Here is a 172820-nt window from a genome sequence, read left to right as displayed (position 1 = left end):
CTCGGCATGAAGCCGATCAATGGCCTGCGCGAAGATCCGCTGATAATCCAATTGCTCTTCCCCGGTGATCGGGCGCCCTATAACGGCTTTTGCGCTAAAAAAGCTAGAGCTTCTCGACGCGGGTGATCCCGTAGCGTGCGAGGCCCTCGCGATAATGGTGGATCCCGGTCGCCCCTGTGAACAAGGCCAGATCCTCCGGCCGCTCCTCCGGCCAGAGCGTGTCTCGAAGCAGCCAGGCGGTTCGCCTTGCAATACCTTCCTTGCCGTCGACGAACTGAATGGCGCGTCGGGAAGCGGCTTCGAGCTCGTCCTGGACCAGGGGGAAATGGGTGCAGGCCAGGACGATGGTGTCGATATCCTGGCCTCCAGGCTTCACGAAGAGCTCGCCCAATATCTGCCGGTAACGCTCGGATTCGCCCACTTCTCCGCGCAGCTTGGCTTCCGCCAGTTCGACCAGTTCCGCGGATCCATGGCGAATGACGGTACAGTCGGCCGCGAATTGTTCGGTGAGCCGGTCGACATAAGGCTGTCGCACGGTTGCCTCGGTCCCAAGCACGCCGATCGAGCGTGTTCGGGACAAGGCGGCTGCGGGCTTGATCGCGGGTACGGTCCCCACGATCGGCACGTCTAGCGCGGCCCGCACGGCATCGAGCGCGATCGTCGAGGCCGTGTTGCAGGCGATCACGATCAATTCGGGGTCGAACCGTTCCCCTAGCCGCCCCAGCAGGGCAGGCACTCTCGCCTCGATCTCCGACGTCGCCTTGGTGCCATAGGGATAGCCTGCGCTGTCGGCGACATAGACGATCGGCGCGGCCGGAAGCAGGGCCCGGATCGGGCGGAGGACCGAAAGACCGCCGACACCCGAGTCGAAAATGAGGATCGGCCGCGGCTTTGACATTCCTTCATGTCTTAGCGCCGGCGACGCCGCCCGCAAGCAGACGCGTCTTTCCAAACCTAAATTGTTGCGGAGCCATTATGTTTTGATAGGGTCGTCAGGTTGGGGGAACGAAGTGGATCTTGAACTCATCGCCGCGCCGTTGCTCGCCTTTCTCGCCGGCTATGCGCTGGGCGCGATCCCGTTCGGGGTTCTGCTGACGCGCCTCACCGGTGCGGGCGATCTCAGGACGATCGGATCGGGCAATATCGGCGCCACCAACGTTCTTCGCACCGGTCGCAAGGGGCTGGCGGCGGCCACCCTGCTGCTCGACATCGTCAAGGGCACGGCGGCGCTGGCTGTCGCTTCCTTGCTATTCCCGGAACACATTTCCTTTGCCGCGTTCGGCGCCTTCATCGGGCATCTCTATCCCGTCTGGTTGAAATTCGCCGGCGGAAAAGGGGTCGCGACCTATTTCGGCCTGATCCTCGGTTATTGCATTCTCGGCGCCCTCCACTGGTGGGTGGCGGCCATCTATGCGGGGCTATGGGTGGGCACGCTGGCCCTGACGCGCTATTCCTCGGTGGCGGGAATGACGGCGGCCTTGCTGTCGCCGGCGGCGGCGGCGGTGTCCGGCCGGTTCGATCTCGCTCTTCTTTTTCTGGGTTTCGGCCTGATCCTGTTCTGGAAGCATCGCGCCAATCTGGAGCGCCTGCTGGCCGGCACCGAGCCGCAGGTCGGCGGCCGCAAGGATGGCTGACTTCGTTAGCGAGGATCAGATTGCTCGCCTACGCTTGATCCGCTCGGAGCGGATCGGCCGGTGACCTATTTCCAGCTGCTCTCCCGTTTCGGTTCGGCTGCGGACGCTCTGGCCGCCATTCCGGATCTCGCCTCGCGCGGCGGGGGCTCGCCGCCCAGGCTAGCCTCTCGCGCCTTCGTGGAGCGCGAGGCGGAGGCAGTGGCGAAAGCCGGCGCTCGCTATCTGTTCGCAGGCCAGGGGCTTTACCCGCTTGTGCTCGCTGAGACCGAGGCCGCTCCTCCGGTTCTGATCGCAAAAGGCGAGCTGCGGCTGCTCGACAAGCCCGCCATTGCGATGGTCGGCGCGCGCAACGCCTCCGCCGCCGCCGTTCGTTTCGCGCGTCAGCTGGCGCAGGGCCTCGGGGCCGCCGGCTTGGTCCTGGTCTCCGGACTGGCGCGGGGCATCGACACGGCCGTGCATGACGGATCGCTGGAAACGGGCACGGTCGCCGTCGTCGCCGGCGGCATCGACATCTTCTATCCGCCCGAAAACGAGCAGAGGCAGCGCCTGATCGCCGAGCGCGGCCTGGTCATTGCCGAACAGCCGCCCGGCGTCGAGCCGCGTGCCCGCCACTTTCCGTACCGCAACCGCATCATCGCCGGTATGTCCCTCGGCACGGTCGTGGTCGAAGCCGCACCGCGATCGGGATCGCTCATTACCGCGCGGAACGCGGCCGAATATGGTCGCGAGGTCATGGCCGTTCCCGGATCGCCGCTCGATCCGCGCGCGCAAGGCTGCAACCTCCTGATCCGCGAGGGCGCCACCCTGGTCCAGAATGTCGCCGACGTGCTCGAGACGATCCGCCCCTTTCAGCTGCGGCCGCTTGCCCAGCCGCGAAATTCCTATGTCCACCCCCCGGCGTCGCCGGACATGGACGAGGGCGAGCGCGCCATCGTCCTGGATCTGCTGAGTCCCACGCCCGTCGCCATCGATGAGATCATCCGCCAGTCCGCCTTATTGCCGGCGACGGTGCAGATCTTGCTTCTGGAGCTCGAATTGGCCGGCCGGATCGAACGCCATGCCGGTGGTCGGGTCAGCATCTGCGCATGACCGGGATTTTCGCGGATCGCCTTCACTTCTTTGCTTGACGGGCGTGCGTCTGGATCACCACCCTACACGTGTGCGCGTAAAAGGGGCCCATTTGTGAAGCTTGTCGTCGTCGAATCGCCTGCCAAGGCAAAAACCATCGAGAAATACCTGGGCAGCGAGTATCGCGTGCTCGCATCCTATGGCCATGTCCGGGATCTGCCCCCCAAGGACGGCTCGGTCGATCCCGATGCCGGCTTCGCCATGCAGTGGGAAGCCTATGCCGACAAAGCACGCCAGCTCAAGGCCATCACCGACGAGGCCAAGAAGGCGGACGCACTGATCCTTGCCACCGACCCGGACCGGGAAGGCGAGGCGATCAGCTGGCATGTGCAGGAGGTGCTCCAGAAGCGCCGCGCGCTGCCGGCCCATGTCGAGCGCGTGACCTTCAACGCGATCACCAAGTCCGCGGTCACCGAGGCGATGAAACGGCCACGCGCGCTCGACGAGGATCTGATCGACGCCTATCGGGCGCGCCGCGCGCTCGACTATCTGGTCGGCTTCACATTGTCGCCGGTGCTGTGGCGCAAGCTGCCCGGTGCCAAGTCGGCGGGCCGGGTCCAGTCGGTCGCGCTTCGCCTGATCGTCGATCGCGAGCGCGAGATCGAGCTTTTCCGGCCCCAGGAATATTGGAGCGTGGATGCCTTGATGGAGGCGGACGGCCAGGAATTCCTCGCCCGCCTGGTACGCTTCCGCGGCGCGAAAGTGGACCGGCTGACGATAAGCGAGGCCGGAACGGCCGAGGCCGCGAAGCAGGCGGTCGAGGCGGGACGGTTCACTGTCGCCACGGTCGAGACCAAGCCGGTGTCCCGCAACCCGCCGCCGCCGTTCACGACATCGACCCTGCAGCAGGAGGCCGCCCGCAAGCTCGGCTTTGCCGCCAGCCACACGATGCGGATCGCTCAGGCGCTCTACGAAGATGGCGCGATCACCTATATGCGGACGGACGGCGTTCAGATGGCGGAGGAGGCGATTTCCGCCGCGCGGCGCGCGGTCGTCGATCGCTACGATGCCGGCTATGTGCCGGACCAGCCGCGCCATTATGCGACCAAGGCCAAGAATGCACAGGAGGCGCATGAGGCGATCCGTCCGACCGATTTCGGTCGCGACCGGGCGGGCTCGGGCGATCATGGCCGGCTCTATGATTTGATCTGGAAGCGTGCGCTGGCCAGTCAGATGGCCTCCGCCCGCCTGCAACGGACGGTAGTCGAGCTGACCGACGGCAGCGGCCAGACCGGCTTGCGCGCCAACGGCCAGGTCGTCTTGTTCCCGGGCTTCCTCGCCCTTTACGAAGAAGGCCGCGACGAGCCGGAAGATGAGGAATCGCGCCGCCTGCCGCGCCTTTCCGAGGGTGATGCGCCGGCGAAGAAGAAGGTGATTGCGGAACAGCATTTCACGCAGCCGCCGCCCCGTTATTCCGAAGCCAGCCTCGTGAAGAAGATGGAGGAACTCGGCATAGGTCGTCCCTCCACTTACGCCTCCGTGCTGCAGACGCTGAAGGATCGCGACTATGTGACGGTCGAAAGGAACCGCTTCTTCCCGGCCGAGAGCGGGCGCCTGGTCACGGCGTTCCTCGAACGCTTCTTCGATCGCTATGTGTCCTACGATTTCACCGCCGGGCTGGAGGACAGCCTCGATGAGATCAGCGGGGGGCGCGCCCAATGGCAGAAGGTGCTCGAAGCCTTCTGGAAGGATTTCAAGCCGAAGACCGCCGAGATCATGGAACAGCAGCCTTCGGCCGTCACTGCGGCGCTCGACGAATTTCTCGCGCCCTACCTCTTTCCGGACAAGGCGGATGGCGGCGACGCCCGCCTGTGCCCGGCCTGCGGCGAAGGGCGGCTGGCGCTTCGCGGCGGGCGGTTCGGCGCCTTCGTCGCCTGCTCCAACTATCCGGAGTGCAAGTTCACCCGCCGCTTCGCCCAGGGCGGCGACGAGGCCGGCCAGGATACCGGTCCCGAAATCCTCGGCCAGCATCCCGAAAGCGGGGAGGAGATTACGAGGAAAAGCGGCCGCTTCGGCCCCTATGTCGAAATGGGCCAGGGCAAGGAGGCCAAGCGATCGTCCATCCCGAAGGATGCGGGCGAACTCGACCTGGAACTGGCGATCAAATTGCTATCGCTGCCGCGGACGATCGGAACCCATCCGGAAAGCGGCAAGCCGATCACCGCGTCGATCGGGCGCTATGGTCCCTATCTCGCCCATGACGGCAAATATGCGCGGCTCGGTTCCACGGCCGAAGTTTTCGAAACCGGCATGAACACGGCCGTGGCCAAGCTTGCCGATGCCGCGAACAGCAAGGGGCAGCGAGGCGGAGCGCGTGAGCCGTTGAAAGTGCTCGGGGTGCATCCACGGACCGAGGCCGAGATCCGACTGATGGAAGGCCGCTTCGGTCCCTATGTCACCGACGGCACGACCAACGCGACTCTGCCGAAAACAATCGTCCCCGACACGCTCACTCTGGAGGAAGCCGCCCAGCTGATCGACGAGCGGGCCGCGAAGGGGCCGGCGGCTAAGAAAGGCAAGGGCCGGAAGGCGCCCGCGAAGAAGACCGCGGCAAAGAAAGCGCCGGCGAAAGCGAAGAAAAGCTGAAGCGGTCGGTGCTGCGCTGGTGGACGATCAAGCGGGCGACTGGGATCGGCGTAACCGCCGCTGTCGCCGCCCTGATCTTCTGGCCGCTCCACGAAAGCTGGACCTATCTCGTCTGGCCCCAGCTTTTGCTGGCCGGCCTTGCGGGGTTGAGCGGCGTCTCGATCATCTTCATCACCCTGGGCGATTTGCGGCTGAACCGGCACAGGAGCAGCAGGCTTCGTCCGCTAAGAATCTTCGATCTGGCCGTCGCGACCCTGCTGATCGCACTGGCCTATGTGCAGATGGATAGCCTGTGGGGACAATTGCCTGCTCACGTGCCGGCCGGCGATGATTGAACGCATGCGCGGCAGCCCGGATCCTTGACGATCCTGAGGCTCCTCATGGCGGGGACCAAGCCGTCGAAGATATGAACCTTTCCGGCAGCCTCGCCGCCGAAGCCGTTGATCTGACGGATTGACTCGAGCGCCGCCCAGCTGCCGGCCATTCCGGACACGGCGCCGAGCACGCCCAGTTCCGCGCAGCTGTCGCAATCCTCGGCATCGAAGGCGTCGCCGACGAAGCAGCGATAGCAGGGCTTGTCCGCCTCCCAGCCTCGCCATGTGCCGATCTGGATCTGGAACTGGCCAATCGCGGCCGAGACGAGCGGAATGCGGGCGCGGGTGCAGGTGTCGGACACGGTCAGCCTTGTGGCGAAATTGTCGCTCCCGTCGAGAACCAGGTCCGCATCGGCGAGCAGCCCGCCGGCATTGCCCGCGTGGAGCCGCTCCCGCCGCGCTTCGAAATGCACGTCCGGGTTGAGCCGTCGCACCGCCTCGGCGGCCAGCTCGGCCTTCGCACGACCGACATCATCGGTTCCGAACAATATCTGACGCTGGAGATTGTCGAGGGTGACGATGTCGTCGTCGATCACGGTCAGCCGCCCAATCCCGGCCGCGGCGAGATATTGCAGAGCCGGGCAGCCGATGCCGCCGGCGCCGATCAGGACGATATGGGCGGCCAGCAGCCGCATCTGTCCTCCCCCGCCTATTTCCTTGAGGACGATATGGCGGGCGTAACGGTCGAGCTGGCTGTCGGTGAGGATCACTGGCCTGTGGAGCCGAAGCCCCCGGCACCGCGGACGGTTTCGTCGAGGCTTTCCGCCTCACGCAAGCGCACCCGCTGCACCGGCGCGGGGACCAGCTGGGCGATCCGTTCGCCGCGCACCACATCGAAGGGTTCGCTGCCCAGATTGGCAAGGATCACCTTCACTTCGCCACGATAGTCGCTGTCGATCGTGCCCGGCGTGTTGAGGCAGGTGATGCCATGCTTGAAAGCGAGGCCTGACCGTGGCCGGACCTGGACTTCATAGCCCTCGGGGATGGCGATGGCGAAGCCGGTGGCAACGGCGTGTCGTGCGCCCGGCGCCAGTGTCAGGCTCTCCGCGGCGACCACATCCATGCCGGCGGCGCCGTGGCTTGCATAAAGGGGAAGCGGCAGGCCTTCGCCATGATCGAGGCGGCGGAGGCGTATCTCAATTTCAGGCAAGGGCATCGGCGATCCTGTCGGCGAGTCGGTGAGCAATTTCCCGTTTCGACGCCCGTTCCCAGCTTTCGGCGCCGTCCGCGGTGATGAGATGAACCTTATTGTCGTCGCCGCCCATCGGATCTTCCGAGACATCGTTGGCGACGATCCAGTCGCAGCGCTTGCGGGCGAGTTTCGCCTGGCCTTCCGCGATGGCATTACCGGTTTCGGCGGCGAAGCCGATAAGGAGCCGGGGCCGTTGCGGACTGGCGGCGAGCCCGGCGAGGATATCGGGATTGGCCGACCAGGCGAGCGCGGGCGGTCCGTCCGCCTTCTTGAGCTTCGCTGGTGCGACGTCGACCCGCCAATCGGCGACCGCGGCCGCCATGATGGCGGCTTCGGCCGGCAAGGCGGCCTCCACGGCGGCTTGCATCTCGGCGGCCGTCTCGACGTCGATTCGGGCGATGCCGGGCGGAGTCGCCAGCGTGACGGGCCCGGCCACCAGGGTCACCCGCGCGCCCATGTCCGCCAGCGCTTCGGCTATGGCGAAGCCCTGCTTGCCCGACGAGCGATTGGCGAGCATCCGCACCGGATCGATTGGTTCATGGGTTGGCCCGGCCGTGACGATGATATGCCGCTCGGCCAGCTTCTGCTGCGCCGCGAGGGCGCTTGAAATCCCGGCCAGCAACGCCAGTGGTTCGGGCAGGCGGCCCGGGCCGAACTCGCCGCAGGCCATCTCGCCTTCGTCCGGCTCGACGATCGTGACGCCGTGCCTCCTGAGCCGCGCGACGTTGCGGCGGGTGGCCTCATGCTCCCACATGCGGACGTTCATGGCCGGCGCCGCAAGCACCTTCTTGTCGGTGGCAAGCAGCAATGTCGTCGCGAGATCGTCGGCGATTCCCGCAGCCATCTTGGCGAGCAGGTCCGCAGTGGCGGGACAGACGACGACCAGATCGGCCTCCCGGCTGAGCTGGATATGACCCATTTCCGTCTCGTCCTTGAGGTCCCAGAGGCTGGAATAGACCGGATTCTCCGACAAAGCGGCCAGGGTCATCGGCGTAACGAAATGCTTGCCGCCGTCAGTAAGGACGCAGCGCACGGCGGCGCCCTGCTTGCGAAGCAGGCGGATCAGCTCGCAGGCCTTGTAGGCCGCGATGCCGCCGCCGATGATCAGGAGGATGCGCTTGCCCCGCATGGCTTCAATGTAGGAACAGCACGGCCGCGGCGCCAGCGGCGGCCGAGAACAGGGCGATGAGGATGGCGCGGCCATAATAGAGCGGCTGGACGACGACTACATTCGGCAGCGGCGGGCCGGGCGGCGCCGCGCCTGGCGGCGGATAATAATGATCGATGCGGCGTATCAGTTCGGGGAGCTTGCGCAGCGTCCGGATGTTGCGGACCAGTTCGTCCGCCAGAGCGGTTTCCGGGCCGAGCTCGCTGCGCAGCCATTCACGCAGGAAGGGCTCCGAGGTCTCCCACATATTGATATCGGGATCGAGCGCGGTTGCGACGCCTTCCTCCATGACCATGGTCTTTTGGAGCAGGAGGAGATGCGGCTGGGTCGGCATGTCGAAGTCGCGCGTGATCGTGAAGAGGCCGTCGAGCATCTGCCCGATCGAAATCTCCTTCACCGGCAAGCCGCGGATGGGCTCTCCGACCGCACGGAGCGCCGTCGCGAATTCGGCGACGTCATGGTGCCCGGGCACATATTGCGCTTCGAAATGAATTTCGGCCACGCGGCGGTAATTGCCGGTGATCAGGCCGTAGAGTATTTCGGCGAGCCAAAGCCTGGCTTGCCGGTCGATCCTGCCCATGATGCCGAAGTCGATCGCGGCGAGGCGGCCATCGGCAAGCGCGAAAAGATTGCCCTGGTGGAGATCGGCGTGGAAGAAGCCGTCGACCACCGCCTGGCGCAGGAAGGCCCGGACCAGAGTGGCGGCAAGCTCCGGGAGGTCGTGGCCGGCGGCCACCAATGCGTCGCGGTCGGTCAGCTTGATTCCGTCGATCCACTCCAGCGTCATCACCCGACGCGCCGTCCGGCTCCAATCGATCTCGGGCACGAAGAAGCCGCCTTCCGCGATCAGATTTTCCCTCAGCTCCGAGGCCGAAGCGGCCTCGCGGCGAAGGTCCAGCTCGCGCGCCGTCCATTGCCGGAAGTGCGCGATGACGAGGCGCGGTCTGAGCCGTGCCGCTTCGCCGCCCATATTCTCGATCTGGGCGGCCGCCCACTCATAGGTGTCGATCGCCCGTGCGAAATCTTCCTCGATATTGGGCCGCAGCACCTTGATCGCCACCTGCCTGCCCTCTGTGGTGATGGCGCGATGGACCTGGGCGATGGAAGCCGCACCGACCGGTTCGGGATCGATGTGGGAGAAGATCCGTTCGATCGGCCGTTCCAGCCCTTGTTCGATCGCCTGCTTGATCTCCTCGAAGGGGGCGGGCGGCAGGCTGTCCTGCAGCAGGCTGAGATCGCGCGCCGCATCCTCGCCGACCAGATCTGGCCGGGTCGCCAGGGCCTGGCCCAGCTTGATCGCCGCCGGCCCGATCTGCTGGAAGGCCCGGGCATAGGTCGGGACTTTTGGGATCCGCGCGCCGAAGCGGGCGATCCGTGCCAGGCGCCGGACCGGGGCGGGGGTGTTGGGGTCGCGCTCAATCCCTCGGAGGGCGCCGTGGCGCGCCAGCACGCGGCCCCATTTCACGAGCCGCCAGAGGTGGACGATGGGTCTCGTCACTTCGGCAGTCCATCGCTAGCTGGTCTTGGCTGCAACTCAGATCTTCCAACCGCTGTGGATCGCGACCAGGCCGCCGAGAATCGGATCGACCCGGCTTTGTGCGAAGCCGGCTTTGTCGATCATCGCCCTGAACTGATCCATGCCGGGAAAGCGGCGGATCGATTCCACCAGATAGCGATAACTTTCCTCGTCCTGCGCCACCGCCTTGCCGATCTTCGGCACGACGTGCAGCGAATATTGATCGTAAAGCCGCGCGAATCCGGGCCAGGTGGTGGTCGAGAATTCAAGGCAGTAGAAACGCCCGCCGATCCGCAGCACGCGATGCGCCTCGTCCAGGGCTTGCTGGACATGGGTCACGTTGCGGATGCCGAAGGCGATCGTATAGGCATCGAAGCTCTGGTCGGCGAAGCTCAGCGCCTCGGCATTTTCCTGGGCCCAGACCAGGCCGTCGATGCCGCGCCGCTTCGCCTTGTCCATGCCGACCTCCAGCATCTCGCGGCTGATGTCGGCGACCGTGATCTGCGCACCCGATTCAGCCAGCCGGAAGGCGATGTCGCCGGTGCCGCCGGCCATGTCGAGTATGGCCTCGCCGCGCCTCGGCTTCACCCGCCGGACGAACTGATTCTTCCATTCGCGATGCATGAAACCGGACATGAGGTCGTTCATCAGGTCGTAGCGCGCGGCGACCCGGGAGAAGACCGAACCCACGCGGCGCGTCTTCTCGTCGGGCGGCACATCCTCATAGCCGAAAGAAACCTTGTCCATGCGGCTGCCTCTAGACGATTTTTGGAAAAGGGTGAAAGGAGCATTCATGCCCGAACTGCCCGAGGTCGAGACAACTTTGCGCGGCCTTGTCCCCGTCCTCGAAGGACATAGGCTGGTTCGCGTCGAGACGCGCCGGCCGGACCTCAGGCGGCCATTCCCCCCCGACCTGCGGCAGCGACTTACCGGCGCGACCGTCACCGGCCTTCGCCGGCGCGCCAAATATGGCTGGATCGACACCGACCGGGGCGACACTTTGGTCTTCCATCTCGGCATGTCCGGGCGCTGGCGGATCGATCCGGCCGAACTGGGGCCGCACGATCATTTCCTCCTGCAAACGGAAACGGGCCGGACCCTGACGCTCAACGACCCTCGGCGGTTTGGCTCGATCGATCTGGTGCCCACTTGCGGGCTGGAAGATCTGGAGCCGTTCTTGAAAATGGGTCCCGAACCGCTCGGATCCCATTTTTCCCCCGACTATCTTAACCAGGCGCTTGCCGGCCGCCTTGCACCCATCAAGGCGCTTTTGCTCGATCAGCGGATCGTCGCCGGACTCGGCAACATCTATGTTTGCGAGGCTCTTCACCTGGCCGGGATCGCGCCCGACCGGGCCGGGGGCAAGATCACGCGTCCGCGCCTGGCGCGACTCGTGGAGGCGATCCGGGAGGTCCTGCTGGCAGCGATCGAAGCCGGCGGCTCGAGTCTGCGCGATTATGCCCGTCCCGACGGACAGCTTGGCTATTTTTCGAAGCAATGGCGGGTTTACGGCCGGGAAGGAGAGGCCTGTTCGTGCGGAGGCACGATCCAGAGACGGGCAGAGGGCGGCCGATCGACCTTCTTCTGCCGGCGCTGCCAGCGTTGAGCCTGAACATTCGAACAGAGCCGGGGCGGGGCGGAAGCGGTTGACCGGACCGCGCATCTTGCGTAGAGGGCGCGCCTGACCGGTGCGGTGGGATTCCGCGCCGCTTTTCTTTTCAAGATCAAGAGGCACTTCAAGATGGCGAATACGCCGCAGGCAAAGAAACGCATCCGTCGCAATGATCGCCGTGCGACCATCAATGGCGCCCGGGTCAGCCGCATCCGCACGTTCATCAAGCAGCTGGAAACCGCTCTCGCCGCCGGCGACAAGGATCAGGCCGCCGCCGCGATGAAGAAGGTACAGCCGGAGCTTGCCCGGGGCGTCGCCAAGGGCGTGTTCCACAAGAATACCGCAGCGCGAAAAATCTCGCGGCTGACGAAGCGCGTTGCCGCTCTCGGCTAAGCCATTCTAATGTCTTGACCTCCGCCCGCCGGTTGCAAAACCGGCGGGTTTTTTCGTGTCCGAAGCCGATTTGAATAACCCTAGGATTTCCCGCGATTCGCGCGCCATGGGATCGGAAAAATGGCGGAAAACTGCGGATTTTTCCCGCTCCCTCGGGAATCCGTTGTCAACGACTTTATTTCACATAAATGTAATTTTCTGGCCTTGATCAGCGGCCGTTCGCGTATCTAAAAGCATTCCTCCGGGGGATGAGTTTCACCGGACACACACAGCATCGAGCGTTTCTCGATTCGGAGGCACCCGGGAGGTGTTTTCGTCGATGGGAGTGCTTTGCTCAGAAAATATGGCCGAACGAACGGCCTGGATGAAGGGGGGCCGGCGTGATCGTCAAGTCGGGAAGAGGGGCAGGGGCTGCAATCTTGGAAGCGAATGCTGCCGATCCGATCCAGTCGGCGTGGGAGATGATTCGCTCCGGTCTCAGACGCGATTGCGGTACTCGCACCTTCGACGGCTGGCTTCGCCCCATCGCGCTCGGCGATTTCGATCCCGATACCGCCACTTTGCGTCTCGAACTGCCGTCCCAGTTCATGGCCGATTGGGTGCAGACCCATTTCTCCGAACGGCTCGGGCTGGCGTGGCGAACGACCCTTCCCATGGTTCGGCACATCCTTATCGGCGTCGGGGCGAACGCGCCGCGGACCGCGGCGGTCGTGGAAATCCCTGCACCCGCCGAGGCGGACGAGCCGTCCGCGGCGAAGCAGAACGGCAATCTCTATTCCGGCGCGCTCGAGCCGCGTTACCGGTTCGAGAATTTCGTCGTGGGCAAGGCCAATGAGGTCGCCTTCAATGCTGCCCGCACCTTGGCATCGGCCCAGAATGTCGCCTTCAACCCACTTTTCCTCCACGGCGGTACGGGCCGCGGCAAGACGCATCTACTTCATGCCATTGGCCACGAATTCCATCGCCTGAATCCACGCGGCAAGATCGTCTACATGTCGGCCGAAAAGTTCATGGTCGAGTTCGTTGCGGCGTTGCGCGCCAACGAAACGATTCAGTTCAAGCAGCAATTGCGCTCGGCCGATCTGCTGATGATCGACGACGTCCAGTTCATCGCCGGCAAGGAATCGACTCAGGAAGAATTCTTCCACACGATGAACGAGATCATCTCGGCCGGGCGGCGGCTCGTGATCAGCTCCGACCGTGCGCCGCAGGACCTCGACGGAATCGAGCCGCGTATCCTGTCGCGCCTGTCGTGGGGGCTGGTTGCGGATATCAACCAGGCCGATCTCGAGCTTCGACTCAACATCATCATCAAGAAGCTGGAGGCGTTTCCGGACGTCGCCGTGCCCAATGACGTGAGGATGTTCCTTGCCAAGAGGATCAGTTCCAACGTCCGCGAACTGGAAGGAGCGCTAAACCGTATCGCCGCTTATGCGATGATGCAGAGCAGGGTGATCGACCTGGATTTCGTGACCGAGGTCCTTGCCAATATCCTCCGCGCCAATCAGCGTCGTATTTCCATCGACGAAATCCAGGGTCGCGTGTCCGACCATTATCGCATCCGGAAGGCCGAAATGACGTCGGCACGCCGCGCGCGCGAAGTGGCGCGTCCGCGCCAGGTGGCGATGTATCTTTCCAAGCAGCTGACGCCGCGCTCGCTGCCGGAAATCGGCCGTCGCTTCGGCGGGCGCGATCATACCACGGTCATTCATGCCGTCCGTCAGATCGAGAAATTGCGCGCCCAGGATGCGGAGCTCGATGCCGATATCCGGCTACTGACGCGGCAGCTCGAAAGCTGAGATCCGAGCGGTCTGACGATCAATCGGCCGCTACGCTGCCCGGCTGGCGGGGAAAATGATAGCGCATGGTGTCGAAATCGAACGTCCATGAACCGAGGTGTCGCAGATATTGGTGGGAGATGAGCGCATCCAGCAGGATGCCGTTCCGCCAGTGGAATCCCTCTTCGACGAAGACGTTGCCGAGCGCATCGGTCGGCCCCCGGATCAGATCGCCGATACCGTGGGACCGGATGGGGACGGTGTAGAATTTCTGCCCCGGCACGGGGGTTCTGGTGAGCCCCAGCATGGTGACAGTCTCGTCCACGAGCACCAGCGGAACGCTCGCTGCCAGGCCCGAATCCAGCAGGATATTCAGATTCTTGCGATCGTTCAGGCGGCCCTTGGCGAACATCAGGTGGGTGCCCGCCATGACGAATGGCACTGAGATCGGATCGGCGTCGTCCTGGGATATGAGGAATTGCCGGCGCCCGGTTTCGCTTCGCTCGCGAAAGACCAGTTCCTTCCTGTCATAATCCACCGTGCTCAGAAACTGTTTCAGGATCTGAGTGGTGATGACGCCGTCGCTTTCGACGCCCATCGCCTTCCATTTGGCGACAATGACCGGCACATTTCCGAGGGTGACCCCACCAAGCCTGACCGAGTCGGCGACGCCCAGCGGTTCGTCGACGGTCTTGCCCTGGGTATAAGCGTAGCGCGACTTGCGATGGGATATGGTCCTGATGCCGACCCGAGCCGCCACGCCCTCATCGATGTAGAGACGGTCACCTCCCGTATCCAGGATGAATTCGACCGGATGGCCGTTGATCTCGAGTCGCATGACCGGGAGCGCGCCGGCCGGCGCGAAGTCGTTGACGATGGGAAGCCTGGCCACCTTGTCGGAGCCTTCCCAGCTGATCTGATAGGGCTGACCGTCGAAACGCTGCATGAAGGTCAGGAGGTCCGACAGATCTTCGTCATCTTCGCCCGCACCTTCTGACTTCGGCAGCGTCAGCGTCTTCGCTTTGGCATATTGGTTGGTCTGATAATGAACGAGGATGAGGCCTTCGATCGCGTCGCGATGGTCCGCCGATCCTGGCCGGCTGACGTCGGCCATGCGCTGGAACAGCCGCTCCGCTCCGACATAGTCGCCGAGAAAATAATCGATCGTCCCGCCGAGCTTGAGATCCCGTGGATCGGATGACTGCGATGTTGCAAGCGGGGCCATTATCTCCCTTGCGCGCTGCACGTCGCCCAGCTTGAACAACATGTCCGCATAAGCGCGCCTCGCGGCCGCGTCCGCAGGTGCGGCCTGAAAGGCAGAAGCACGTGCCGGCAAATCCTGTTCCAGGCTCTGCCGGTCGAAACCCGGCGCCGCCGGCTCCGCTCCCACGGCGGCGACGCCGGGTCCGGCGGGTGCGAGCGCCACGCCTAGGCTCCAGGCCGTGATGAGGATGAGGCTGTGAACGGAATCATATGCTGATTTCACCCTCACCCCCGGCCACATGCGTCAGTTGCGATCGCGTGGCGGCGGCGGCACGGTGATTCGCACCGTCTCGCCCGAACGGCCCGGGAATTCAGTGAACATCGCCTCGACCAGGTTGGGGACCAGATCCTCCAATTCGTCGGTGCGGGATCGCGCCTTGGCGGTGCCTTCGAACACCGACTGTCCGTCGGCCGTCCGGCGGATGTCGAGATCGAGGTAGGAGGTGAAGACGGTGTAGCTTCGGACATCGTCATAGCCAAAGCCGTAAGGTGAGTACCAGAAGAGGTCGTTCCAGCCATAATAGAATGGCGAATGACGGCCGTAGCGCGAATAGAAGGGACGATAGGCCCCGAAGCGCCCCCAGCCGCCGAAATAACCGAACGACCGGCTATAGCCGCCAGGATAGGAGACGACTTCCGTGCGACCATTATCGACACCATAATCCAGCGAGACGACGAGCGTCGCCGTCTGCGCCGACGGGGCTTCGCTATAGCCAAGTTCGGTCAGATGCCGCCGAACGAGATCGGCATAATGGGAAAATTCGAGACCGCCGCGATCTTCCAACGTGGCCGGCTGGATCACGAAGCTTTGTCCCTGCGGCGGCGGCATCGCCTCGAACCGGGAGACCTGGGCGGGAAAACCGGTTGCGCAGGCGCTGAGCGCGAGCAGGGCCGCTGGCGCGGCGACGGTGAGCAATTTCTTGGCAAAGGACATGATACGCGGCCTCTCTCGATCGACGACCATCCTACAGGGTCGGCGCTTCGTTGCAAAACCGCGCTGAATGGTTGCTGAAGGAGCTTCGGTTCAACGCCCGAGGCCAACGGCCTCATATGCCCCTTCGAGCATCGGTCCCGCCTCCGCTGCCGCACGCTCCGCCCCTTGCGCGAGGATGCTGTCCAGATGAGCCGGCTCCTCTCTAAGCTGTTCGATTCGCTGCCGTATCGGACGCAGGGCTTCAACCATCAGCTCGGCCAGCACCGGCTTGAAGGTGCCGAAACCCTGCCCGGCAAATTCCTCCAGGACCTGGTCTGACGCACGTCCGGAGAGAGCGGCATGGAGCCTCACCAGATTGAGGGCTTCAGGCCGGTTGGTGAGCGCATCCACATTGTCGGGCAGCGGCTCCGCGTCGGTCTTGGCTTTTCGTATCTTCTGCACGATCAGGTCGTCGTCGTCGGTCAGATTGATGCGGCTCATGTCCGACGGATCGGATTTCGACATTCTCGCATTGCCGTTGCGCAACGACATGATCTGCCCCGTCTCCTCGGCGACCAGCGCTTCGGGAAGCGTGAAGAGCTGCACCCCGAAATCGGCGTTGAACTTGGCCGCGACGTCCCTGCCCAGTTCGACATGCTGCTTCTGGTCCCGGCCGACGGGCACGTGCGTCGCGCGATAGAGAAGAATGTCGGCGGCCTGAAGCATCGGATAGGCGTAGAGGCCGACGCTGGCGCCTTCGCGGTTCTTGCCCGAAATCTCTTTGAATTGGCTCATTCGGTTGAGCCAGCCCATCCGCGCGGTGCAGCTCAGAATCCAGGCGAGCTCCGGGTGGGCGGGGACCCGGCTGTGGTTGAAAAGGATCGAGCGCGCCGGATCGATCCCCGCGGCGAGCAGCGCCGCGGTCATTTCGCGTACGCTGGCGACCAGCCTGGCCGGGTCGGCATCGACCGTGATGGCGTGGAGATCGGCCAGGATGAAGACGCATTCCCCTTCATCCTGCAGCGTCACCCACTGTCTGACTGCGCCCAGATAATTGCCCAGATGGAGGGTCCCGGTCGGCTGAAGTCCAGAAACGAATCGCATCAGCCGACTTTCTTTCGCTTGAGCAGAATGAGGAGGTCGTCCTTATTCATGGCTCCGATGGTCCAGGCGACCGCGAAATAGACGATCCCGCCCGCCGAAACCAAGGCGGTGACGCCGATCAGACGCTGGCTGACGGAGCCGGCGAAGAAGCCATCGAGCTGTTCCCGAATCAGATAGAGCACGACCGCCATCACCGCGGCGGCGACGAGCTGGCGTATGATCCGGCCCCACAGCCACCATTCGATCTTGAAATGGCCGCGCCTCCGGAGAATGAAATAAAGAGCGAGAGCGTTCAGCCATGCGGACGTCGCCGTGGTGAAGGCGAGGGCAGCGATGCCCATTAACGGGATCAGGAGGAAATTGAAGACGATTCCGATGAAGAGCATCGCGAAGGCGATGACGACCGGGGTCTTCATATCCTTGCGGGAATAGAATCCAGGGGTGAGAACCTTGATCAGCACATAAGCCGGAAGACCGGCGACGATGATCGAAAGCACCAAGGCCGTCGTCGACGCGTCCTCCGCCGAAAAACGTCCGCCCTGGAATAGCGCGGCAACGATCGGCCCCGCTGTCACGGCCAGGGCGACGGCGGCGGGTAAAGTCAGCAGCATCGACAATTCGGTCGCCTGGGACTGGATTCGCGCCGCCTCGCCGTTTTCGCCGCGATCGACCGCGCGGCTGATGGTCGGCAGAATTGCCGTACCCAGTGCCGATCCGATGATCGCAAGCGGGAGCTGATTCAACCGGTCGGCGAAGCCGAGATAGACGAGCGAGCCTTCGGGAAGTCTGGTCGCGAACCAGGCATAGAAGAACTGGCTGATATAATAGATGCCGCCGCCCAGGGTGGCAGGCAGGATCAGGATCATCAGCTCCTTGACGCGTGGTGTCATTCGAGGCGGACGCAGCCGCATCTTCAAGCCGGCGCGACGGACGCTGCCCCAGCACAATGCGAGCTGCATGATGCCGCCGGCAATGACGCCGATAGCCATCGCCTGCGCCGTCTTCGGCCCACCGTCCGGCACGATCAGAAGGGCGCCGATCAGGGCGATGTTCAGCAATGCCGGCGCGAAGGCGGCCGCAGTGAAGCGCGTCAGCGAGTTCAGCACGCCGGAGAAGAGCGAAACCAGGCTGATGAAGATCAGATAGGGAAAGGTGATCGTCGTGAGCTTTACCGCGAGTTCGAACTTGGCGGGCTCATCGCTCCATCCGGAGGCGAGCAATCCCACAAAGGCAGGCATGAAGATCATGAAGATGAAGGTGACGACGGCGAGGATCGGCAGGAAGACTGCCAGCACCTCCTCCGCGAATCTCTTGGCTTCGTCCATGCCGCCTTCCCCGTTCAACCGTTGGCTGAACAAGGGGACGAAGCCCGATGAAAAGGCGCCTTCGCCGAACAAACGGCGGAACAGATTGGGAATTAGAAAAGCCAGATAGAAGGCGTCGGCCGCCATGCCGGCGCCCATCACCCGGGCAAAGATCATCTCGCGAGCGAAGCCGAGGATGCGGCTGACCATGGTCAGCCCGCCGATCGTGCCGGTCGTCTTCCAGAGATTCATGCCCCCCTCCGGGCCTTAGGCTTGGCCCGTAATCTCGCCGGCCGTCGTACCGCCGGCCTCCGCTTGCTGCTGCGCGGCACGCTGCATGTAGAGCGCACCGAAATCGATTGGATCGAGGAGCAGGGGCGGGAACCCGCCATCCTGCACCGCATGGGCGACCGTCTGGCGCGCGAACGGGAACAGGATGCGTGGCGCTTCGGCGAGCAGGAAAGGCTGGACCTGCTCTTCCGGCACGTTCCGCATCGCGATCAGGCCCGCATAAAGCAGCTCCAGTTGGAAGGCGATCTTGTCGTCGGAGCGCGCGGTGATGTTGATCTTCAGCACGACCTCGTTGATTTCGTCGCTGAGCTTCTGGGCGCCGATATTGAATTCCACGTCCATGGCCGGCTGGCCCTGCCATTGGTAGACGGCCGGCGCATTCGGATTCTCGAAGGACAGATCCTTCACATATTGGGATACGATGCCGACCTGGGGGGCGGTGTCGTCGCCATTGCTGTAAACTTGATCCGCGCCTGCTTCTTCGGCCATGTCCGCACCTTTGATCTCGGGGTGAAAATAGTCGGCCGCGACGGCGCGGCCATGCGTCGGGGCGGGTAGCAGGCGCGATGAGGTCGCGCAACATGCCGCCCTGGCTTCCGACTCATTTGAATACTGAGGTGCACGCGCCTATGTTAGGCGTCCTGATCTGTTTCGGAGAAAAAGGGTGACGGTCGAAATCGTGTTGCTGGCGATGGTGGCGCTGTTCGTGGGGCTAAGGCTCTACGCGGTGCTCGGCCGCCGTACGGGCCACGAGCAGCAGCCGGTGGTCCGCGCCGCCGAGACGGTGCCGCTGGCCGAAGCTTCGGCCACGCCGGCCGAAGCTTCCGTCGAGCGGGCGGAAGCCGCAGGCCTCCTTTATGAAGAAGGGGCTGCCCGCGGCATTCGCGCCATCGTCGCCGCGGATCCGGGCTTTGACGTGGGCCGCTTCCTTGACGGTGCGCAGGCCGCCTATCGCATGATCCTGGAGGCTTTCTGGAAGGGCGACGAGCAGGAACTGATGCACCTGGTTGGCGATGACGTGCGCTCGTCCTTTGTAGAATCGATCAAAGCCCGCGAGGCCGCCGGCCAGAAGCTCGACAACCGGCTCGTGCGGATCGATCGCGCCCTCATTCATGACGCGGAACTCGATGGACGGATTGCGAGCATATCGGTGCGGTTCGAGGCCGACATCGTCGCCCTGACCCGCAACGAGGCCGGGGAAGTGATCGCCGGTTCGGTGAGCGATGCCGTCCCGACCAACGATCTGTGGACCTTCCGTCGCACGCTTGGCAGCGACGATCCGAACTGGATGCTGGTCGAAACCGACGAAGCGGCCTGAATTTCAGGCACTTTCCCCCAGCTGGCCGGAGGATTATGGGTCGGCTGTGGCAAGGGGCAAATCATCTGGGATCGGGGACCGGCCTGGTGCACGGTCGCGCGGCAATCGCTGCCTTCATCCGCAGCGGCGTGTGTCCGGGCCGCATTATATCAGGATTCCAGCTTTCTTCGCCGTCATGGTCGCGCTGGCGAGCTGCGCGCCGCGGCTTGTACCCCCGGCCGCCGCCCCTCCGGCCGAGCAGCCCCCGCCTGACAACGCGCTGGCGGCTGGCGTCAGGCCGGGCCCGCCTTTGAGCCGGATCGATATCCAGGATGCGGAGCGGGCTTATCATGCCTTCCGCATCACTTGTCCTGCCCTGACGAAGCGTGAGGATGTTAGCGGCCTCACGGAGGTCGAAGACTGGCGGCCTCTTTGCGATCAGGCTTTGCTCGAACAACAGCCCCCCGATCTCGCGACGTGGTTCCAGGACAATTTCGCGCTTGTGGAGGTGGGCGACGGCGCTGCGTTCGCGACGGGATATTACGAGCCCCAGATCGCGGGCTCGCGCACCCGGCAGCCAGGCTATGAAGTTCCGGTGTACCGCAAGCCCGCCGATCTGGTGGAAGTGGACGCCGCCGCGGCGGCTGCCGCCGGCACCCTGCGGCGAGGTCGCCTGGTCGGCGACCGCATAGTTCCCTACTTCGAACGGTCGGAGATCGAAGAGGGCGCCTTGGCGGGGCGTGGCCTGGAAATTGCCTGGGCGGCCGACCCGATCGATCTGTTCTTCCTTCAGATCCAGGGGTCCGGACGGCTGGCGCTGCCCGACGGTTCGATCATGCGGATCGGCTATTCCGGACAGAATGGACGCGACTATGTCGGCATCGGCAAACTGATGAAGGATCGCGGCCTCCTCGGGCCGGGCCAGACCAGCATGCAGGGGATCGTCGCATGGCTCCGTGCCCATCCGGAGGAGGGGCGGGCGATCATGCGGGAGAATAAAAGTTATGTCTTCTTCCAGGAACTGACCGGCGCCGGCCCGCTCGGGGCGCTCGGCCTGCCCGTGACCCCCAGGGCCAGTGTCGCTGCCGATCCCAGATTCGTGCCCCTCGGCGCGCCCGTTTTGCTGGAGCTCGATCGGCCGGGGACGAGCGGGCTGTGGATCGCGCAGGATACGGGGGGAGCGATCAAGGGTGCCAATCGCTTCGACACCTTTTGGGGTGCAGGCGAGCAGGCTGCCCTCACCGCTGGTGGGATGATGGGCAGGGGCAAGGCCTGGATCCTGCTGCCCCGGGATGCGGCGCGGCGTGTGACGGCAAGAATCGCCGATGCGTCGCCTCAGTCCTGAAGAGGGTGCTTTATGGGCAAGGGTCGTCGCCAGCGTCCGGCCGCTTCACCCGCATAAGCCGCGGCCGGAGGGACCCGCCGTCGCGCCGTCTCCGGTCGGCAAGACCGCGCGGCCTTTGTTGCCGCCGCCTCGGCCCGCGAGAATAGCGGCGGGAGCGCAGATCGGGACCACGCTCGATGCCAGTTGGGACCGCCGCCTCGCACGAGGACTTGTCGAACCCGATTTCACGGTCGATCTCCACGGTCACAATCTCCACGCGGCCTATCGTCAGCTCGACGACAGCCTGGCTCGTGCCATTGCCGGGGGAGCGAGACTGATTCTCTTGATCACCGGCAAGCCGCCCCGCGGGGAGCCGCCCGCCACAAGGGGCAAGATTCGCGCGGCCGTGGGCGATTGGCTGGCCGCTTCTCCCCATGCGAGCAATATCGCGGCGGTGCGGGGCGCCCATCGACGGCATGGCGGCACGGGCGCGCTCTATATCGTCCTGCGTCGCCGGCGCTGACGGGAAGGCTCAAGCGAGCGCGCGCCGTATCACGCCCGCATAGATTCTGCGCAGGCCGTGAATGTCGGCGACGGCGGCGGCTTCGTCTATCTTGTGCATGGTGCCGTTGGGCAGGCCGAAATCCACTACCGGGCATAAGGCGATCAGGAAGCGCCCGTCCGAAGTGCCTCCGGCGGTGGAGAGTTGGGGGCTGATACCCGTCTCTTCCTCGATCGCCTTGGTGACGATGTCATAGAGGGGACCGGCCGGCGTCAGGAAAGCTTCTCCGGATATCTTCGCTTCGACGGTCGCGCCGGCCGCGGCCTGTTCGACCGTCCGCCGGACAAGCACGACCAGGTCGCTGCCGCGATGCTCGTTGTTGAAGCGGATATTGAGCCGGGCGCTGGCGCTCCCGGGGATCACGTTGCCGGCGGGATTACCGACATCGGCTGTGGTCACTTCCAGGTTGGACGGCTGGAACTGCTGGTTGCCGGTGTCGAGCCGGATCGCATCGAGCGCAACGAGCACGCGGCCGAGCTTGGTCACCGGATTGTCGGCGCGATGCGGATAGGCGACATGCCCCTGAATACCGGGGATCGTGATCCACATATTGACCGACCCGCGCCGCCCGATCTTGACGACGTCGCCCAGCCGGTTCTCCGATGTCGGCTCGCCGATCAATATCATGTCGGGCCGGATTCCGCGCGCCTCCATCCAGCGCATCAGCGCCGGCGTGCCATAAGTCGCCGGTCCTTCCTCATCACCCGTGATGATGAAACTCAGCGTGCCGTGATGGTCGCTCACGTCCGCGCAGGCGGCGACGAAGGCGGCGATGCTGCCTTTCATGTCGACCGCGCCGCGCCCGTAGAGAAGGCCGTCCTTGATAGTGGGTTCGAACGGGTCATTGTCCCAGCCGCCGCCGGAGGGAACGACATCGAGATGCCCGGCAAAGCCGAAATGCGGCGCGCCCGAACCGCGCGAGGCGAACAGATTTTCGACCGGGCCGTCCGGCGCCTCGCCGACTATGAACCGGTGGACTTCGAACCCGAGCGCGGCCAGGGCTTCTTCCAATATGTCGAACACCGCGCCCCTCGCGGGAGTCACGCTCGGACAGGCGATGAGGCGGGAAGCGAGCGCGACAGGATCGATTGCGATGGTCATGGTCAGTCGAGTAGCAAGTGGTCCGCCTCTTGCCCAGTGACGAGAAAGATATGCCCAAGGTCGATTTCGCTGCCGTTCCGCGCTCCAACCGCACCGGCTATCCCGAACCCTTCGCCTCGGACGTGGCCGGCCGGCTGGTAAGCAGGCTGGGGGACATATTCGGGCTCCAGGATTTTGGCGCCAGCCACGTCATCCTCGAACCTGGGGCGATGTCTTCCCAGCGCCACTGGCACGAGGATGAGGACGAACTGGTCGTCATGCTCTCGGGCGAGGCGGTGCTGATCGAGGACGAAGGAAGGTCGATCCTGCACCCGGGCGATTGCGCGGTCTTCCCCAAGGGCGTGGCCAATGGTCATCATCTGGTCAACGAATCCGGCGAAAAGTGCATATTCGTTGCCATCGGACGGACGGCGGCGGGGCCATGCCACTATCCCGACGTGGATCTCCATTATGACGGAGCAAGCCGCACTTTCGTCCGCAAGGACGGGCGGCCCTATTCGGCGGCAGCCTCGTAGCGCTCGATCACCCACGGTTCTTCCTGGGCCGCTTCCAGCCATTCGCGCGTCCATGCGTGGCTCAGCATCGCTTCCATATAGGCCGCCGCGAAGCGGGGGACGGGGATCGAATAGGTGACGAAGCGGGTGACGACCGGCGCGAACATGATGTCGACCGCGCTGTAATCGCCGAACAGATAAGGGCCGCCGCTGCCGTGGCGCGCACGCGCCTGCGCCCACAATTCCAGGATCCTCATGATCTCGGTGCGGACGTCTTCGGAAAGCTCGCGCGGCGGGAATTGCTTGCGCACGTTCATGCTCAGGTCGCGCCGGAGATTGGGATAGGAGGAGTGCATTTCCGCCGCCATCGAGCGGGCCATTCCCCGCGCCACCTCGTCCTTGGGCCAATAGCGGGCGCGATCGGTCTTGTCGGCAAGCCATTCGATGATCGCCAGGCTGTCCCAGATCACCGCTTTGTCGTCCCACAGGATGGGCACCTTGCCGCCGGATGGCGCGAACTCGTCGCCTTCGCGCCTCTTGTCCCAATCCTCGCCGAACATCGGAACGGTGATCTCTTCGAAGGCGAGACCGGATTGCTTGACGGCCAGCCAGCCGCGCATCGACCAGGAGGAATAGGCCTTGTTGCCGATGATGAGCTTGAGCATGTCTCTCCTTAGCGGCTGATCAGATGTTTGGACCATGATTCACGCTCCGGATTGATTCAATCCGAAACGATCATGGTCTAGCCGATCGCTTCGATCACTGCCTTGCGTAACTGATCGATACCCAGACCGGTTTCGCTGGACGTGGTGATTATGTCGGGATGGGCGGCGGGGTGCTTGCGCGCTTCCTCGGCGGTCAGGGCCTCGACCTCGCGCAAATCGCTCGCCTTGATCTTGTCCGCCTTGGTGAGCACGACCCGGTAGCTGACTGCGGCATCGTCCAGCATTTTCATGATTTCGCGATCGATTTCCTTGATGCCGTGACGGCTGTCGACCAGCAGCAATGTCCGCTTGAGAACCTGACGGCCGCGCAGATAATCGTTGACCAGATAGCGCCATTTGCGCGCCACGTCCTTCGGCGCCTTGGCGAAGCCATAGCCCGGCATGTCGACCAGCCTGACCTTGAGCGGCGTACCGACGTCGAAGAAATTGAGTTCCTGGGTCCGCCCCGGCGTGTTGGAGGTACGGGCGAGATCGCGTCGGTTGGTGAGCTTGTTGAGGAGCGACGATTTGCCGACGTTGGACCGGCCGGCAAAGGCCACTTCCTCTACCTCGGGGTCCGGAAGGAACTCAAGCGAGGGCGCGGATTTGAGGAAGGCGATCGGCCCGGAAAAAAGCTTCCGGGCGGCCTCGTCCAGGTCCGCCTTCTCCGGGTCCTCGGTCACTTCGTCTCCGCTTTGGCTACCGGCTGGTCGAGCGCCCCGGGGTGCCGGCTGTAGAGCCATTTTTGTTGCGCGATGGTCAGGATGTTGTTGGTGATCCAGTAGATGATGAGTCCCACGGCGAACGGGGCCATGATGAACATGAAGACCCATGGCATCAAGGCGAACACCTGTTTCTGCACCGGATCCATCGGCGGCGGATTCAACTTGAATTGCAGCCACATGGTGATGCCGAGGATGATCGGCAGCACGCCGAGAGCCAGGAAAGTCGGCGGCGTGAAGGGCAGGTAGCCGAACAGATTGACCGGCGTCAGCGGATCGTGCGCGCTCAGATCCTTGATCCACAGGAAGAACGGCTTGTGGCGCATCTCCACGGCCAGCATCAGCACCTTGTAGAGCGCATAGAAGATCGGGATCTGGATCAGGATCGGCAGGCAGCCCGCCATCGGGTTAACCTTTTCCTCCTGATAGAGTTTGAGCATCTCCTGCTGCAGCTTGGGCTTGTCGTCCTTGTAGCGATCCTGCAGCGCCTTCATCTTGGGCTGGAGGACGCGCATGCCCGCCATCGACCGGAACTGTTTCTGCGCGATCGGGAACATCAGGATCCGGACGATGAGGGTCAGGCCGATGATGGCGAGGCCGAAATTGCCGATCACGTCATAGAGCCAGTTGAGCAGCGAGAAGATCGGTTTCATGAACCATTCGAACCAGCCCCAGTCGATCGCCTTGTCGAGGCGGGGCACGCCGGCGTCCGTATATTTTTCCAGGAGCTGGACTTCCTTGGCGCCGGCGAAGAATCGGGATTGATAGCTGACGGCTTTGCCGGCCGGGACGATGGCCGGCGCCGCGGCGAAGTCGGTCTGGAAGCTTCCGGAGGGGCCGCGCCGGAACGAGGCGTCGACATTGCTGCCCTGGTCCGCGACCAGTGCGGTCAGCCAATATTTGTCGGTAAAGCCCAGCCATCCGCCGCGCGACGTGAAATTCTGGTCTCCTTCGTCTATGATATCGTCATAGCCGAAATCGTAATTGGCGGCGCCGTTGAAGACACCCACGGGTCCGACATGCATGGTCCAGCTGTCCGGGTCCTGCGACGCGGATGCCCGGCTGACCAGGGCATAGGGGCGGGCGGCGATGGCGCCGTTGCCGGTGTTGATCACCTTCTGGTCGGCCGTGAACATATAGCCGTCGTCGACCGAGAACCTGATCTCGAAGCGTTGGCCCTGGCCATTGTCCCAGCTCAGGGTGACCGGGGTCGTCGGCGTGAGCCGGTTTCCGCTCGCCTGCCAGACCGTGTCGGCAGCGGGCGCCGCCACACCCTGGGCGGTCCAGCCGAAGCCGGCGAAATAGGCGTTGGACGTACCGCTCGGCGAAAGCAAACGGATCGGCGGCGAATCCTTGGCCAGGCTCTCGCGGTAAGTGGTGAGCACGAGATCGTCGATTCGGGCGCCCGTAAGGTTGATCGAACCTTCGAGGCGCGGCGTCTGGATGGCGACGCGCGGCGTCTCCGCGAGAACGGCTTCGCGGCTCCGGATCGCGACCGGCGCGTCGGCGGAAGGATCTGCCCCGGGCTGGGGAAGGGCGACCTGCTTGCCCTCGACGACCTTGGTGCTCGGCGCGGTCGCGGTCGGGAAATAATGTTCGGTCACGAAGCCCCAACCGAACAATATGATCGCCGAAAGGACGATCGCCAGGATCATGTTGCGGTGGTCGTTCACCTATTCCCCCTCATGGTACCGGATCATAACCAGAGCCGCCCCACGGGTGGCATCGAAGCAGTCGCCTGGCGGCAAGCCAGCTGCCGCGCAGCGCCCCATAGCGCCCCAGCGCGGTGATTGCATAGGCCGAGCAACTCGGCTGGAAGCGGCAGGATGGCGGCAGGATCAGCGATGGACCTCTCTGCCAGCCCTTGGCGATCAGGATGAGAAGCTTCGCGATCATTGCCTGAGCTTTGCCAGCGCCCCGATCTTCGCCAACGCTCTCTCGAATTCGGAACGGAGGAGGGCGAAATCCCTCTCCACGCCGCCGGCGCGGCCGATCAGCACATGATCGGCCCCGGCCAGGCCGTGTTCGGGCAGGATGTCGCGGGCAAGCGCGCGAAAACGTCGTTTCATGCGGTTGCGGATAACGGCACCGCCGATCTTTTTTGTGACGGTGATGCCGAGACGCATGCGGGTCTGGCCGTCGCCGCGTTCCCGCACCAGCAGGACGAAGCCCGGCATGGCCGCGCGTCGTCCGCGATTCGCCGCCAGGAAATCCGAGCGGCGGGTGAGTGTCGTCAGGCCGACAGTTTCTTGCGGCCGCGGCTGCGGCGGGCCGCCAGGACCTTGCGTCCGCCCACGGTCGCGGTCCGGGCCCGGAAGCCGTGCCGGCGCTTGCGCACGAGATTGCTCGGCTGGAAGGTGCGCTTCATCGCTCATACCTCAAGATCAGAAATTAAAAGGGCGGCCAAATGGGCGGCCGCCTCGTTGGGGGCGCGGATAGGCAAAGCGTCGGCCAAAGTCAATCGCCGCCGAGCCGCGAGGCGCCGGCTTCATCCTTACGGAGCGCTTCGCGCCGCCGCGCGCTTCGCCGCCTCAGTCCCCAATCGGCCCAGCGGCCTTTATTGGGATGTCTGCGCTTGAAGCGGACATAGTAACGCTTCGCCCATTCGCTATATTTGAGCGTGAGGGCAAGACCGGCGGCGAAGACGATGACCCCGCCGGGCCCCGGCAGGATACCGACCACCGGCGACAGGAGGATCAGCAGCAGGCCAATGCCGAACAGGCAATTGCGCACTGCCGGGATGCGGCCCAGGGCCAGCCATCTTTGCCTGCTTTTCATCCGGCCCCATGTGGGAAGGCTGTGTTACACCCGCAAGACGGAGCTTGTCATACCAGGCCCGGGTCGATTCTGTCCGGGCGTTCCAGCCAGGCGGGAACCGGCAGGTCCTTGGACCGCAGGAATTCCGGATTGAAGAGACGCGAGGCATAACGCGTGCCGTAATCGGCGAGGATGGTGACTATCACATGGCCCGGCCCGAGCTGCCTTGCCAGCCGGACGGCGCCCGCAACGTTCACGCCCGACGAAAGCCCGACGCACAGCCCTTCATGCTCGAGCAGGTCGAATGCCGTCCGCACCGCTTCCTCGTCGGATATCCGGAAGGCGGCGTCGGTGGCGAGCCCCTCCAGGTTGCGCGTGATTCGCCCTTGGCCGATGCCTTCGGTGATCGAAGTGCCGCTGCTCTCCAGGATGCCGCTCGTATAATAGGAATAGAGGGCGGCCCCTGGAGGATCGGCGATCCCGATCTGCACGTCTGCATTGCGCTGCCGGAGCGCGGCCGCCACCCCGGCCAAGGTTCCGCCGGTCCCGACCGCGCAGATGAATCCATCCACCTTGCCGTCCGTCTGCGTCCAGATCTCCGGCCCTGTCGTCCTGACATGGGCTTCGCGATTGGCGACATTGTCGAACTGATTGGCCCAGACGGCGCCGTGCGGATCGGAGACGGCGAGCCGCGCGGCGATGCGTTCCGAGACTTTTATATAATTGTTCGGATTGGCGTAGGGCACCGCCGGCACCTCGACCAGTTCGGCGCCGAGCAGGCGAAGCATCTCCTTCTTTTCCCGGCTCTGCGTTTCGGGAATGACGATGATGCTGCGAATGCCCATGGCATTGGCGACGGTCGCAATGCCGATCCCGGTATTGCCCGCCGTACCCTCGACCACGGTCCCGCCCGGCTCGATCGCCTTTCGGTCCAGGGCGTCGCGCAGGATGGACAGCGCTGCACGGTCTTTCACCGATTGGCCCGGGTTGAGGAACTCCGCCTTGCCGAGGATCGTGCACCCGGTCTGCTCGGATGCGCGCCTGAGGCGGATCAATGGCGTATTGCCTATCGCCGCCGTCACATCGTCGCAAATCGCCATTCGATTCTCCATGAGTTGAGGCGTCCTAGCATGACGAGCAGCGGAGGGGAGATTTCCTCACCTGCGAATCCGGTACTGCGATCCTATCGACTTCTCTTGTTCCGGGCTTCAAACAGGCCCGGTCGAACGAGGGGGAATCAATGGTTGCGCATGTCGCCACGGTGGCGTTTCTCGGTCTGGAGGCGCGCGCCGTCGACGTGCAGGTGCAGATTTCGAGTGGTCTTCCCAAATTCCTGGTGGTCGGCCTGCCCGACAAGGCTGTGGCCGAGAGCCGGGAGCGGGTTCATTCCGCGCTGACCGCGATCGGCTTGGCTCTTCCGCCCAAGAGGATCACCGTCAACCTTTCTCCCGCGGATCTTCCGAAGGAGGGATCCCATTATGACCTTCCGATCGCCCTCGGCCTGCTGGCTGCGATGGGGGCGGTCGATGCGGAGACGCTCGCGGGTTACGTGGTCGTTGGAGAACTCGGCCTCGACGGTCGGCTGGCGCCGTCGCCGGGCGTGCTGCTCGCGGCCATCCACGCTTCCTCGCGCAACCTCGGCCTGATCTGTCCGTCCGCACAGGGATCCGAAGCCGCCTGGGCGGGCGATATGGAGGTGCTCGCGCCTGACGACCTCATCGGCCTGCTCAACCATTTCCAGGGGCGCGCCGTGCTTTCGCCACCGCCGCCGGGAGAAGCGGAACCAGCGGGCCTTGGTCCCGATCTCGGCCAGGTGAAAGGCCAGGAAAGCGCGAAGCGGGCGCTCGAGATCGCGGCGGCGGGCGGGCACAATCTGCTCATGTGCGGCCCCCCAGGCGCCGGCAAATCCTTGCTCGCGGCCTGTATGCCCGGCATCTTGCCGGACCTCACGCCCGCCGAGGCGCTCGAAGTCTCGATGATCGCCAGCGTTGCGGGCACGCTCCTCGATGGCCGCCTGGTCCGCAGGCGTCCGTTTCGCGCACCGCATCATAGCGCCTCGATGGTGGCCCTGGTCGGCGGCGGTCTCCGCGTCCGGCCGGGCGAAGTGAGTCTCGCCCATCTCGGCATACTCTTCCTGGACGAGCTTCCCGAATTCCAGCGCCAGGCGCTGGATTCACTCCGCCAGCCGCTGGAAGCCGGAACGGTCAGCGTCGCCCGCGCCAATGCCCATGTCAGCTTTCCGGCCCGCGTGCAGTTGGTGGCGGCGATGAACCCCTGCCGCTGCGGCCATCTCGGCGATCCGGCCCTCGCTTGCTCCCGCGCGCCGCGCTGCGCCGCCGACTATCAGGCCAAGGTTTCGGGACCGTTGCTCGACCGCATCGACCTGCACGTCGACGTGCAGGCCGTCTCCGCCGCCGATCTCGTCCTGCCGCCGCCGGCCGAAGGCTCGGCCGAGGTGGCGGCGCGGGTGAAGGCGGCCCGCGATATCCAGACGGCGCGCTATGCAGCGCATCCGGTCCGCTCCAACGCCGAGGCGGACGGCGCATTGCTCGAGGAGGTCGCAACCCCGGATGAGCCGGGGCGGCAGCTTCTCGCGCAAGCGGCCGAGGCGATGCGACTATCGGCGCGCGGTTTTCATCGCGTTCTCCGCGTCGCCCGCACGATCGCCGATCTGGCGGGCAGCGACGGCGTTACCCGCGTCCATGTTGCCGAAGCGCTCAGCTATCGTCGGCAGGCGCCTCGCAATTGAGCGGGATGAACATCGTCTGACGAGCTGGTTTTCGTTGCATTGACTTTCGTCGGCCAACGCGCCGATATCTGATCATCACGGCACCGAAATATCGGGCCTGTCGCTTGCAATGGGGGTGGCGCATGATCGGCTATAAATCTTTCTTCTTCGGCTTGCTTCTGACCGGTGCTGTCGCCATCGGCGCCCAGGTGGCCACGGCGCCTGCGCCGGCGAATGAGGCGGCGGCCACCGTCCCGGCCGCGGCTGATAGCCCCGCCTCCGCGGACGCTGCGCCCGCAAATGCTCAGACGTTGGCGCGCGGCACGCCGATCCCGCCAGCCGAGCTCGAAGCCTTCGTCGATGGATATCTGCGTCGCGCCATGGCCAATGAGCATATAGCCGGTGCCACCGTCAGCATCGTCCAGAACGACCGGACGGTCCTGCTCAAGGGCTACGGCCTCGCCGGCATCGATCCCGTTCGGCCGGTCGATCCGCGCAAGACCCTTTTCCGGATCGGCTCGCTGTCGAAGACGATGACCTGGACCTTGATCATGCGAGAGGTCGAGAAGGGCCGGCTGAAGCTTATCGATCCGATCAACCAGCATTTGCCGCCGGAACTGCAGATACCCGATCAGGGCTTCAAGAATCCGATCCGTATCGTGGATCTCATGGCCCATGCCCCGGGGATGGAGGATGTTTCGGCAGGGCATTTGTTCGTCGACACGCCGGAACGCATCATACCGCCGGCCCAATATCTCGCCAAACACAGACCCGATCGCGTGCGCGAGCCCGGCCTGATCTCCTCTTATTCCAATTACGGCCTGGTCCTGGCCGGTGAGATTCTCGCGCGTTTGAACGGCGTGGATTTCGAGACGCTTGCCGACCGCGATATTTTCGGGCCGCTGAAGATGACGCACAGCACGTTCCGCGAGCCTTATGAACCTCGGCAGGGAATCCCGCAGCCGATGCCCAAGGCGCTTGCCGACGAACGGTCGAGCGGCTTCCGCTGGAAGGGCGGCCGCTTCGAACCGACCACCTATGACTATATCACCCAGGTCGCGGCCGCCGGGTCGATCTCGACCACGGCCGAGGACATGACCCGCTACATGCGCATGCATTTGCGCAACGGCACGCTCGATGGCGTCTCCATGTTCGGGCCGCAGACCGCGCAATTGTTCCGGACGCCGATCATGAACGTGCCGGAAGGCTCCAACGGCTGGGCCCATGGCATGATCGTCAACACGCTGCCGGGCGGGTTCAAGGGCTATGGCCATGGCGGCGGCACGAGCAGCTTCTTCACCTATATGGATCTGATCCCCGATCTCGATCTCGGCATCTTCATCAGCACCAACACCCAAGGCGGCTTCGGAGTCGCCGTGCCGCTGTCGGCCGCCATCGTGAACCGCTTCTATGTCGGCGAGGCGCCGATGCAGCGTCCGGGCGACAAGGCGTTGGCCGCAAGGGCGGCGGATTATGAGGGGCTCTATGTCAACACCCGCCGTGCCTATTCCGGCCTCGAAGGGTTCATGGGCCTGCTGGGAGGCGTGTCCAAAGTGTCGGTGACGCCCGAAGGTTATCTGATCACCAGCGGCGGCGGATCGCCACGCGCCTGGGTGCCCGCCGGAAAGCCGGGTCAGTTCCGGGCGGCGGTCGGTGACGATTATCTCAATTTCGGGCTGGACGACAAAGGCAAGGCGAAAATCTATTATCAGCTCGCCAGCGGCTTCGAGCGGTCGGGGCCGTTGATGAATCCGTCCCTGCTGACCAATCTCGCCATCCTTACACTCATCACCTCGTTCGGTCTGTGGGTGGCGTTCCTCGCGCGGCGGGCGACCACCTCTCCGGTCGTCGCGCAGCGCCGGTCGCATCATGCGCTGCTGGCCGCTGGCGCCTTCTGGCTGATCGCTATGGGCCTGTTCTTCCTGCTGCTGTCGCTCCTGCCCGACATGAACGACAAGGCGCCGTTCCCGCCGACCTTGCTGATGCTATCCTCCCTGTCGGCGTTGCTGGCGACGATCGCCACGATCGCCGCTCTGGTGCTGATGATCATCGGGCTGCGGCGGACGGCCGGCGACCGGGCCGGATGGACCACATGGGCGGTCGTCCGGCACGCGCTTGCCATCCTGCTCTTCCTTGCATTGGCCTTCGTGGTGGGCATGCGTGGCGGGCTGCTGCCCTGGATGTGACCGCGCGTCGCTGTCGAAGCAGGAGGGGATCGACCCTCCCGGTGGTGCCGGGCGTCATAGGGCCAAGGTATCCGTCGATCCGGCGAATTAGCGCCCGGTGAATCGCGGCGTGCGTTTCTCCATGAAGGCGGCAACGCCCTCGCGATAATCGTCGCTATAGCCGAGTTCGCGCATCGCATCGCGCTGGAGGTCCAGTTCCTCGTCCAGGCTGTGGGTCCAGCTCGCGCGGATCATCTTCTTGATGGCGGCGAGGCCGCGGGTCGGGGCGGTGGCGAAGCGGGCGGCGAGCGTGTCCACTTCCGCGTCCAGCTCGATATCCTCGACCGCCTTCCAGATCAGGCCCCATTCCGCGGCCTTCTCGGCCGGCAGCGGTTCGGCGGTGAGGGCAAGTCCAAGGGCGCGCGCCTGCCCGACCAGACGCGGAAGGACCCAGGTGCCGCCGCTGTCGGGAATGAGGCCGATGCTGGCGAAGGACTGGATGAATTTCGCGGATTTGGCGGCGACGACGATGTCGCAGGCGAGCGCGATGTTCGCGCCTGCCCCCGCCGCCACGCCATTTACGCGTGCGATCACCGGCATCGGCAGCGACGTCAGCTTGCGGATCAGCGGATTATAATAGGATTCGACCGAATGGCCGAGATCGACCTTCTCGCCGGGCGCGACGGCGCGGTCATTGAGGTCCTGGCCGGCGCAGAATCCGCGACCGGCGCCTGTGATGATCAGCACCCGCGCGTCGCCGGCCCCTTCCAGGGCGCGGGCGACCTCCTCATGCATCTCCACCGTGAAGCTGTTGAGCCGATCGGGGCGGTTGAGCGTCAGTCGGGCGATGCCGCCCGCTTGCTTGAAGTCGATTGTTCGGTAAGCCATGCGCCGGCATTAGCGAAGGACAGGGCGTGAGCGCAAACGAGTTGGCAGCACAGATCGCGGCAACGATGCTGGAACAGGAGGGCGCCGGCCCGGCCTGGGGCATCCGGATCGAAGAGGTCCGGGAAGGCTATGCCCGCATTCGCATGTCGCTTCGGCCCGACATGCTGAACGGTCACGGTATCGCCCATGGCGGCATGGTCTTCGCTTTGGCCGACACCGCTTTCGCTTATGCCTGCAACAGTCGCAACGTCAGGACTGTCGCCGCACAGGCATCGATCGTCTTCCTGGATGCCGCGCAGGAAGGTGAAATCCTGGTCGCCGAGGCCGAGGAGCAAGCCCTGGTCGGCCGCTCCGGCGTCTATCAGGTCAAGGTGACGGGGGAGGGCGGCCGCGCCATTGCCGAATTCCAGGGTTTTTCCAGGACCATCGGCGGTGCCGTCATCGAGCCATCCTAGAGACTGATCATTCTAGGGTCCGGATCCTGGTTGGAGGCGCTCGCGCTTCCACCGATGACGTGACTCAGCCTCTATTCAAATGTCTAGGCCGTCTTCATCGGCGCAAGCGCCCGCTCGACGACCATGTCGGCCACCTCGTCGGCCGACACCGGCCCCTCGGGGTCGAACCAGGTGTGGGTCCAGTTGATCATGCCGAACAACAACATGGTTTCGACCTTTGCCCGGTCCTGGTTCGCGCCCAGCGCGGGATGGACGGCGCACAGCAGGCGCTGGACGGCATCGATCACCATCCTTTGCTTTTCGACGATGGCTTTGCGCCGGTCGGCCGGGAGATGGACCAGTTCGTTCAGCAGCACCTTCTGCCGGCTTGCGGCGCCGACATAATGATCCATGAAAGTCCGGATCAGGGCAGCTAGCCGGTCCGCCGGGCCGGCGCCCAATCGCTCGACGTCCTCCACGTCCGATGCGAGCTGATCGATATGGGACGCCATCACCGCATGGAGGACATCCTCCTTCGATGGATGATAATGATAGAAGAGCGACTTGGAGGTCTCGCAGGCTGCGGCCAGCTCGGCCATCGACGCGCCGTTGAAGCCCTTGGCCGCGAAAAGCTCCGCCGCCTTTTCGACGATCGCCTCCCGGCGTTGCGCGTAATCGGCCGATTGCGGGCGCGCCATCAGCCGGTGCCGCGCGCCCGGCAGGCGGGCCCGGAGGGGAGGCGCGCCTCAGAAGGCGACACGTGTCCCCCAGCCGCCCTCGGAAGCCTTTTGATAGAGATGCCAGGCCGACGCGAGATCCTGGACGACGTGCCCGAGCGATTTGTAGATCGTCACCTCGTCATCGGCACCCCGGCCTGCCTTGGTCCCGTCCAGCACTTCGCCGATCTCCGCCAGCAAATGGCCTTCGTCGATCAGGCCGGCCTCCCGCGCGCGGATGAACTCTGCCCCCTGGGCCAGCACATGCTCCCGATGATCGGCAAAATAGCGGCTGCGCAGGACGAGCGCGTTGTCGATCTCGGCCGGGCCGGCGAAGCTGGACCCCACCACATTCACATGCGTCCCCGCGGCCACATCCTTGGCGAACAGGATCGGTTCCTGGGCGGCCGTGGTCGTGCAGATGATGTCGGCGTCACGCACCGCTTCGGCGACACTGTCGAAGGCGTGGCAATCGATGCCGACTTCGGCGCCGATTTCCTCGGCGAAGGCGCGCGCCTTGGCAATGTCCCGGCCCCAGACGCGGATCTGGCTGAGCTTGCGGACCTCCCTGATCGCGCGGACGTGCGAATGGGCCTGGTCGCCATAGCCGAGGATCGCCAGGATCTCGGCATCGGCGCGGGCCAGTTGATCGGTGGCGAGCGCGCTTGCCGCCGCGGTGCGGATCGCCGTGATCTCGCCGGCATGGACGATCGCCGTCAACGTGCCCGTTTCCGGCTCGAACAAGATCACCGGACCCTGGTGGGATTGCAGGCCGCGCGCGTGATTTTCCGGAAAGACGCTGACGATCTTGGCGCCGAACTCGCGCTGTCCGCCCATGGCGCCGGGCATCACGCCGAACATCCGGCCATTGTCCATGCGCACGATCTGGCGTGGAATCTGCAGCGTCTCGCCGCGTGACAATGCGATCATCGCCGATCGCATCAGCTCGATGCAGCTCTTATAGTCCAGCTCGCGGCGGACGTCCTCGCGTCCGATGACCAGAATCGTCACATCACCACCCCATTCTTGTTCGCATCAAGGGACGTTCATAGTGAGCAGGTCGTAGCTGGCCACCACTTCGTCCTTCTGGTTGTAGACGTAGACGGCCCAGCGGACTTCCCCCATCTCCTCGTTGCGGACGCTTTTCGATTTGACGGTCAAGGTGACGCGCATCGAATCGCCGGGGTAGAGCGGCGTCTGGAAACGCAGGTTTTCGAGGCCGGTATTGGCGAGGACGGGACCCGGCGCGGGATCGACGAACAATCCCGCGGCGAAGCTCAGGATCAGATAGCCGTGGGCGACCCTCCCGTCGAAGATCGGGTTCGCCTTGGCGGCCTCCTCGTCCATATGGGCATAGAATGTGTCGCCGGTGAAATGGGCGAAAATCTCGATATCTTCGAGGCTGACCGTCCGGCTTTCCGTGGCGAAGGTGTAGCCGACCTCCAGCTCCGAAATGCGCTTGCGGAAGGGATGGATCTCGCCCTCCGGCTTGGGCGCGCCCGGCAGCCATTGCTTGACGATGGACGACAGGACGGTCGGGCTGCCCTGCAAGGCGGTGCGCTGCATATAATGGGTGACGCCGCGCACGCCGCCCATTTCCTCGCCGCCGCCGGCGCGGCCGGGACCGCCATGGACCAGGACGGGAAGCGGGGAGCCGTGACCGGTCGATTCCCTGGCGCTGGTGCGGTCGAGGATGACCATCCGGCCATGAAAGGCGCCGGCACCCAGCACGAATTCCTCGGCCACCTTCTGGTCGAACGTGAAGAGCGACAAGGCAAGACTACCCATGCCCCGATTGGCGAGCGCGATCGCATCATCCAGGTCGCGATAGGGCATGATCGTCGAAACGGGTCCGAATGCCTCGACATCGTGGATCGCTGCCGATCCCCAGGGATCGTCGGAGCGGAGGAGGATCGGGGACATGAAGGCGCCGTTGCCGGAAACGGGCGACGTCTCCGGATCGCCGGACACGATCCGGGCCGATTTCGCGAGGGTGGCGACCGCCTCGCGCACGGATTTGAGCTGCGCCTGGCTGGCCAGCGCGCCCATGGTGACACCTTCCTGGCGCGGATCGCCGATCACCGCCTTGGCGAGCCGGGCGGAAAGCGCCTCCTGGACCGCGTCGAGATGCGCCGCCGGCGCCATGGCGCGACGGATGGCGGTGCATTTCTGTCCCGCCTTCACCGTCATCTCACGGGCGACTTCCTTGATGAACAGATCGAATTCCGGCGTGCCGGGCCCGGCGTCGGGGCCGAGGATGGAGGCGTTGAGGCTGTCGCGCTCGGCGATGAAGCGCACGGATTCGCGCGCGATCACCGGATGCGACTGCAGCTTCATTGCGGTCTGGGCGGATCCGGTGAAGGAAACGACGTCCTGCAGCGTCAGATGGTCGAGCAGGTCGCCGACACCCCCCATGATCAGCTGCAGCGCGCCGGCCGGCAGGACATTGGCCTCGATCATGATGCGCACGGCATGTTCGGCCAGATAGCCGCTCGCCGATGCCGGCTTCACGATCGCCGGAACGCCGGCAAGCAGGGTCGGCCCGAGCTTTTCCAGCATGCCCCAGACCGGGAAGTTGAAGGCGTTGATATGGACGGCGACGCCCTGCAGCGATGTCCAGACGTGCTGGCCGACGAAGCTGCCGGTTTTCGACAATGGCTCCATCTGGCCGTCGATCAGGATGCGTTGGTTGGGAAGCTCGCGCCGCCCCTTCGACGAAAAGGAGAATAAGGTGCCGGCGCCGCCTTCGATATCGATCCAGCCGTCGGTGCGGGTCGCGCCCGTCGCGTAATTCAGCTCGTACAATTCCTCCTTGCGGGCCATGATCGCATTGGCGAGATCCTTCAGCATCCAGGCGCGCTCGTGAAACGTCATCTTGCGCAGGGCCGGGCTGCCGACATTGCGGGCATGGTCGAGCATCGCCTTGAAATCGAGGCCGTCGCTGCCGGTCAGGGCGACGACGTCGCCGGTGACCGCGCTGTGGACCTCGGCGAGTCCGCCCGATGCCCCCACCCAATTGTCATGCGCATAATTAAGCAGGTTGATGGTCTTCATTGGGGGCTCCTGTCGACGGGATCGGCGCTGGCTGAATTAATAGATTGACCGGTCGTTCGATTAATGCAAGAAAAATTGTTCCTACTCATTTTGGATCACGCATGGCAACCGACGCATTCATCTTCGACGCAATCCGCACGCCGATCGGCCGCTATGGCGGCGCGCTGGCACATGTCCGCGCCGACGATCTTGCGGCGATCCCGATCAAGGCGCTGATGAATCGCAATGCCGACGTGGATTGGGGCGAGGTGGACGATGTCATCCTCGGCTGCGCGAATCAGGCGGGCGAGGACAATCGCAACCTGGCCCGGATGGCCGGGTTGCTGGCCGGTCTGCCCGACACCAGCGGCGGCGTGACGCTCAATCGCCTGTGCGGATCGGGGATGGACGCCGTGGCGATGGCGGCGCGGGTGGTGCGCGGCAGCGAGGCGGACATGATCATCGCCGGCGGTTCGGAGAGCATGAGCCGCGCTCCTTTCGTGATGGCCAAGGCGACCGGTGCCTTCGATCGCAATGCCGAAATCTACGACACGACGATCGGCTGGCGCTTCGTCAATCCGAAGATGAAGCAGGCCTATGGCGACGATACTATGCCGTCGACGGCCGAGAACGTGGCTGAAGATTATAAGGTAAGCCGCGAGGATCAGGACGCCTTTGCCGTTCGTAGCCAGGACAAGGCGAGTCGGGCGCAGGAAGCGGGACGTTTCGCAGCCGAAATCGTCTCCGTGACGATCCCGCAGCGCAAGGGCGACCCGGTCATCGTCGACAAGGACGAGCATCCGCGCCAGACCAGTGTCGAGGCGCTTGCCAAATTGCGTCCGATCGTGCGTCCGGACGGCAGCGTCACCGCCGGCAATGCGTCCGGTGTGAATGATGGCGCGGCGGCGATGATCGTCGCGACCGAGGAAGCGGGCCGGCGCAACGGCCTCACGCCCCGCGCGCGTTTTGTCGGCGGCGCGGTCGTCGGCCTGCCGCCGCGGATCATGGGAATGGGCCCGGCGCCGGCGTCGAAGAAACTGCTCTCCCGGCTGGGTCTTTCGATCGGCGACATGGACGTGATCGAGATCAACGAGGCCTTTGCCGCCCAGGCGCTGCCGGTGCTTCGCGAACTCGGCCTTCCCGACGATGCCGACCATGTGAATCCCAATGGCGGCGCCATCGCGCTCGGCCATCCGCTCGGTATGTCGGGCGCGCGGCTCGTGCTGACCGCCACCGAAGAACTCCAGCGCAGGGGTGGACGTTATGCCTTATGTGCGATGTGCATTGGCGTCGGCCAGGGCATCGCCATGGTGATCGAGAGGGTCTGACTATGTACACCACCGAATTGCAGAAGACGAAGGCCGTCGACGGCATCGAGGATCCGGAGAAGCTGGCAGCTTTCGAGGCGCGGGTCGCCGCCGACGAATTCATCGAACCCAAGGATTGGATGCCCGAAGCTTATCGGCGCACCCTGACCCGTCAGATCTCCCAGCATGCCCATTCGGAGATCGTCGGCATGTTGCCGGAAGGCAATTGGATCGGACGCGCGCCTTCGCTCCGGCGCAAGGCTATCCTGCTCGCGAAGGTTCAGGACGAAGCGGGCCATGGCCTTTATCTTTATTCCGCCGCCGAGACGCTCGGTACCTCGCGCGAGGAAATGATCGAGGCGCTCCATTCCGGCAAAGCCAAATATTCGACCATCTTCAACTATCCCACCCTGACATGGGCGGACATGGGGGCGATCGGCTGGCTGGTCGATGGCGCGGCGATCATGAACCAGGTGCCGCTGCAGCGCACCTCCTACGGGCCATATGCCCGAGCGATGGTGCGCGTCTGCAAGGAAGAAAGCTTCCATCAGCGCCAGGGCTACGAGATCATGATGGCGATGTGCGCCGGTACGCCGGAGCAGAAGCGCATGGCGCAGGACGCGCTCGACCGCTGGTGGTTTCCGTCGCTGATGATGTTTGGTCCGCCCGATGACGACAGTCCCAACACGGCCCAGTCGATGCGCTGGCGAATCAAGCGCGACACCAACGACGCGCTTCGCCAGAAGTTCGTCGACATCACCGTGCCGCAAGGCGAGGCGATCGGGCTTACCTTTCCCGATCCGGACCTCAAATGGAACGAGGAACGGGGCGCCTATGATTTCGGCATACTCGACTGGGAGGAATTCTACGCGGTCGTGCGCGGCGAAGGCCCGGTCGCCAAGGAACGTATGAAGGCCCGGCGCGACGCCTGGGAAGAGGGCGCCTGGGTGCGCGAGGCAGCCGACGCTTACGCCGCCAAGCACGCGGAAAAGAAGGCGGCCGCCTGATGAGCAAGGATTGGCCGCTCTGGGAAGTCTTCGTCCGGTCGAAGGGCGGGCTTTCGCACCGCCATGTCGGCAGCGTCCACGCGCCGGACGGGGAGATCGCGATCCGTCATGCTCGCGATACATATACGCGGCGGATGGAGGGCGTCAGCCTGTGGGTCGTGCCGTCGGCATCGATCATCGCCTCCGATCCGGCCGACGACGGTCCCATGTTCGAGCCGGCGGAGGACAAGATTTACCGGCATCCGACCTTCTACGACATTCCTGACGGGATCACCCACATCTGATGGACCAGGCTTTATTCCAATATGTGCTGCGTCTCGGCGACGACGGCCTGATCCTCGGGCAGAGATTGTCCGAATGGACGGGTCATGCCCCTTCGGTGGAAGTCGATCTCAGCCTGGCCAACATGGCGCTCGACCTCATCGGGCAGGCAACGCATTTTCTTCATTATGCTGGCCAGATCGAAGGGCAGGGGCGGGACGGCGATGCGCTTGCCTTCCGTCGCGACGTGATGGATTTCGGCAATTGCGTGCTGGTCGAGCAGCCCAATGGCGACTTCGCCCAGACGATGGCGCGGCAGTTCCTCTTTTCCACCTGGCAGAAGATGCTGCTGGAACGGCTGATCGGATCGAAGGACGAGTTGATCGCATCCGTTGCCGCCAAGTCGGTCAAGGAAGTCACCTACCATCAGGAATTGTCCGAGGAATGGGTGGTTCGCCTGGGCGACGGCACAGCGGAAAGCCACCGGCGCATGGCCGCCGGGCTGGACTGGATGTGGCGTTTCATCCCCGAATTGTTCGAAATGGACTCTGTCGGCGAGGAAATGCTGGCGCGCGGTATCGGCGCCGATCCCGCATCCTTTCGCGCCGATTATGATCGCAAGCTGCTCGCGGTGCTGGACCAGGCGACCCTGGAGGCGCCCAAGGACCAACGACCCATCCTGGGCGGGCGGCGCGGCCATCATAGCGAGCATCTCGGCCATCTCCTGTGCGCGATGCAATTCCTGCCCCGCACCTATCCGGACGCGAAATGGTAGCCGTGCCCGCCCTCGATATTGCCGATCGCTTATGGTCGGTCCTGGCCGATGTGCCCGATCCCGAAATCCCGGTGGTCTCGGTCGTGGATCTCGGCATCGTGCGCGAGGTCGATGCGGATGGTGGCCGCGTTGTCATCACGCCCACTTATACCGGCTGCCCCGCCACGCTCGTGATCGAGCGCGACATACGGAGCGCCCTCGACAAGGCCGGCTTCGAGGGCTTCAGGATCGAGACGACGCTCTCGCCGCCATGGACCACCGACTGGATCAGCGAGGAGGGCAAGCGCAAGCTTCGTGCTTATGGCATTGCTCCGCCTCGGCCGGCCGGCGAACGCCAGGTCGAGTGTCCGCAATGCGGCTCCACCGATACCGTGGAAATCAGCCGCTTCGGTTCCACGCCCTGCAAGGCGCTCTGGCGCTGCCGGTCCTGCGCCGAACCCTTCGACCTCTTCAAGTGCCACTGACATGTCCGTAGGATTCCATACGCTCACCATCGCTGAAGTGATCCCCGAGACGGCGGATGCCAAAACGATCCGCTTCGACGTGCCGGACGACCTGCGCGATGCCTTCCGCTTCAAGCCTGGCCAGCATCTCACCTTGAAATGCGACATTGCCGGCGAGGAAGTCCGCCGCAATTATTCGCTGTGCGTCGCGCCGGACGATGGCCTGCTCAAGGTCACCGTGAAAAGAATAGCGGGCGGTGCCTTTTCCAATTGGGCCAATGACAATCTGAAGACCGGCGACCGCATCGACGTCATGCCGCCGCATGGTTCCTTCACTTGCGATTTCGATCCGGGGGCTAGCCGTCAGTATGTCGGCTTTGCGGGAGGCTCCGGGATCACGCCGGTCCTGTCGCTGCTGAAGACGGCGCTGAGCGTCGAGCCGAACAGCCGCTTCACCTTGTTCTACGGAAACCGCGACAGCCAGTCGGTGATTTTCCTGGAGGAACTCGCGCGCCTCAAGAACCGCTTCATGGAGCGGCTCGAAGTCCATCATTTCCTCGCCGAGGAATCGGAGGATATCGATCTGTTCAACGGCATGCTGGACCGCGCGAAATGCGACGAGGTCCTGACCCATCTCGTGGACGCGTCGGACGTGGACGCTTTCTTCATCTGCGGTCCCGGTCCGATGATGGACGCCGCGGAGGCGGCCATTCTGGGCCATGGCGTGGACAAGGCCAAGATCCACATCGAACGCTTCACCGCGGGCCGGCCTTCCGCCGCGGTTGCCGCGCAGATGCAGGTGCTGCAGGACGAGGCTCGCGGCCAGACCATGACGGTGACCCTGGACGGCCGGAAGCGGATCATCCCGTTCGATGCCGAGGCCGGCAATATCCTCGACAGCGCCCGCAAGGCCGGCCTGCCGGCGCCTTATGCCTGCAAGGCCGGCGTCTGCGCGACCTGCCGTGCACGGGTCGTGTCGGGTGAAGTGGAAATGGCGGCCCGGTACGGCCTCAGCGACGAAGAAGTCGCGGCCGGCTATGTGCTGACCTGTCAGTCGGTACCCAAGGGTTCGGGCGTCATCGTCGATTACGACGCGTGATCCGATGTTAATCGCCGCGGAAGCGGGCGGGATCAATGCGTTCCCGAACTGCTTCTGGTCATGCTGCCGCCCGCCACGTCATAGCCCTGCAGGTTCTGCTGATAGGCGATCACCGAACGGACAGTAGCCTGCATCACCGCCATCCTTTCCGGGATCGGTGCGTAAGTGCGGCGGATCATGACAGCCACGGCATAGGATCGTCCGTCGGGGGCGGTCAGGATGCCGATATCGTTATAGCCGGCGGTGGCACCATCGAAATTCTGGCCCGTGCCGGTCTTGTGCGCGAGCTTCCAACCCGGCGCCAGACCGCCCTTCAACCGCTGCGGACCGGTGCGCGTATTGGCCATGATGTCGAGCAGACGCTGGGTCGAAGCGTTGGACAGCAATTTCCCTTTTTTCAGCATGTCCAGCGCGTCCACGATCCCCAGCGGCGTCGCGCCGTCGATCGGATTGGCGATATAGCGATCGAAGGCCGTCTTGCGCGTTTCCGTCGGAACAGAAGCGCGCGCGGCGGTGAAGGCGTTGCCGATCGAATAGGATTGCTTCCAGTTCATGCCCGCGATCTGGCTTTGCAGCAGCCGCTCGCCGGGTCCGAACCGGATGCCGGTGATGCCCTTTTCCCTCAGGAAGTCGCGAACCGCCTCCGGCCCGCCGGCGCGCCACAGCACGAAGTCGTTGCACGTATTGTCGCTGTGCTGCATCGCCCTGCGGATCAGCTCGCTCAAGGTGGTCGTGTAGCCGCCGTCGGCTTTGATCAGCCTGGCGATCGGCTGGTTGAACAAGGTCAGATCCTCGCGCTGCAGGGTCACCTGCTTTTGCAGGTCCAGCTCGCCGCGATCCGCTTTGTCCAGCGCCGTCAGCGTCACCCAGAATTTGCTGACGCTCTGCTGCGGGAAATAGGTGGCGCCGTCAAACTGGCTGGTCCAGCCGGTCTGCAGATCCTTGACCGCGATCCCGATATCGCCATTGAACGCGGCCCCCAGGCTCTGCACCTGTCCATCCAGGATGCGCTGTGCGGTTGCCATCTGGGGGGATACCGGCACCGGTTGCGACGCGAGGTTCTGTTTCGACGGCAGAAGCTGGATGGGTTCGCCCTGCGCGGCCGCCCCGGCCTGCGTCGCCATGGCCATTGCCGCGAACGGCACCAGCCTCAGGAAACGCGGAACGGCTTTCGCCGTCCGAACATATGTCTCCATCATCGAAGCCTCCCCTAAGCTCTTACCCGCCAAGGGATTCATCATAGGAGTCAGATTGTGACTGTCAGCTTAAAGATGCGTCGGCGCGACGGGCCGTTCCTGGGCTGCGATGGATTCCGTCCGGATTCCCGTTTGGAATCAATAGCCGACCCCGGTGGTCACCCTGAAAGGAAGGTCCGAAGCCGGATCCAGGCGTCATTCTTTGCGGCAAGGGCCAGGGTGAAGGCGGGGCTGCTCGATGGCAGCGGAACGAGCGCGAATGGAGCGGGGGCAAGCAGCTTCGTCCCGATCGTCGCCGCCTTTCCGCCGTTGAAGGCGACAGCCGCGAGATGCGGGAGCGAGGCGGTCAGCTCCGCCAGGGGATTTGGCTGGTGACCTCGGATATTGGTGTCGAGGCTGCCCTTGCGGGTGGCGGAACCTACCACGTCCCACAGCCCGACGCCGGCATCGCGCAGGGTCTTCAACCGCTCCCGATAATCCATCGTGTCGAGATTGCTGCCGATAACAGCCCCCATCAGCTTCCAGAACTGGTTGCGGGGATGGGCATAATAGCGGCCTTGGGCCAGGGATTCCTCGCCGGGAAGGCTGCCGAGGACAAGCAGGCGCGTGCGTTCGTCCGCCACGGGCGGGAAAGATCGTTTCAATACGGCTTCGAGTTCACCCATGCGACGCGATTCACCAGTTCGGTCATCATGGGGCAAGGGGAAAGAGGCGCTGGCCGTCCACCCGCGGAAACGCATTGTGCGATGCAGCGCCCCCTCATAAAAGCGCGCCCATGATCGGGGCGGGCGAAGACGAAGTGAAAATGGCTGCGGCGCTGATCGGCGCGGCGCGCCGGATCACGATCAAGATCGGCTCGTCGCTCATCATCGACCAGGCCGGTACCGGTGCGCGCCGCGAATGGATGGCGAGCGTGGGTGACGATGTCGCCGCCTTGCGCACGCAAGGCAAGCAGGTGCTGCTCGTCTCTTCCGGTTCGGTGGCGCTCGGCCGCAAGCATCTCGGCCTGAAGCGCTCGCAGCGCCTCGCCTACAAGCAGGCAGCCGCGGCAGCCGGTCAGGCCTTGCTGATGCAGGCATGGGAGGCGGCGCTTGCGCCTCACGGGATTCCGACCGCGCAATTGCTCCTCACCATCGAGGATACGGAGCAGAGGCGGCGCTGGCTTAATGCGCGCGCGACGCTCGATGTCCTGCTGTCCCAGGGCGCGCTTCCCGTCATCAACGAAAATGACAGCGTCGCCACCGAGGAGCTTCGCTATGGCGACAATGACCGGCTCTCGGCCCGCGCAGCGCAAATGATCCGGAGCGACCTCCTCATCCTCCTGTCTGATGTCGACGGGCTCTATACGGCTGATCCGGCCAGCGAGCCCGATGCCAGTCACATTCCCTATGTCGAGGAAGTCGACGCGCGGGTCGAGGGCGTTGCTACTGGTCCCGCCAGGGGAGGGGTCGGTTCGGGCGGAATGCGCACCAAATTGATCGCGGCGCGCATCGCTGCCAATTTCGGCTGCGCGACCCTGATCGCATCGGGTCATGCGAACGGTCCGATAAGCCGGCTCATGGAAGGCGCGAAGGCGACGATCATCGCCGCCAAGGGATCGCCCGCCAGTGCCTATAAGCAATGGATAGCGGGTGCGTTGGCGCCGGCGGGCCGAGTCTCGATCGACAAGGGGGCGCTGGCCGCTTTGGCTTCGGGAAAGAGCCTGCTACCCGCCGGCGTCACCGGCGTCGCCGGCAATTTCGATCGCGGCGTCTGCCTCAGCATCCTTGACGAATCCGGTACCGAAATCGCGCGTGGGATCACCGCTTACAATGCGGCGGAGGCGCTGGCCATCCTGGGTTGCAACAGCGACATGATCGTGGAACGGCTCGGCTATTCCGGTCCGGACGAGCTCATCCACCGGGATGATATGGTGATGCTATGACGATCGTGGAAATGATGGAGTCGATCGGTGCGAAGGCGCGCAAGGGTGCGGACGCGCTTCGTGACGCATCGGGTGAAACCCGGACCCGGGCCATCCGTGCCATGGCCGCAAAGCTCAGGGAAAGCGCGCCGGCCATTCTCGCCGCCAATGCGGAGGACGTCGCCGGAGCGACGGCACTGGTCGATCGGCTGAGGCTCGATCCGCAGCGGCTGGAGGGGGCTGCGCAATCGCTGGAACAGGTGGCTGGCCTCCCCGATCTCGTCGGCACCGATCTGGCGCGTTGGACCCGCCCCAATGGGCTCGACATTGCCAGGGTGCGGACGCCGATCGGGGTCATCGGCATGATCTACGAAAGCCGGCCCAATGTGACGGCGGATGCGGCGGCGATCTGCGTCCGGTCCGGCAACGCCGTCATTCTCCGCTCGGGTTCCGATGCGCTGAGAAGCTCGATCGCCATTCACGAGGCGATAGCGGCCGGTCTCGTCGAGGCCGGCCTTCCGGCAGACTGCGTTCAGATCGTTCCAACGGCCTCGCGCGATGCGGTCGGGCTCATGCTTCAGGGGCTGGACGGCGCTGTCGATCTGATCATTCCGCGCGGGGGCGCGGCGCTGGTCGAGCGCGTCAGCCGCGAGGCGCGCGTCCCGACGCTCGGCCATCTCGAAGGACTTTGCCACACCTATGTCCATGGGTCGGCCGATCCCGGCATGGCGGTCGCGGTCGTCGCCAACGCCAAGATGCGCAGGACATCGATCTGCGGCGCGACCGAGACGTTGCTGATCGATCGCGCCGCGGCGCCGGCGCTGCTTCCCGCCATTGCGGCGGCGCTGGATGGCTGCGAACTGCGCGGCGATGCCGAAAGCCGGGCCCTCGTGCCGATGAAGGCGGCCGCGGAGTCGGACTGGTCGACCGAATATCTGGCGCCCATCCTCTCCATTCGGGTCGTGGCCGACATCGGTGAGGCGATGGCCCATATCGAACTTTATGGCACCGGCCACACCGAAGCGATCGTCGCGGAAGACGAAGCTGCGGCCGAACTCTTTCTGAACCGCGTGGACAGCGCGATCGTCATGTGGAACGCGTCGACCCAGTTCGCCGATGGGGGCGAGTTCGGGTTCGGCGCTGAAATCGGCATCGCCACCGGCAAGCTGCACGCCAGAGGTCCGGTTGGCCCGGAACAGCTGATGACCTTCAAATATATTGTCCGCGGCACCGGACAGCAGCGGCCCTGAGGCGCAGGCAAGGGCGATCCGGGGGACTGATTGGTCATCGCGCGGCGTGGCGCGGGGGCAACGCGCCTCCCGGCAAATGCGCCTCGATTGCTTTTTTGGTTGACGAACGGCCGGGCTTGGAGGCAGTTGGCGCCCGGAAAGCACGTCCCGTCCGGTTTCCCGGGCGCGTGCTTCAGGGGTGAAGATGAATTTGAACTTTTCTTATTCCCGTTTCCCTGCCAGCCGTGCGGACGCTCCCGTCCGTGCGTCCATGACCATTATCATCGCCATTACCACCATCACCATGCGCGAGCGGGGGGGATGCGGCTGACGACGGTCTGAAGCCAAGATTTTCCAACCCGCTCACCTTCCAGGCGAGCGGGTTTTTTTATGCCCGATGAACTTCAAACTCGAAAGCGAAGCAGCAATGACACAGCAAGACAGTGCAACCGCCCAACCGGCACGGCTCTGCGTCCTGAAATTCGGAAGCTCGGTGCTCCGGGTGGAATCGGACTATCCGGCGACGGCACTGGAAATCTACCGTCACATTCGCGACGGCGAAAAGGTCGTCGCCGTAGTCTCCGCATTGGGCGGCGAGACGGATGCTCTGCTGAATCAGGGCATGCGCGTGGGTGGCGACGCACCTGCGTTGCTCGCGCGCCTGGCCCGCGTCGGCGAGCTTCACTCCGCTGCGCTGATGGCGTTGGCACTCACCCGCATCGGCGTGCGCGCCTGCACCATGGACCCCCATGAAATGGGCCTGATGGCGGAGGGCGCGCCGCTGGATTCGAACCTGACAGGACTGGATGCGGATGCGATCCTGGCCAAGCTCGACCACCATGAAGTGGTCGTTGTTCCGGGCTTCACTGCGGGGCATGACGAATATGGGGTGGTGACGCTGGGGCGTGGTGGCACCGATCTCACCGCTGTCTTCTTTGCCGCCAGGCTGGGCGCGCATCGGGTGCGGCTGATCAAGGATGTGGACGGAGTCTATACTGCGGACCCGGCCCGCAATCCCCTTGCGGAGCGCTATGCGGAATTGAGCTATGGGGAGGCCGCCAAGGCCAGCGCGGGACTCATCCAGGACAAGGCGATTGTCGCGGCCGAAGCCCAGGATGTGCTGATCGAGGTCGCTGCGATGGGATCGGCGGAGGCGACGACCGTCGCCAATGTTCCTGCGCGAAGCGCGCTTCCGTTGAAGGGTCCCAAGCTACGCGTCGCATTGCTCGGTTGCGGTGCGGTCGGTGCCGGCGTGCTGGATTATCTGAAGGGGCGGCCGGACCTGTTCGAAATCAACCCGGTTCTCGTGCGCCGGCCGCATCTTCACGAAGAACATGCCGACTTCACTGACGATCTCCATCGCGCGCTCGGCGAGGCCCCCGATCTTGTCGTCGAGCTGATCGGCGGTGCCGATGAGGCCGCCGAGATCATGCGGTCGGCGCTCCGGTCCGGTACCCATGTGGTGTCGGCGAACAAGGCGGCGATCGCAAAACATTATGACGCGCTCCACGCCTGCGCGGAAGCCAGCGGCGCTTCGCTCCGTTACTCCGCCGCCGTCGGCGGCGGCACGCCGGTGCTGGAAATGCTAGCGCGGCTCGGCGGGAGTGCCGGCATCCAGGCCATCGAAGGCGTGATGAACGGCACCGGCAATTTCCTGATCAGCCGTTTGAGCGAGGGATGGTCGTTCGACGAGGCGGTAGCGAAGGCGCAGGAGCTCGGTTTTGCCGAAGCCGATCCGGCCGCTGATGTCGACGGTCATGACGTCGCCGACAAATTGTCGCTGCTCGTGCGCGAGGCCTTCGGAGTCGCCTTGCCGACCGATCGCATTGCAAGGCAGTCGCTTAGGGAAGTCACCACGGAGCAGGCCCAGGCCGCGCTCGCACGGGGCGAGGTCCTGAAGCAGGTTGGGCGCTGTTGGCTCGATGCGGATGGCCGGGTCCATGCCGGGGTGCAGATCGAGGGCCTCTCGGTCGATCATCCGCTGGCAGGCGCACGCAACGAGGAAAATCGCTTCCTCGTCCGCGACGCGGCCGGGTTGGAGCGATGCCTGCACGGCAAGGGCGCCGGCCGTTGGCCGACCGCGAGTGCCGTCTTCGCCGATATCATGGATCTTCAGCGCGGCCTGCTACTCAAGTCCGCTCCGGCATTCGAGATGGGTGAAGCCATTCCGCTCCTGCGCACCGCCTGACCGGTCGGACGTGGAGGGCGGCATTGCCCTTGCGACGGGTTGTGCCGCGGGCAGCATTGACCTTATCAGGACCCGCCGTGGGGCAAGCGCCTGCCGCGCGCAATTTCTAGAGGTGGTTGGGTGATGGAATATGTGAGCAGCAGAGGTTCGGCGCCGTCCGTCTCCCTCAGCGAGGCGATTCGCCACGGTGCCGCGCCGGACGGAGGCTTGTATCTGCCGGCTGCCTTGCCGGACTTGGACGTAGGCGCGCTTCGGGCGGATCGTCCGCTGGCGGACTTCGCGGCAACCCTGCTCGCTCCCTTCTTTGCTGGCGATCGGTTGGAAGGCGAACTCCCGGCGATCTGCCGCGAAGCTCTGGATTTTCCGGTGCCGATGGTCCGACCTTATGCCGACAGGCCGGGCTTTCATGTCCTTGAGCTGTTCCATGGGCCGACCGGTGCCTTCAAGGATTTCGGCGCACGATTTCTGATGGCCTGTTTCGATCGGATCGGCGATCCCGACCATCCATTGACGGTATTGGCGGCGACGTCCGGGGACACTGGCGGGGCAGTGGGCTGCGCTGCCGAGGGACGGCGCGGCGTCCGCGCACTCATCCTCTATCCCAAAGGCCGGGTATCGCCTTTCCAGGAACTCCAGCTGACATGCTGGAATGATCCGGTGCGGGCGTTCGAGGTGGCCGGCGACTTCGACGATTGCCAGACGATGGTGAAGGCGGCTTTCGCCGACCCTGCTTCGGTTGCCGCGCACCGCCTGACTTCGGCCAATTCCATCAATATCGGTCGGCTCTTGCCGCAAATGACCTATTGGTCGGCCGCCGCGGTCAAGATGTTTGGCGAGACCGGCAAGAAGCCGGGTCTCATCATCCCCACGGGTAATCTGGGTCATGCATTCGCCGCACTCTATATCCGCGCCGCGGGCGTCCCAATCGGGCCGGTCGTCATCGCGACCAATGCCAATCGAACGCTGAGCGATTGGCATCGCGACGGCCATTATGCACCGCGTGCGTCGGTCGCGACCATCGCCAATGCCATGGATGTAGGCGCACCCAGCAATTTCGAGCGGCTCGTTCATCTTCCTCCCGATCAGCGTGAACTGCGTGTGGAACTGGTCGACGACGACACGATCGCGGCGCGGATCAAGGCCGATCATGCGAAAGGTTATTTGTGGTGTCCGCACTCGGCGATCGCGGCGGAGGTTTTCGCGCGGCTCGGGGCGGAGCAGACGGAACGGCCCTGGATCGCCGGCGCCACCGCGCACCCCTATAAATTCGCCGATGTGCTGGAACCGCTGGTCGGGCAGCCTATCTCCGCGCCGCCTGCGCTCGCGGCCATTCTCGATCGCAAGGGGCACAAGACGGCGATCGGTGCCGATGTTCGGGAACTGGCTCCTTACTTCGGTGCCGATCAAGGTGCCGTTGCCGCATAGGGTCTGATGACGTGAAGCAGGCTCCACTCATGACTTGGGATCCCTTTTCCCCGCTCTCCGAATGATCGAGAAACGCCGCTAAGGCGAATTTGGGTTGATCGCTGCCGCAATGCAGCATATCGAAGGTAAATGGGATCCCATGGGGATGGTAAGAGCAATGATGCTTGAACAGGTGCTGATGGACGGGGCCAAGGCCGTGGCGCGCCGCGCTGCGCGCATTGCCGTGACTATTCTTACCATCAAAGACCCCGCGGCGGGTGGTTCTGGATAAGGTCTGATCAGGACCGGAAATCAGGAACCCCCGCTCTCTCCAGGAGCGGGGGTTTTTCTTTGGTGGTGAAGGAAAGGCGAGAGCTGATGCAGCGTGGCCAGGAAGCGCAGAACGACTCGGGGAGGATCGTCCTCCTGCCCGGCGACGGAATCGGTCCGGAGGTGGCCGCCGAGGCGGTGCAGTGCCTTCGGCTCCTGTCCGACGCGTACGATCTCGGCCTCGTTTTCGAGGAGCATGATTTCGGCGGCGCTGCGATCGACGCGCATGGCGTTCCTTTACCGGAAACAACGCTCGCCGCTTGCCGCGGCGCCGACGCGATCCTGCTCGGCGCGGTCGGCGGGCCGAAATGGGATGATAGCGCGGAACGGCCTGAAGCGGGCCTGCTGAAGCTGCGGGCGGCACTGGGCCTGTTTGCCAATTTGCGCCCGGCCCGCGTCATGCACGGTCTCGAGGAGCTGTCGCCGCTCAAGTCGCATATCGCGCGGGGCGCCGACATCCTGGTGGTTCGAGAGCTCACCGGCGGTCTCTATTTTGGCGAGAAGGTGATACGCGACGACGCCGCATCCGACCTTTGTCATTATTCTCGTACCGAGATCGAGCGCATTGCCCATGTCGCTTTTTGTGCCGCGCGCGAGCGGCGGTGCCGGGTGACGTCCGTCGACAAGGCCAACGTCCTGGCGACATCCAAATTATGGCGGAAGATCGTAATCGAGGTCTCCTCGGCCTATCCCGACGTCGCGCTCGATCATCTTTACGTCGACGCGGCGGCAATGGCCTTGGTGACGCGTCCGACCCAGTTCGACGTCATCCTCACCGAAAACCTGTTCGGCGACATATTGTCCGACGAAATGTCGGTGATCGGCGGATCGATCGGGCTGCTCGGATCTTCGAGCACGGGGGACCGCGGGCCGGCATTGTTCGAGCCCATCCATGGTTCGGCACCGGATATTGCCGGGCTGGATCGAGCCAACCCCGGCGGCGCTATCGCCAGCGCAGCGATGATGCTGCAATCGCTCGGTTTCGCGGCACAGGCGGAAATGCTCGACCGCGCGCTGGAGCGGACGATCGGCGAAGGATGCCGCACCGCCGATCTGGGGGGCGGGATCGGCTGTTCCGCCTTCGGATCCCGGGTGCGCGAAATTCTCAGGAGCGATCTCGTGCGCCATGAGGCCTCGCTGCAGCTCATCCAGATGAACCGGGGGTGCTGCGGATGAACGGTCCCCGCTCCCTCTACCGGAAAATCTGGGATGATCATGTCGTCGCACGGGCGCCGGATGGCACCTGCCTCCTCTATGTCGATCGCCACCTCGTCCACGAAGTGACGTCGCCGCAAGCCTTCGAAGGCCTGCGCCTGGCCGGCCGCAAGGTGCGCCGTCCCGATCTCACCTTGGCCGTTCCGGACCATAACCTGCCGACGACGCGACGTGTCGACGATCATGGCACCAGGCTGCCGATCATCGACCCGGCAAGCGCCACCCAATTGGCGGCGCTGGAAGCCAATGTCGCTGAATTCGGCGTCCCTTACATCGCCGACACCGCCGAGGCACAGGGAATCGTCCATGTCGTAGGTCCGGAGCAGGGCTTCACCTTGCCCGGCACGACTTTGGTGTGCGGCGACAGCCATACCGCCGCCCATGGCGCGCTCGGCGCGCTGGCATTCGGGATCGGTACCAGCGAGGTTGAGCATGTCCTCGCCACCCAGACCCTCCATCTGAAGCCCTCGAAAACCCTGGAAGTTCGGGTCGAAGGGTCGCTCGGCTTCGGCGTGTCTGCGAAGGACCTGATCCTCGCCATCATCGGTCGGATCGGTGCAGCTGGTGGAACTGGCCATGTCATCGAATATCGCGGCTCGACCTTCGCCGATATGAGCATCGAAGGGCGGCTGACGGTCGCCAATATGTCGATTGAGGCCGGGGCGCGTTCCGGCCTCTTCGCTCCCGATAACAAGACCTTTGCCTATCTGAAGGGTCGCCCGATGGCCCCGAAGGGCGCCGATTGGGATCGTCAGGTCGCCTATTGGCGGACGCTTCTGACCGACGACGGCGCGCTATTCGACAAGAGCGTGCGGCTGGACGCACAGGATATCGCGCCGAACGTCACCTGGGGGACCAGCCCCGACGACGTCGTCTCCATCGTCGATCGGGTGCCGGATCCGGAGGCTATTGCCGATCCTGCAAGGCGGGAAGCGGCGCGCACCGCGCTCGATTATATGGGCCTCGCCGCGGGCATGGCGATGCAGGATGTGAGCGTCGAGCATATCTTCATCGGCAGCTGCACCAACAGTCGCATCGAAGATCTGCGGGCGGCGGCGAGCGTGGTGCGCGGCCGCAAGGTCGACGCCGGCATCAAGCAGGCCCTGGTGGTGCCGGGGTCCGGACTTGTGAAGCGGCAGGCCGAGGAGGAAGGGCTCGACCAAGTCTTTATTGAGGCCGGCTTCGAATGGCGCGAGCCGGGTTGCTCGATGTGCCTCGCCATGAACCCGGATAAGGTGCCGCCGCGTGAGCGTTGCGCTTCCACTTCGAACCGAAATTTCGCAGGGCGTCAGGGGCCGGGCGCCCGTACGCATCTCGTTTCGCCCGCCATGGCGGCCGCCGCTGCGGTCACGGGTCGGCTGACCGATGTCCGGGAGTTGGTGCAATGATTCCTGTTCGGCAGGTCGAAGGCCGCGCATTTCCGCTCGGGCGCAAGAATGTCGACACCGACATGATCATTGCCGCCGAGCATCTTAAGACGGTTTCGCGTCATGGCCTTGGGCGTTTCGCCTTTCAGGCCTTGCGCGCGGACCCTGGCAACGTCTTTGACGATCCGGCTTATGCCGGCGCGCCGATCCTCATTGCCGGTGACAATTTCGGTTGCGGGTCCAGTCGCGAGCATGCTGTCTGGGCGCTCGCCGACATGGGCATAAAGGCCGTGATCGCGCCTGGCTTTTCCGACATCTTTTCCAGCAATGCCTTCAAGAACGGGCTGGTGACGGTCGTGCTCGGCCAGGCCGAGGTCGATCGCCTGCTGGCCTGGGCGGCAAAGCATGAAATCCGGATCGATCTCGAAATCATGACGGTTTTGTGCCATGGGGAGGCCTTCGCTTTCGATCTGGACCCGTTTCGGCGGGAATGCCTGATGGAGGGGCGCGACGAAATCGCCCTCACCTTGCTCCATGTCGACGCAATCGAAGCCTATGAACGGCGGATAGGGGTTTGACGATGCAACAGCCTGCGAAACAGGGTCTTTACGATCCCCGCAACGAAAAGGACGCCTGCGGCGTCGGTTTCGTTGCGAACATTCGCGGGCAGAAATCGAACGGGATCATCCGTGATGGTCTCCAGATGCTCGCGAATCTCGACCATCGCGGGGCGGTCGGTGCCGATCCCCTGATCGGCGATGGCGCGGGCTGTCTCATTCAGATCCCGGACGCGTTGCTGCGCCATTGGGCGGAGGGCAATGCCATCAGCCTGCCGCCGCCCGGCGACTATGCGGTCGCCATGTGCTTCCTGCCGCAGGATCCGCGCAGCCGTGAAGCCGCTATCGCGCAGCTCGAGCATTTCGTGGAGATCGAAGGACAGATCCTGCTGGGCTGGCGCGACGTGCCCACCGACACGAAGGGTATGAGCCCGACCATCGTCGCGGCGATGCCGGTGATCCGCCAGGCGATCATCGCACGCGGTGCGCGCGTCAAGGATCAGGACGCTTTCGAACGCAAGATCCTGGCGATCCGCAAGCAGACTCTCAATCCGCTCGGCGATCTGGCCGTCAAGAAGGACCTGCCCGGGATCGCCAATTTCTACATCCCGAGCTTTTCGAGCCGGACGGTCGTCTACAAGGGCTTGCTGCTCGCGACCCAGGTCGGCAGCTTCTACAAGGATTTGCTCAATCCGCTGACGACGTCGGCGCTGGCGATGGTGCACCAGCGCTTTTCGACCAATACCTTCCCTTCCTGGAAGCTCGCCCACCCATTCCGCTTCATTTCCCACAATGGCGAGATCAACACCGTCCGCGGGAATGTTAACTGGATGAACGCGCGCAGGCGCACATTGCAATCGCCGCTGCTCGGCGCCGATCTCAACAAGATGTGGCCGCTCATTCCGCATGGGCAGTCGGACACGGCGAGTCTCGACAATGCCGTCGAGCTGCTGGTGGCCGGCGGCTATTCGCTGCCGCACGCGATAATGATGTTGGTTCCCGAGGCCTGGGCCGGCAACAGCCAGATGGACCCCGATCGCAGGGCCTTTTACGAATATTTCGCGGCCCTGATGGAGCCATGGGACGGACCTGCGGCGATCGCTTTTACGGACGGCCGGCAGATCGGTGCTACGCTCGATCGCAATGGCCTGCGTCCGGCCCGTTTCACCGTGACCGACGACGACCGCATCATCATGGCTTCGGAAAGCGGCGTGCTGCCGATCCCGGAGGAGAATATCGTCCGCAAATGGCGGCTGCAGCCTGGGCGCATGCTGCTGATCGATCTCGACGAGGGCCGGATCGTCGAGGACGAGGAGATCAAGGCAAAGCTCGCTGAGGCCGAACCATATGGCGAGTGGCTGCGGGACACCCAGTTCAAGCTGGAGGAGCTCCCGCCGGCGGCCGCGACAAATGATCCCGCCGATGCCGGCACCTTGCGCAAATTGCAGCAGGCTTTCGGCTATACGGAAGAAGATCTGAAGCTCTTCCTGGCGCCGATGGGCCAGCATGGCGAAGATCCGATCGGATCGATGGGCAATGATACGCCGATCGCCTTGCTGTCGAAGCGCCCCAAGCTTCTCTACGATTATTTCAAGCAGAACTTCGCCCAGGTCACCAATCCGCCGATCGACCCGATCCGGGAGGCGATGGTGATGTCGTTGGTGTCCATGATCGGCCCGAGGCCGAACCTGCTCGGGCACCATGCGGGCGCTTTCAAACGGCTGGAAGTATCGCAGCCGATCCTCGACAATGAGGATCTGGAGAAGATCCGCTCGATCCACGAGGCGATGGACGGCAGCTTCCGAACCGCCACGCTCGATGCAACCTGGCCAGGCGGCGGCACGGGCAAGGCGCTCGAGGCCGCATTGCAGCGCTTATGCTGGGAGGCGACCGAAGCGGTTCTGGCCGACATCAACGTTCTCATCCTCTCCGATCGCGGCACCTCCGCCGATCGCGTGCCGATCCCGGCGGCGCTGGCGACCGGCGCGGTCCACCATCATCTGATCCGCCAGGGCCTCAGGATGCAGACAGGGCTCGTGGTGGAGACGGGCGAAGCGCGTGAGGTCCACCATTTCTGCGTGCTTGCCGGCTATGGTGCGGAGGCGATCAATCCCTATTTGGCACTCGAGACGCTGGAGGCCTTGCGCGTGGCCGATGCGGTGGCCTTGCCGTCGGAAAAGGTCCGGGCCAATTACATCAAGGCCGTCGGCAAGGGCATGCTCAAGGTCATGTCGAAAATGGGCATCTCCACGTATCAATCCTATTGCGGCGCGCAGATCTTCGATGCGGTCGGCCTGGCCACGCCGTTCATCGACAAATATTTTTCCGGTACCGCCACCATGATCGAGGGCGCTGGTATCGAGGAAATCGCGGAGGAGGCCGCGCGCCGCCATCAGCTCGCCTATCGGAAGCCCTCGGATATATTGGATCTGGGCGGCACTTATGCCTGGCGCGTAAAGGGTGAAGATCATGCCTGGTCCCCGGACAGCATTGCCGATCTCCAGCACGCCGTGCGGGGCAATCTGCCGGAAAAATATGCCAGCTTCGCGGCGGCGATAAACGACCAGAACCGGCGCTTGATGACGATCCGGGGCTTGATGGAACTGAAAACGACGCGATCGCCGGTGCCGCTGGAGGAAGTCGAGCCAGCCGCCGCGCTGGTGAAGCGTTTTGCGACCGGCGCCATGAGCTTCGGCTCGATCAGCCGGGAGGCGCATACCACACTGGCGATTGCCATGAACCGGATCGGTGGCCGTTCCAACACGGGCGAGGGGGGCGAGGAAAGCGATCGCTTCAGGCCGCTCGACAATGGCGATTCCATGCGCTCGGCCATCAAACAGGTGGCATCGGGCCGCTTCGGCGTCACCACCGAATATCTGGTCAATGCCGACGATCTCCAGATCAAGATCGCGCAAGGGGCGAAACCCGGCGAGGGCGGCCAGCTGCCCGGCCACAAGGTCGACAGGAATATCGCTGCGGTCCGTCATTCGACGCCTGGCGTCGGTCTGATCTCGCCGCCGCCGCACCACGACATCTATTCGATCGAGGATCTGGCGCAGCTCATCCACGATCTCAAGAACGTCAACCGGCGGGCGCGCATTTCCGTTAAGCTCGTGTCGGAAGTCGGTGTCGGCACGGTAGCGGCCGGAGTTGCCAAGTCGATGGCCGATCATGTCACCATTTCCGGATTCGAAGGCGGGACGGGTGCTTCGCCTCTGACGTCGCTCAGCCATGCCGGCCTGCCGTGGGAAATCGGTCTCGCCGAAACCCAGCAGACTTTGGTTCTCAACGGCCTGCGCGGCCGTATATCGGTGCAGGCCGACGGTGGCCTCAGAACGGGACGGGACGTCGCCATTGCGGCGATCCTGGGTGCCGACGAATTCGGTTTCGCGACGGCACCGCTGGTCGCGAGCGGCTGTATCATGATGCGCAAATGCCATCTGAACACATGCCCCGTCGGGGTCGCGACGCAGGATCCGGTACTGCGCGCCCGTTTCACGGGACAGCCCGAACATGTCATCAATTACTTCTTCTTCGTCGCCGAGGAACTGCGGGCGATCATGGCGTCGCTCGGCGTCCGCAAGCTCGATGAAATGATCGGCCGACCGGAATTGCTCGACGCCCGGCCGGCGGTCGACCATTGGAAGGCGAAGGGGGTCGATCTCAGCCGTCTGCTCTATTCGCCGAAGACAGATAATGCTGCGGCCCGCTGGAACAAGGAACGCCAGCAGCACGGCCTGGAGGATGTCTTCGATCGCGATCTGATCGCCGCCGCCCAGCCCGCTCTGGAGCGTCGCGAAGCCGTCCTGATCGAACGGGAGGTCGGCAATGTGAACCGCAGCGTCGGCACGATGTTGTCGGGCGAGGTTGCCCTGCGCTACGGCCATGATGGATTGCCCGAGGATACGATCCTGGTGCGCTTGCGCGGGACCGTCGGCCAAAGCTTCGGGGCATTCCTTGCCCGCGGCGTGACGCTGGACCTGACCGGCGACGCCAATGATTATGTCGGCAAGGGATTGTCCGGTGGACGGATCATCGTCCGCCAGCCGCCGGAGGCTCACCGCGACGCCACCGCCAACATCATCGTCGGCAATACCGTTCTGTACGGCGCCATTGCCGGCGAAGCTTATTTCAACGGCGTCGCGGGGGAGCGGTTCGCGGTCCGAAATTCGGGCGCCATCGCCGTGGTCGAAGGCGTTGGCGACCATGGCTGCGAATATATGACGGGGGGGCTTGTGGTGGTGCTCGGCTCCGTCGGCCGCAATTTTGCCGCCGGCATGTCCGGAGGCATCGCCTTCGTTTATGATCCGGACAACCGGCTCGAGCTCCAATGCAATGGCGCCGGCATCGCGCTGGAGCCGGTGGAGGATGAGGATCGGCTGAAGGAGCTGGTGGAGCGGCATGCCCGCGCGACCGGTAGCCAGCGCGCGCTGGAGTTGCTCGCTGATTGGGGCAAAGCGGCCCGGCATTTCGTGCAGGTAATGCCGATCGAATATCGACGGGCTTTGCGTGATCTTGAAACCGAGGCGGCACGTTCCGCCGACATGGCGGCAGCGTAAGACATGGGCAAGACAACCGGCTTTCTGGAAATCGATCGGCGCGAGCGTTCCTATGCGCCGGCGAAGGAGCGGATCAGGAATTGGAGCGAGTTCGTCGTCGAGCCGCCGGCCGAGGAGGTGCGCGCCCAGGCGTCACGCTGCATGGATTGCGGCATTCCCTTCTGTCATAGCGGATGTCCGGTCAACAATCTGATCCCCGACTGGAATGATCTCGTATATCGCGACGATTGGCGCGCCGCACTGGACAGACTCCATGAAACCAACAACTTTCCGGAATTCACCGGCCGCGTCTGCCCGGCACCGTGCGAAGCATCCTGCACCCTGAACATCATCGATAACCCGGTGACGATCAAGTCGATCGAATGCGAGATCGTCGATCGCGGATGGCGCGAAGGCTGGATCAGGCCGCAGCTGGCCCCGCGCGGTACCGGCCGCCGGATCGCCGTCGTCGGCTCGGGCCCGGCTGGTCTTGCTTGTGCGCAGCAACTGGCAAGGGCCGGCCATGCTCCGACCGTGTTCGAAAAGAACGACAGGGTCGGCGGTCTGCTTCGTTATGGCATTCCTGATTTCAAGCTGGCCAAGGATCAGCTCGACCGCCGCATCGCGCAGATGGAAAGCGAAGGCGTCATCTTCCGAACGGGCATGTATATCGGCCGGGAATTTTCGGTTGAGCGCATCATGGATGATTATGAAGTCCTGGTCCTTGCCGGCGGCGCCGAGCTTCCACGCGACCTGGATGTGCCGGGCCGGGACCTGGACGGCATCCATTTCGCGATGGACTTCCTCTCCCAGCAGAATCGTCGCAACGCAGGCGATGGCGAAGGCAGGGCGGCGCCCGCCGGCACCATTTCCGCGACGGGCAAGCACGTCGTCGTGATCGGCGGCGGCGACACCGGGTCGGATTGCATCGGCACCTCTCATCGCCAGGGCGCGCTTTCGGTGACGCAGCTCGAAATCATGCCGCAGCCGCCCTTCGCGGAGGACAAGGCGCTGACTTGGCCGCATTGGCCGATGAAGCTTCGCACCTCTTCGTCGCAAGAGGAAGGCGCGGATCGGGAATTCTCGACCATCACCAAGGCTTTCGTCGGAGCGGAAGGGAGGGTCGCCGCCCTCCAGTGCGAGCGTGACGGCAAGCCGCTTGAGCTCAGGGCCGATCTCGTTCTCCTGGCGATGGGCTTCTTGGGACCGCAGATCGAGGGTGCGGTCGCCCAAAGCGGCGTGGAGCTCGGCCCGTTGGGCGCGGTCAAGGCCAATATGGCGGATTATCAGACCAGCGTGCCGAGAGTCTTCGCCTGCGGAGACATGCGGCGCGGTCAATCGCTCGTCGTATGGGCAATAAGGGAAGGCCGCGAGTGCGCTGCAGCAGTCGATATGTTTCTTTCTCAAAAAGCATAAACGCAGCCAGATCAATTGCTTGAAAGCGCAACTGCGAGAAATATCGGGATCCCGAATTTAGCCTATTGTGCGCCGCAACATTATGTGCACAACTCTGACATCTTACGGTAACCTGTTCGACATCCCGAGATGGGATCCCGTAGGCGGAGAGGATTGATACCACCAAGGGGGTACCAATCATGCGCGTCAAAATTCTCGTTTTGTCTTCCGCCTTCGGGTTCGGCCTTGCCGCGTCGCCCGCCGTCTCGGCGCAGGAAGTGCCAGGCGAGTTCACCGTCAGCGGCGGAGCCACGATCGTCAGCGACTATCGCTTTCGCGGCATTTCACAGACCGACAAGCGCTTTGCCGTTCAGGGAACGCTGGGCGTCAGCCACATTTCCGGCTTTTATGCGAGCGTCTGGGGCTCTTCGATCGACGACTACGTCTATAATGGCGCCGATCAGGAAATCAATTTCATCGCAGGCTACCGGCGCACGTTCGGCGGCACGACGATCGACGCAGGCATTCTCTATTATTATTATCCGGGTTCGGGCGGCATAAGCTCCGATTTCTTCGAGCCTTATGCATCGGTCGCGCACACGATCGGCCCCGTCACCGGGAAGCTGACGGCCAATTATGCTCCGAAACAATCGGCGCTCTCGGTCGGAACCGGCAAGGAAGATAATCTCTATGTCGCCGCCGATCTGTCGGCCGGAATTCCCAATACGCCGGTCGGCCTGACCGCGCATTTCGGCCACAGTTTCGGCCCGTCATATCTCACGATCGGGGATGAATATAGCGATTGGGGACTCGGGGTGACCTACACCTGGAACCGCCTGACCTTCGGCCTGAACTATGTCGATACCAACGGCACGTTCATGACGCCGAGCGGCCGCAACGCGAGCAAGGCCGGCATCGTCGGTTCGGCGTCGGTATCTTTCTGAGGGGCATTGGAACGCGAAGCAATTTCGAGGGAGGCAATATGAAACTGATCATCGCCATCATCAAACCGTTCAAGCTGGAGGAGGTGCGCGACGCCCTCACCGATCTCTCGCTTCAGGGCATGACCGTGTCGGAGGTGCGTGGTTTCGGCCGGCAAAGGGGCCAGACCGAAATCTATCGGGGTGCCGAATACACGACCAGCCTCATTCCCAAGGTCAAGATAGAGCTCGTCGTGGCGAACGATCTCGTGTCGCAAGTGGTCGAGACCATCCAGCGGGTCGCGAATACCGGGACGATCGGTGACGGGAAGCTTTTCGTAATCGACGTCGAGCAGGCCGTGCGTATCCGTACGGGCGAGACCGATGAAGCGGCGATTTAGCAAATTGGGGGATATCATGAACAAGTCTATGCGCGCCGTGTCCCGTCTGACCGGCATATTCGCGATTTTCCAGATCCTTGGATCGGCGGCACATGCTGCCGCTCCTGCCGCACTCACGGTGGACAAGGGCGATACGGCGTGGATGCTGACCGCCACGATACTCGTATTGTTGATGATCCTTCCTGGCCTCGCCCTCTTCTACGGGGGGCTGGTGCGCTCCAAGAACATGCTTTCGGTCCTGAGCCAGATATTGGGGATCACCGCTGTCGTCATCCTGGTCTGGGTCGGCTGGGGTTATTCGCTCGCCTTCGACGCTGGATCTCCCGTGGTCGGCGGCACCGGGAAGCTGTTTCTCTCGGGAATCACCGGGGATAGCATGGCGGCTACCTTTTCCGAAGGCGTCGGCATACCGGAACTTGTCTTCGTCGCCTTCCAGATGACCTTCGCAGCGATCACCGCCGCGCTGATCGTCGGATCGCTGGTCGAACGCGTGAAATTCTCGGCCATGTTATTGTTCAGCGTCATATGGGCGACGATCGTCTACGCGCCCATCGCCCATATGGTGTGGGCGAGCGACGGCCTGATCTTCGGCATGGGCGCGCTCGATTTCGCGGGCGGCACCGTAGTCCATATCAATGCAGGCATTGCCGGTCTGGTCGGCGTCTTCTTTGCCGGCAAGCGTATCGGTTTCCTCAAGGAATCCACGCCTCCCCATTCGCTGGTCATGACGCTGATCGGCACGGGGCTCCTGTGGGTGGGATGGTTCGGGTTCAATGCCGGTTCAAATCTCGAAGCCACGGGCGGGGCCGCGATTGCGATGATCAACACCTTCGTCGCTCCCGCCGCCGGTGTCCTGGCCTGGCTTGGGGCCGAGCGCGTCTTTTCGGGCAAGGCCTCCTTGCTCGGCGGAGCCTCGGGCGCGATTGCGGGTCTTGTCGCCGTCACGCCCGCGGCGGGGACGTCGGGGGTGATCGGCGCAATCCTGCTGGGCGCGGTCGCGGCGCTCGTCTGCTACTGGTTCGTGGCCACCGTGAAGAACCGGCTGAAGCTCGACGATACGTTGGACGTATTCGGGATCCACGGAATCGGCGGCATTGTCGGCTCGATCGGCACCGGGATCGTCACCGCGCCCATATTTGGCGGTTTTGGGGCGGAGGATTTCTCGATCGCCTCGCAGGTCGTGATCCAATTCCAGGCGGTGGCGATCGCCATCGCCTGGTCGGCCATCGGTTCGGCCGTCGCGTTCGCCATCGTCAAGGCGGTGCTCGGGCTTCGGGTTGCCAGCGACGCCGAGCGCGAGGGATTGGACATCACCGACCATGGCGAGCGGGCCTATAATTTCTGACGCCGATCGTAACAGCGGGCCGGATCCGTCGAACCGGCCCGCTGTCTATAAGTTCGCGTGACATCGTGTCGGATGCGACGCGCTCGAAGCGGGTTCCGGTCAGAGGGTGACCGGCTGGAGCCTATTCAGAGGTTCAGGTCGGGCTCTCGGTTTCGCCATCCTTGTCGAGACCGAGGCTCCGGCGCGCCGGCCCCGAATGACCGCGCATCAGCATTTCGGCAAGGTCGGCCTGCCTGGCCCCGATCGCATCGACGATGGCGTGATGCTGATGCTGGCCGGAATTGAGAATGGGGAAGATTTCGGCAGGGGCCATCCGGTTGAAGGCCACCACGCCGGGGGCGACGAACGGCACCGCATAGACACGCTGGATAAGTTCGAAGAGCAGCCCGTCGTCCGCCGCCGAAACGATGATGTCATGGAAGCGATGGTTCATTCGCGCATAAGCGACTTCGTCCTCTTCGACGAGATAACCCTTGGCGAAGATCTGGTCTCCTTCCGAAAGGCAGTCGCGGAGTTGGGCCATCACCTCCTTGCCGGGGCCGCGGACGCAGATTTCCCGCGCCGCATAGCCTTCCAGAACGCAGCGTATCTCGGTGGCGCGGAAACTGTCCTCGACGCTGAAGCGGCGGACCGCATATCCGCGCCGGCCGACCGGCTCCAGCAGCCCTTCCGCTGCCAGCAGGGGAATGACGTTGCGAACCGGCGTTCGCGACACGCCCAGTCGCTCGGCGATGGCGGCCTCGGCGACCCGGGTCCCGGGCGACAGGGTGCCGTCCAGGATCATCGTCCGTATCTTCTGGGCGACGGGTATGTCGGTCACCTCAGTCGGCCCTCTTCCCGTCTGCGCATGCGAAAGGCCTCTGGACAGCGAACATCGAGGCTGCATACGCCGATCCCGATCATTGCGTCCATATCCGTCCCGCGCTCGTTCGCCCTACGTAGAATGTCAAATCGAGGATTGTCCGTCTGATGGCTTCGTCCGAACCCAATATCGTTCAGAATCCCGACGTCCGCTATTTGGGAAGGCTGCTCGGCGACGTCATCCGGGTCTATGGCGGCGACGAACTTTTCCAGCGTATCGAACATATACGCTCGGCATCGGTCAGCCGGCATCGCGGCCTGGCCGGCGCGGAAGCCATCGACCCCGATCTCGACGCCCTCAGCCTGGACGACACCTTGTCCTTCGTCCGGGGATTCATGCTATTGTCGATGCTCGCCAATCTTGCCGAGGACCGGCAGGGTGTCGCGGCCGAGCCCGGCGCGACCCTGGCGGAGGCGATCGACACCCTGGGACGGGAAAATGTCTCCGTCGAACAGGTCGTAGCTCTGCTTCGGGAAGCGCTCATCGCGCCGGTGCTGACCGCGCACCCGACCGAGGTTCGGCGCAAGAGCATGATCGACCATCGCAACCGCATCGCCGAGTTGATGCGGGAGCGGGGCGAGGGGCAGACCGAGAGCAAGGAAGGCGACCTGATCGAGCCGGCCATTATCCGGCAGATCGCCTTGCTGTGGCAAACTCGCCCGCTGCGAAGGGACAGGCTCTATGTGGCGGACGAGGTCGAAACGGCGCTGACATATTTTCGGGACATTTTCCTGCCGGTCCTGCCCATCCTCTACGCCCGTTGGGAGCGGGTGCTGGGCTGCCGTCCACCCAGCTTCCTCAGGCCCGGCAGTTGGATCGGCGGCGACCGCGACGGAAATCCCTTCGTCGATGCCCAATCTCTTCGTTCCGCGCTCGCCCGCGCTGCGGAAACGATTTTGGACCACTATCTCTCGGAGGTCCATCAATTGGGCGCCGAGCTGTCCATCTCCAGCGATCTCGTCGAAGTGACGCCCGGCGTCGAGACGCTGGCAGCGCTTTCGGGAGACGATGCTCCGGCACGTGCGGACGAGCCCTATCGCCGTGCGCTCAGCGGCATCTACGCGCGCCTTGCCGCCAATTTCCGCGCGGTCAGCGGTCGTGATCCGTCGCCGGCGCCGCGGACTCGGGCAGAAGCCTATCCGGACCCCGTAACTTTCCGCGGCGACTTGGCCGAGATCGCCCGCGCGCTCAATGCTGAGGGCGATGGCAGGCTGGGAAGCAGCGGCCGGCTCGGTCGCTTGATACGGTCTGTGGAGACATTCGGATTCCATTTGGCCTCGCTCGACCTCAGGCAGAATGCCGAGGTCCACGAGCGGGTGGTGGCGGAGCTGCTCCGCACGGCCGGGGTGGAGCAGGATTATGCGCAGCTGTCGGAGGCCGATCGGATCGATTTGCTCCGGCGGGAGCTTGGCGGCACCCGGCTCCTCGGCAATCCTTTCGCCACCTATTCTGAAGAGACGCAATCGGAACTGGATATCGTCCGCGCGGCGGCGGAGGCGCACCGCCTGTACGGCGCGGAGGCGATCACCACCTATATCATCTCGAAGGCGGAAGGGGTTTCCGATCTTCTCGAGGTCAATATCCTGCTCAAGGAAGCCGGCCTCTGGCGCGCCGGCGATCCTCCGCAGGCCGCGATCATGGCCGTCCCCCTGTTCGAGACGATCGGCGATCTCGAAAAGGCGCCGGACGTCATGCGCGACTGGTTCGGCCTGCCCGAAGCAATGGCTCTCGCCAGGTCGAGGGGCCATCAGGAGGTCATGGTCGGCTATTCGGATTCCAACAAGGATGGCGGCTATCTCACCTCGGTCTGGAACCTCCACAAGGCGAGCCGGATGCTGGCGGAAGTCTTCGAGCAGGCTGGGACCGCGCTGCAGATATTCCACGGGCGCGGCGGCGCGGTCGGTCGGGGCGGAGGGTCGAGCTTCGCCGCGATCCGGGCGCAGCCCAAGGGTACGGTCCAGGGGCGGATCCGGATCACCGAGCAGGGCGAGGTGATCGCCGCCAAATATGGCACGCGGGAAAGTGCCATGGCCAATCTCGAGGCGATGACCTCGGCGAGTCTGCTGGCCAGCCTGGAGCCGCGTTCGGCCCGGCGCCGCGACCGCTTCTACGGTGCGATGGAAAGCATTTCGCAAGAGGCGTTCCGCGCCTATCGGGAGCTCGTCTACGAAAGCGAAGGCTTCTCCACCTTCTTTCGCCAGATGACGCCGATCGCGGAGATTGCGGGACTCAAGATCGGCTCGCGTCCTGCCAGTCGGACCCGATCCGAGCGGATCGAGGATCTGCGGGCCATCCCTTGGGTGTTCAGCTGGTCGCAGGCGCGCGTGATGCTTCCAGGCTGGTATGGCGTCGGGCAGGGGCTCGATGCGTTCGGCGATATCGGTCTGCTGCGGGAAATGACCGAAGCCTGGCCCTTTTTCCGCACCACGCTCCAGAATCTGGAGATGGTGCTGGCCAAGTCCGACATGGGGATCGCCGCGCGCTATGCCGAGCTTGTCGAGGATGCCGCGTTGCGCGACGCCATCTTCACGCGCATCCGGGATGGATGGCACAGGACCCATGATTGCCTGCTGGCCATGACCGGCGAATCCCGGCTGCTCGAGAACAATCCGCAGCTCGACGCCTCGATCCGGCTGAGATTGCCCTATATCGAGCCGCTCAATCTCCTCCAGGTCGAACTCCTGAAGCGGCATCGCGCAGGCGAGAAGGACCCGAGGATCCGGGAGGGCATCCAATTGTCGATCAATGCGGTCGCGACGGCGCTCCGCAACAGCGGCTGAAACCGGCCTTGTCGGTCGGGGGCGCTAAAGCGGTTCGGCGGCCGCCCAGCGGCCGCCTTCCTGCTTCACCATCGGCCGGGCGCAATGCTCGCAGATGCTGACGGTCACGCCCTGTTTGCGCGCGATCGCATGGACCGAGCGCCGATGAATTCCCAATAAACAAAGCAAGTTCATGCGCTACCTCGGCGCAAATAATAATGCCATCCGGCCCCATCGCAAAAGGATTTGAGCGCTTCGGGCAAATGAAATTCGGGCTGTGGCTTTTGCAGCGCAGTGCGGCTGCTTTCAAATGAGTCTAAGCTGGCCGATCGCCCGGATACAGTCTGTCCGGCTCCAGGTCGGGCTGGTCCTCGATCTCGGCCAGCAGGGCGAGCAGATCGGTGCCCTGCAGGTCCTTCAGAAGCTCCTCGAAGCTTTCGATCACGAAATAACCGCGCTGGAATGCGTCCGACCGATAGCGGGTCCGAAGCACCCGCATCAGGTCGAAACGGGTCCGCTGCGGCTCGTCGCTCTCCAGCGCGTAGCGGGATTCGGCAAAGCTGGAAGCGATGCCGGCGCCGAAAATCCTCACCTTGCCCGCCTCGCGTACCAGGCCGAACTCGACGATATACCAATAGAGACGGGCGAGCCGGTGCATGGCGCCATTATCGCCCGCCTGGAGCCCGAGCACGCCCAATGCATGCATGAAATCGGCGAAGGCCTGATCGGCGAGCAGAGGCACGTGCCCGAACACGTCGTGGAACACGTCCGGCTCTTCCAGATAGTCGAGCTGCGAAGCTTCGCGGATGAAATTGCCGGCCGGAAAGCGCCGCTCGCTCAGCAGCTGGAAGAAGATCCTGTCCGGCACCAGACCCGGCACCGCGACGACCGTCCATCCGTTCCGCTGGTTCAGGATGGTATTGAGCTTGGCGAATTCCGGGATTTCGGACTGGCTGAAGTTGAGCAGGTCCAGTCCTTCGAGGAAGCCGGAAACGGCGCGGTGCCGGAGCATCTCCTTCTGCCGAAGGAACAATATTTCCCAAACCCGATGCTCTTCCGCGGTAAAGGCATGCCAATTCTGCTCGATGATCCAGTCGTCGGGACTGGGACCCCGGTCGATGCAGCCATGGGCGGCCGGCGTCGTCCGGCTTTCCGGCATCGCGGCGGCGGCTCCGGCCATGTCCAATTGTTGCAGCATTCGTCACACCCCTCATCAAAGAAAAACCCCGCCCGGATGGTCCGGACGGGGTCGAAAATGGCGTCTTGTCAGATCAGCACATCAGCTCGGCCCCGTCCTCGCGTGACGATAGCGGTAATAGGAAATGGACGAACGCCGCGGGCCGGCCGGCGAAGTGCCGGGCACGATGTCACGCGAATTCGTCGTCTGGATCATGGAATGGCTGGTGACGGCAACGGGGCGAAAAGTCAATCGCGGCGGATCCCGCGCGCCTGCTCGTCCAGGAACAGCTCCACATCCGCGATATCCACATTGCGGTCTATGAAGGCCTGGCCGATGCCATGGGCGAGGATGAAGGGCAGGGTGCCGCCGGACTTCTTCTTGTCGAGCTGCATGTGGGCGATCAGGGCCTTGCCGCCGCCGCGAAGGGCTGGAGCCGCGACCGACGGGTCCATGCCGACCGCGCTGAAATGATCCCGAACACGGTCGGCGTCGGCTGCCGGGCAGAGGCCGCGGCGGACGGAGAACAGGAAGGCGAGCAGGCTCCCCGCCGCGACCGCCTCGCCGTGCAGGAGGATATCGGAAAAGCCACATTCGGCCTCCAGCGCGTGGCCGAACGTATGGCCCAGATTGAGGAGCGCGCGCCGCCCTTTCCGTTCGCGCTCGTCCTCGCCGACGATGGCCGCCTTGCTGGCGACGCTTGTCGATATGGCATGGACCTGCGCGTCCCGGTCGCCGCCGATCAGGGCGGCACCATGGCTTTCGCACCAGGCGAAGAAATCGGGATCCGAAATCAGGCCATATTTGACCACTTCGGCATAGCCGGCGCGCAAATGGCGCAGCGGGAGGGTGTCCAGCAACGACGGATCGATCAGCACTGCGGAGGGCTGATGGAAGGCGCCGACCAGATTCTTGCCTGCTGCAGTGTTGATGGCGGTCTTGCCGCCGACCGAGGAATCCACCTGCGCCAGCAGGGTCGTCGGGATCTGCACATAGGCGCATCCGCGCATCACGATCGCTGCCGCGAAGCCCACGAGATCGCCGATCACGCCGCCACCGAAGGCAATGAGATGGTCGTCGCGATCGATACCGAGCGACAGCAGCCGATCCACGAGGTCGGCCAGGACCGGCCAGGACTTGGTGCCTTCGCCGGGCGGCAGGATGACGGGCGCGACGCTGCGTCCTGCTTTCGCGATCGACGCCGAAAGGCGGGCCCCGTGGAGCGACCAGACAATTTCGTCGCTGACGACGATGAGGCGCTCGGCGGCACTGATGCCCGCCAGTTCCGCGCCCATATCGTCGATCAGCCCGTCCGCGACCAGGATCGGGTAGCTGTGATCGCCGAGCGCGACGACAAGCTCCTTCCGGGGCCCTTCGCTCATCCGCACTGCGCCTTGTGCAGAAGCTTGTGGTCGGCGAGGACGAGCGCCATCATTGCCTCGACAACCGGGGCGCCGCGTATCCCGACGCAGGGATCATGGCGGCCCTTGGTGGCGATCTCCGTATCCTGATTCTGCTGGTCGATCGTCTCGAGCGGAATGCGGATCGAAGCGGTCGGTTTGAAGGCCGTCCGGACCAGCACGGGTTGACCGCTCGATATGCCGCCGACGATTCCGCCGGAATGATTGGTGGCGAACACGGGACCATTGTCGCCGCTTCGCATCCGGTCGGCATTCTGCTCGCCGGTCAAGCGCGCGGAGGCGAAACCGCCGCCAATCTCGACCGCCTTCACCGCATTGATCGACATGATGCCGGAGGCGATGTCCGCGTCCAGTTTCGCGTAAATGGGCGCGCCCCAACCCGCGGGGACATTCTCCGCGACGCATTCGACGATCGCGCCCAGCGAGCTTCCGTCCCGCCGTGCCTGGTCGATCGAGGCTTCCCAGCGGAGCGCGGCCTGTGGGTCGGGGCACCAGAAGGGATTCTGCTCGATCGCGTCCAGGTCGAAGGCGTCGCGGTCGATCGGGTCGCCGCCAATCTCGACGACATAGGCAAGGATCTTCACCTCATCGATGATCTTCCGGGCGATGGCGCCCGCTGCCACCCGGGATGCGGTCTCCCGCGCCGAGCTGCGGCCGCCGCCGCGCCAGTCGCGCACGCCATATTTCGCGTCATAGACATAATCGGCATGGCTCGGCCGGTAGGCGCCGGCCGTCGCCGCATAATCCTTGGACCTTTGATCCTCGTTGCGAATCATCAGGCTGATCGGGGTCCCGGTCGTCCTGCCCTCGAACACGCCCGAGAGGATCTCGACATGGTCGCTTTCCCGCCTCTGGGTGGTGAAGCGGTTCGTGCCCGGCTTCCTGCGGTCCAGCCAGGGCTGGATATCCTCCTCGCTGAGCGCGACCCCCGGAGGGCAACCGTCGACGATCGCCCCGATCGCCGGACCGTGGCTCTCGCCCCAGGTGGCAAAGCGGAAGACCTTGCCGAAGCTATTGAAGCTCATCTTGACGCTCCCCCGCGGCGACGATCACGAATTCCGTCCTGTTGTCCGGCTTGTCCTGCATGTCGCGCTGCAGGATGGAAAGGCCATAAAGCGCCGCGGCCGCTTCAGACGCCAGCACGGCGATACCCTCATCCCGTCCTTCCGCAAGCGCCTTCGCCGCGGCGGCCGTATTCGGCGCCGTCAAGATCGTCCGGTCGAGCCGGGCGAGGCTGATCCCGCATTGTGCCAACGCCATCTCATGGCTGACGATGCTGTGAATCTGCTCGATCCTCGCCCCGCGCCGGCCGAGCAGATGCAGCCGGATCGGAAGCCAATGTCGGCTGATTATGGTGACCGGGCGCGCAGGCAGCAGTGATTCCACCTCCCGCACCATGCCGGCGATGGAATTGCGCAAGGGCAGCATGCCGAGCCCGGTTCGTTTGTCCAGCACCGCCTCGATCACCTGCGCGAATCCCAGTTGCGACACCGGTTCGCGATCGGGGAGGAAGGTGAGACATGCCTCATGCCCGAAGGCGCCGGGGCAGCCCTGATAGGCGACCAGCTTCGTCATCACGCGCCCGCTTCGATCCGCGCGCCAAGGGAATGCATCAGGTCCGCAAACCCCGGAAAGCTCGTCGCGATCATCTCCGCCTCGTCCACAGTCACGGGCGCGCCGCTTGCCTGGCCCATGACGAGGAAGGACATTGCCAGCCGGTGGTCGCCATGCGTCGTCACGTCGCATCCGCCGGCGGGCGCCGTACCCTGACCCTCGACGACCAGGCTGTCCTCCTCGGATCGCGCCGCGACGCCGCAGGCGGTGAGGCCGGCGACGATGGCGGCCAGGCGGTCGCTTTCCTTGACCCGCAATTCGGCAAGGCCGTGCATGATCGAGCGGCCGTGGGCAAAGGCGGCGGCGATGCCGAGGATAGGATATTCGTCGATCATCGACGGCGCGCGCTGCGCTGGAACCTCCACGCTCTTCAATCTCGACGTGCGAGCCGTGACGTCGCCGACCCATTCTCCGTCGCGTACGCGCCGGTTGGCGACAACGATATCGGCGCCCATCTCCTCCAGCGTCGCGAACAGGCCGGTGCGAAGCGGGTTCAACAGCACGTTCCGAACGGTCACTTCGGAATTGGGCGTGATCAATGCCGCGACGAGCGGGAAGGCAGCGGAGGATGGGTCGCCGGCGATTTCCACATCGCTCGCCTTCAGGTGCCGCCGCTCGCCCAGGCGGATGAAGCGCTCGCCATGCCGATCCATACTCTCGACATCGCACCCGAAGGAACGGAGCATATTTTCGCTATGGTCGCGGCTCGGCCGCGGCTCGATCACCTCGACCTCGCCTTGCGCATGGAGTCCGGCCAGCAATATGGCCGATTTGATCTGCGCCGATGCCGCTTCGTTGCGATAGCTGATGCCATTGAGCGATCCCCCCTTGACCGTCAGCGGCAATCGATCGCTGTCGCCGTCCACCAGCCTCGCGCCCATCGCCTCCAGCGGCGCCAGTACCCGGCGCATCGGGCGGCTGCTCAGGGATCGGTCGCCGGTGAAGCGCGCCTCGATCGCCATGCCCGCGACCGCCCCCATCAGCAGGCGCGCCGCCGTTCCGGAATTGCCGCAGTCGAGCGGCGCGTCGGCGCTGTGCCACGGGCCGCCTTCGACGCGCCATGATCCATCGCCGGTCCGCCGGACCTTGGCGCCGAGCGCCTCGACCGCCGTCGCCATGCGGAGAACGTCTTCGCCCTCCAGCAATCCTGTGATCTTTGTCTCGCCTTCGGCCATGGCGCCGAACAGCAGCGCCCGATGCGACATGCTCTTGTCGCCGGGCACCTGGATGATCCCGCGAAGCCCGGTGGACGCGCTGCCGACGAGCCGGCCAGAATGTGCAGCCTGGTCGTTCATCGCGCCGTCCCCTGGCTGAGGCAAAGGCGGAGATGGCCGGCGGCGGCCAGTGCCCTGATATTCTCGCCCTTGCCGCGGCGAAGCTCGAGCGAGCCCATGCCGATGATCGGGTAAAGCGGGGAGGGGGGGACATCCTGTTCGGAGACACGGCCGATGGCGAGTGCAAGGATATCGCCTGTCTCGTCGCCTATCGTATCGAAGATCCTCAGCGCCGCCTCGCTGCCCAGTTCGACCCACCAATTGCTGAGCGGATGAAGCTCGACGATCGCCACCGCTTCGCGCGTCCGCGCCGCATGCAGGCATTGCTCCACGTCCGGGACCTGGGTGATCGCCGCGGCCGAACCGAAACGGGCGCGCGTATGTTCGGTAACGGTCGTATTGCGGCCCGGCGCATGGATCAGAAGTTCGATGGGCCCCTGGGCGTGGAGCCCGAACGCCATCAATTCGCGCCACACCCGCCTGACCAGGGTCTCCGGCGCCGCTGAGGCATGATCGACCAGCCTGTCCAATATCTCGGCTTCCCGGCGGGGGCGTAGCCGGAGCGGCGCTGTCGCGTCCTTCTCCTTGACGGTCGCGGCCGAGGCCGAGAGGGCAAGCCTCCTTTCGATAAGCGCGAGCAATTCCTCGTCGAGCGCATCGATCCTCGACCGGAGCGACTCCAGTGATTTGACGGTCGCAGTGCCGGCCTGCGGCTGCGGCTCTTTCTTGATCTCAACCATAATGTCCCATCGCCGCCCGCTGCCGCCATGTGCGGCCGCGCTCCAGGCGGCATCTCAGCTCGAATTGTGGGAAAGTGTCTGTGCGGCCCCGATACGCTCCTCAGAGAACGTATCGGCCGGTAAACGAGCTGGTAAAATAGGAGCTGGCGATCGGACAGAGGCGATCGAAGATTCGTCCCTTGTTCATCACTTTGCTCCGAAAGGCGCAGGATTGCGCTCGTCCCTAAAGGCTGACGCCCCTCGGGCAGTCTGTCAAGCGGGGAAAGCTTTGCTCCGCCGAACGGCCTTGACGCCGGGCATTGGGCCGGTGCATGTCGCGTGGCAACGGAGTGGATATGCCGAACCTTGGCACGAACGAACATGTCGCGATCGACCGGCTGGCCCTGATGGCCGGCAGCGACGGCGCATGGGCTTCACCCGTCGCAGCCTATTATTTTAGCAGCTTTATCGCCGCCCATAGGGGAGCGGTGCGGACCGACGCGATTTAGTCACGCGCGGACCGCACGAGGGTTAAGGCCCCGCTCCCGAAACGGAGCGGGTTTTTTTGTGCTCGTGCGGGCCGCGCGAACGGAATTTGGGGAGGATGACCATGGGTTTTCGGAATGTCGCTCTTGTCGGGCTCGGTCTGATCGGATCGTCGATCGCGCGCGCGGTGCGGGAGGCCATGCCGGAGGTTGGGCTCTCCGGCTACGATATGGATGCGGCGGTGCGGGAGCGGGCGGCGCAACTCGGCCTGGTCGATCGGGTGGCGGACAATCCGGGCGACGCGGTTGGCGATGCTGATCTCGTCATTCTGTGCGTTCCGGTAGGCGCGATGGCCGAAGCGGGCGCGGCGCTTGCCGATCATCTGCCGCGCGGCGCGATCGTCAGCGACGTCGGATCGTCCAAGGCTGCCGTGGCGGCGAGCCTCCGCGCCGTGCTGCCCGAAGCCGTCGTCATTCCGGCCCATCCGGTGGCCGGCACCGAGAATAGCGGACCCGATGCGGGCTTCGCGACCCTGTTCCAGGGCCGCTGGTGCATCCTGACGCCGGCCGACGATGCCCGGGTGGAGGATGTGCAAAGGCTTTCCGATTTCTGGACTTCGCTCGGCGCCAAGGTCGAGCGGATGGACGCGAAGCATCACGATCTCGTCCTCGCCGTTACCAGCCACCTGCCGCACCTCATCGCCTATACGATCGTCGGGACGGCTTCGGACCTGGAGCGGGTGACCGAAAGCGAGGTCATCAAATATTCCGCCGGTGGCTTCCGCGACTTCACCCGCATCGCCGCATCCAACCCGACCATGTGGCGGGACATCTTCCTCACCAACAAGGAAGCGGTGCTCGACATGCTGCAGCGATTTACCGAGGACCTGTCCTTTCTCCAGCGGGCCATCCGCCTCGACGACGGAGACACCCTGTTCGATCTGTTCACGCGCACGCGAGCGATACGCCGCGGCATCGTCGCGCAGGGACAGGACGTCGCCGAACCCGATTTCGGCCGCCAGTCCGGCTGAGTGCCGGATCCGGCCTCCTTCTTCATCAGGACAAGATCATGACGCAACGAACCGACGACCTTCGCATTCGCGAAATCAAGGAATTGTCACCGCCATCGCATCTGCTGCGCGAATTCGCGATCAGCGGACATGCCAGCGACACGGTGTTTGCCGCGCGCGGTGCGATCCATGCCATCCTCAACGGCGACGACGATCGCCTGCTTGTGGTGGTCGGGCCTTGTTCGATCCACGATCCCGAGGCGGCGCGCGATTATGCGCGGCGGCTGATGGGCGAACGGCGGCGCCTTGGCGACCGGTTGGAGATCGTGATGCGCGTCTATTTCGAAAAGCCGCGGACCACGGTCGGCTGGAAGGGGCTCATCAACGATCCCGATCTCGACGGCAGCTTCGACATCAACAAGGGCTTGCGGACGGCGCGCGAACTGCTGCTCGACATCAACGAGATGGGCCTTCCCGCCGGCACCGAATATCTCGACATGATCACGCCGCAATATATCGCCGATCTCGTCGCCTGGGGTGCGATAGGCGCCCGCACCACCGAATCCCAGGTCCATCGCGAACTTGCCTCCGGCCTCTCCTGCCCGGTGGGGTTCAAGAACGGCACCGACGGCAACCTTCGCATCGCCCTGGACGCGATCAAGGCGGCGTCTCAGCCCCATCATTTCCTGTCGGTCACGAAGGGCGGCCATAGCGCGATCGTGGCGACCGGCGGCAATGAGGATTGTCACCTCATCCTGCGCGGCGGCTCCGAACCCAATTATGACCGGAACAATATCGACTCGGCCTGCCGCGCAGCGTCGGCTGCGTCGCTTCCCTGCCGGCTGATGGTCGATGCCAGCCATGGCAACAGCCGGAAACGGCCGGAGAATCAGATCGAGGTGGTCCGCGACATTGCCGGCCAATTCGCGGAAGGGGAGACGCGCATTTTCGGCCTGATGATCGAAAGCCATCTGGTCGCGGGCCAGCAGGCGCTGGAGTCGGGCCGGCCGCTCGTTTACGGCCAGAGCATCACCGACGGCTGCGCCGGCTGGGAGGAAAGTGTTGAAATGCTCGACATCCTGGCAGAAGCCGTCGACCAGCGGCGCGCGATACGTTCGGGAAAGGCAGCCTGAACTTCTGCCGTCGCAACCGATCGAGGGAGACGCGGATGACGAAAAACACGGTCGGAGCCCTGCAGCTTGGATCGCATGCCGACGGCAAGGCGGCCACCCTCGATGCGATCCTGGGCTATGGGGATGACATCGCGGCTTCCGGCGCGGCTCTGATCGTGATGCCGGAGGCCTTGCTCGGCGGTTATCCGAAGGGCGAGACGTTCGGCACCTATCTCGGCTATCGGCTGCCCGAAGGCCGCGAAGCCTTCGCCCGATATTTCGACAATGCCATCGACGTGCCGGGCGCGGAGACTGAGGCGCTTGCCGCTTTGTCCGAACGGACCAACTGCAGCCTGGTCGTCGGTGTGATCGAACGGTCGGGCGCCACCCTTTACTGCACCGCGCTCTTCTTCACCCCGGAAGCGGGACTGGCGGCGAAACATCGCAAGCTGATGCCCACCGGCGCGGAGCGGCTGATCTGGGGGCAGGGCGACGGATCCACTTTGTCTGCCGTCGAAACCGCGGCCGGGCGCATCGGCGCTGCGATCTGCTGGGAAAATCACATGCCGCTGCTGCGCACGGCCATGTACGCCAAGCGGCTCGACATCTGGTGCGCCCCGACCGTCGACGATCGCGACATCTGGCAGAGCACGATGCGTCATATCGCGCATGAGGGCCGCTGCTTCCTGATCGGCGCCTGCCAGGTCCGGCCCAGCCCTGCCGAACTCGGCGTGGCTTCGAACGGCTGGGCCGCCGACCGGCCGCACATCCGCGGCGGCAGCGTGATCGTGGGTCCTTTGGGTGACGTGCTCGCCGGTCCGCTGTTCGACGAACCGGGATTGCTGACGGTCGAAATCGATCGACGCGAACTCGTGAAGGCGCGCTACGATTTCGATGTCGTGGGCCATTATTCCAGGCCCGACATCTTCAGCCTCAGCGTCGACGAAGCAGCAAGATCGAGCGTTACCTTTCACAAGGACAGTGAATGACCGATCATGACGAAGAGCAATCGCATGTCATTGAACGGCTTGGAGAGCTGGGACTGACGCTGCCGGTGCCGTCCCGGCCGGCCGCCAATTACCGGCCATACCGGCTCGCCGGGACGATGTTGCATATCGCCGGCCAGTTGCCGCTCGTGCACAATGTCCCGAAATATGTGGGCGAGGTTCCCACGACGCTGACGATAGAGGATGCGATCGACGCGGCGCGACTGTGCGCGCTCAACCTCACCGCGCAGATCGGCGCCGCTCTCGATGGCGAATTCGGACGCGTGGAGGCCATATTGAAGATCAACGGGTTCATCCGCTCTCCCGCGGAGTTTACCAGCCATGCGCGGATCATGGACGGCGCTTCCGATCTGCTCGCTGCCTTGTTCGGCCTTCGTGGCGCGCATGCGCGGACCTCGGTCGGGGTGGCGTCGCTGCCGCGCGGCGCTCCGATCGAGCTCGACGCGATCGTCGCCGTGCGCGCCTAGAGTCACTTCAAAGCAGATGAAATCATCTGACGCTTCGGAAATATATAAGCGTGGACGAGCCTAGATCAGGCTCTGTTCAATTGTTCAGGCCATGCGCGGCATAATGGTCCTTCAGCACCTGGGCGACCGCGACGGTGACCGCCTTGCCCATCGGGATGTGGAGGAATTCATTGGGGCCGTGGGCATTGGAATGCGGCCCCAGCACGCCGGTGATCATGAACTGGGCGTCCGGGAATTTCTCGCCCAGCATCGCCATGAACGGAATGCTTCCGCCTTCGCCCAGGAAGGCCGTCGGCTTGCCGAAGGCCAGGTCCGAAGCGCGGTCGAGCGACTCCGCCAGCCAGGGCGCTAGTTCCGGCGCGGCCCAGCCGGTCGCGAAACTGTTGATCTCGAACGTGACCTTGGCGCCATAAGGCGGATCCTTCTCGAGGAGCGCCTTCACGAAGGCCGCCCCGCTTTTGGCGTCGAGCGTCGGCGGAAACCGCATGCTGAGTTTCAGGGACGTGAAGGGCCGGAGCACGTTGCCGGCATTTTCGATCGGCGGCACCCCGCCGACGCCGGTAACGGCCAGCTGCGGGCGCCAGGTACCGTTCAGCGTCAGTTCGGTCAGATCCTCCGTTACGGGATGCATGCCCTCGACGAAGGGCATCGAGGTCCGGACTTCGTCACCCAATATCACCACGGCCTGTCGCGCCTGCTCGATCCGGTCGGCGGGGATCTCCACATGGAGTTCGGCCGGCCGGATGGCGCCGCTTTCTTCATCTTCCAGCCGCGACAGCAATTGCCTGAGGATGCGGAAGCTTGACGGCACGATGCCGGATCCCTTGCCCGAATGGACACCTTCTTCCAGCACATGGACCGAAAGGGTCCCGGCGGTCATGCCGCGCAGGGAGGTGGTCAGCCAGAGCTGGTCGTAATTGCCGCAGCCCGAATCGAGGCATATCACCAGGCTCGGCTTGCCGAGCCGGTCGGCAAGATGATCGATATAGAAAGGCAGATCGTAGCTGCCCGATTCCTCGCAGGCCTCGATCAGGACGACGCATCGCGCATGGGAGATATTCTGTTCCCGAAGCGCGATGATCGCGGCGAGCGAGCCGAACATCGCATAGCCGTCGTCCGCGCCGCCGCGGCCGTATAATCTGTCTTCCGCAAGATGCGGGATCCACGGACCAAGGCCGTCGGTCCAGCCGGTCATCTCGGGCTGCTTGTCGAGATGGCCGTAGAGCAGCACAATTTCCTCGCCCTCGCCCGGAACGTCGATAAGGATCACCGGCGTGCGGCCTTCCAGCCGGACGACTTCCACCACCGCGCCGGGAAGGGCTTCGGCCTTCGCCTTGGCCCAGCGTTCGAACTGCGTCACGGCGGCGTCCATATAGCCATGCGCCTCCCAGTCCGGATCGAACATCGGCGACTTGTTCGGGATGCGGATATAGTCGGTGAGCTCGGGGATGATCTCGTCATCCCACATATCGCCGATACGCTGCTTCAACCGTTCAGTGTCCATGGTCCGCTTCCGCCAATCTTCGTGAATTGCAGCGGGTCCTAGGACGCCCGGCGGTTCGCTGGCAAGATCAAGCCGGTGCTTGCTGCTTGGGCACGGGCGCGGTCCTCACTCGACATCGCGACCATCACAGGCCTGGGCACCGAAAAATCCGGCCCTCTTTTCCTCGTTCACTTACTCTGAAATCATTATGGCCTTTTCTATGTGTCTTGCTTGAGCAATACAGGCGGCATGGAATCGAACATATGGGGGTTAGGATGATCAGGAATGTGAAACTCGCTTTGGCTGCAGTTGCGGCTGTGGTCATGATACAGGCGCCGGCCATTGCGGCGGACAATCAGGCGGTCGCGGCCGCGATCGATCAGGCGGTGCAGAAGGCCATCGCCGAAGGTGTGAGTCCCGGTCTGCAGGTGGCCGTCTACAAGGATGGCAGTCCATTGCTCGTGAAGGGCTACGGATCGGCCGACCTGGAGATGAGCGTGCCCGTCACCAATGACAGCGTCTTCCGCATCGGGTCGGTCACCAAGCAGTTCACGGCCGTGGCGCTGCTGCAGCTCCAGGAGGCGGGCAAGCTGTCGATCGACGACACATTGTCCAAATATTATCCCAATTATCCGCGTGGGGGCGACATCACCATCCGGCAGATGCTCAACCATACGTCCGGGCTGTACAATTACACCAGCCAGGAAGATTATATGAAGGCGGATGCGATGGTCCATCGCAGCACCGAGGAATATGTCGATTATTTCTCGAAGATGAAGAAGACCCAGGATTTCGAACCCGGCACCAGCTGGATGTACAGCAACACCGCTTATTACATCCTTGGCGCGATCGTCGAAAAGGTCGAAGGCAAGCCGCTCGGCGCGGTGTTCCAGGAGCGTTTTTTCGGTCCGCTGGGCATGACCAGGACGGCAATTGACGATGAAAACGACATCGTCGCCGGCCGCGTCGAAGGCTATGCCGCCGATGGACCCGGCAAGTTCAAGAATGCGACCTTCATCTCGATGACCGCCCCGGGCGGCGGCGGCGCGATGCGCTCCACCGCCTCCGATCTCGCCCGCTGGAATGCGGCCTTGTTCGGCGGCAAATTGCTGAAGCCCGCCTCCTTCGCCGCGATGACGGCGCCGGGCAAGCTGAAGGACGGCCAGAACAGCGGCATCGCCATCGCCAAGCTTGCGGGTATGGGCATGCCGGCGGTCGAATATGGCTTTGGCCTGATGACGCAGACGGTGGATGGCCATGCCAAGGTCGCCCATGGCGGCGGCATCAATGGCTTCAACGCCCAGCTCGCCGAATATCCGAAGGACCGCCTGACCGTGGCGGTCCTGTCCAATACGATCGGCAAGGACGTCGGCGCCGGCAAGGTGGCGGACGAGATCGAGCGGATCGCTTTGGGTCTTCCGCCAAAGCCGTAACCGGGATTGGAGTTGGTCCGGATCAAGTGTCCGGACCAACGCATCTCGTCATGGCGCCGGACCTGACCGTCAGCCGTCACACGCCCGATGCAGGAGGTCGTTTGCGGGACTGTCGCGGCTCGATATTGATAATCATTCTCAACAAACCTATGAGCCCCGAAAAAGGGCCATGATATGCGATTTCGTTCAGGAGCTTCGGACAGTGCGATCGCGCAGACGGCGATTGACGTGCCCGGCGAGCAGCGCCGCTGGCGGCTGACAGTCGGCCGTTCCTTCTGAGAGTGGCGGCTCGTCGCAGGTTTTCGGCGGCCGCGATGGCGGCACGCGTGGCGGTCATCCCCTATGGCTATGCGCTCGCGGCGCTCGCCAGCGCCCTGATGGCGCGGATCCTGCCGACCACGCGCGCCGATGCGGCGACGGCCGGCATGATCGTTTCCTTCGCCATCTATGCTGCCATTCTGCTCTGGGCCTTTGCCGCGCGCGGCGCGCTCAGGCTCTGGCTCTGGCTTGGCGGCGTCGGCCTGCTTGTCGGTCTTCTCCTTGCTTGGTCCCTGCTTGCTGGTGCTGGGCGATGAAGGACGGGTTTCGCCAGTCCATGGCCTGGCTGCACACCTGGTCCGGCCTGCTTTTCGGATGGCTGCTCTTCGTGATCTTCGTCTGCGGAACCATCTCCTATTTCCAGGAAGAGGTCACGCGCTGGATGCAGCCGGAGGTGACGACGCCGTCCGATCCGGTCGCGGCTGCCGACGGTGCAGCGCGCTGGCTCGCCGCCAATGCATCGGGCTCATCCGCCTGGTACATCACCCTGCCGGGAGATCGGGCCGCGACGACGGCTTTATTCTGGACGCCGGCGGAAGACGGGCCGGCGGGCGGGGTCACCGAAATGACGCTCGACGGGCGCGGGAATCCGGTTACCGCGCGCGATACGGCAGGCGGATATTTCCTGTATCGCTTCCATTACGACCTTCACTATCTACCGGTCATCTGGGCGCGCTATCTGGTCGGCATCGCCGCGATGTTCATGCTGATGGCGATTCTGTCGGGTATCGTCACGCACAAGAAGATCTTCGCAGACTTCTTCATGTTGCGATTGGGCAAGGGGCAGCGCAGCTGGCTCGATGCACATAATGTCACGGCCGTCCTCGCGCTGCCCTTTCATCTGATGATCACCTATACCGGACTGGTTACGCTCGAAGGGCAGCTCTCGCCCGCTCCAGTCGCTGCGCTCTATGCCAATCGGTCCGAATTCTTCGCGGAAGCCTTTCCGGTAGCCGGCGCTCCCGAAAGCCAAGGTGAGGCAGCGCCGCTGGCATCCTTCAGTGCGATGATGAAGGAGGCGCGCCTCCAATGGGGGATGGACGTCGGGCATATTTTCGTCTCCCGGCCCGGCGATGCTGTAGCGCGGGTGACTTTGACCAGCGCGCCGGGTGCGTCGATGGATGCGCGTGGCAAGATGCTGCAGTTCGACGGCGTCACCGGCCGGCTCATGGGCGAAGGCGTACCGAAGGGCGCCGTACAGCGGATCGAAGGCGTGATGATCGGCATTCATGCCGGCCGCTATGCCGACGCGGTGTTGCGATGGCTTTATTTCCTGTCGGGGGTCGGAGGCACGACCATGGTCGTGAGCGGGCTGGTCTTGTGGACCGTCAAGCGCCGCTCGAAGCTGACGGATCCGCAGCGGCCCCATTTTGGCTTTCGCGTCGTCGAACGGCTCAACATCGCGGTCGTCGCCGGGTTTCCGCTGGCGATCGCCGTCTATTTCCTCGCCAATCGCCTGCTGCCGGTCGATCTGCCGGACCGGGCCGAATGGGAGGTGGATTGCCTCTTTCTGGCTTGGCTAGGCGCGGGCATCTTCGCTGTCCTTCGCCCCGTCCGGAGGGGCTGGATCGAGCTTTGCCGTTGCAATGCCCTGCTGTTCGCTGCTGTCCCGCTGGTGAGCGCGGCAGCCACGGCCAGAAACCTGCCGGCGAGCCTGATGTCGGGCGACTGGGTGTTTGCAGGTTTCGAATTGATGATGCTGGCTTTGGCCTTCGGCTTTGCTTTTGCCGCCAACCGGCTTGCCCTCGTTGGAAGCCGCCACGCCTTGAAACGCCCGGGCAAGCGGGAGCAGGTGGTGGCATGATCGTCCATGCGCTGCTGCTCCTGCTGGCGACCGCCTCGTTTCTGGCATTGTGTATGGCGACGCCGCGCGGGGCCGTGATCGGGCACGGATTGGCAAGGAAGCAGACGGCGAACCTGCGTCCGATAGGATGGGGGCTCATCGCTCTCGCATTCGCGATCGCCTGCGCCTGGTTCGGGCCTGGGCGCGGCGTCATCCTCTTCCTCGGTTATGCGACGGTCGGCGGCGCGATCGTCGTGGCACTAGCCAACAGGCATTAGCCCAACTGTCCGCCTCGTTGCCGACCGACGCGGTCACCGTTATATTTTTCGTTGCGGGCGCGAAGCGATTGAATATAGCTCCGGCCTCGGGCCGTGCGGCAGATAGGGCGGCTAGCTGTCGGAGGGGATTCCCATGCTGGTTCGTCGTCCAACCCGCGCCCTCGCGCCGCTGGGCATCGGATTCTTCTTCCTGATCCTCAGCGCACTGGCCGCCATTTTGCTGTCGATACGCCAGGAGGCGGCGGTCGCTTGGGTGCGTCATACGCTCGAGGTCCAGACGCGCCTCAACCTCGTTCGCAGTCTGATCACCGAAGCCGAGTCCGGCCGGCGCGGATTCCTGCTGACGGGCCGCGATGTCTATCTCGAACCCTATCAGCGGGCGATATTGCGTTTGCCCCGGGAATTGGACACTCTTGAGGGCGCCGTCGCTGACAACGCCGTTGCGCGCCGGAATATGGAGCGGATGCGTCCGGCCATCCAGGCCAAGCTCAACGAGCTCGGCGCCAGCGTCGCGCTTGTTCGCCTCGGTCGCCGAGCCGACGCCGTCGGTGTTCTGCAAACGGGCGCTGGCCAGCGTCACATTGTTGAGGCGAGGGCCGCAATCAACGACATGATGCAGGAAGAGAAGAGGCTTCTCGCAATTCGCGCGACCAATGCCGGATGGATCAGCATGGCGTCGCGTCTCGCATTGTTTTTCAGTGCCCTGCTCGTCATCGTGCTTGCCTATTTCGTCGTGCGCGACGCCAGGCGACGGATAGTCGAGGTCGAAAAGACGAACGAACATCTTCGGGAGGAGGTCCAGCAGCGCCAGCTTGCCCAGTCGCAGGTGCGCCAGCTCCAGAAGATGGAAGCGGTCGGGCAGCTGACGGGCGGAATAGCGCATGATTTCAACAATATGCTCGCGATCGTGATCGGCAGTCTCGATATGGCGCGCCGGCGCCTCACCGGCGGCGAAGATGCCAAGCTGGTCAAGTGTATCGATGCCGCATCGGAAGGCGCCGAACGCGCCGCCACGCTCACCGGGCGGCTGCTCGCCTTTTCACGGCGGCAGCCGCTCCAGCCCAAGGTTCTCGACACCAACAAGCTCGTGGGCAGCATGTCCGAGCTGTTGCGGCGCACACTCGGTGAACGTGTCGCCATCGAGACCGTGCTCGCAGGCGGCCTTTGGCGCATCTGCGCGGATCCCGCGCAGCTCGAAAGCACGCTCGTCAATCTCGCCGTGAACGCGCGCGATGCGATGCCTGACGGAGGCAAACTGACGATCGAGACTGCCAACACCGAGCTCGACGAACGCTATGCGCAAGGCCATGAAGAAGTGTCGCCCGGCCAATATGTCATGCTGTCGTTGACCGATACCGGAACCGGCATGTCGCCCGAGGTGATCGAGCGCGCGTTCGAACCCTTTTACACCACCAAGGGAGTGGGCCGCGGCACCGGCCTGGGGCTCAGCCAGATTTTCGGCTTCGTCAAACAGTCGCAAGGCCATGTGAAGATCTATTCGGAAGTAGGGCAGGGGACGACCGTCAAACTCTATCTGCCGCGCCACGCCGGCGAGTTGCCCGACGAGGCCGTGAAGGCCAGCCGCGGGGATATTCCGGCCGGGCAGGTCGAGGAGATCATCCTCGTCGTCGAGGATGATGAAAGGGTCCGGCACATGTCGGTCGATGCCTTGCGCGAACTCGGCTATACCGTGATCCAGGCGGCCGACGGCAATCAGGCGCTGGAGCAGCTTGCGATCCAGCCGCGCATCGATCTTCTTTTCACCGACATCGTCATGCCGGGCATGACGGGCCGCCAGCTTGCCGACCGCGCCCAGGAAGCGCGGCCCGACCTGAAAATCCTTTATACGACGGGATATACGCGCAACGCGGTCGTCCATAACGGCATCGTCGATTATGGCGTCGCCTTCCTCGCCAAGCCATTTTCGATCGATGCCCTCGCCCGAAAGGTTCGCGATATTCTGGACGGGTGAGGATTGGTGGCCGTCGTCAGCCCTTCGTTTAAGCCTATTTCTCGCGGTCGGGTTTCGCGGCTCCAGGCGGCATATGCTCTACAAACCAGTCGATTGCCCGGGTGAGAAAGTCGAACGCGGCCGGCATGGTGCGGATGCCATGTCCTTCCTTCGGATAGGTGGCCAGCACCGACTTCACGCCATGGCCGAGCAGGGCATGGTGGAATTCGAGCGCCTGTCCGGCCGGCGTGTTCTTGTCGAGCGCACCGCAAATGTTGAGTGTCGGCGTCTTGACGTTCTTGGCGAAGTGGATCGGGCTGCGGCTGTGATATTTCCCGGTCGGATTGTCGATATCGTCCTTCAGGAAGATCGTGCAGAAAAAGGGGATGTGGCAGGTCAGATGTTCGCTGACCCAGTCCGTCACCGGTGCGACAGGGACGGCCGCGGCAAAACGCTGGTCCTGGGTGATCAGCCAGGACGACATGAATCCGCCATAGCTGCCGCCGGTGACGCCGATCCGCTCGGGATCCACGATGCCGCGTTCGACCAGATGATCGAGACCGGACAGATAATCATAAGTGTCGGCGCCGCCCATGTCCCCGAACACCCGGCCGGCCCAATCCTGTCCGCGACCCGACGAGCCGCGGGGATTGACCTCCAGCACCGCATAGCCGGCGTTCAGCAATGCCTGATGCTGGATCGACTTGCCAAGATAGCGGGGGCGGAAGAACCAGACCGGGCCGCCATGAATGTTGAGGACGAGCGGGTGAGGTCCCGGACGATCGGGCGTCAGCAGCCAGCCGCGAACCTCCATGCCGTCGGGCGCTTTCCATGACAAAGCCTCGGCCTTGCCAAGGCCGGCGACCAGGCTTTGCAGTTCGTTCGACCCGGTCCGCAGCACTTCGCGCTCCTGCCCACCGCTGACCGTCACCAGGGTTGGCGGATTGAACCAGCCTTCGCGAACGAAGATGATGTCGGACGGTGCGGTACCGAGGCCGCTTGCGTCGCCAAAGCGCATCCCCCCCGGTGTCAGCTCTTTTCCCTGCCAGAGACGGGTCGTGCTGCCGTCCACAAGATTGTGCAGCAGCACGTAAGTTTCAGGCTCGTGCGCGCCGGTGAGCAACAACTGATCTTCGTTCCGCCAAGCCGTGGAGGTGATATCGGCGTCGATTTCGACATTCGAAACCTGCTTGGTCGCCAGTTCGACGATTCTGAGATCGCCGGCAACGATCGTGCGGTCGCTGCAGATCGCCTCGACGACGGCGATGCGGCTGCCGCTCGGGCTGGCCGAGACCCAGCCGAGATGATTGGTCGGGGTGAAGAGGGTGCGGCTGCCGCCGTCGAGGCCGAAGTGGCGGACGTCGGCCTTGTACCATTCCTCTTCGCCCGGGCTGTCGGAGCAGATCGCGACGAAGCCGTCCGCCCCGCAATATTGGCCTTCCCAGACATTGACCCCTTGCGGCGACACCTGCCGTGCGGTGCCGCTCGCCAGGTCGTAAACCCACAGGCTCCGCCAGGATTCGGCGCTGGTGCCGGCATCGATCTCCGGCAGCCAGGCGGGCTTGTCCTCGTCCTTGCGGGCGATCGAGAAGCCGCCTTGCGCGCCGGCAAGATCGGCGCCGAAGCCGGCAACACCGAGCAGGAGTTGGCGGCCATCGGCGGACCAGTGATGATATTCGACCCAGCCGTCGATGCCGGTGACGGCCCGCTCCTCGCCGCTGGCGAGATCGAGCAGGAAAGGCTGGAAGATATAAGGCTGGCCGCGATCGCTCAGGAAAGCGATGCTCTTGCCGTCCGGCGACCAGAGCGGCCGACGGTCCGAATTGGGGCCGTGGGTGAGGGTCCGCTGCGACCCTTGCTCCAGATCGACGACCACGATCCGGGTCGCGCTCAGACCTTCCAGTTTTTCGCAGATGGTGGCGGTGGCGGCGGCCTGCTTTCCATCCGGCGATGCGGCGACGTCGGCAAGATCGACCGCCACGCCCTCGCCGGGCCGCAGCCAGCTTCGGTAGCGCTGTTCGATGTCGCGGAAGCGGGGCGTATCACGGACGTCGGCCATCGCTGACGGTGAAGTGGCATTCATCTCATACACTCCGGTTGTTTCTCAGCCCTCGGCCTTGGCTTTGACGCTGTTCAGATAGTCGTACAGCGCGCCGTCGGCCTGCTTCGTGAAGGTCGCGATCATGGTGGCGACATCCGACCGGGTGGCATCGGCCGGCACTTCGATCCCGATTCGGGAATGGCAATCGAGCGCGTAGCGGGTGCCGCCGCCGGCCGATTCCCGGGCGTGATACGTCGCATAGACCTGCATGCCGCCGGGTATCGCAACATAATCGGCGTACAGGCTCAGCCGTCGGGCCGCTTCGTCGCGCTCCGTGATGTGGCAGATCCGCTCGTCGAGTTTGATGCCGTCCTTCCACAGCCGCATGATATAGCCGCCATGGATTGCGGCCGGATCGTCGATCGACTCGATCGAATAGCCGCCTTCCTGGAATTTCTTCGCCTCGACATATTCCTCGAGGATCAGCTTCCAGACGGCGTCGGGCGCCGCTGCCATGTCGACGGCGACGTGATTGACCATCGTCACAATGAGCTTTTGCTCGGTCATTCCTTGGTCTCTAGCAAATGATGTTCGGCCAGAATGGCGCGAACGCGCTCGATCGGAATCGCAGGAACGAAGAATCCATTGGCGCCCTCGGTAGGTTCGGCGGCGACCATCGCATTGACGATCGCTTCCTCGGTCGCATCGATCGCGGCCTCGAAGATCGCGGTGATATTGAGATTCGGAAAATGCTGGACGGGCCGGGCATTGCCGGCCTCGCTCACCTCCTGGTTGGCGGTCGACAAGGCAAGGAAGATGTCTCCTGACAAGGCCGCGCCAAGGCCGCCGAGTCGGCCGATGCCGAGTCCGGGTCGCTTGGCGACCCGCTTGAGCTGATGCGGCAGCAACGGCGCGTCGGTGACGACGATGACGATGATCGAGCCGTCCCCGGCATCTTTGCCGGTCTGTGGCCGTTTGCCGCCGCTGACCCAGCGTGCATATTGGCTGTCATGACCTTGCGGCATGAGCGCATCGTCGGCGAAGCGCGGGCGATCGTCGGCCAGCCGCTCGCCCAGCCTGATTCCGCCCAGCCGCAGCGAGCGCCGCTCGCCATAATTGGTCTGGACGAGCACACCGACCGTATAGCCGCCCTGCTCGGCCGGCAGCACCCGCGAAGCAGTGCCGGTCCCGGCCTTATATTCGTAGCACATCATGCCGGTGCCGCCGCCGACGCTGCCTTCCGCGATCGGCCCGTCGCGGGCGCTATCCAGAGCTTCGAAGACGTGGTCCGGCTTGATGTGACCGCCATCGATGTCGTTCAACAGGCCGTCATAGGTCTCGGCGACGATCGGCAGCAGATAGAGCGCGTCATAGGCGTTGCGGCGCATCCAGGTGATGGCGGCGTCGCGAACCACGCCCACCTGATGGGTGTTGGTGATCAGCACCGGCCCTTCGCACAGCCCGCGCTCGTCCAGCCAGATCGTGCCGGTCATTTCGCCGCCATGGTTGAGCGACGCCCAGGCGCCGAAACAGGGCGCGGAGTCGGCCTTGCCGCGCGGCAGGATGGCGGTCACGCCGGTCCTGACCGGACCTTTGCCGACCTCCAGCTTGCCTGCGCCTTCCCAGATCGTCGCATAGCCGACCTCTACACCGGGAACGTCGGTAATGGCGTTGAGGGGCCCCGGCGTCCCGGAAAAGGGAATGCCATAGTCTCGCGCACGCTTGGTCATGATTCGCCTTCGATTGTGGACGCTGGTTTAGTGCCTGACCCTAAGCACGAAGACGTTCCGACGCCCAATCGTCCAGGCTCTTTTCGAGCAATTCGATCGGCAGCGCGCCCTGTTCCAGGATCGCCTCATGAAAATCCGCAAGATCGAAACTCTCGCCCAGCCGGGCGCGCGCTTTCTCCCTCAATTCGCGGAATTTGAGGAAACCCATGCGGTAGCCGAGCGCCTGGCCGGGCATGTCGGTCGCATAGCGCAAGGTCTCGCTCGCCACCTGCGTCTCGCTCTCCAGCGTGTTGGCGCTCATATAGTCGCGCGCCTTCTGGAGCGACCAGCCGTAGAAGTTGAGGCCGGTATCGACCACCAGTCGCTGGGCGACGAAGCGCTGGTGCGACAGCCAGCCATAGAGATCGTAGGGATCGTCGTAGAGGCCTGCTTCCTCACCAAGGCCCGCCGAATATTCCGCCCAGCCTTCGTTGAACGCGCCGAAGATGAAGGTTCGGCGGCGAACATCGGGGAGGGCCTCATTTTCGGCCTGGCGGGTGATATGGACATGGTGACCCGGCACCAGCTCGTGGAAGATGAGCGGAGCCGCATTCATCTGCAGCCGGTCGGGGATGCCGTTGCCGCTATAATGATAGATGCCCTGCCTCTCGGACCCCGACGGTGGCGCATAATAGCCGAAGGTCATGCCCGCCTCCATCTCCGGAGCGAGGCGCTTCACCGTCGCGCTGGCCTGCGGCGCCTTGCGCACGATCCTGGCGAAGACTGGAGCCATCCGCTCGAGATGGCGGCGATAGATCGCTTCCAGCGCTTCCGGGCTTTCCGCCTTGGCGCGAGGATCCTGCCGAAGCCGCTCGTGGAAAGCCGCTTCGTCACCATTGTGGCCGAACGCGTCGAGGCGGAGCTTCGCCATCGCCGCGGTCAGATGCTCCACCTCCGCCTTGCCGATTTCGTGGATTTCCTCGGGCGAGGCGTCGAAGCTGAGATGGTAGCGCAGCCAGTCGCGATAGGCATCGGCGCCACCCGGCTGGTGGCAGATGCCGACCTCTTCGGGCGCGACGGCCTCATAATCCTCGCCGATCGCCGCGAGCAATCCGGTGAAGGCCGGCTTCAGCTTTTCCTCGATCAGACGGTCGACATCCGCGCGCAGCGCCTCATCCTTGGTGCGTTCCGTCGAAAGGGCGAGCGATGCGGTGGCCGCGGCGCCGATGCTCTCCAGCGTGATACGTGCGCCGGGCAAGGCCGGCTTGGGCAGGCGCCAGCCGCGTTCGGCCTGCGCCTCGGTCTTTTCCCGCAGCGCATCGATGGCCCCGGCAAAATCTGCAACCAGCTGCAGATAGCGTTGCGCCTCTTCCGGCTTGGTCACGTCGATCGGCGCGAACAGCATCGATGGCATCATCGACAGCCCCGATGCCGAGTAGGGCGCAATGCCGAAGCTGGTCCACCACCTGTCCGGCTCGCTCGTATCGCTTTCCAGCATGTAGCGGAGAAATTCGGCGGTGAGACTGTCGCCTCGATCGAGATTGGACAGGTCGATCGCGTCGAGCCGCGCGAGCAAGGTGCGGGCCGTGTCGGCGGCCGCCTCGGCTCCCGCAAGCGAGCCGCTCGGGAACCGTTCGACCCGCTCCCCCGCCATCAAGGCATAATAAGGCTCACGCAAGACGAGAGCCTGCCAATAATCCGCGGCCAGTTGGTCGATCGTCGCTTTTTCGCTCATCATTGTCCCTCTTCCTTATAGCGCATGCCAAGCTGGTCCATCACGAACGCCAGCCATTCGGCGTTCCAGGCCGCTGCCTTGGCCGGGTCGGCCACGCCATGGCCCGTGTCGCGCCAGATCCGCAAGTGGATGGGCCGGTCGCCAATATTGGCTTCGTCCAGGCGGGCGGTGAACTTGCGGCCGTGGAACGGCATGCAGCCCAGATCCTTCTCGCCGAACACCTGATAGACCGCAGGATAGGCGATGCCGTCGGCGACATTGTGATAAGGCGACCAAAGCCGGGCGCTGGCCGCATCTGCGGGCACGCTCGGATTGCCATAATCCTCGTAGAAGATGGCCGAAATGCCGGCGATGGCGGGATTGTCGGGCAGTGGCTCCAGCATGTCGAAGATCGGCACGGTCGGCACGACAGCGCGCCATAGGCTCGGCTGCTGGACGATCGCAACGCCGGCGAGCAGGCCGCCATTGCTGCCCCCCATGAAGGCCATCTGGTCGTGAGTTGAAACACCCTCGGCGACGAGGGTCTTGGCCACCGCTTCGAGATCGTCGAACGTATTCTGCTTGTTGGCCAGCCGGCCGGCGTCGTGCCAGGCCTTGCCATATTCGGCGCCGCCGCGAAGCGACGCCTGGACGAAGATCCCGCCGGCCTCGATGAACGGCACGAACATGGTCGGAAAGGTCGGCAGCAGCGATATGTTGAAGCCGCCATAGCCGTGGACCAGGGCCGGTTGCGGGCGGCTGGTATCCAGGTTTTTCCGGTAGACGATGAAATAGGGGATGTTCGTTCCGTCCTTGCTGGTGGCGAAACGCTGCTCGGCGACCACATCGTTCAGCCGGTTGGCCGGCTCGCCATGCCGTTCCAGTGTCCCCGTCTCCGGATCGTGGGTGAACAGGACCGGCGACCGCGTGAAACTGCTATGGGTGAAGGACAAGGCTTCGCCAGGGCGCACGGCGCGTTCGAGCAGCATGGAGGGCGAGGATCCGGGATTTTCGAGGGGAAGCGTTTCGATCAGCTTTCCGTCGAGATCGAACGTCCGCACACGCAACGATACGTCGACCAGGTCGCCGACATAGAGGCGATTGCCGATCACGCCGGCCCAGCCGATAAAGCCTTCGCCTTCGGGGACCAGCTCGCGCCAGGTCGAGCGATCGGTCGAAGTCGCGGCCGGGATCGCAACAACCCGCCCGCGCGGCGCGCCGTCATTGACCCGAGCCACATAAGTCTCTCCGTCGATCCAGCTGCCGTCGCACTCGCCATGATAGCCTTGCGGCACGAAGGGCTTCGCCTCCAGGGAGACGAGATCGATCAATACGAGCGCGACATGTTCGTGCGGCTCGGTGACGGCCACGCCGCGGCGGCCGTCGGGGGAGACGTGCAGCGTCAGTCCGCTATGCTTCGATTCGACGAGGCTTTCTGGCAGGACGATCTCGTCGCGCTCGGCACTTCCTTCCGTCACGGGAACGAAACGCAGACGGTGCAGGCCTTGGTCGGTGCGGCCGTCCAACCAGAATCCGCTCTCGTCCGGCAGCCAGCCCGGCCGTGCGCCTGAATAAGCGATTGCGGGCGTGTCCAGCACACGCCGACCGGTCGCGGATTCGAACACCGACCAGGTACCGGTCATATCGCCGTCCATGCCCCAGGCCACGGCGACATAGCGCCCGTTCGGGGAGGGTTCGAACCAGGTCATCATCCCGAGCTTGCCGCCGGCCGCTTCGGCCAGGGCCTTTTGCGACGCGAGCCTTCTGCCCTTGCCGCGCGGCGTCTCCGACACTTGGAGGACCACATCGTCGCCCTCCTTGGCGTGCCCGAACCACAGCCCGCCACGCTTGCGCGGCACGGTGTGGCCGCCGGCGTCGGTGAGTGCGAACAGCCGGTCATAGACCGGCCGATAATTGGGCGAAGCCTCCGCCGCTTCCTGCGCCTTGCGATCGCGCGCCCACTGCCATTCCAAGGCTTCTGGCGTGTCTTCATGAAGGTGCGCGAAGCGGTCCTCGAAGGTGACGCCGCCGACCGTCTTTTGAACTGGCTGGGCTTTCATGCTGATATCCTCTCTTCGAACTTTGACTCTTGGGGCAGTTCCGGGTTGGGCCGCTTCCGCGATCGGACAATAATTTTAGGTCATCGTCGCGGAGTCACTGCGCTCACGCCTCGGGAATTGTCGCGGGGATGGTGGCTGCCTTCATCCCCGCCGCGAACGCTTCGGCCGTCCTGGTCATGAAGGTCTCGTCCCCGACGGATTTCAGCCGCAGCGCGGCCGCGTCTATTTTGCGGTCTCGGATTGCGATGAAGTCTTGCATCGCCTCGCGCCAGTCCCCGACCATGGTCAGGTCGGCCGGACCGTCAGGTTCGGTCAGGGTGAAGGACAGGCCCTCCTCCGGATCGAACCGCATCTGCCACCACACGGTCTCGCCCTTGGGGCCATTCGCCAATTGGTAGGCGAGGACGTGGACGCGGGGCAGCTTGGCGGCCGCCGCTTTCGAATCGGTATCGTCGGCCAGCAATCGATTCATGATCTGGACATGGCGGTGGGACATGAAACCTGGTTGCGGGCTTGTCGCAGCCCATTCGCGCACATGGGTGAGGTCGATATCCACGACCTCGGGATAATTGGCGCGGAAGGCCGGATTCAGGCCGGATCCCTCATTGCCGAGAACATGATCGAAGAAGCATTTGCAGAAGTCGTGCACGATGCCGGCCATGCGCCGGCCCTCGATCGAGCCGAAGGCCGCAGCGAGCACCGGGTCGGTGCGCAGCTCCGGTGGGGTCAGGCACAGATCGGTGAAGGCGAGGTGGGTGGCGCCCTTCACCTCGACGCGGATAATGTCGGGGCGTGTGCCGGCGGTTTCGAGCTTCTCATAGCTGAACTCCGAATGCGGCTTGCCCCCTGGCAGCGTCGCAAGGTCGTTATGCATGATCAGCATCGGGACGCGGGAGTCGCGGTCGATCATGTCCGGGTCGAACAGGCCGCCGTCGAGATTGATGGCGGCCTTGATCCGTTCATCGCGTTGCGCCGCCGCGGCGCCGCTGCAGCCGAACGACATGCCGAAGGTGCCGATGCGGTCGATGTCGATGATGTCGAGCAAAGGCATGGCCTTCGCCGGCAGGTCGCCTTTGGACAGGCGATCGACGACATGGATGAAGTCGTCCTCCCAAACCAGGAATTGAGCCGCCAGCTTGGTTTCGGCGCAATTGACGAGCGTGGCTTCCAGGCGCTCGACGGGGTCCGGCGCGACGAAGGCGGCCAGATAGGCAGGGTCGGCGGCTTTCGCCATCAGATCCGCGAACAGTGACGGGTCGGATGTGATGATGTCGCCATTTTCGTGGAGGGTGGCGCTGTCGACATAGGGGTGGCCGATTGAGAAGAGCACATAGCCGTGGCTGGCGAGATGCTCCATCAGCGACGTATTCGCATGCGGCGAGGCGAATCCCCCATGGGAGAAGATCAACACCGGCCGTTTCGGGCCGGATAGGGGTGGCGCGTCCTCATGACCATGGGTCGGCACGTCGAACAGGGCAGTGATGTCGGTCTCGGTCGGGATCATCTTCAGGAACGGAATGACCTGATGTTCCAGCTCCATCGGCTTGGCATTGGGCCGCGTCGGCCCGCTCGTGGCGGCGGCGGGATACCAGGCCCGGACCGGGATGCGGCGATTGGTACCGGGCGCGTATTCCTCCTCACGACTTGCGTCCTTCAGTTCGAAATCGATCACGCCGATGCTGAACGGGCCCGACGGTTCCGGGAGTTCGATCCTGTCGCTCACCTGCTTCTCCCGTTATTTTCTCTTGAGACGCATGACGGCCTCGCGCGCGTCATTCCGCTGCCATCAGATGCTCGTCGAAATGGCCGACGAGCTTGCGGACGAAATAATCCTCATGGGCCGCGCCATAGCCATGATGCTGGTTGGGCAGCGGCACGAATTCGTGGATCTTGCCGGCTTCGATGAGCGTGTTGGTCATTTTCACCGCGTCATGGAATACGGCCAGGTCGTTCATGCCGGCGACGATCATCAGTGCGCCCTGCAGACCATGCGCGTCCTTGAAGAGGTTGGCTGCTTCATAGGCGGCCCTGGTCTTCGCCGACGGCAGCCCGCCGATATAGGGCTCGTAGAGGAACAGGCCGAATGGGTCGTAGCCGGGCGCCGAGGCGACACCGGCACGGTAGAGGTCCGGATTGTCGAGCATGTTGGCGGTGGTGAAATAGCCGCCCCAGCTATGCCCCCACATGCCGACGCGATCGAGATCGACATAGGACCGTTGGGCGGCAAGATGGCGCAAAGCGGCGGCGTGATCGGCGGTGACCTTGTGCCGCCAGTCGCCGAACACCGCATCCTGGAAGGCCTTGGATCGCCGCGGCGTACCGCGCGCGTCGACGACAAAGACCAGATAGCCGAGTGCCGGCAGGGCGTGGTTGAGACCGGACATTTTCGACATGGCCAAGGGCAGGAACTTATGCTCGACCATCGCCGCCTGAGGGCCGCCATAAATATACTCGATGACCGGATATTTGCGCGACGGATCGAAATCGATCGGCTTGTGGAGCACGCCCCACAGATCGGTCTCGCCGTCCGCCGCTTTCATCACCACTTGCTCGGGGGGCGACCAGCCCAACGCGTCCAGTGCGCTGATATCCGCCGGCGGGAATGCGTGCCAGAGCGCGCCGTCCATGCCACGCACGCTGCTGCGCGGCGGCAGGTCCGGCCGCTGCACCGTGTCGACGAAGCAGGAAAAATCCGGCGCGAACTGGATGTCATGGATCCCGGCTTCCTCGGTCAGCCGCTCTACCTTCCCGCCCGCCAGCGTCACGCGGCAGAGATGAATGTCATAGGGCCGTTGCTGGTCGATCCCGGCCGAGAAATAGACGATGCCGCCGGCCGGATCGACGGTGAGGACGTCGCCAACCGGCCAGTCGCCTTCGGTGAGCTGCCGGACGAGCTTTCCGTCCAGATTGTAATGGTAGAGATGCTTCCAGCCGGTGCGCTCCGATTCCCAAAGGAAGCCCTGGCCGTTAGGCAGGATCGTGCAGCCGGAGCGGCCGCCAAGCACTTCGTGCTGGATGCGAATGAACGTCTCGCCGCTTTCGGAGAAGAGGCATCGAACTTCGCCCGTCGCGGCATTCGCTTCCAGCACGCGAAGATCGCGCATGTCGCGGGAGGCTTCGAACAGATACACGCTGTCGCCGTTCGCGCTCCAGCCCAGCAGCAGAATGAACTTGTCGGTGGGATCCAGTTCGATCCGCACCCGGGCCCCGCTATAGATGTCGAAGATATAGGGCTGGACGACTGCCATGGCATCGCCGACGCGCGTCATCCTGATCGTCTCGACCTCGTCGAAATGCCTGAGATAGCGGATGCGGCTGAAGCTGCCGACGCGTCGTGCGTCCCATCGCGTCGCATAAAGCCTGCCGCCGTCGGGCGACCAGGGATTGACGCTCAGATACATGATCGAGCCGCTCGAGCTGATCCCCATCCGCAGCGATTCGACGTCCCAGCCATTGTCCGGCTCGGCGTCGTCGGTCAGCCGGTCATAACGTCCGTCGCAGACCGAGCGGATATGGATGTCGCCATCCTTCAGCGAGGCGAAACGGGCGCCGTCGGGCGACAATGCCTCCGGCACGGGCGTACCGTCGGAGAAGATGCCCGGACGCTGCATCATCTTCGGCGTCGCGCGGCTTTTCGCGTCGACGCCGAAATGCGTCTCCATCATGCTCGGCTTTGGCAGCTTGGCGAGCCTGCCGTCCTTCAACCGATACTCGTCGCCGTCGACCGAGAATGTCGCCGACCCGTCCGGGCCGATCTGGCAAGTGTTGAAAGGAAGACCGGCATAAGGGGCGTCACGGCCGATCGTATTGCGAAAGGCCTCCCGCACCTGCTTCGTGTCAAACAGATCGGACAGGCTTTTCGTCGTCGGATCGAAAATCTTGACCCGGGTGTCGGTCGGCGCGCCCTCGATATACCAGAAGCGGCCATCCGGAAGCCAATTGGCAGCGACTCGGCCGCCCTTCACCAGACTCGCAATGTCGAGCAGTTTATCGAACGTTTCTGCCTCTTGGAGCGAGTCCATGATATCCTTCTCCTTACTTCTAGTCATAACTGTATGGTTGTGTTTGCATTGCTGTCAATGGACGACGATCCCCTCACGCCTCGCGGAAGGAATGAACAAGACACTAGTGTCCATTTTTTGATTGGCTCGAACCTCAGTGGTTTTGCTCGGGCATTCCGTCGGCGGAAGTTCCGAATTCCCGCGTCATGCGCGCGACCGGCGATTCCGCGAGCCGATAGAACAGGCTGGTCAAGGCAAGGCATGGAGCGGCGAGACAGACGACGATGGTCATCAGCGAGCCGCCGTCCGGCGCCAGTGCGTCGGACAGCCGGCCCGTCACCATCGGTCCCAGGCCGGCCGCGGCGGCATAGGTGATCATCATCACGGCGGCGACCCGCGCCCGGAGCAACGGCGGGGACATGTCCTGCAGGAGGCTCGGCGAGAAAGCGGTCCCGCACAATGCGAAGGTGAAGCTCGCGCCCGCCAGAACATAGGCCTGAAGCGGAGTCGTCGCCCATAGCAGGCCGACGAGCGGCAACGGTGCCAGCGCCATGCAACTGGACAGGGCACGAAGCAGATGCCGCCCCGGGGCGATCCTCCGCCACCACGACGCGGTCAGCATGGCAAACCCGATTCCGGCGGCGGCGGCTATCGTGATGGTAGTGCCCAATCGGACGCCGACTTCCGATGCGGGTATATTCATGTCTCGCATCATCGCGACCGGCAGCCAGAGCATGAGCGTCGCAAAGCTGAAGGCGTAGAGGCCGAAGGCCGTATTGACCGTCAGGAACGGGCGGGCGTGGCGCCTGAGATAGGCCCCCATGCCGCTCATGCTGGCAGCTTCGCCGCCAGCCGCCGCGCGGCGGAGTGAGGTTCGGCCGGATGGGACGGGCAGCACCAGCAACGCCACGATTATTCCCGGCACGGCGACAGCGAGGCAGGCAAGGCGCCAGCCCGACAGCGCGGCGACTCCGTCAGGCAGCAGCGGTCTCAGCGAATCGATCGTACCGATCACCGCCCCGCCCAGCATCATGCCCAGGCCGACGCCGGCCACCGTCATCGCGAAGAAGATGAAATTCGCGAAGTCTCGGCGCCGTCCGGAAAAGAGGTCGGGGATCAGCGAATAGATGATCGGTGTCAGCACCGCTTCGCCGACGGCGATGCCGACCGTATAGACCAATAGCTCGTTGAATCCGCCCGCCAGGCCGCGAAGTGCGGTCGCCGCCGACCAGAAGAGGATGCAGGCGATCAGCAGCCAGCGGCGGTCGACGCGGTCCGCGAGCCAGGCGAGGGGGAAGCCGGCGACCACTGCGAACAAAGCCGGCACCAGTCCTTGGAGGGAGCCGATCTGGAAGTCGGTCAGCCCCAATTCCTGCTTCATCGGCTCGACCACCAGGACGATGATCTGACGGTCGATGAAACCGAAGATGATCGCGACGATCAGGACTCCAAGAGCATACCAGGGACGCACTGCAATCCAGACACTATCGTCGTGACCAGCCTCCACCGGGCTGTTCTCTCCAGCAATGTTCACCACTTCATTCTCGCTGCAGGGACCGAAGCGACTTATTGACGAACCAAACACATCTGTCTAGAATTGAAAGCAGTCACGACAAGAGGGCCGGTTATGCCCGAGCCTCTGATCGGACTCGTCGTCATCGAGCCGCCGCAGGAGCTGGTCTACCGCGCGCTCGGAACGACGCCGGCGCCATCGCCAACGCCTGTAAATGAGGACAGGAAATCATGAATCAGAATGCGTCCGCCGATTGGGTCGAAACGAGCGAGGCGATGCCGGGAATCCGGGCTTTCATCATCGAGCCTCCCGGCCTCGGCGTCGCCCTGCGTGTATCGATCGCCCAGGCGGCCCAGCCGGCGGTCGGCGGGCAGTCTGACGCTCTCGATGCCGTCCTCTACGCGACCGACGCGGACTATCTGTTCGGCACGGTCGCGAATTCCGCGCGGGTCGGAAGCTTCGGGGGAGAGGTGGCGCCGGCGGTCATCGTCGGCATCGGCTATGCGGAGGAGACTGGCGACCTCCGCTTCGTCTCCCAGCGCCGCTTCCTCGATTTCTATCGCGGGCCGCGGCGGAGCTTCGACGCGGGGGCTTATGGAAGTTTCGAATTTGGCGGGGCCGACGCGTTCCTCGATGCCTTGCGCGACCATATCGTCCCGATGGTCGAACGGCATGTTCCGGGCATCGATCCGGCACGGCGGGTTCTTCTTGGCACCTCGGCGGGCGGACATTTCGCCGCTTATGCCTTGGCCAAGGATCCGGCTTTCTTCCAAGGCTATGCGATGATGAGCCCGATGCTGGTCGATCCGCAACCGCTGGTCGGCGGCAAGGTAAGCCAATCGTCTGGGGTTGGCGCGATGGTCCGGCTGATCGAGGATTTGCCCGAAGACGCGCTTCCGCCGGGCCTCCGCATATTCCTCTCGGCCGGCGATCGCGAGGAGGATCCCGGCTCGATGTTCGCCGATTATCGAATCATCAGCAATGCTCTCCACATGCGATCCGTGCTCGCCCGCCGTGGCATCGATACCGAATTCGTCCAGTTCGCGGGCGAATCGCACGGATCGGTCACCGGTGCGGCGATCGGCCGGGCGCTGCGTTTCCTGCTGCCGCCGGCCGGTTCGAGGCCGGATTGGCAGGCCGCTTTGGCCGCGTCGGAAAGATGATACTGGCGGCTCGGCTCTCTCTGCAACCATTCAAAACAGTATCGTCTTCAAGTGCCCCTGACGAGCTCCAGTTCCTTCCGAAAGCCAGGGTGATACCTCTGTCCGGCTTGGCGAAGAGCCATTGACAAACCATACATATCTGTACAGAAGTCATATGGCTTGTTGGATGACGGCATAAGCCGCGCAAGAAGGGGAAGCTTTATGAAACTTACCAAGATCGCATTGCTCGCCGGCGCCCTCAGCGTGCCGTCCATCGCCATGGCCCAGGACCAGGCCGTTCCGCCGGAACAGCAAGCCGACACCGCCGCGACCTCCGATCCCGTCGCGGTTCAGACTGGCGAAATCGTGGTCACCGCACAGCGCCGCGAACAGCGGCTGCAGGACGTCCCGCTCGCCGTCTCCGCATTCAGCGGCCAGGAAATCGAGTCGCGCAACGTGACCGATCTTTCCGACATGCAATATGCGGTGCCGGGCCTGTCCATGGTCGAATATGGCCCCGGGCAGGAATTCGCGCAGATGCGCGGTATCGCGACTTCCATCGGCAAGCCGACGGTCGGCACTTATTACGACGAAATGCCGATCACGACGGAAGCGCAGGGGTCTACGATCGATATCCGCATGCTCGACCTGGAACGGGTCGAAGTATTGCGCGGGCCGCAGGCAACCCTCTACGGCGAAGGCTCGATGGGCGGGACCATCCGTTACATCACCGCCAAGCCCGACCTCGACGAATTCAGCGGCTCCGCCTCGGGCGAAATCAGCGATACGTCGGGCGGTCGGATGGGCTATCGGGTCGACGGCGTCGCCAATATTCCGATCAGCACGGATCGGCTGGGTCTCCGCATCGCCGGCGGCTACGAAAAGATCGCCGGTTGGGTCGATCGGGCGCCGACCGGCGAGGAAGATATCAACAATGCGCGCATCTGGACCTTGCGCGCCATCCTGCGCGCGAAGCCGACCGACGACCTGACGATCGACCTGATCGGTCTCCATCAGGAATCGAAGCAGGACAATCTCAATTTCGGCGTGGACAATGTCACCGCCACGACCGTGCCGACGCTGAACAGAGAGAATACCGATCTCATCCAGGGCATCGTTCGCTACGATCTTGGCGGCGCGGAATTGACGGCCATTGGCGGCTATCTCGATCGTAACGCCGTCGGGACCTTCGATCTGACCCCTTTCTATCTGGCCACGGTCAACGCGATTCTGGGGTTGCCGGAGGGTTTCATCACCGAGATCGGTTATCCCGGGCCCTCGAACTCACGGGTCTACACCGCCGAGGCGCGGCTTGCCTCGACAAATAGGGGCATTTTCAACTGGCTCGCCGGCGCCAGCTATCGCGACAGCCGCTTCGCCCTGAGGGCGACGACCTTCACGTCGCCGGGCACTTTGCCCTTCGACATCCTCGATGCGGAGCAAGTCAGGAAGTCCAAATCCTACTCGCTATTCGGCGAAGTGTCGGTGGAACCGCTTCCGGGCCTCACTCTTCTCGCCGGCGTGCGTTACTATGAAGACAAGGTGCGTTTCACCAGCCGGAGCGCACAGTTCGGCTTCGAGACTTTCGACGATGGGCAGGACACGTTCGACACGCTCAATCCGCGTTTCAACATCTCCTACGAATTCAACCGCAATTCCATGGCCTATCTCAATGTCGCCAAGGGTTTTCGCAGCGGCGGATTCAATCTGACTTCGGCTGGCGGCGGCACCACCGACATCCCGCTCGCTTATGCGCCGGATTCCGTGTGGACCTATGAAGCCGGCACCAAGCACACCCTGTTCGGCGGCAAGCTTTTTCTCGATGCTGCCGTCTACCGGACGATCTGGAGCGACATTCAAAGCTCGGTCTTTGCGCCCGGCAGCCCGCTCATCGTCACGATCAACAGCGGCAAGGTCAAAGGCTGGGGCATCGATCTTTCGGCAAGTGTCCGGCCCGTCACCGGCCTGACGTTGAGCGGGGCCTATGGCTGGAACAATCTGCGCTTCACGGAAGTCGCGAGCGGTGGGTTCACGCCTGACAAGGAAATCGGCGATCCGGTCGATTTCGCGGTCCGCGAGGCCTATGCCCTCTCGGCCGAATATCGGATGCCGATCGCGGACCAGACCAACCTGTTCTTCCGCGCCGATTACCAGCATGCCGGCAAGTCCTCGATCATCCTGCGCAACTTCGGCAACCAGATCATCGACCGGCCCGCGCGTGACCTGGTCAACCTGCAGGCAGGCGTGGAGTTCGACCGGTTCGAAATTTCCGCCTTCGCCAAGAATGTGTTCAACGAACAGGCGCCCAACATTATCGGCCCGTTCGGCGTCATTGGCGAGGATGTGCTGCAGCAGCCGCGCGTGATCGGTATTCAGGGGCGGGTGCGCTTCTGATCCGATGACCGATATCTCCGCGGACTGGACAAAAGACGCGGTCGTCCCCATGGAACTTGCCATGCGGGACGACCCACCAGAGAGTGTCAGAGCGCGGCGTTTGACCCGCGAGGACTGGTTGAACGCGGCACGCAAGGCCTTGGTCAAATCGGGGATCGACGACGTGAAGGTCGATCGCCTGGCCAAGAAGCTCAAGGCGTCGCGCGGCAGTTTCTATTGGCATTTCAAGTCGCACGCCGATCTCCTGCAGGCCCTGCTTCAGGATTGGGAAGTGCGCAACCAGGTGGTGATCGCGCAGACCCGCGACCGGTGGGAGGAAGAAGCGCCTGATCTGGCGCAGATCAGCCGGGCGGTCATCCGTGAAAATCCCGGCTGGCTGGACTGGGAGGTCAATTGGGCCACCCAGAGCCTCGCCATGCGGTTATGGGCCCGCAAGTCGAAGACGGTCGGCAAGGCCGTGGTGCGGATCGATCGGCTCTGGCAGGATCTCCTGCGCGAACTGTTCCTTCGCCTCGGCTATTCGGACAAGGAAAGCCTGGTCAGGGCCAGGATCCTCTATTTCAACTACCTCGGCGCTTATTCCTATGTCGTCGAGGAAAGCTTCGCCGAAATGGAGGAGCTTTTTCCCATCTACCACCAGGTCCTGATCGGCGGCGAGCCAAGCCAGGGCTTCAACCAGGTCCTGAAGCAGGTCCACGACCTCCTCATGAGCAACGCCAAACCCGTCAGGCGTCGCGCAGCCAAGGAAAGCTAGCGCTTCTTTCCTTGTCGACGTTGCGGCGGCCAGATGACCGATCAGTCCCGATTTTGCTGGTGACCCCTACGGGACTCGAACCCGTGTTTTCGCCGTGAGAGCCGAACCCATTTGGTTATGGTGGACACGTGTGGACTCTCTCAAGCGCTTGATTTTCTTGAACTTAGTTGGTAAGCTTCTGTAATCATCCAGCCACGTCCAAGGCCGTATATTGGGGACGTATTGGGGATGTTTTTTGGAGCTGTCGATGCCGAAGACGGTCAGCGAGGTGCGTCTCCAGGAGCGGTCTGCCCGGGCGCGGCTGACGGCGAAACATCATCCTTACTGGCGCTCCATCTCCGAAGGCCGGCATCTCGGCTACTATCGCGGCCGCCGTGGAGGATCCTGGATCGCGAGGTGCCGACCGCCCGACGGCGGGGAGTACGTAACCAAATCGTTGGGGACGGCAGACGATCTCGTCGACGCCGATGGAGCGGAGATACTGAACTGGAGGCATGCGCTCGACCAAGCGCTCGCCTGGTTCGAGCAGGTGGAGAAGCCCGGCTTCATGGAAGCCGCCGAGTTGACGGTCGAGACCGCAGTTGAAGAATATGCCGCGATGCGCGACGCCCGCGACAGCGCGAGAGCAGGCCGGCCGCTGCGCTCGGACGGCCGGTCGCGCCTGACCAGATATGTCGTGGTCGATGAGCAACTGGCTAGAGTGAAACTGCTCGACCTGACGGAAAGCGACCTCAGGGCCTGGCAAGGCAGGTTGAAGGGCCTGAAGGTGCTGACGCGGCAACGGCTCGCCAACGACCTCAAGGCGGCGCTCAACCACTGCTATCAGAACTACAGGAGAGCGCTGCCGTCTGATTTCCCAATTACGGTGAAGGTCGGGCTGAAGTCGGAGGAGTGTTATTGGGAGCACGGCGAGTCCGTCGCTCGCGAGAACCAGATCCTGGAGGACAGCCAGGTCAGAGAAATCATCCGTACGGCCGCCGAGCAGGACGAGGACGGCGATTTCGCACTGCTCGTTATTCTGCTCGCTGCGACCGGTGCCCGCTTCTCGCAGCTGAAGAGAATGACCGTCGCCGATGTCCAGCTGGAGCATTCGAGGATTCTCATCCCGACCTCCTTCAAGGGGAAGGGAAGATCGCCCGCCCTGATCAAGGTCTGCATCGGTCCGGATGTCGCGCAGGTGCTCCGGCGGGCGGTCGTCGGGCGGAAGAAGGGCGAAATCCTTCTGCAGAGGTGGCGCTACCGGCAGGTCAGTCCAACTCGTTGGGAAAAGGTCGCTCGCGCACCCTGGAAGACCGCTTCGGAGATGACGCGGTCGTGGAACCGGGTGGTCGATTCGATCGGCTTGACGGGGACGATCCCCTACGCGCTGCGGCACACCTCGATCGTCCGCGGCATCAGGGCCAATTTGCCGATCCGCTTGGTCGCCGCGCTACACGATACGTCCGTGGTCATGATCGAGCGCCATTACTCGCGGTGGATCACCGAAGGCTTGGAGGAACTCGCAGCCCGTGCCGTGGTGCCGTTGCTCGCGGCCTAAGGATGCCGCGCCGGTGTGTGTATGTCGGCTACCGGAATCTTCGCGGGAAACGCAGTTCTCAACGTGGAGCGCAATCATCGGAAAGGTCAGCTCCATCGACCATCTTCAGATTTGCAGGGTGATCGACTGGCGGGCTTCGCGTCAGAGCCTGGCCGGTGAGCTCAAAGGGGCAGTGATCGCGCGACGCACGGCGCGACACTTGGCACTACCATCATGCTGCGAAGGCGGTAGCGAGAGCAGGCCGTCACTTAACAGCAAAGGCGTTGCAAGACAGCTTTCGGGGCAAATTCGACAGCGGCTCGACCAGAATGACCGATGAAAGCGGTGGCGCCCGGCAGAGGGGTCAGTCTTACCGGTGGGGGGTCGGATCCCGTTCGTCCCGGTGGCGTTTCAGCATCTTCTCTGACGCATCCATCAGACGGTGAGTTTCGTCGATGTTCCTGCGCATCTCGGCGTTGCTCTGCTCGACCTCGCTATCCTGCCGGGCCTGTCTTTCTACTGGCGTTTCCGAAGGCATTTTGACCTCGCGCGTTGCATGAGTCGAAACTTACCTGGATCAAGTAAGTTGCCGCCGATCAGCCGGTTAGCGGCTAGACTGAACATTCGACGCGTTGAAACGGATACCGGCTTCGCTCGTAGCCATGCCGCGGCGCTGCGGAGAGTTCACCTGAGACCCGAAGGTGCTTTGCCCGCTCCAGCAGGATGACCTGCCACCCCTCGGGCCCCATACCGGGCTTCTGCCACACGACCGCAACGGGCTTCTCGTCGGCGGTATAGCCGACGGCGTGAACCTCTACGCATCGGAGCAGTCCATCATAGGAAAGCTCAAGGCATCGGCTTGCCTGAAGCGCCTCACAGGCTCTTTGAATGGCCATCATTACCCCCCTCCGAACCCCGACCCACCTTATCGTTCAGCGTATCGCGCGTGGATGCCGGCTACGGGTGCGCGGAAAGCCCGCACGTTAAGCCGATTAGTCGGAAACCTCCGACAGCTCAAGCAGATGGACCTCGGCCAGCTCCTCCCGCATCACGTCGCAAACGCCCTGTGCACGTTCTCTGTCATCGGAAAGGAACACGTGCAGATCGCCTAGATCGTGAACGCCGCTGACCTCATATCTCCGCTTCTGCATAGGCGCGGTTAACCGGAGTTAGAGCGTCGCAGGAACTCAGTCCGGGCAATCCGCCTCGCCATAGCCATCCATGCAGCCTCGGCCCGGAGATGGCGCTCACGGACGTTGCTCAGGGTTGTTGCTTCAGCCTCCGCACGGGCTTCCGCCGCTCGCTCGACATAGAAATCATACATTACGGACACGAGAGCCTCTGCCTCACCTTACGACGCCGAACCGAGACTTCAAAGGATCGATGGCCTAACGCGGCTTCTCTGACGAGCAGGCCGATCATGGTCGTGCGGGACATGGGCGGGGTTCCGTGCCGAGTCCTCCTAGTGCAATTCCCAACGACTGCATGCATTGACATCTACAACGTTCTTGATAATGATTAGCGATAGCGAAAGGAGGCATGCGATGTTGATGCAGCCTATCGACGCTGAGACCGACTGGACGAGCTATGTCGTGCTCAGCCTGCTCCGCAAGTGGGCGGTGCTGCCCCGCTCCGGAGAGGCCCGCTTGCCTGGACTCGTGGAGACGGCGGGCAATCTGGGGACATCTTCCCTGGCCGCCATCGCGGTTGGAAGCGTATTCGAGCTGACCGAAGCTTGTCTTGGAAGACCCCTGGGGATGGAGCGCTGCTATGCTTGCAGTCTTGCCGAGGACGAGAAGACGGTGGTTGGCATGCTCGGCATTGGTTCGGACCGGGGTCTGCCAATAGCTCGAGACATGCCGATCGGACTCTTGAACGCACTGTCGGTGGCAGCCGTGAGCGCGAGGCGGCTCCTGGGCGAGCATGGCATTCTTGCGCCAGTGTCCGCTCAGTGCTCCTCCGGTCCGAGATGACGCGGTGAGAACCGCCTGTGCGACTGTGTCTGTCGCGTCGCAACCATCGTCCTGCGGACGAAGGCAAGATCGATTTCGTTTCGGTTTGCCCTCGATTCTCGCTGCTCCCATGCTCGCTCGAACGGGAATGAAATCGTGATCGGCATGCGCGAACAAGTGCCGCCCGTTCCCCACGGGTTCGAGGACGAGTTCGTGCGCGGGGGCTGGCGAGGAGTGGAACGTGCCTATGGTGCCCCTACCGATCTTATACTGAAGTGGATCGCGCAGAGCGGTGGCGAGGAGCTCTACCGAAGGCGGGCCGAGTATGTTCAGGCCAGGCCTCGCGCGGCTCCGGGCCCGCAGCGAACCTCCCGCGTCAACCGAACCGGACCCTGGTTCTAACCGATGTTTTGCCACCCGATCCGAATCGCAGCCGCCGACATCGATGACATGGGCCATGTGAACAATTCGGTCTATCTGCGATGGGTGCAGGAGGCGGTGGTCGGCTACTGGCGGAAGACCGCTCCTGCCGAATCGGTCGCAGCGCATCTGTGGGTCGCGCTGAGACACGAGATCAGCTACCGGCGCCCCACCTTCCTCGATGACATCGTCGTGGCTGACGTGGTCGCGGAGCAGGTAAAGGGGGCTCGTGCATTCTTCAGCACGATCATCAGACGGGGAGAGGATGTGCTCGCCGAGGTGAAGAGCTGTTGGTGCTGCCTTGATGCCGGCACTGGCCGACCCGTCCGCTTGTCTCGGGAGGTCGTCGGCCGCTTCATCCCGTAATGATGCATCCACTTGCGTGAACGCGGATGGGCTTGACCTGGGAAGGCGATCGTCCAGACGAACAAGCTTTCGCTGGCCAGTGCAGTCTGAGAATTCGGCGCCAAGCGCTTTGCCGTGGGCAAGAAGCCTCGCACCCTAGAAGGCGGATCCTCATCGCAATTGAGCCTCGGCGCGATGCAAGCTAAGCTACGACGCCGCTTGAGTCCGAGCGATCACGATGGGAGGGTAGATGCGCCCTTGGGGTGGTGGAGACGGGGAGGGGAAGACCTACCCGCTGGTCGATTCCGCCATGCTGGAGGCGGAGGCCCTCATCGCCGTCGTCAGGGAGCTGAGCTACGCACGCTCGCTTGCCGAGGTGATGGAGGCGGTCACGCACGCGGCGCGGACGCTGCTCGGCGCCGACGGGGTGAGCTTCGTGCTCCGTGAGGGCGATCTCTGCTACTATGCGGACGAGAACGCGATCGGGCCCTTGTGGAAGGGCCGACGGTTTCCGATGAGTGCCTGCATCTCCGGCTGGTGCATGGAGCATGGTCAGGCGGTTGCCATCCCCGACATCTCTCTGGATCCGCGCATTCCGCAGGATGCCTATCGCCCGACCTTCGTCAAGAGTCTCGCGATGGCACCGGTACGGCAGGAGAAGCCCATCGCCGCGATCGGCGCCTACTGGGCGACGCTGCACAACCCGGGGCCGAAGGAGGTGCAGCGGCTGCAAGCGGTGGCCGATGCCGCCGCGCTCGCCATTGCCTATGTCCAGGTGAACCAGCAGGCCAGTGACCAGGAACGAGCCGGAGGGGCGCTGCACGACCGTTCGGGCATGTTTGAGGCGGTGATGGAGCATATCCCGGTAGGCGTCATGATCGCCAGCGCCCCCGGCATGACCATCCAGCGCGTGAGCGCCCACGGGCTCAGCCGCATGCGGCGCAAGGAAGAGGAAACCGCGGCGATCAATGCCGAGGAGCATCCGGAAGCCTGGCAGCTGTTCGATCAGGAGGGCGCAAGACTGCTGCCCGCCGATCAACTGCCGCTGACGCGGGCGACGAAGTTGGGCGAGCTGGTCGAGAACGAGCAGCTGAACCTTAAGCTTGCTGACGGGAGCTTTCTGCCCATCCTGTGCAGCGCAGCTCCGATACGCGATCACGAAGGGCGAATCACCGGCGGTGTGGCGGTGTGGCAGGACATCACGGAACGGGTTAAGGCCGACGAGGCGCAGCAGCTGCTGGTGCGCGAACTCAACCACCGGGTGAAGAATCTGTTTTCGGTGGTGGTGGGGATCATCGGTCTCACGGCTCGGAGTTCCACCAACGTCAAGGATATGGCGGACGCATTGATCGGACGAGTGGTGGCCTTGTCCCGAGCGCACGGAATGATCGGTCCCGCCATCGCTTCCGACGCGGTGGCGCGAGAGAGCAACCTTCAGGATTTCCTTACAACTTTGATTTCGCCGCATCTGACGCGCGCAGATGGACATTTGCGCCTGTCCGGCCCCGCATGCACGATCGGATCGAATGCGATCACGAGCCTGGCGCTCGTGTTTCACGAGCTGGCGACGAACGCTCATAAATATGGCGCCCTCTCATCGGCGGAGGGGCATGTCGATATCAGCTGGCGGGAGGAGGGTGAGCACCTTTTGCTCAGATGGATTGAACGCGGCGGGCCGGCTATCGAGGCCGCCCCGGAGCGTCTCAGCTTCGGCAGTCAGCTGATCCAGCGGACGGTGAAGCGTCAGCTCGGCGGCAATATCAGCTTCGACTGGCGCAGGAGCGGCCTCAAGGTGGAATTGTCGCTGCCAGCAGCGAAGCTGTACAGCTAAGCAACCTGAGAGCGTGATCGGAGGCCCGCGTGGCGATGCCGATCATGGTCATGGTCTGGCTCCTGATCGTTCACGGAAGGCTATGACGGCACCCCGATGCCCACCCGGCGATGGAGGTTCAGTCGCGCCAATAATTATTTGCAGCCGCTACCGTCTGAAAATGGACTGCGACGACCTGGGATGCGGCGATCAGCTGGCCGGTATCCTCGTCATAGTCGGACCGCAGCCTGTCGCGGATCTCCGCTGAAGGCTGCGTCAATTTGACGCCCAGCCGCGCCAGCTTGGCCGCAAGCTCAAATCCTTCCTGCGGCGTGGCGGTAATGAGCGAGGGCAACCAGCTTTCAGCCATGACCATTCCTTCGTTGTGAGCCGAGGCGGATGCCCGCCAGCGGTGTCTGGCCAGCATATCGCGATCGATCATTCAGCACCGAACATAATGCCGCTCCCGAGCACGCAGGCACTCGGCTGGCCAGCGGTGGCGCATCAGCGACTTGCGCCGCATGAGGCTCGACCGCAGCTGCCGCAGGAGCCCGAACATGGCGAGCACGCATGCCGCCAGCGAGACCTAGACCAGCACCTGCGGCACCGGGTCGAGGAGTTGTAGCCCGTCGCCCTGGCGCTGGCTTTGACATGGATCATCGCGAGGGGCTCCGCCTCCCTTAGACGGAGGTCACACCCACTCCTGCTTGCAAGGATCTGCTGATCAAGCGGGTGCCGTCCTGCTCGATGGCGCAAGTGGATCAATCGAAGGAGCAAGCCATGTCCTATGTCGAAACGATCGAGCCGCTGAGGCATCGTAATGTCGGCGAGATCGCCGCAAATCTGGCGGGAGCGACCGACGTCTTCCGGCGCTTCGGGATCGACTTCTGCTGCCATGGCAACGTTCCACTCGAAGAGGCGGCACAAGCACGGGCAGTGGATTTCGAAGCGCTTCAAGATGCGTTGCTGGCGCTCGACGGCGGCGAAGAGCTGCCGGCCTTGCCGGAGGATACGGCAGAGCTGATCGACCACATCCTCTCCCGTTATCACGAGGTTCATCGGCGCCAGGTGCCGGAGCTGATCACGCTGTCCCGCAGGGTCGAACAGGTGCATGCAGAAAAGAACGGCGTGCCGGCCGGGCTGGCCGACATGCTTCAGCACGCCCTAGGCGAGCTGGAGGTGCATATGAGAAAGGAGGAGCTGATCCTCTTTCCGGCAATGCGCCGGCAGGGCTCCGGACCGCTTGACGGACCGATCGCGCAGATGCGCGACGATCATGTCGATCATGGCGAGCTGCTGCAATCCATCGCCGAGCTCACCGGCGACTTCACCGTGCCGGAGGGCGCATGCGCCACCTGGCGGGCGCTCTATGTCGGTGCGGCGCAATTCAGAGACGATCTGATCGATCATATCCATATCGAGAACAACATCCTGTTCCCACGTTTCGAGAGCGGCGCGGCAACTCGTTAGGCGCTTCGACCTCCCGCCGGAGGAGCTTGCGGGCGGGCCGGGGTGCCCCTGCCAGGTCCGCCGGCGGGCGGTTAGGCCAGAGATCGGGCTGCTATTTGCTCGATCTGCTGCCTTCTGGTGGAAAATGCGCTGGCACCACTCACCTCGCTGAGCGGTTGACCCTGACACGATGTCAAGGTGCAGAGTCGTGACGACTCGCAAACCCGACGAGAGAGGAATGACCATGCGCCTCGCAGACCGCCACCCGGATCAACAGCACGAACAGCCAGACCTGGGCCTCGGTCGAATCAAGGATCCCGTCTGCGGCATGACGGTCGATCCTAAGTCTACCGCTCACCATCACGAGCTCGGCGATACGACCTATCATTTCTGCAGCGCCGGCTGCCGGTCGAAGTTCATTGCAAATCCCGACCGATACCTGAACCCGCGCGAGCAGCATCCGAGCGTGACCCGCCCGGCGATGGGCGCTCTCGCCGAGTCCGCCCAGGGGACCGTCTGGACCTGTCCGATGCACCCCGAGATCCGGCGCGACGGTCCGGGAAGCTGCCCGATATGCGGGATGGCGCTGGAGCCGGCGGAGCCGACGCTGGACGAAGGCCCCAATCCCGAACTGATCGACATGACGCGGCGCTTCTGGATCAGCGCGGCGTTGTCGATCCCGCTGATCGCGCTGACGATGGGCGCGGATCTGTTCGGCTGGCATCCGCTGCCGATGCGGACATCCGTGTGGCTGCAGCTCGCCCTGGCGAGCCCGGTGGTACTTTGGAGCGGCTTGCCCTTCTTCGAGCGCGGCTGGGCGTCGTTGAAGACCCGCAACCTCAACATGTTCACCCTGATCAGCCTCGGGGTCGGCGTCGCCTATCTCTACAGCCTCGTCGCCACCGTCGCTCCCCGCCTCTTCCCGCCGTCGTTCCGAACGATGGGCGGGGCCGTGCCGGTCTATTTCGAAGCGGCCGCGGTTATAACGACCCTGGTCCTCCTCGGACAGGTTCTCGAACTGCGCGCGCGCTCGGCGACGGGGCGGGCAATCCGGGCGCTCCTCGGCCTTGCGCCGAAGACGGCGCGGCTCGTCCGCCCGGACGGCAGTGAGGAAGACATTGCTCTCGAACATGTGGAGCCCGGCCATCTGCTGAGGGTCCGGCCTGGCGAGAAGGTGCCGGTCGACGGCGTGGTGGTCAAGGGGCATTCGTCGGTAGACGAGTCGATGATCAGCGGCGAGCCGGTGCCGGTCGAAAAGCTGCCGGGCGCGAAAGTGACCGGCGCCACCGTCAACGGCACCGGGAGCCTGCTGATGCGCGCCGAGCGGGTCGGCCAGGACACGATGCTCGCGCAGATCGTCCGGATGGTGGCCGAGGCCCAGCGGTCGCGCGCCCCGATCCAGGCGCTCGCCGACAAGGTGTCCGCCTGGTTCGTCCCCAGCGTCATTCTCGTCGCTCTGTTGTCGTTCGCCGCCTGGGCGCTGGTCGGTCCCGAGCCGGCGATGACGCACGCCCTGATCAACGCAGTCGCGGTGCTGATCATCGCCTGCCCCTGTGCACTCGGCCTCGCCACGCCGATGTCGATCATGGTCGGCACTGGCCGCGGCGCCTCGGCCGGCGTGCTGGTGAAGAATGCCGAAGCGCTGGAGTTGATGGAGAAGATCGACACGCTCGTCGTTGACAAGACCGGCACGCTGACGCTCGGCAAGCCCAGCCTCGTCGCCGTTATTCCCGCAAGCGGCTTTGCGGAGACGGAGGTGCTGAGGCTTGCCGCTGCGCTTGAAAAGGGGAGCGAACACCCGCTCGCGGCCGCGATCGTCGAGGGCGCCGGCGAGCGGAAGCTGGAACTGCCGCGCACCGATAACTTCGCGTCGCACACTGGCAAGGGCGTCACCGGCAGGGTCGATGGCTGGGAGGTGGCTCTCGGCAACCGGGCGCTGCTCCTGGAGCTCGGCGTCGACGTGTCGCCGCTGCTCGAGCGCGCGGATGCGATGCGCGCGGAAGGGCAGGGCGTGATGTTCACGGCCATTAACGGCGAACTGGCCGGCCTCATCGCGGTTGCAGATCCGGTGAAGGAGAATGCCGGCGAGGCGATAGCCGCCCTCAAGCGCGACGGTGTCCGGCTGGTGATGCTGACCGGCGACAACCAGCGTACGGCGGAGGCCGTGGCCCGCCGCATCGGCGGCATCGACGAGATCATGGCCGATGTGCTCCCCGATCAGAAGCAATCGGTGGTCGATCGCCTCCGGCGGGAAGGCCGCCGTGTGGCCATGGCCGGCGACGGCATCAACGATGCGCCGGCGCTTGCCGCGGCCGACGTCGGCATTGCGATGGGCACCGGCACCGACGTCGCAATGGAAAGCGCCGCCGTTACCTTGGTGAGGGGCGATCTCGGCGGCATCGTTCGCGCCAGGCGCCTCAGCCGCGCCGTCATGCGGAACATCCGCCAGAACCTGTTCTTCTCGTTCGTGTTCAACGGTGCCGGTGTGCCGATCGCGGCGGGCGTCTTCTATCCTGCGTTCGGCCTGCTGCTGAGCCCGATCATCGCCGGGGCGGCAATGGCGTTCAGCTCCGTCGCGGTCATCGGTAACTCCCTTCGCCTGCGCGCGGTCCGACTGTAGGAGGAGCCGGCGATGAAGATCGGTGAAGCATCCTCGGCCTCCGGCGTCAGCGAGCGGATGATCCGCCATTATGAGAAGATCGGCCTGATGCCGAAGCCCGCGCGGCGCCAGTCCGGCTACCGCGATTATGACCAGCGGGATGTCAACGCCCTCCGCTTCATCCGTCGGGCGCGGGACCTCGGCTTTCCAACCGACGAGATATCGCAGCTGCTCGCGCTCTGGCACGACCGCGGCCGCGCCAGCGCCGAAGTCAAGGCGCTTGCCTCCGCCAGGGCCGCGGAGCTGAAGCGCAAGGCGAGCCAGCTCGACGAGATGCGCCGCTCGCTCGAGCATCTGGCGGCGAACTGCCATGGCGACAGCCGTCCGGACTGCCCGATCCTCGGGGAACTCGAAGGAAGCTCGATGGAGAGGAAGCCGGTTCGATGATTGTGCGTCTCTCGCGCCCGCTGCACTGCATCGCTCGTTTCTATTGCACTTTAACGTGAAGTGCGCTAATGATAATCAATATCAGAAAGGATCAGCCATGCTTTGCCCTGAATGCGGAGAGGTGACAGCGCCCGGCCCTCTTGTTGTCCGCAGGGTCGAGCCTGGTTTCGTCCCACTTCCGGGCCGCTGGCGCGGTTTCCTGCGCTTCTGGCGAAGGGAGCCGTCGTGTCCGATCCAGGTGCCAGAGGAGGCGGAGCGGTGGAATACGGCGAAGCCATAAACTCCGAAGCTCTGGAGCGAGCGGTTTCGATCGCTCGTGAACTGGTAAGAAAAGATCCGCGGCCATTGCCGTCGATCGCTGCCGAAGCGGTCTCGCGCGCCTTTTGCGTCTGTGTCGTCGAAGGCGAGGATGCCGCGGAAGACAGGCTGTCGGATGTCCACAGAAGTTTGATCGAAGCCGTCATTTGGCGGACGGAGACGGCGGAGGCGCCTGCTATGAACAGACATGTGTCACCGGCTAGCGGGGAGGACCGACCGTGGCTCTGAAGCATGCGCAGCCTGGCGAGGTGGTGCATCTGCAGCCCCTCGGCGCCGCCTTTGCGGCCGCAAGGACCTCCGCTCTCGTCAAATCCGACCGGTTCGAGGCCGTTCGCCTGATCGTGCCCGCGGGCACGTCGATCCCGTCGCACAAGGTGGAGGGTTTCGTCACCCTCTTCTGCCTTGAGGGACATGTCGTTCTCGAAGCGGGACGGGACATCGATCTGCGCGCGGGAGACTGGATCTATCTGGAACGCGGGGCTCCTCATGCGCTTCGCGGCATCGAGGACTCGGCGCTGCTGCTCAACATATTGTTCGATTAGGCACTGAACGCGCCGCGTGGTCGCTACGCCGGCAGCCTGTCCCTTTCAACGGAAGGTCCGAACATGACGAAGGTGGAAATCGGCGACGACAGCTTCGACATCGATGCGAGTCTCATCGCCGACGGACTTGGCCTCGCTCCTTCGGCCGTTCCGGAGCTGATGAAGGCTGGCCGGATCACCAGCCTCTGCGAGCGCGGCGAAGGCGCCGACGCGGGTCGGCACCGGCTCAGCCTCTTCCACGGCAACCGGCGCCTGCGTCTCGTCGTCGACGGCGACGGGAATATCGTCGAGACCAGCTACGCGTGAATTCGCCGAGAGGCCCCTGGAGCGCCGACGCGCGGCCAGGGGCTCAACGATCGATAGCCTACATGATGATGGCGGCTGCAACGCCCATGGCGAGGGCGGCGAAGGTGAGAAGAACCGGGACGATCAGCATCTGGACGAGCGTGGCCGCACCGGTGCTGTGTCCGGTCAGTGTCTCCAGGCCATCGCGCATGAAGCGGTCGAAGCTCGGGCGTTTGCCGGCCTTCGGTTCGACGCCCAGAAAGATGCGCGGAATCGTGAAGAAGGTGACGACGAACAGCGCGCTGATCGTGACGACGTAGAGCGACTCGGCCGAACCGACGGTAGCAAGTGCGAAGGCACCGATCAGGGAGGCATAGGCCGCGACGAGCAAGCCGCCCACAGCCGCAGGCACGTCCTGAGCCGCGGGCGTCGGAGCGAACGCCTCCGGCTGCTGAGGTTCTTCCAGATCCGGGGTCGGGAGCGGCGCCACCAGCGGGCTGGCAGGCCACACTGCAGCGACGCTCACCTTGCTGTAGCTGCCTTTGTCTAAGATCTGCTCGTGACGCATCGTCCCGCTCCCCTTGCCTGGAAATGATGCACAGCTTTTAACCCGCCGTCGCACCGCAGAAGTGACTTGGATCAATTGTTCCGCACGTCCCTGCTGCAAGTGCGGGATCGAACCTTTAACGGAGCGGACATGCAGACACGTGGCGAGCAGATGCTGGCGCTGAGGCGCTCGCGAATGGCGGCGGCGCCTGCATTCCTGAGAGGCGGCTTCCGGCCCTTCTTCTTCGGCGGCGCCGCTTATGCCGTCATCGCCCTCGCTCTGTGGCTGCTCGCTCTAGCAGGAGGGATCCAATTGCCGTCGGCCTTCGAGCCGCTCGCCTGGCACCGGCACGAGATGCTGTTCGGCTTCGTCGGCGCCATTGTCGCCGGCTTCCTCCTGACGGCGATCCCCAACTGGACAGGGCGCCTGCCTATCGCGGGGCCGCCGCTGGCGGCCTTGTTCGGCTTGTGGGTGATCGCGCGAATGGCGGTCCTGTTCTCCGCGTCCTTCGGGCTCGGCGTCGCCGCCTTGTTCGACGTGGGCTTCTACCTTGTCCTGGCGGCGCTGGGGGCGCGGGAAGTGCTCGCGGCAAAAAGCCGTAACGTCCCAGTCGTCGGCCTGGTGCTGCTCTTCGGGATTGCGAATGGCCTGGATTATGCGGGGGCTGCGGGGCTCTTGACCGACGCCGCACTCGCCTCCCGCGCCGGCATCACCCTCGTCGTGATCATGATCTCGTTGATCGGCGGCCGCATCGTGCCGTCCTTCACGCGCAACTGGCTTGCGAAGCGCGGGGTGAAGCAGGGCCTCCCCGGCCAGCCGAACCGCTTCGATCTCGCCACCATCGGCGTCACTGCCGTGGCGCTGCTTGGCTGGACGCTGTTCCCGTCAGGCTTGCCGACCGGCGCGATCCTCGTCGTGGCCGCCGCTCTCCAGGCCGTTCGCCTGGCGCGCTGGAAGGGCTACCGGACGCTCGCCGATTCGCTCGTGCTGATCCTTCATGTCGGCTATGCGTGGGTGCCGATCGGGCTTGCGCTGCTCGGCGCGTCGATCCTCGGCGCTGCCTTTCCGACATCGGCGGCGATCCACGCCCTGACCGCCGGAGCGATGGCGACGATGATCCTCGCCGTGATGACGCGCGCGACGCTCGGCCATACCGGGCGGGAGCTCCAGGCGAGCCCCGCCACGGCCTTCCTCTACATGCTGGTGACGCTCGGAGCGGTGCTCCGGGTGGCCGCGCCGATGGGCCTTCTCGACTACACGGTCGGAATGGAGTTCGCGGCAGTCGCCTGGGCGGGAGCGTTCGTCATCTTCCTGTTCGCCTACGGTCCGATCCTGTTCCGGCCCCGGCTGGGCGAGCAGCTATAGGAGCAAGGCCGCGGGATCCGGTCCGATCACTCGCGGATGCAGCCACAGGAGGAGGAGATAGAGCGCGCCGCCTCCGCCTACCGCCACTGCAAACCCGGCCGGGCGCCACCGCCGCGCCGCCGGATGGGAGAACCAGGCGCCGAACGGAAGCGCCGACGTCGGCTCCGCAAGCCGGTCCCATTCAGCTCCCATCTGCCGCCGCTTGCGCCGATCGACAATCATCATTCCGGCCAAGGAGAACAGGCCGAAGCCGCCGAACAGGATCAGCGACACGAGGTCGCCGTTCGCGAGAAGGTGGGCGAGCGCCCAGAGGGCAAAGCCCCACAGCAGCGGGTGGCGGGTCACGCCGACAATCCCAGGCCGCGACGGATCGTAGCCGGCGGACCTGAAGCTCACGGAGAGGGGATTGGCGGTCGCGGCCCCGCCGACAAGCAGCATGCAGGCCGGCAGCATGACCGCCAGCGCGAAATGATAGTGCCACAGCTCGGTCTGCCATAGCGGGACCAGCGGCGCCCGCAGCGCCGCGCCGATCAGCCAGATGAGCAGCGCCAGCGACAGCAGCGAATAGACGAGAAGATAGGTACGCTCGCCGAATCGCGCCGCGAGACGGCTCCGCAGCCCGGTGCGCGCGGGCAGGACATGCGCCGCGAGGAAGGCTGAAAGGGCGAGCAGGAATTCGGTCATCAAGGTTCTCATAGCCAGGCGAGTCAGCTGAGGAACGCTCGCCCCGTGAAAAAGAAATCGGCAATGCGCTAGATCAACTCACCGCATTTTGTGAGCGGCTATTCCTCCATCCACAACATGTGGGAGGGACGAATGTCATTCGAGGTCACGCTCGCCGAGGAAATCTGGACCGCCAAATACCGATTTCTGCCGCCCGAAGGGGATCCGGACAAGGATTTCGCCGACACCGCCGCCCGCGTCGCCCGCTCTGTCGCGGAGGCGGAGAATGCTGACATCCGCGACGAATGGCGCGCCCGGTTCTTCGATGCAGTGAGCGACTTCCGGTTCATCCCTGCGGGACGGATCATCGCTGGGGCCGGCACCGGGCGTTCGGTCACGCTATTCAACTGCTTCGTCATGGGCACCGTGCCCGACAGCCTCGACGGGATCTTCGAGCATCTTCGCGAGGCAGGGATCACGATGCAGCAGGGCGGCGGGGTCGGCATGGACTTCTCCACCATCCGGCCGAATGGTGCGCCGGTGCTCGGCGTGGGCGCCGAGGCGTCCGGGCCGCTCTCCTTCATGGACTGCTGGGACTCGATGTGCCGCACCGTCCATTCGGCGGGCCAGCGCCGCGGCGCGATGATGGGCTGTCTGCGCATCGATCATCCCGACATCGAAGCTTTTATCGACGCCAAGCGCGACCCGCAGCGGTTGCGCAACTTCAACATCTCCGTGCTCGTCACCGACGCGTTCATGACGGCTCTCGGCAGCGACGCAGAGTGGCCGCTCGTCTTCGATGGCCATGTCTACCGCACCGTCCGCGCCCGCGATCTGTGGGAGAGGCTGATGCGGGCGACCTACGACTGCGCTGAGCCCGGCGTGATTTTCGTCGATCGGGTCAACCAAGCGAACAATCTCGGCTATTGCGAGACGATCAGCGCCAGCAATCCCTGCGGCGAGCAGATGCTGCCGCCCTACGGCGCCTGCCTGCTCGGCTCGATCAACCTCGCCCGGCTGGTCGAGCGTCCGTTCGAGCGCGAGGCGCGCCTCGACGAGGCGGAGCTGGCGGACCTCACCCATACCGCGGTGCGCATGCTGGACAATGTGATCGACATCTCCCGCTATCCGCTCCCCCAGCAGGAGAGCGAAGCGAAGGCTAAGCGCAGGATCGGTCTCGGCATTACCGGCCTTGCCGATGCGTTGCTCTTCTGCGGCAAGGCCTATGGCAGCGGCCCGGCCGTCGAGCAGATGAAGGCGTGGCTCGAGATCATCAAGCGAGAGGCCTATCGCGCCTCCGCCCTGCTCGCCGGAGAGAAGGGGGCCTTCCCGCTGTACGACGAGCGGATGCTCGACGCGCCGAACCTCAGGACGCTCGACGAGGAGACCAGGGGCCTGATCGCCAAGTTCGGCCTCCGCAACGGGTGCCTCACCTCGATCGCACCGACCGGAACGACCTCGCTTCTCGCCGGCAACGTCTCCTCCGGAATCGAACCGGTTTTCGCCTACGCCTATGAACGCCGGATCCTGCAGGCGGACGGCAGCGCGCGGCACGAGCCGGTCGAGGATTATGCCATGCGCGTGTGGCGCCGTCTCAAGGGCGACCAGCCGCCCCCCGAAGAGCTGTTCGTCAGCGCCCAGACGCTGAGGCCCGCCGATCATCTGACGATGCAGGCGGCCGCGCAGGGGCTGATCGACAGCTCGATCTCAAAGACGGTGAATTGCCCCGAAGACATCAGCTTCGAGGCCTTCGCCGACATCTATGTCGAAGGCTATCATCTCGGCTGCAAGGGCCTCACCACCTACCGGCCGAACGCTGTGACCGGCTCGGTGCTCAAGGTCGTCGAAAAGGAGAGCCCGAAGGCGCCGGAGCCGGCGCTGGCGCCGCGCGGGGAGGCGCTCGACGGCACCACCTACAAGCTCAAATGGCCCGACAGCGCCCATTCGGTCTATGTCACGATCAACGATGCCAAGGTGGACGGCGAGCGCCGCCCGTTCGAGATTTTCATCAACTCGAAGAACATGGAGCATTACGCCTGGACGCTCGGCCTGACGCGGATGATCTCGGCCGTCTTTCGTCGCGGCGGAGACCTTTCATTCGTGCCCGAGGAGCTGAAGGCGGTGTTCGATCCTCGGGGCGGGGCCTGGATGCAGGGCAAATATGTGCCGTCGCTGCTGGCCGCGATCGGCGGCGTGATCGAGCGGCATCTCGGCCTCGTCGAGCCGCCGCTGCCACTACCGGGCGTCGATCTTCCGGAGGCAAGCCGCAGGGCGCTGCCCAGTTGTCCGCAATGCGGCGCGGCCGCCCTCGTCAAGGTCGAGGGCTGCAACAATTGTCTGGAGTGCGGCTACTCCAAGTGCGGCTGATCAGCCGAGCTCGCCGCACGCGAGCTGCTCCAGCCTCCGCCGCTGGAGCAGCTCCACGCGCTCGCCGGGCAATAGCGCGATCATCTCGGTGCGCCGCAAGGAGGTGAAGGTGCGGCTGACGGTCTCCTTCGTCAGCCCGAGATGGTCCGCAATGTCGGTCCTCGTCATCGGCAACCGGACGATCTCCCAGTCGGCGTTTCGGCATCGTGCCCGGTCGAAAAGGGTGAGAAGGAAGCTTGCCAGCCGTTCGCGCGCCGTTTTTCGCCCGAGGAGTACCATCTGCTCACGTGCCGCGGCGAGCTCATGGGCCGCCATCAGATAGAGCTCCCGTCCCATCTCCGGATGCTCGTCGACGAACGCATCGAAGCGCTGCCGAGGAAAGCGACAATATTCCACGGGCTCCAGCGCCTCGGCAGTATAGGCATGCACCTTCTCAAGGGTCAGGCCAAGGAAGTCGCCCGCCTGCGGGAAGGCCGCGATCTGTCGCCGCCCGTCAGGCAGGAGCCGGTAGAGCTTCAAACTGCCCGATGTGATGCTGTATACGAGTTGGGCGGGATCGCCTTCATGGAACAGACACTGGGACGGCTCCGCATAGCCGCTCGAACTCAGCGATTTGAAGTGCCCCAGCTCCTTCGCCTTCAGAGTGCCACAGATGGTTGCGGCGCGGACGGCACAGCGTCCGCAGGGATGGCCCTCCGGCAGCGTCGTAAGCCGCAGACTCTTCTCCGTTCCGGGACTCCCGGCTTGCCTGTGCTCAGACGGCGCGGGCATGACGTTCTTCACTGCCGGCAAGATACGCGTCGAATGCCGCCGCCACCGAGCGGACCAGCGGGCGTGCTTCGGCCTTGACCTTCAATCGGGTTCCGCTTCGCTCGATGATCCCGTCGCGGAGAAGCTCTTCCAGCTTGGCCTCGTCTAGCAGCATCCTGGGGTTGAGGCCGGGGCTGGCGCACAGCGCGCCGACATCGACCTCATAGTCGCACATGATCCGTTCGATGATCCGGCCCCGAAGGCGATCCTCGGAGCTGATCGCCCGGCCCCTCGTGATCGGAAGCTGACCGGCTGCTACCCTTTTCTCATATTCGGAGATCAGCACCGCGTTCTGGACATAGCCGCCGGGAAGCCGCCCGATTGCGGACGCGCCGAGGCCGATCAGCGCCTCCGCGGCGTCGGTCGTATAACCCTGGAAGTTGCGATGAAGCCGCCCCGCACCAGCTGCCTCGGCGAGGCTGTCGCCCGGCTTTGCGAAATGATCGAGGCCGACCTGCACGTAACCGGCCGCGATCAGGGCCTCGGCGATTGCGCGGGACTGGGCCAGCCGCTCGGCGGTGCCGGGGAGCGCCGCCGCGTCGATCCTGCGCTGGTGGCGCTTGAACGAAGGGACGTGCGCGTAGCCGAAGACGGCAAAGCGATCGGGCTCGAGGCGGAGCGCCTTGTCGACCGTGTCGAGGCAGGAGGCGACGGTCTGTCGCGGCAGGCCGTAGATCAGGTCGAAATTCATGCCCGCAACCCCGTTGAGGCGCAGAGCCTCGGTCGCCGCAAATGTCTCCTCGAAGCTCTGGATCCGATTGATTGCGCTCTGCACTTCGGGGTCGAAGCTCTGCACGCCGAGGCTGGCACGGTTGAAGCCCGAGCCTCCGAGGGCTGCAGCCATCTCGGCGCTGAGCGTCCGCGGGTCCACCTCGATCGCGATTTCAGCCGTCGCCGCGAAGTCGAAGCAATCGCGCAGCCTGGCCATCAGGCTCGTCATCTGCGCCGGCTCCATAAGCGTCGGCGTGCCGCCGCCGAAATGAAGATGGGAGAGCCGCAGGCGCCGCGGCGCTGCGGCCGCGACGAGTTCCGCCTCCCGCTGGAGCGCCGTGAGGTAGCGCTCGACCGGCTCGCGCCGCGCGGTGACGGTGGTGTGGCAGCCGCAATACCAGCACATCGAGCGGCAGAAGGGGACGTGGAGATAAAGGGATATGTCGACGTGGCGGACCAAGCCTGACAGCCACCAGCGATAGAGTGCCTCGCCGACCTTTGGAGAGAAGTGCGGAGCGGTCGGGTAGCTCGTATAGCGGGGCACGGTGCGGCTGCCGTAGCGGGTGAGCGTCTCCGGCTTCATCTCCTGCTCCATCCCGCAGCGATAGATGACTCGCTCCGGGTCCCGTTGATCCAGATCACCTTGCAGATGGAACCAAGCTCTACGCGGATCGTCGTGGCATCACGACCGGGTATAAAAGGACGGCATGGACGGCGGGGGAACAGACGCACGCGGAATGATCGACAGCTTCGGCCGGCGCATCACCTATGTCCGGATTTCCGTCACCGACCGCTGCGATCTTCGCTGCCGCTACTGCATGGCCGAGCGGATGCAGTTCCTGCCCAAGCGCGACATCCTGACCCTGGAGGAGGTCGCGCGTCTCTCGGACATCTTCATCGGCCGTGGGGTGCGCCGAATCAGGCTGACCGGCGGCGAACCTCTTGTCCGGCGCGGGATCGCCGACCTGGTCCGCTGGGTGGGGACACGCGTCGGCGACGGGCTCGAGGAGCTCACCCTCACCACGAACGGCACGCGCCTCGAGCGCTTCGCCGGCGAGCTGTTCGAAGCCGGCGTCAGGCGCATCAATGTGAGCCTCGACAGCCGCCGCCCGGAACGGTTCGGGCATATCACCCGCGGCGGGGACGTCCGCCAGGTGCTGCGCGGGATCGACGCCGCTCTCGAGGCAGGCCTAGCCGTCAAGATCAACATGGTCGCTTTGGCCGGACTCAACGAGGACGAGATCGAGGAGATGCTCCTCTGGTGCGGCTCGAAGGGCCTCGATCTTACGCTGATCGAGACGATGCCGCTCGGGGAGGTGGAGGAGGATCGCACCAGCCACTATCTTCCGCTGGACGCGGTCAAGCGCCGGCTTGAGCCCCGTTTCGCCATGACTCCGAGCCTGCGCAGGACCGGCGGCCCCGCCCGCTATTTCGAAGTTCCCGCATTAGGGATCAGGCTGGGCCTGATCACGCCGCTCACCAACAATTTCTGCGCGGGCTGCAACCGCATCCGCGTAGCGGCGACCGGCACCGTCTACGGCTGTCTCGGCCACGACCAGAAGGTCGAGCTGCGCGACGCGCTCCGCGAAGGCGGGGAGGCCGCGGTCAACGCGCTGCTCGACGAACTTCTCGCCGGGAAACCCCGGCGCCACGACTTCCGCATCGCGGCGGCCGCGCCCGCCGTTGCCCGGCATATGAGCGTGACGGGGGGGTGATGCTGACAAATGATCTCGATCAACGGCTACGAATAAGCGGCTGGCAGAGGCGCGGCACCGCAACCGAAGGGTGGGGACCCGACAGATGAATGCCGCTGTGACCGAAGTGCCAGCCGCCGGCGCCGACAAAGCGCTCTGGACCAGCACCATAGCTTTCACCGCCTGCTTTGCAGTCTGGACGATCTTCTCGATCATCGGCCTGGGCGTGAAGGAAGAGCTGGGGCTTTCGGAAACGCAGTTCGGCTTGCTGGTCGGCACGCCCATTCTCACCGGGTCGCTGAGCCGCGTCTTCCTCGGCGTCTGGGCCGATCAACATGGCGGCCGCAGGGTGTTCGCTCTGGTGATGGTGCTGGCGGCGGTCGCGACCTTCCTCACCTCCTACGCCACCACCTATTCGCAGCTGCTCCTCGCAGCCCTCGGCGTCGGTATAGCCGGCGGCGCTTTCTCCGTCGGCGTCTCCTACGTCTCCAAATTCTACCCGAAGTCGAAGCAGGGAACGGCGCTCGGCATCTTCGGAGCAGGCAATGTCGGCTCCGCAGTGACCAAGTTCGTGGCTCCGTTCGTGATGGTGGCGGCGGGATGGCAGGCGGTGGCGCAGGTCTGGGCTGCCGCACTAATCGTCATGGCCGTCCTTTTCATGCTGCTGACCAAGGAGGATCCGGACCAGCTCGCCCGCGCCCGGGGCGGCGTGAAGGCCGAGGGCATGGCAAGCCAGCTCGCCGTCCTGAAGAACGTTCAGGTGTGGCGTTTCTCGCTCTATTACTTCTTCGTGTTCGGGGCGTTCGTCGCGCTGGCGCTATGGCTCCCTCGCTATCTGATCGGCGTCTACGGCCTCGACATCAAGACCGCGGGGATGCTCGCCGCCTTCTACTCGGTGCCTGCAAGCCTCTTCCGCATCTATGGGGGCAAGCTGTCCGACCGCTACGGCGCCCGCTCTGTCATGTATGTGACCTTCGGCGTGTCGGTGCTGTGCTGCTTCATGCTGTCCTACCCGCCCACCACCTACATCATCGAGGGGGTTAGAGGGCCGATCACCTTCCGCACCGAAATGGGCTTGGTTCCGTTCCTGGTGACGATCTTCGTGCTCGGCTTCTTCATGAGTCTCGGCAAGGCCGCGGTGTTTAAGCATATCCCGGTCTATTATCCGAACCGCGTCGGAGCGGTGGGCGGTCTCGTCGGTATGATCGGCGGCCTCGGCGGCTTCGTGCTTCCGCTGGCCTTCGGGGCCCTGCTCGATCTGACTGGAGTCTGGACGAGTTCCTTCGTCCTGCTGTTCGTGCTGGTGACGGTCGCTTTGGTTTGGATGCACGTCGCGATCCGCCACATGGAGCGCGGCGCCGAACGCAAGGGCACGTTGGCCAGCGTCCCCGAGCTGCCCGAAATGCAGGGTTTCGGCGAGCCGGGGATCGCGATGCGGCCGCGGCGCGCGGGTCCGATCGCCGACTGGCGGCCCGAGGAGCCCGGCTTCTGGAGCAGCGGCGGGCGGGCCATAGCGCGGCGGAACCTGTGGGTGTCGACCTACTGCCTGCTGCTCTCCTTCGCCGTGTGGATGGTGTGGAGCGTGGTCGTCGCGCGGCTCCCGGCGATCGGCTTCGACTTCACCACCGACCAGCTCTTTTGGCTGGCGGCGCTTCCGGGCCTTTCCGGCGCGACCTTGCGCATCTTCTATGCCTTTCTCGTGCCGATCTTCGGCGGACGTCTCTGGACCACCTTGTCCACCGCAACCTTGCTGATCCCGGCCTTCGGCATCGGCTATGCGGTGCAGAACCCGCAGACTCCCTACCTCATCTTCCTGGTGCTGGCCCTGCTCTGCGGCTTCGGCGGCGGCAACTTCGCCTCCTCGATGGCGAACATCAGCTACTTCTTCCCGAAGGCGGAGAAGGGGAACGCGCTCGCCCTCAACGCCGGCCTCGGCAATCTCGGCGTCAGCCTGATGCAGTTCCTGGTGCCGGTGGTCGTCACCATGAGCTTGTTCGGGGCGCTCGGCGGGCAGGCGCAGACCGCCGCCGACGGCACGCAGCTATGGATGCAGAATGCCGGCTTCGTCTGGGTGCCGCTGATCATCCTGGGGACCCTGGCGGCCTGGTTCGGCATGAACGACATCTTGAGCGCCAAGTCCTCGTTCGCCGACCAGGCGACGATCTTCAGCCGGGCGCACACCTGGCTGATGTGCTGGCTCTACACGGGCACCTTCGGGACATTCATTGGCATGTCCGCGGGCTTTCCATTGCTCGCCAACCTCGTCTTTCCGGAGGTGAACGCGCTTCGCTACGCCTTCGTGGGGCCACTCCTGGGTGCGCTGTCCCGGGCCGGCACCGGCTGGATTGCGGATCGCGTCGGCGGCGCGCGGGTGACGTTCTGGGTTTTCCTGATCCAGATTGTGGCCATCCTCGGCATGATCTGGTTCCTGGAGGCGCGCAGCTTCGGCGGCTTCTTCGGCATGGTGCTGCTGCTGTTCTTCGTGAGCGGGGTCGGCAATGCCTCCACCTTCCAGATGGTCCCCGGCATCATGCGCAGTGCGATCGACCGCGCCGAGCCGGGCCTTCCGGAGGAGCGCCGGCGGGCGCAGGCGGAGCGGGAGTCGGCGGCGGTGATCGGCTTCACGTCCGCGATCGCCGCCTATGGTGCCTTCTACATTCCCAAAGCTTACGGTTCATCCATCGAACTGACCGGGACGGCGAATGCCGCTTTGTGGGCCTTCCTTTTCTTCTACATCAGCTGCGCGACGTTGACCTGGTACGTTTATAGCGGTCCGCGCGGCTTGCTTCGAAACCTGGAGCGCCGGTCGGCGTCTCCCCAGCCTTCAGCCCTCCGGGCCTGACCAAGGAGCGATCATGAGTCACTTTCTCGACCGTCTCACCTACTTCCGCAGGACGCGTGAGAAATTCTCCGATGGTCACGGCATCACAACCGATGAGACGCGCGAGTGGGAAGATGCCTATCGCAAGCGCTGGGCCGCGGACAAGATCGTCCGCTCCACCCATGGCGTGAACTGCACGGGCTCCTGCTCCTGGAAGATCTATGTGAAGGGCGGCATCGTCACCTGGGAGACCCAGCAGACCGATTATCCGCGGACCCGGCCCGATCTTCCCAACCACGAGCCGCGCGGCTGCCCGCGCGGCGCGAGCTACAGCTGGTACCTCTACTCGGGCACCCGGATCAAATACCCGCTCGTCCGCGCTCGCCTGGTCCGCCACTGGCGCGAGGCGCGCAGGACCATGAGCCCGGTGGCGGCCTGGAAGTCGATCGTCCAGGACCCCGCCAAGCGGCGGGACTGGGTCGCCAAGCGCGGGCGCGGCGGCTTCGTCCGCTGCGGCTGGGATGAGGTCACCGAACTGATCGCCGCCGCCAACGCCTACACCATCAAGGAGCACGGGCCCGACCGGATTGCCGGCTTCTCGCCGATCCCGGCGATGTCGATGATCTCCTACGCGGCCGGCAGCCGTTATCTGTCGCTGATCGGCGGCAACCTCCTCTCTTTCTACGACTGGTATTGCGATCTCCCGCCTTCCTCACCGCAGACCTGGGGCGAGCAGACCGACGTCCCGGAAAGCGCCGACTGGTACAATGCCGGCTTCCTGCTGGTCTGGGGCTCCAACATCCCGATGACGCGCGCGCCGGACGCCCATTTCTATTCGGAAGTGCGCTATCGCGGCGCCAAGAGCGTGGTGATCGCGCCCGATTACAACGAAGCCGCCAAATTCTCGGACATGTGGCTGCACCCCAAGCAGGGCACCGACGCCGCGCTGGCGCTCGCGCTCGGCCATGTCGTGCTTCGCGAGTTCCACGTCGACCGGCAGGTCGAATATTTCGCCGATTATACCCGCAAATATTCGGACTTTCCGCTGCTGGTGAAGCTGGTGGAGCGGGACGGCCGGCTGGTTCCCGACCGGATGCTGCGCGCCGCCGACCTGCCCGGTGCGCTCGGGGAGGAAGCCAATCCCGACTGGAAGGCCGTCGCTGTCGACGAGCTCAGCGGAGAACTGGTCGTGCCGCTCGGCTCCGCCGGCCACCGCTGGGGAGACAAGGGCAAATGGAACCTCGAGGAGAAAGACGGGCAGGGGCGGGACGTCCGGCTCCGCTCCACGCTCGCCGGGGATAATGACGGGGTCCGTCCCGTCGCCTTCCCCTATTTCGGCGGCACCGCCCCGCATGATTTCGTCGCGACCGGCCATGAAGACATCCTGCTTCGCAACCTGCCGGTGAAGCAGCTCGCGCTCGCCGATGGCTCGACCGGCCTGGTGGCGACGGTGTTCGACCTGTTCTGCGCCAATTACGGCGTCGACCGCGGCTTCGGCGGCGACAATGTGGCGAAGAGTTACGACGAGGACGTGCCGTTCACGCCGGCTTGGGCCGAGAAGGTGACCGGCGTGCCGCGCCAGGCGATCATCCAGGTGGCGCGCGAGTTCGCCGCGAACGCCGAGACCACCAAGGGCCGCTCGATGGTGATCCTCGGGGCCGGCCTCAACCACTGGTATCATATGGACATGAGCTACCGGGGGATCATCTCGCTGCTCATCATGTGCGGATGCATCGGCCAGTCGGGCGGCGGCTGGTCGCATTATGTGGGCCAGGAGAAGCTCCGTCCGGCGACCGGCTGGCTGCCGATGGCCTTCGGTCTCGACTGGAGCCGGCCGTCGCGGCAGATGAACGGCACCAGCTTCTTCTACGCGCATACCGACCAGTGGCGCTACGAGTCGCTGAAGATGTCGGAGATCCTGTCGCCGCTCGCGCCGGAGGGCGACTGGTCGGGCAGCATGATCGACTATAATGTGAAGGCCGAGCGGATGGGCTGGCTGCCCTCGGCGCCGCAGCTCGACGTCAATCCGCTCGAGCTCGGTCGGCACATCCACGACACGGGTGCCAATCCCGCGACCGTCGTCGCCGACGGCCTCAAGGCGGGAACCTTCAAGCCTGCGAGCATAGATCCCGACAACCCGAAGAACTGGCCCCGCAACATGTTCTTCTGGCGCTCCAACGTGCTGGGAGCGAGCGGCAAAGGCCACGAATATTTCCTGAAGCACCTCGTCGGCTCGCTGCACGGCGTCGTCGGTACCGACGATGAAGCGGCCGGGATCGACCGGCCCAAGGAAGTGGTCTGGCACGACGAAGCGCCGGTCGGGAAGCTCGACCTCATGGTGAACATCGACTTTCGCATGTCGACCACCAGCATCTACTCCGACATCGTGCTGCCGACCGCCACCTGGTACGAGAAGCACGACCTCAACACGTCCGACATGCACCCCTTCATCCACCCGCTTTCGGCGGCGGTGGATCCGGCCTGGGAGACGAAGAGCGACTGGAACATCTTCCGGGCGATCGCGAAGAAGTTCTCCGACGTGGCGCCGGAAGTGCTCGGGGTGGAACATGATGTCGTCATGACTCCGATCCTTCACGACACGCCGGCCGAGCTCGCCCAGCCCTACGAGCCCAAGGACTGGATGAAGGGCGAGTGCGAGCCCATCCCCGGCAAGACGATGCCGGGCGTGCACCTCGTCGAGCGCAATTACCCGGAGACCTACGCCCGCTTCACCTCGATGGGGCCGATGCTCGAGACGCTCGGCAACGGCGCCAAGGGTCTCAACTGGGACACCAAGCGCGAGATCGAGCTTCTCGGCGATCTTAACGGCCGGGTGCTCGACGGACCCACGGCCGGTCGCCCGAAGATCGACACCGACATCGACGCCTGCGAGACGATCCTGATGCTCGCTCCCGAAACCAACGGGGAGGTCGCCGTCAAGGCTTGGGAAGCCCTGAGCAAGGCCACGGGCCGCGACCACAAGCATCTGGCCGAGGGCAAGGAAGAGGAGAAGATCCGCTTCCGCGACGTCGCCGCCCAGCCGCGCAAGATCATTTCGTCCCCGATCTGGTCGGGCATCGAGAGTGAGCATGTCTGCTACAATGCCGGCTGGACCAACGTGCACGAATTGATCCCGTGGCGGACGCTGACGGGGCGGCAGCAGCTCTATCAGGACCACCACTGGATGCGGGCGTTCGGCGAGGGGTTCGTCACCTGGCGGCCGCCGATCGACACCAAGACCGTGCTCCAGGTACTGGGCAAGCTCCCCAACGGCAACAAGGAGATCATGCTCAATATCCTGACCCCCCACCAGAAGTGGGGGATTCACTCCACCTACACCGAGAACCTCATCATGCTGAGCCTGAACCGGGGCGGCCCTGCCGTCTGGATCAGCGAGGACGACGCGAAGGCTGCGGGCATCGTCGACAATGACTGGATCGAGGTGTTCAACGTCAACGGCGCGCTGACGGCGCGGGCGATCGTCTCCCAGCGGATCATGCCGGGCTCCGCGATCATGTATCACGCGCAGGAGAAGCTGGTGAGCGTGGTCGGGTCCGAGATTACGGGACAGCGTGGCGGCATCCACAACAGCGTCACGCGCATCAACATGAAGCCGACCCATATGATCGGAGGCTATGTCCAGCTCGCCTATGGCTTCAATTATTACGGCACGGTCGGCGCCAATCGCGACGAGTTCGTGATCCTTCGGAAGATGAGCCAGATCGACTGGTTCGACAAAGCGGCGGACGACAGCGCCAATGTCGCCGGCGGCACGGCCGACTGGGGCACCGGCGATAACCGAGCCAAAACCAGGGAGATCGCGAAATGAAGGTGCGCGCTCAGATCGCGATGGTGCTCAACCTCGACAAGTGCATCGGCTGCCACACATGCTCGATCACATGCAAGAACGTCTGGACCAACCGCGAAGGCGTTGAATATGTCTGGTTCAACAATGTCGAGACCAAGCCCGGCATCGGTTATCCCAAGGACTGGGAGAACCAGGAGCGTTGGAAAGGCGGCTGGATCCGGAAGAAGAACGGCAAGATCGTTCCCAAGCAGGGTGCCAAGTGGCGCATCCTGTCCAAGATCTTCGCCAACCCGCACCTCCCCGAGATCGACGACTTCTACGAGCCTTATACGTTCGAATATGAGTGGCTGCAGTCTGCGCCGGAGCTCCAGGCTCAGCCGGTGGCGCGGCCGCGGTCGCTGGTCACCGGCGAGATCATCGAGAAGATCGAATGGTCGGGCAATTGGGAGGACATGCTCGGCGGCGAGTTCGAGAAGCGCAGCCACGATTATAATTTCGACGGGGTCCAGAAGGAGATTTACGGCCACTTCGAAAAGACGTTCATGATGTACCTGCCGAGGCTGTGCGAGCACTGCCTCAACCCGTCCTGCCTCGCTTCCTGCCCTAGCGGAGCGATCTACAAGAGGGCGGAGGACGGCATCGTCCTCATCGACCAGGAGAAGTGCCGCGGCTGGCGGATGTGCGTCTCGGGCTGTCCGTACAAGAAGATCTATTACAATTGGTCGACCGGCAAATCCGAGAAGTGCATCTTCTGCTATCCCCGCATCGAGACGGGGCAGCCGACCGTCTGCTCGGAGACCTGCGTCGGCCGCATCCGCTACCTTGGCGTGGTGCTCTACGACGCCGACAAGATCGAAGCGGCCGCCTCGGTCGAGGATCCGAAGGACCTCTATCCGGCGCAGCTCGACGTGTTCCTCGATCCCAATGATGTGGCGGTCCAGGAGGCGGCGAGGGCCGAAGGCATTCCGGATCAGTGGCTTGAGGCCGCGACCCGCTCGCCGGTCTACAAGATGGCGATGGAGTGGAAGATCGCCTTCCCGCTCCATCCGGAATATCGGACGCTGCCGATGGTCTGGTATGTGCCGCCCCTGTCGCCGATCCAGTCGGCGGCGGAGGCCGGCAAGATGTCGGTTCAGGACGGCATGCCGGACGTTCGCAGCCTTCGCATCCCGCTGCGCTATCTCGCCAACATGCTGACCGCAGGCGACGAGGAGCCGATCGCCGCCGCCCTGGAGCGGATGCTGGCGATGCGGGCCTATATGCGGGCCAAGAGTGTGGAGGGCCGGATCGACGAGTCCATTCCCGAGCGTGTCGGCCTCACCCGCGCCCGCATCGAGGAGATGTACAAGATCATGGCGCTGGCCGCCTACGAGGACCGCTACGTCATCCCAACTGCCCGGCGGGAAACGGACGAGGACGCTTATGTGCTCCGCGGCTCGAGCGGCTTCGGCTTCCGCGAAGGCACGCAGGGATCGTCGAAGATGAACCTGTTCGGTGGCGGCGCCAAGAAGACCCCCCGCAAACCCTATATGGACATACCGACATGAGAATGACCCTGAGAGCCCTTGCTGCACTGCTCGGTTATCCTTCGGAGGAGCTCCATGCCAATGCTGGCGAGGTGAGGGCGGCGATCCGCGACGAAGTGGCGCTTCCGCGGGTCGAGATGGAGCGGCTGGAGCTGCTGCTGAGGGGCTTCGAGACGGAGGATCTGCTGGACCTCCAGTCCGCCTATAGCGAGCTGTTCGACAGGTCGCGCTCGCTCTCGCTGCACCTGTTCGAGCATGTCCACGGTGACAGTCGGGAGCGGGGCCAGGCGATGATCGACCTTGGCCAGCAATATATGGAGCATGGCTTCTTCCTTGAGGCGAGCGAGCTTCCCGACTTCGTGCCGGTGTTCCTGGAGTTCGCCTCCTGCCTGCCTCCGGCCGAGGCGCGGGAGATGCTGGGACAGCCGGCGCATGTCTTCGCGGCCCTGGCGGAGCGGCTCGACAAGAGGCAGTCGCCCTATGCGGCCATCTTCCACGCTCTCGTCTCTCTCGCCGGGGTCCGTCCCGCGGCCGAAGCGGTGGCGCAGGTCGAGGAGAACACGCCGGCCGTGGACCCGCCGACGATCGATGAGGAATGGGAGGAGGCGCCGGTCTCCTTCAACCTCGCGGGCGCGCATGAGATGGGCGGTCCGACCGGCGTGGTGGCGAAGATCCGCGCGTCCAACCGCGCGGTCAACAGGGAGGCGGGACAATGAACGACTTCATCAACCAGCTGGCGTTCGGCTGGTATCCTTATCTCGCCGTGACGGTGCTGGTCGTCGGCAGCATTCTGCGCTTCGATGCCAACCAGTATAGCTGGCGCTCGCAGTCCAGCCAGTTCCTGCGCCGCAAGCAGATGCTGATCGGCTCCAATCTCTTCCATATGGGCGTATTGATCCTGCTGGTCGGCCATTTCGTCGGGTTGCTCACCCCCGTCACGGTCATCGACACGCTCGGGATCGGGCACGGCTTCAAGCAGGTCGCGGCGCTGGTAGTCGGCGGCATAGCAGGTGTGGCAGCGTTCGTGGGCTGCTCGCTCCTGCTCCATCGTCGCCTGTTCGACGCGCGCATCCGCCGAAGCTCGTCGATCGGCGACATAGCGGTGCTGGTGCTGATCTGGTTGCAGCTCGTGCTCGGCATCCTTACGACTTGGTGGACCCTCGACCATCTCGACGGAAGCGAGATGCTGCACTTCATGAGCTGGGCCCAAGGCGTGCTGACGCTCGATCCGGCGGCGCCGCAGCACATCCAGGAGGTGGCCCTGGTCTATAAGCTTCACATCATCCTCGGGCTGACGCTCTTCCTGATCACGCCCTTTACAAGGCTCGTGCACATCTGGAGCGCTCCGATCTGGTTCCTGCTCCGGCCGGGCTACCAGATCGTCCGGTCGCGCAGCGTTGGCAAACCGAATTACTCCCCCACCCGCGGCCCGGCCGGCGTGGCGCCAAGTTACGGCGGCGACACCGTGCTTCGCCAAGCCTCAGAGGAAGGTCAAGCGACATGAGCAGACGGCTCGACGTCATCAATCTCGGCGACCCCGCCCAGCGGCCGGCTCCGGTCATGCCCAGTGCCTGCGAGAGTGGCGGCTGCGGCGGCGGACCGGAACCGGTGATCCCGCCGCCGCTGTCGTTCGGCGAGGTTCGGGTCAACGGGGTGGAGATCACGCCGGAAGCCATTTCGCAGGAAATCCAGCACCATCCAGCCCCGGATGCCGAGACTGCCTGGATCGAGGCAGCGCGAGCGCTCGCGGTGCGCGAACTGCTGCTTCAGGAAGCGCGGCGGCTCGGTCTCGAACCCGAACCCGAAGCCGACGAAGCCGGGCGGAGCGAACCGGAAGAAGACGCGCTGGTGCGGATGCTGCTCGAGGAGGAAGTCCAACCGGCGGAGGCAGGTGAGGAGGAGTGTCGCCGTTATTATGAGTTGAACCAGGAGCGGTTCCGCACCCCCGACCTGTTCGAGGCCGCCCACATATTGATCGAGCCGGAGGGCGACGACGATGCCGCCTGGACCGCTGCCGAGGCTCGCGCGCGGACGATCGCCGATGAAGTGGGAGACGATTCCGCTAAGTTCGCCGCCGCGGCGCGAGCCTTTTCCGGGTGCACGTCCGCGCAGCAGGACGGCTCGCTCGGCCAGATCAGGCGCGGCGAGCTGGTCTCGTCGGTACAGGCGGGAATCGAGGCGCTCGCCGATGGCGAGACGGCACGCGAGCCCGTCCGGTCGCGCTTCGGCTGGCACGTGCTCCGCCTTCACCGGCGAATCGACGGCCGCACCCTTCCCTTCGAGATCGCCCGCGACAAGATTGCTGACATGCTCGAGGCGCGCAGCTGGTCGGTCGGCGCTGCACGCTATGTCGCGGCGCTTGCGGCGCGAGGCGAGGTCGAGGGCGTGCTGATCGAAGGCGCCGGCGGCTGATGCCGATGCTCGGCGACATGCTCGCGGCCGCGCGCGATTCGGCCGGCAACTTTCAGGCGTGGCTCCGGCAGTCCGATCCCGCTCTCGCGGCGAACGTCGCGGAAGCGGCCGAGCGGACGGGTCTCACCCCCACGTCCTATGTGCGCGCGGCGGTCGCGGATTTCTCGCGCTTCGCTGGCGAGGAGGACTGGGCGACGCTCACCTCCAGCCTCAGGGACAGCGGCGACCCGGGCACCATCTGCCTGCTTGCGATGGTGCACTGGCGCTTGACCGCCTCAGCCTGCGGCGACCATTCTCATTCCCACCACCATCAAGCCCAAGGAACGGCCGATGAGCGACCCATCGAGAGATCAGCCTGAGCAGGCTCCGCTCAATCCGGCCCTCAAGAGCCGGACCGACACGACCTACGACACGGAAACGAGCACGCCCGGACCGCTGGAGACCACGGGGGCGAGGGAAGGGCAGGGCGAGGGCTGGCCGGTCATCTGGCTCGTGGTGACGGTAATCTGCGTCGCGCTCGCGATCTACTTCATCCTCTGAAGCCGCCGCGAGCAGCGCTGCGAGCGTCAGGAGCGCAGCGCCCCGGACGGCTCGGCGACCTGCTGGACGAAGCTGACGGTCTCCATCTCCAGACCCAGATCCTCCCAGCTTAACCGGCGGCGGGATGAAGGATCGCCATAGCCGGCCGCGGCCATGGTGAAGATGAGGCTCCGGCAGCCCTGGCTCCGGGCAGTCTCCTCAAGGGCGGCGCAGAGCGCCTTGCGCACGCAGCCCGATCCGCTCAGCTCGAACGTGGCGATGACCTCGACGAGGAAGCCGCTTTCATGGCGGAGACTGCCGGTTGGCCGGTAAGCGGCGACGCCGTGGACACGTCCGTCCTCGGCGAGCACCGCCAGCACGCCGCCGCCATGCTCGCACAGGTCGTGCGCGAATGCCTCCCACCGCTCCGGGCTTACGCGCGCCGCTGATCGGATGAGGGGATAGGCCTCGCCGAGCCGATCCACTCCGAGCCGGGATAGGGTGAATTGGGGCATGGATTCCGTGGGACCAGTTGTCGGGAGTTTGAAGCGTAAGGCGAAAACGCTATGTGGCTGTTGAGCCAAATCATTTTTCATGCCGGCCAAGGCCGGTGCCTCGAGGTCGGATTGTCCTACAAACCCGCCGGCGAATTGACCGAGCTTCCCAAGGGGCATCCTTGCGAGGAATGCGTCATCCGCCCGATCACCATCTGCCGGCGGCTCGACCCTCGGACGCTCGCGAATCTGCGCGCTCTCGGCTCCCCGCAGCATCTTCAGGCGGGCCAGCCGATGTTCCACGAAGGCGATCCCGTGAAGCGTGTCTTCATGCTCGCAAGCGGATCGCTGAAAATCTATACATTGCTCGCGGACGGCCGGCGGCAAGTGACCGGGTTCATGTTTCCGGGCGACTTCCTCGGCATTTCCGTCGACGATGAATATGCCTTCACGGCCGAGGCGCTCAGCGACAGTGAGCTGTGGTGGTTCTCACGTCAGGCTTTCGACGCATTCGTCGAGCGCACCCCCGATGTGGAGCGCGAGCTCTACCGTCTTGCCGCGCACGAACTCGCGGCGGCGCAGCAGCAGATGGTGCTGCTCGGACGCAAAACGGCCGCCGAGCGGCTCGCCAGCTTTTTCCTGATGCTGCTGGAGCGCAAGGAGCGGGTCAGCGGGCGGGCCGAGAGACGCTTCGACCTGCCGATGAGCAGGCTCGACATTGCCGACTATCTCGGCCTCACCAAGGAGACCGTCAGCCGGATGCTGGCGCTTCTCCGCGACCGGGGGCTGATCCGGCTGGAGACGCAGGACCGGGTCCAGGTGACCGATCGTCCAGGGCTGGAAGAGATGGCGGCGGGATTCGGCGAGGTCTGAGGCACGCTTTCTCTAGAAGGCCCATTCCGCCTGGAGCCACATTCGGCGGGTATCGGTTCCGAAGCCCGATGCCTGATAGTCGGCGAGCTTGGCCAGAATGCCTATCGGACCGACCCGGAAGCCGATCGATGCGTTCCATTCGGTGCCATATTCGACGTCGCCCGCGGCGCTGTCGAATTGGTGGAAAGCCAGAGTGGCGTTCAGGCCGGAGAGCAGCCTCACGCCTTCGAACCTGCGCCCGATCGAGACATAGGCGTCCTCCAGCCCGGCTGGCGGAGTCGTCAGGAACAGATCGGCCCAGCCGTTGAACTTGTGAAGGGTCGCCATCGGCGTCTGCACCGCGCGGCCGCTGTCGCTGCCGAGCTGCTCCCACCCCGCGGTGACGGTAAACCCTGCCAGATCGGTCGCGCCTTCCACCGTCCAATAATCGGCGGCATATTCGAACGGGTTATTTCCATAGTCCGCTTGACGGGCATAGCTCCCGCGAAGGGTGATCCCCCCATTGGCTTGGAGGGGAACGGTGGTGCTCAGGATTGCGCCGTAGCTCTGGCTGCTGTTCGCGAAGAAGAAGTCCTCCTCATGGTCGAGCAGATAGGCAAACAGCCTGCCCCGGAAGGGGCCGAGACTCGAGGTAAAGCCCGCGAACAGGAAGTTGCCGTCATAAGCAGTGCGAGGACCGGCATCTTGCCCAAAAATGCTCCGCTGGCTGACGGCGTAGGTGAGGTCGACAGCGACGGGCCCCGCGATCGTCTCGACACGCAGCGCGTCGAACGTCTGCTCGTTCTGGCGCCAACCGACCGAACCCACCCAGCGCTGATCGTCGAGGTTGATCCGCTGTCGCCCGAGCGTGATCGTGCTGGCGCCGCTCCTGTACTGCAGCTGCAGCCGGTTGATTTCGGCATTTGTCGCGTCGGCGACTACCGCATAGCCCGGGCGGCGCTGGGCTTCGCTGGGGAGCGGGAAGGGGAAGGCGTTGTAGCTGTCGATCGGCGCGAGCGTCGCTTCCCCTTCCGCGAGCAGCGAGAATGAGCCGAGCCTCACCTCCGCCCCGGCGCGCATCCTTAGGGTGAGCGCGTCGGCGTCGAGGCCGGGTTGATCGACGCTCTCGTAGCGCAGACGTGTATCGAGGATCGGCTTGAGCTGCACCCGATCCGGAGCGCCGGCCTCCTGTGCAGCCGCGGCGGTGCCCGTTGCGCTGGCCAGAATGGCCGCGGCCATCGCGGCTCGAATAAACCTGATCGGCACGTCGGCTGCCCTTTGATCGCGCCAGCATCTCTTGACGCGGCACCGGACTAGCGGCTGGTGACGAGCGGCGGATGATTTGCGTCAATTGGAGCCATCCTGAAGCGACCAGAAGGAGGGAGATGGATCAGACGACCATTATTTGGATCGCGCTGCTGATGGGGCTGGCGGCGGCGCTCTACTCCTCCGTAGGGCACGGCGGAGCCTCGGCCTACCTGGCGATCATGGCTTTGTTCGCGATCGGCCCGGAGACGATGCGGCCGACGGCGCTCACGCTCAATCTCGTCGTGTCGGCGGTGGCGGCTGTCGGCTTCGCCCGGCTCGGACAGACGAACTGGCGGCTCCTCGCGGCCTTCGCGGTGACGGCGGTCCCGGCGGCCTTTGCCGGGGGGCTGGTCCAGCTCCCGCCCGAACTCTACCGGCCGCTGGTCGGCCTTGTCCTGATCGCGGCGGCCATTCGGCTGTTCTGGCAGCCCGAGCGCATGGCGGACCGGCCCGTCAAAGCGCCATCGCTCGCGATCAGCCTCCCCGCCGGGGCCGGCCTGGGGCTGCTCGCAGGCTTGACGGGAACCGGCGGCGGCATCTTCCTCAGCCCGCTCATCATCCTGTTCGGCTGGGAGGAGGCGCGGAAGACCTCGGGCGTGGCGGCGGCGTTCATCTTCCTGAATTCGGCCGCGGGGCTGCTCGGCAATGTCGCCGGCGTGCGGGCGCTGCCTGCCGAGCTGCCGATCCTCGTGGGCGCCGTGGCGGCCGGCGCTTTGATCGGCACCTGGGCGGGGGTCTGGCGTCTGCCGAGGCAGCGTCTGCTGCAGGCGCTCGGCCTCGTCCTGGTCATCGCCGGGCTGAAGCTGTTGCTGCAATGAGGGTTCCTTTGGTGGTCATCCTCGCCGGCGGCGAGGGGCGGCGGATCGGCGGCGGCAAGCCGCTGCGCGAGCTTCGGGGCGAGCGGCTGATCGACCGTGCGGTGCGCACCGCGCGACTTTGGTCCGGCGACCTTCGGCTTGCGCTGCGCGAGCCGGGCCAGGTGCCGGGCCTCGATGTCCCCGTCCTGGTCGACGATCACAACATTGCCGGTCCGCTGGCGGGTCTCGGCTCCGCTCTGCGGGCCGCGCGGGAAGCGAATCGCGACTTCGCGCTGACCATTCCCTGCGATGTCCCGTTCCTGCCGCCTGACCTGGGCCCGCGCCTCCAGGCGGCGATCGGCAACCGGCTTGCCGCCGTCCCGGCGAGCGGAGCCGACCTCCACCCGGCCTGCGCCCTTTGGCGGGCTGAAACGCTGGATTGTCTTCCCGCCTACCTGGCGTCGGGCAGGCGCTCGCTCATTGGTTTCGCCGAAGCAGTCGGCTTCGTTCGGGTGGAATGGAGCGGCGGGCAATTCTTCAACGTCAACAGCGAGAGCGACCTTGCCGAAGCCGAACGTCGGCTCGACTCAGAAATCGAGGACCTCGACGGTCTGCCCGGGACTGGTCCCGGCAATTCCCGGCCTTAGGCGCACCAGAAGGTCGCACTCCGCGAGGGCCTTCTGAGCACTGGAATCCTGATTGGAGAGGATCCGGACCCCATCATCCTCGGAGCGGCCGCGCGCGAAGGTCTCGCGATCGCCGACGGGCGGCACGGCGCCGGCGAGCGGGAGCTTGCGCCAGCGCAGGGCCGAGGCCGGGTCGCGGCCCGTCAGCCCGGCGAGCAAGGGTGCGAGGAACAGCCGTGCCGTCACCATCGCCGAGGTGGGGTTTCCGGGGAGGCCAAGCACGACGCGTCCGCCGGCGCGTCCGAGCCAGACCGGCTTTCCCGGCTTGATCGCCACCTTGGAGAAGACGAGCTCAAGCCCTTGGGGTTCGAACATCGGCTTGGCGAAGTCCTTCTCGCCCACCGACGCGCCGCCGGTCACCACGACGAGATCGGCGTCGCGCAGGGCGAGCGCCGCCGCCTGCTCGAGTTCGCCGAGCCGGTCCGCGAGTCCGGCCCGTCCCATGTAGCTCGCGCCCCATTGCTCGGCGGCGGCGGCGACGCCGAACGAGACGCTCTCCGGGATGGTCCCGCTTTGGTGGCGGGCGGTGCCCGGCTCGGTCAGCTCATCGCCGGTACTGAGCACCATCAGCTTCGGGCGGCGCCAGACGGCCAGCATGTCGAGGTCGGCAGCGGCGGCGGCGACCAGCTGTCTCGGCCCGAGGAAGGTGCCTTCCTGGAGCAGGATGTCGCCCTGCAAAAAATCCGAGCCTGCCTTGCGGATATGCCGGGCCGGTCCCGGCGCCGCCTCGAACAGGGCAAGGTCATCTTCACGTCGCACGACCTCCTGGACGACCACCCGATCGGCGCCGGCGGGAACCGGTGCTCCGGTGAAGATGCGGACGCATTCCCCCTGTTCCAGTAGACCTTCGTAGCCGCCGCCAGCGAACGACTCTCCGGCGATCCGCAGCCGCGCCGGCAGGCGCGCCAGATCGGCGTCCCGGACCGCGTAGCCGTCCATCGCCGACACGTCGGTTCGGGGAGCGGCGACGAGCGCCTTTACGGGCACGGCCAGCACGCGCCGGTGGGCCTCGGCCAGCGAAACCTCCTCCAGTCCGAGCGGGTGGGCGAGCGGCCGGATGCGCTCGATGGCTTCGTCGAATCCGATCACCGAGCCGGGTCGTCCTTCGCCCACGAGCCCGACTTGCCGCCGCTCTTGGCCGTCACCTGGATCGCTTCGATGGTCATCGTCCGATCGATCGCTTTCAGCATGTCGAAGAGCGTGAGGCAGGCGACGGACACCGCCGTCAGCGCTTCCATCTCGACACCGGTAACGCCGAGCGTCCGCACCTCCGCCATCAGCTGGAAACCGGGCAGATCTTCGTCGATCTCGATCGCGACCGCGACCTTGCTCAGCGGCAGAGGATGACAGAGCGGGATCAGCTCCGCCGTGCGCTTGGCTGCCATGATCCCGGCCAGCTCCGCCGTCTGGATGACCGAGCCTTTAGGCGTCGTCCCGGCCTGGACCTGCTCGAGCGTCGCCGGCAGGCACCGCAGTCTGCCTCCTGCGGTCGCGACACGGTGGGTCGGCACCTTTTCGGACACGTCGACCATGGCCGCGCGGCCGTCGTCGCCGACATGGGTAAGCTTGCTCATGCGCAGAGATGCCTCAGGCGTGGGATCTGTCCGGCGAGGGAGCAGGGGCGATAGCGGCTGTCGAGCTCGAGGGCGAGGACCAGGTCCCAGCCGTCGCGGCAGGCGCCGGTGGAGCCGGGCAGGCAGAAGACGAATGTGTCGTCGATCTGTCCCGCGAACGCCCTGGACTGGAGCGTGGAGACGCCCACCGTGCCGAGGCTCGCCTGGTGGAAGACGATCGAAAAGCCGTCCATTTCGCGGCGGAACAGCGGCTTCACGGCTTCGGGGGTCACGTCGCGGGGGGCAAAACCCGTGCCGCCCGTCGAAATGATCAGGTCGACGTTCTCGTCGCCGACCCAGGCAAGCACCTGCGCCTGGATCGCGCCGACCTCGTCCTTGACGATCGTCTTGCCGGCCAGCTCATGGCCGGCGGCAACAAGGCGCTCGACAAGGAGGCCGCCGGACTTGTCCGTCTGTTCGGTGCGCGTGTCCGAGATGGTCAGGACCGCGATCCGCAGCGGATGGAAGGCGAGGCTTTCGTCGATGCCAGCCATCACTCGCTCCAGCGCGCCCGCTCGGCGCGGTCGGAGTCGGTCGGCTCGATCCAGTGCGACCCGTCGACTGCGTCCTCGCGCTTCCAGAACACCGCGTCCGTCTTGAGGCGGTCCATGACGTAATCGGCCGCCTCGAAAGCCGCCCGCCGGTGCGCCGAGGCGGCGGCGACGAACACGATCGCCTCGCCCGGAGCGACCTCGCCGAAGCGGTGGACGACACGCAAAGCGCTGACGTCGAAGCGGTCGCCTGCCGCGCCGGCGACCTCTTCGAGCGACCGCCCGGTGAGACGCGGATGGTGGTCGAGGAACAGGCGCTCGACGGGGCTGCCGCCCCGCGTCGTCGGACGGGCGACCCCGACGAAGCTCACGATCCCGCCTTCGTCGCTCAGCTGACCGAGGAAGGTCGACAGTTCAAGTGCCGGATCGAAGCGGTCGCTCGCTAGACATGTGCTGTGGCGCAAGCTCAGCCTCCCGACAGCGGCGGGAAGAATTCCACGGTCTCGGAATCGGCGACCACATAATTCTCGCCTACGATGAGATCGTTGACGCAGGCCCTCAGCGAAGGCCTGCTCAGATCCTCGGAAGCAGCTGGATGAAGCTGCGCAAGCAGCTGCCGCAGGTCCGCCACCGTGCGCGTCTCCGGCGGCACCTCGACGTGAGTTTCCCGCCCCACCATGTCGCCCAGGCGACCAAAGAACAATATTTTCATAACCTCTTCTCCATTCGCCGCGCCGTACCCCGTCCCATTCCGCGGCCGGTGATTCAAATCAATGCGGACAGTATGCGCAGGGGCCACTCCCGGGGCAGGAGGGTTGCCATGTCGTCCGATCCAGACCGAGACTATCATATGCGCCGTGCCACAACCGAGCTCGATCTTGCCTACCGTGCTCGCGGGCAGGCCGCTGCGGAAGCCCATCTGCGGTTGTCGGCCTTGCACATGGCGCGGTTGCAAGGACATCCACCCTTGAAAGGAGAGCATCGCTTGGCGCATCGCTGAGCGGCGCAGACCCTGCGTCGCAATCATTGCTAATCGCTCGGCTAAGCCGTCAGATGTCAAACTGGAGATAAACCTTGAACCGAGCCGATATCGATCAATCTGCCGCCGCTTCGGCATTCTGGCGGCTCATCGACCATCTCGGCCACCGCAGCGATGCGCAGAATGTGGAGCTGATGGGACTTGCCGGCTTCTGCCGAAACTGCCTGGCCGATTGGCTCCGAGAGGCGACCGAAGCGGGCGAGCGGCCGCTCTCGAAGGATGAGGCGCGCGAGGCGGTCTATGGCATGCCCTACGAGGCCTGGAAGGAACACTTCCAGCAGCCCGCCTCACCCGAGCAACTGACACGGATGAAAGAGAGCGTCGCCCGTAACCCAACCGGTTAGGATATAGCGGTTTTGGCGATCAGACTGGCCATCGGCCGTCGGAGCCCCAGAGGCCGGGACGAAATGCCGAAGCGCGAGCATGGGCGGCCGCGCGTCCCGCCTCAGGGACTGATGCTGCTCACAACTTGCGGATAACGAGCTTGTCCCTCCGGCAGAAGCCGCAAATCCCTTTTCGCCGCTCGAGTCCGCCGGAGCCGGCCAGCTCTCTCGTCTTGTGATTCGCGTGCTGGCGAACCGTCAGACCGAGCTTTTCGGAGATGCAGTCGTCGCAGACCGCTTCCGGAGAAATGCGTGTGACGAAAGCCCGGACATTTTCGAGAACCGACACTTCGCCTCCTGCCACTGGCGGCCACTTGGACCGGGCATGACAAATGGTGGAAGCGGGAGCTTTCCGCAATGTGCGTCCCCGCCATCACCGTCGATCTGCCTGCACTGGTAGTGGCCGGTCAGGCAATTCCCCCATCGCATCCTCAGGATCGGCTCGAATGGCGTGAAGAGCCACCGAGCCGTCGGGCCGCCGTTCCAGATGGAGACTGAAGGCCGCGGCGAGGGTCTCCGCGAAGGCGCGGACATCGCCGGCACGGAACCCTCCAGTGATCCTCAACTCGCCGATGGAAGGGTCGGCGAGAATTAGCCGCGTGCGGCTGTGGCGATTTACCTCGACGACCGCCTGTGTCAGCGGAGCATTGTCGAACTCAAGCATCCTCGGCGCGGGTTCTACGCGGGGCGCAGACGCGCGCGGGGCTCGAGGCAGGGGAGGGGCCCGCACCTCCCCTTGAGGTGGGGTTCCGACGACGATCTGTTCCCCGGGCTGCAGCCGCCGCACTTGCCGACCTGATTCTTCCGGCTCGCCGGGATAAGAAACGTCCACCGATCCCTGGATAAGAGCGACTCTGGTCTGTCCAGGCGCGTAGCTCACTTCGAAAACGGTGCCGAGCGCCAGGACCTCGGCCTCGCCGGCAGCGACCCGGAAGGGTCTGGCTTCATGAGCCACGGTGAAGCGGCCCCGACCCCGCTCGAGGGTAATGCGCCGTTCGCTGCTGGTGAAGGAGGCGATGGCAATCGTCTCTGGCGCCAGCACCATGTGTGAGCCGTCCGACAGCTCGACATTCCGCGCAGTGGCAGCGGTGGCGTATCTGATCGGGGAGTCTCCGCTGGGCACGGGCGAGGGCGCGTAAGCGCTCATCAGGAAGATCAGCGCCACAGCGGCGGCGGCTGCGACCGCGCCGAACGCGTAGCGGAGCGGGACTGCCTTTCTCTGCGGTTCGGGGAGGTGACGGGCTTTGCCGAGTTCCCCCTGCCTCAGGACGCCAGCCTCCTCGAAACCGGCCGTTGCTTCTTCGAAGGCTTCGGCATGAGCAGGGCTCGAGCGGTACCAGCGTTCGAATGCCGAGCGGTGCCGCTCCCGCTCCGGCCCCCGCATCTTGCTCGCCCATTCGGCCGCCTTGTCATCGAGGCGATCGCGCGCGCTTCGGAACGGCCAGACCATCTGCGGTCAGCCCCGGCGCCGGGCGCGGGCGACTTGGGCGATGGCTTTGCTCATATGCTTCTCGACGCCCTTCACGGACAGGCCGGTACGGTCGGCGATTTCAGCGTAGCTCAGGCCGTCGAGACGATGCGCCATGAAGATCTCCCGGGTGATCGGCCGCAGCTTTAGCATAGCGGTTTCCATGCGGCGCAGCATATCTCGCGCTTCAAGATGCTTCTGCTGGCCCGCTCCGGCCAGGGATTGCTCATCGACTGTCACATGCCTGTCCGATTGGTGTCTCGAGGCGGTCCTCGCCACATCCCGCAGGAGGTTCGTAGCCATCCGGCTGAGATACGCCTCCGGCTTGTCGAGCTTCAGCGGGCGGGAAGCTCCGATCCTTGCGATCCGCAGAAAGATCTCGTGAACGAGGTCGTGCGCCTCTTCGCGGCTGGAGGTCCTGCGTGCGATTGAGCGAAGGAGCCGCGGAGACTGGTCGCGGTACAGGGCCTCGAGGCACACCGTTTCCGCGACTGCCGCCTGGCAATCGTCCATTGGGGCTGGGTGAGCGTCGCTAATCGGGAGCGGCTCGTCTCCACCTTGCCAGGCGTCGGCTGGAGCGGCCCGGTGCACGGTCTACCTTTGCCCGCGCAGCAGCAACGGCGAGCAAGGCTTGCCAGCAATATTCCGGACGGTCGCCAAAGCCTGCCTCCTTCGACGAGGCAGCCGGCGGGAAGCCGGGTGTTGAGAACAAGCTTGGACTTGCGCCGCCGCCTTTAACCGCAAGCGGTCTGGACATGCGCGACGGCCACCCGGCAGCAAGCCGGTCCCACAAGCGAGGTTCTCACGCCTCGGCGCCGCTGGACGGCGCATGTTTCAGGATAGAGTCGAAGCCGGAGAGCGCAAGAGGGTCCTTTCGCGCGGAGTGTCAGACATCTGCGGTCAATGAGCCGAGCGCTTGCAGCAGCCGATGCCGTTCGGAGTAGAATTTGTGAAAGTGCGGCCTGGCCACCGCTGCGCGAGATCGAGGAAGATTGAGGAAAAAAAGTTGGGGGGGGAGCCGCTCTCCCCTGCGTCATGGCCCCCGAACGGCGCTCCAACAATGCGCCGAAAAAAGGGGGAAGGATGTTCCACAATCATCTTGGGTCGCTTCTGGCGGCCGGTTCGGTCGCCGCCATCGTCTGCGCTACGCCGGCGGCAGCGCAGGTCGGTGACGAGCAAATCTACGGGCTGCCGGCGCAGGACCTCGCGACTTCTCTGCGGGAGGTCGCGACCCGGTCCGGCCGCAACATCATCGCTCCGAGCGAATTAGTGGCCGGTCGGCGAGCGCCTGCGGTCTCGGGGCCATTCACCGCGGAGGGCGTCGTTCGCCTGCTGCTCACGGGCAGCGGTCTGGAGGTTCGCCGGGTGGGAGAATCTCTGGTTGTTGCGCAGGAGAGCGCAGGATCGGAGGCGCGTCGGCCAGCGGAGCAGGGAGACGCAACGTCTGCCACGGAAGAGACAATCGTTGTCACCGGCACCAACATACGTGGGGCGCAGCCGACCGCCTCGCTGATCACCATCACGCGCGAGGAGATCGATCGTACGGGTGCCACCTCGGTCGAGGGTCTGATGCGGACCGTCCCTCAGAACACGCAGGGCGGCGTCAATGAGGAAAGCTTCGGGCTGCCCCTGCCGGATCAGGATCCGACCGAACACGGCGCCGGGCTCAACCTGCGCGGGCTCGGTCAGCGCGCCACTCTGGTGCTCGTCAATGGCCGCCGGCTGGCGCCGAGCAGCTCCGGGTCTTTCGTCGACGTTTCGCTGATCCCGGTCAGTGCGCTCGAGCGTGTCGAGATACTGCCCGACGGCGCCTCGGCCATTTACGGGTCGGACGCTGTCGGCGGCGTCGTCAACTTCATCCTTCGAGATGATTTCAGGGGGCTGGAGACGTCAATCCAGGCGGGTACCACGACGCGCGGAGGCGGCGAGCAGCTCCTGCTGTCGCAGGCGGCGGGCCACGACTGGACGAGCGGCAACGCGATGCTTGCCTATGAATATCGGCTCGAGAATGAGGTTGAGGCGGGGGAGCGTCCCTTCACGATCGGACTCCGTCCGCGCGCACATCTGCTGCCGCGAGAGCGCAGGCACAGCCTCCTGGGGACGCTGGAGCAGGAACTGCTGCCGAGTCTGAGCCTTGGCCTCACCGGAAGCCTGGCGCGTCGGACCACGGATCGTACCGTCTTTCAGTCGATTTCGCCCCTCCCGATCAGTGCCGAGGCCGAAGCCGAGTCGGCGAGCTTGTCGGCGGAACTCAGCTACGAGCTGCCCGGCGATTGGAGGCTGCGCCTTGACGGCAATTATGCGGTGTCGGATGCCGATCAGCGCCAGACGCAGCCCGGCGGGATCGCGCTCGTTAACTCCCGGCGGGTTCGCAATGCGATCCTCGAGGGCGGCTTCAGGCTCGACGGCTCCGTCGTCGAACTACCAGGAGGCCGCGTGCGGATAGCCTTGGGAGCGCAGGCGCGGCGGGAGGAGTATCGCGACGCGTTCGAGTCAACCTCGATCCCCGAGGTGGTGCGGGAGGCCGACAGAAATGTCCGCTCCGTCTATGGCGAGTTGCTCGTGCCGCTCTTCTCCCAGCTCAACCGGCGGTCGGGGCTCGAGCGGCTGCAGATCTCGGCGGCGGCTCGCTACGATCGATACAGCGGGACCGGATCGACGTTCGACCCGCGCCTAGGGGTGCTCTGGTCGCCGCTGCGCGGGCTCAACCTGCGCGGCTCCTACAGCACGTCTTTTCGCGCTCCGCTGCTGTCCGAGATTTCCGGGTCCTACTCGGTTATCTACGTGCCAGCAGTCTTCTTTTACGCCGACCCGTCGCAGGCTCCTGCCGGCAGCATCGCCGCGGTGGTGCAGGGAAGCGATCCTGACGTGCGGCCCGAGACGTCGCGCAACTGGTCGTTCGGCGCCGACTGGTCGCCCGGCTTCGCGACCGGCCTGACGCTCAGCGCCAATTATTACGACATCCGCTTTTCGGACCGTATCGCGTTGCCGACGGCGCGAGCGAACGTCATCGGCAATCCGGCCTTTGCGCCCATCTTCGATCTCAACCCTGATGTCGCCGCCGTGACGCGGCTTATCGGCGGCGCCCAGACGGTGCTCGACTTCAGTGGGCCTGGTTTCTCCAATGGCGGGTCCACTCCAGCGGATGTCGACGTCGTGCTCGATACCCGCATCAGCAATACGGCTTTCACCAGCACCCGCGGCTTCGACTTCGGACTGCGATACGCCTTCAGCCTTGGCACCAGCGATTTCGTGCTGGACGCGAACGTGAACCATATCATCGAATTCGATGAGCAGCTCACGCCGGCGAGCCCGATCATCAACAGCCTGGACCGGCCGTACAGGCCCCTCGACTGGCGCGCCCGGGCGGGTCTCGGGTGGAGCCGCGGCGGTTGGACCGGGAGCCTCTTCCTGAACCATGCCGACGACTACCAGGATGATCGCAGCGCGACGCTGCGGGAGGTCGGGGCGCACACGACCTTTGACGCGAGCCTCGCCTACACCTTCGGGGACCAGGCGTCCTGGCTGCGTGGAACGCGCATCTCGCTCTACGTCGAGAATCTTTTTGAAAACGATCCTCCGCGATTGCTTCCGGAGCAGGGGTCCACGACGGGCGCAGGGTACGATCCAGTGAATGCATCCGGCCGCGGCCGCTTTGTCGCGCTCCAGGTCCGGAGGACCTGGTAATGCGCACGCGGAGATCCATTCTTATCACGAGCGGGCGGCTGCGACTTCTTCAGAGGGTCGCGATGCTGACCATCCTGCTGGCACCTGTTGCCTCGGGCGAGGCGGCGCAAGCCGGCGGGCCGACGCTCCGCGAGCTGGTGGAGGTAGCCGACATCGAAGCGCTCGCGCCCTCGCCGGTGGGGCGAATGGTCGCCTTTCGGGTGCAGCGCCCGTCGGTGCTTGGGAACAGCTATGCAATCGATTGGTATGTCGCGGATCTTGCGACGGGTCGCAGCTCGCGCGTCGGCGACGGCGGCGCGCCCATCTACAATGACGGCGTGATCGAGAGCGAAGCGCCCGTCTGGTCTCCGGACGGCCGCTCCTTTTTTCACCGCGCGCTGGTCGACGGCGTCATCGGCATCTGGCGCACCGCCGTGGACGGCTCCGGTAGCCGGCTTGTCATGGCAGGCGATGCGGACGTCGAGAGTCTCGCGGCGGCTCCGGACGGGAGCTCGCTCATTTACGTGACGGGGCCGACGCGGGACGAGATACTGCGCGCGGAGCGGCGCGAATATGATGAGGGTATCCTTATCGATGAAAGCGTCGACATGTCGCAGAATATCTACCGCGGCGCGTGGGTGCACGGGCGCCTGGGGAGCCAGCGGCTCATTGGCCGCTGGTATTCGCGCGACGGTCTTCTCTGGCGCGCGCCGCGAACGCGACACCGGCTGGAAATGCGCACTCTGGCAACCACGTCGGAACCCGAGCCCGCTCCGGGGGTGGAGCCGCTGACGATCGGGTCCGCGCCGGCGGCGCTCACCGCGACCTCCGCCTCCGGCGACGTTGCCACTGCGACAGGCGAGACAGCCGCGCGGAGCCTGTCGGTGCGCCGCAGCAACGGCCAATCCATTGCCTGCCCAGCTGAGTCCTGCCGGAACGCCCGCATCGTGGCGCTCACCTGGCGCCCCGGGCAGGACTCGGTGTTGTTCACGACTGCCGATCTCCACTTCCGACAAAAGCTGCACGTCTGGAGCCTTGGCACCGGTCTCGTGCGGCAGCTTGCCGCGGGCGAGGGGCTTCTCAGCGGCGGGCGCCAGCCGCAGACACCCTGCGCGGCGACGGCCGAGAATCTCGTCTGCGTCGCCGCCGGCGCGGCCTCGCCCCCCCAGGTCGTACGCATCGACCTCGATACCCGCGAGCGAACCGTGTTGCTCGATCCTAATGCTGGCCTTCGCGCTCGCGGGACGCCGCGGGTGGAGTATCTGTCGTGGCGGCTCGCCGACGGCCGATCGACCACGGGGACGATCTTCTTCCCATCCCGTCCGTCTGAAACACGGGCGCCGGTCTTCCTCACTTATTATTACTGCCCCGGCTATTTGCGCGGCGGCGTCGGAGATGAGTTCCCGTTGCTTCCCCTCGTTGATGCTGGGTTCGTCGTCGGCTGCCTCAACATGGTTCCCTTTGAGCGATCGGCCGACGGTGTCGACCTGTACCGGTCGGCGCAGGCAAGCGTCGAGAGTCTGCTGGACATGCTCGAGCGGCGAGGGGCGATCGACCGGGCTCGCGTGGGAATGGGAGGCTTCAGCGCGGGCAGCGAAGCGGCGATGTGGATCGCCATGAACACAGATCTTCTTGCAGCAGCGTCGATCTCGTCCCCGCCCTACGAGCCTTCGGCTTATTGGATGGGTGCGATGCGGGGGCGGGACAATCCGCGGGTGATGCGCGAATTCATGCGAGCCGGGCCGCCGGACGAAGATGAAGAGCGTTGGCGCGTCTTTGCGCCCGCTCTCAACGTAGCGCGGATATCGACGCCGCTGCTGATGCAGTTCCCCGCACAGGAGGTGCGGCACGCGGCCGAGTTACACGCGCGCCTCAGCAACACGGCGACGCCGGTCGAAATGTACGGCTTTCCCGAAGAGGCACACGTCAAGATACAGCCGCGGCACCGCTATGCCGTATATCGCAGGAATGCCGACTGGTTCCGCTACTGGCTGCAAAACTATGTCGATCCTGACCCGGCGCGCGCGGAGCAGTACCGGAGATGGGAAGGGTTGCGGCTGCGGCAGCAAAGATCAGCGGCCGAATGACCGGAGCCATTGCTCGGCAGCGGCAATCTCGAGGATCCGGACGTAGCCGAAATCGCGCGGTTCCCCGTCGCGCCGCAAATACGCCCTAACCGCCGGCCCATCGATGATGCCGCGTTCCGCTAGTTCGCCTTCTGCAATGAACCGCTCGAGGCGCGGCCGCTCGGCCATATAGCCTTTCACGAACATGCTCTCGAGCGTTCCTTTGCCGCGACGGTCGAGGATTGCATCGGGCACCATGCCCCTGAACGCCTCGCGCGCCACCGCCCGGTCCCTTCCTCCGGACACCCACAGCCAGGACGGTATTCGCAGGCACAGCTCGAGCAGCGGCTGCGCCAACAGCGGGTGGAGGGAAGCAGGTGTCAGCGGAGCCGGATCGGTCAGAAAGTGGTGGATGCCGGCAACCATCCGGATCTGGTCCGCTTTTCCCGGCGCGAGCCAAGGGTGAGGCGCAAGCCAGGGGTGCGGCTCCGGCCTTGTCGCCGCCGCGTTGGCGACAAGGAACATCGTGTCTCGCGGCCATCTGGATGGTGCGCCGCGTCTCACTCGCCGAAGGGCGCTCCGGGCCGCGGTCCAGAAGGTGGAGCCGTGCACCTGTGCGACGTCCCGTAGTGTTCGAAGGGCGGTCGCGCTGCCTGCGCCCCGGAACGCATCGATGGCGGGCGCGGCAGTGTTGAGTGAGCAGAAGATGTTGTCGCCGCCGGCGCCGTCCAGAACCGTCCCGGTGCCGAGGTGCGCGAGTTGGAGCGCGAGGGCACGATGCATCGGCTGCAGCAGCGGGTTGGGCGGCGGGCGCAGGGGATTGGCTCGCCCGATGTCGAGGTTCAAGCGGGTGGTCTCCTCTATCAGCTCGAACAACTCCACCTGGCACCGGTTCGCCATCTCGCGCGCGAAGAGGCGTTCGTCGCCGCCGGGACCTAGCGTTGCGAAAGTAACGGCGCGGAAGCTTGTGCCGGCATGGCGAAGCGCGGCGGCGATGATTGAAGAATCGAGACCGCCTGAAAGCTGGACCGCTACCTCTCCGGCGGCTGCGGCCAGCGCAGGAACTGTTCGCAAGATCTCGTCGCGCAGGCTGGCGGCAGCCTCGTCGAAGCCGGTGATCGCGATGCCGGGCTCCGCGAAGGCAAAGGGCGACCATGCCTCGACCAGTCGGCAGTGCGGCGGGTCCACGCGCCGGCAGGTGCCCGGCGGGAGTTCCCGCACCCCTTCGGCGCCCGTCCGCGTTGCCCGCAGGAATGGGAAGGTCAGCCAGTGGCAGATGAACTCCAGATCGGGCCGAAACGCCTCTGGGCATGCCGCCTCGAGCAGACCGGCATCCGACCCATAGACCTCAAGTTCCCCGAGGGAGCCATAATAGACCGGCAGCGCTCCCGAGGGATCGCGAAGCACCGCATGGCTGCGCCCGTCACACGTGAAGAGCACGTACGCGCCCCAGCGGTCTTCGATGATCCGTTTCGAAACCTCTGCGCTAGAAAGAGTCCAGAGCCTCGCGCCGGTGGGCCGGTCGAACAGCAGGCCAACAAGAAGCGCACTCCCATCGGTAGCGGGAACGATGGGCGTGTCCGGCGCCGTCCAGACCATAAGGGTACTTTTTTCCAAAGCCTTCACCAGGGCGGGCTCCGCTCGCCTGCCGATCGTCTGCTTCAGCGCCTCCAGCGCCCCGGGCGGACCGGCCGCCGCAAGAAAGCGCAGCCTCATGAGATTACGAGCACTGGCGCAAAGGGCGACACGGTGTCGGGCGCGTCGTTGAGGATTGCGGACTCCGTTTGAACCCAGCAGTGGGCCGCGAACGGATCGAGCTTCACTCCGAACACGATGTCCGGGCATGCTCCACGCCGGGCGAGCCAGGTCCCAAGCGCGATCGAGTCTTGGAGGCAAGAGCGGGCGATCGGAACCAGCGCGCGCGCCACTTGAAAACGGGAGGCGAGTGCGAGCGTCTCTGCGGAACTCACCGGCGCCACGACTTTCGACCTGTGCCTTTTGAGCCGCGCCAGCGCCGACCCTAGCGCGCCTGATACCAGGGCTCGCCGCGCGTGCCAGAGCAGCACCCAGATCTCGGACACGTCGAGGAATGGGAGTCGGCTGGCCGCTTCAGGCGATATTTCTTTGTCCGGGACCCGAACCTGCACCGGAGGCATGGGCGTCCACTCGTCAGCCAGCGTGAACAGCTTTGTCGCGAGAAGGCGTCTCGTGTCCTCATTGGTGCAAGAATCTGCGCTTGGGGGCTGCCGCGCCCGATCGAATGCGGCCTCCGCCACCGGATCCAAACCCAGATAGCGGTCGCGGCTTACGTCGAGGAACACCGGCCGACCGGCGATCAGGCCGTAGCTTACGTTGGGATGAAGTCGCAGATGTGCCATGGCTTGGCTGCGCGCGGGGGTTGCCCCCCGCGCGCCAGCACTCATTCGTCGCTGATCCCGAGGGCGAAATAGCCGATGCCCTCGGAACGGTCGCCGGTCGGCACACCGAGGGTCTCGATGCTGGCGGTGCCGAGCTCGACGAGGCCGGTATTGTCCTGTTCGCGTTCCATGACTTTCTCCTTCTGCTGCACCAGTTGCAGCCGCAAAAAGCTAGGATCACGAAGGCAGGGCACGAAGCTTATACGGTAACTATAAGCCGATTGTTTGGGGAGAGCCGTGGGCATTCGGCGCGGCCGGGAGTCCGGCCGCGCCGGTGCTGGGCTCAGTCGTTGCTGATGCCGGACTTGTGCCAGAAGCCGATCGGCTCGAGCATGTCGCCAATCGGGCCCTGCGTGTCGGTGGAGACCGAGCCGAGGTCGATCAGATCGGCCGGCGCCGTCTTGGTGTCGCGTTCCATCTTCTTGCTCCTCAATCCCGCGGGATTTCGCGGTCCCGTGAGGCTAGGAGCGGCCATCGCATATATGAAATCTATAAGGCTGGTGTTCGCCGATTGTTTGGGATCAGCGTCGCCGATGCAGCGTGCGGAAGGCGATCAGGATATCGGGCGCGTGGCGCTGGCGACGCCGGTGGTATACGACGATACATCGTCGAAGTTCGCGATCGTCTCCTTGCTCCCACGCATTCCGTTGGATGCGGTGCTCTTCTGCGGCGTCTTCGAAGATCCGCGTTTCCGCGACTCGGAGCGGCGCGAGCCGGTCGTTGAGGTTTTCCACGGCTGCCTCAAGCTCGAGGCTGCCCGTCCTCCGCGCGATCGCGCGGAACAGATCCGCGGCGCTGATCAGAGTGTCCTCGCCGCCGATTTCCGCCGCCCGCAGCGCGGAGACCGGACTGCGGAAGGCCGAGGAGCGCAGCGCAAGCTCAAGGAGCGAGCGGTTCCAGCCATACAGGTCGCGGAGATCGGCTTCCGTCGGAGCGGGAACCCGGAAACCGTCGTTGCGCGGTGCCTCGACGATACGCTCGCCGACCAGCCGGTGAAGGGCATCCCGCACGGGCGTGATGCTAGCATTGAGCTCCGGCCCCAGCATCGCGGGTTCGAGATGATCTCCCGGCGCAAATCGGCCGCTCGTCAGCTGCTCCTTGAGAGCGAGATAGACGCGGTCGAAGGTGGGGCCCGGGCTCACAGCCGCCTCCGTCCGCGCCCTTGGCCTCGAGTCACGCCGCCAGCGAGCGCCGCTCCTGTGCGGCATGCTCGTCCACGGCCTCCTTCTGATCCGGGCGCAGGGCGTCGGCGGCCGCAAGCCGCGTCGGCAAGCCCTCCTGGAGCAGGACTGATGGGCAGCATCCCTCGAAATTGCCGAGGTTCGGCCGGTGCTGCCGGTACCCGATCAGCGCTGCCAGCTCCGGCGTAAAGGTGCGGGCGATCTCCGGCGGGTAGGCGAGGAACTGGTTCTCGTAGGTCTTGAGCCAGCCCAGGCTATATCCGGCGATCATCCCTCGGCGCACATCATGGCTGCGATTGGCTCCGGCCGCGTGGAGCGTCGAGCCGAGCATCAGGAGGGCGGAACCGGGACCATATTCGGGCACCTGCTCCGATGCCTCTGGAACGGGATCAAGAGCGCGATGGCCGTGGCTCTCCGGCCAGACGCGGGTGGCGCCGTTCTCCGCTCTATAGCTGGTGAACGGCCACATCACGTTGACTAGATATTCGACCTCGCCGACCTCGCCACGCCACATGTCCTGGTCCCGGTGCGGCATCTGGGCGAGCGCTCCCGGATGGACGGCGATCGCCTGGGTGAGGTTGAGCTGGAACGTGTCGCACCAGGGCGAGAGCACGCGCTCGACCACGCCGAGCACGAGCTCGTGCTGGACCAGTGCGGCGGCGCGCGGGGAGCGCGCGAGCAGGCGGCCGAACCGCTTCGTCCGCTCACCATAGAAGCGTCCCTCGCAGAAGGGTGTCGCCTCGAAATCTTCGGCAAGGTCGGCGTCAAGCGCCGCAACTTCCGCCACGGGGACGAGGTCAGGGATGACGCAATAGCCATCGACGAGCAGCCGCTCGCTCCAGCGATCGATCAGGGATCCGAGATTGTTGTTGTGCGACATGTTCTTTCCTCCGATTTCAGGCAGCTGCGAGAAGCTCGAGCGGGCGGACCGGCGCGGACCGGTAGATGCCGTTCGCCTCGAGCAGCGCCGGCGTCTCATCGTTGATGTCGATCCGCAGCGCCCCCAGCATCTTGCCGTCGATCCGGCGGGGGAGCCCAAGCGGCCGGCAGCGCCAGCCGAAGGCGAGGATCTGCTGAAGCCAGCCCATTTCGGCGACGCCGGTATAGGTCTCGACGCCGTTCTCCAGGGCATAGCGGACGAGCCCGGAGACGAGGCAGTTGCGGGTCTCGAGCCGCGCGTCGGCGCTCTGTGCGCGATCGAGGCAGAAGCGGGTGATCTCGAGCGTCCCGGCGCCGCGCGGCACCGGTGCTGCGCAGAGCTCCGGAAATAAGGTGTCGAGGATGTGCGGGCGGATCGTCTTGAGGAGACGCGCCGATCCGGCATGGCGGCCGTCCTCCCCGGGCACGATCAGGTAGACGGCGTCTTCATCGTCGAACTGGTCGACCTCGTATCGGCCCTCGAGGACAGGCACGTTCCACTTCAGCAGGTCGACGAAGACGCGCTTGCGCGCCTCGAACATGCCGCGGAGCGCGGGGAGGTGGAGCGGAGCGGGAATGCCTTCAGCGACGGTGACCATGTCTTTCTCCTGGCGGATGACATGGTCGCAATCGGCCGAGCGGCGGGTCGGCCGCTATTCCCCAAAAAGGGAATAGTCAGCGCCGGAGAATGTCTGTGAAGCTGATCGACCCCTCGAACAACGCGTGGACCGCCAGCATTGTCCTCTTTCCCACTCCATAACGCTCGCGGGCCTGCTTGACATGGCGCGCCACCGTGTCCTGCTTTACGCCGAGAATCCGGCTGATCTCCCAGTCGGACTTGCCACGGCCGACCCACAGGACGCATTCGCGCTGGCGCTCGGTCAGCTTTGGCAATCGCCGGGCGGCCGGCGCGCGCACGCGCCACAGCCGGCGCGCCGCTTCGAAGCCGAAGGCGCCGATCAGTTGTGCCAGCGGCAGCTTGTCCTCGTGGATGGAAACGCCTGCAGGGCTGGCGAAGGAGCAGGAGCCTTGGGATTCGCCGGGGACATGGGCCGGCACGGTGAAGCCGTTGCTTATTCCTTTCCTCTCGGCCCGCTCCAGGATCGCATGATCGTCGGGAGTCAGCTCAATCAGGTTGGGGATGTCGGACCAGGCGAAGCCGACGCTGGTCAGGTGGCTCGCGCGGAACACGGGGTCGGAGACGCCCAGGCGGTTGTCGTCATAATAATCGGCCCAATCGTCGGGATAATCGTGCAGCCGGATGGCGGGCTGAGGCGACCGCCTGATATCGCCATGGTGCGACAGCGCGAAATAGGTGAAGCCCATCTCGCGGGTGACCTCCGCCAGCGCTTCGGCGAGGTCTTCCTCGTTCGAGATCTCCGCGAGATCCCTGAGAAAGCACTCCGCACGCTCGAACGTCTGCACGCCCTGCACACACCCGCCGGGGGAACGCTTCCAAGCCGTCTTGTCCCCGGCCAGTCCTCTATGCGCCTCCGCCCGGGTCTCAACCGGTGGCGGCGCGCTACGTACCGGAGGCCGTTATTACCTTCTTTTCGCCGCGTGCCAATGGTCGGCGCCGTCCAGCCTCCTGTTATTTCGCGATTATTTTGGAGGGGATGTTGATCCAGTATAATGAACATTTTGGGCAGAAGGAGCCGTCGCGGGCTCCCATCTGAACGGCGTCTATTGCCTTACTCCCGCCTCATCGATCAGTTCGAAGCGCAGGCCGCTCTCTGTTCTGATGACCGCGATCTCGCCGGAGTGCTCCAAGACGCGGTGCGGGAGCTCGGCTTCGATTATTTCGCGTTGCTCCACCATGCCAGCCTCTGTTCGTCGAGGCCCGAGCTCATCCGCATCGACACCTATCCATCGGGGTGGGAAAGGGAGCTCGAGGCGCGAGGCTTAATCGGCGCCGACCCTGTTCACCATGCGAGCGTGCGCACCAATATCGGCTTCGCCTGGTCCGAGCTGCCGAGCCTGGTGCCGATCGGGCGGCGTGCGCGAGAGGTGCTGGAGCGGAGCAGGCGCTTCGACATTAGCGATGGCTTCACCGTGCCGGTCAATGTGCCCGGGGAGCCTTGCGGATCATGCTCCTTCGCGGTCCGCATCGGCGCCGGGCTTCCGCTTGAGCGGCTCCTCTGCGCCGAGCAGATCGGGGCCCACGCCTTCCGCGCGGCGCGGCGGCTTCATGGCTATCCAGCGTCGGCACGCTGTCCGCACCTCAGCCGGCGGGAGCGCCAGTGCGTGCGCCTGCTCGCGGCCGGCAAAACGGACTGGGAGATTGCCGCAATCCTCGGCATCAGCGTGGAGACGGCTCATCAATATGTGAAAAGGGCGCGCGCCGCCTACGATGTCGTCAGCCGCGCGCAGCTGGTCGCCTGCGTGCTGCGCGACGCTCTGGTCAGCTTCGACGACGCAATCCCCCCGGCGAGATGAAGTCGTTCGAGAAGGCTCGCACGCCATGCGCGCATCGCGAACGGGCGATACACGACATGGCATGGAGCTTTGGATCGGGGCTTACTTGGTCAGCTGGAACCAGTTCGACGGCACGACCTCGATCACCTCGAGGAGGTCGACGCCGGGCGTCAGGCTCCGGGCCAGCTTGCGGCCGAGACCTTCGGCGGTGGTTTCGGAGCTGCGGACGATCCAGGACGAAGTGGCGGTATGCGCCTCGTCGTCGAAATGGCGCGAGCGGAGCACGGCCTTGAGCTTCTCCAGCCGGCCGACGAGATCGTCATAGCGCTCCTGGCTCGTGCCGTTGGCCGTGGTTTCGCTCTTGATCCGATAGGACACCTGGAAGGCCTTGCCGGCCTTGATGATCTCCAACTTCCTCATGTTCGATTTCCTTCATTCGAGCGCGCGGCGGGACTGCGGCGCGGAAACAAATTGGTTTCGCGCTGGAATTACCGTCGCGCAGGGCCGGACCGCATTATTCGCGTGGCACGGGTGATCGCATCGCTTGGGGCTCCGAAGGTCCGATATCCTGTGCCTGATGGCTCAATTCCCCCATATGGGTGAATGGTTTAGCCGCCGGACCGCCGCTTCACTCGGGTCATGCGCCCGGAGGATCGACAGGCAGCGGACTGGAGGGAGGCGGCGGCTTACGCGCCGCTGCTCGCGGCCGATCGATCCATCCTCGCCTGGGAATGGCTTCGGCGCGACCCCGGCTATCGCGCAGCTGCCGATCGGGCCCTGGGGCAGGAAACCCAAGCGGCGCAGGATAGCCGTACCGACGCGGGCGAATGGGGCCTCCACGCCTTTGAGCCTGCGGAAATTGCCGCGCCCGCCGCGCGGCCCGTGTGGCGGTCCGGCTTCCATCCCTACGTGCTGGAGGCGGATGCCCTGCCAACCGGTGATGCCCGTAACGCGTTCGAGTTGGCTCGCGTCGCGGGGATGTCAACGATCGTCGTGGAAAGCGGGCAGGAGCATCTGCTCGTCTCCGACGGCCTTCGCGCCGTCCGGCTCGACCTCCTCTCCGGAAGTGTCAGGCGAGGGCCGGTGCGCCTGCACTACCGGCTTGCCGGCCTTGCGAGCGCCGAGCGGCCGCTCCTCACGCTGAGGCGGCTGCTCGCCCTCTGGCGGGCGGGACGGTTCTCGGCCCAGCTTCATCCGGTGGAGGCGAGGGCGGCTCGCTTCGTGCTGATGCTCCGTGCGCATGATGCGCTCGCCGCCGGCGCGACGCAGCGGGAGATCGCCGCCGTATTGCTCAGCGGGGAGGCGGGCGAGGCGCGGTGGCGCGTGCGCGCGCCCACCGTCCGCTCGCAGGTGCAGCGGCTGGTGCGGAGCGCCCGCTTCATGGCCGCGGGCGGGTACCTGGCCCTGCTCGGAGGCGAGGATCCGCTTGCTGGCTTGGGGGGCGTGCCGGAGGCAATTCCGGCCGTCGATAAAACCAATCGCTAACGAGCAGGTTGTAAGGTGTCAGAAACTGGCCTATGTTTCTGACAGGAGGTGAGCCATGGAACATCTGTCCGAGAAGATCATGAAGCATGCGGCCGGCCTCCCCGAAGGCGCGCCGATCGTCGCCAAGGCGCTGCTCCATCTCGGCAGCCGGGCGGCGGTCGACCAGGCTTTGTCGCGCCTCGTCCGGCGCGGCGCGCTGCTGCGCGCCGGCCGCGGCCTCTATGTCCGCCCTGTCGAGACCCGCTTCGGGACCCGCGCGCCCGCCGCCGAGAAGGTGGTGAGCGCGCTTGCCCAGCAGTGCGGCGAGACGATGACGTCGAGCGGCGCTTCGGCCGCGAACGCCCTCGGCCTGACGCCGCAGGTGCCGTCGCGCACCGTCTATCTGACGTCGGGGCCGAGCCGGAAGCTGCGTCTCGGCCGCCAGACGGTCGAGCTCAAGCACGCGCCGCGCTGGCAGCTGGCGCTTCCTGGCCGCCCGGCGGGGGAGGCGGTGCGGGCGCTCGCCTGGCTTGGGCCCGCCAAGGCGGGGCCCGCGCTGCGTACGCTGAAGCGCAAGCTTCCCCGCTCAGCCTTCCAGGAGATGGCGTCGGTCAGCCAGCTTCTTCCGGCCTGGATGGTCAAGCCCGTGAGCGAAATCGCCGCTTATGGCCGATGACTGGCTGCGACTGACCGAGGAAGACCGCCGCGAGGTCCTGAACGTCGCCGCCTCGGCGTCCGGACGGCCGCCCCATCTCCTCGAGAAGGACGTGTGGGTCGTCTGGACGTTGAACGCCCTCTTCGGAGCGCCCATTGGGGAGCGGCTCGTGTTCAAGGGCGGCACATCGCTGTCGAAGGTCTATGGCGCGATCCGCCGCTTCTCCGAGGATATCGACCTCACCTACGACATCCGAAGGCTCGCTCCGGACCTGGTGGGCGAGACGGGCGATGCGCTCCCCGCCACGCGCAGCGAGGAGAAGAGGTGGAGCAGTGCCGTGCGGGCGCGGCTTCCCGCCTGGGTGAAGGCGGAAGCACTGCCGCTCGTCGCGCAGCGGCTCGAGGAGGACAAGGTTCCCGCCCGGGCGGTTGCCGAGAAGGACAAGATCTTCATCGAATATGAGGCGCTGACGAGCGGGTCCGGCTATGTCGCGCCGCGGGTGATGCTCGAGTTCGGCGCCCGCTCGACCGGCGAGCCGAGCGATCCGCATGAGGTTGGCTGCGATGCCGCGCCGTTCGTCGAGAGTGTCGTCTTCCCCACGGCCCGGCCGCGCGTGATGCGGGCGGAGCGGACCTTCTGGGAAAAGGCCACCGCCGTGCATGTCTTCTGCTCGGAAGGCCCGCTGCGCGGCGACCGCTTCGCCCGGCACTGGCACGATCTTGCGCGGCTGGACGAGGTGGGTTTCGCCGACAAGGCGCTCGCCGACCGCTCGCTCGCCGACGCGGTCGCGGCCCACAAGAGCTGGTTTTTCGCCGAGAAGGACGGTGACCGTCAGACCATCGACTATCGCGCCGCGGTCTCCGGCGGGCTGCGGCTGGTCCCGGACGGTGCGTCGCGGGACGCCCTCGCGGAAGATTATGCGAAGATGGTCGAGGACGGTCTGCTGCTGGACGAAGCGGAGCCGTTCGACGATCTGATGGCGAGGATGGAGGCCTTGCAGGATCGCGCCAATGCCGCGGCGGCCGCATCGGCGGACGAAAGCTGACGGTCGGGAAGGCGGGCAGAGATGGAAACGACCGAGAAGATCGTCGAGGCCTATGTCCGCTACATCAAGGGCTGGGCGACCATCCCGAACCTGCGCTGCGCCGGCCAGTACGAGATCGACCTTCTCGCCATCGATCCCGTCTCGCTCGATCGCTATCATATCGAGACCAGCGTCTCGGGCTCCCAGAATTTCTCGCGGCTGACGACCAAGGCGTTCGACCCCGAGCTGCTCAAGGAGAAGGTGCAGAAAGCGGGGCAGCGGCGGACGCTCGGCTTCTTCCTCGAACGCAAGTTCGGCGTGCCGGCGGTCAAGGCGGAGCTCGCCAAATATGGGTTCCTCGACGGCGAATATCGCAACGTGATCGTCACCTGGGACTGGACTCCCGAGGCAGCCGCCGAAGCGGAGAAGGCCGGTGTGGCGCTCTGGAGCTTCCAGGAGATCATGCGCGAGATCGCCGCGACGATCCGCCACAAGCGCAGCTACTTCACCGACGATACGCTGCGCACGATCAACCTGTTCGTGCGGGCGCTCGCCGCCGCCGAGGAGAAGGAAGAGCCTGCCGCCCTTGTCGAACCGCCGGCTTCGGCGGCCGGCGGCATCCAAGGGGGAGCTGCGCCTTTCTGGGTCTACCGCAACTGGATCCATCACCGTGCCAGGCTGCATCGGGCCGAGTGCGGCTATTGCCGCGCCGGCGCAGGCGCCCAGGGCGCGACCGGGAACCTGACGGGTGAATGGAAGCCGTTCGAGACGCTCGCCGAAGCCGAAGCCTTTCTGGCGGGTCTCGGCTATGAGGATGCCGGCTTGTGCGGGATTTGCCGCTGAGGCTCGACTTCCGGCGGCGCAGCTTCAACATCGAAAATCCCGACCTGCATTGAGCGCGGGCGCTCGCCCCTTATCTTAGGTGGCTATTGAAAGGGGAGGCGTCATGCCGAAGCCGTTCAACCTGCTTGCCGAGCTCGCGACGTTCGGCGTCGAGCGCCGGCTTTCGCTGCGCGACCCGGCGCTGAAGGAGGCGTTCGGCGCCCATGTCAGCTCGAGCGTCGATGAGGCGCTCGCGGACGATATCCTGCTCCATGGCAAGCGCACCGAAGCGATGTTTGAGGCGCTGCTCGTTGCCCTGGGCGAGTACAGGCTTCTGAAGACGGAGGATGGCGGCCGCGTCCATTCCGCGGAGGGGCTCAGGGTGCCGGATTTCCGGGTCGTGCTTGCGGATGGGGAGCAGTGGCTGATCGAGGTCAAGAATGTCTATGAGGCGGACCCGCTCAACCAGCGCCGGCTGCTGATGAAGAGGGACTATCGGCAGGCGCTCGAAGCTTATGCGGAAGCGACCGGCGCGAAGCTCAAGCTGGCGGTGTTCTGGGCACGCTGGTCGATGTGGACGCTCGTCTCGCCCGACCGCATGGTCGACGAGGGCGGCGACCTCGTTCTCGAGATGAACGAGGCGATGATCGCGAACGAGCTTGGTCGCCTCGGCGACCGCACCATCGGCACGCGGGCGCCGCTGCGGCTGCGCTTTACCGCCGATCCAAAGCGCACGAGCGCCGTCGGAGAGGACGGGCAGGTCACGATAACATTCAACGGGTGGCAGCTGCTGGGCGGGGAGGATGTGATCACCGATCCGGTCGAGAAGGAGATCGCCACGATCTTCATCGAGCATGGCGAATGGGAGTGCGACGGGCCTCTGGCGGTCCTCGAGGGCGAGCGGCTGACGGCCGTCGAGTTCCGGTGGGATCCGGCTGAGCCGACCGATCAGGGCTTCGAGTTCATCGGCAGCCTCAGCCGGATGTTCGCCCGATGCTATGCCGAGCAGACGGTGAAGGACCAGTCGATCGTGCAGCTGCGGGCGCCGTTGCGGCCCGGCTGGTTTGCGCCGCTCATCCGCACCGACCATGTCTCCGACGCTCTGCCGCTGTGGCGCTTCACGCTGCAGCCCACCTATCGCATCAGCGTGGGAGTCTGACGAGGTGGCGTCGATCGATCACTCGGACAGCGGCGCGAATGTGTTGCTCGCCAACCTGAAGCAGCCGGGCCGAACCCTCGTCTTCTGCGACGATACCGACATCGCGCCCCAGCCGGTGCCGTGGCTCCAGCCCAACCTGCGTATCCTCGTTGCCGTCGAGATGGACTCCGAAGCTTATGCCGCCGCGGCGGCCAAGCTGACGGCCCGGCTCGCGAGCCTCGGCATGCCGGAATTTCACGCCGCCGAGATCGCCAACCCGAAGGGCAAATCGCCGTGGAAGGCGCTTTCGCCGGAGGCCCGTGCTTCGGCTCTCCATTTCCTTGCCGGGGTCTTGAACGGCTCAGGCGCCCGCGTGCATCAGGCTCATGTACCGAAGGCGCAGTTCGCCACTCTGAAAGCTCAGGCTCAGCTCGTCGGCAAGGTCGGAGTGGGGGGGAGGATGCCCTCGCTTCAGGCTCAGCGTGCTCTGGGTGACCGGCACCTGCGGCACGTAGGTGTGGCCATAAGCGAACTGCCGCCCGAGTTGCTCGAGCATCAGCGCCGACTGCTCGCCGATACGTTCCGAAACCATGTCCCGCAGCTTTGCTTCGAGCGCCCGGAGGAACGCCTGGCGGTCCCACTGAACCACGGTTTCGGCCTTTCCATCCGCCTTGAGTTGCGAAAGCGCGGCGTCGATTTGGTCCGCTACTTTCTGGTTGCGGCTGTCTTGGTTGTGGATGACGACATAGGCGTCGGTCGTGAGCCCGGATTTTGCGAAACTGGCAATCGACTTCGCAAAGGACGCGAACTGATCGTCCTGGAGCCCCTCCGCCTTGAAGACTCCTTTGCACTGGATCACGACCTCAAGGCCGCCGTCATCCTTGAAGGCGACGAGGTCCGCGCCGGCGCTATCGTAAGTCGCCATCCCGCGCGGCTGCACGAGCGCGGGCCAGATCGCGCGGGCAATCGGGAGCACCGCACGCTCGAAGTCGCGCCCCGTCGCCGCTACCAGCTCTCCGCTCAGGCGCTTCCATGGACTTGTTCCCGGCACCCGGTTTGACTGCAGGATTCCAGCCGCCAAGTCCAACCGGGCGGGGAGAGCGGCTCCGAAACCACTAGGTGCTCGTCACTACGGGAATTAGGGGACCAGCGACCACTGCCGGTTCCCGACGCGGCTGCTAGAGCCGCGAAATCGTCCACGCGCATCCGCCTCAGTCCAAGCGGCTATATTGGGGATGGATTGGGGATGCCGGAGACCGGAGCTTAGGGAGAGCTCCTAAGTCATTGATTTCGCTGGTGACCCCTACGGGACTCGAACCCGTGTTTTCGCCGTGAGAGGGCGACGTCCTAGACCGCTAGACGAAGGGGCCATGGGGCCAGGCACCGGCGCATATGGGGGAGGGGGCCGCCCTGTCAAGGAAAGCTGGCGTTTCGCAGGAATCCAGGCGGTCGGCAGGATCTTGGGCCGCCGATCGACCCGTTCGGCTATCGTCATGGCGCGGGAAGCATGTTGAGGATGTTGACGCGGCCAGGCGAGGGGTAGAGGGAAGGCATTGTGAAGGCGTTATTTCCCCATAGTGCGACCACGCGCGACGTCACCGTCCGCGTGTCGGTGAGCTTCCTCCCCGAACAATCGGAGCCGGACAGGGGGCGCTGGTTCTGGGCCTATCATATCCGCATCGAAAATGACGGCGCGCGGCCGGTGCAGCTGATCAGCCGCGAATGGACGATCAGCGACGGCCGCGGCGGGCGTCACGAGGTGCAGGGGGAGGGCGTGGTCGGCGAACAGCCGGTGATCGATCCCGGCGGATCCTTCGACTATGTTTCGGGTTGTCCCCTGGCCACGCCGACCGGCTGGATGGAAGGCCTCTATCATATGGTCGGCGCGGACGGCGCCGCCTTCCCTGTTTCGATTCCGCGCTTCCCACTGGTCGCGCCCGCCGTCGCGAGTCCGGGCCCCGCCACCCGGCCGTCGAGATGAAGATGCCGGTCGCGGGCCAGATTGCAGGAGCCTGTTGATGCCGATGTCCGTTCTGATCGCTGGCCTGCTGGCCGCCGCGCAGGCCTCTCCTCCCGCCGAACCGGCGATTGTGGAGATCAGCTGCCCGATCGGGGGTGCCTCGTTCGACTATGTCCGCCCGGTCCCCGAGGCGGTGACAGGCCTGCGTCCCGACGGAAAGCCCTATAGCGGCGCCACATATCCGCCGGCGCTTCCGGAATGTCCGGACAATGGCCTCGTCCTCTACAAGGATTATGACGAGGCGGAGATCGCGAAGCTGAAGCCGGTGATCGAATCCGCCGATTACCAGGCGCAACGCGGCACCGACACGGCCTATTACCGGGCCTATCGGCTGATGCGCGTTCTTGGCGAGGCTCCGGACGATTATCTCTGGACGCTGCTGCAGGCGAGCTGGGAGGCCGACGACCGGCCCGAATTGCGCACCCGCTACCTGACCGAACTGGTCGAAGCCGCCGCCGAGGTTCCGGCGCGTCCGGAAGACTTGAACTGGATCGGCATGGAAGCACGGACGGTGAACGCATTGCGCGAGCTTGGGCGCTTCAACGAGGCCAGGGCAAGACTGGCCTCGCTTCCGCTCGCTTCGCTGGACGTCGCCGTGCCGGAAGCGGGGAAGGCGAGCGAAGCGGAGATCCGGTCCGCGCGCAGCCGCCGCAACTGGTCGATCTATTTCAAGCTCTTGGCCGGTGCGATCGACCGTTGGGATGCTTCCATGGAACCGCCCGACATGATCCCCCGCACCGTCGCGCTCGCCCGCTGCGCCGACAAGGATGCCGCGCGCGGCGATACGTGGCGCACCTTCTGCGACGCACAGGCGTCAGCCGCGCCGGCGGCGGAGCAGGCCGATCCCGGCAAGGAGATGGAGGTTCTGCGGCGCCCTCGGAAGGAAAGCGGCCGCTAAGGCATCGTGCCGAAGTGCGAGATCGGTCGTTCGCAATAGATGATGCGGCAGCAGATATTTCAAGGTCGCATCCCGCATGTAACGCCGCGCGCTTTGCGCAGTGGAAACGTCAGGCGTCGATCGATTCCTCGTCCACCTCTGCTGCGTGGCTCTGGATGAAGGCGAAGCGATGTTCGGGATTGCGGCCCATCAGCCGCTCGACGAGGTCGCGGACCTTGTGCTGTTCCTGATATTCCTCGGGCAAAGTGATCCTGATCATGGATCGCGTCTTCGGGTCCATCGTCGTTTCGCGCAATTGCTGCGGGTTCATCTCGCCCAGTCCCTTGAACCGGCTCACATCGACCTTCTTGTTCTTGAACAGGGCCGCTTCCAGTTCGCCGCGATGCGCGTCGTCCTTCGCATAAGCGACCGTGCCGCCGGCGGAGAGGCGGTAAAGCGGCGGCTGCGCGAGATATAGGCAGCCGCGGCGGACCAGTTCGGGCATTTCCCGGAAGAAGAAGGTCATCAGCAGGGTCGCGATATGGGCGCCATCCACGTCGGCATCGGTCATGATGACGATCCGCTCGTAACGCAGTGCGTCCGGATCGCAGCGGTCGCCGGTGCCGCAGCCGAGCGCCAGGGCCAGATCGGCGATTTCCTGATTGCCCCTGATCTTGTCGGCGCTGGCGGAGGCGACGTTCAAAATCTTGCCGCGGATCGGCAGGATCGCCTGGGTCTTGCGGTTGCGCGCCTGCTTGGCCGATCCGCCGGCGCTGTCGCCCTCGACGATGAACAATTCCGTGCCGGAAGGATCGTCGTTCGCGCAGTCGGTAAGCTTCCCCGGCAGGCGCAGCTTGCGCGGTGAGGTGGCGGTCTTGCGCTTGATCTCCCGCTCGGCGCGCCGCCGCAGCCGTTCGTCCATCCGGTCGAGCACGAAGGCGAGCAGGGCGCGGCCGCGTTCCATATTGTCGGCCAGGAAATGGTCGAAATGGTCCCGTATCGCCGTTTCGACCAGCCGCGCCGCGTCCGGGCTGGTCAGCCGGTCCTTGGTCTGGCTCTGGAATTGCGGTTCGCGGATGAAGACGGAAAGCTTGATTTCGGCGCCGGTGACGATGTCGTCCGCCTGAATATCCTTGGCTTTCTTGTGCCCGTTCAGCTCGGCGAAGGCGCGGATGCCGCGGGTCAGCGCCGCCCTGATGCCCTGCTCATGGGTGCCGCCGTCGGGCGTCGGGATGGTATTGCAATAATAAGAAGATCCGCCCTCGCTCCACAACGGCCAGGCGACCGCCCATTCGACCCTGCCTTGCGCGTTGGGAAAGTCCTGCTGGCCCGTGAAGAACTCCGCCGTCGCGCAATTGCGCTCGCCAATCTGTTCCTTGAGATGGTCGGCAAGGCCCCCCGGGAACTGGAACACCGCTTCCGCGGGCGTGTCGTCGGAAATCAGGCCGGGATCGCAACGCCAGCGTATCTCGACGCCGGCGAACAGATAGGCCTTGGATCGGGCGAGCCGATAGAGGCGGGCCGGCTTGAAGGCTGCATCGCTTCCGAAAATCTCGGTGTCCGGTACGAAGCTTGTGGTCGTGCCCCGCCGATTCTGGGTGGGACCGATCAGTTCCAGCTTGGACACCGGCTCGCCGCGCGAAAAGCTTTGCCGGTACAGTTCCTTGTTGCGCGCGACCTCGACCACGGTGCTGCTCGACAGGGCATTGACCACGCTGACGCCGACACCATGCAAGCCACCGCTGGTGGCATAGGCCTTGTTGGAAAATTTGCCGCCCGAATGCAGCATGGTCAGGATGACTTCCAGCGCTGACTTGCCCGGATATTTGGGATGCGGGTCGATCGGAATGCCGCGGCCATTGTCGCTGATGGTCAGGCGGTTTCCGGCCTCCAGCGTCATTTCGATCCGGGTGGCGAAGCCTGCGACAGCTTCGTCCATGCTGTTGTCGAGCACCTCGGCCGCAAGATGATGGAGCGCGCGTTCGTCGATACCACCGATATACATGCCGGGGCGGCGCCGGACCGGCTCCAGCCCTTCCAGCACTTCGATCGAATGAGCATCATATTCCTGGGTCGGCAGGGCGCCGGAAGCAAACAAATCGGACATTGCGAAGCTATAGGCGGGCCGGACTCCCGATGCCAAGGCACAAGCGCTCAATCGAAGCCGCGAGCCGAAGCGGGAAGGTCCATCAATCCTTAACTGCAACGCCTTAAATGCCGATGGGCAGAAGTGCGATCGCTGGTCGGGCGGCCGCCAGGGCCTGGTCGTTTGGGGTGGAAGTGCTTTGCGCTACCACCGATGACGGGAACCAGGCTCTATTCTAAGTAACGGTAAAAGAGGCTGATTTTGGCGAAAATGGAGGTGCTGAGTCCGGAATTGCCGGAGCCGGGTGGTGTTGCCGGGTCCGCCCATTCGCACGAATCCCCGGCCGGGACATCGGTTTCGGCCGTCCTTCACCGGATCGGCACCATTCCCGACATCCTTTATCCGGCCTGGCGCGATCTGGCGCTCGACGCGTCGGAGCCGAACAGCTTCGGCGAAACATGGTTCCTGGGCGCAGGCCTGCGCGCCTTCGCCGTGGAGGATGATGTCCGGCTCGTCGAAGTGCGCCTGGGCGATGGCGCCGATGCCCTTCTCATCGGTCTGATGCCGCTTTGCCTCCGCCGCGATTATGGCCGGATGCGGGTGCTGCACGTCCAGAATTGGGGGCATTTCCACACATTTCTCGGCACACCGCTCATTCGCAATGGCTTTGAGCGCCGATTCTGGACCGCCATCCTCGAGGCGCTCGATGCGGCCGACTGGGCCCCGAACTTCCTCCACGTTCATGGCCTGGTCGATAATGGTCCGGTGCTGGCCGGCCTGGAGGCGGCCGCGGACATGGTCGGGCGTTCGTGCCCGATCGTCCACCGGTCGGCACGGGCATTGCTGGCGAGCCATTTGGCACCCGAAGCTTATTACGAGGCGACCGTCCGCAAGAAGAAGCGGAAGGAGTTGCAGCGCCTGTCGCGGCGTTTGGCCGAACTGGGGAAGCTCGAATCGCGGAGCCTGGCCGCCGATGAGCCCGTCGAACCTTGGTGCGAGGCCTTCCTCGCCCTCGAATGTTCGGGATGGAAGGGCGAATCGGGCTCGGCTCTCGCCAACAGCGCCGAAACCCGATCCTTCTTCCTGGAAGCGGTCCAGGGCGCCGCCGCCGAAGGGCGGCTGCAGATGCTTCGCCTGGATCTCGACGAACGGCCGATCGCCATGCTGGTGAACTTCCTTGCCCCGCCGGGTAGCTTTTCCTTCAAGATCGCTTTCGACGAGGCTTATGCCCGCTTCTCGCCCGGCGTCCTCATTCAGCTCGACAATCTGCAGATCCTTCGACGAAACGACATTGATTGGATGGACAGCTGCGCCGCCGAAAATCATCCCATGATCGAAAGTCTCTGGGGCGAAAGGCGCAATATCGTCCGCGTGACGGTTCGGCTACGCGGATTTCGCCACGGCCTCGTCTATGGGATCTGCCGCACACTCGAGACCGGGGCCGCCTGGGTTCGCGCGCTCCGGCGGCCTGAACGGGAACCTGTCGAATGAGCGCTGATCGCTCCGTTTCGACGGACCGGCCGCAACTGTTCGTCGTCGTCGATACCGAGGAAGAATTTGACTGGTCCAGGCCCGTTTCCAGGACCAATGTCTCGACCGGCTCGATCGCCGCCCAGTCTGCGGCGCACGACGTCTATGACCGTTTCGGTCTCGTCCCGACCTATGTCGTCGATTATCCCGTCGCCACGGATCCGGCTGCGGTCGAATTTCTTGCCGCGCTGCGCCGACAGGGCAAGGCCGAGATCGGCGCGCATCTCCACCCCTGGGTTTCTTCGCCGCATGTGGAGGAGGTCAATCCGCTCAACTCCTACCATTGCAACCTTCCGCCGGCGCTGGAACGCGCCAAGATCGAGACCCTTACGGCCACGATCGAAGGGGCCTTCGGGGAGCGGCCGACCATCTTCAAGGCCGGACGCCACGGCTTTGGCCCCACCACCCAGCAGGTCCTGGTCGATCTCGGCTACGAGGTCGATTGCAGCATCGTCCCGCATGTCAGTTTCGCGGCCGATGGCGGTCCGGATTTTCGCGGCAAGCCTGACCAGCCTTATTGGCTCGATCGCCGCCGTCGCTTGCTCGAGGTGCCGGTGACGAGCGGCTATACGGGTTTGCTCGCGCCGCTGGGGCCCCGGCTGGGCCGGTGGTTCGACCATCCCGGGGCGCAAAGGCTGCGCCTGCCGGGCCTGCTCGCGCGGACGGGCCTGCTGGAGCGCGCCCGACTCACCCCCGAAGGGATGAGTGTGCTGGAGCAATGCCGCTTGCTCAGGCAGTTGGTCGCCCGCGGCGCAACTTCATTCTATCTGGTCTACCACAGCCCCAGCCTGGCGCCCGGGCACACGCCCTACGTCCGCTCGGAATCCGATCGCGATGCCTTCCTGGCGAATATCGCCGAGGTGCTGACATATTTCCGTGACGCGCTCGGCGGGCGGTTCACCACAATTCGCCAGGTCTATCGGCAGGCTCTGGACAGGCTGCTGCGGGAAGGAGACCCGGCGGAAGCGGCTTAGGCTCCAATCCAATGTTCAGCCCATGATCACGCTTCAGATCGGTCCGACCTCGAACGATCATGGCCTAGATGCCGAAAATTCCGGGTGCGCGTCGGGGACAATCGCCGTGGATCCGGTCGAGATAGGCGGAAGCCAATTCGTAATGAGCTTGCGCAACTTCACTCTGCTGCGCTTGTTGCGCCAAGGCGATTTCCGCTTCGGCACGGCGTTCCAGATAATCCGCTTCTTCCTGAGACATTTCGGCAGGCAACTCCCTTTGCAGATGCGGGAGATAAACCTGCCGGAATGATCCGCGTTCCCTTCGGCTCGCTTTCTTCCGGCGGTCCGGCTGGGAGGCTGCTCGCCTCAGCGTATCCTGGGGCCGCCAAATGGCAGCGGCGGCGGCGGCCGCCGGTCGCGGCGCGGCAATTGGGCCTGATAGGCCACGCCGCAATGCTCCACGCAATAAGGAAAGCCCGGATTGGCATTCTTGCCGCAGAAATGGAAATCGGGCTCGCCCGGATGGCCGATCGGCCATTTGCAGATCTTCTCGTTGAGATCGAGCAGGCTGGTCTTGTCCGCGACCTCCGCGCTCGGCTTCGCCGGCACCAGCCGCCGCGGGGGCGCCGGCGGGATCGGCGACTGCATGTCGCCTGGACCCTGGCGCAGAAAGCCGCCCGGGCCGACCGAGCGGATCTGCGGCTGCGGAGGCGGTGGCGGTTGCGTTGCGTTCGTCTGCGGGGCCGGTGCCGCAGGCTGCGACTGGACGGGCTCCGCGACGGGGCGGGGAATCGGGGCTTCCACCCGCTTTTCGGGAACCGCTGGCGGGGCGGCTTTCGCCGCTGGCGCGGGCTCATTGGGTTTGACGGGGGAAGGGCGGGATTGCAGACCGAGGCGATGAGCCTTGCCGATCACGGCATTGCGCGACACGCCGCCAAGCTCCTCGGCGATCTGGCTTGCCGTCATTCCCTTCGACCAGAGCTGCTTCAGCTGATCGATACGTTCGTCGGTCCAGGACATTTCATTTCCTTCACGGCTTGCCGCTTCAACCGTCTGCCTCTAGCGACGGCTGCGTGAACGACCAGCCTTCAAATTGGGTTCGGACCGACCCTGGCGTGCCGGTGATCCGGAACGTCAATTGGGGCGGCCTCAAGACCCTCTATGTGAAGGAGGTGAGGCGTTTCTTCAAGGTCCAGCTTCAGACGATCTGGGCTCCGGCCATCACGACCCTCCTTTTTCTGGTGATTTTCACCGTCGCTTTGGGGCGGACCGGGCGTGAGGTGATGGGCGTACCGTTCGCGGATTTCCTTGCGCCCGGGCTCATCATCATGGGCATGATCCAGAATGCCTTCGCCAATTCCAGCTTCTCGCTGCTGGTCGGAAAGATCCAGGGCAATATCGTCGATTATCTCATGCCGCCTTTGTCGGTCGGTGAGCTCATCGCCGGTTTGATCGGTGCTTCGGTGACTCGCGCGCTCCTGGTCGGAATCGCGGTCTGGCTGGCGATGCTGCTATGGCCCGACGTCCATGTGGCGATCCGCCATGGCTGGGCGATCGCTTGGTTCGGGATCATGGGCAGCATGATGCTGGGCTTCATGGGTCTGCTCACTTCGATCTGGGCCGAGAAATTCGATCATGCGGCCGCCGTCACCAATTTCGTGGTGGCGCCGCTCTCGCTCCTGTCCGGCACCTTCTATTCCATCGATACGCTATCGCCCCTTTTTCGGGCGGTAAGCCACGCCAATCCCTTCTTCTTCATCATCTCGGGCTTTCGTTACGGATTTCTGGGCGTCAGCGATTCGCCGATTCTCTTCGGCGCCGCTTTGTTGCTCGTCATCAATATCGGGCTGTGCCTGCTATGCTACGCCCTTCTGCGGGCGGGCTGGAAACTGAAAAACTGAACATGTTCATAAAAGTAGGTCTGAAACTGAACGGCGGCTGACGAGTCCGTTCAGTGCCGTCACATCCTGCGAATCCTAGAAAGGCATCGTCCAATCAAGAAGGAGTCGGACGATGCGTAAGTTTCTTGTTCCAGCCATTCTCATCTCGGCGGTTGCCGTCTCGGCTCCCGCAGCGGCGCAATATCGCGGCGGCCACAATCAGGGCGTCGGCATCGAGCGGCAGATCGATCAGCTTGAGCGGCAGATCGACCGTGCTCGCGATCGCCGCCTGATCACCCGCCAGGAGGCGCGCAGGCTCGACAATCAGGCCGAATATATCGATCGCCTGCATGATCGCTATCGCCGCAACGGGCTGAATCAGCGCGAACATCATGATCTGCAGAACCGGATCAATCGCCTCCGCCAGCAATTCCGTTGGGAACGGCGCGACGGACGTCGATAAGCGCAAGCAGGGGGGGCGGGCGTCGTTGACGCGCCGCCCGGCCCCCGATTATAGCGAATATGTGAAAGGCGACCCATCAGGGTCGCCTTTTTCGCATTCCATTCTTGCTCGAGGATCCAAGATGACGATCACGCCGCTCATGCCCGTCTATCCGCGTTCGCCGGTACGGCCGGTGCGCGGCGAAGGCGTCTATCTCTACGGCGAGGGCGGGGAGAAATATCTCGACTTCGCAAGCGGCATCGCCGTCAATCTGCTGGGACACGGCCACCCCCATCTGACCAAGGCGATCCAGGATCAGGCGGCGACCCTGATGCATGTGTCCAATCTCTACGGCAGCCCCCAGGGCGAAGCCTATGCGCGACGCCTGACCGAAGCGACCTTCGCCGATACCGTCTTCTTCACCAATTCCGGGGCGGAAGCGGTCGAATGTGCGATCAAGACCGCGCGTCGCTACCACCATCATCACGGCCGTCCCGAAAAGAATGTGCTCATCACATTCGCCAATGCCTTTCATGGCCGCACCATGGCGACGATCAGCGCGACCAACCAGGAAAAGCTCCGCGATGGCTTCGCGCCGCTCCTGCCGGGCTTCACGGTCATCGAGTTCGACAATCTGGACGCGGCGCGGGAAGCCGTCACCGAGCATGTCGCCGGCTTCCTGATCGAGCCGATCCAGGGCGAAGGCGGCATCCGTCCCGCCGGCTTGGCGTTCATGAAGGGGCTGCGGGCTCTGTGCGACGAACATGATCTGATGCTTGTGCTGGACGAGGTCCAGTGTGGCGTCGCCCGCACCGGCAAGCTCTACGCTTATGAACATTATGGCATCGAGCCGGACATCATGGCGTCGGCCAAGGGCATTGGCGGTGGCTTTCCGATGGGCGCCTGTCTTGCCACCGAAAAGGCGGCGGCGGGCATGGTGATCGGGACGCACGGTTCCACCTATGGCGGCAATCCGCTCGCCATGGCGGCCGGTCAGGCGGTGCTCGACATCGTCGGCAATGAGGAATTCCTCACCCGGGTCGAACGGATGGGCGAGCGCCTCCGCGGCGCGCTCGAACAGATGATCCCCAATCACGACCATCTGTTCGAAAGCGTTCGGGGTCTCGGTCTCATGCTGGGCGTCAAGATGAAGACCGACAGCCGCGACTTCGTGACCTACCTGCGGCAGCATGGCCTTTTGACGGTCGCGGCGGGTGACAATGTCATGCGCGTGCTGCCGCCGCTCATCATCGAGGAAGCGCACGTCACCGAGTTCGTCGAGCGCCTGTCGGAGGCCGCCCGTCGCTATGAGCTGCCTCAGGCCGCCGCCTGAACCCGGGGCATATTGAACCGGGCCGGTGCCTTGGCCACATCTGGCCCATGACCTCTCTCGACATAAGAACCGCGGCAAAGGCCGCCAATCTGGATGAAGCGCTCGGCTTCACCATTTCCGCCCGCAATGCGCGCGGACGTCTGGTGCGCATCGGACCGACATTGGATCAGATCCTGTCGGCACACGATTATCCGGCGCCGATCGCGCGCATCCTGTCCGAAGCCCTGGTGCTGACGGGGCTGTTCGGTGCCATGCTGAAGGATGCCGGCGGCCAGCTGACCGTCCAGGCGCAAACCGAAAGCGGCGTCATCGATCTGCTCGTGTGCGACTATAAGGCCGGCGAGCTCAGGGGCTATGTCCGTTTCGACCGCGAGAGGCTCGGAGCCGTGCCCAGCCATCGTGACCTCTTCGCCTTGTTCGGCAAAGGCTATCTGGCGATCACTTTCGATCAGGCCGTGTCGGGGGAGCGTTACCAGGGCATCGTCCCCCTCGAAGGAGCCTCCCTTGCCGAGGCAGCCCAGAATTTCTTCTCGCAGTCGGAGCAGATACCCAGTCTGGTGCGGCTGGCGGTCAACGATACCGGCCACGTCGCTGGTGGAATCCTGGTCCAGCATCTGCCGGAGGGCGAGGAGGGGCGTGAGCGCCTCCACACGCGGCTTGATCATCCCGAATGGGAACATGTCAGGGTCTTGGCTGAAACCATCAAGGGGAACGAGCTGGTCGATCAAACGCTGCCCCTCGAAACCTTGCTGTGGCGCCTCTTTCATGAAGAGGAAGAGATAAGGATCCTTGCCCCCATTTCGCTCGCCAAGGGCTGCCGCTGCAATTTCGAGCATATCCGCTCCGTCATCTCGAGATTTCCTGCGGAGGACCGGGAGCAGATGGTCGACCAGGACGGTTTCATCAGCGTCGATTGCGAATTTTGCTCGCGGGTGTTCCCGATCTCCCTGAGCGATTTTTCGGACCCCGACTCCGCTGCCGGCTGATCTCTCGATTTCCGCGGATTTTGATGATATCTGCCCTGATCCGATTGGGGGGACAGATGCCTAGGAAAAGCTGGTCGATCGCGGCGATGGCTGTGCTTCTGCCGGCCCAGACGCTGGCGACTGCGGAGCTGCCGGCTCTGTCGCGCCTGGAAAAGGGGCGCTGGCAGCTGAGCGATCCGGCCGACGCCAAGGCGCAGTTCGATTCGGTCTGTCTTGGCGACCCCATGCGGCTGATCAAGCTGGAGCATAGCGACGTCAACTGCTCGGAGGAGGTCGTCGCGAGCGGGCCCAACAGTGCATCGATCCATTATATCTGTCCTGGCCGCGGGTTCGGCCGGACGAACATTCGGGTCGAAACCTCGCGCCTGGTGAAGATCGACACCCAGGGCCGGGCCAATAACCGTCCTTTCGCCTATCGTGTGGAGGGCCGCCGCGTCGGCTCTTGCTAGGGTCCGGACCCAAGAGGCATTTCAGTCGCGTTGCATGGTCTCACGACACGGCAACGAGGCTGACAAAGGGCTGGGCCCCGGAGTGACGTGAAGACCGGCCCTTGCGCGGAAAAGCTGATCTTCGCTTGGAAAAGAACGCGACCGCGTCGTGATAAGGGCGCTACGTTAAGCCCCCGTTTACCCTGATGCGCTTACAAGGAGTCGGTGCCGGTATTTTTGTGGCACGCTTTCCTCCCTAGATGGCCTTCTGGCCTAACTGGGCCGCTCTTCACCGGGCGGCCCTTCTTTTTGGAAGCCGCGCTTGCGCGCCCGCTTGATCGGGATTAGCCGCCACGGCCGTGATCCAGAACCAGCCTCATGCCGTCGTCCTGCTGTCCGGCGGCCTAGATTCGATGACGGCCGCTGCGATGGCGCGGGAGCGCGGTTACCGGCTGCTGGCCCTGACGCTCGACTATGGCCAGCGCCATCGCATCGAACTCCAGGCGGCGATTCGAATCGCGGAGGCGCTCGGCGTGGAGAGGCACGTCGTCATTCCGCTCGATCTGCGCGCCTTCGGCGGTTCGGCTCTTACGGACGACATCGATGTGCCGAAAGACGGGTTGGGGGAGGATATCCCGGTTACCTATGTGCCGGCCCGTAACACCATCTTCCTGTCGCTCGCGCTCGGCTGGGCAGAGGCGGCGGGCGCCCGGGATATGTTCATCGGCGTCAACGCGCTGGACTATTCGGGCTATCCTGACTGTCGTCCCGACTTCATCGCCGCCTTCGAACGGCTGGCCGGCCTCGCCACCAAGGCGGGCGACGAGGGACATGGATTTCGCATCCATGCGCCTTTGCTCGATCTCAGCAAGGCCGATATTGTGCGCGAAGCGGCGCGATTGGGGCTGGACGCCGGCCTCAGCTGGTCCTGTTACGATCCCGTCGACGATCAGCTGCATTGCGGCATGTGCGATTCCTGCCGCATTCGCGCCAGGGGCTTTGAGGAAGCGGGGATCGTCGACCCGACCCTCTATGCAGCCACGCCATGAGCTACAGCGTGAAAGAGATGTTCGTCACGCTGCAGGGCGAGGGCGCCCAGGCCGGCCGGCGCGCTTTGTTCGTGCGCTTTTCCGGCTGCAATCTCTGGACGGGGCGCGAACGTCATCGCGCGACCGCCGATTGCCGCTTCTGCGACACGGACTTCGTCGGCACGGACGGCCTGAATGGCGGCCGCTATGATTGCGCGGAACTGGTGGCGAATATGGTCGGGCTGTGGGGGGAAGGGGAGAGCCGCTTCGCGGTGATGACCGGCGGCGAACCCTTGCTCCAGATCGATGCGCCCCTGCTGAAGGCGGTGCGCGACGCGGGCTTCGAGATCGCCGTTGAAACCAATGGGACGATTGCCGCTCCGGACGGGATCGACTGGATCTGCGTCAGTCCCAAGGCAGGAACGCGCATCGTCCAGCGCAGCGGCAACGAACTGAAGCTTGTCTGGCCGCAAAATGGCATCGACCCGGACGGCCTGCTGGACTGGCGCTTCGACCATTTCCTGATCCAGCCGATGGATTGCGTGGAGGGCGATGCGGCCAGAGCTGCCGCCATCGACTTCGTGATGGCCAATCCCCGCTGGCGCCTCAGCCTTCAGACCCACAAGCTGCTGGGATTGCCCTAAACATTTGAAGGGAGTCTGATCACGTCATCGGCAGGAAGCGCTCTACCCAAATGACCAGGCTCTGAGGAACTCGCCGCAGCGATCAGACGGCCGCGCCGCATTTCTTGGAGAGATAGCGGCCCTTCTTGTTCCAGCATTCGGCGCGGAGCGGTGGCGCAGGCGGCTGAGTGAAGCGGATCATGTGGGGGTTGTAGACGGGCCCTCTTTCATAGGCGGGCACCAGGCTGTTGCGAAGCTCACGCATGCGT

Annotated in this window: 162 protein-coding genes, 1 tRNA gene and 1 pseudogene (1 of these 164 cut by a window edge); 91 read left to right on the top strand and 73 right to left on the bottom strand. The window is 64.6% G+C overall.

The features are described 5' to 3' along the window. Window positions 1-103 precede the first annotated feature (103 nt). Window positions 104-898, bottom strand: coding sequence for a glutamate racemase (murI, locus tag RQX22_RS13680; RefSeq protein WP_315727101.1), 795 nt, complete (start codon window positions 896-898; stop codon window positions 104-106). Window positions 899-1010: 112 nt separating this feature from the next. Between murI and plsY the strand changes: the two genes are divergently transcribed. The 4 genes and pseudogenes from plsY (at window position 1011) to RQX22_RS13660 (ending at window position 5683) form a co-directional block, all read left to right on the top strand. Beyond that, the gene (gene plsY, locus RQX22_RS13675) at window positions 1011-1634 is read left to right on the top strand and encodes a glycerol-3-phosphate 1-O-acyltransferase PlsY (protein WP_315727100.1); all 624 of its coding nucleotides are present in this window, start codon (window positions 1011-1013) and stop codon (window positions 1632-1634) included. Continuing rightward, window positions 1627-2723, top strand: a pseudogene (dprA, locus tag RQX22_RS13670) (DNA-processing protein DprA). The gene plsY and the pseudogene dprA overlap by 8 nt, the downstream one beginning before the upstream one ends. A 93-nt stretch (window positions 2724-2816) precedes the next feature. After that, window positions 2817-5348, top strand: a complete 2532-nt coding sequence (gene topA / locus RQX22_RS13665; protein ID WP_315727099.1) for a type I DNA topoisomerase — start codon at window positions 2817-2819, stop codon at window positions 5346-5348. Window positions 5349-5356: 8 nt separating this feature from the next. Further along, window positions 5357-5683 carry a hypothetical protein gene (locus tag RQX22_RS13660; protein WP_315727098.1) on the top strand — a complete coding sequence of 109 codons (327 nt, stop codon included), beginning with the start codon at window positions 5357-5359 and terminating at the stop codon, window positions 5681-5683. Here the strand turns inward: RQX22_RS13660 and RQX22_RS13655 are convergent. The 5 genes from RQX22_RS13655 to RQX22_RS13635 are packed head-to-tail and all read right to left on the bottom strand — an operon-like array spanning window position 5659 to window position 10345. Next, on the bottom strand, window positions 5659-6432 hold the full coding sequence (locus RQX22_RS13655) for a HesA/MoeB/ThiF family protein (protein ID WP_315727097.1): 774 nt from the start codon (window positions 6430-6432) through the stop codon (window positions 5659-5661). The genes RQX22_RS13660 and RQX22_RS13655 overlap by 25 nt on opposite strands. After that, complete coding sequence (gene dut, locus RQX22_RS13650; RefSeq protein ID WP_315727096.1) at window positions 6429-6878, bottom strand: dUTP diphosphatase; 450 nt, start codon at window positions 6876-6878, stop codon at window positions 6429-6431. The genes RQX22_RS13655 and dut overlap by 4 nt, the downstream gene beginning before the upstream one ends. Further along, window positions 6865-8043 carry a bifunctional phosphopantothenoylcysteine decarboxylase/phosphopantothenate--cysteine ligase CoaBC gene (gene coaBC / locus RQX22_RS13645; RefSeq protein WP_315727095.1) on the bottom strand — a complete coding sequence of 393 codons (1179 nt, stop codon included), beginning with the start codon at window positions 8041-8043 and terminating at the stop codon, window positions 6865-6867. Before coaBC ends, dut begins: the two co-directional genes overlap by 14 nt. Before the next feature lie 4 nt (window positions 8044-8047). Continuing rightward, entirely contained in the window at window positions 8048-9580 is a 1533-nt protein-coding gene (ubiB, locus tag RQX22_RS13640) for a 2-polyprenylphenol 6-hydroxylase (RefSeq protein ID WP_315727094.1), read from the bottom strand. Between the two features lie 36 nt (window positions 9581-9616). Further along, window positions 9617-10345 carry a class I SAM-dependent methyltransferase gene (locus RQX22_RS13635; RefSeq protein ID WP_315727093.1) on the bottom strand — a complete coding sequence of 243 codons (729 nt, stop codon included), beginning with the start codon at window positions 10343-10345 and terminating at the stop codon, window positions 9617-9619. Between the two features lie 46 nt (window positions 10346-10391). Here RQX22_RS13635 and mutM point away from each other — a divergent pair, with 46 nt between their 5' ends. The 3 genes from mutM to dnaA all read left to right on the top strand — a co-directional run bounded on the left by mutM (window position 10392) and on the right by dnaA (window position 13402). Beyond that, window positions 10392-11204, top strand: coding sequence for a bifunctional DNA-formamidopyrimidine glycosylase/DNA-(apurinic or apyrimidinic site) lyase (gene mutM, locus RQX22_RS13630; protein ID WP_315727092.1), 813 nt, complete (start codon window positions 10392-10394; stop codon window positions 11202-11204). Window positions 11205-11339: 135 nt separating this feature from the next. Continuing rightward, window positions 11340-11603, top strand: a complete 264-nt coding sequence (gene rpsT / locus RQX22_RS13625) for a 30S ribosomal protein S20 (RefSeq protein ID WP_315727091.1) — start codon at window positions 11340-11342, stop codon at window positions 11601-11603. 419 nt (window positions 11604-12022) lie between these two features. Then, complete coding sequence (dnaA, locus tag RQX22_RS13620; protein WP_315727090.1) at window positions 12023-13402, top strand: chromosomal replication initiator protein DnaA; 1380 nt, start codon at window positions 12023-12025, stop codon at window positions 13400-13402. A gap of 19 nt (window positions 13403-13421) precedes the next feature. Here the strand turns inward: dnaA and RQX22_RS13615 are convergent, their stop codons facing one another. The 5 genes from RQX22_RS13615 to secB all read right to left on the bottom strand — a co-directional run bounded on the left by RQX22_RS13615 (window position 13422) and on the right by secB (window position 18745). Then, window positions 13422-14867 (bottom strand): retropepsin-like aspartic protease, encoded by a 1446-nt coding sequence (locus tag RQX22_RS13615; protein WP_315727089.1) that lies wholly within the window; start codon window positions 14865-14867, stop codon window positions 13422-13424. A gap of 21 nt (window positions 14868-14888) precedes the next feature. Beyond that, window positions 14889-15578, bottom strand: a complete 690-nt coding sequence (locus tag RQX22_RS13610) for a DUF4136 domain-containing protein (protein ID WP_315727088.1) — start codon at window positions 15576-15578, stop codon at window positions 14889-14891. 90 nt (window positions 15579-15668) lie between these two features. Beyond that, window positions 15669-16661, bottom strand: coding sequence for a tryptophan--tRNA ligase (trpS, locus tag RQX22_RS13605; RefSeq protein WP_315727087.1), 993 nt, complete (start codon window positions 16659-16661; stop codon window positions 15669-15671). Next, a complete protein-coding gene (gene murJ / locus RQX22_RS13600; protein ID WP_315727086.1) occupies window positions 16661-18217 on the bottom strand; it encodes a murein biosynthesis integral membrane protein MurJ in 1557 nt (518 codons plus the stop codon). Before murJ ends, trpS begins: the two co-directional genes overlap by 1 nt. Window positions 18218-18232: 15 nt before the next feature. Then, window positions 18233-18745, bottom strand: coding sequence for a protein-export chaperone SecB (gene secB / locus RQX22_RS13595; RefSeq protein WP_315727085.1), 513 nt, complete (start codon window positions 18743-18745; stop codon window positions 18233-18235). A gap of 175 nt (window positions 18746-18920) precedes the next feature. Here secB and RQX22_RS13590 point away from each other — a divergent pair, with 175 nt between their 5' ends. From RQX22_RS13590 to RQX22_RS13580, 3 genes are all read left to right on the top strand, one after another. Then, entirely contained in the window at window positions 18921-19574 is a 654-nt protein-coding gene (locus RQX22_RS13590) for a Tim44/TimA family putative adaptor protein (protein WP_315727084.1), read from the top strand. 175 nt (window positions 19575-19749) lie between these two features. Then, window positions 19750-20898, top strand: a complete 1149-nt coding sequence (gene mltA / locus RQX22_RS13585; protein WP_410001644.1) for a murein transglycosylase A — start codon at window positions 19750-19752, stop codon at window positions 20896-20898. Then, a complete protein-coding gene (locus RQX22_RS13580; RefSeq protein ID WP_315727082.1) occupies window positions 20879-21400 on the top strand; it encodes a Smr/MutS family protein in 522 nt (173 codons plus the stop codon). Before mltA ends, RQX22_RS13580 begins: the two co-directional genes overlap by 20 nt. A 9-nt stretch (window positions 21401-21409) precedes the next feature. On the opposite strand, the gene dapE is transcribed toward RQX22_RS13580, so the two are convergent. Then, window positions 21410-22540 (bottom strand): succinyl-diaminopimelate desuccinylase, encoded by a 1131-nt coding sequence (gene dapE, locus RQX22_RS13575; RefSeq protein ID WP_315727081.1) that lies wholly within the window; start codon window positions 22538-22540, stop codon window positions 21410-21412. A gap of 50 nt (window positions 22541-22590) precedes the next feature. Between dapE and RQX22_RS13570 the strand changes: the two genes are divergently transcribed. Continuing rightward, window positions 22591-23055 (top strand): cupin domain-containing protein, encoded by a 465-nt coding sequence (locus tag RQX22_RS13570; protein ID WP_315727080.1) that lies wholly within the window; start codon window positions 22591-22593, stop codon window positions 23053-23055. On the opposite strand, the gene RQX22_RS13565 is transcribed toward RQX22_RS13570, so the two are convergent. The 8 genes from RQX22_RS13565 to RQX22_RS13530 form a co-directional block, all read right to left on the bottom strand. Further along, window positions 23034-23699 (bottom strand): glutathione S-transferase family protein, encoded by a 666-nt coding sequence (locus RQX22_RS13565; protein WP_315727079.1) that lies wholly within the window; start codon window positions 23697-23699, stop codon window positions 23034-23036. The genes RQX22_RS13570 and RQX22_RS13565 overlap by 22 nt on opposite strands. Window positions 23700-23776: 77 nt before the next feature. Then, complete coding sequence (gene yihA, locus RQX22_RS13560) at window positions 23777-24421, bottom strand: ribosome biogenesis GTP-binding protein YihA/YsxC (protein WP_315727078.1); 645 nt, start codon at window positions 24419-24421, stop codon at window positions 23777-23779. After that, window positions 24418-26133: a membrane protein insertase YidC gene (yidC, locus tag RQX22_RS13555; RefSeq protein WP_315727077.1), complete on the bottom strand. Its 1716-nt coding sequence runs from the start codon at window positions 26131-26133 to the stop codon at window positions 24418-24420. The genes yihA and yidC overlap by 4 nt, the downstream gene beginning before the upstream one ends. 10 nt (window positions 26134-26143) lie before the next feature. After that, complete coding sequence (yidD, locus tag RQX22_RS13550) at window positions 26144-26356, bottom strand: membrane protein insertion efficiency factor YidD (protein ID WP_315727076.1); 213 nt, start codon at window positions 26354-26356, stop codon at window positions 26144-26146. Further along, complete coding sequence (gene rnpA / locus RQX22_RS13545) at window positions 26353-26697, bottom strand: ribonuclease P protein component (protein ID WP_315727109.1); 345 nt, start codon at window positions 26695-26697, stop codon at window positions 26353-26355. The genes yidD and rnpA overlap by 4 nt, the downstream gene beginning before the upstream one ends. Continuing rightward, window positions 26694-26828, bottom strand: a complete 135-nt coding sequence (gene rpmH / locus RQX22_RS13540) for a 50S ribosomal protein L34 (RefSeq protein WP_315727108.1) — start codon at window positions 26826-26828, stop codon at window positions 26694-26696. The genes rnpA and rpmH overlap by 4 nt, the downstream gene beginning before the upstream one ends. An 89-nt stretch (window positions 26829-26917) precedes the next feature. Then, window positions 26918-27238 (bottom strand): hypothetical protein, encoded by a 321-nt coding sequence (locus tag RQX22_RS13535; protein ID WP_315727075.1) that lies wholly within the window; start codon window positions 27236-27238, stop codon window positions 26918-26920. Window positions 27239-27285: 47 nt separating this feature from the next. Next, window positions 27286-28317: a cysteine synthase A gene (locus RQX22_RS13530; protein ID WP_315727074.1), complete on the bottom strand. Its 1032-nt coding sequence runs from the start codon at window positions 28315-28317 to the stop codon at window positions 27286-27288. 140 nt (window positions 28318-28457) lie between these two features. On the opposite strand from RQX22_RS13530, the gene RQX22_RS13525 reads away from it, so the two are divergent. Together RQX22_RS13525 and RQX22_RS13520 are read left to right on the top strand one after the other, a co-directional pair. Continuing rightward, entirely contained in the window at window positions 28458-29966 is a 1509-nt protein-coding gene (locus RQX22_RS13525) for a YifB family Mg chelatase-like AAA ATPase (RefSeq protein ID WP_315727073.1), read from the top strand. A gap of 122 nt (window positions 29967-30088) precedes the next feature. Beyond that, a complete protein-coding gene (locus RQX22_RS13520; protein WP_315727072.1) occupies window positions 30089-32131 on the top strand; it encodes a serine hydrolase domain-containing protein in 2043 nt (680 codons plus the stop codon). An 87-nt stretch (window positions 32132-32218) separates the two neighbouring features. On the opposite strand, the gene paaG is transcribed toward RQX22_RS13520, so the two are convergent. Next, window positions 32219-32998 (bottom strand): 2-(1,2-epoxy-1,2-dihydrophenyl)acetyl-CoA isomerase PaaG, encoded by a 780-nt coding sequence (gene paaG / locus RQX22_RS13515; protein ID WP_315727071.1) that lies wholly within the window; start codon window positions 32996-32998, stop codon window positions 32219-32221. Window positions 32999-33024: 26 nt separating this feature from the next. Here paaG and paaI point away from each other — a divergent pair, with 26 nt between their 5' ends. After that, window positions 33025-33453, top strand: coding sequence for a hydroxyphenylacetyl-CoA thioesterase PaaI (gene paaI, locus RQX22_RS13510; protein ID WP_315727070.1), 429 nt, complete (start codon window positions 33025-33027; stop codon window positions 33451-33453). An 83-nt stretch (window positions 33454-33536) separates the two neighbouring features. Here the strand turns inward: paaI and RQX22_RS13505 are convergent, their stop codons facing one another. The 3 genes from RQX22_RS13505 to paaZ are packed head-to-tail and all read right to left on the bottom strand — an operon-like array spanning window position 33537 to window position 37202. Next, complete coding sequence (locus RQX22_RS13505; protein WP_315727069.1) at window positions 33537-34130, bottom strand: TetR/AcrR family transcriptional regulator; 594 nt, start codon at window positions 34128-34130, stop codon at window positions 33537-33539. Between the two features lie 48 nt (window positions 34131-34178). Continuing rightward, window positions 34179-35159, bottom strand: a complete 981-nt coding sequence (locus RQX22_RS13500) for an ornithine cyclodeaminase family protein (RefSeq protein ID WP_315727068.1) — start codon at window positions 35157-35159, stop codon at window positions 34179-34181. Between the two features lie 24 nt (window positions 35160-35183). Next, window positions 35184-37202 carry a phenylacetic acid degradation bifunctional protein PaaZ gene (gene paaZ, locus RQX22_RS13495; RefSeq protein WP_315727067.1) on the bottom strand — a complete coding sequence of 673 codons (2019 nt, stop codon included), beginning with the start codon at window positions 37200-37202 and terminating at the stop codon, window positions 35184-35186. A gap of 101 nt (window positions 37203-37303) precedes the next feature. On the opposite strand from paaZ, the gene pcaF reads away from it, so the two are divergent. From pcaF to paaE, 6 genes are read left to right on the top strand one after another with little or no spacing between them, the layout of a single operon-like run. Then, window positions 37304-38509: a 3-oxoadipyl-CoA thiolase gene (pcaF, locus tag RQX22_RS13490; RefSeq protein WP_315727066.1), complete on the top strand. Its 1206-nt coding sequence runs from the start codon at window positions 37304-37306 to the stop codon at window positions 38507-38509. A 2-nt stretch (window positions 38510-38511) separates the two neighbouring features. Further along, complete coding sequence (gene paaA / locus RQX22_RS13485; protein WP_315727065.1) at window positions 38512-39495, top strand: 1,2-phenylacetyl-CoA epoxidase subunit PaaA; 984 nt, start codon at window positions 38512-38514, stop codon at window positions 39493-39495. Beyond that, window positions 39495-39779 (top strand): 1,2-phenylacetyl-CoA epoxidase subunit PaaB, encoded by a 285-nt coding sequence (gene paaB / locus RQX22_RS13480; protein ID WP_410001642.1) that lies wholly within the window; start codon window positions 39495-39497, stop codon window positions 39777-39779. Before paaA ends, paaB begins: the two co-directional genes overlap by 1 nt. Then, entirely contained in the window at window positions 39779-40531 is a 753-nt protein-coding gene (gene paaC / locus RQX22_RS13475; protein ID WP_315727064.1) for a 1,2-phenylacetyl-CoA epoxidase subunit PaaC, read from the top strand. The genes paaB and paaC overlap by 1 nt, the downstream gene beginning before the upstream one ends. Then, a complete protein-coding gene (gene paaD / locus RQX22_RS13470) occupies window positions 40525-40995 on the top strand; it encodes a 1,2-phenylacetyl-CoA epoxidase subunit PaaD (protein ID WP_315727063.1) in 471 nt (156 codons plus the stop codon). Before paaC ends, paaD begins: the two co-directional genes overlap by 7 nt. A 1-nt stretch (window position 40996) precedes the next feature. Then, complete coding sequence (gene paaE, locus RQX22_RS13465; RefSeq protein WP_315727062.1) at window positions 40997-42073, top strand: 1,2-phenylacetyl-CoA epoxidase subunit PaaE; 1077 nt, start codon at window positions 40997-40999, stop codon at window positions 42071-42073. 32 nt (window positions 42074-42105) lie between these two features. Here paaE and bla read toward each other — a convergent pair whose 3' ends face one another. Beyond that, a complete protein-coding gene (gene bla, locus RQX22_RS13460; protein WP_315727061.1) occupies window positions 42106-43272 on the bottom strand; it encodes a class A beta-lactamase in 1167 nt (388 codons plus the stop codon). Between the two features lie 155 nt (window positions 43273-43427). Further along, complete coding sequence (locus RQX22_RS13455; protein WP_315727060.1) at window positions 43428-43934, bottom strand: DNA-deoxyinosine glycosylase; 507 nt, start codon at window positions 43932-43934, stop codon at window positions 43428-43430. Window positions 43935-44044: 110 nt separating this feature from the next. Between RQX22_RS13455 and proB the strand changes: the two genes are divergently transcribed. The 13 genes from proB (at window position 44045) to RQX22_RS13390 (ending at window position 62061) form a co-directional block, all read left to right on the top strand. After that, the gene (gene proB / locus RQX22_RS13450; protein WP_315727059.1) at window positions 44045-45193 is read left to right on the top strand and encodes a glutamate 5-kinase; all 1149 of its coding nucleotides are present in this window, start codon (window positions 44045-44047) and stop codon (window positions 45191-45193) included. Continuing rightward, window positions 45190-46422, top strand: coding sequence for a glutamate-5-semialdehyde dehydrogenase (locus RQX22_RS13445; protein ID WP_315727058.1), 1233 nt, complete (start codon window positions 45190-45192; stop codon window positions 46420-46422). The genes proB and RQX22_RS13445 overlap by 4 nt, the downstream gene beginning before the upstream one ends. Window positions 46423-46828: 406 nt before the next feature. Continuing rightward, the gene (locus tag RQX22_RS13440; RefSeq protein WP_315727057.1) at window positions 46829-48589 is read left to right on the top strand and encodes a homoserine dehydrogenase; all 1761 of its coding nucleotides are present in this window, start codon (window positions 46829-46831) and stop codon (window positions 48587-48589) included. Between the two features lie 132 nt (window positions 48590-48721). Continuing rightward, window positions 48722-50014, top strand: coding sequence for a threonine synthase (gene thrC / locus RQX22_RS13435; RefSeq protein WP_315727056.1), 1293 nt, complete (start codon window positions 48722-48724; stop codon window positions 50012-50014). Window positions 50015-50108: 94 nt separating this feature from the next. Beyond that, window positions 50109-50285: a hypothetical protein gene (locus tag RQX22_RS13430; protein WP_315727055.1), complete on the top strand. Its 177-nt coding sequence runs from the start codon at window positions 50109-50111 to the stop codon at window positions 50283-50285. A gap of 86 nt (window positions 50286-50371) precedes the next feature. Then, window positions 50372-51499 (top strand): 3-isopropylmalate dehydrogenase, encoded by a 1128-nt coding sequence (gene leuB / locus RQX22_RS13425; protein ID WP_315727054.1) that lies wholly within the window; start codon window positions 50372-50374, stop codon window positions 51497-51499. Beyond that, on the top strand, window positions 51496-52926 hold the full coding sequence (gene leuC, locus RQX22_RS13420) for a 3-isopropylmalate dehydratase large subunit (RefSeq protein WP_315727053.1): 1431 nt from the start codon (window positions 51496-51498) through the stop codon (window positions 52924-52926). The genes leuB and leuC overlap by 4 nt, the downstream gene beginning before the upstream one ends. Continuing rightward, window positions 52923-53483, top strand: coding sequence for a 3-isopropylmalate dehydratase small subunit (gene leuD, locus RQX22_RS13415; protein WP_315727052.1), 561 nt, complete (start codon window positions 52923-52925; stop codon window positions 53481-53483). The genes leuC and leuD overlap by 4 nt, the downstream gene beginning before the upstream one ends. A 2-nt stretch (window positions 53484-53485) precedes the next feature. Continuing rightward, window positions 53486-58021: a glutamate synthase large subunit gene (gltB, locus tag RQX22_RS13410; protein WP_315727051.1), complete on the top strand. Its 4536-nt coding sequence runs from the start codon at window positions 53486-53488 to the stop codon at window positions 58019-58021. Window positions 58022-58024: 3 nt separating this feature from the next. Next, window positions 58025-59416 (top strand): glutamate synthase subunit beta, encoded by a 1392-nt coding sequence (locus RQX22_RS13405; protein ID WP_315727050.1) that lies wholly within the window; start codon window positions 58025-58027, stop codon window positions 59414-59416. A 179-nt stretch (window positions 59417-59595) separates the two neighbouring features. Next, a complete protein-coding gene (locus RQX22_RS13400) occupies window positions 59596-60339 on the top strand; it encodes a TorF family putative porin (RefSeq protein ID WP_315727049.1) in 744 nt (247 codons plus the stop codon). 38 nt (window positions 60340-60377) lie between these two features. Beyond that, the gene (locus RQX22_RS13395) at window positions 60378-60716 is read left to right on the top strand and encodes a P-II family nitrogen regulator (protein ID WP_315727048.1); all 339 of its coding nucleotides are present in this window, start codon (window positions 60378-60380) and stop codon (window positions 60714-60716) included. A gap of 16 nt (window positions 60717-60732) precedes the next feature. Continuing rightward, entirely contained in the window at window positions 60733-62061 is a 1329-nt protein-coding gene (locus RQX22_RS13390) for an ammonium transporter (protein WP_315727047.1), read from the top strand. Window positions 62062-62194: 133 nt separating this feature from the next. Here RQX22_RS13390 and RQX22_RS13385 read toward each other — a convergent pair whose 3' ends face one another. After that, window positions 62195-62881 carry a GntR family transcriptional regulator gene (locus RQX22_RS13385; protein ID WP_315727046.1) on the bottom strand — a complete coding sequence of 229 codons (687 nt, stop codon included), beginning with the start codon at window positions 62879-62881 and terminating at the stop codon, window positions 62195-62197. Window positions 62882-63030: 149 nt separating this feature from the next. On the opposite strand from RQX22_RS13385, the gene ppc reads away from it, so the two are divergent. Beyond that, entirely contained in the window at window positions 63031-65703 is a 2673-nt protein-coding gene (gene ppc / locus RQX22_RS13380) for a phosphoenolpyruvate carboxylase (protein WP_315727045.1), read from the top strand. Between the two features lie 24 nt (window positions 65704-65727). Here ppc and RQX22_RS13375 read toward each other — a convergent pair whose 3' ends face one another. The 7 genes from RQX22_RS13375 to RQX22_RS13345 form a co-directional block, all read right to left on the bottom strand. Then, window positions 65728-65859 carry a hypothetical protein gene (locus RQX22_RS13375; protein ID WP_315727044.1) on the bottom strand — a complete coding sequence of 44 codons (132 nt, stop codon included), beginning with the start codon at window positions 65857-65859 and terminating at the stop codon, window positions 65728-65730. A 139-nt stretch (window positions 65860-65998) separates the two neighbouring features. Continuing rightward, window positions 65999-66880, bottom strand: a complete 882-nt coding sequence (gene phhA / locus RQX22_RS13370; protein WP_315727043.1) for a phenylalanine 4-monooxygenase — start codon at window positions 66878-66880, stop codon at window positions 65999-66001. Between the two features lie 227 nt (window positions 66881-67107). Next, complete coding sequence (gene aroB, locus RQX22_RS13365) at window positions 67108-68241, bottom strand: 3-dehydroquinate synthase (RefSeq protein ID WP_315727042.1); 1134 nt, start codon at window positions 68239-68241, stop codon at window positions 67108-67110. After that, window positions 68238-69305 (bottom strand): chorismate synthase, encoded by a 1068-nt coding sequence (gene aroC, locus RQX22_RS13360; RefSeq protein WP_315727041.1) that lies wholly within the window; start codon window positions 69303-69305, stop codon window positions 68238-68240. Before aroC ends, aroB begins: the two co-directional genes overlap by 4 nt. After that, complete coding sequence (locus tag RQX22_RS13355; RefSeq protein WP_315727040.1) at window positions 69292-69855, bottom strand: prephenate dehydratase domain-containing protein; 564 nt, start codon at window positions 69853-69855, stop codon at window positions 69292-69294. The genes aroC and RQX22_RS13355 overlap by 14 nt, the downstream gene beginning before the upstream one ends. Then, window positions 69855-71189, bottom strand: coding sequence for a 3-phosphoshikimate 1-carboxyvinyltransferase (aroA, locus tag RQX22_RS13350; protein ID WP_315727039.1), 1335 nt, complete (start codon window positions 71187-71189; stop codon window positions 69855-69857). The genes RQX22_RS13355 and aroA overlap by 1 nt, the downstream gene beginning before the upstream one ends. Next, window positions 71186-71908, bottom strand: a complete 723-nt coding sequence (locus RQX22_RS13345; protein ID WP_315727038.1) for a chorismate mutase — start codon at window positions 71906-71908, stop codon at window positions 71186-71188. The genes aroA and RQX22_RS13345 overlap by 4 nt, the downstream gene beginning before the upstream one ends. A gap of 335 nt (window positions 71909-72243) precedes the next feature. Between RQX22_RS13345 and RQX22_RS13340 the strand changes: the two genes are divergently transcribed. From RQX22_RS13340 to RQX22_RS13320, 5 genes are all read left to right on the top strand, one after another. Then, window positions 72244-72396, top strand: coding sequence for a hypothetical protein (locus tag RQX22_RS13340; RefSeq protein ID WP_315727037.1), 153 nt, complete (start codon window positions 72244-72246; stop codon window positions 72394-72396). Between the two features lie 101 nt (window positions 72397-72497). After that, window positions 72498-73403, top strand: coding sequence for a prephenate/arogenate dehydrogenase family protein (locus RQX22_RS13335; protein ID WP_315727036.1), 906 nt, complete (start codon window positions 72498-72500; stop codon window positions 73401-73403). 38 nt (window positions 73404-73441) lie between these two features. Further along, on the top strand, window positions 73442-74515 hold the full coding sequence (locus tag RQX22_RS13330; protein WP_315727035.1) for a 3-deoxy-7-phosphoheptulonate synthase: 1074 nt from the start codon (window positions 73442-73444) through the stop codon (window positions 74513-74515). Between the two features lie 35 nt (window positions 74516-74550). Beyond that, window positions 74551-75483, top strand: a complete 933-nt coding sequence (locus RQX22_RS13325; RefSeq protein WP_315727034.1) for a carbon-nitrogen hydrolase family protein — start codon at window positions 74551-74553, stop codon at window positions 75481-75483. After that, complete coding sequence (locus RQX22_RS13320) at window positions 75480-75968, top strand: RidA family protein (RefSeq protein WP_315727033.1); 489 nt, start codon at window positions 75480-75482, stop codon at window positions 75966-75968. The genes RQX22_RS13325 and RQX22_RS13320 overlap by 4 nt, the downstream gene beginning before the upstream one ends. Window positions 75969-76044: 76 nt before the next feature. Here the strand turns inward: RQX22_RS13320 and RQX22_RS13315 are convergent, their stop codons facing one another. Further along, window positions 76045-77472 (bottom strand): M20 family metallopeptidase, encoded by a 1428-nt coding sequence (locus RQX22_RS13315; RefSeq protein WP_315727032.1) that lies wholly within the window; start codon window positions 77470-77472, stop codon window positions 76045-76047. A gap of 254 nt (window positions 77473-77726) precedes the next feature. On the opposite strand from RQX22_RS13315, the gene RQX22_RS13310 reads away from it, so the two are divergent. The 5 genes from RQX22_RS13310 to RQX22_RS13290 all read left to right on the top strand — a co-directional run bounded on the left by RQX22_RS13310 (window position 77727) and on the right by RQX22_RS13290 (window position 83235). Further along, complete coding sequence (locus RQX22_RS13310) at window positions 77727-78884, top strand: serine hydrolase domain-containing protein (RefSeq protein WP_315727031.1); 1158 nt, start codon at window positions 77727-77729, stop codon at window positions 78882-78884. Between the two features lie 314 nt (window positions 78885-79198). Further along, on the top strand, window positions 79199-79459 hold the full coding sequence (locus RQX22_RS13305) for a hypothetical protein (protein ID WP_315727030.1): 261 nt from the start codon (window positions 79199-79201) through the stop codon (window positions 79457-79459). Continuing rightward, on the top strand, window positions 79456-81006 hold the full coding sequence (locus RQX22_RS13300; protein ID WP_315727029.1) for a PepSY-associated TM helix domain-containing protein: 1551 nt from the start codon (window positions 79456-79458) through the stop codon (window positions 81004-81006). Before RQX22_RS13305 ends, RQX22_RS13300 begins: the two co-directional genes overlap by 4 nt. Next, the gene (locus tag RQX22_RS13295; RefSeq protein ID WP_315727028.1) at window positions 81003-81263 is read left to right on the top strand and encodes a DUF3325 family protein; all 261 of its coding nucleotides are present in this window, start codon (window positions 81003-81005) and stop codon (window positions 81261-81263) included. The genes RQX22_RS13300 and RQX22_RS13295 overlap by 4 nt, the downstream gene beginning before the upstream one ends. A gap of 133 nt (window positions 81264-81396) precedes the next feature. Continuing rightward, window positions 81397-83235 (top strand): CHASE3 domain-containing protein, encoded by a 1839-nt coding sequence (locus RQX22_RS13290; RefSeq protein ID WP_315727027.1) that lies wholly within the window; start codon window positions 81397-81399, stop codon window positions 83233-83235. Between the two features lie 34 nt (window positions 83236-83269). Here the strand turns inward: RQX22_RS13290 and RQX22_RS13285 are convergent, their stop codons facing one another. The 8 genes from RQX22_RS13285 to RQX22_RS13250 form a co-directional block, all read right to left on the bottom strand. Beyond that, window positions 83270-85273 (bottom strand): S9 family peptidase, encoded by a 2004-nt coding sequence (locus RQX22_RS13285; protein ID WP_315727026.1) that lies wholly within the window; start codon window positions 85271-85273, stop codon window positions 83270-83272. A gap of 45 nt (window positions 85274-85318) precedes the next feature. Continuing rightward, window positions 85319-85822 carry an SRPBCC family protein gene (locus tag RQX22_RS13280; protein WP_315727025.1) on the bottom strand — a complete coding sequence of 168 codons (504 nt, stop codon included), beginning with the start codon at window positions 85820-85822 and terminating at the stop codon, window positions 85319-85321. Then, the gene (locus RQX22_RS13275; RefSeq protein ID WP_315727024.1) at window positions 85819-86985 is read right to left on the bottom strand and encodes a DmpA family aminopeptidase; all 1167 of its coding nucleotides are present in this window, start codon (window positions 86983-86985) and stop codon (window positions 85819-85821) included. The genes RQX22_RS13280 and RQX22_RS13275 overlap by 4 nt, the downstream gene beginning before the upstream one ends. Window positions 86986-87025: 40 nt before the next feature. After that, window positions 87026-88702 (bottom strand): DUF885 domain-containing protein, encoded by a 1677-nt coding sequence (locus tag RQX22_RS13270; RefSeq protein WP_315727023.1) that lies wholly within the window; start codon window positions 88700-88702, stop codon window positions 87026-87028. After that, window positions 88699-90738, bottom strand: a complete 2040-nt coding sequence (locus tag RQX22_RS13265) for a prolyl oligopeptidase family serine peptidase (protein WP_315727022.1) — start codon at window positions 90736-90738, stop codon at window positions 88699-88701. Before RQX22_RS13265 ends, RQX22_RS13270 begins: the two co-directional genes overlap by 4 nt. A 103-nt stretch (window positions 90739-90841) precedes the next feature. Beyond that, entirely contained in the window at window positions 90842-92461 is a 1620-nt protein-coding gene (locus tag RQX22_RS13260) for an alpha/beta hydrolase (RefSeq protein WP_315727021.1), read from the bottom strand. Window positions 92462-92510: 49 nt separating this feature from the next. Next, entirely contained in the window at window positions 92511-94760 is a 2250-nt protein-coding gene (locus RQX22_RS13255; protein WP_315727020.1) for a S9 family peptidase, read from the bottom strand. Between the two features lie 133 nt (window positions 94761-94893). Beyond that, the gene (locus RQX22_RS13250; protein ID WP_315727019.1) at window positions 94894-96273 is read right to left on the bottom strand and encodes an MFS transporter; all 1380 of its coding nucleotides are present in this window, start codon (window positions 96271-96273) and stop codon (window positions 94894-94896) included. Window positions 96274-96482: 209 nt separating this feature from the next. Here RQX22_RS13250 and RQX22_RS13245 point away from each other — a divergent pair, with 209 nt between their 5' ends. The 4 genes from RQX22_RS13245 to RQX22_RS13230 all read left to right on the top strand — a co-directional run bounded on the left by RQX22_RS13245 (window position 96483) and on the right by RQX22_RS13230 (window position 102079). Next, window positions 96483-97415 carry an alpha/beta hydrolase gene (locus RQX22_RS13245; protein ID WP_315727018.1) on the top strand — a complete coding sequence of 311 codons (933 nt, stop codon included), beginning with the start codon at window positions 96483-96485 and terminating at the stop codon, window positions 97413-97415. A 201-nt stretch (window positions 97416-97616) separates the two neighbouring features. Then, a complete protein-coding gene (locus tag RQX22_RS13240; protein ID WP_315727017.1) occupies window positions 97617-99788 on the top strand; it encodes a TonB-dependent receptor in 2172 nt (723 codons plus the stop codon). Between the two features lie 4 nt (window positions 99789-99792). Then, complete coding sequence (locus RQX22_RS13235) at window positions 99793-100542, top strand: TetR/AcrR family transcriptional regulator (protein WP_315727016.1); 750 nt, start codon at window positions 99793-99795, stop codon at window positions 100540-100542. 247 nt (window positions 100543-100789) lie between these two features. Next, window positions 100790-102079 carry a tyrosine-type recombinase/integrase gene (locus RQX22_RS13230; RefSeq protein WP_315727015.1) on the top strand — a complete coding sequence of 430 codons (1290 nt, stop codon included), beginning with the start codon at window positions 100790-100792 and terminating at the stop codon, window positions 102077-102079. A 971-nt stretch (window positions 102080-103050) separates the two neighbouring features. Here RQX22_RS13230 and RQX22_RS13225 read toward each other — a convergent pair. Continuing rightward, window positions 103051-103209 carry a hypothetical protein gene (locus RQX22_RS13225; protein ID WP_315727014.1) on the bottom strand — a complete coding sequence of 53 codons (159 nt, stop codon included), beginning with the start codon at window positions 103207-103209 and terminating at the stop codon, window positions 103051-103053. 393 nt (window positions 103210-103602) lie between these two features. On the opposite strand from RQX22_RS13225, the gene RQX22_RS13220 reads away from it, so the two are divergent. From RQX22_RS13220 to RQX22_RS13210, 3 genes are all read left to right on the top strand, one after another. Continuing rightward, a complete protein-coding gene (locus RQX22_RS13220; protein ID WP_315727013.1) occupies window positions 103603-104031 on the top strand; it encodes a hypothetical protein in 429 nt (142 codons plus the stop codon). A gap of 384 nt (window positions 104032-104415) precedes the next feature. Further along, on the top strand, window positions 104416-104796 hold the full coding sequence (locus RQX22_RS13215) for an acyl-CoA thioesterase (RefSeq protein ID WP_315727012.1): 381 nt from the start codon (window positions 104416-104418) through the stop codon (window positions 104794-104796). 229 nt (window positions 104797-105025) lie between these two features. Continuing rightward, entirely contained in the window at window positions 105026-106606 is a 1581-nt protein-coding gene (locus RQX22_RS13210; protein ID WP_315727011.1) for a sensor histidine kinase, read from the top strand. Window positions 106607-106724: 118 nt separating this feature from the next. Here RQX22_RS13210 and RQX22_RS13205 read toward each other — a convergent pair whose 3' ends face one another. After that, entirely contained in the window at window positions 106725-106955 is a 231-nt protein-coding gene (locus RQX22_RS13205; protein ID WP_315727010.1) for a hexameric tyrosine-coordinated heme protein, read from the bottom strand. Between the two features lie 410 nt (window positions 106956-107365). Here RQX22_RS13205 and ric point away from each other — a divergent pair, with 410 nt between their 5' ends. The 5 genes from ric (at window position 107366) to RQX22_RS13180 (ending at window position 112246) form a co-directional block, all read left to right on the top strand. Next, on the top strand, window positions 107366-108055 hold the full coding sequence (ric, locus tag RQX22_RS13200) for an iron-sulfur cluster repair di-iron protein (protein WP_315727009.1): 690 nt from the start codon (window positions 107366-107368) through the stop codon (window positions 108053-108055). Between the two features lie 223 nt (window positions 108056-108278). Then, on the top strand, window positions 108279-110654 hold the full coding sequence (locus RQX22_RS13195) for a heavy metal translocating P-type ATPase (protein WP_315727008.1): 2376 nt from the start codon (window positions 108279-108281) through the stop codon (window positions 110652-110654). A 12-nt stretch (window positions 110655-110666) separates the two neighbouring features. Next, entirely contained in the window at window positions 110667-111080 is a 414-nt protein-coding gene (gene cueR, locus RQX22_RS13190; RefSeq protein ID WP_315727007.1) for a Cu(I)-responsive transcriptional regulator, read from the top strand. A gap of 536 nt (window positions 111081-111616) precedes the next feature. Next, a complete protein-coding gene (locus RQX22_RS13185; RefSeq protein ID WP_315727006.1) occupies window positions 111617-111940 on the top strand; it encodes a cupin domain-containing protein in 324 nt (107 codons plus the stop codon). 63 nt (window positions 111941-112003) lie between these two features. Next, window positions 112004-112246: a DUF6522 family protein gene (locus RQX22_RS13180; protein WP_315727005.1), complete on the top strand. Its 243-nt coding sequence runs from the start codon at window positions 112004-112006 to the stop codon at window positions 112244-112246. A gap of 58 nt (window positions 112247-112304) precedes the next feature. Here the strand turns inward: RQX22_RS13180 and RQX22_RS13175 are convergent, their stop codons facing one another. Beyond that, entirely contained in the window at window positions 112305-112793 is a 489-nt protein-coding gene (locus RQX22_RS13175; RefSeq protein ID WP_315727004.1) for a hypothetical protein, read from the bottom strand. Between the two features lie 129 nt (window positions 112794-112922). Here RQX22_RS13175 and RQX22_RS13170 point away from each other — a divergent pair, with 129 nt between their 5' ends. Continuing rightward, window positions 112923-114137, top strand: a complete 1215-nt coding sequence (locus RQX22_RS13170; RefSeq protein WP_315727003.1) for an NnrS family protein — start codon at window positions 112923-112925, stop codon at window positions 114135-114137. Here RQX22_RS13170 and RQX22_RS13165 read toward each other — a convergent pair. Then, window positions 114132-114821: an NnrU family protein gene (locus RQX22_RS13165; protein ID WP_315727002.1), complete on the bottom strand. Its 690-nt coding sequence runs from the start codon at window positions 114819-114821 to the stop codon at window positions 114132-114134. The genes RQX22_RS13170 and RQX22_RS13165 overlap by 6 nt on opposite strands. 132 nt (window positions 114822-114953) lie before the next feature. On the opposite strand from RQX22_RS13165, the gene RQX22_RS13160 reads away from it, so the two are divergent. Then, entirely contained in the window at window positions 114954-117167 is a 2214-nt protein-coding gene (locus RQX22_RS13160; protein ID WP_315727001.1) for an adenosylcobalamin-dependent ribonucleoside-diphosphate reductase, read from the top strand. Here RQX22_RS13160 and RQX22_RS13155 read toward each other — a convergent pair whose 3' ends face one another. Beyond that, complete coding sequence (locus tag RQX22_RS13155) at window positions 117168-117938, bottom strand: Crp/Fnr family transcriptional regulator (protein WP_315727000.1); 771 nt, start codon at window positions 117936-117938, stop codon at window positions 117168-117170. It lies immediately after the preceding gene. Continuing rightward, window positions 117922-119271 carry an oxygen-independent coproporphyrinogen III oxidase gene (hemN, locus tag RQX22_RS13150; protein ID WP_315726999.1) on the bottom strand — a complete coding sequence of 450 codons (1350 nt, stop codon included), beginning with the start codon at window positions 119269-119271 and terminating at the stop codon, window positions 117922-117924. Before hemN ends, RQX22_RS13155 begins: the two co-directional genes overlap by 17 nt. Window positions 119272-119425: 154 nt before the next feature. On the opposite strand from hemN, the gene moaA reads away from it, so the two are divergent. The 9 genes from moaA (at window position 119426) to RQX22_RS13105 (ending at window position 131489) form a co-directional block, all read left to right on the top strand. Further along, window positions 119426-120403: a GTP 3',8-cyclase MoaA gene (gene moaA, locus RQX22_RS13145; RefSeq protein WP_315726998.1), complete on the top strand. Its 978-nt coding sequence runs from the start codon at window positions 119426-119428 to the stop codon at window positions 120401-120403. 85 nt (window positions 120404-120488) lie between these two features. Next, on the top strand, window positions 120489-123224 hold the full coding sequence (locus RQX22_RS13140; protein WP_315726997.1) for a nitrate/nitrite transporter: 2736 nt from the start codon (window positions 120489-120491) through the stop codon (window positions 123222-123224). 13 nt (window positions 123225-123237) lie between these two features. Next, window positions 123238-127032 (top strand): nitrate reductase subunit alpha, encoded by a 3795-nt coding sequence (locus tag RQX22_RS13135; RefSeq protein WP_315726996.1) that lies wholly within the window; start codon window positions 123238-123240, stop codon window positions 127030-127032. Next, window positions 127029-128558 carry a nitrate reductase subunit beta gene (gene narH, locus RQX22_RS13130; protein ID WP_315726995.1) on the top strand — a complete coding sequence of 510 codons (1530 nt, stop codon included), beginning with the start codon at window positions 127029-127031 and terminating at the stop codon, window positions 128556-128558. Before RQX22_RS13135 ends, narH begins: the two co-directional genes overlap by 4 nt. Beyond that, entirely contained in the window at window positions 128555-129253 is a 699-nt protein-coding gene (narJ, locus tag RQX22_RS13125; RefSeq protein WP_315726994.1) for a nitrate reductase molybdenum cofactor assembly chaperone, read from the top strand. The genes narH and narJ overlap by 4 nt, the downstream gene beginning before the upstream one ends. Next, complete coding sequence (gene narI / locus RQX22_RS13120) at window positions 129250-130041, top strand: respiratory nitrate reductase subunit gamma (RefSeq protein WP_315726993.1); 792 nt, start codon at window positions 129250-129252, stop codon at window positions 130039-130041. The genes narJ and narI overlap by 4 nt, the downstream gene beginning before the upstream one ends. Then, on the top strand, window positions 130038-130949 hold the full coding sequence (locus RQX22_RS13115; protein WP_315726992.1) for a peptidylprolyl isomerase: 912 nt from the start codon (window positions 130038-130040) through the stop codon (window positions 130947-130949). Before narI ends, RQX22_RS13115 begins: the two co-directional genes overlap by 4 nt. Continuing rightward, entirely contained in the window at window positions 130949-131308 is a 360-nt protein-coding gene (locus RQX22_RS13110; RefSeq protein ID WP_315726991.1) for a hypothetical protein, read from the top strand. Before RQX22_RS13115 ends, RQX22_RS13110 begins: the two co-directional genes overlap by 1 nt. Next, the gene (locus RQX22_RS13105) at window positions 131280-131489 is read left to right on the top strand and encodes a hypothetical protein (RefSeq protein WP_315726990.1); all 210 of its coding nucleotides are present in this window, start codon (window positions 131280-131282) and stop codon (window positions 131487-131489) included. Before RQX22_RS13110 ends, RQX22_RS13105 begins: the two co-directional genes overlap by 29 nt. 26 nt (window positions 131490-131515) lie before the next feature. Here RQX22_RS13105 and RQX22_RS13100 read toward each other — a convergent pair whose 3' ends face one another. Then, window positions 131516-131983, bottom strand: coding sequence for a GNAT family N-acetyltransferase (locus RQX22_RS13100; protein WP_315726989.1), 468 nt, complete (start codon window positions 131981-131983; stop codon window positions 131516-131518). A gap of 111 nt (window positions 131984-132094) precedes the next feature. Here RQX22_RS13100 and RQX22_RS13095 point away from each other — a divergent pair, with 111 nt between their 5' ends. Then, window positions 132095-132835, top strand: a complete 741-nt coding sequence (locus RQX22_RS13095; protein WP_315726988.1) for a Crp/Fnr family transcriptional regulator — start codon at window positions 132095-132097, stop codon at window positions 132833-132835. A gap of 12 nt (window positions 132836-132847) precedes the next feature. On the opposite strand, the gene RQX22_RS13090 is transcribed toward RQX22_RS13095, so the two are convergent. Next, window positions 132848-134053 carry an alginate export family protein gene (locus tag RQX22_RS13090; protein ID WP_315726987.1) on the bottom strand — a complete coding sequence of 402 codons (1206 nt, stop codon included), beginning with the start codon at window positions 134051-134053 and terminating at the stop codon, window positions 132848-132850. Between the two features lie 146 nt (window positions 134054-134199). On the opposite strand from RQX22_RS13090, the gene RQX22_RS13085 reads away from it, so the two are divergent. Then, window positions 134200-134940 carry a sulfite exporter TauE/SafE family protein gene (locus RQX22_RS13085; RefSeq protein WP_315726986.1) on the top strand — a complete coding sequence of 247 codons (741 nt, stop codon included), beginning with the start codon at window positions 134200-134202 and terminating at the stop codon, window positions 134938-134940. After that, window positions 134937-135566, top strand: a complete 630-nt coding sequence (mobA, locus tag RQX22_RS13080) for a molybdenum cofactor guanylyltransferase (RefSeq protein ID WP_315726985.1) — start codon at window positions 134937-134939, stop codon at window positions 135564-135566. Before RQX22_RS13085 ends, mobA begins: the two co-directional genes overlap by 4 nt. Here mobA and RQX22_RS13075 read toward each other — a convergent pair. The 5 genes from RQX22_RS13075 to RQX22_RS13055 are packed head-to-tail and all read right to left on the bottom strand — an operon-like array spanning window position 135507 to window position 138421. Then, window positions 135507-136694, bottom strand: a complete 1188-nt coding sequence (locus RQX22_RS13075) for a molybdopterin molybdotransferase MoeA (RefSeq protein WP_315726984.1) — start codon at window positions 136692-136694, stop codon at window positions 135507-135509. The genes mobA and RQX22_RS13075 overlap by 60 nt on opposite strands. Then, window positions 136691-137179, bottom strand: a complete 489-nt coding sequence (gene moaC, locus RQX22_RS13070; protein ID WP_315726983.1) for a cyclic pyranopterin monophosphate synthase MoaC — start codon at window positions 137177-137179, stop codon at window positions 136691-136693. Before moaC ends, RQX22_RS13075 begins: the two co-directional genes overlap by 4 nt. After that, a complete protein-coding gene (moaB, locus tag RQX22_RS13065) occupies window positions 137176-137712 on the bottom strand; it encodes a molybdenum cofactor biosynthesis protein B (RefSeq protein WP_315726982.1) in 537 nt (178 codons plus the stop codon). The genes moaC and moaB overlap by 4 nt, the downstream gene beginning before the upstream one ends. Further along, the gene (locus RQX22_RS13060) at window positions 137712-138173 is read right to left on the bottom strand and encodes a molybdenum cofactor biosynthesis protein MoaE (protein WP_315726981.1); all 462 of its coding nucleotides are present in this window, start codon (window positions 138171-138173) and stop codon (window positions 137712-137714) included. The genes moaB and RQX22_RS13060 overlap by 1 nt, the downstream gene beginning before the upstream one ends. 2 nt (window positions 138174-138175) lie before the next feature. Beyond that, complete coding sequence (locus tag RQX22_RS13055) at window positions 138176-138421, bottom strand: MoaD/ThiS family protein (protein WP_315726980.1); 246 nt, start codon at window positions 138419-138421, stop codon at window positions 138176-138178. A 362-nt stretch (window positions 138422-138783) separates the two neighbouring features. Here RQX22_RS13055 and RQX22_RS13050 point away from each other — a divergent pair, with 362 nt between their 5' ends. Next, window positions 138784-139092, top strand: coding sequence for a DUF1244 domain-containing protein (locus tag RQX22_RS13050; RefSeq protein WP_315726979.1), 309 nt, complete (start codon window positions 138784-138786; stop codon window positions 139090-139092). A 412-nt stretch (window positions 139093-139504) separates the two neighbouring features. Here the strand turns inward: RQX22_RS13050 and RQX22_RS13045 are convergent, their stop codons facing one another. Together RQX22_RS13045 and RQX22_RS13040 are read right to left on the bottom strand one after the other, a co-directional pair. Further along, window positions 139505-140581 carry a FecR family protein gene (locus tag RQX22_RS13045; RefSeq protein WP_315726978.1) on the bottom strand — a complete coding sequence of 359 codons (1077 nt, stop codon included), beginning with the start codon at window positions 140579-140581 and terminating at the stop codon, window positions 139505-139507. Window positions 140582-140587: 6 nt separating this feature from the next. Further along, the gene (locus RQX22_RS13040) at window positions 140588-141112 is read right to left on the bottom strand and encodes an RNA polymerase sigma factor (protein WP_315726977.1); all 525 of its coding nucleotides are present in this window, start codon (window positions 141110-141112) and stop codon (window positions 140588-140590) included. A gap of 570 nt (window positions 141113-141682) precedes the next feature. Here RQX22_RS13040 and RQX22_RS13035 point away from each other — a divergent pair. Both RQX22_RS13035 and RQX22_RS13030 read left to right on the top strand, forming a co-directional pair. Further along, a complete protein-coding gene (locus RQX22_RS13035) occupies window positions 141683-144286 on the top strand; it encodes a TonB-dependent receptor (RefSeq protein WP_315726976.1) in 2604 nt (867 codons plus the stop codon). 62 nt (window positions 144287-144348) lie between these two features. Then, window positions 144349-146352 carry an Atxe2 family lasso peptide isopeptidase gene (locus RQX22_RS13030; RefSeq protein WP_315726975.1) on the top strand — a complete coding sequence of 668 codons (2004 nt, stop codon included), beginning with the start codon at window positions 144349-144351 and terminating at the stop codon, window positions 146350-146352. Here RQX22_RS13030 and RQX22_RS13025 read toward each other — a convergent pair. From RQX22_RS13025 to RQX22_RS12990, 8 genes are all read right to left on the bottom strand, one after another. After that, window positions 146338-148047, bottom strand: a complete 1710-nt coding sequence (locus RQX22_RS13025; RefSeq protein ID WP_315726974.1) for an asparagine synthetase B family protein — start codon at window positions 148045-148047, stop codon at window positions 146338-146340. The two genes, RQX22_RS13030 and RQX22_RS13025, sit on opposite strands and share 15 nt — an antisense overlap. Then, window positions 148044-148709, bottom strand: coding sequence for a lasso peptide biosynthesis B2 protein (locus tag RQX22_RS13020; RefSeq protein ID WP_315726973.1), 666 nt, complete (start codon window positions 148707-148709; stop codon window positions 148044-148046). Before RQX22_RS13020 ends, RQX22_RS13025 begins: the two co-directional genes overlap by 4 nt. Before the next feature lie 41 nt (window positions 148710-148750). Continuing rightward, a complete protein-coding gene (locus RQX22_RS13015) occupies window positions 148751-148879 on the bottom strand; it encodes a hypothetical protein (RefSeq protein ID WP_315726972.1) in 129 nt (42 codons plus the stop codon). Between the two features lie 152 nt (window positions 148880-149031). Further along, entirely contained in the window at window positions 149032-149166 is a 135-nt protein-coding gene (locus RQX22_RS13010) for a benenodin family lasso peptide (protein ID WP_315726971.1), read from the bottom strand. A gap of 103 nt (window positions 149167-149269) precedes the next feature. Further along, complete coding sequence (locus RQX22_RS13005; protein WP_315726970.1) at window positions 149270-149890, bottom strand: GntR family transcriptional regulator; 621 nt, start codon at window positions 149888-149890, stop codon at window positions 149270-149272. A gap of 31 nt (window positions 149891-149921) precedes the next feature. Further along, on the bottom strand, window positions 149922-150809 hold the full coding sequence (locus RQX22_RS13000) for a phytanoyl-CoA dioxygenase family protein (protein WP_315726969.1): 888 nt from the start codon (window positions 150807-150809) through the stop codon (window positions 149922-149924). 16 nt (window positions 150810-150825) lie between these two features. Next, complete coding sequence (locus tag RQX22_RS12995) at window positions 150826-151446, bottom strand: acyl-homoserine-lactone synthase (RefSeq protein ID WP_315726968.1); 621 nt, start codon at window positions 151444-151446, stop codon at window positions 150826-150828. Between the two features lie 76 nt (window positions 151447-151522). Next, window positions 151523-152281, bottom strand: a complete 759-nt coding sequence (locus tag RQX22_RS12990) for a LuxR family transcriptional regulator (RefSeq protein ID WP_315726967.1) — start codon at window positions 152279-152281, stop codon at window positions 151523-151525. Window positions 152282-152533: 252 nt separating this feature from the next. Here RQX22_RS12990 and RQX22_RS12985 point away from each other — a divergent pair, with 252 nt between their 5' ends. Further along, the gene (locus tag RQX22_RS12985) at window positions 152534-153283 is read left to right on the top strand and encodes a LuxR family transcriptional regulator (RefSeq protein ID WP_315726966.1); all 750 of its coding nucleotides are present in this window, start codon (window positions 152534-152536) and stop codon (window positions 153281-153283) included. Window positions 153284-153364: 81 nt separating this feature from the next. Here the strand turns inward: RQX22_RS12985 and RQX22_RS12980 are convergent, their stop codons facing one another. Further along, window positions 153365-153682, bottom strand: a complete 318-nt coding sequence (locus RQX22_RS12980; protein ID WP_315726965.1) for a hypothetical protein — start codon at window positions 153680-153682, stop codon at window positions 153365-153367. Between the two features lie 219 nt (window positions 153683-153901). Between RQX22_RS12980 and RQX22_RS12975 the strand changes: the two genes are divergently transcribed. From RQX22_RS12975 to RQX22_RS12955, 5 genes are all read left to right on the top strand, one after another. Continuing rightward, entirely contained in the window at window positions 153902-154747 is an 846-nt protein-coding gene (locus tag RQX22_RS12975; RefSeq protein ID WP_315726964.1) for a DNA -binding domain-containing protein, read from the top strand. Window positions 154748-154802: 55 nt separating this feature from the next. Then, window positions 154803-155402 carry a DUF6088 family protein gene (locus tag RQX22_RS12970; RefSeq protein WP_315726963.1) on the top strand — a complete coding sequence of 200 codons (600 nt, stop codon included), beginning with the start codon at window positions 154803-154805 and terminating at the stop codon, window positions 155400-155402. Further along, the gene (locus tag RQX22_RS12965) at window positions 155392-156426 is read left to right on the top strand and encodes a nucleotidyl transferase AbiEii/AbiGii toxin family protein (RefSeq protein ID WP_315726962.1); all 1035 of its coding nucleotides are present in this window, start codon (window positions 155392-155394) and stop codon (window positions 156424-156426) included. The genes RQX22_RS12970 and RQX22_RS12965 overlap by 11 nt, the downstream gene beginning before the upstream one ends. Before the next feature lie 21 nt (window positions 156427-156447). Beyond that, window positions 156448-157248: a hypothetical protein gene (locus RQX22_RS12960; protein ID WP_315726961.1), complete on the top strand. Its 801-nt coding sequence runs from the start codon at window positions 156448-156450 to the stop codon at window positions 157246-157248. A 103-nt stretch (window positions 157249-157351) separates the two neighbouring features. Continuing rightward, window positions 157352-158386 carry a hypothetical protein gene (locus tag RQX22_RS12955; RefSeq protein WP_315726960.1) on the top strand — a complete coding sequence of 345 codons (1035 nt, stop codon included), beginning with the start codon at window positions 157352-157354 and terminating at the stop codon, window positions 158384-158386. Here the strand turns inward: RQX22_RS12955 and RQX22_RS12950 are convergent. The 3 genes from RQX22_RS12950 to RQX22_RS12940 form a co-directional block, all read right to left on the bottom strand. Beyond that, entirely contained in the window at window positions 158370-158624 is a 255-nt protein-coding gene (locus tag RQX22_RS12950; RefSeq protein ID WP_315726959.1) for a hypothetical protein, read from the bottom strand. The genes RQX22_RS12955 and RQX22_RS12950 overlap by 17 nt on opposite strands. A 102-nt stretch (window positions 158625-158726) precedes the next feature. Then, complete coding sequence (locus tag RQX22_RS12945; protein WP_315726958.1) at window positions 158727-159446, bottom strand: hypothetical protein; 720 nt, start codon at window positions 159444-159446, stop codon at window positions 158727-158729. Window positions 159447-159659: 213 nt separating this feature from the next. Continuing rightward, window positions 159660-159735, bottom strand: a tRNA-Glu gene (locus RQX22_RS12940). Window positions 159736-159920: 185 nt separating this feature from the next. Between RQX22_RS12940 and apaG the strand changes: the two genes are divergently transcribed. Together apaG and RQX22_RS12930 are read left to right on the top strand one after the other, a co-directional pair. Next, window positions 159921-160346, top strand: a complete 426-nt coding sequence (gene apaG, locus RQX22_RS12935) for a Co2+/Mg2+ efflux protein ApaG (protein WP_315726957.1) — start codon at window positions 159921-159923, stop codon at window positions 160344-160346. Between the two features lie 37 nt (window positions 160347-160383). Further along, a complete protein-coding gene (locus RQX22_RS12930) occupies window positions 160384-161283 on the top strand; it encodes a hypothetical protein (RefSeq protein WP_315726956.1) in 900 nt (299 codons plus the stop codon). Between the two features lie 109 nt (window positions 161284-161392). Here the strand turns inward: RQX22_RS12930 and parE are convergent, their stop codons facing one another. Further along, window positions 161393-163369, bottom strand: coding sequence for a DNA topoisomerase IV subunit B (gene parE / locus RQX22_RS12925; protein ID WP_315726955.1), 1977 nt, complete (start codon window positions 163367-163369; stop codon window positions 161393-161395). Between the two features lie 249 nt (window positions 163370-163618). Here parE and RQX22_RS12920 point away from each other — a divergent pair, with 249 nt between their 5' ends. The 3 genes from RQX22_RS12920 to RQX22_RS12910 all read left to right on the top strand — a co-directional run bounded on the left by RQX22_RS12920 (window position 163619) and on the right by RQX22_RS12910 (window position 166141). Then, window positions 163619-164839: a GNAT family N-acetyltransferase gene (locus RQX22_RS12920; RefSeq protein ID WP_315726954.1), complete on the top strand. Its 1221-nt coding sequence runs from the start codon at window positions 163619-163621 to the stop codon at window positions 164837-164839. Further along, a complete protein-coding gene (locus RQX22_RS12915; protein WP_315726953.1) occupies window positions 164836-165852 on the top strand; it encodes a polysaccharide deacetylase family protein in 1017 nt (338 codons plus the stop codon). The genes RQX22_RS12920 and RQX22_RS12915 overlap by 4 nt, the downstream gene beginning before the upstream one ends. Before the next feature lie 106 nt (window positions 165853-165958). Then, window positions 165959-166141 (top strand): hypothetical protein, encoded by a 183-nt coding sequence (locus RQX22_RS12910; RefSeq protein ID WP_315726952.1) that lies wholly within the window; start codon window positions 165959-165961, stop codon window positions 166139-166141. 56 nt (window positions 166142-166197) lie between these two features. Here the strand turns inward: RQX22_RS12910 and RQX22_RS12905 are convergent, their stop codons facing one another. Beyond that, window positions 166198-166851, bottom strand: a complete 654-nt coding sequence (locus RQX22_RS12905; RefSeq protein ID WP_315726951.1) for a GcrA family cell cycle regulator — start codon at window positions 166849-166851, stop codon at window positions 166198-166200. Window positions 166852-166904: 53 nt separating this feature from the next. Between RQX22_RS12905 and RQX22_RS12900 the strand changes: the two genes are divergently transcribed. From RQX22_RS12900 to queE, 7 genes are all read left to right on the top strand, one after another. Next, window positions 166905-167732, top strand: coding sequence for an ABC transporter permease (locus tag RQX22_RS12900; protein WP_315726950.1), 828 nt, complete (start codon window positions 166905-166907; stop codon window positions 167730-167732). Between the two features lie 112 nt (window positions 167733-167844). Next, a complete protein-coding gene (locus tag RQX22_RS12895) occupies window positions 167845-168174 on the top strand; it encodes a hypothetical protein (RefSeq protein WP_315726949.1) in 330 nt (109 codons plus the stop codon). Window positions 168175-168295: 121 nt separating this feature from the next. Further along, the gene (locus RQX22_RS12890; RefSeq protein ID WP_315726948.1) at window positions 168296-169486 is read left to right on the top strand and encodes an aspartate aminotransferase family protein; all 1191 of its coding nucleotides are present in this window, start codon (window positions 168296-168298) and stop codon (window positions 169484-169486) included. 47 nt (window positions 169487-169533) lie between these two features. Beyond that, window positions 169534-170472: an Hsp33 family molecular chaperone HslO gene (locus RQX22_RS12885; RefSeq protein ID WP_315726947.1), complete on the top strand. Its 939-nt coding sequence runs from the start codon at window positions 169534-169536 to the stop codon at window positions 170470-170472. 23 nt (window positions 170473-170495) lie between these two features. Further along, window positions 170496-170921, top strand: coding sequence for a hypothetical protein (locus RQX22_RS12880; protein WP_315726946.1), 426 nt, complete (start codon window positions 170496-170498; stop codon window positions 170919-170921). 338 nt (window positions 170922-171259) lie between these two features. Then, the gene (gene queC, locus RQX22_RS12875; protein WP_315726945.1) at window positions 171260-171949 is read left to right on the top strand and encodes a 7-cyano-7-deazaguanine synthase QueC; all 690 of its coding nucleotides are present in this window, start codon (window positions 171260-171262) and stop codon (window positions 171947-171949) included. Further along, window positions 171946-172572, top strand: a complete 627-nt coding sequence (queE, locus tag RQX22_RS12870; protein WP_315726944.1) for a 7-carboxy-7-deazaguanine synthase — start codon at window positions 171946-171948, stop codon at window positions 172570-172572. Before queC ends, queE begins: the two co-directional genes overlap by 4 nt. Window positions 172573-172654: 82 nt before the next feature. On the opposite strand, the gene RQX22_RS12865 is transcribed toward queE, so the two are convergent. Next, window positions 172655-172820 carry the 3' end of a hypothetical protein gene (locus RQX22_RS12865; protein WP_315726943.1) on the bottom strand. Its footprint extends 518 nt past the window's final position, so only the last 166 of its 684 coding nucleotides appear in the window; the start codon falls outside the window, past its right edge; the stop codon is at window positions 172655-172657.

This window comes from Sphingosinicella rhizophila, assembly GCF_032378825.1.
In the GTDB taxonomy this organism is placed as follows: Bacteria; Pseudomonadota; Alphaproteobacteria; order Sphingomonadales; family Sphingomonadaceae; genus Allosphingosinicella; species Allosphingosinicella rhizophila.
This window is presented reverse-complemented; position numbering and strand designations above follow the sequence as displayed.

What these genes read in the sequence shown, in the direction of transcription:
- murI (WP_315727101.1), bottom strand. Translation starts at nt 898, where the DNA reads ATGTCAAAGCCGCGGCCGATCCTCATTTTCGACTCGGGTGTCGGCGGT.
- dut (WP_315727096.1), bottom strand. Translation starts at nt 6,878, where the DNA reads ATGCCCTTGCCTGAAATTGAGATACGCCTCCGCCGCCTCGATCATGGC.
- coaBC (WP_315727095.1), bottom strand. Translation starts at nt 8,043, where the DNA reads ATGCGGGGCAAGCGCATCCTCCTGATCATCGGCGGCGGCATCGCGGCC.
- RQX22_RS13635 (WP_315727093.1), bottom strand. Translation starts at nt 10,345, where the DNA reads ATGGACAAGGTTTCTTTCGGCTATGAGGATGTGCCGCCCGACGAGAAG.
- mutM (WP_315727092.1), top strand. Translation starts at nt 10,392, where the DNA reads ATGCCCGAACTGCCCGAGGTCGAGACAACTTTGCGCGGCCTTGTCCCC.
- rpsT (WP_315727091.1), top strand. Translation starts at nt 11,340, where the DNA reads ATGGCGAATACGCCGCAGGCAAAGAAACGCATCCGTCGCAATGATCGC.
- RQX22_RS13610 (WP_315727088.1), bottom strand. Translation starts at nt 15,578, where the DNA reads ATGTCCTTTGCCAAGAAATTGCTCACCGTCGCCGCGCCAGCGGCCCTG.
- trpS (WP_315727087.1), bottom strand. Translation starts at nt 16,661, where the DNA reads ATGCGATTCGTTTCTGGACTTCAGCCGACCGGGACCCTCCATCTGGGC.
- murJ (WP_315727086.1), bottom strand. Translation starts at nt 18,217, where the DNA reads ATGAATCTCTGGAAGACGACCGGCACGATCGGCGGGCTGACCATGGTC.
- secB (WP_315727085.1), bottom strand. Translation starts at nt 18,745, where the DNA reads ATGGCCGAAGAAGCAGGCGCGGATCAAGTTTACAGCAATGGCGACGAC.
- mltA (WP_410001644.1), top strand. Translation starts at nt 19,750, where the DNA reads ATGGTCGCGCTGGCGAGCTGCGCGCCGCGGCTTGTACCCCCGGCCGCC.
- RQX22_RS13580 (WP_315727082.1), top strand. Translation starts at nt 20,879, where the DNA reads ATGCGTCGCCTCAGTCCTGAAGAGGGTGCTTTATGGGCAAGGGTCGTC.
- dapE (WP_315727081.1), bottom strand. Translation starts at nt 22,540, where the DNA reads ATGACCATCGCAATCGATCCTGTCGCGCTCGCTTCCCGCCTCATCGCC.
- RQX22_RS13570 (WP_315727080.1), top strand. Translation starts at nt 22,591, where the DNA reads ATGCCCAAGGTCGATTTCGCTGCCGTTCCGCGCTCCAACCGCACCGGC.
- RQX22_RS13565 (WP_315727079.1), bottom strand. Translation starts at nt 23,699, where the DNA reads ATGCTCAAGCTCATCATCGGCAACAAGGCCTATTCCTCCTGGTCGATG.
- yidD (WP_315727076.1), bottom strand. Translation starts at nt 26,356, where the DNA reads ATGATCGCGAAGCTTCTCATCCTGATCGCCAAGGGCTGGCAGAGAGGT.
- rpmH (WP_315727108.1), bottom strand. Translation starts at nt 26,828, where the DNA reads ATGAAGCGCACCTTCCAGCCGAGCAATCTCGTGCGCAAGCGCCGGCAC.
- RQX22_RS13535 (WP_315727075.1), bottom strand. Translation starts at nt 27,238, where the DNA reads ATGAAAAGCAGGCAAAGATGGCTGGCCCTGGGCCGCATCCCGGCAGTG.
- RQX22_RS13530 (WP_315727074.1), bottom strand. Translation starts at nt 28,317, where the DNA reads ATGGCGATTTGCGACGATGTGACGGCGGCGATAGGCAATACGCCATTG.
- RQX22_RS13525 (WP_315727073.1), top strand. Translation starts at nt 28,458, where the DNA reads ATGGTTGCGCATGTCGCCACGGTGGCGTTTCTCGGTCTGGAGGCGCGC.
- RQX22_RS13520 (WP_315727072.1), top strand. Translation starts at nt 30,089, where the DNA reads ATGATCGGCTATAAATCTTTCTTCTTCGGCTTGCTTCTGACCGGTGCT.
- paaG (WP_315727071.1), bottom strand. Translation starts at nt 32,998, where the DNA reads ATGGCTTACCGAACAATCGACTTCAAGCAAGCGGGCGGCATCGCCCGA.
- RQX22_RS13505 (WP_315727069.1), bottom strand. Translation starts at nt 34,130, where the DNA reads ATGGCGCGCCCGCAATCGGCCGATTACGCGCAACGCCGGGAGGCGATC.
- paaZ (WP_315727067.1), bottom strand. Translation starts at nt 37,202, where the DNA reads ATGAAGACCATCAACCTGCTTAATTATGCGCATGACAATTGGGTGGGG.
- pcaF (WP_315727066.1), top strand. Translation starts at nt 37,304, where the DNA reads ATGGCAACCGACGCATTCATCTTCGACGCAATCCGCACGCCGATCGGC.
- paaA (WP_315727065.1), top strand. Translation starts at nt 38,512, where the DNA reads ATGTACACCACCGAATTGCAGAAGACGAAGGCCGTCGACGGCATCGAG.
- paaB (WP_410001642.1), top strand. Translation starts at nt 39,495, where the DNA reads ATGAGCAAGGATTGGCCGCTCTGGGAAGTCTTCGTCCGGTCGAAGGGC.
- paaC (WP_315727064.1), top strand. Translation starts at nt 39,779, where the DNA reads ATGGACCAGGCTTTATTCCAATATGTGCTGCGTCTCGGCGACGACGGC.
- paaD (WP_315727063.1), top strand. Translation starts at nt 40,525, where the DNA reads ATGGTAGCCGTGCCCGCCCTCGATATTGCCGATCGCTTATGGTCGGTC.
- paaE (WP_315727062.1), top strand. Translation starts at nt 40,997, where the DNA reads ATGTCCGTAGGATTCCATACGCTCACCATCGCTGAAGTGATCCCCGAG.
- bla (WP_315727061.1), bottom strand. Translation starts at nt 43,272, where the DNA reads ATGATGGAGACATATGTTCGGACGGCGAAAGCCGTTCCGCGTTTCCTG.
- RQX22_RS13455 (WP_315727060.1), bottom strand. Translation starts at nt 43,934, where the DNA reads ATGGGTGAACTCGAAGCCGTATTGAAACGATCTTTCCCGCCCGTGGCG.
- proB (WP_315727059.1), top strand. Translation starts at nt 44,045, where the DNA reads ATGATCGGGGCGGGCGAAGACGAAGTGAAAATGGCTGCGGCGCTGATC.
- RQX22_RS13445 (WP_315727058.1), top strand. Translation starts at nt 45,190, where the DNA reads ATGACGATCGTGGAAATGATGGAGTCGATCGGTGCGAAGGCGCGCAAG.
- RQX22_RS13440 (WP_315727057.1), top strand. Translation starts at nt 46,829, where the DNA reads ATGACACAGCAAGACAGTGCAACCGCCCAACCGGCACGGCTCTGCGTC.
- leuB (WP_315727054.1), top strand. Translation starts at nt 50,372, where the DNA reads ATGCAGCGTGGCCAGGAAGCGCAGAACGACTCGGGGAGGATCGTCCTC.
- leuC (WP_315727053.1), top strand. Translation starts at nt 51,496, where the DNA reads ATGAACGGTCCCCGCTCCCTCTACCGGAAAATCTGGGATGATCATGTC.
- leuD (WP_315727052.1), top strand. Translation starts at nt 52,923, where the DNA reads ATGATTCCTGTTCGGCAGGTCGAAGGCCGCGCATTTCCGCTCGGGCGC.
- gltB (WP_315727051.1), top strand. Translation starts at nt 53,486, where the DNA reads ATGCAACAGCCTGCGAAACAGGGTCTTTACGATCCCCGCAACGAAAAG.
- RQX22_RS13405 (WP_315727050.1), top strand. Translation starts at nt 58,025, where the DNA reads ATGGGCAAGACAACCGGCTTTCTGGAAATCGATCGGCGCGAGCGTTCC.
- RQX22_RS13400 (WP_315727049.1), top strand. Translation starts at nt 59,596, where the DNA reads ATGCGCGTCAAAATTCTCGTTTTGTCTTCCGCCTTCGGGTTCGGCCTT.
- RQX22_RS13395 (WP_315727048.1), top strand. Translation starts at nt 60,378, where the DNA reads ATGAAACTGATCATCGCCATCATCAAACCGTTCAAGCTGGAGGAGGTG.
- RQX22_RS13390 (WP_315727047.1), top strand. Translation starts at nt 60,733, where the DNA reads ATGAACAAGTCTATGCGCGCCGTGTCCCGTCTGACCGGCATATTCGCG.
- ppc (WP_315727045.1), top strand. Translation starts at nt 63,031, where the DNA reads ATGGCTTCGTCCGAACCCAATATCGTTCAGAATCCCGACGTCCGCTAT.
- phhA (WP_315727043.1), bottom strand. Translation starts at nt 66,880, where the DNA reads ATGCTGCAACAATTGGACATGGCCGGAGCCGCCGCCGCGATGCCGGAA.
- aroB (WP_315727042.1), bottom strand. Translation starts at nt 68,241, where the DNA reads ATGAGCGAAGGGCCCCGGAAGGAGCTTGTCGTCGCGCTCGGCGATCAC.
- aroC (WP_315727041.1), bottom strand. Translation starts at nt 69,305, where the DNA reads ATGAGCTTCAATAGCTTCGGCAAGGTCTTCCGCTTTGCCACCTGGGGC.
- RQX22_RS13355 (WP_315727040.1), bottom strand. Translation starts at nt 69,855, where the DNA reads ATGACGAAGCTGGTCGCCTATCAGGGCTGCCCCGGCGCCTTCGGGCAT.
- aroA (WP_315727039.1), bottom strand. Translation starts at nt 71,189, where the DNA reads ATGAACGACCAGGCTGCACATTCTGGCCGGCTCGTCGGCAGCGCGTCC.
- RQX22_RS13345 (WP_315727038.1), bottom strand. Translation starts at nt 71,908, where the DNA reads ATGGTTGAGATCAAGAAAGAGCCGCAGCCGCAGGCCGGCACTGCGACC.
- RQX22_RS13340 (WP_315727037.1), top strand. Translation starts at nt 72,244, where the DNA reads ATGCCGAACCTTGGCACGAACGAACATGTCGCGATCGACCGGCTGGCC.
- RQX22_RS13335 (WP_315727036.1), top strand. Translation starts at nt 72,498, where the DNA reads ATGGGTTTTCGGAATGTCGCTCTTGTCGGGCTCGGTCTGATCGGATCG.
- RQX22_RS13330 (WP_315727035.1), top strand. Translation starts at nt 73,442, where the DNA reads ATGACGCAACGAACCGACGACCTTCGCATTCGCGAAATCAAGGAATTG.
- RQX22_RS13325 (WP_315727034.1), top strand. Translation starts at nt 74,551, where the DNA reads ATGACGAAAAACACGGTCGGAGCCCTGCAGCTTGGATCGCATGCCGAC.
- RQX22_RS13320 (WP_315727033.1), top strand. Translation starts at nt 75,480, where the DNA reads ATGACCGATCATGACGAAGAGCAATCGCATGTCATTGAACGGCTTGGA.
- RQX22_RS13315 (WP_315727032.1), bottom strand. Translation starts at nt 77,472, where the DNA reads ATGGACACTGAACGGTTGAAGCAGCGTATCGGCGATATGTGGGATGAC.
- RQX22_RS13310 (WP_315727031.1), top strand. Translation starts at nt 77,727, where the DNA reads ATGATCAGGAATGTGAAACTCGCTTTGGCTGCAGTTGCGGCTGTGGTC.
- RQX22_RS13305 (WP_315727030.1), top strand. Translation starts at nt 79,199, where the DNA reads ATGGCGGCACGCGTGGCGGTCATCCCCTATGGCTATGCGCTCGCGGCG.
- RQX22_RS13300 (WP_315727029.1), top strand. Translation starts at nt 79,456, where the DNA reads ATGAAGGACGGGTTTCGCCAGTCCATGGCCTGGCTGCACACCTGGTCC.
- RQX22_RS13295 (WP_315727028.1), top strand. Translation starts at nt 81,003, where the DNA reads ATGATCGTCCATGCGCTGCTGCTCCTGCTGGCGACCGCCTCGTTTCTG.
- RQX22_RS13290 (WP_315727027.1), top strand. Translation starts at nt 81,397, where the DNA reads ATGCTGGTTCGTCGTCCAACCCGCGCCCTCGCGCCGCTGGGCATCGGA.
- RQX22_RS13285 (WP_315727026.1), bottom strand. Translation starts at nt 85,273, where the DNA reads ATGGCCGACGTCCGTGATACGCCCCGCTTCCGCGACATCGAACAGCGC.
- RQX22_RS13280 (WP_315727025.1), bottom strand. Translation starts at nt 85,822, where the DNA reads ATGACCGAGCAAAAGCTCATTGTGACGATGGTCAATCACGTCGCCGTC.
- RQX22_RS13275 (WP_315727024.1), bottom strand. Translation starts at nt 86,985, where the DNA reads ATGACCAAGCGTGCGCGAGACTATGGCATTCCCTTTTCCGGGACGCCG.
- RQX22_RS13270 (WP_315727023.1), bottom strand. Translation starts at nt 88,702, where the DNA reads ATGATGAGCGAAAAAGCGACGATCGACCAACTGGCCGCGGATTATTGG.
- RQX22_RS13265 (WP_315727022.1), bottom strand. Translation starts at nt 90,738, where the DNA reads ATGAAAGCCCAGCCAGTTCAAAAGACGGTCGGCGGCGTCACCTTCGAG.
- RQX22_RS13255 (WP_315727020.1), bottom strand. Translation starts at nt 94,760, where the DNA reads ATGGACTCGCTCCAAGAGGCAGAAACGTTCGATAAACTGCTCGACATT.
- RQX22_RS13245 (WP_315727018.1), top strand. Translation starts at nt 96,483, where the DNA reads ATGAATCAGAATGCGTCCGCCGATTGGGTCGAAACGAGCGAGGCGATG.
- RQX22_RS13240 (WP_315727017.1), top strand. Translation starts at nt 97,617, where the DNA reads ATGAAACTTACCAAGATCGCATTGCTCGCCGGCGCCCTCAGCGTGCCG.
- RQX22_RS13235 (WP_315727016.1), top strand. Translation starts at nt 99,793, where the DNA reads ATGACCGATATCTCCGCGGACTGGACAAAAGACGCGGTCGTCCCCATG.
- RQX22_RS13230 (WP_315727015.1), top strand. Translation starts at nt 100,790, where the DNA reads ATGCCGAAGACGGTCAGCGAGGTGCGTCTCCAGGAGCGGTCTGCCCGG.
- RQX22_RS13225 (WP_315727014.1), bottom strand. Translation starts at nt 103,209, where the DNA reads ATGCAGAAGCGGAGATATGAGGTCAGCGGCGTTCACGATCTAGGCGAT.
- RQX22_RS13220 (WP_315727013.1), top strand. Translation starts at nt 103,603, where the DNA reads ATGTTGATGCAGCCTATCGACGCTGAGACCGACTGGACGAGCTATGTC.
- RQX22_RS13215 (WP_315727012.1), top strand. Translation starts at nt 104,416, where the DNA reads ATGTTTTGCCACCCGATCCGAATCGCAGCCGCCGACATCGATGACATG.
- RQX22_RS13210 (WP_315727011.1), top strand. Translation starts at nt 105,026, where the DNA reads ATGCGCCCTTGGGGTGGTGGAGACGGGGAGGGGAAGACCTACCCGCTG.
- RQX22_RS13205 (WP_315727010.1), bottom strand. Translation starts at nt 106,955, where the DNA reads ATGGCTGAAAGCTGGTTGCCCTCGCTCATTACCGCCACGCCGCAGGAA.
- ric (WP_315727009.1), top strand. Translation starts at nt 107,366, where the DNA reads ATGTCCTATGTCGAAACGATCGAGCCGCTGAGGCATCGTAATGTCGGC.
- RQX22_RS13195 (WP_315727008.1), top strand. Translation starts at nt 108,279, where the DNA reads ATGCGCCTCGCAGACCGCCACCCGGATCAACAGCACGAACAGCCAGAC.
- cueR (WP_315727007.1), top strand. Translation starts at nt 110,667, where the DNA reads ATGAAGATCGGTGAAGCATCCTCGGCCTCCGGCGTCAGCGAGCGGATG.
- RQX22_RS13180 (WP_315727005.1), top strand. Translation starts at nt 112,004, where the DNA reads ATGACGAAGGTGGAAATCGGCGACGACAGCTTCGACATCGATGCGAGT.
- RQX22_RS13175 (WP_315727004.1), bottom strand. Translation starts at nt 112,793, where the DNA reads ATGCGTCACGAGCAGATCTTAGACAAAGGCAGCTACAGCAAGGTGAGC.
- RQX22_RS13170 (WP_315727003.1), top strand. Translation starts at nt 112,923, where the DNA reads ATGCAGACACGTGGCGAGCAGATGCTGGCGCTGAGGCGCTCGCGAATG.
- RQX22_RS13165 (WP_315727002.1), bottom strand. Translation starts at nt 114,821, where the DNA reads ATGACCGAATTCCTGCTCGCCCTTTCAGCCTTCCTCGCGGCGCATGTC.
- RQX22_RS13160 (WP_315727001.1), top strand. Translation starts at nt 114,954, where the DNA reads ATGTCATTCGAGGTCACGCTCGCCGAGGAAATCTGGACCGCCAAATAC.
- RQX22_RS13155 (WP_315727000.1), bottom strand. Translation starts at nt 117,938, where the DNA reads ATGCCCGCGCCGTCTGAGCACAGGCAAGCCGGGAGTCCCGGAACGGAG.
- hemN (WP_315726999.1), bottom strand. Translation starts at nt 119,271, where the DNA reads ATGAAGCCGGAGACGCTCACCCGCTACGGCAGCCGCACCGTGCCCCGC.
- moaA (WP_315726998.1), top strand. Translation starts at nt 119,426, where the DNA reads ATGATCGACAGCTTCGGCCGGCGCATCACCTATGTCCGGATTTCCGTC.
- RQX22_RS13140 (WP_315726997.1), top strand. Translation starts at nt 120,489, where the DNA reads ATGAATGCCGCTGTGACCGAAGTGCCAGCCGCCGGCGCCGACAAAGCG.
- RQX22_RS13135 (WP_315726996.1), top strand. Translation starts at nt 123,238, where the DNA reads ATGAGTCACTTTCTCGACCGTCTCACCTACTTCCGCAGGACGCGTGAG.
- narH (WP_315726995.1), top strand. Translation starts at nt 127,029, where the DNA reads ATGAAGGTGCGCGCTCAGATCGCGATGGTGCTCAACCTCGACAAGTGC.
- narJ (WP_315726994.1), top strand. Translation starts at nt 128,555, where the DNA reads ATGAGAATGACCCTGAGAGCCCTTGCTGCACTGCTCGGTTATCCTTCG.
- narI (WP_315726993.1), top strand. Translation starts at nt 129,250, where the DNA reads ATGAACGACTTCATCAACCAGCTGGCGTTCGGCTGGTATCCTTATCTC.
- RQX22_RS13115 (WP_315726992.1), top strand. Translation starts at nt 130,038, where the DNA reads ATGAGCAGACGGCTCGACGTCATCAATCTCGGCGACCCCGCCCAGCGG.
- RQX22_RS13110 (WP_315726991.1), top strand. Translation starts at nt 130,949, where the DNA reads ATGCCGATGCTCGGCGACATGCTCGCGGCCGCGCGCGATTCGGCCGGC.
- RQX22_RS13105 (WP_315726990.1), top strand. Translation starts at nt 131,280, where the DNA reads ATGAGCGACCCATCGAGAGATCAGCCTGAGCAGGCTCCGCTCAATCCG.
- RQX22_RS13100 (WP_315726989.1), bottom strand. Translation starts at nt 131,983, where the DNA reads ATGCCCCAATTCACCCTATCCCGGCTCGGAGTGGATCGGCTCGGCGAG.
- RQX22_RS13090 (WP_315726987.1), bottom strand. Translation starts at nt 134,053, where the DNA reads ATGGCCGCGGCCATTCTGGCCAGCGCAACGGGCACCGCCGCGGCTGCA.
- RQX22_RS13085 (WP_315726986.1), top strand. Translation starts at nt 134,200, where the DNA reads ATGGATCAGACGACCATTATTTGGATCGCGCTGCTGATGGGGCTGGCG.
- mobA (WP_315726985.1), top strand. Translation starts at nt 134,937, where the DNA reads ATGAGGGTTCCTTTGGTGGTCATCCTCGCCGGCGGCGAGGGGCGGCGG.
- moaC (WP_315726983.1), bottom strand. Translation starts at nt 137,179, where the DNA reads ATGAGCAAGCTTACCCATGTCGGCGACGACGGCCGCGCGGCCATGGTC.
- moaB (WP_315726982.1), bottom strand. Translation starts at nt 137,712, where the DNA reads ATGGCTGGCATCGACGAAAGCCTCGCCTTCCATCCGCTGCGGATCGCG.
- RQX22_RS13055 (WP_315726980.1), bottom strand. Translation starts at nt 138,421, where the DNA reads ATGAAAATATTGTTCTTTGGTCGCCTGGGCGACATGGTGGGGCGGGAA.
- RQX22_RS13045 (WP_315726978.1), bottom strand. Translation starts at nt 140,581, where the DNA reads ATGGTCTGGCCGTTCCGAAGCGCGCGCGATCGCCTCGATGACAAGGCG.
- RQX22_RS13040 (WP_315726977.1), bottom strand. Translation starts at nt 141,112, where the DNA reads ATGGACGATTGCCAGGCGGCAGTCGCGGAAACGGTGTGCCTCGAGGCC.
- RQX22_RS13035 (WP_315726976.1), top strand. Translation starts at nt 141,683, where the DNA reads ATGTTCCACAATCATCTTGGGTCGCTTCTGGCGGCCGGTTCGGTCGCC.
- RQX22_RS13030 (WP_315726975.1), top strand. Translation starts at nt 144,349, where the DNA reads ATGCTGACCATCCTGCTGGCACCTGTTGCCTCGGGCGAGGCGGCGCAA.
- RQX22_RS13025 (WP_315726974.1), bottom strand. Translation starts at nt 148,047, where the DNA reads ATGAGGCTGCGCTTTCTTGCGGCGGCCGGTCCGCCCGGGGCGCTGGAG.
- RQX22_RS13020 (WP_315726973.1), bottom strand. Translation starts at nt 148,709, where the DNA reads ATGGCACATCTGCGACTTCATCCCAACGTAAGCTACGGCCTGATCGCC.
- RQX22_RS13015 (WP_315726972.1), bottom strand. Translation starts at nt 148,879, where the DNA reads ATGGAACGCGAACAGGACAATACCGGCCTCGTCGAGCTCGGCACCGCC.
- RQX22_RS13010 (WP_315726971.1), bottom strand. Translation starts at nt 149,166, where the DNA reads ATGGAACGCGACACCAAGACGGCGCCGGCCGATCTGATCGACCTCGGC.
- RQX22_RS13000 (WP_315726969.1), bottom strand. Translation starts at nt 150,809, where the DNA reads ATGTCGCACAACAACAATCTCGGATCCCTGATCGATCGCTGGAGCGAG.
- RQX22_RS12995 (WP_315726968.1), bottom strand. Translation starts at nt 151,446, where the DNA reads ATGGTCACCGTCGCTGAAGGCATTCCCGCTCCGCTCCACCTCCCCGCG.
- RQX22_RS12980 (WP_315726965.1), bottom strand. Translation starts at nt 153,682, where the DNA reads ATGAGGAAGTTGGAGATCATCAAGGCCGGCAAGGCCTTCCAGGTGTCC.
- RQX22_RS12975 (WP_315726964.1), top strand. Translation starts at nt 153,902, where the DNA reads ATGCGCCCGGAGGATCGACAGGCAGCGGACTGGAGGGAGGCGGCGGCT.
- RQX22_RS12970 (WP_315726963.1), top strand. Translation starts at nt 154,803, where the DNA reads ATGGAACATCTGTCCGAGAAGATCATGAAGCATGCGGCCGGCCTCCCC.
- RQX22_RS12965 (WP_315726962.1), top strand. Translation starts at nt 155,392, where the DNA reads ATGGCCGATGACTGGCTGCGACTGACCGAGGAAGACCGCCGCGAGGTC.
- RQX22_RS12960 (WP_315726961.1), top strand. Translation starts at nt 156,448, where the DNA reads ATGGAAACGACCGAGAAGATCGTCGAGGCCTATGTCCGCTACATCAAG.
- RQX22_RS12955 (WP_315726960.1), top strand. Translation starts at nt 157,352, where the DNA reads ATGCCGAAGCCGTTCAACCTGCTTGCCGAGCTCGCGACGTTCGGCGTC.
- RQX22_RS12930 (WP_315726956.1), top strand. Translation starts at nt 160,384, where the DNA reads ATGCCGATGTCCGTTCTGATCGCTGGCCTGCTGGCCGCCGCGCAGGCC.
- parE (WP_315726955.1), bottom strand. Translation starts at nt 163,369, where the DNA reads ATGTCCGATTTGTTTGCTTCCGGCGCCCTGCCGACCCAGGAATATGAT.
- RQX22_RS12920 (WP_315726954.1), top strand. Translation starts at nt 163,619, where the DNA reads ATGGAGGTGCTGAGTCCGGAATTGCCGGAGCCGGGTGGTGTTGCCGGG.
- RQX22_RS12915 (WP_315726953.1), top strand. Translation starts at nt 164,836, where the DNA reads ATGAGCGCTGATCGCTCCGTTTCGACGGACCGGCCGCAACTGTTCGTC.
- RQX22_RS12905 (WP_315726951.1), bottom strand. Translation starts at nt 166,851, where the DNA reads ATGTCCTGGACCGACGAACGTATCGATCAGCTGAAGCAGCTCTGGTCG.
- RQX22_RS12895 (WP_315726949.1), top strand. Translation starts at nt 167,845, where the DNA reads ATGCGTAAGTTTCTTGTTCCAGCCATTCTCATCTCGGCGGTTGCCGTC.
- RQX22_RS12890 (WP_315726948.1), top strand. Translation starts at nt 168,296, where the DNA reads ATGACGATCACGCCGCTCATGCCCGTCTATCCGCGTTCGCCGGTACGG.
- RQX22_RS12885 (WP_315726947.1), top strand. Translation starts at nt 169,534, where the DNA reads ATGACCTCTCTCGACATAAGAACCGCGGCAAAGGCCGCCAATCTGGAT.
- RQX22_RS12880 (WP_315726946.1), top strand. Translation starts at nt 170,496, where the DNA reads ATGATATCTGCCCTGATCCGATTGGGGGGACAGATGCCTAGGAAAAGC.
- queE (WP_315726944.1), top strand. Translation starts at nt 171,946, where the DNA reads ATGAGCTACAGCGTGAAAGAGATGTTCGTCACGCTGCAGGGCGAGGGC.